Source organism: Dolomitihabitans soli, from assembly GCF_022213955.1.
In the GTDB taxonomy this organism is placed as follows: Bacteria; Actinomycetota; Actinomycetes; order Streptosporangiales; family Streptosporangiaceae; genus Streptosporangium_A; species Streptosporangium_A soli.
In genome coordinates this window covers 1-225616 of the sequence record NZ_JAKNTW010000008.1, presented here as the reverse complement: position 1 = coordinate 225616, position 225616 = coordinate 1, and the positions used below count along the sequence as shown (strand labels likewise).

The window sequence follows — 225616 nt, the reverse complement described above, 5'->3', positions numbered from 1 at the left end:
GTGGGCCAGCAGGTCGATCAGCAACCGGGGGCTCAGGCCGCGCGCGATGGCCACGAACTCCTCGTTGGCCCGGTTCAGGAGCTCCGGGAGCGGCTCCCCGGTGGGAACCTGCGACGGCCGGTATCCGTCGCGGTCGGCCGAGAGGCGACGCATGTGGTCGTGCAGGATGTGGGCGGCCAGATCGTGCACGTCCCAGCCGGGCACGGTGGGCCGCCGCCATTCATCGGGCCCGAGCGCACCGAGCAGGTCGAGCAGGTAGGCGCGGTCCAGCGGATACAGCGGGCGGGTGTCGATGAGCGGGCCGAGGCGTGACCAATCCATCCGTTGATTATGGTCTGATCATCCCTGCCGTGCCGTCATGGCCGAAAACCACGGCGATTTCCCCATGACCCTACGAAGCGCCAGGTCGGCGGGCCTGCTCGCCAAGCCTGCTGGATCTGGGAAGGCGATTGGCCGGGTGTGCTCACCTCGACGGCCGGGAACCTGCAAGATAAGGCCGATGAACACCTCGTCCTCTCCGGCGGAGCTGGTCTCGGCGGCGCTGCACGCCCTCCAGCGCGCCGACGCGGTCACGTTCCGGCGCTGTGCGGCGCTGCTGGACGCCCCCGGGACCGCCGGCGGACGGCGGGCCGTCGAGCAGGTCCTGACGACCCGCCTGAACCAGGCCGTATCAGCCGCCTGGCGCGACGGCTGGCAGCCTGCGGACATCGTGCGAATGGTCCGGCGCCGGCTCGGAGCCCGCCACGTACGGCTGGCGGCCCGCGTCGTCGCCGCCGAAATGCGCGCTTACCCGCCGGAGAGCGTGGATGAGCGCTGGCGGGCCCAGCTGGCGGCGCTCGACGACCAGATCCGGTGGGACGGCGACGAGATCTACCTGCGCGAAGGAGACGTCTCCCGCGCCCTGCAGGTGCTCCACGTGCTGGGCACCCTGCCGCGAGTGGAGCGGCTGTGCCCGCTGCCGGGTACGGCGGGCCGTACCGCACAGGGGGTGGACCAGCGGACGCTCACCAGGGTCCGCGCGCTGCTCGCGAAGGCGGAGTCCACCTCGTTCCCGGCGGAGGCCGAGACGTTCACCTCGGCGGCGCAGTCGCTCATGGCCAGGCACAGCATCGACACGGTCGAGACGGACGGCGGGGAGGAGCCACAAGGCAGGCGGCTGGGGATCGACGCTCCCTACGAGGTGCAGAAGGCGGCCCTGCTGGACGCGGTGGCCTCGGCGAACCGGTGCCGGGCGGTGCGGACCAGGGGCCTCGGCCTGTGCACCGTGTTCGGCTACCCCGCCGATCTGGACGCGGTGGAGCTGCTGTTCGGCTCGTTGCTGATCCAGGCGACCGCCGCGCTGGCCCACGCGGGCCGTGACGGGAGGTCCAGGACCCGCTCGTTTCGCGGATCGTTCCTCGCCGCCTACGCGCAGCGCATCGGGGAGCGGCTGCGGGACGCCGCAGGCGACGCCGTACGGCACGCGGGGAAGAATCTGCTGCCGGTGCTCGCCGCCCGCGAGCAGGCCGTCGACGCGGCCGTCACCGCGATGTTCCCCGAACTGACCCGCCGCGCGACGACCACGGCAGGCGACTGGACGGGCTGGACGCTCGGCCTCACGGCGGCCGACCTCGCCCTGATCATCGGCGTCGACAGGCCGTCGATCAGCCATCCACCAGACGTCCACCCGCACCGGACATGATCGAGCCGCGTACGGGCCGCACCACGTACGGCGCGTCAGGGCCACACGGCGTACGGCGCGTCATCGCCACACCACGTACGGCGCGTCATCGCGCGTCAAGGCCGCACCACGTACGGCGCGTCAGGGCCGCACGGCGTCACCGGCGGCCCGTCGGGCGTCCGCGGGGGAGAGAAGAGCGCGAGAAACGACTGGAGGAACGTGATGGACGAGCGGCAACCGGCCCTGCACGAAGTGGCCGAAGGGGTTTTGGCCTGGGTGCAGCCCGATGGTTCCTGGTGGGTCAACAACGCGGGCGCGGTTTCCGGGGCGGACGGCACCATCGTGATCGACACGTGCGCCACCGAGGCGCGCACCCGGCGGTTCCTCGCGGCGGTCCGCGCGGCCACCGCCGACGCGCCGTTCCGCTTCGCCGTCAGCACCCACCTGCACGGCGACCACACGCACGGCAACAGCCTGCTGCCCGCCACCACGGTCGTGATCGCGCATGAGGAGACCCGGCGCGGCATCCTCGCCGACACCATCATCGACGACTGCCCGCCGGTCTGGTCGCCGCTGCCCGACTGGGGCGACGTCACCCGCCGTCCGGCCGACATCACGACCGCCGGCCTGACCGTGACCACCGGCGACCGGCGGGTCGAGGTGCGCCACCCCGGCTACACCGCGCACACCCCGGGAGACCTCGTCGCCTGGCTGCCGGCGGAGCGGGTGCTGTTCAGCGGCGATCTGATCTTCAACGGCCTGACACCGCTGGTGGCCATGGGATCGGTGGACGGCGCGCTGCGGGTCCTCGACTGGCTCGCCGCGTTCGAGGCCGAGGTGGTCGTGCCGGGACACGGCCCGCTCTGCGACGCGCGGTCCCTGCCCGGGGTGCTCGCCGCCCACGAGCGTTACTACCGGTTCGTGCAGGAGACGGCCGTCGCGGGCCGCCGTGACGGGCTGTCGCCGCTCGCCGCCGCCCAGGGGTGCGACCTGGGCGAGTTCGCCTCGTGGGCCGACTCCGAGCGCCTGGTGTTCAACCTGCACCGGGCCTACGCCGACGCGCTGGGCGAGCCGTTCGACCTCATCACGGCCGCCTTCGACGCGGTGACCTTCAACGGCGGCCCGATGCGCACCCTGGTCTGACGGCCGGGGTTCGGCCACCGGTGACCTTGGTCCGACGACACCCGGACCCCCCGCCGGGGCAGAGTGCTCGGCTTCGCTGACGGCGGGTCAGGCGTTGGGCGGTAGGTCGGTGCCCGCGCCACGGCGGCGCACCGTGACCAGGTCGGTGCGGGCGGCGGGCGGCACCGGGTCCGTGTCTGCCGTGTCACGCGTGTTGTTCGTGTCGCCGGGGTGCTCGGGGGAGCCGGTGGCGTTCGGCGGGTTCCGGTGTTCGGGCAGGGTGGTGGTGTCGGCTCCCTCCACCTCGAAGCCGGCGTCGGCGATCATGTCCAGGTCGGCCTTGCCCGCCTGTCCCTCGCTGGTCAGGTAGTCGCCCAGGAAGATCGAGTTGACCACGTGCAGGGCCAGCGGCTGCAGACTGCGCAGGTGGATCTCGCGGCCCCCGGCGAGGCGGACCTCCACGTCCGGGCAGACGAACCGGACCATCGCCAGGATCCGCAGGCAGCGTTGCGGGGTCAGCGCCCAGCGCTTCGCCAGCGGAGTCCCCTCGAAGGGGATCAGGAAGTTGACCGGCACCGAGTCGACATCCAGCTCGCGCAGCGCGAAGACCACGTCGACCAGGCCTTCGTCGCTCTCGCCCAGCCCGGCGATCAGGCCGGAGCAGGCCGACAGCCCCGCGTCCTTGGAGTGCCGGACGGTGTCGACCCGGTCGGCGAACTCGTGCGTGGTGCAGATGTCCTCGTACATCGCCTCGGAGGTGTTGAGGTTGTGGTTGTAGGCGTGGGCCCCGGCCTCGCGCAGCCGCGCCGCCTGCGCGTCGGACAGCAGGCCGAGGCAGGCGCAGATCTCCACGTCCCGGTTGCGCTCCTTGATCGCCGCCATGGTGTCGGCGACCCGTTCCACGTCCCGGTCGGTCGGGCCGCGCCCGCTCGCCACCAGGCACACGCGTTTGGCGCCGCCGGCCACCCCCGCCTCGGCGGCGGCGGCCGCCTCGTCCGGCTTCAGCCAGGTGTAGGTGAGGATCTCGGCCTTCGAGCCCAGCCGCTGCGAGCAGTACGAGCAGTCTTCAGGGCACAGCCCCGACTTCAGGTTGACCAGGTAGTTCAGCTTGACCCGGCGGCCGAACCACCGGCGTCGCACCTTGCCGGCGGCGGCCACCACGTCGAGGAGGTCGTCGTCGGAGGTCGCCAGCACCGCCAGAGCCTCCTCCCTGGTCGGCAGCTCGCCCCGGCAACCCTTGTCCACCAGCGTGCTCAGCAGTTCCATGCGATCGATCCTGCATGGGGACCGCCCCGCAGCCAATGATCGAAACGTACAAGCGACACCGAGCAAAGTTTGCGGATCATAGTCATATGCCCTGCCTCGCGCGTGAACTAGATTGGTCGCTCAACCCGGCCGCTCGGCGCTCGCCGTACTCGATCTTCACGATTCCCGGGCCCACCTCACGTCAGGGCGTCGTGGATTCAGCGCGTCGCTCATAGCGGGAGCGTGCGAGGTCATAGGCCGTACGCAGCAGCTCACGTGTGGCCGCTTCGGTACGCGAGCCCGGGTTCACCACTGCCAGCCAGCCGACGGTGCCGTAGACGGGGTGCGCGATCACGGTGTCGGCGGTGCTGGGATCGACCTCGGCGGCGGCTAGTTCGCGTGGCGTGTGACCGGTCCACCGGATGAATTCCTCCTTCCCGGGGGAGATGTTCACGCGGAAGGTGCCCGGCCGGTCCAGGCGCGAGGCCTCGTCGCCGGGGTAGTTCTTGGTCACGACCGTCGCGAAGGGCTGGGTCGTCGTCGGGGTGACGCCATCAGGCGCGTAGTAGAAGTACGTGTCGCCCCAGCTGATCTCCGGCGAGCCGTCGCCGGCTGCCGGCCTGAGGGTCAGGACGCCGTCGAGGCCGTCGATGAAGCTGATGATCTCGTCAATGGTCATGTGTTCTAGCGTTCCATTAAAGTGGTTATGGAGACTTTGGGGCAGACGATGAGGGGTTTCAGGGTGCCAGGTCTCAAATCGCGGGAGATGCGTACCGTCGATGTCGCGCGGTGCGCCGGATACTCCGTACAACAGGTGCGCAATCTGGAGCGCGACGGTGTGCTGCCGCCGGCGACGCGTACGGCCACGGGCTACCGGATCTATGGAGAGATACATCTGCAGTCCGCGTCGGCCTACCGAGCCCTCGCGGCGGGTGCGGGTCCGGTTGAGGCCAAGAAGATCGTTCGGGCCGCCCATCAGCTCCCTGTCTCGCAGGCGCTCGCCCTTCTCGACGCGGCGCACGCCCGGCTCGACGGGGAGCGCACGGAACTGAGGCAGGCCGAGGAGGCCGCCCGGGCGATCTCCAGCGAGCCGATCGACGATGTACGCGCAGCGGACTCGATGAGCGTTTCCGAACTCGCCGCCGCCCTCGGCGTACGCCCTTCGACGTTGCGGCACTGGGATAAGGAGGATCTTGTCGTCCCGGACCGCGACCCTGCGCGAGGAACGCGACGATACACACCCGACCAGGTGCGGGATGCACGGATCGTCCACCAGCTGCGCAAGGCCGGTTACCGCATCGCTCCCCTTCGCGCCCTCATGCCGGAGTTGCGGCGCGCACGCCGATCGGATGATGTCGCCGCCGCGCTGGCTGCTCGCGACGCCAGCATCGTGGCTCGCTCCAAAGCCCTCCTCGACGGTGCCGCCGCACTCAGTGCCGTGCTGTCGCTCGCCGCCTCGGCACCCCGCGACCCCGCCGCCGCGAAACCCGCGTAGGTCTCGACGCGCTTCAGGCGCGGCCGAGTCGGGCGGTGAAGCCCTGGGGTGTCGGAGATCGCCCGGTACTCGGCGAACCTGTCGGATTCGGCCCGGAGGATGTCGTGGCCGCTGAAGGCGATCACGCCGGAAGCGTGAACAACGTTAAATACAGCCGAAAGCGCGCCGAAAGCGGTGACTCCTAACTTTGTCATCAAGCACGAAGGCAGGGGCAAGGCAGTGAATCACACCGGATTCTCTGTGTTGCCGATGGCTTTCCTCGGTCGCGGTATGGGCCTCGGAACAGTGCTGTGGTGATTCGCAGATCGGATCCTTTGGGGGATTGTTCTGAGAATTGGTTGAGCGTTCGGTGGATATCGGCCGGAAGGCCGGGTGACTCGCCGGATTCGACGCCCGCCACCTGAAAGACCAGGAGTGACAAGGGGGGAGGTGTCAGATATGAGCATCGAGATTCGCGAGCTTGACCGTGTTGAGACCACGGGCGTGTGCGAGCACGACACTTACAACGGCTGACGGCCGTCAATAGTGAGACTCGCTGTGGATTCTGATTCAAGGAAATCAGTGGAAGGAGGTGAAAGACATGGCGATGATCGACATTCGTGAGCTGGACCGCATCGAGACGACCTGTGAAGAGGAGGGTTGTGAGGGTGCGGGTGGCTGACCCGGCGCGCAACAAAACGATTCAACATCTCTGAGCTGAGAAAGGGGCTTTCATGCAACGCCCACGTGTCAAGACCGCGCACCGGCCGCAGCGAGTCGGCGAGGACCGCGTCCGTATCGGCGGTCGCGTCTACGGCATCGCGGCCGAGATCAAGGATCCGCACGGCCGGGTCTGGGCGATGCTGAATGCCCTCGACGGCACGAGAACGGTGGACCAGGTGGTGTCCCATCTGGTCCACCGTTTCCCCGACCTGACCGAGGACGAGGTGCGCTCCGGCCTGGACCAGCTGATCGAAGCCGGGTACGTGACCGACGCCGTCGCCCCCGACCCTGAGGTGCTGACCGAACGGGAGACGGAGAGGTACAGCCGGAGCCGGGCGTTCTTCGAGTGGGTCGACCTCGTACCGCGGGAGAACGGCTGGCACGCTCAGCACCGGCTACGCGAGACCAAGGCGATCCTGGTCGGAGTAGGCGGAACCGGCGGTGCGGCCGCGCTCGCCCTGGCGGGCTCGGGAATCGGGTGGTTGCACTGCGTGGAGCCCGACGTCGTGGAACTCTCCAACCTGAACCGCCAGATCCTGTACACCGAGCGGGACATCGGACGGCCCAAGGTCGAAGCGGCGGTCGAGCGGCTCCAGGCTCTCAACTCGGATATCGCCGTCACCGGCGGCGACGCGAGAGTCACCGGCCCCGACATGCTCGCGGACCTGATCCGGAGGTTCGATCTGCTGATCCTCTGCGCCGACCAGCCGGCCGAGATCCGATCATGGGCGAATATCGCCTGCATGCGAACCGGCACCCCCTGGGTCTACGGCGGCTACCACGGGCCGCAGGTGACGGCCGGGATCTACCGCCCCGGGACCGGCCCGTGCTACGAGTGCATCCGCGTGGGCGCCGCCGAACGCCGCGAGCAAGGGCCGCCACTCACCGAGTACTCCGTAGCGGACGACGAGCCGCGCATCCATCCGGCCAACGCGGTCTCGGCCGGTGTCTCCGGCAACCTGGTGGCGCATCTGGCCATCTCGTCGATCACCGGCGCTCCCGGGGTGCCGCCGAATCGCGTCTTCGGCTTCAATCTCGCCCGGCCGGACCACAGTTTCGTGCTCGACGCGGGCGAACCCCACGAGAGATGTCCAGCGTGTGGAGTAACGCCATGACCACAGCCGACATCGAGCCCAGCGACCGGCTCTCCGCCCGATCCGTCCGCCTCCACGCCCTGAGCATGCGGGAGGAGGGCGCGGAGTGGATCGTCGGCCGCGTCGACACCGGGGTCTTCGTGGCCCTCCCCGAGGTGGGCGCCCGGGTCGTCAGGCTGCTGATGGACGGCATGGCCCCCGACGCGGTCAAGCGGACGATGGAGGCCGAACTGGCGGACGATCTCGACGTCGAGGCGTTCGTCCGGCAGCTCGTCCGCCTCGGATTCGTGGCAGAGCTGGACGACGCCCCGATCGCGGGCGCGCCGATTCCACGGTCCAGTCTCGCCCGGGTCCGGGCACACCATGTTCGATGGATGCTCAACCCGTTGCTGGGGATCGCGGCGGTCCTGATCGTGCTGGCCGGCCTGTGTCTCGCCGTGCTGAATCCGGGAATCGTCCCCGGGCCCGCGGACGCGTTGTGGACGTCCAGCGGGAGCCTGGTCATGCTCAGCATGCTGGTCACGACCTGGAGCGTGATCTTCCTGCACGAGCTCGGGCACCTGTTCACCGCGCGCGCCGCGGGGGTGCCCGGACGGATCACGCTGGGGACCCGGTTGCAGTTCCTCTGCGCGCAGACGGACGTCAGCGGGATCTGGGCCTCCCCACGGCGTACTCGCATGGCCGTCTATCTGGCAGGCATGGCGATCAACGCCGTCCTGGCCGCCGTCGCCCTCTTCCTGGTCTACTTCTCGCCCTCGGGCGGATGGCACACGGTCGGCTCGCTGCTGTACGTCGTGCAGATCCCCATGCTCGCCAACCAGTTCCTGTTCTTCATGCGGACCGACGTCTACTTCGTCGTTCAGGACGTGGCGCGCTGCAAGAATCTCTACGGCGACGCCTCCGTCTATTTCCGCTACCTCACCCGGAAGATCATGGGGAAGCCGGTCGGCGACAATCCGATCATCGACTTCCCCGCCCGCGAACGTCTGATCATCCGGTTGTACGCCGCCTTCTTCGTGCCGAGCACGATCGTGTGCGTCGCCATCTTCCTCGCGCTCTCGCTGCCCATCCTGCTCGGCCTCCTGACGGGGGCGGTCGCCGGTCTGGTGGCGATGGAGACGCCGGCGGCGGTGTTGGACGGGATAGTGGTGATCTCGGTCCTGGTCACGTTCAGAGTCGTCTGGGCGCGGGCCTGGTGGCGTCGCCACGGTCCTCGGGTGCGGTCGTGGGCGCGGAAAGTACGGGGCCTGTCGTAGCGGGATGGTCGTGGCGGCTACGCCAGTTCGGCGAGGAGATCCTGGGAGTAGGCGATCCGGCCGGTGAGGTCGCCGGGCGGCCGGTGGCAGAGGGCGAGGGCGGCGTCGGCCATCACGGAGGGCGGTTCGGCGTTGGGATCGTCGTCGGACGTGAGGTGGTGGAAGACGGTGCCGGGGGTGGGGACGACCCGGTTGGGCGACAGGGCGTTGACGGCGATGCCGTCGCCGTACACCTCGGCGGCGAGGCCGGTGGTGAACCTCTCCAGGGCCGCCTTGCACATGCCGTACACCGTGCCGCCGCGACCGGCGTGCGGGCCCGGCGGGAGGGCGGGGTGCCGGGCGGCGATGGAGGAGATGTTGAGGATCCAGCCCTCGCCACGTTCGCGCATGCCGGGCAGGACGAGTCGCGCGAGGTGGAAGGGCGCGTTGACCTGGACTTCGAACATCAGCGCGTAGCGTCGTTCGGTGAAGTCGGCGACGGGGGTGAAGTAGGTGACGGCGGCGTTGTTGACGAGCACGTCCACCCGGCCGAACCGGCTGGTCGCCGCCTCGACCAGCGCCTCCCGATCGGCGGCCAGCGCCAGGTCGGTGGCCTGCGCGACGGCCGTGCCGCCGGCGGCCTCGATCTGTGCGACGGTGTCGCCGATCGTGCCCGCCAGCCGGCTCTGACCCGCCTCGACGGTCCGCGCGGCGACCACGACCTTGGCCCCCTCCTCGGCCAGCCGTATCGCGATGGCGGCTCCGATGCCTCTGCTCGCGCCCGTGACGACCGCGACCTTGTCCTTCAGCACGCCCATGGCAGCCTCCTTCTGAAGCCAGATACTAGAACCTTATTCCAAAATGCTCCGTGATGGCGATGATGGCTGATCGTTACCTTTGGGTAAGCGAACCTTCCCAACCGGCAAGGGGCTTGCGGCTAACGTGAGTGGCCTCTCCCGCGGTCCGCCACCTTCCCCTCTGTTCCACCGGCACGACCGCGGGTCTCGATAGCGTTTCGTGCCACGCCCCCGCCCTTACCGGCGGGGGCGTCGTCGTTTCGGCGTCGTTTCAGGGGACGAGCGCGGCGATGACGTCGTGGTAGTCGATGCCCTTGTGGGCGAAGTGCCCGAGGGTGGCCAGTTCGGCGATGCCGTGGGCGGTGCAGAGCAGAGCCAGGAAGCCGGCCTTGGAGGCGGTCTGGTCGCCCGCGATCTGCAGGTCGAGCGCGTCCATCACCTCGTCGACGACCTTCTCCAAATCGGGATGGCTGCCGACCGTGAAGTCGGCGGAGAAGACGAGGCGGTACTCCTCGCGGTGGGCCATCGCGTAGGCGGTGTAGCTGGTGTAGAAGGCGCGCAGCCGATCATCGCGGCCGGTCCGGCTCCTGACGGCCTCGATGACGTCGCGGGTCAGGTCGGTGAGCACCTGGGCGGCGAGGCTGGCCAGCAGGGCCGTCTTGTCGGTGAAGTGCCGGTAGGCGGCCGAGCGGGAGAGGCCGCTGGCGTCGCCGACCGCGCGCAGGGTCACGGCCTCCAGCCCTTCGCTTCGCAACAGCGTGAGCGCGCTCTGAATGAGGCGGCTCCTGGTGTCGTCCCCCACGTCGTTGTTCCTTCCCGCGGCATCGCCCCCGGTGTTGACAACGTCAACGTACATGGTTGACACTGTCAACACGATGTTGACGGCGTCAACTGGAGAGCTATGAAGATCACCGTGAACGGGGTGCCCACCATGGTGGACACCGATCGGGACGATGCGGCCGTGGACGTCCTGCGTGACGGGCTCGGCCTCACGGGCGCGAAGGCCGCCTGCCGTACGGGGGTGTGCGGGGCGTGCACCGTCCTGGTGGACGGCGCGCCACGGGCGAGCTGCCTCACGCCCGCGGCGGCGCTGGAAGGGCGGGAGGTCACCACGGTCGAAGGGCTGGAGCACCCGGTCCAGCGGGCGTTCGCCGTGCACGACGGCATGCAGTGCGGCTACTGCACCCCCGGGTTCGTCGTGGAGGCGGCGGCGTTCGTCGACCGGTGGCGGGCGGAGCACGGCGACGTCACACCGTCGCGGGCGGAGATCGCCGGCGCGATGGCGGGACACCTGTGCCGCTGCGGGGCGTACGAGGGGATCCACGCGGCGATCGCGGCCGCCTGCCGGGGCGAGCACGACGGCGAGGCGGGGGAGCCCGCCCGGGTCGAGGCGATGCAGAAGGTCACCGGCCGGGCCGTGTACACCACCGACATCCGGCTGGACGGCCAGCTCGAAGGGGTGATCGTCCGCTCGTCGGTGGCGCACGGACGGGTCCGCTCGGTGCGCGGGGGCGCCGTGGACCTGCTGCCGCCCGACCGGACCGTCCGCTACGTCGGCCAGCCGATCGCGGCCGTGGCCGCCGCCTCACGCGGCGAGGCGCTGGCGGCCGCCGCCGCCGTGGAGATCGACTACGAGGTGCTGCCCGCGGCGCTGGACGACGGCTCCGGCACCCCGCCCGTGTGGGACGCGGCCGACCGGAAGCACGCGCCCACCTCCATGGAGGGCTTCGCGTTCCCCGGCGGCTGGGACGGCACGAACGTACGCGGCCCCTTCGGCCCCGGGAGCTGGCGCAGCCGTACGGCGGTCAACCGGATCAACGCCGCGAGCGGGCAGGGCGACCCCCGCCTGGTGACCGGCACCTACACCACGGCCGTGCAGGTCCACACGGCGATGGAGCCGCACGCCTGCGTGGCGGCCTGGGACGAGCGGGGCGAACTGCACCTGAACGTCTCGACCCAGGCCATCAGCATGGTCGTCGAGCAGGCCGCCAAACGGTGGAAGCTCCGCGAGGACCAGGTGCACGTCGTCGCCGAGCACGTCGGCGGCGGTTTCGGCTCGAAGGCGGGGGTGACCGTCGAGACCATCGCCGCCGTCGAACTCGCCAGGAAGCTCGGCAAGCCGGTCCGCGTGGTGCTGAGCAGGGCGGAGGAGCTGACCGACACCGGCAACCGGCCGGGAACCACCACGAGACTCGCCCTGCTCACCGACGACAAGGGCGACCTCACCGCCCTCAGCATGGACGTCCACGGCCGCGGCGGGGTGGCCATCGGCACCTCCTCCGCCCTCATGGCCCGCCTCATGTACGGCACCGCGCCACGCCGGCTGCGCGACTTCGACGTGCTCACCAACGAGCCCCCCGGCACGCCGTTCCGCGGCCCCGCCGCGCCGCCGATGCTCTGGGCGCTGGAGCAGGCCGTGGACGAGGTCGCGCACCGCCGCGACGAGGACCCCGTCGAGCTGCGCCGCCGCTGGGACGGCAACCCCAAACGGCACGCCCTCTACGACTGGGCCGCCGCGCTCCCCGCCTGGCGGGACCGGCCGGCGACCGGCTCGCAGACGGGCAGGTTCAGACGCGGGATCGGGGTGGCCATCGGCAACTGGCCCTACCAGCTGGATCCGGGCACCCAGGTGGAGCTGGTGGTCGAAGGTGAGGTGGTGGTCGCCCGCACCGAGGTCCAGGACATCGGGACCGGGGCGCGCAGCGTCATCGCGGACATCGTCCGCGCGGAGCTGGGCCTGCCCGCCGACCGGGTACGGGTGGAGATCGGCAGGTCGGGAGCCGTGCACGGCCCGGCGTCCGTCGGCAGTCGCACCACCGCCTCGATCGGGCCCGCCGCCCGCGACGCCGCCCGCCGTCTCCGGGAGCACGGCCTCAAGGACGGGACGCGCGTCGTCGGGAAGCGGCGCGGTGACCGTCGCGGCTACGTGACCCCGATCGCCATGGCCGGACTCGCCATCGGCAGGGGATTCGCCGGCTCGGTCCACATCACCGAGGTCGAGGTCGACACCCGGCTGGGCCGGATCAGGCCGCTGCGGGTCTGGGGCGGGCTCGCCGTCGGGCACATCTACAACGACCGGCTGGCGCGCAACCAGTGCGAGGGCGGCATCGTGCAGGGCATCGGCTACGCGCTCTACGAGGAGCGGCACGTCGATCCCAGCACGGGAACGGTGCTGACCACCAACCTGGAGGACTATCGCATCCCCGGCATCGGGGACAGCCCGGAGATCACCATCCACTTCCACCAGGACGGCTGGGACCACGTCAACGGCGGGGGCGTCGGCGTGGGCGAGATCTCCACGGTCGGCGTGGCCGCCTCGGTGGGCAACGCCGTCTTCAACGCGACCGGCTGGCGGGCCCACGACCTGCCGATCCGGCCCGACCGGCTTCTGAGAGGGATCAGCCGATGACTCTGCACGACGTGGCGACCGCCGCCGGGGTGTTCCGCGCCGGTGGCACCGACCTGATGTCCCGCGCGCCCGGCGGGCCGTACGTGGACCTGCACGGCGTGCCCGAGCTGGGCGGGATCACCTGGCGGCCCGACGGGTCGGCCGTGATCGGCGCGCTCACCACGGTCGCCGACCTGGCCAGGGACGTACGGCTGCGCGCCGCCTATCCGGCCTTGGCGCTCACGGCGGCGGGCCTCGCCACCCCGCAGATCAGGGAGGCGGGCACGCTCGGCGGGAACCTGCTCCAGCGCAACCGCTGCGCCTACTACCGCAGCCCGGCGTTCTCCTGCCACCAGGACGGCGGCGACTCCTGCCCGGCACGCGACGGGCTCACTCTCTACGCCACGGTGGTCGACTCCGGCCCATGCGTCGCGCCGCACCCGTCGTCGCTGGCCATGACGCTGCTCGGCTACGACGCCACGGCCGAGGTGTACGGCAGGGGCGAACTGGAAGTCGCCGGCCTCTACGACGACGATCCCACCAGGGACCACCGGCTCGCCCGGGGAGAGATCCTCGTCTCGGTGCGGATGCCGCCGCCCACGCCGGGCGAGCGGGCCGCCTACCACCGGGCCATCGCCAGGTCGGAGGCCGAATGGCCGCTGGTCGAGGCGGCGGCGCGGCTCGTGGTCGCCGACGACGCGATCGTGTTCGCCGCCGTGACGGTGGGCGGGGTCGCCCGGACGCCGTTGCGGCTGCCCGAGGTCGAGTCCGCGCTGCTCGCCGGCGAGTCCCTCGCCGAGGCGGCCGGCCGGGCCGAGGCGCGGTGTGCTCCGCAGGCCCAGACCGGTTACAAGGTCGCTCTGCTCACCGGCACGATCCTGCACGTCCTCGAAGCCGCCGTCGAGGGCGAGAAGGTCGCCGCCTGAGGGGTGGTTCTGCTTGTTTCGTCGGGCGGTCGTCGCCTGGGCGGTGGTTCTGCTCGTTCGTCGGGCGGTCGTCGCCTGGGCGGCGGTCCTGCTTGCCCGTCAGGCGGTCGTCGCCTCGGGGGCGGCGGTTGGGGTCGCCCTGCCGGCGTGATCCCGCACGTCGTCGAAGCCGCCCGTCAGGACGGGACGTTTGGGAAGGACTCCGTCGCCTGAGGAACGGCCGGTGAGGCGGCGGCGTACCCAGGGAGTGAGGTGCGCCGCAGCCCAGCGGAGATCGGCGAGCAGGGCGGGCCCGGGGCCGGGCGGCCCGGCGGGGGGTGGGGCGGCGGCCCGGCCGAGTACGGCCAGGACCTGGTCGGCGACCCTGCGGTGTCCCTGCGGGCCCAGGTGCAGGCGGTCCTCGCTCCACAGCGCGTGGTCGTCGAACGCCCGGTCGCCGAACAGATCGACCAGGTAGGCTCCATGCCGTTCGGCCACCTCGGTGACCAGGTCGTTCATCGCGACGATACGAGGGCGCAGCACGCGTGGCAGCGGCAGCCGTACGCTCATGTCGGGAAAGCGGAAGAGCAGCACGGCCGCACCCGACGCGCGCAGCCGCCCGGCCACCTCGTCGAAGCGGTCGCGCATGGTGGCCACGTCGAAGCCGCGCCGCAGCGCGTCATTGCCGCCCGCGGCGAAGCTGACGAGTGCCGGACCCGACGTGAGTGCCGGACCCGACGCGAGTGCCGGACCCGACGCGAGTGCCGGACCCAATGCGAGTGCCGGACCCAAGGCGAGTGCCGGACCCAAGGCGAGTGCCGCCTCGACCTGCTCCCCGGCGACGTCGTCGAACCGGCGGCCCCGTACGGCGAGGTTGGCGTAGCGGAAACCCGGCGAGGCGAGCCCCGCCGCCACGAGATCAGCCCAGCCGCGGAACGTGCCGTCCGGGAGCGGGTCGCCGACCCCTTCGGTGAAGCTGTCGCCGAGCGCCACGAAGCTCGCGACGGGGCTCGGCATGCCGGGTGCGTGAAGGGCATCGGCGGGGTGGCGCAGGTCGGGGTCGTTCCCCTGGCGAGCGCCCCGTCCTTGCCGCTCGGCGGCGGCGGGGGTGGTCAGGGGGTCCACTGCGGGTCACGTCCGAGGTGGGCGGCCAGCCGTTCGTAGACCGGGGCGTCGGCGGGGACCTCGACCTCGTGACCGAACGCCTGACCGTCGCCGCGGCTCAGCGGCATCCGGAGCACCATCGCAAGGGCCGCCTCCGCCAGATCGGGGGCCAGGTCGCCCGGCAGGCCGAGGGCACGGGCCACGTCCCAGCCGTGCACCACGCCGTCGACGAAGTGCATCGAGACGGCGAACGCGCCGGGGAAAATGCCGAACTCGCGCACCTCCACCTGCCGTTCGAGCATGCCCTCGGCGGCGAACGCCTCCGTCACGAGGGCGACGGACCGCTCGAACGCCTCGTGCGGATCGTCGCCGAGCACGCCGCCCTCCCACACCGAGCGGTCGGGGGGCGTGCCGGTGGCCGCGGCGGCGAAGCCCAGATTGTCGCCGATCTGGTGGCGGATCAGCCCGTGCAGGGTCCAGTCGGCGCACGGCGTGGGCCGCCGGAGGTCGTCAGGGGTGACCGAGGCGACGACCTTTCCCAGGGCGTCGCTCGCGCGCCGGTCGAGTTCGAGAATGTCCATGCGAGCAACCCTAGGAGTGGGCACCGGCCCTGCCCCAGGGCCAAATTCAGCCAATCCGATTGGGCCGCTCTAGGCTTGCCGGTGTGCTGCACGTGAGCTTGGAGGGACGCACCGACCTGGCCGGGCAGATCTACCAGCAGATCCGCGCCGCCGTGCTCGACGGGCGGTTGCGGCATGGTGAGCCGCTGCCGGCCACCCGCGAGCTGGCCCGGCGGCTCGCGGTCTCGCGGAACACCGTGAGCACCGCCTACGACCGGCTCGCCGCCGAGGGCTTCGTCGAGGGCCGGACCGGCGCCGGCACCTTCGTCCGCGCCGACGCCCTGCCCCTCGCGCGACCCCGGCCCGGTCACGGCAGGCTCCGGCCGCGAGCCGTCTGGCAGGGGATCTCCACGCCGCGCGGTCTGGACCGGCGGCCCGAGTACGACTTCCGCCCCGGCCTGCCCGACGTCCGGATGTTCCCCTATGAGGCGTGGCGCCGGCTGGTCTCCCGCGAGCTGCGCGGCTCGGCCGTGGGCACCGGCATGTACGGCGACCCGCTCGGCCATGCCGGGCTGCGCGCAGCCATCGCCAGGCACGTGGGCGTCGCGCGTGCCGTACGCGCCGATCCCGGGGCCGTCGTCGTCACCTCGGGCGCGCAGCAGGCGATCGACCTGATCGGCCGGGTGCTGCTCGAACCCGGTGACCGGGTGGCGGTCGAGGATCCCGGCTACCCGCCGCCGAGGTTGTTGTTCCAGTCGATGGGCCTGCGGGTCACGCCCGTCCCCGTCGACGGCGAGGGCCTGGTGGTGGACGCGCTGCCGGCCGACGCCCGCGCGGTCTACGTCACGCCCTCGCACCAGTTCCCGCTGGGCATGCCGATGTCGCTCGGCCGCCGGATGGCGCTGCTCGCCTGGGCCGAGGAGCGCGGGGCCGCCGTGATCGAGGACGACTACGACAGCGAGTTCAGGTACGGCGGGCGTCCCATCGAGCCGTTGCAGAACCTCGACAGGTCCGGCCGGGTGCTCTACGTCGGCTCCTTCTCCAAGGTCATGCTGCCGACGCTGCGACTCGGCTTCCTGGTCGCGCCGCCCGCGCTGCTGCCGGCCCTCGGCGCGGCCAAGTACGTCACCGACTGGCACACCCGGCTCCCCGGTCAGGCGGCGCTCGCCGGCTTCATCGACGAGGGGCTGCTGGCCCGGCACGTCCGCAGGATGCGCACCGAGTACGAGGCCCGGCACCGGCGCGTGGTCGAGCGCCTGGCCGGGCCGCTCGACCTGGTGGCCTCCGCCGCCGGGCTGCACACCAGTGGTTTCCTCCCGGAGGGCGGCCCTCCTGTCGCCCGCCGCGCCCGCGAGGCGGGGATCGGCCTGATGACCCTGTCCGACTTCGCCGTCCGCCCGGCCCGTCCCGGCCTGGTCATCGGGTACGGCGCCATCCCGCTCGACCGGATCGACGACGGGCTCACCCGGCTCCTGTCGATCATCGGGGCTCGGCCGTAGGCGGTCCGATACTCCGGGGCGGGCGCCTCGGCGCGGTCCCATTCGGACCGGTCGGTGGGGCGGGCCGTCGATCTGGGCCTCGATGACCTCCGGCCCGGCGTGCCCCCTCGCCGGGCACCCCGGGCCCGCCGCCCCCCTCGCCAGCCACCCCCGGGCCCGCCGCCCCCCTCGCCAGCCACCCCCGGGCCCGCCGCCCCCCTCGTCGGCCACCCCGGGCCCGCCGCCCCCCTCGTCGGCCACCCCGGGCCCGCCACCTCCATCATCGGGCGCCGAGGTGGAGTCTGTTTCGGCGCGTCAGTCGTGCAGCGCGTCGCGCAGCGCGTGGACGGCCAGTTCCATGGCGGTCTGGTTGGCGTTGGTGTCGCGCAGCAGGTCGACCATGGCGAAGTCGTGCACCATCCCGGCCAGCCGTACCGCGGTGACGTCGACGTCGGCCTCGCGCAGCCTGGCCGCGTAGGCCTCGCCCTCGTCGCGCAGCACGTCGGCCTCGCCGTTGAGGATCAGTGTGGGCGGCAGGCCGCGCAACTGGTCGATGGAGGCGCGCAGCGGCGAGGCGTAGATCTGGGCGCGCTGGTCCGGGTCGGTGGTGTACTGGTCCCAGAACCACATCATGCCGTCCCGGTTGAGGTAGTAGCCGGTGGCGAACTGCCGGTACGACTCGGTGTCGAAGTTGGCGTCGGTGACCGGGTAGAAGAGGATCTGGGCGACCAGCCGTACATCCCCCCGTTCCTTGGCCATCAGCGCCAGCACCGTGGACATGTTGCCGCCGACCGAGTCGCCGACCACCGCGATCCGGGAGGCGTCCAGGTCCTTCTCCGCGCCGTGCCGCATCACCCACTGGGCCACGACGTAGTTCTGCTCGATCTGGGTCGGGTACTTCGCCTCGGGCGCGCGGTCGTACTCGGGGAACACCACCGCGGCGTCGGAGTGTACGGCCAGCTCGCGCACCAGCCGGTCATGGGTGTGGGCGGAGCCGAACACCCAGCCCGCGCCGTGGATGTAGAGGATCACCGGCAGCTCGCCGGCCGCGTCCCTGGGCTTGACGATCCGCACCGGCACCATGCCGGTCGGGCCGCCCTGCACCTGGATCCACTCCTCCTCGATCTCCTCCTTGGGCACGGTGGGGTCCGACTGGAGCTTCTCCAGCACCTCACGGCCTTTCTCGGGCGGGAGCTCGTAGATGAACGGGCGCTTGGAGTTGGCGTCGGCGAACTTCTGCGCGGCCTTCTCCAGCACGACTTTCTTGTGGACGGTACTGGTCACGGTGCTTCTTCCTTCGGTGAGTGTGTTCCCGCCGCACGGGCGCAGGCGGGGTGGCGGGACGGTCAGGCGACGACGCCGTCGATGTCCCTGCCGTAGTGGCGGTGGACGGCGATCGCCTGGACGAACCGCTGCGCGAGCGTCTCGCCCGCCGTGTCCGACCCGATCACTCCCTCGGTGCTGGGCAGACCGGCGGCGTCGAGCAGCGTCCGGCCGTCCTTGACCGCGCAGATCGCCTTGCCGTGCTTGAACGCCTCCCGGACGAAGTGGACCGCGTGGGCGCTGGCGGCCAGCGCTCCGCCGTCCGCCAGCAGCACGGCGTCGTACAGCACGGAGGAGGCGGCGGTCAGCTGGCGGTCCGCGGTCAGCGTGCCGACCGTGCCCTCATGCGGGGCGAGCACCTCGCAGATCGCTCCCTGGCCCTCCAGCACCTCGCGGACCGGGGCCAGTTGGCCCGCCTCGGTGGCGTCCGACGCCAGGATCGCGATCTTGCGCGTGGCGATCGAGTCGCTCGGGGAGTTGGCCTGGCTCAGCGCGGGCGAGTACTTGCCGTGGTTGGCCACGCTCGCGGCCGGTACCCGCAGCCCGAGCCCTTCGGCGACCTGGGCGGCCAGCTCCCGATCGATCTGGACCAGGTGCGCGACGACCTTCTCCTTGATGGCCCGCCGCTCCACGTGCCCCAGCTCGAAACGGAAGGCCGCCACGATGTGCCGCTTCTCCCAGCTGGACATGCTGTTCCAGAACAGGGTGGCCTGGCTGTAGTGGTCGGCGAAACTGGGGCTGCGCTTGCGGATCTTCTTCCCGTCCACCCGCTCCTGGTAGTGCTGGAACACGCCGTCCCACTGGCCGCTCATGATCGCCGGCATCGGGCAGCCGCCGCTGATGGAGTTGGGGGAGTAGCTGGTGTGGCTCTGGTGGATCATGTGCTGGTGGTAGCCGTCACGCTGGTCGTTGTGCACCGGGGCGACGGGCCGGTTGATCGGGATCTGCGGGAAGTTGGGGCCGCCCAGCCGGATGAGCTGCGTGTCCAGGTAGGAGAAGTTACGGCCCTGCAGCAGCGGGTCGTTGGAGAAGTCGATGCCCGGCACGATGTTGGCGGTGCAGAAGGCGACCTGCTCGGTCTCGGCGAAGAAGTTCTCGGGGTTGCGGTCGAGGGTCAGTTTCCCGACCATCCGGAGCGGCACCTCCTCCTCCGGGATGAGCTTGGTGGCGTCGAGCAGGTCGAAGTCGAACTTGTGCTCGTCGGCCTCGGGCACCAGTTGCAGGCCGAGCTCCCATTCCGGATACGCGCCCCGCTCGATCGCCTCCCACAGGTCGCGCCGGTTGAAGTCGGGATCGTTGCCCTGGATGCGCAGCACCTCGTCCCACACCAGCGAGTGGGTGCCGAGCGTCGGCCGCCAGTGGAACTTCACGAACGTGCCCCGCCCCTGGGCGTTGACCAGCCGGAAGGTGTGCACACCGAAGCCCTGCATCATCCGGAAGCTGCGCGGGATCGCCCGGTCCGACATCAGCCACATCATCATGTGCAGGCTCTCGGGCTGGAGCTGCACGAAGTCCCAGAGCGTGTCGTGCGCCGACTGGGCCTGCGGGATCTCGTTGTGCGGCTCCGGCTTCACCGAGTGGACGAAGTCGGGGAACTTGACGGCGTCCTGGATGAAGAACACCGGCATGTTGTTGCCGACGAGGTCGTAGTTGCCCTGGCGGGTGTAGAACTTGGTGGCGAAGCCGCGCGCATCGCGCACCGTGTCGGCCGAGCCGCGCGAGCCGGCCACCGTGGAGAACCGGACGAACACCGGCGTGACCAGCGACGGGTCGCACAGGAAATCCGCCACGGTGTGCTCCGCCAGCGAACCGTCGTAGACCTGGAACCGCCCGTAGGCCCCGGCGCCGCGCGCGTGCACCACCCGCTCGGGGATGCGTTCGTGGTCGAACCGCATGATCTTCTCGCGGAAGTGGAAATCCTCCAGCAGCGTCGGGCCGCGTTCCCCGGCCCGCAGGGAGTTGTCGGTGTCGTCGACGCGGACGCCCTGGTCCGTGGTGAGCCGGGTGTTCTCCAGACTGATCCGGTACTGGTCGAGCTGTCGCTGCTTCTCGTCGCCTTCGTTGGCCACGGATCCCCCAGAACTGGCTGAAAACTGTCCATAACGGGGGTCACGGCAGTTCCTACCCAGCTCCGACCTGGCTGAAAGCCGGGATCAGGCGAGACAGCGCAGGGCGGATCTGATCCGCTGGTCGAGCGGATGCCCGTCGGGCAGCCGGCCGACCGTGGCCTCGACGAACTCCCGCGCGGGCAGGTCCGCGCCCACCCCGTTCACCTGCACCCGGATCCGCTCCGCGCCCGGCTCGACCCGCGCCTTGGAGCCCTGTTCCGCGAGCACGAACATGGCGACCTTCGCCCGCCAGTACGTCCGGTCGTCCGCCTCCTCCGCGCCGACCGGCGCCCCCACGTCGTCGGCGTGCGTGGCGTACTCCGAGTCGTAGTGGAAGGTCTGCAACCCCACCGGGTACGGCCCGGCCGCGGTCCGCAGGCTGGTGTCCCGCCCGAGGGCCCGCATCCGCCGCCGCGTCTCACCGTTCAGGGTCCGCCACTCCACCAGCACGTCCTCGTACGGCAGGCCGCGGCGCCGCAGTACGCACCACTCGTTGAAACTCTCGAAGCCGGTCACGCCCTCCTCGGTGAGGAGCGCGCTGAACCCTTCGATGTCGTCGTCGAGGCAGGCGTGGTTGTAGAGCTCCTCGCCGGCGAGGTGGGCGAGCACGTCACGGACCGACCAGCCGGCGCACCGGGAGGGGCGGTTCCAGGCCGTCTCGTCGAGGGCGGAGAAGAACCGGTCGAGCCTGGCCGCCTCCGTTTCGAAGATCCCGAACGGGTCGAGGTCCTCCAGCAGATCTTTCGCCTTGAGAGTCATACCCACGCCGTTACCCGCTCGGCCGCGACCTAATTCGATTGTCCGTGCTCTCATGCGCCGAACGGGAGGGCGGCCGTGGCGACCGCCCTCCCGCTCTCATCCGGCCTGACCGGGTCTGCCGTCGTCATGCCGGCGGCAGGCTCACCGGTCGCGGTCCTGGCGTGCAGCCGGATCGGCTAGAACCAGCGCTGGAAGTTCAGGTTGTTGCAGTGGAAGGAGCGCAGGCCCTCGCGGCTGTCGTCGACGCAGCGCTTCGTCTCGTGGTTCTGGAGCACGACGCCGTCACGGTACTTGGTGACGTTCCACTTCTGGAAGGTGAGGTTGTTGCAGGGGTAGGTGCGCAGGCCGGCTCCGCTGTCGTCGAGGCAGCGCTGGGTGTGCTTGTTCTTGATCTCCCGATGCTCGTTCTCGACCACGGTGACTTCCCACTTCTGGAAGTCCAGGTTGTTGCACCCGATGGAGCGCAGGCCCTCGCGGCTGTCGTCGAGGCAGCGATCGGTATTCCGGTTCCTGAAGGTGTTGATGACGGGCGGTGCGCTGAACGCCGCTGAGGCGAGGAGTCGCGCACCGGAGGCGGCGACGGGCGGTGCGCTGGACGCCTCGGAGACGGCGGGTGACAACGCGCCGAGCGACACGAACAGCATGATCGCCGCGGATCTGCTACGCGTGGAGAGGGACATTCTGTGGACTCCTGTCGGTGCGGGCCGGAGGTTCCGAACGCCTCCGGCCGTGGTGCGGTTCCGCCGGCGCGACGACCGTCAGGACGGGCATCGCGAGCGGCTGACTCGGTGAGCGTGGCGGCCGGCGCTGTCGTGCCGGTCACTCGCCGGTCACGCGCGCGAACGGGGTGAGCTCCGCCGTACGGGCCGGCTCCGCCGTACGGGCCGGCTCCGCCGTACGGGCCGGCTCCGCCGTACGGGCCGGCTCCGCCGTACGGGCCGGTGTCCCGTCGTGGTGGCCGGGGGTGGTCGCGAAGCGGATGATGTCCGGGATCCGGCGGCCCCGGTCGAAGGCGGTGGCGTACGCCTGCGCGCCGAGGGCTCGGCGCGTCACGTGCTCGGTCGCGAGGTGCATGTCGTGGAGCGGCCGCAGGGCGGCCAGGACCACGCCGACGACCTGCCGCAGGCGATCCGCGCCGCCCAGCAACTCGGCGGCGTGGTCGTGGTGACCGGCGGCGGCAGCGGCCCAGGCGAGTGCCTCCACAGCCCAGACGGGTCCCCAGCGATCGTCGATGTCGTGCTGGCGGCGCAGGGCCTCACGGAACAGGTCGGCGGATCGGCTCACGTCACCGTGACGGAGCTCGGTGAGCCCCAGGTTCCACAGCGCCCACGAGTACGCCCAGCCGGCCCCGCTCTCCTCGGCCTCCGTGAGATAGTCACCGGAGGCCGTGAGCGCGAGTTCCCGATCGCCCAGGAAGGCGCAGCCCATGGCCCACAACATGGTGGCCATGTGCGCGTCGCCGAACTTTCCCGCACGGTGGAACATCCGCCGTGCCCGTGCCAGCAGGGGGATGGCCCGGGTGTCCCCCTGCGTGAGCAGCGCGTGCGAGCCCTCGACGTACGCCGTGGCGGCCGGCATGTCGCCGCCGGGGTCACGGCACACGGCCAGGAACAGCTCGCTCACCGGCCGGTCGCCCTGGACCAGCGCGGTCCAGGCGATCAGGGCCGCGGCGGCCTCGCGGTGCGGGAGCGCGGGAGCGGTGTGGTAGGCCCGCTCCAGCCAGTGCCGGCCCTCTCCGATGGTGCTGCAGAAGAACCAGATGCGGGTCCGGGTGAGGTTGACGGCGATGTCCAGCCCGCCGGTGGCCTCACCGGGCTGGGTGAAGCAGAAGTCGAGCGCCGCCCGGAGGTTCGAGAGGTCCGCCCTGAGCCGGGACAGCCACTCGACCTCCTCAGCGCTGCACCAGCCGTCGGCGGCCTGGGCCGCCATCCGCTGGTAGTGGTCGCGGTGGCGTAGCTGGAGCGAGGTTCGCGCGCCGGAGTCGGCGAGCCGTTGCCGGCCGTACTGGCGGATGGTCTCCAGCAGCCGGTAGCGCGTACGGCGGCCACGGACGCTCGCCAGCAGGATCGACTTGTGGACCAGGCCCGCCAGCAGGTTCACGACGTCTGCCCTGGCGATGCCCGAGCCGGAGCACACGGCCTCGGCCGCCTCCAGGTCGAACCCGCCGGCGAAGACCGACAACCGCGCCCAGAGCAGGCGCTCGGGCTCGGTGCACAGCTCGTGGCTCCAGTCGATGACGTCGTGGAGGGTCTGGTGGTGCCGGGGCGTGACCTGGGCGTTGCCGCTGACCAGCAGCCGGAAGCGGTCATCGAGGCGCTCCAGGATCTCGGTGACGGAGAGCGTGCTCAGCCGTACGGCGGCCAGTTCGATCGCCAGCGGGATGCCGTCCAGACGCCGGCACAGTTGGGCGACGAGCTCCTGGTTGTCGCGGGTGATGCGGAAGTCGGGGGCGGAGACCGCGGTGCGGTCGGCCAGCAAGGCCACCCCGTCGTAGCCGGTCAGCGCCTGGGGGGCCGCATGCGGGGCGGCGGGGGCGCAGGGCGGCAGCGCGAGCGGGGGCACCAGCAGGAAGCGCTCGCACTGGAGGCCGAACCGGTGCCGGCTGGTGGCCAGCACGCGCAGGCCGTGCGAGGCCCTGAGCAGTACGTCGACCAGCCCCGCGACCGCCGACGCCACGTGTTCGCAGTTGTCGAGCACCAGCAGCAGCCTCTTGTCGCGCAGGAACTCGACCAGGATGTCGGCGGGGCGCCGCGCCGACTGGTCGCGTATCCCGAGAGCCTGGGCCACCATCTGGTCGAGCAGCTGGGGCTCCGCGAGCGCGGTGAGATCGGCCAGCCACACGCCGTCGGGGAACTCGCCGGCCAGCTCGGCTCCGGCCCGCAGCGCCAGCCGTGTCTTGCCCACACCGCCCACACCCGTCAACGTGACCAGCCGGTTGATCCTGAGCAGCCGTCCGATCTCGGCGAGTTGCCGCCCACGGCCGACGAAGGTCGTCACCTCGGCCGGCAGATTGCCACTCGCCTCGGGCCGCCGGGCGTACGTCAGCGCGGGATCGCCGGCGAGCAACCGCTGGTGCAGCTCGCGCAGCTCGGCGCCGGGATCGACGCCGAGCTCCTCGACCAGGATGGTCCTGACCGTCTGGTAGCAGCGCAGGCCCTCGCCCCGGAGCCCCGAACGGTACAGCGCGAGCATTCGCCGTGCCCAGAACCGCTCTCTCAGCGGGTGCGCGGCGGTCAGCTCGCGCAGTTCGGCGAGCAGGCTCTCGTGCCTGCCCAGCGCAAGATCGGCCTCGATGCGCAGCTCCAGTGCGTCGAGCCGGCGCTCGTTCAGCACCGGGACGATGTCGCGCCGGAGCACCTCCGACCGGACGCCGGACAGCGCCGCGCCGCGCCACAGCCCCAGAGCCTCCGCCAGCAGCGTGGCGGCCTGGGCCATCTCGTCGGCGGTGGCGGCCGTCCTGGCCCGGCGCACCAGGACCTCGAAACGATGCAGGTCGAACGCGTCGGGAGCGACCTCGATCGCGTATCCGTGGGGCCGCGTGACCAGCGGACTCCCCGCCCCTGCGGAGCCGAGCAGGCGGCGCAGCCGGAGGACGTAGTTCTGCAGGGTGTTGCGGGCGCCGGTGGGCGGGTCGTCCCCCCACAGCCGATCGATGAGCGTCTCGGCGGCGACGACGCTGTTGGCATCGAGGAGCAGCGCCGCGAGCAGAGTGCGGAGCTTGGCCGCCTGGATGGTGATGTGGGCACCGTTGCGCAGTGCTTGGACAGGCCCTAGGACTCTGAATTCGAAACCCAAACTTTGCACTACTTAATGTAATCATAGCATTACTCTCGGTGGCTCTGGGTCTCCGGCGGCGTCGGCCGTACGGACGCGGGCCCGGTGAGCGGGGCGCGTCCGTCACCCGCTCGTCGGCGACCTAATTCGATTGCCCGGCCGGATGGAGAACCGAGAAGATCTCCGGATGGACATCCGAGCGCCGGACGTGACGGAACTGCCCCGGCTGCAAGAGATCGAGCGGGCGGCCGGCCGGTGCTTCCGCGACGTGGGCATGCCGGAGATCGCCGACGACGAGCCGCTCACGCTGGCGGAGCTGGCCCGCTACCAGGGCGAGGGGATGGCCTGGGTGGCCGTGGAAGCCGGGCAGGTGCTGGCCTATCTGATCGCCGACGAGGTCGACGGCAACGGGCACGTCGAGCAGGTGTCGGTGCACCCCGACCACGCGGGTCAGGGCACCGGCCGGGCGCTCATCGACCACCTCGCCGCCCAGGGTTTCCCGGCGCTGACCCTGACGGCCTTCACCGAGGTGCCGTGGAACGGGCCCTACTACGAGCGGTGCGGCTTCCGTCCGCTGCAGGACTCCGAGCTGACCCCCGGCCTGCGCGTCATCCGGCGCCGCGAGGCCGAACACGGTCTCGACCGCTGGCCGCGGGCCTGCATGCGCAGAGATCTGTGAAGCCCGCCGCGAGGCCGAACACGGTCTCGACCGCGGGCCTGCATGCGCAGAGATCTGTGAAGCCCGCCGCGCACCGGCGTGTGCTCAGGGAGCCAGCGGCGGGGCTTTTCGCGCGGAGCCGCGGTAACGGTCGGGGTCGTAGCGGCGGCCGCTTTCGTCGAGTTTGGCGTGGGCCGCGCCGATGAGATCCTCGCCCAGCACGTCGGCGAGCCGTACCAGGTAGAGGGTCACGTCGGCGAGTTCGGAGCGGACCCGGGCCGTGGTCTCCGGGTCCAGGCCGGCGGACTCGCCGGGGGTCAGCCACTGGAACTCCGCCACCAGCTCACCCACCTCGCCCGCCAGCGCCATGGCCAGGTTCTTCGGCGTGTGGAACTGCTCCCAGTCGCGGGCCCGCGCGAACTCCCGCAGTCGTACGGCCAGCTCCGCCAGTTCATCGCTCACGCCTGGCGACCCTACTGGGTCACCCGGCGCCGGCTGAGCCGGGTGACCCCGCGACTACCGGGTCAGCAGCTCGACCGTGCCGCGCTCCCCGTCGACCCGGATCCGGTCGCCGTCGTGCAGGCGCATCGTGGCGTTGCCGGTGCCGACCACGGCGGGGATGCCCAGTTCGCGCGCGACGATCGAGGCGTGTGACAGCGGCGCGCCCATGTCCGTCACGACGGCGGCCGCGCGCGGGAACATCGGGGTCCAGCCGACGTTGGTGAGCGTGGTGACCAGGATCTCGCCGGGCTGGAGCCGGTCGCCGTCCTCGGGGGCGGCGATGACCCGGGCGATGCCCTCGACCACGCCGGGCGCGCCGGGGAAGCCGCTCACCGTGTCGCTCACCGGCGGGCCGCCGCCGCGCGCGTCGTAGAGGTCGCCGCGCCGGTCGGGGTCGGCGGCCCAGCGGACCGGGTCGAAGCGGCCGACGATCAGGGTGGGGTAGGACGGCAGCGCCGCGTACCGTTCGTAGGTCGCCCGGCGGATGGCGACCTGCGACAGCGCCGTGTCGTCCCCGCGCAGCACGTCGAGCACCTCGTGGATCGACAGGAAGAACAGGTCGTCGCCGTGCCCGGTGACCTCGCCCGCCCGCACGACGAAGGCGCGCACCGCCCAGAACGCCCGCACCACCTCCGAACGGGTCGTCTCCCGGTCGCGGAGCACGGCGTTGAAGACGGCGACCTTGCGCCGCATCGCCCGCTCCTTACGGGGATACCTCGACCTGAACCGCGCCCAGGCCGCCTCGCGGGCCTTCTCCTGGCGGGCCAGCAACGCGGCGGTGTCGTCGCGCAGGTCGTGGAAGCCGGCGAGCTGCCGGTCGATCCACTCCGGGTCCTCGCCGGGGCGCGGGAGGTAGACCTCGAACTCGTGCGGCCCCCGGTGCCCGTACGTGCGGGCGAAGGTCTCCCGGTCGATCTCGCCGCGCGCGAGCCTGCCCAGGCCGAGGATCGGGCCGAGACTGGCCAACTCGCCGTCGCTGTTCACGCCGGTGAGCATGGCCTCCGCGTCGCTCTCGCCGATCATCTTGTGCAGCGTCTGGCGCAGTGAGAGCATCGTCTGCCCGCCCTGCCGTCCCGCCGCCTGGAGCATCCGGCTCGCCTCGACGAGGAACGGCCCCAGTTCCCCCTCCCACATCCTGACCAGCTCGGCCGGGTTCGCGGCGGTCGCCGCCCTGGCCCGCATCGACTCCTCGCGCTCGATGGCGGTCGCCACGTAGGCGGGCAGCTGCTTGATGTTCGCCCGCACCCGCAGGGTCAGCGAGACGGCGACCGGGGCGACCTGTTTGATGATCTGCCACCGGGACAGGCCGAGCTCCGGCACGTCCAGGCCGGGCGGGAGCTTGCCGAAGACGTTCTCGATCGCCTCGACCCGCTTTCCCAGGCCGAGGGACTTGCCCATCGAGATGGGCACGCTGAGGTTCATGTAGAAGCGCCCGCCGATGTTGCCCACGATGTGCTGGCCGGGCATGGCCGAGGCCGACATCGCCTCGTCGATGAAGATCCGGACCAGCGACCAGGTGCAGGGCGTCATGACGTCCGGGATGGCCTCGCCGAGGTTGGCCGACGTCCAGAGGTAGTCGCCGACCAGGCTGTCGTTCCATTCCTCGACGGCCTGCGGCAGCCCGGTGATGGGCCGGGCCTGCACGATGCTGATCCGTCCGCCGCTCATCGCCCACTCGACGTCCATCGGCGTGCCGTACAGGTCCTGGATCCGGGTTCCGAGCCGCGCCAGCGCCTCGGCCTGGGCCCGGTCGAGTACGGCGCGGCCGCGCAGGTCGGCGGGGACGGGCTCGTCGCGGGTGCCGTCGGGCGTGCGGACCGTCATGACCGTCTTGTCGCCGACGCGTTCCTCGACGACCCGGTCGTCCTGGAGCACGATCGTGTCGGGGGTCACCTGGCCGCCGACGACGGCCTCGCCCAGGCCCCAGGCGGCGTTGACCACCGTGCGGTCGCGGGCGCCGGTGAGCGGGTCGGCGGTGAACAGGATGCCCGCCGCGTCGGCGTCGACCAGCACCTGGACGACGACCGCGAGGGCCACGTCGTGGTGCGGCACCCCGTTGCGCTCGCGGTAGGCGATGGCCCGCGCGGTCCACAGCGAGGCCCAGCAGCGCTTCACGGCGTCGAGCAGGGCGTCGCCGTGGATGTTGAGATAGGTGTCCTGCTGACCGGCGAAGGACATGTCCGGCAGATCCTCGGCGGTGGCCGAGGAGCGTACGGCGACCGCGACGTCGTCGCCGAGCCCCGCGTACGCCTGGAGGATCTCCTCGCCCGTCTCCTTCGGCAGGTCGCGCGCCGCGAACAGGGCCGCGATCCGGCCGGTCGCCTCCTCGGGATCGGCGTCGGCGACGGCCTGGAGGATGGCCTCGTGCAGGCCGCCGCGCGAGACGAAGTCGCGGTAGGCGTCGGTGGTGATGTGGAAGCCGCCGGGGACCGGCAGACCGGCGCGGGCGAGCCTGGCCAGGGAAGCGCCCTTGCCGCCGGTGACGGCCAGATCTTCGGCGGCCGCGTCGTCGAGAGGCAGAATCCGCACGTCACTTCTCCTTGGAGCCGAGGGGGTCGCCGAGGGGGTCGCCGAGGGAGGCGGCGAGCTTGCGCTGGGCGATCTCCAGGGCGTTGTCGACGTAGTCGAGGGTGACCCGTGCGATGGCGCGGGCGTTCTCGGGGGTGACCGGTGCGTCCGGTGCGTTCGGGGTGAGGGCCCGGCCGCCGGCGTCGCCGGTCAGCTCGGCCAGGCGCGCGTCCGGCAGCCGGTAACCCGCGGGCAGCAGCTGCGGCACGATCATGAACCCGTAGAGGATCGAGGCGAGGATGTGCGCGTGCTCGCGGGGCGTCAGGTCGGCTCGCAGCGCGCCGTACGTCATGAGTTCGCCCAGGTAGGTCTCCAGGTGGGTCTCAAGGGCGGTGGGGCTGTCGCTGTCGCGTTTGAGGCGGGTCAGCTTGCCCAGCACGCTGGAGTCGCCGAGCAGGCTGGCCTTCATGATGGGCCGCTCGACCAGCGCGCCGGCGAGCAGGGTGATCAGCTCGCCGGGCATGCCGGTGCCGTCCTCGGCGCGCCGCCGTACCTCGGTCAGCAGGATGACGCGCTCCCTGCGGAGCAGCGCGGAGAACAGCTCCTCGCGGGTCTTCCAGTGCAGGTAGATGGTGCCCTTGGCGACGCCGGCAGTGGTGGCGACGTCGTCGATGGTGGTCTTGTCGTAGCCCCAGCGCAGCACCAGCTCTCCTGCCGCGTCGAGGATGCGGTGCGCCCGCGCCAACTGGCGTGCGGGGTCCTGCGGCGGCCGTCCTGCCTTGCCGGTTCTCATCGTTCACCCAATGTTTGACTGGATGTGTGTATCTGGTCATTTAATTGATAGCACACTGCGGCGTCAAGAACGCGTATGGATTGGTGGCCCGCCTTGCTGCCAGATCAGGTGCGACGGTAGGAAGTGGCCAGTGTTCTCCCTATTGCGCGGGTTCCAGGGGTTTCGGCATCCCGGGCAACTCATCGTCTTCGGCTTTGCCGCCGCGGTCCTCATCGGCACCGCGTTACTGGCGACCCCGGCGGCCACCGAGTCGGGCCGCGCGGCGAGCCTGGTCGACGCGGTGTTCACCGCCACCTCGGCCATCTGCGTAACGGGCCTGGTGACCGTCGACACCGGCGCCCACTGGTCGGGCTTCGGCGAAGTGGTCATCGCCCTGCTGATCCAGGTCGGCGGCCTCGGCATCATGACCCTCGCCACACTCTTCGCCCTGCTGCTCTCCGGGCGGCTCGGCCTGCGGGCCCGGATGGTCGCCCAGGCCGAGACCAAGACCCTCAGCATGACCGACGTCCGCCGGATCATCCGCAACGTGGTGCTGTTCAGCCTCGTCGCCGAGGCCGTGACCGCCGTCATCCTGACGCTCCGCCTCATCCTCGGGTACGGCGAGCCGTACGGGCGCGCGATCTACATGGGCGTCTTCCACGCGATCTCCGCGTTCAACAACGCCGGCTTCGGGCTGCTGCCGGACAACCTCATGAGTTTCGCCGCCGACCCGTGGATCTGCCTGCCCATCGCGGCAGCCGTGATCGTCGGCGGGCTGGGCTTCCCCGTCGTCTTCGAACTGCTCCGCTCCTGGCGCCGCCCCCGGCGCTGGACCGCCCTTACCCGGGTGACCGTGGTGGCCACGCTGGCCCTGCTGGTCATCGGCGCAATCCTGATCACCGTCACCGAATGGTCCAACCCCCGCACCCTCGGCCCCCTCGACACCCCCGGCAAGCTCCTGGCCGGCTTCTTCACCGGAGCCATGCCCCGTACGGCCGGCTTCAACAGCCTCGACATCACCGCGATGTATCCCTCAAGCTGGCTGGCCACCGACGCGCTGATGTTCATCGGCGGCGGCAGCGCGGGCACCGCCGGCGGCATCAAGGTGACCACCTTCGCGGTGCTCGCCTTCGCCGTGTGGAGCGAACTGAGGGGCGAGACCTCGGTCAACATCGGCCACCGCCGCATCGCCAGCACCCTGCAGCGTCAGGCGCTCTCGATCACCCTGCTGAGCGTCGTGCTCATCGGCCTCGCCACCTACATCCTGCTCGTCCTCACCCCGCACAGCCTGAACCAGGTCCTCTTCGAGGCCGTCTCGGCCTTCGCCACCGTGGGCCTCAGCACCGGCATCACCGCGCACCTCACCGAACCGGGCCAGATCGTGATCGCCATCCTGATGTTCGCCGGCCGCGTCGGCCCCCTCACCCTCTTCTCCGCCCTCGCCCTCCGCGACCGAATCCGCCGCTACGAACTCCCCGAGGAACGCATCATCGTCGGCTGACCCGGTCGTGAGCTTTGACGGTTGCTGGGATGTTCAGGCGGGCCGTACGGAGGTCGTCGCGGGGGTTCTGAGACCGTCGAGGACGATGGTGCTTCGGTCCGTTCTGCACGGGCGCTGACGTCTGCCGCCTCCGCCCCCCTTGGCCTGCGCTTCATACCTGGGGAGTCGGAGGGCGCTGACGGCTGCCGTCCCCGCCCCCCATGCCCGCGCGACGTACCCGGAGAGGCGGAGCGCTGACGCCTGCCGTATTCGCTCCTTGTCAGCTGTGCTTCCATGGCGGAATGTCGCTGATCGAGACGCCCTGGGGTCCTTGGGAGCCGCTGTCGCCCGCCGAAGTGGTCGACGTGTTCGAGGGCTTGCCCGTCCCCTGGTGGCTGGCCGGCGGATACGCGATCGAGCTGGCCATCGGGGATGCCTACCGGCGACACGACGACATCGACATCGCCGTACTCCGCCGCGACCAGGCCACCGCACGCCGCCACCTCACCGGCTGGGACTGCTGGGCCGCCGACCCACCCGGCACCCTCCGCCCCTGGCCCGCAGACGAACTCCTCCCACCCGGCGTCCACGACATCTGGGTACGCGACGGCGGCCCCTGGCGCTTCCAGCTCATGCTCGAAGAGTCAGACGGCGACGACTGGCTCTACCGCCGCAACCCCCGAATCCGCCGCCCTCTGACCTCAACCCTGATCCCCGACGACGGCTTCTCCCGCCTGACCCCCGAGATCCAACTCCTCTACAAGTCCAAATCCCCCCGCCCCAAGGACCACACCGACTTCACCAAGGCCCTCCCTCACCTGACCGAAACCCAGCGCACCTGGCTGAACGAAGCCCTGACCACCGAGTACGGCGAGCACCCCTGGCTGAACGCCCTCTAACCCACTCCACCCAGTACGGCTCGCGCCTTACCCACTCCACCCAGTACGGCGAACCCCCTGCCTCGTTGACCAGGCAGGTGAAGCTTGGGGTGTCGTTACTCCACACGGGATGAAAGGCCCGGTAGAAAGCGATTGATCGCTCAGTCCGCGTCAGGTTCATCCCAGAACGGCGGGACGAATGCGCCGTCGCGACACGTCACGACCTTCCCGTCACGGACGCTGAGCAATTCCGGCTCATGGTCCTCATACCAGCGCTGGTAGCCGAAAAAGGATTCCTTCTTGTGGAGCCGGGCGGCCAACCAGTCGATCAACCCGGCCACCTCGGCATGCCCGTCGGGGTGGATCTCCCAGCGGCAGGTCAGTGCCCAACGTTCGTCGTCGTGGTCATCCGCGTGCACCAGGATCGAGCAGCCGGCACCAGGAATCTTCGAGGCCGCGTACGGCGAACCGTCGCCCCACGCCGGTTGCGGAAACTCCTTGATCACCCAGTCGCCGTCCTTATCCCGCACCGGCTTCTGCTCGTCGTCCAGCAGATCGAGAACCTCATTGACGATGATCGTCTCCTCGGCGATGTGCTCGGGCCGCGAGCCGAGGCCCAGGTGCCAGCGCAACTCGGCGAGTTCGGCCTCGGACAGGTCGCCACGCAGGTCCATCGCGACCATGAGCTCGTGAATGTCAGCCACGGCAGCACCGTATCGACACCGGCCGGCCGTACCGGCCGGACCAGCGTGGCGGTCACAGGCACCATCGTGATTGATCGCCGCTGTGGGCTTGAGGATCAACGAAATGCGAATGCTGGACCTCGCCGATGTCCGGTGGGAACTGCGCCGGTTCGGCAAACTCAACGTCCGCTCCACCCAGTACGGCGAGCACATCCGGCTGGGCACCCCTGACCTGCCCCGCCCACAATAGGATCATGGACCCAGAGACGACGCGGGCGTACTTCGACGAGCGAGCCGACCACTACGAGAACGCGGAGTGGCACGTCCGATACGCCAAGCGCCTGGTGGAACTCGCCGATATGGCACCCGGCTGGCACGTCCTGGACGCCGCGACCGGCACAGGCCTGGCCGCGAGAGCCGCCGCCACCGTGGTGGGACCGACGGGCCGGGTGATCGGAGCCGACATCTCACCCGGAATGCTCACCCAAGCCGTACGGCACGCCCCGGCCACGGTTTCCTACATCCAGTCGGACGTCACCGACCTGAACGAGTTCGACGCCGAGTTCGACGCGGTGATCTGCGCCTCCGGCATGCTCTATCTCCCAGTAGACCAGGCATTGAGGGAATGGCGCCGAGTCCTCAAGCCAGGCGGGCTCGTCGGATTCTCGACCATGCGAGAGGGAGAGCCATCTACCGCAAGGATCTTCCGCGCCTGCGCCGCCGACCTCGGCCTCTCCCTAACCGACCCCATGGCCGCCCTCGGAACGGAGGACCGCAGCGAGGCCGCCCTGACCCGCGCCGACTTCACCCCCACCCACACAATCGCCGACACCCTCACCCTCCCGGCCTCCGACCCCTCCCACGCCTGGCGCGTCCTCTCCACCAGCCCCCACTACCCCGAACTCCAAACCCTCTCCCCAACTGACCTCATCACCCTGGAGACCCACTTCAAAACGACCCTCCCGTCCACCGCCTCCATAACCACCCAGGTCATCTACGCCTACGGCCGCAAGCAGGAGTGACTACGACGGTGAATCTCGGACGAGGTCGTCGAAAATCGAATTCACTCGCCCATGAAATGTAATGAGAGATCTAGCGGTTTGATATCGCAACAAAGCTCTTGGCTGGCTTTAGTCAGGTGATCTCCTTAGTGCGGGAAAAGTGTTGGTTATGATCTGAAGAAGTTCTGCGGCGCGTTCTTGATCAAGCTGGATCGTCTGGCTGGTCTTCTTTCGGGACTGTCGACCGTCTGAACCGTAAGTGCTCAACTGTAGTAGAGCGCCATCAGCTGTGTGGATAACCTGATATCCGCACTCAACCTCTGTCGGATGTGGGGCTGAGTTAACGGTGACCATGAAGAATTCTGCGATCTTCGCCATGCTTCTATCTTGGCCTTGATGTCTGCGTGGGGGAAGAGGGCCTTGAGGCGGAATTAGCTGGGGCACAGTCCTTGTGGCAAGGCCCGGGTATATGCGTGAGGCGATCTCGATCCTCGACTAGCTCAGCTCTAGACCGAAAGCCGGTGGGGCACCGGTTAGGGCGACGTCTGCGGTGTAGCCAGCTCCAGAAGAGACGACGGGCACGCTTCGGTGCCACCCCATAGCGGACTGAAGCCCCGTGCCAACCTCGCGACTGGTCGGTTCCCCCGATCCAACAGAGTCTCGTTATCTCTTTGTTATCAAGCCAGCACCTTAAGCTCCAAATGAGCCTGTGACATGGATATATGTGCTCTTTTGTCCATATTTGTCATGGTTTTAATGGCGGTGCGCTTGCCTGGTCGATGGGACGAAGCCGGGTTGGGCGCTGTCATCCGGGCTTGCGGGAACCAACTTCTGGTTGTGCTCAGGTCAAGGAATCGTTAGTGTCCAGACATAGGCCTAATAGGTGTTGAGCCCGGACACCGCAGGGCGTACTCCGTCGAGAAATCGTCCTGAGAGGTCATCAGACATGAACCTCAAGTCGTGGAAGATCTGGGGCGCTCTGGCGACGGCCGGGACGGGTGTTGCCGTGAATTTCGCCACCGAGTGGAAGCACAACGTGCTGATTTGGGTTGTTGTGATCGCCCTGGTTGTACTGGGCGTATGGCTCAATTCTATGACTGACCAGGGTGGGCAGCGTGGAGCAATAGCTAGCCGTAGATGGTGGGAGCCTACACCAGTTCTACGCTGGGAAGAGCGGAATGGCGACGCCCATAGGACAGTGTCAACGACGAGCGAGACGGTTGCGACTGAGTTTCTCAAAAACGCTCCTCCTCCGCCGGGCTCGTCTCAAGAACGCCTTCAGTCGTAGCTCCAGCAAACCGTGATACGGAGGTGCCGCCCATGGCTAAGTCGCGTTTCCAGTACGTACTCCCGGACCACCGCGTTGAGTACGGCATCGAGGTCGAAATCGACTCACTGAAGGTCGACGAAGAGGCGCAGCGGGGGCTTAACCAAAAGCGAGCGAAGGGTATCGCTGACGGTCTGATTGTGGACGCTCTAGGCTCGATCGTGGTCTCTGAGCGTGCTGACGGTACCCGGTACATCGTTGATGGCATGCACCGCACTCAGGCCTGCAAGATCCAAGGTCTGCGGACGATCAAGGCGGAAATTCACTACGGCCTTAATCAGCAGCAGGAGGCGACTCTCTTTCTCATCAAGAACCGAGAGTCGGCGAAGGTCAGCACCCTGGACGAGTACAAGGTTGGTCTGACAGCCGGGGATGCTCTCTGTGTGAGCGTCGACCATGTGCTCAAGAGCCACGGTCTTGGTCTGGGCTCGAGCTCAACGAACAGTGTGGGTGCAGTATCGGCTGTGCTGCGCATTGCGAGGCAGCATGGTCAGGAGATCCTGGACCGAACTCTGAAGGTGGTTGAGGCGGCTTGGGGCAGGGACAAGGAGTCTTGGGACGGTGTCATCCTGGGCGGTGTAGCGATGTTCCTCGGTCGCCACGGTTCCAGCATTGATGACTCTGAGCTCGCGAATAAGATGCTCAAGCGGGGCTTGGCGGCGCGCTGGCGCTCCGAAGCTTTGACCCGAGCCTCGAACGGCGGTTACAACAACAGTGGCACCGGGTCGCGAGAGAGCCAGTGCTACCAGATGGTGGTTGAAAGCTGGAACAAGGGGCGAACCTCCGCCAACCGCGTCGGCTAGTTCGATAGATGCCGGCACAGCCGACTCGGATGAACGAACCTGAAACATTTGCACGATGGGAGTGATCTTGTGCTGGTGCAAGTAAATGCCGTAGCTGATTCGCGGTGGTTCATGGCATGTGAGGTGACCCAGAGGTGAATCCGTTGCTCCCAGACCTTTGATACGGGATGCGGCGGTGCGTGCGGTTCCTCGGCTGGCGGATCAGTAGAGCGGGGCCTGCCGTACTTTCTTCTACGAGGTCGCGGGCTTCCTGAACCCGGCGAAAGGCTGGGATTCGGCATTGCGATGTCTAAGGAAGCGTGAATTCTCCGAGGTGGACGCCGCCTGTGAAGGCTTGCCACTCGCCAGGGGTGAAGAACAGCACGGCGCCGTCGGGGTTCTTGCTGTCTCGGACGGCGACGTGTTGGCCGACGAAGGCGACCTCCACGCACTCGCCGTTGCCGCCGCTCAGGCTACTGGTGCGCCAGTCGGCATTTGACAGGTCAGGGTTCTCCATTCCCGTCCTCCTCGTTCTCATTCGTGGTACGCCCTCACAAGGCGTCGTCGATGAAGCATGCTCTCTGCGAGCTCAATGCATCGAAAGCTGCTCGCACACGCCGTAGGACGTACGGTCGGAGTAACTGAGCTGTTCCGTCCGGGTTCTGGAAACGGTACTGCCATAGTTCCTGGTCGCTGAGCTGGATGCTTGCGGCCTGGTCGGCTGGCAGGATGCCGCCGTCGAAGATGAACATGAGGGAGTCGTCCCAAGGGCCGTGTGGGGGAACCCAGTCGACGACGAGAAGGCGGCCGATCTCCAGGTCGAGGCCGAGTTCCTCCTTGATCTCCCGCCGGGCGGCGGCCAGTGGGGATTCGTTGGCCTCGGCCATTCCGCCGGGAAGGTCCCAGTCGGGCTTGTACTTCGGGTCCACCAGCAGGATGCGGCCCTGTTCGTCGCGGATCAGGACGTCGGCCCCGACGCGTTTCCTGGCCTGCTTGGCGTTGCCTTCGGCGAGGTGGGCGTGCCAGGCGGCGGGGTCGCGCTCATAGAGCGGGGCGTCCGGGTTCACGATCAGAAGCTCCCCACTGGTAGAGCCGATATCGCTCCGTCACCGCCTGGTGCAGCAGGATCAGGCATGCGGTGACGATCTCCTCTCCACGGTACGCCTTCAGGCGTCGGCCGATCTCTGCCAGTTCGCGGGCTACCACGAGGGAGCTCAGGGAGCGAGTGTCCTCCGCGACCCCTGTGACGAGTCGGCATGCCTCACCAACGCACCCTTCGGCCAGCATGACCTTCGCCAGGACGAGCTGGCCGAAGGCGCGGCTTCGTGCGCGATCTGGAGAGCGAAGGGCGATAGCTCGATCGGACTGACGACGGGCCTCATCGAGTTGTCCCAGTGTGAGCATGGAGCGGGCGGTGTCCAGAGCGAGGGAGCCTTCGTCGAAGGGTCCGATCCACGGTGAGGGCTCATCCTCTTGTGGGTGGTTGAGGGCACGCTCGGCCCGGTCGAGCAGCCTTGTGCACGCTGCGGGATCTCCCAGCGACGCGCGGCTCCGAGCCGCCATGGTCAGCAGTCGTGCTTGCATCGTCGGAGCTGAGGTGCGTGATCGGGTGAGCATGTCGGTGCCACGGCGTGCGAGCCGTACGGCATCGCCTGCGCACCCGCGGTGCAGGGCGAGGTGGCTCATGCTGCCCAGGATGTGGGCTTCGAGCTGACGGTCGCCGCCTACGGTGACGAGGTCGAGGGCTTGGGAGAAGTGCTGGTCGGCGGTGGTGTCCTGGCCGGCGTCGTGGGCCATCCAGCCGGCCATCTCGGTGAAGGCGGCGGCGGTGATGAAGGCTGCGGATCCATCCGGGCGGCCGAACAGCTGCGGGGCGATGTCCCGTCGCAGATAGCCGAGGACGCTTTCGTACAGGTGGCCTCCGCCCACGCGTCGATCGGCTCCGCGAAAGGCTGTCATAGCGCCCAGGTCGTGAAGCGGTGTTGATGGGTCGCCGGTAGTCGGAGAGACGCCGCCGAAGAGGTCGTCCTCGTCAAGTCCCATCGCCCCGCAGTAGAGCAACCGGTAGCGCTCGGTCAGGGCCGTGATCTTTCCTGATTCCCAGCGGCGGATCGAGCGGACGAGGGCTTCGTGGTCGGGCAACGGGTCGTTGCCTGCGGTTCTGCGGAGGTGGCGGGCCATGGTGTGGACGTCCCAGAGGCGGGCCTTGCGTTCGGTGCGAATCCGGGTCGCCCACTGTGGAGGATCTGTCATGTCCAACCCCTGCCCTCGCCGGTCACACGACGTGTCTCTTGGTGCACCTCATTGTCACCCTCCGCTGGCCAGGGTGCAGGTCCTCTACTGGAATCGACCATGATTCCGCCGGATGTGAGGGCCGTTGGATGGACGAGACGACTGCCAGACGTCACGTGCGGATGCTCGCCGTACGCCTGCCGTACTGGGTGGTGTGGTACGGCGAGCACACCGGGCGGTTCTGGGCGGTGCCGCGGGTTCGGCACCTGGGGGCGGTGACGCATCTTGAGTCACCGACCGCTGAGGACCTTGAGTGTCGAGCGCGGGAAGCCGAGCGGGCCTTGGGGGCGCGGTGATGGCCTGGCCGCCACGGGTGGTGACGTTGCCCGGGGTGGAGCGGTCGGTTTCGGTGGCTCGGGAGTGGGCGGGGGTGGTGTTGGAGGCGGTCGGGTGCGTGGGGGTGGATGACGCGTTGCTGGTGGTGAGCGAGTTGGTGGGGAACGCGGTGAAGCACACCGAGTCGGGCGGAGCGGGCGGTCTGGTGATGGTGGTGGTCTTCGATGCTGGTGCGGAGATGGTCCGGATCGAGGTGATCGACGATGGGGCGGCGACCGTGCCCCGGCAGCGGGAGCCGGATCTTGAGAGCCTCGATGGGCGAGGGCTGTGGCTGGTGGAACGGCTTTCGTGCCGGTGGGGTGTGCGAAGGGTCGGCGGCGGGCGTCAGTCGGTGTGGGCGCTGATGCCGATGGCGGAGCCGAAACCCGACAAGTACGAGTCGGCATCGGTCGGTCGCTGACGCGGTTCTTCATGACACCGGTGACGGAGCTACTGACGACGGTCGGTCGGGCAGTGATTGACCGTATTGTCCGACCTCCGGGCGTGCCTTTGTCGAGTTCCGGGCAGCGTCATCAGTATGAATGGTGGAAAACGGTCAAAGGCTATCATTGGCACCATCTTTGTCGGCTCGGCATTGCTTGCGGTTGCGGCCTGCGGGGGCGTCCAGACGCGGTCCAGTGTCATCAAGGCGGCACCCGTAGGAGGCCTCATGTCATCGTGGGGGCCGCCGGGCGGCCCCAGCCAGGAACCCGGCGGGATGGCGATCCTGGAGAAGGTGGCCACCGCAGCCATGAATGCCGTCGAGGGCTCCACTTTCCTCTCGGTCCAGTCGGAGAACGGCGGCGAGATCTGGGGGGTCCAACTGGCCGGACCCGACGGTACTGAGCGGTTGCTGGAAGTGGGCGCGTCAGGAAAGGTGCTCTCGGAACCCAGGGTCAAGGACACCGGCAAAGGGGAGAAGGCCAGGGTCATGGCAATAATCAAGGACGCCGAGCTGACCTTCAAGGATGCGGTGGAGAAGGTGTCCTCCTCGGTGCCGCAAGGCAAGATCACCCACATGAGCCTGGACAGGTACGACGGCGATCTCCTCGTCTGGGATGTCGACGCCGTCACCCCGGATGGCACCTGGCAGGGGATCAAGGTCGACGCCAAGACCGGCACCGTGACCAAGAATGGTTAGCTGAGCTGAGCGGCGATCGCGACGGGCTCGTTCCTGAGGCGTTGGCGCCATCCTGCGTCCCCGTATTTCAAGGGGCTCCCTAGGTGTGTTCGTCATGGCGTTGCTGGGCGGTGAGGATGTCGCCGGTGTGGGCGGCGATCCAGCCGACCAGGCCCTGGAGGTGTCCGGCCAGTTCGTGGCCCAGCGGGGTGAGGGCGTAGGTCACACTGGGCGGTGTCGCGGGCTGGACCTCGCGGTTGATCAGTCCGTCGCGGGCCAAGGTGCGGAGGTTCTGCGACAGCATCTTCTCGCTGATCCCGCCGATCCGGTCGCGCAGCAGATAGAAGCGCAGGGGGCCGTGGCCGAGGGCGGTGAGGATGAGCATGCCCCAGCGGTTGGTCACATGGTCGAGTACGGCGCGGCCGGGGCAGTCGCTGTTATATACGTCACTCCGAGGATCGCTAGGCCGGGACGTCACCTGGGGACCTACGTTCATGAGGGCAGCTTACTCGAAGGTACGTGCTTACTTTTAGATAGCCCAGAACCTAGGGTGAGCCTATGAGTGAGATCACGGTGGACATCTGGTCCGACCTCGTGTGTCCCTGGTGCTTCATCGGCAAGCGGCGGTTCGAGGCCGCGCTCGGGAAGTTCGAGCATCGCGACGCCGTACGGGTGCGGTGGCGTAGCTTCGAGCTCGATCCGGGCGCGCCTCGGGAGAGTGAGGAGGCCATTCCGCAGCGGATGCGACGCGACCTCGGGATGTCCGAGGCGCAGGCGAGGGACGGGCTGAGCCACATCACCTCGCTGGCCGCCGACGTGGGGCTGACGTATCGGCTGGAGAAGGCCCGGCCGGTGAACAGCTTCGACGCGCACCGGCTGATGCAGTACGCCGAGGATCACGGCCGGGGGGAGGCGGTGCGAGAGAGTCTGATGCGTGCCTACACCGCCGACGGGGCGCATCTCGGCGACCGGGAGACGTTGACGAGGTTGGCGGCCGAAGCGGGTCTCGACGGCGTCGCCGTACGAAAGGTGCTCGAGGGGGAGGACTACGGAGACGTGGTGCGGGCCGATGAGGAGCTCGCGCGTCGGTTCCGGGTCTCGGGGGTGCCCTCCTTCGTCTTCGCCGAGAAGTACAGCGTTTCCGGGGCCCAGCCGGTCGAGGTGTTCGCCGACCTGCTCAAGCAGGTGTGGGAGGACCGAGCGGTCTGATCGGGTCAGCGCGGCACGGGCAGCTCGAAGTGGCCGAAGATCCAGGTGCCGGGCTCGTCGGGGTCGTCGCCGGCCCAGAACTGGGTCCAGAGCCGGACGAACTCATCCTTGCCGAGATAGCCGTCGCCGTCGAGATCGAGCAGCGGGAAGATCGTGTCCGTGTCGGTGGCGCGGCCGTTCCACGTCTCGATGAGCTGGTTGAACTCGGCCGCGGAGATCCGCCCGTCGCCGCTCTGGTCGATGGCTTCGAACATCGCCAGGGCGGTCCGGATGACGGCGTCGGGGTGATCGGCCAGCTGGTCGACGATCAGCAGGACCTCTTCCAGGGTGACCGTGTCGCGGTCGGGGCTGGTCAGGAGGGTGGTCCACCAGCCCATCATGATCGAGGTCAGCCGGGCGTGGGCCGCCGAGCCCGCCGGCGAGCCCTGTAACGCGGCCCAGCGCATGGCGAGCGCCGCGAAGTCCGCTTCCTGCAGGAGGCCGTCGCCGTTGGCGTCCATCGCGTCGAACACCCGGGCCACCTTGGTTCGTTGGAACTCACTCGCCATGGGTTGGTCCTTCCAGCCGGTCTCGTGGGAGGTGCAGCCTCATGGTGGTGGAGCGGCGCTTGGGGCGACTATGGCCACTCAGGTTCACTGACTTCTCCGCACAGTAACCAAAGGGTCACCATCCGTACCGGACTTGCGCGAGCCGTCGATGATTCGCTGGTATGTGGCGGAGCGGCAAGTTGGCGTGCGTCGTCGGGGGCCACTGCCGCCGATTCCGCCGGATCCCTGCTGGTGGTGGCAGTTCATCTCACGCAATAAATGCATGTCAGCGAAATATGCGTCTCGTACTTTTGGCGGTTTATAGCGACATGAAACTCTCGTAGGATATTTACGTGCTCGCCCTTCTTCGCTCCGTGTGGGACGAGCCCAGTCCCCCCAACCCGCCAGTGCGGGTGTGGCGGGACTGGGCGCTTGTGGGGGTGCTCGTGCCGCTCGCGGTGCTCGAAGGAGTGCTGCGGCCGGAACTTCCGTGGCGGGTCATCGCGGTGATTGTCGCCGTCGGGCTGGTGCCCACATTGTTGTGGCGGCGGACCCGACCGCTGCTGATGGTCGCGATATGTTTCGTCGTCACGAGCCTGGCCCCACTGTTGATGGGCGAGCCCCCTTCGGAAATGTTCACGGTGGCGTATCTGCTGATCTTGCCGTACTCGTTGTTCCGGTGGGGATCCGGACGCGAGGCCGTGATCGGGTTGGCGATCATGATCGTCGCGGCCGGCCTCTCGATGGTGTCCGACCGCGCCGTCGTCGCCAACGTCGTCGGCGCCTTCGCCGTCATGTTCTCGGCCATCACCCTGGGCTGGGCCTTCCGGTATCGGGCCAGGGCGAGGATGCGCGAGCTCGATCAGGTCAAGCTGCTCGAACGTGAACAGCTGGCCCGCGACCTGCACGACACCGTCGCTCATCATGTCTCGGCGATGGCGATACGCGCCCAGGCGGGCATCGCCACATCGGCGTCGCGACCGAACGCCGCGACCGAGGCGCTCCACGTGATCGAGGCCGAGGCGGCGCGCGCGCTCGCCGAGATGCGCGCCATGGTCCACGTCCTCCGCCGGAACGAAACGGCGGACCTGACGCCCGGGCGGCGCATCACCGATCTCGAACAGCTCGCGGGCAGAGACCGCTCCGGTCCGTCCGTCGAGGTGGAGATCGTGGGCGACCTCGACGACCTCCCTCCATCGGTCGGGGCCGCGATCTACCGCCTGGCCCAGGAGTCGGTCACCAACGCCAGACGACATGCGCGGAACGCCACCCACATCACGGTCCGTGTCGCCGCCGACGTCAAGTCGGTGTACCTGCGCGTGAGCGACGACGGCGACAGCAGCCTCATGCGCCCGACGGCGCCGCCGGGATACGGGATCATCGGCATGATCGAACGCGCTGACCTGCTCGGCGGCACCTGCGTCGCCGGCCCGAATCCCACTCGAGGCTGGACCGTGACCGCCGAGTTGCCTCGAACGGGGCCGACGACATGAGCATCCGGGTGGTCGTCGCCGACGACCAAGAGATCGTCCGCACCGGCCTCACGATGATCCTCGACGCCCAGCCGGACATCGAGGTCATCGGCGAGGCACCCGATGGGCGACGCGCCGTCGAGCTCGCCCGCCGCCTACGCCCCGACGTGTGCCTGTTCGACATTCGCATGCCCGGCGTCGACGGCATCGAAGCCACCCGCTCCCTCGCCGGACCGACCGTCGAGGATCCCCTCGCCGTCGTCGTCATCACCACGTTCGACCTCGACGAGTACGTCTACGCCGCCCTGAGAGCCGGGGCCCGGGGTTTTCTGCTCAAGAACGCCGGCGCCGACCTGCTCTCCCAGGCCGTTCACGCCGCCGCCAACGGCGACGCGCTCATCGCCCCGAGCATCACCGCACGACTGCTCGGGGTCTTCGCCCGCGCCGGGCCCGCCTCGTCGCCGGCGCACCCCATCGAGGCGCTGACGTACCGGGAAGAGCAGATCCTGGCCACCGTGGCACGTGGGCGAACCAACAGCGAGATCGCCGACGAGCTCTACATCTCGCTCAGCACCGTCAAGTCCCACATCGCCAGCCTGATGGCCAAGCTCGGCGCCCGCAATCGCGTCGAGATCGCCATATGGGCCTATGAGACCAACCGCGTCAAGAGCTGAGCCGGACGCAGTGGCAAGTCCCGTTTCTCGACGGTCGGGGGACACGGCGTGTTCCTTCACCGGTCCGCACGACCGCCCACGGAAGCATCAGTAGCGCCCGGGTCGGTTGGCCGGCCGCCTGCGGATGATCCATTCGGCCACGGCGAGGTTGATCACCCAGCCGGCGCCCACGAGCAGCGCTCTGGGGATCTCGCCAGGTGTGCCGACGATCACCATCCAGGGCCCGAGGATCAGCGCCTGCGTGCCTGCGCCCAGGCCGATCGCGTAACCGCGGGTCATCCAGGCGCGGTGCCGGGCGATGTCCCGCCGCCGGATCGCGGCGAAGCCGAGAACGATGGCCAGGACCATGGCCGAGCCGAACACGAGCCGGAAGCCGGCAAGGAGATCACCGTCACCGACAGGGCGGGGATAGAACAGGGTCATCCACAGACCCGAAAGCGCTGCGACGAGTCCGCATGGGACCACGACCCGCCCGGCGACCCGGTGCCAGCCGGACTTCCGGCGGCGGAACCGGGGGGCGAATTGGAAGGCCCCCAGAATGCTGTACAGGGAGACGCCGACGATGTGCAGCACCACGGGAAGGGGCGCCGCGAAGAATCGTGCGTTGGCCGGCGTGATTTCCGCGCCGCCTGTCAGCTCGGTCAGGCGGACGGCTCCGGCGGCCATCGGAACGGCGCTGAGCACGATCAGCGCAGCGGGCACGAGCCAATTCGCCCTGGCGGAGGAGGTGTTCGTCGGCCGGCCACTTCGCGGCGACTGCGGGATCGGGCTCTCGTTGGTCATGACTCGATCGTGACGAATGAGGCGGTGGCGGCTCATCGGTGGAACGGCCTGATCTGAGTCGGCCGATCATCCACCAATCAGGCGTACTTTCGGCTGATGAGTCCTTTGCATTGGCCTTCTACCGTAATTTGCGTGGCTCAAGAAGCGCATCTGATTGGCGATGCCTCCTATCAATTCGGGCCACGACGTGTGGCGGTCCCCGATGGACTTTCGCCACGGCCGACACCCGCTGGATGAGGAGAATACGATGAAGGCGTTCGTTCTGCGCTCGTACGGTTCACCCGACGCATTAGATCTCACCGAAATCGGTAAGCCCGTGCCCGGCGATGACGAGGTGCTGGTCCGGGTGCGCGCCACCTCCGTCCAGCCCTATGACTGGCACCACATGAGAGGCGAGCCGTACATCGCGCGTCTGATGGGCGGCGGTCCCGGGCTGCGCAAGCCGAAGATCAACATCCTGGGCGCCGACATGGCGGGGCAGGTCGAGGCGGTCGGCAAGGACGTGACGGAGTTCCGCCCCGGCGACGAGGTGTTCGCGATGCTCAAGCAGGGCGGCTTCGCCGAGTACGTATGCGTCCGTGCGGGCGAACTGGCGCCGAAGCCGAAGAACCTGTCGTTCGAGGAGGCGGCGGCGGTGCCGATGGCGGCCAACACCGCCCTGCTGGGCCTGCGCGACATGGGACGAATTCAGCCGGGACAGAGAATTCTCGTCAACGGGGCTTCGGGAGGCGTGGGGACGTTCGCCGTGCAGATCGCCAAGGCGTTCGGCGCGGAGGTCACCGGCGTCTGCAGCACGCGGAATGTGGACCTGGTCCGATCGATCGGCGCGGACAAGGTCATCGACTACACCGCGGAGGATTTCACGCGGAATGGAGAGCGCTACGATCTTCTGCTGGACAACGCGGGAAGCCACTCGGGAAAGGCATACCGTCGGGTGTTGACGCCCAAGGGAACCTACGTCGGAGTCGGCGGGCGGAGCGGCCGATGGATACGACCCGTGGGCCGTATGTTCTCGACGCTCGCGATGTCGCCGCTCGTGTCTCAGAGAATGGTCATGGCGAACGTGGTTCAATGCACGGAGAACAAAAAGAACCTGATGACCCTGGCCGAGTTCATCGAGGACGGCAAGATAACGCCGGTCATCGACCGGCGTTATCCATTCGAGGAAATCCCTGCGGCCATCCGATACATGGAGGAGGGGCATGCTCCTGGGAAGGTCGTCATCGAGGTCTGAGATCTTCACCGGCTCGGCAGCGGGCGCACGATCGAGCTTGGCCCGCTGCCGGTAGTCGTATGTGTGTGGGGGCTTGCCGGTCACGCGGCGGCGGTGACTGCCAGGGCGAGGATCGAGGCGCCGAAGACCACGATGTGCCGGACCTTCCCCAGCGTCCACGTCCAGGTGGGGAAGCCGGCTTCGGCGGCCGCCAGGAGGGCGGGCACGTCGATCCGGGCCAGGTCCGGGTCGCCCTTGCGGGCGAAGGCGGCACGCACCGACTTCTCGGCGGTGAGCTGGCTGTAGAGGATGGCGCCGTTGGCGATCAGGACGAGCGTCTGCACGATCCAGGTGGCGGTGTGCGCCCAGGGGACGGTGAACAGGTTGAGCCCGGCCAGGCCGATCATGAGGGCGGCGATGCTCACCGGGGCCCAGGTCTCGTGGCCGCCGGCGTCGAACCGCATCCCGTTGTCGGCCAGGACGGTCGTCGGCACGTTCTGCCGGGTCAGCTCCGCGTGCGCCCGGGCCGTGGCGGTGGCCCCGTAGCGGTTCCGAACCAGCGGGATGCTCACGAAGGCCAGGGCGACGAGGATCTGCATCACGGCGATGACGATGTTCATGGGGGTCTCTTCTCTGTTGCGCCGAGGCTGGTGCCGGGCGGCCGGTTGAACTAAGTGCAAGAGCAACGTAACGCGGCACTTGAACTAAGTGCAAGCCCTGACTTGAACTTAGTGCAAGAGGGGTATGCCTGCTCTATCCTGAGGGCCATGCCACGCGACACGTTGACCCGGGACGAGATCGTCTCCACCGCCGTAGAACTGCTCGACGAGGAGGGCCTGGACGGCCTGAACATGCGCAGCCTCGGCAGGCGGCTCGGCGCGGCCGCCACAGCGGTCTACTGGCACGTCAAGAACAAGGACGACATCCTGCTGCTGGCAGGCGACCACGTCTGGGACGAGGTCGAGACGCCCGATTTGGCCGCCGTGGACTGGCGGACGGCGGCCACCAGGATGGCCGCCAGCCTGCACGCCATGTTCGTCAGGCACCCGTGGCTGGTGCAGGCTCTCGGCTCGTACCTCCTCTACGGCCCGCGCAAGGCCCGCCACGACGAACACAGCCTGGCCGTCTTCGAGGCGGCCGGCTTCCGCGACGCGGCGGCCGACCGGGCCGCGGCCGCCGTCTTCACCTACGTGCTCGGAAACGTGCTCGGCACATCCGCCCTGGATTCGCTCACCAAGCGGCTGAACCGCACCGGCAAGAACGCCGAGGAACTCATCGGGGAGGCCATGACCCAGGCTCGCGAGATCGCCATGGGCTTCCCGCGCCTGCGCATCCGCGTGGACGCGCCGTCGGCGGACTACAACATGTCGCCCGAGGACACCTTCGAATACGGTCTCCGGGCCCTCCTCGACGGCCTGGAGGCCGACCTCCGCCACGAAGGACGGCCGGTGTAGGGATATCTGATGAAAGACGGGGGTGCTTCCTGTCTTACGGCCATCTGAGAGTCGGCTTGTGCTACCGCGTCCGACCGGTCCGCACGCGGTCGGGCGCGGCACGCTGCATGCGCGTGTCGGCGATGATTCGCTGGTCCGTGGTGGTGAGGCGGAGCGGCGAGTCGGCGGGCAGCAGGTGTACGCCGTCCGGGACGGGTGTGGAGGCGTCGCACTCGACGGTGAAGACGAAGCGGCGTGCGGGGAGTCCGGTGGGGGAGATGTAGTCGTCCGCCCGGACGAAGACGGGGTCGCCGGGGACGATTCGGGCCGCCGCCGCCGTCAGGGATTCGCCGTGCCGTACGAGGGTGGTGGGGAGGTGGTCGGTTTCGGGGGTGGAGTGGATGAGGAGGGTGTCCTTGTGGTGGCCGAGTACTGTGACCGTCATTTCCTGGTATCCGGCGCGGGTGGCCTCCGCGGCGAGGTCGGTGGGGGCGGGGGTCGCCCAGCCGTGCAGGGAGAGAGGGAGTCCGGTCGCGCGGATTCCGGCGGCGGCGTAGGGGATGGTGCCGGGCGGGAGGTCGTCGAGGGGATGCCAGGCGAGTTCGGCGCACTTGTGTGGTTCAGCGTTGACCGGATTGCCGCGCCATTTGCGTGAAGTGAAGAAGATTCCGATCCGTGCGGTTCCGCCGGGGTTGCGGTGGTGCACCACGTTGGTGGGTTCGAGGTCGACGAGGTCGACGCCGAGCTCCTCGCGGGCCTCCCTGATGGCGGTGTCCACCACGGATTCACCCTCTTCGAGGTGTCCCGATGGCATGATCTGCCACTCCCCGTCGGCGTACCCGGTGTTCTCGCGCCTGCCGAGCAGCACCCGGCCGGCCGGGTCGAGAAGCAGCACGTGGACGTCCACGACCGGTCGATAACGCCCACCGCTGGTGAAGGTCTCCAGGAGTGCGGGGATGGTGTCGGTATTCATGCTGAGATAGTCGGCCAGCTCGATCGGCACCAGATGCACGCCGCGCAGCCCCTCGGGGGTGAACGGGACCCGCTGGATCTCGTGGGTGCCGTTGGCGGGATCGTCGAACTCGGGGCCGCTGCGCCGGGACAGGTCGAGAGAGTGCAGCCGGCAGGCGAAGACGCTGTACCTGGCGCCGGGAGCGTCCAGGGTGATCAGCGGGAGGGCGGGGCCGGTGGTGGCGCCGAGTTCCTCGTCCAGTTCGCGGCGGAGCGCGGCCTCCAGACCGTCGTCGCCGGACTCGACCTGGCCGCCGGGCGTGATCCAGTACGGCTCGCGGCCCGCCCGCACCCGGCGGAACAGCACGAGGTCGTCGCCGTCCAGCAGAACGGCGCGGACGCTGTGCCGTACCGGCAGATTCTGGAGCACGATCCCCTGGGTGAGGGCTCCACGTTCGGCCGACTTGGCTTCGCGGAGGAGTTCCAGACCGGCGGGGTCCAGGTCGTGGAGACGGGCGAGGGCGTGCAGGACTTCGAGGATGTCGGCGAGTTCGCCGGGATGCCGCGAGGTGAGGTACTCGTTGGTCTCCTCGGCGAGCTTGGCCCGTAGCAACCCGGCTCGCTCATCCGGCGCCGCCTGCCGGTAGGTGTTGCCGGGGTACACGTCGGGGATCTTGTCGCGGACCAGTTTCTCAGCCATGCTGAGCCATTCTGCATTTCCAGCTCGCAACTGGAGTTGAAGAACGCGGACGACAGCGCGACGGCGCCCCCGGTCTCCTGCAAGCTGACGGGATTGTCCTGGAAGGGGCGAGATCCGGCTCGTGAACCAGACCCTGACTAAAGACGGGGGTGGCGCCTGACCTACGTCAGTGTCGCCCGTACGGCCGGAATCCGTACGGTTCGATCATGTCCAGAATTGCTCGCGGCTTCCTGGCCGCTCTGCTCGCCGCCGCGCTTCCGATCGGTGCGGTGGCCGCGGCGGTGCCCGCAACCGCCGAGAGCTCCGCGCCCGTCTCTGAGCCCCGGCTCGTGCTGCCCCGCCCGACAGGTCCGAACGCGGTCGGCCGCGACACGCTGCATCTCGTCGACAAGGATCGCCCGGACCCGTGGGTGCCCAAGGCGGGGGCGCGGGAGCTGATGGTGTCGATGTTCTATCCCGCCCGCCGGGGATCGGGTGCAGTCGCTCCCTACATGGGAAAGGAGGAGGCCAGGCTGCTGCTTGAGTTCCAGAAACTGGACAAGGCGATCCCGGTCAAGACGGTGACCGCCACCCGGACGAACGCCCGCGCCGGCGCCCGTCCCGTCGCCGGCCGGTATCCGCTGGTCGTGTTGTCGCCCGGGTTCTCGCTGCCGCGCACCACTCTCACCCTGGTCGCCGAGGACCTCGCCAGCCGGGGATACGTCGTCGCGGCGGTCGACCACGCTTACGAGTCGTCGGGCACGGCGTTCCCCGGCGGGCGGATGACCACCTGCGTCGCCTGCGAGCTGGCCGAAGACCGTGGGATCAAGGTCGTCGCGGAGGGCCGCGCCAAGGACGTGTCCTTCGTGCTCGACGAGCTGACCGGGCGTCGTCCGGCCTGGAAGCACGCCGGGATGATCGACCGTGGCCGGATCGGCATGGCCGGGCACTCCATCGGCGGAAACAGCGCCGCGCGGACCATGGAGACCGACCGCCGGGTGCGGGCCGGGGTCAACATGGACGGCACGTTCTTCGCCCCGGTGCCCGCCGCCGGCCTCGACGGACGCCCCTTCATGATGCTCGGCACCGAATCCCTGCACCGTCCGGGTGGCAAGGATGAGTCCTGGGACCGGGACTGGGCTCGGCTGGACGGCTGGAAGCGCTGGCTGACCGTGGCCGGTTCGGGGCACTTCACCTTCATCGACCTGCCGGTGCTCGGCGGCCAGCTCGGCCTGTCCACGCCGGACGCGCCGCTGTCGGGGCGGCGTTCGGGGGAGATCACGCGTGACTACGTCGGCGCCTTCTTCGACCTGCACCTGCGCGGTATCCGGCAGCCGCTGCTCGACGGGCCTTCGACGGCCAACCCCGAGGTGAAGTTCCAGACCCCCTGACAGGAGCGAACCCAAGGCCAGGCCCGTCGGCCTGGCCTTTCCGCTTCGCGTCTGCCGCAGGGCGGCAAGGTGGAGCCGGAGCCCCGTGAATCAGCCGCCACCGGTCGACGGCGAGCCGTACGAGGGAAGGGTGTGGCCGGTCAGCCGACGTGACCGGCGATCGTCCGCGCGCACTCCATGGCCTCGGTGCTCGTCGTGTCCACTTCGAGGTCGTAGTGGACTCCCTGGTGGACCACCTGGGCCTGTGACCGGGCCATCCCGGAGATCCGGTCGCCACGGGCGACCTCGCGGCCCGCCGCGACCGCGCTGTCACAACGCACTCCGACCCAGAGCACCTGGAGACCGTGCAGCGCGGTCCGCCACCGGTCCTGCGAGTGCGTCCCGCCGAGGAACACGTCGTCCACGATGATCCGCGCCCCGGCGTGGGCCATCGCCGCGATGCCCCGGCACCAGGCGTTGTCCAGCGCGCGGAAGGCCGGGCCGACGGACACCGCCCCGTCCGGGCTGAACTCGATGCCCTCCCCCGACGCCCGCATGGCGGCGGGCATCGCCTCGACCAACGTGTCGACCCCGAGGGCCAGCCACGGCTCCGGCAGAACCGCCTGCAGACAGCGCGCGATGCCGGATTTGCCGGCGCTGGAACCGCCATTGAGCACAATCACCTGTATCGCCACGACGTCACCCTAGACGGCCGGGTCCGGTGCGGTGCGGTAGGGGTTCCCGGCTATGGCTGTGCGGGGGTTTCCTGCCTAATCTCGCCAGAGACGTATTTCGAAAATCAAGGAGAGCAGCATGGATCTTCCGCAGGTCGTGTCACGGGAGGAATGGCTGACCGCCAGAAAGGAGCTTCTCGCCAAGGAGAAGGAGCTCTCCCGCGTGCGGGATGCGATCAACGAGGAACGCCGCGGGCTGCCCATGGTGAAGGTCGACAAGGACTACGTCTTCGAGGGGCCGGAGGGGAGTTCGGGTCTGCTCGACCTGTTCGACGGCCGTCGGCAGCTCATCGTCTACCACTTCATGTGGTTATGGGACACCAACGAGGGCTGTTCCAGCTGCTCGATGCTGACCGACAACATCGGCCATCTGTCGCACCTGCACGCCGCCGACACCTCGCTGGCCCTCGTCTCGCGCGCGCCGTTCGCGGACATCCAGCGGTTCAGGGCGCGGATGGGCTGGACGGTGCCGTGGTACTCGTCGTACCGAAGCAACTTCAACTACGACTTCAACGCCACGATGGACGAAAGCGTCGCCCCCGTCGAGTACAACTACAAGGACAAGGCGACGCTGACCCTGGAAGGGCTCTCCTTCTTCATCAAGGGCGACGGGCACGGCGTGAGCGTCTTCCTGCGCGACGGCGACGAGGTCTTCCACACCTACTCGACCTATGGACGCGGCGCCGACCTGATGGTGGGCACCTTCAACTATCTCGACCTGACGGCCCTGGGCAGGCAACGGCACATCAGCCAGTTCCTCCACCACGACAGGTACGACACCTGACGACCTCGGGGGCGTCGATCGTCGTCCGCGGCGACGCGCTCCCTGGGCCCTCTTGAGAGGGCCCCAGGGATCCGGCGGGTCTACTGCGGGTGGTGCCAGGGCAGGAGGACGGGCTCGCTGGGGGCTCCTTCGGCCAGCAGCCGGTCCAGCAGTACGGCGATGCTGGGCGGGATGAGGTTCTCGCCGGTGCTCCGCAGGTCGGGAAGGGTCCACCAGCGGTGGGTGTCCAGCAGGGAGCGTTCGCGATCCTCCATGCCGGAGATGTCCACCTGGAACTCGGGCACCCGGAGGAAGAAGTAATAGTCCTCGGAGTGGAACAGCCGGCCATCGGCACTCGTCCAGTGGCCCGAGCTGGTCGCCACCACGGGACCGAAGGCTTCGGGGGTGGCCGAGCGGCCGGTCTCCTCCCGCAACTCCCGTGCCGCCGCCGCGGTCAGCGCCTCGCCCGGATTGACGCCGCCGCCCGGGGTGAACCACGCGTAGTCGGTTTTCTTGGTCATGCCCAGACCGCGGTACAGCAGCACACGCTCGCGGTCGTCGACGAGGAGGATACGGGCGGAGGGACGGGAGATCGCTTCAACCACGAGGGCGAGCATAGGCCGTCGGGGTCGGTGACGCGCGATCGTGGTGGGCCCAGGACGTCCGTTCGGTGACAGGCCCGCACGGCGGTTCCGCCGGGATCTTCCCCCGTACGGCATGCGAGATCGTCACGGCGTCGCCGTCGGGCGTCATGTCCCGAGCGGGCCCCGTCGCCTTCCTGCTCGGAAGGTGACGGGGCGGGCGGCGGGCGATCGTCTACGGCGTGGGGACCAGGACGTCGTCGATGTAGAGCTCGCCGAACTCGATGTCGGGGGTGGAACCGGCGAAGTTACGGTTGACCGCGGCTCGTTCCGCGCTGCTCGGGTTCGCGTTGGTGCAGCTCACGGGGGCGCTAGAGCCTGACATCAGGTCCGAGCAGAGGCCGGTGCGCCGGTCGGGGAGGCCGAGGATGTGGCCGATCTCGTGGGTGGCGATCCGCAGCGGGAAGTATCCCTGCTCAGTCGCCTGCCGGCCCATCCAGATGGTGCCCCGGCCCAGGCTGGTCACCTGGGCCCGGGGCCAGCCGTTGTCGGCCAGGACGATGAAGTCGGCGGGCGTGCCGGCGACGAGCTGGACGTTGGTCACGCTGGCGTTCCAGACCTGCGCCGCCTGGTTCACCACGGTGCGGAACTCCGCGGCCCGGCTGGCGTCGTACCTGAGCACCCGGACCGCGGCAGCCGATGGCACGTCGTCGGTCGCGGGCGCCGCCTGGGCGGGGGACATGCTGAAGAGGACGATCAGTCCGAGGACGAAGGCGATGGTGACACGTAAGAACCTCGACACAGGGGGCTCCTCGAGCGATGGGGGTGATCGGCTTACACGAGGTGGACGGGAAGCACCGCCGGTGAACACCGGGGTCAGACGGGATGGAATCCCCCCGGTAAGGGGATGCAGTCAAGGTATGCGCTGGGCCGTTCGCTGAATACGACTCAAAATCCCCCTATTTCCGTGTTATGGGGCAAATGGCAGCTCGCCCTCTCAAAGCGCGTCCGGTTCCGCGGGATGGGGCCTGCCCCTGCAGTATGAGATGCCCCGCCTTACGTCGTCACCAGGTCAGGCGGTGCTGAGGGCGCCCAGAGAACGGCGCAGGCCGATCTCGCGGCGGCGCTCCAGCACCGAGATGACCATGGTGTTGGGGTACGACCAGGCGGCGACCTTCAACGCTCGTCTGGAACGGTCATCTCGCGAACGTGAAGCCGCCGGGGCGGTCGTTGCGGTCGGCGATCAGGCCGGCGAGGGTGGCGACGGCGATTTCCGGTGGGGTCCGGGAGCCGATGTCGAGACCGATCGGGCGGTGCACCCGGGCGATCTCGGCGGCCGGTACGCCCAGGTCGGTGAGCGCCTGGACGTGGGGGCCCTGGTGGCGAGGGCTTCCGATGATGCCGATCCAGCGGACCGGGCGGCCGAGCACGTCACGCAGTATCGGGCCGATGCCGTCCCGGTGGTGGTCGGTGACCACGACGTCGGTGGAGTCGTCGAAATCCGCGGTCGGTTCGGTCACCCGCTTCACGCCGGGGAAATCGGCCGGGCGGTCCGCGTCGGGCTCCAGCAGGATCGTGCGATAGCCCAGGTCAGCCGCGTATCTCAGCAGGAATCCGGCCATGGGCGAAGCGAAGACCGCGACGAGTGTTCGCGGCTGCTCACCGGGAGCGGCCTCCCCGTGCGCCACGGCGCAGGACGCATCATGAACATGACTCATGCCAGAACCCTTACCCGAACCCTTCTCCCTTCACCATAGGACAGCCGAACGCGCACCCCCGGTCACAGAGCGGGCTTCATCTGCCGACGCGACTTCACAGCCACGGTGAGACGGCCCCGTGATTAAGAATGGTCGTTATGACCTGCCCGCTTTGAGCCATTTTCGGATATTTGACATGCCCGAATTAAGGGTAACCGTCAGCAAAAAGCAATATATATGATTATTGACCCTTCATTGGAGGGGTGAGAGACTTTGGCGACCCGATCGGATACGCTCTGGAGCGGCTTGTGGACGGAAAGTTCATCAAAGAATCCGAATTCCACCCTGATGGTGACAAACCCCCAAAAATAATCCCCGCCGGCACCCCCTTCACCTTCGCCGACGGTGCGCCGAACGCGGAAAATGGAACGGTCCGAATCAGGATCGGCAACGAGAACGGCACCGTGAAGGCGGCCGATGTGGTCTCGTCCACCGACGAGGCCGTGGTGACCGACCTGGTCGCCGCCGGATCCGTGTCGGAGATCCAGGACGTCACGAGTCCGGGGGTGTTCGCCACCCATTACGACAAGGCGGAGCTCGCCCTCACGGAGCTGACCGGCGAACGCGCCGGAAAGGAATACCTGCGCCAGCGCATCCAGGCCCACCTCGACCAGCTGAAGACCTGCCTGTGGTCGGTCAGGGCCACGCGGAAGGTGGCCGAGGACGCCGTCCTGTACTTCGCCTCCGAGCATCGTTCGGGCTATTGGCCGACGGTGCTGCGGCTGTGGGCCGAACGCCCGAAAGCGGAGAGGAAGAGCGGAATCGCCCATCTTCCCGCCCCGATCAATTCGGTGTTCGCCGACCTGGTCAAGACGTATGTGGACGGGTTCGATACAGACTCGGAAGCCGAAGACCAAGATCACGACGAGCTTTCCTGCAACTACCAGATCGCCATCGAGCAGTTCACGCTGATGGTCGGCGTCGCCCTGAACCAGGAGACGAAGGCGGTCTGCAAGCCGATCGTGCTCGAGACGCCGAACGTCTACTCGACCATGAACGGTGTCATAGTCAAGCTGCCGCGGCGCCAGGTGCCCCACCAACTGGTCGTCCACAATTTGGACACGGTGCTCGACCAGCCGACCGACATTCCCGACGCGCAGTTGCCGAACGTGGTGCTGCTCACGGCCGAGAACGGGCTGTGGCTGAACGGCGGTCCGAGCGCCGACGATGTGTGCCAGGGCGAACTCGGCGACTGCTACTTCCTGGCCCTGCTCGGCGCCATCGCCCACCACGACCCCGACCAGATCAAGCGGATCATCAGAAAGGGGGAGAACAAGTACGTGGTCACCTTCACCCGGACGATCAGCCACCAGAACCGGGAGTTCCGCGTGCCCCAGCCCGTCGAGCTGAAAATGATCTTCCCGCACAACGACCAGAATGTCCTGCTGGGTGCACGCCTCCGGGTGCGGTGCGGAGAACCCGTCCGTCGGCGGCGCAGGACGCTCGGCGGCGACGCCTACCTGGAGAAGGCCTACGAACTGGAGACCGCCCTCTGGGTGCCGATCATCGAGCGTGCGTTCGCCGCCCTGGCCGGCAAGTACGGCCAGTTTGCCAACATGATTCCCGCCGACGGCGCCCAGCCGGACGACGGTTACGCCAAGATCCGCGACGGCAGCCAGTCCGGCGAAATGATCTTCTCCTGCCTGTACGGCCATCGCCACCGGCGCACCCGCTCGGTCCGGGTGATGAACCTGTGCGACGCGGTCGCCAAACCGCCCGCGGAACTCGACCTGCCCAGCTCGGAACTGTTCAACCTGCTGCTCATGCTCAACGACCAGGCGGCAGGCCTGTCCCCCTGTCTGGCGATTCCCACCGCGTCCGTCAGCTGGCGTAGGGTCGGCCAGAAACTGATCGGCCTCGGCAAGCAGTACAAAGGCCCCCTTGCCCCGCAGTTCAGCGTCGTCGCCGAGCTGTTCGAGCCCGTTCTCAAGCTGGATGAGGACACGTTCGCCACCCTGGAGTCCCATCTGGGGTTCCAGAAGGCGTGTGCGGAGATCGTGGAAGCGCTGCTGCCGCTCGGGACGAAGGACCCCTTCGCCCGGCAGGTCGTCAAACTCATCGCGTCACTGGCTCCGCCGCTGTCCTCGAAGGGATCCCGGCCGTACATCTACGCCCGGCACGAGTACGCGGTCGGCGCCGTCCGCCTGGTGTTCAGCGCGCCCCCGCCCAGCCCCGATTACGCGACCAATCCCGCGCTCGGCAGTCCGCCGACGAACAGCGTGCTCCTGGTCAACGCGCTGCCCACGCTCGACACGTCTGCGTCGACCATCGCCCTGAGCAACCCGCACCACAAGAATTCCCCCAACCTGGACGGGACGCTCGCCGCCGAGGCGGACACCGGGGCGTTCGTCCTGTCCCTGGCGGAGTTCCTGGAATTCTTCACTGATGTCGGTTACACCGTCGTCAGCCGCCACGCGTAAAGGGCGTCACGCAGATAGTCACCCAGGAGATGCCGAAGGCCAGTTCCGAAAATCGGAACTGGCCTCTAGCTTCGGGAAAGCGAGTCGGGGTGACAGGATTTGAACCTGCGGCCTCTTCGTCCCGAACGAAGCGCGCTACCAAGCTGCGCCACACCCCGGTGCTTGTACTTGGGAAAGTCTAGCGGACTTCGGTCGTGCTTGCGTCACGGAGGCGGGGGACAAGGGTGAGGAGGGAGGCTTCGGGGAAGCACGCGAAGCGGGCGGGGGCGAAGGGGGAGGTGCCCAGACCGGCGGAGACGTGCAGGTAGGCGGACTCGTGGCGGTGCAGGCCCTTGACGCGGGCGCGGTCGATGCCGCAGTTGGTGACCAGAGCGCCGTAGAAGGGAATGCAGAGCTGGCCGCCATGGGTGTGGCCGGCGAGGAGCAGCTGGTAGCCGTCGGCGGCGAAGAGGGACATGTTGCGGGGCTCGGGGGAGTGCATGACGCCGAGCCGGAGGTCGGCGTCCCTGGGGGCGGGGCCGGCGATGAGGTCGTAGCGGTCGCGGTTGATGTGGGAGTCGTGGATGCCGCCGACCGCCACGTCGAGGTCGCCGACCTTGACGCGGGCCGTGGTGTTGTTCATGTCGAGCCAGCCTTCGGCGGCCATCCCGGCGCCGAGCTCCTCCCAGGGGAGGGAGGGGACGTGCTGCTGGTTGTCGCCCTTGGACGTGCGCCAGAGGTAGCGGGCCGGGTTCTTCGGCCGGGGGGCGTAGAGGTCGTTGGAGCCGTAGACGAAGAGGCCGGGGCGGGCCAGCAGCGGCTCGAGGGCGCGCAGGAGCGCGGGGACCGCCTCCGGATGGGCGATCGAGTCGCCGGTGTTGACGACCAGGTCGGGCTGGAGGTCGCTGAGCGAGCGCACCCAGTCGATCAGGCGGCGCCGGCCGGGGGTCAGGTGAAGGTCGGTGAGGTGGAGAATGCGCACGGGGCGTTGCCCACGGTCGAGCACGGGCACGTCGAACCGCCGTAGCCGGAACCAGTTGCGCTCCACGATCGTGGCGTAACCGATGCCGGCCATGCCGATCCCGAGCAGGGACAGGGGTATGGCTGCTGCTTTCCTCACACACTCATCATGCCCGACCAGGTGTGCCGAACGCCCGCGAAGACGAACAGAACGACGCCAGGGGATGGTAACTCGCAATACACCGATGCGGGGGAGACGGCAAGATGGTGCGCATGAGCGCTTTGAAAGACAGGTTGAAGACCGATCTCACGGTCTCCATGAAGGCCCGGGACGAGATCCGTACCCGGACGATCCGGATGGCCTTGGCCGCGATCAGCACCGAGGAGGTCTCCGGGAAGGCGGCACGGGAGCTGTCGGAGGAGGAGGTCGCCAAGGTGCTGATGAGGGAGGCCAAGAAGCGGCGCGAGGCGGCTGAGGCATTCGCGGACGCCGGCCGGGAGGTGCAGGCGAAGGCGGAGCTGGACGAGCACGCCGTGCTGGAGGAGTACCTGCCGGCGCAGCTCTCCGACGAGGAGCTCGGCAGGCTCGTCGAGGAGGCCGTCGCGGAGAGCGGGGCCGAGGGGCCGAGGGCCATGGGCCAGGTCATGAAGGTGCTCAACCCGAAGGTCGCGGGCCGGGCTGAGGGGGGCAGGGTGGCGCAGGCCGTACGTGCTCGTCTGGCGGGCTGAGCGACCGCTCCCGCGGGGGAGGGGCGGCGCGGCGGCGAAAGGTCGTCCACAGGCTGTGCGGGCCTGTGGATAACCTTTCGCGACGTCAGCCGATCGGGGTGATCGGCTGATTGCCGACCTCGTCCTGGTCGTTGTCCCAGAAGTCGTCCGGGATGTCGCCGGTGCCCGGATCGCTCTCGTCGTCACCGAAGTCGCCGTCGAAGTCGTCGAAGTCGCCGAAGTCGTCTCCCCGGTCGTCGTCGTCCCCGCGCGGGTTCTTCTCCTTCGGAGGCTTGGGCGCGCAGCCGGTGCTACAGCCGCCGAAGCGGGACATGTTGACCGAATGGAACGAGGTGGGCTCGGTCCCCTTCAGTGCGTTGATCATGGAGTATTTCCAGATCGGGCCGGCGATCGAGGCGCCGTACACGTACGAGTAGCCGACTCCGCCGATGGTGACGCCGATCAGGTCGTTGCCGAAGGCGCCGCGCGGGTCGCCGACGCTGACGGCGGAGGCGAGGTCGGGGGTGTAGCCGGCGAACCAGGCGGCGGTGTAGTTGTCGGTGGTGCCCGTCTTGCCGGCCGCGTCGCGCCCGATGCCGCCCACGCCTGACATGGTGCCCTTGGTGAAGACGCCGGACAGGATGTGGCTGGCCGCGTCGGCGACCTCCTCGTCGAGGACCTGCTTGCACTTGGGCTTGTGCTCGGTCGCCTTGCCGTTCCGGTCGCGGACCTCGGTGATCGCGATGGGCCGGCAGTGGTTGCCGCGGGCGGCGATGGTCGCGTAGGCGTTGGAGACGGTGACCGGGTCCATCTCGTTGATGCCGAGCGTGAAGGTCTCGAACTCCTTCAGGGTCCCGCCGTCGGCGCGCTTGATGCCGAGCTTCTTGGCCATCGTGACCGTCTCGCAGAGCCCGACCTTCTGCTCCAGGGCCATGAAGAAGGTGTTGACCGAGCCCCAGGTGCCGGTGGCCAGGCTCTTGAACCCGCCGCCGCCCTCGCTGGAGTTGCTGACCGTGTGGTCGGGCTCGCCGACCCGGTCGCCGTCGCAGTCACGGAAGGCACTGGGGCCGGACGCCTGGTAACCGCTCGGCGCGTTGAGGCCATCGTCGATCTTCATGCCCTGGTCGAGCGCGGTGAGCAGGGTGAAGACCTTGAAGGTCGAACCGGCCTGGAATCCCGCGCCGCCGCCGTGCAGGGAGTCGGCGGGCAGGTTGTAACTGATCTCGTTGTTGTCCTTCTTCTTCTTGGTGTTGCCGCCGAACTTCCTGCTCGCGGCCATCGCCCGGATCTCGCCGGTGCCCGGCACGACCATCGCCTGGGCCGCGACGGGCTTGTCGCCGACGTGCACGTAGTCCTTGATCGCCGACTCGGACGCCTTCTGCATCTTCGTGTCGAGCGTGGTCGTGATGGTCAGGCCGCCGTTCTGGAGCAGCTTCTCGCGCTCCTTCTCGGACTTGCCGAACGCCGAGTTGGTGAGGACCTCGTTCTGCACGTAGAGGCAGAAGTAGGGATAACGGCTCTCCTGGCAGCCGCCGGGGATCTCGACGGCCTTCCAGCCGAGCTTCTTCTTCTTGGCCGCCGCGGCCTGCTCGGTGCTGATCTTCTTGAGCTCGAGCATCCGGTCAAGGACGATGTTGCGCCGGTCGAGGAGCCGCTCACGGCTGGCCTTGCCCACGTCGGGGGCGGTGCGGGAGGGATTCTGTACGGCTCCCGCCAGCGTCGCCGCCTCGGAGAGGGTGAGGTCGGAGGCGGGCTTGTCGAAGAAGCGCTTGGAGGCGGCCTGGATGCCGTAGGCGCCGGCGCCGAAGTAGGAGATGTTGAGGTAGCGCTCAAGGATCTGGTTCTTGCTGTACTTCTCCTCGATCGCCATCGCGTGCCGCAGCTCGTTGAGCTTGCGGGAGATGGACGTCTCGATGGCGGCGGCCTGCTCCGCCTTGGTCTCGGCCTTGTTGAAGAGGACGAGCTTGACGTACTGCTGGGTGATGGACGAGCCACCCTGCGTGACGCCTCCGGTCGAAAGGTTCTTCATCAGGGCGCGGGCGGTGCCCTCGATGTCGATCGGGCCGTGTTCGTAGAAGCGGAAGTCCTCGATCGCGACGATGGCCTCGCGCATCACGGGGGCGACGTCGTCGAGCTTCACCACCTCGCGATTCTGGAAGTAGAACTGCGCGAACTGCTTGCCGCTCTTGTCGAGTAGGACCGTTTTTTCCGGGAGCGGCGGCTCGTCCAGCTCCTCGGGTGTCAACTGCAGCTCTTCGGTGGCGGCCCTGATGGTCATCCCCACTCCGCCCACCGCGGGCAGCGCCACGGCGGCGACGAGGACTCCGGTGGCTCCGGCGGCGACTAACAGCCGGAGGAGGTTTCCGCCCACCGATCTATGATCTATGCCTTGAGCTTGCACGAGACAAGACTACGTCGGAACGATGACTTAAACAGGCTTCAAAGTCCATTTTGCCTCGTCGTAGATCTACGCGAGAGGGTGACTAGTCATTCCCGGCCACATGGCCGTAGATGACCATGCAAGAAATTGACCCAGCCGGGGACTGTCGGCCCGAACGTCTGGTTGCGTACGTTCTCCTTCTGCGGCAACTGAATAAGGAGGCTCGACGCCCGCGCCCGTCGGCCGACAAGACGACTGACCACCTAAGGGGAGTGGGGTCGAAATGTGGATCACGGATTGGACTTCCCGTGCCGCCTGCCGGGGCGCGGATCCTGACGCACTGTTCGTTCAGGGTGCCGCCCAGAACCGGGCGAAGCTCATCTGTCGAGGATGCCCGGTCCGTACCGAGTGCCTGGCTGATGCGCTGGACAATCGCATCGAGTTCGGCGTCTGGGGCGGCATGACCGAGCGGGAGCGTCGCGCGTTACTGCGCCGGCGTCCAGAGGTGACCTCCTGGCGAGAGCTTCTGGAGACCGCCAAGGAAGAGTACGAACGGACCAATGAGCTGATCGCCGGCTAACCCGGGGGACGGCGTCAGGGGGCGGCCAGCAGGCCGCCGATCTCACGCAGACCTTCTAGATCATGGACGTCTACCGGCATCGCGGGCACCAGGGTGAGCGGGACCGTCGGGTGGGCGGAGGCGAAGTGCTCCCGCTCACGTCGCTCGCGAGCCGAGAGTTGCATCCGACCGGCGTGCAGCCGCAGCACGGCGGCGGTCAACTCGTGTTCGCCGCGGGCCTCCAGGTCTTCGGCGGCCGCTGTGCTGCGCGCGGCCGACAGAGCGTCGGCCGGTGACAGGTGCACCCGATTGACCACGAGGCCGGCGAGCGGCATCCGCTCTTCGGCGAGCCGTTCCACGAAGTAGGACGCCTCCCGCATCGCGTCGCGTTCGGGCGCGGCGACGACGACGAACGCGGTGCCGGGCGCCTGGAGCAGCCGATAGGTCTGGTCCGCGCGCTGCCGGAAACCGCCGAAGACGGCGTCGAGCGCGGAGACGAACGTCTGCAGGTCCTTGAGCACCTGCGCGCCGAGCACCTTGGTCAGCATGCCCGCGACGATGCCGAAGCCGGCGTTCAGCAGCTTGAAGGCGCTGCGCCCGCCCGCCTTGGCCGGGCCCATCAGCACCCGGATCAGCCGCCCGTCGAGGAACCTGCCCAGGCGCTCGGGCGCGTCGAGGAAGTCGAGCGCGGAGCGGGACGGCGGCGTGTCGACGATGATCAGATCCCATTCGCCGGACCGGCGGAGCTGGCCGAGCTTCTCCATGGCCATGTATTCCTGAGTCCCGGAGAAGCTGGACGACAGCGACTGATAAAAGGGATTTGTCAGGATCTGGCGGGCTCGTTCTGGGTCCGCATGCGCCTCGATGATCTCATCGAAGGTGCGCTTCATGTCGAGCATCATCGCGTGCAGCGTGCCCTCGCCCGTGGTGCCGTCCACCAGCCGCGGCGTGTTGTCCAGCTCGGTGAGCCCCATCGACTGGGCCAGGCGGCGCGCCGGGTCGACGGTCAGCACCACGGCGGCACGGCCGCGCTCGGCGGCGCGCAGCCCCAGCGCGGCGGCGGTGGTGGTCTTGCCGACGCCCCCGGAGCCGCAGCACACCACGATCCGGGTGCGGGAGTCGTCGAGGATCGCGTCGATCTCCAGGACCGGAACGTTCCTCGCCATCATGCGGCTCCCTGGTTGTTCATGGTCTCGGCCAGTTCGTACAGTCCCGCGAGGTCGACGCCGTCGGCGAGCAGCTGGAGCTCGTAGCGGTGCCGCCCGGCCTTCTCCAGGGTGCCCCGCTCCCGGGCCTCCAACTCGGTACGGCGGGCGTGCTCGGCGACCTCGGCGCCGAGGGCCTCGGCGACGGCGGTGGCGTCCGCGGGCCCGTCGGCCAGCCCGGCGGCCTTCAGCCCCAGGGCCAGCTCGCCCACGTCGAAGCGCCCCTGCCGGGCCGCCCGCAGGCAGGTCTCCGGCAGTAACGCGGGCCGCACCATGTTGATGAAGATCCCTCCCGGTGGGAGCCCCGCCGCGCGGAGCTCGGTGATCCCGTCGAGGGTCTCCTGCACGGGCATCTCCTCCAGCAGCGTCACGAAGTGGACCGCGGTCTCGGGGGACGCCATCACCCCGCGCACCAGATCGGCGTGGTTCTTGATCGGCCCGACCCTGGCCAGGCCCGCCACCTCGGAGGTCACGTTGAGGAACCGGGCGATCCGGCCCGTCGGGGGCGCGTCCAGGACGACCGCGTCATAGAGCCGCTTCCCGTTCTTGCCGCGTCGCCGTACGGCCTCGCTGGTCTTGCCCGTCACCAGCACGTCGCGGAAACCGGGGGCGATCGTGGTGACGAAGTCGAGCACGCCCATCTTGGTCAGCATCCGCCCCGCGCGGCGCATGCCGTAGAACATCTCCAGGTATTCGAGCATCGCCTCCTCGGGGTCGATGGCCAGCGCGTAGACGTCGCCGCCGCCGGGAGCGACCGCGATCTTGCGCTCTTCGTACGGCAGCGGCGGCAGGTCGAAGATCTGGGCGATGCCCTGGCGTCCCTCCACCTCGACGAGTAACACCTTGCGGCCCCCCGCGGCCAGGGCAAGGGCGAGGGAGGCGGCGACCGTGGTCTTGCCGGTCCCACCCTTGCCAGTGACGACGTGGAGGCGGACACCGTCCCAGTCCGAGTCGCGAGCGCTCACGTTTTGAGGCTACCGAACGGTTACTTGCAGGGGCCCGCCGACCGTCATGTGAGTTCGTTCACCTCGATAATGTGACTCCATGAAGAAATGGGAGTACGTCACGGTGCCGCTGCTCACCCACGCGACCAAGCAGATTCTCGACAACTGGGGCGAGGACGGCTACGAGCTCGTGCAGGTCGTTCCGGGCCCGAACCCCGAGCAGCTGGTGGCCTACATGAAGCGGGAGAAGTCGTGACTCCCGAGCAGCGGCTGGCCGAGCTCGGTCTGACGCTCCCCGAGGTCGTCGCCCCGCTGGCCGCCTACGTGCCGGCGGTGCGCACGGGTGATCACGTCTACACCTCCGGCCAGGTCCCGTTCGTCGACGGCAAGCTGGTGGCCACCGGCAAGGTGGGCGCCGAGATCGATGCCGAGCGGGCGAAGGAGCTGGCCGGCATCTGCGCGTTGAACGCGGTGGCCGCGCTGAAGTCCGTGGTGGGCGATCTGTCGACGGTGGTGCGGATCGTCAAGGTGGTGGGCTTCGTCGCGAGTGATCCCGCTTTCACCGGCCAGCCGCAGGTGATCAATGGCGCCAGCGAACTGCTCGCCGAGGTGTTCGGGGAGGCGGGCAGGCACGCCCGCAGCGCCGTCGGGGTGGCGGCGCTGCCGCTCGACGCGCCGGTGGAGGTCGAGCTGATCGCCGAGGTTCGTTGACGCATGAGCGGGGACCGGTCTCTGTCCCCGATGGCGGTGAGTGGTGGTCGAGCTGATCGCCGAGGTCCGTTGACGCAGGGGCGGGGACCGGTCTCTGTCCCCGATGGCGGTGAGTGGTGGTCGAGCTGATCGCCGAGGTCCGTTGACGCAGGGGCGGGGAACCCGGGCCCTGTCGTCGGCGGTGGGTGGTGGAGCTGATCGCCGAGGTCGGTTGCGGCTCGACCGTGGTGCCGGTGTTCGCCGAGGCCGGGCCGTACGCTAGAACTAGATTCTTGTTCTAGCGTGGACATGGAGGGTGAATGGCTGTGATCCCGCTGCCAGGCGAATTCGGCGAACGAGCGCGCGCGATCCTGGCAGGGCGGGCCCAGCCCGTCCCGCCGAGGGACGCGGCGACCGTGGTCATCCTCCGCGAGGGGCCCGAGGTCTACCTGATCCGCCGCAAGGCGAGCATGGCCTTCGCCGCGGGCGCCTACGTCTTCCCCGGCGGGGCGGTGGACCCGCGCGACACCGACCACGCGATCGGCTGGACCGGTCCCTCGCCCGCGGAGTGGGGGGAGGTCTTCCACGCGGCGGAGTCGACGGCGCGCGGGCTGGTGTGCGCGGCCGTACGGGAGACGTTCGAGGAGTCCGGGGTGCTGCTCGCGGGGCCCGGAGCGGACTCCGTGGTCGCCGACACCACCGGCGACGACTGGGAGGCCGACCGGCTGGCCCTGATCGACAAGAGCCTGTCGTTCGCCGACTTCCTCGACCGGCGCGGCCTGCTGCTCCGGTCGGACCTGCTGCGTCCGTGGGCGCACTGGATCACCCCTCGGATCGAGGCCAAGCGGTTCGACACCCGGTTCTTCGTCGCCGCGCTGCCTCCGGGCCAGCGCACCCGTGACGTGGGCGGCGAGGCGGACAAGGTCGAGTGGGTACGGCCGGCGTCCGCGCTCGCCCAGGCGGCGGCGCACGAGATCTTCCTGATGACGCCCACCCGCCACACCCTCACCGAACTGGCCGCCTACGACGGCGTCCCGTCGATCCTGGCGGCCGAACGCGAGATCGTCATGGTGATGCCGGAGGTCGTCGAGATCGACGGCGAGTTCCGCGTGGTCGCGGGAGAGCCCCGGTGAGCGGCCTGAGGATCCCGGTGCACGGCCCGGAGGGCGCGGGTACGGCACGCGCGGTCAACCTGCTCGCCCCCAACGCGTCGCCGATGACCCTGGACGGCACCAACACCTGGGTGCTGGCCGAGCCCGGGGCGCAGACCGTGCTCGTGGTCGACCCCGGCCCCGACGACGAGGGCCATCTGCGGCGCGTTGTGAGCCATCTGGACGGACGGCGGGTCGCGCAGGTCCTGCTCAGCCATGGGCACGCTGATCACAGTGGCGGGGCGAGGAGGTTCGCCGAACTGGTCGGCGCTCCGGTGCGGGCCCTGGATCCCCGGCACCGGCTCGGCGGCGAGGGCCTGTCCGACGGCGACGTGATCGACGTGGCCGGCCTGGAGGTGCGGGTCGTGGGCACGCCGGGGCACTCCTTCGACTCGCTGTGCTTCTGGTTGCCGCAGGATCGGGCGCTCCTCACCGGCGACACCGTCCTCGGCGGCGGCACCACGGTGATCGCCCCCGACGGCGATCTCGCCGACTACCTGCGCACGCTCGACCTGTTGCGGGCGATGGCCGAGGAGACCGGCGCGCTGGCGCTGCTGCCCGGCCACGGACAGGCGCTGGCCGACCCGATCGGCGTCCTCGACGGCTACGTCGCCCACCGCAGGCGGCGTCTGGACCAGATCCGCCGGGCCCGGGCCGCGGGGGCGCGGACGCCGAAGGAGATCGTGGAGATCGTCTACGCGGACGTGGACCGGTCGCTGTGGCCCGCCGCGGAGATGTCGGTACGGGCCCAGCTCGGCTACCTGGAGCGGTTGTAGAGCCGCTCCAGGTCCATGATGACGACGGCCTTGGCCTCGATGCGCAGCCATCCGCGCTGCGCGAAGTCAGCGAGGGCCTTGTTCACGGTCTCCCGCGAGGCGCCGACGAGCTGCGCCAGCTCCTCCTGGGTCAGGTCGTGATGCACCCGCATGCCGTCGTCGACCCGCTGCCCGAACCGTTCGGCCAGGTCGAGCAACTGCTTGGCGACCCGGCCGGGCACGTCGGTGAACACCAGGTCGGCCAGCACGTCGTTGGTACGGCGGAGCCGCTGGGCCAGCGCGCGCAGCAGGTGCAACGCCACCTCGGGACGCCCGGTGAGCCAGGGACGAAGGTCGTCGTGGCCGAGACCGGCCAGCCGTACGTCGGTGAGGGCCGTGGCGCTCGCCGTACGGGGGCGGGGGTCGAAGAGGGACAGTTCGCCGAACATCTCGCTCGGGCCGAGGACGCTCAGCAGGTTCTCGCGGCCGTCGGGGGAGGTGCGGGAAAGTTTGATCTTCCCTTCCAGCACCACGTAGAGCCGGTCGCCCACTTCGCCCTCGCTGAACAGGGTGCGGCCCTTGGTCAGCTCGATCTCCGTGATGCTCGTGCGCAGCGCGGCGGCGCCCTCGCGGTCGAGCGCGGCGAACAGGGGCGCCTTGCCCAGCACATCATCGGTGTTCACAGTGCCTCCATGAGTCTGCTCGCGCTCCCGCGATCCACGCAGCCATTGTGACGTACCCCACCCGGCGGGTCATGGGGGACTGCCCGCGTAGGCTGTCCGAGTGCCCCGCGAAGCAACCGAATCCCGTCTCGCCCTCGTGCGACGTGCACGGCGAATGAACCGGATTCTGGCCGAAACCTACCCCGACGCCCACTGCGAGCTCGACTTTTCCAACCCCCTCGAGCTCCTGGTCGCCACGATCCTCTCCGCGCAGTGTACGGACAAACGGGTCAATATGGTTACTCCGGTCGTTTTCGCGAAATATCGGACTGCGGCTGACTATGCGAGTGCCGATCGCGAGGAACTGGAGGGCATCATCCGCTCCACCGGCTTCTTCCGGGCCAAGACCAACAGCATCCTCGGTATGGCCCAGGCCCTCTGCGACCGCTACCACGGCGAGGTGCCCGGCCGGCTGAAGGACCTCGTCACGCTCCCCGGCGTGGGCAGGAAGACCGCCAACGTGGTGCTCGGCAACGCCTTCGACGTACCGGGCATCACCGTGGACACGCACTTCCAGCGGCTCACCCGCAGGTTCGGCTGGACCACCGAGACCGACCCCGTCAAGATCGAGCGCGTGGTCGGCGACCTGATCCCCAAACGCGACTGGACCATGATGTCCCACCGGCTGATCTGGCACGGCCGCCGCATCTGCCACGCCCGCACGCCCGCCTGCGGCGTCTGCCCGCTGGCCGCCCTGTGCCCCTCGCACGGCACGGGCCCGATCGACCAGGCGAAGGCGGCGAAACTCGTGCGGACAGGGCCGTTCTCATGACTCCCGACTGGCTCACCCACCTGGCGGCGCGGGCCGCCGACCAGCCCGTCCCGCGCGGCATGCGGCCACAGGAGGGCAGCGGGCGGCGCGCGGCCGTCCTGCTGCTGTTCGGCGAGGAGGCACACGGGCCGGACATCCTGCTCATCCAGCGCAGCTCCACCGGCCGCAGGCACGCGGGCCAGCCCGCGTTCCCCGGCGGCGGGATCGACCCCGAGGACGACGGGCCGGTGGGGGCCGCGCTGCGCGAGGCGCAGGAGGAGACCGGGCTCGACCCGTCCGGCGTGCGTGTGGTCGGCACCATGCGGGAGCTGTACCTCCGCCGCAGCGACAACCGGGTGACGCCCGTGCTGGGCTGGTGGCACACCCCCTGCGCGGTGCACGCCGCCGCGCCCGAGGAGGTGGAGTCCGTGGAGCGGGTCCCGGTGGCCGAGCTGGTGGATCCCGGCAACCGGCTCGTGCTGCGGCACCCCAGCGGCTATTCGGGGCCGGCGTTCCGGGTCAGGGGATTACTGGTCTGGGGGTTCACCGCGGGCGTGCTCGACGGCGTGCTCGGCGCCGCCGGCTTCGAGCGCCCGTGGGACACCGACAGGATCGAGGACCTACCCCCCGATGTCCTCGATCTTGCTGCCAGAGGTTAGCGCCAGCCCGAGCGTCGCCCAGTCGGCCACGTCGTCGTCGGTGTCGTGGACCAGCCGGCCGAGCGCCGCCAGACCCGCCTGGTCGGGCGGGTTGCCGAGCACGTTGGGCAGCGCGTACGCCGCGCCGTACCGCACCCGTGGGTCGGTGTGCTCGGCCAGGGCGATCACCGAGGGCAGCGTCCGGGAGTCCTTGAGATGGCCGAAGGCGATCAGCACGGAGTAGAGGACCATCGCGTCGGTCTCGCCCGCCGCGAGCCGGCGGAGCACCGGCAGGCTCTGGTCGGCGAACGACTTGCCCGGACGGCCCAGCTGGCCGAGGATGTCGACCCCGAGCACCCGCTCGTTGATCGTCTCCCCGTCGCACAGCCTGCGCGCCTCGATGAACGTCTCCTGGTCTCCGCGCTCCTGCAGCCGGGTGATGGCCTGCCAGCGGAGCGCGCCGTCCGGATCCGTGTCCGTCAGAGCGGTGTCGATCAGTTCACGCACCGCTCCCCCGATCGATGCCATGGAGTAACGATAGCCACGCGGGTGCCTTCGCGCCGGTGTTGTGAAGCGGTGTGTCAGAAGGAGTGCACGCATCGGGTCCGGGCTGGATACGGTTAAAGGGTGCGCGGCGACCTCCTAGACCTCATCCTCATAGGGCTTGTGGTGGCCTTCGGCATTTCCGGATACCGTCAGGGCTTCATCATCGGCGCGCTCAGCTTCGTCGGTTTCGTGGGCGGAGCCTTCCTCGGCGTCGCGATCGCGCCGCCGATCGCCAGGGCGGTGGTCGACGGCGAGACCGAGCGGGCGTTGCTCGCGATAGTGATCGTCTTCCTGGCGGCGACCATCGGCCAGTTCGCCTCCTCCACCCTCGGCGCGGTCGTGCGCAGCCATGTGACCTGGGAGCCCGCCAAGGTCGCCGACGCGGTCGGCGGCACCTTCGCAAGCGCGTTATCGGTGCTCGTGGTGGTCTGGCTGATCGGCGGCCTGCTCGCGCACGGCCCCTTCCCGCCGCTGAGCCAGCAGGTCAACAACTCGCTGCTGCTGGCCACCGTCGACCAGACGCTGCCCGAGCAGGCCAAGGAGTGGCGGCTCAGGTTCAAGAACTTCATCGACACCTCCGAGTTCCCGCAGGTGTTCGAGGCGATAGGCGGCGGCCAGTTCGTCGATGTGCCGCCGCCCGACAGGAGCGTGCTGAAGGGCCGGCAGCTCGCCCGTGCCCGGGAGGGCATCGTCAAGGTCCAGGGCACCGCGCCGTCGTGCCGCAAGCGCATCGAGGGCACCGGCTTCGTCTACGCCAACGACCGGATCATGACGAACGCCCACGTCGTCGCCGGGGTCACCCAGGAGTTGCGGGTCACCGACCACGAGGGCACCTCGCGCGCGGCCCGGGTGGTGCTCTACAACCCCGACCGCGACATCGCCGTGCTCTACGTGCCCGGCCTCAACCTCCCCGTGCTCCGCTTCGACGGCAAGGCGGAGAAGGGCGACGCGGCCATCATCGCCGGCTACCCGAGGGGCAAGGGCTTCACCGCCGAGGCCGCCCGCATCCGGGTCAAGCAGCACGCCGAGGGCTACGAGATCTACAACCGCAAGAAGGTCGTCCGCGAGGTCTACGCGATCCGCGGCCTGGTCGAGCCCGGCAACTCCGGCGGGCCGCTGCTGACCAGCGACGGCCGCGTCTTCGGGGTCGTCTTCGCGGCGGCCACCGACCAGGCGGAGACCGGCTACGTGCTCACCGCCAAAGAGATCACCCCCGACGCGGAGGAGGGCCAGGACTCGGTGAACCGCGTCGACACCCAAGACTGCGACTGACCCCGGCGCCCGGCCGGCGCGACCACCGGCTCGGCGCCTCCCGGCGTCCGTCGATCAGCGCATCGGACCGGCTTCGGGGACGGCCGTCAGGCCCCCGTCCCGCCGCCCAGCGTCTCCCTGATCAGCGCGACCGCCGCCGACGGCACCACGTCGCCCGAGCGCTCCGCCACCTCACGTGCCCGGCCGGCGGCCTCCGCGAGACGCATGCCGTACGGCGGGCGGCCGGTGTAGGGGGTGATCCGGTCGGCGCCGCGGTTCAGCAGGACGGCGGCGCCGCGGCGGTTGTCCCGCTGGAGATGGGTGAGCCCCACGCAGATCTGCGCCAGCCCCTGCCACAGCTCGCGCTCCTCCTCGGGCGCGCTCTTCCAGCGGGCCTCCAGCACCTCGTGCGCGTGGAACGGGCGCTCCTCGGAGAGGAGCCTGACCGCCTCAACGACCGCCTCCGGACCGCTGGGCGCGTACTCGTCGGGGATCCGGGGCACCCCCTCGGCGTCATGCGGCAGCGGCCGTCCGAAGGCGTCCCGGGGACGTGCGCTGCGGGGCCTGCCCTGCGGATCGCGGTCACGGCTCATCGGTCGGGCTCCGGATCCGCCAGCCAGGAGACCAGCTCGGTGTCGAACTGCTCGGGACGTTCCTCGTGCGGGTAGTGCCCGGCCCCCTCGAACAGCCGCCACCGGTACGGCGCGGCGACGTGGCGGCTGGAGCCCTGAGCGGTGCGCGGCAGGACGCACTGGTCGAGAGCGCCGTGCAGGTGCAGCGTCGGCGACTCGATCTGGGCGCGCATGGACTTGGCGTATCTCCTGCCGTCGGGGCGGAGCTGGGAGCGGGCGAACCACCGGTGGTACTCAAGGGCGCAGTGGGCCACGCCCGGAATGCGGAAGGCTTCGCGGTAGGTCCTGGCGACCTCCTGCTCGGGCCAGCCCGGCCCCGACCACCGGTCGAGCAGCCGCTCGACCATGACGGCGTCGCGGGAGGTCAGCCGCCGCTCGGGAATCAGCGGGAACTGGAAGCCGAACGCGTGACCACTGGCCTTGAGCTGCCCGAGCGGGTCGGTGAACAGGGCGGCGCGCAGCCGGAGCGGATGCGGGGCCGAGACCGGGACCAGCCGGTGCACGCTCTTGGGATCCAGCGCCGCCATGGTCCAGGCCAGCAGGCCGCCCCAGTCGTGCCCGACCACGATCGCCCCGGTCTCGCCGAGGGCCCTGATCAGCCCCGAGGCGTCCTGGGCGAGCGTGGGCAGGTCGTAGCCCCTGGGCGGCTTGTCGCTCGCGCCGTACCCGCGGAGATCGACCGCGACGGCGCGGAAACCCGCCTTGGGCAGGGAGACGAGCTGGTGCCGCCAGGTCCACCAGAACTGCGGGAACCCGTGCAGCAGCAGGACCATCGGCCCCTCCCCGGCCTCCACCACGTGGAAGCGGGTGCCGCCCGCGTGGACGCCACGATGGGTCCACGGCCCCTCGACCCGTGCCAGCGACTCATCGGGTGGCATCGGACACCGACTCCCGCCGGGCACCCACCTCACCGGCCGACGGCGGGACGGTGCCGGCCAGCTGGAACTCGTCGGCGGACCCGCCCTTCAGGCTCTTCAGAGTGCGGCCGGTGCGCTCCATCTTCGTCAGCCCCTTCAGGCGGCGATAGCCGAGGAAGGTCAGCAACCCCGCGGCCAGCAGGTAGAACACGGTCACGATGGTGAACGCGGCCCACTCGGGCAACCCGAAGGCGGCCAGCGCGTAGGCGATGGCGAAGGAGGCCAGGATCAGCACCAGATGGGCCATGAACGCGGCCGCGCCGAACAGGCCCACTGCCGTCCCGACCCGTTTGGCGTCGAACCTCAGCTCGGCCTTGGCCAGCTCGATCTCCGAGCGGACCAGCGTGGAGATCTGGTTGCTCGCCTGCGCGACAAGGTCGCCCAGGGATTCATCCTGCGGCTCCGCGGCCGGATTGTTCGGCATTACCGATCTCCTATCGTTAGCCGAGGGTGGTGTCAATCATCCTGGCTGTTCGTCCGCGAGCGCACGCGGATGTGCGTCAGGACGGTGGCCCGGCGGCGAAGGCCGCCGCGGGCACGCCGGTCGAGTGTTCCGGATCGTTCCCGCGGGCCGGCTTCCCGATCGGCGGCGAGACCGTGAACCCTATCCCGCTGAGCGGTGGCACGGCGGGAGCGTCTCGCCTGGCCCGCCGAGCACGGTTCTTCCATGGTCCGGCACTACCCGGTCAGCGGAGATCACGCCAGGGCCGGACGGCTGAGCCGTACCCCGCAGGCCCTGGGGGCGCTCGAAGTCGGGCGGGTCGTGACAGGGCGCGGACCCCGGGGTGGAGTCCGCGCCCTGTCCGTGCCGCTAGTCGTCGCTCTTGGCCGAGGGGAGCTGCTCGGAGATGAGGTTCATCACCGAGCTGTCGGTCAGCGTGGTGACGTCGCCGAGCGAACGGTTCTCCGCCACGTCACGCAGCAGACGCCGCATGATCTTGCCGGACCTGGTCTTGGGCAGCTCGGGCACCACCAGGATCTGGCGGGGCTTGGCGATGGGACCGAGCGCCTTGGCCACGTGCGCGCGCAGTTCGGCGGCGATGTCGTCGCCCTCCTCCGCGTTGCCGCGCAGGATCGTGAACGCCACGATGGCCTGGCCGGTGACCGGGTCGGTGGCCCCGACGACGGCCGCCTCCGCGACCTTCGGGTGGCTCACCAGGGCGCTCTCCACCTCGGTGGTCGAGATGTTGTGCCCGGACACCAGCATGACGTCGTCGACGCGGCCGAGCAGCCACAGGTCGCCGTCCTCGTCGCGCTTGGCGCCGTCGCCGGGGAAGTAGATGCCCTCCCAGCGCGACCAGTAGGTGTCGATGTAGCGCTGGTCGTCGCCCCAGATCGTGCGCAGCATCGCCGGCCACGGCTCGCGGATCGCGAGGAAGCCGCCGCCGCCGTCCGGCACGCTGTTGCCCTGGTCGTCGACCACGTCGGCGTCGATGCCCGGCAGCGGGCGCATCGCGGCGCCCGGTTTGCCCGCGGTGACGCCGGGCAGCGGGCTGATCATGATGGCGCCGGTCTCGGTCTGCCACCACGTGTCGACGACCGGGCAGCGGTCACCGCCGATGTGCTCGCGGTACCAGACGTACGCCTCGGGGTTGATCGGCTCGCCGACGCTGCCGAGGACGCGGAGCGAGGTCAGGTCGAACTTCGCGGGGATGTCGTCGCCCCACTTCATGAACGTCCTGATCGCGGTGGGCGCGGTGTACAGGATGGAGATCTTGTACTTCTGCACGATCTCCCAGAACCGGCCCCGGTGCGGGGTGTCCGGGGTGCCCTCGTAGATCACGCTCGTCGCGCCGTTGGCCAGCGGGCCGTACACGATGTAGGAGTGCCCGGTCACCCAGCCGATGTCGGCCGTGCACCAGTAGATGTCCTGCTCCGGCTTGAGGTCGAAGACCGCGTCGTGGGTCCAGGCCGTCTGGGTGAGATAGCCGCCGGAGGTGTGCAGGATGCCCTTGGGATTGCCCGTGGTGCCGCTGGTGTAGAGGATGAAGAGGGGATCCTCGGCGTCGTGCGGCTGGGGGTCGTGCTGGTCGCTCTGCCGTTCGACCAGATCGTGCCACCAGACGTCCTTGGCCGTCTGGGCCACCTCCTGGCCCGTGCGCCTCACCACCAGCACGTGCTCGACCTGCGGGCACGCGGCGACTGCCTCGTCGACCGTCGGCTTGAGGGCGGACGGCGCGCCCCGGCGGTAGCCGCCGTCGGCGGTGATCACGATCTTCGCGTCGGCGTCGTCGATGCGGTTCTGCAACGCGGACGCCGAGAAGCCGCCGAACACCACCGAGTGCACGGCTCCGATCCGCGCGCAGGCCAGCATGGCGATCGGCAACTCGGGGATCATCGGCATGTAGATCGCCACCCGGTCGCCCTTGGCGACGCCCAGCTCGATCAGCGCGTTGGCGGCCTTACTGACCTCCCGCTGCAGGTCACCGTAGGTAAGGGTACGGCTGTCGCCGTCCGGCTCGCCCTCCCAGTGGTAAGCGATCACATCGCCACGGCCCGCTTCGACGTGACGGTCCACGCAGTTGTAGGCGACGTTGAGCTTGCCGCCGATGAACCACTTGGCGAACGGGGGGTTCCACTCGAGTGTGGTGTCCCACCGCTGGGCCCAGGTCAGGCGGTCGGCGGCACGCTCCCAGAACGCCAGGCGGTCTTCCGCCGCCTCGGCATAGGTCTCCGCCGTCACGTTCGCAGCTGCCGCGAGTTCGGCTGGAGGTGCGAATCTGCGCTTCTCCTGCAGCAGATTCGACAGCGTCTCCTGGGTCTGGTTGCCAGGACCAGGGGTTTCCGGCGCCACTACGCACTCCTTCACAAGGCCTGATTCAGCTTCTTTCGCTCCCACTTCACCAGTCTCCGGGCGTCCACGACAAGAGGTCTAGACAGGTCTGTACCGATCGCTCACCGTGGAAATCTTGTGGAAGCGTTGTGATACTGGAATCTTAGGAATGGTGAGCCCGTCATAGTCGGCCGCCTGCGCCGGACGGTTAGAAGGCTTCGGCGAACGGTCGATAGGGTCGGGCGGTGTGAGTGACCCTCTGGCTGTGATCGCCGAACTTCCGGGAGTACCCGAGGCCGTCAAGGAGGCCAGGGAGGCGGTCGACCGTCTCTACCGGCACCGTGTCCTGCGTCGCCGCGGCCCCGAGGTGTCCGCGGAGTCCGCGTTGCGCGGTGCGCGTGCCTCGGCGGCCATCGAAGGCGCGGACATCCCCCTCGGCACCCTTCGTTCGGGCGAGCTGGACGATCCGGTGGTCCAGGGCGCCCTCCGCGTCTCCGCCGAGCTCGGCCGGTTGGGCTCGACCTGGCGTACCGCTCCCCGCCAGGCGCTGGCGCGCCTGCACACCGTCGCCGCCGCCGGTCTGGCTCCCGCGGAGCGGCTGGGCCGGCCCTGTGCCGAGTCTCCCGCCGGGGAGCCGGGCGTCGAGGAGACGGCGATCCGGGTCGACGGGCTGGTCAAGCTGCTGACCGGGACCACCTCGGCGCCGGCGCTGGTGCTCGCCGCCATCGTGCACGCCGAACTGGCCGTGCTTCGCCCCTTCGGTTCGGCGGACGGCCTGGTCGCCAGGGCGGCGGAACGCCTCACGCTGGTGGAGTTCGGCCTCGACCCGAAGTCGCTCGTGGCGGTGGAGGTGGGGCACCTCGAACTTCCCTACGACGAGGGCCTGGCGGGCTATCTCACCGGGACACCGGAGGGAGTGGCCCAGTGGGTGTGCCAGTGCGCCTCGGCCGTCACGCTCGGCGTCAGGGAGATCACCGCCGTCTGCGAAGCCCTGCAACGAGGGTGAGACCGGGGCGGTAGACATAGCGGACGGCGTCCCTGGACTGGGACGCCGTCGCCGACACGTCGCACCAGGTTACCAAGCGTGCACCTAAATCGTCGTAGTGGGTCAAGCCCATCTCGACGCGCCTCCCGCGGCTGGTCGCGCGTGGGTGCCTGGCTGGCGTGCCCCGGACAAGTGGTCCGTGACACCTTTCTACGTCGGATCCGGTCTGATGGGAACCCCCGGGGCCAAGACCTTTACTAACCCCCTGGACATATCACCATAATCTAGTCAAACTGTCACAAATCAGACCTTTTCGGAGGGCTGACGGTCACGGTCAGTGATAAGTCAATGGTTGGGGTCCAACCGGATTCGATGACTCTGTGTAGCCGTAACGTTACTTTTAAAAAAACTACCGGAAATCAGAGATTGCTCCTCGACGAAACTCAAGTTGATCGGGCAGCATACGGGGGTATCTCCCTAAACTGGAGTGACTGTGCACGGGGTGGGTTTGCAAGTCTCTTGCCATATCCCTGGCCGGTGTTGAAAGCTTTCTTCTGAAACGGGACCGGCTCTACCCCCCCGGAGCCGGACCGGTTGGCGACCCCCGCTCTCCCCCCCGGCGGGGGTCGCCTCTTTTACCCCTTCCCCCCGGTTCGCGGCGGCTCGTGATGGTGTCCGAGCCTCCTGAGCCTCCTGTGGACAGGCCGTGTCGTTGTCCACAGAACACGGTTCGGGTCCGTGCGGGGGACGGTGCCTCACGCAGGCTGGGCCTCCCCGAAGCACAGGGAGGCCCCATGACCCGCCCGCTGGTCATCACCGAAGACCACGACCTGCTCGACGACCTTCTCCGCATCTCCGCCGCCGCCGGCACGGAGCTCGACGTCGCACACACGCCCGCCCACGCCCGGCCCTACTGGAATCGGGCCTCGCTGGTGGTCGTCGGCGCCGACCTCGCCGACGCCGTAGCGGCCGTCGGGGCGCCGCCGCGTCCCCGGGTGCTGCTCGTCACCCGGGACACGGAGGATCCCGGCACCTGGCGAAGGTGCGTCTCCGTGGGCGCGCAGGCCGTCCTGGAGCTCCCCGAGGCCGAGCGCCGCCTGGCCGACGAGTTCGCCGACACCGCGGAGCCGAGCATCCGGAGCGGCCTGGTCGTGTGCGTCGTCGGCGGCCGAGGCGGTTCCGGCGCCAGCGTGCTGGCGGCCTCGCTGGCGCGCACCGGGGCCAGGCGACGGCTGCGCACGCTGCTGCTCGACGCCGATCCGCTGGGCGGAGGCATCGACGTCCTCCTCGGGAAGGAGGAAGCCGGCGGAGCCCGGTGGTCGGAGCTGGTCGCCAGGGAGGGCAGGGTCAATCCCAGCGCGCTCCAGGCGGTCCTGCCCACCTTCGGCGACCTCACCGTGCTGGCCTTCCATCGGGGGGCCGTCGAGGCGGTTCCCGCCGAGGCGATGCGGTCGGTGCTGGAGTCGGGCAGACGCGGCTTCGACATGGTGGTCGTCGACCTGCCCAGATACCTCGACGCCGCGGCGAAGGAGGCGCTGGTGAGGGCGACCGCCACGCTGCTCGTCGTCCCGGCCGACGTCCGGGGAGTGCTCGCCGCCGCCCAGGTCCTCTCCGGGCTGCAGGAGAGCACGGGCGAGATCCGTGCCGTCGTCCGCCCGGGGGTCCTCGAAGCTGAGGTGGTCGCCCACTCCCTCGGCCTGTCCTGCGCCGGGGTCCTGGCCGACCAACCCCGGCTCGCGAGCACCCTCAACCACGGCGAGGCGCCGCCGCTGAGCCCCAAGACCCCACTCGGCCGCTTCTGCGCCGTCGTCCTCGACGACCTCCTCTGCGAGCAGGCCGCCGCCCAGGGACACCACACGTGAAGCCGTCACTCCGGCGCATGACCATCCCGGTGGTGCTCTCGGCAGGGCCGGTCCTGCCGGTGCCTTCTTGCGGGTCGAGGGGCCGGTGGGTCTCCGCCACGCTCGGGGCGGCCGTGGCGAGGTGCGCGTCATGAGGGCGTCGCCGCAGTTGGTGGAGGCGGTCCGGTCGCGCCTGGCACGGGCGGGTGTGGAGCCGAGCGCGGCCCATGTGGCCGTCGCGTTGCGGGCGGAGAAGGCGGTGCTCGGCGATGCGGAGATCCTTTCGGTGGCCCGCGCGCTCTGCGCCGACCTGATCGGAGCCGGTCCGCTGGAGCCGCTGCTCGCCGAACCGGAGGTCACCGATGTGCTGGTGAACGGCCCCCGAGAGGTCTGGGTCGACGACGGCCAGGGCCTCCGGCGCACCTCGGTGTCCTTCCCTGACGAAGATTCCGTCCGCCGTCTGGCCCAGCGCCTGGCCGCCGCCGCCGGCAGACGCCTCGACGACGCCTCGCCGTACGTCGACGCCAGGCTGGCCGGGGGTGTGCGCCTGCACGCCCTGCTGCCGCCCCTGGCTCCCGGCGGCACCTGCGTCTCCCTGCGTCTCCCGCCTCGCCGCACCTTCGCGCTCGCCGACCTGGTCCCGCCCGACCTGGCCGGCATCCTCCGTGCGATCATCGGCGCCCGGCTCGCGTTCCTCGTCACCGGTGGCACCGGTACGGGAAAGACGACCCTGCTGAGCGCCCTGCTGTCGCTCGCCGATCCCGCGGAGCGTCTGCTGCTGGTCGAAGACTCCGCCGAACTGCGCCCGATCCACCCGCACGTCGTGCGACTCGAATCCCGCCCGCCCAACCTGGAGGGCGCGGGCGGCGTCACCCTCCGCGACCTCGTACGGCAGGCGCTTCGCATGCGGCCCGACCGTCTCGTCGTGGGCGAAGTGCGCGGACGGGAGGTGGCCGACCTCCTCGCGGCCCTGAACACCGGTCACGAAGGCGGTTGCGGGACCTTGCACGCCAACACGGCGGCCGATGTCCTGCCTCGCCTCGAAGCCCTCGCCTGCGCCGCCGGCCTGAGTCGCGACGCGGTCCACAGCCAGATAGCCGCCGCCCTCGACATCGTGATCCACCTCGTCCGTGACCCCGGCGGCGGTCGTCGCCGGGTGGCCGAGGTGTGCCTCCTCCACCGCACTCCTTCCGGCCACGTGACAGCCGAGCCCGCTCTGACGTTCCCGCCGGACGCGCCCCCGATCTCCGGCCCCGCCCTGTCCGAACTCGCCCGCCGAGCACCCGGTCTGCCTCTGCCGTATGGGGCCGTTGACCAGGGGGCCTTGCGGTGACCGCCTTGGCCGTCGCACTTGTGACGCTGTCGGTGTGGCTGTGGACGGCGCCCGACTCCGGCCCGTCCCGCCTGGCGAGGCTGCGCGGAGCACCGTCCGTCTCGCCCTCTCCGCCCGGCCGGGCCACGGGAGGTCCACGGGATCACCGGGGGCGGTTCGTGCGTGATCGTTCGACGCGTCCGCTTTTCTTGACGCGTCCGCGTTCCGAGCGTGGGCCAGGGCAGGCTTTGCCGCCTTCCGCTCTCGGGCCGGGGTGGCGGAGCGTGGATCCTGCTCGTCGAAGGGCCGGTCAGCGGGGTCCGGGTGCGGGGCCGCCCGGCCGTGGACCGGGCCGATGGAGGGCGTCGTTCACCCGGTCTGGGCTTGACCGGGTGCTCGTGCACCGGCGTGCGGCGTTCTCATGGTCCGAGCCCGACCGGGTGTTCGCGCGCCGGTTCACGACCTTCCTGCGGTCGCGGCGTGATCGTGGGCCGGAGCAGTGGCGCACGGCTTCGGTGGAGCTGTGCCATGGCCTCAGCGCGGAACTGGCCGCCGGACGCACACCGGCCGAGGCGTTGACCCGCGCGGCGCGGGAGGTGGACTTCCCCGATCCGCCGGCCATGCGAGCGGTTCTCGGCGCCGCGCGTGACGGCGGTGACGTCTCCGCCGCCATGATCGCGGCGGCCCCGGAGCGCGGGGGAGACGGGCTCCGCCGGCTGGCGGCCTGCTGGCAGGTGAGCATCAGGACAGGAGCCGCCCTGTCCGTGCTCGTCGACCGGGTCGGCGGCACCCTGCGCGCCGCCGAGTCCCACCGTCACGAAGTAGCCGCCCAGTTGGCGGGCCCTCGCGCGAGCGCCCGCCTGCTGGCCGCCCTCCCGCTGCTCGGCCTCCTCCTCGCCGCCGCGCTCGGCATGCGCCCTCTCCACTTCCTGTTCGGCAGCCCGGCCGGCCTGGCCTGCCTCCTCCTCGGCGTCTCCCTGGACGTCTGCGGCCTCTGGTGGACCAACCGCCTGATGACCAGGGCACAGGAAACATGACGGGGGCAGAGCCTCCCGCAGCCCGCACCGGTAGGCCCCGCAGGGGGATCTCCGGCCTGGAGGCTGGCAACGGCGACGCCGGTCCGCGCCGGTCCGCGCCGGTCTGCGGCGGGCCGTGTGGCTGGGTGCGGCGTGGTGTCCGCTGCGGTTCTCGCTGTCCCGGCTGCGGGAGGCGGACCTTGCCGGGGCCGGGGCATGCGGACCGGGCGCGATGTTGCCTGTCTGCGAGGCACGGAGCAGACCTTCTGCGGGTGGTTCGGAGCGAGACGCGCGGCTTGGTGTTGCCGGAATCAGACCAAGGCCCAGTCGGATCGCGGCCGTTGGAGATGGGGTTGGCTATGACGTTGTTCGTGGTCGTGCTGACATGGTGTTCGGTCTGGGCGTGGACAGGCTCGCGGGTGCCTGCCGCCCGGTTGAACGCGATCCGGGTCTCGGTCCGCCTCGGGCAGGAGAGGAAGGGCATCCATGGCCGCCGTGTGCTGCGTGAGACGGTGTCCGCGTCGGCGGCGGGTGGGCTCGCCTTCGTGATGGTGGGCGGACCTGCGGGGGTGCCGGCCGCTGTCATCGCGTTCGTGATCGTCTTCTGTGTGATGCGCGGGCGGCAACCCGTCGCCGCCCGCCGTGAGGCGACGCGCATGATCGCCGATCTGCCCTTCGCCGCCGATCTGATGGTCGCCTGCCTGCGAGCCGGTCAGCCGCTCAGCGGTGCCTTGGAGGTCACCGCCACCACGATCGGAGGGCCGGTCGGGAAACGCCTGCATCGGGTGAGCGCGCAACTGAGACTCGGCGCGGACCCTGCCGAAGCATGGTCGCCACTGGCCCGTGAACGCGCCCTGGCCCAACTCTCCACCACCATGATCCGTGCGGCGGCGACCGGCGCTCCCGTGGCCGACGCCCTCACCCGCCTGGCCGATGACGCCGCCGACACGGCGCGAGCGGCCTCCTCCGCCGCGGCCCGCCGGGTAGGGGTGCAGGCGGTCGCTCCCCTCGGACTCTGCTTTCTCCCCGCCTTCGTTCTCCTCGGAATCGTCCCCGTCGTGGCCGGCCTTGCCACGCAGGTTCTCCTGCCTTGATCGCCCGTGTCCTCCGTCCTCCGTCTTCGGAGGGCACGCGGACGAGGCGGTTGGATCAGTCAAAGCCAAGGCGGAGACCTGCGCCGATTTGGCAGCCGGGGCGAGTCAGGTGGTCATCCCCGTGTCGGTGGCATCTGCCAGATCTGTCGCTGTGTCGATGGCTTCGGTCACGAGGGTCGCCGGGCTGGAGCCGCCGGTCGTGTTCGTCGTTCGGTCGGTTGATCTCACTCCGATCGTTGTGAGGTCGGCAGCCTCGGGGGGATTCGCGGCGGGATCGGCCGATCCGGCTATTCCCGCCGCGGTGTTCTTGGGCAGTTCGCGGGCGAGCCGGGCCCACGTACCATCCTGATCCCAGCGAGCGAACCGGTCATAACAGGTTTTCCAGGGGCCGTAACGCCCGGGAACCTCGCGCCATGGCGCCCCTGTTCGCAGCCGCCACAGGATCCCATTGATCACCTGCCGATGATCCCGCCACGGACGTCCTCGCCGGTCGCCCTTGGGTAGCAGCGGCTCGATCCGTTGCCAGGCTTTGTCGGTCAGCTCACCACGTCTCACCACGACCGCTCATCCAACCCTACGAGTGGTGATCGTTTGTCGGACATTCTGTAATCGGCCACTTCAGCGGGGTCGCCTTCCCCTATTCGCCCCACTTCGGCATGTCATCCGTGTGCTCCCAGTCCTTCATCGAGGTCCTCCCAGTCCTTCATCGAGCGGCCTGGCACGGTTCCCCGGCACTGAGTTGTCCACAGGCTTCCGGCCTGTCCACAGAACCGCGTTCTGGCCATGTGCGTGAGCCCTGTCCCGAGGATTCTGAACAGGTCCTCGCCGGGTGAAGGACCCGGCACCAGGAACCAGGGAGGCACGATGCACCAGTGGATTTCCAAGGCGCCGAGACTTGCGGGAAGCCTGCTGATCGGGGCCCGGATGGGTGTCGTCTGGGTGCGAGCCCACTACGTGCGCAGAATCCAGCTGATCTCACGGCTCGGCCCGGATCGTGGGATGTCCACCGCCGAGTACGCGGTCGGCACGATCGCCGCCTGCGGTTTCGCGGCGCTGCTCTTCAAAGTGGTCACCAGCCCGGAGGTCCGCGAGCTTCTGGTCGGCCTCATCAACCGAGCCCTCAAGGTCGCGGGGTGAGCAGCCACGCACTGCTCGAAAGAGGTTCCCGGCGGGTCCAGACAGGGGCGGGCCCGGCGGAGTCCCACCGGTTCTCGCCGTCACCCGGTCGCGCCCGGCTCCGGGCCCTGAGACGGGCTTGGCGGTGCGGCCGAGCGCGGGGATCGGTCACGGCGGAGACGGCAGCGGTGCTTCCGGCGCTGATGGTTGTCCTGGGCGCCGCTCTGTGGGCGGTGGCGGTGGCCGGCGCACAACTCGGATGCGTCGATGCCGCCCGCGCGGGCGCCCGCGCCGCCTCCAGGGGCGAGCCCGTCGAGCGAGTCCGGCAGGCAGTCGCCGCCCTCGCGCCCGAAGGCGCACGGATCACTGTCGACCGTGCTGCCGAGACCACCACGGTCAAGGTGATCGCGAGCATCCGCCCCAGTTGGGGGGAGCGCCTCCCGGCAGTGGACGTGAGCGGGATGGCCGTCACGGCGACCGAACCAGGCGCCGCGACCGGCGCTCCCGAGGAGACGATGCGGCATTTCACGCGTTCTGCGGACTAGCCGCCTTGAGCCGGTCAGGAACGCGCCGGCCAGAGGCCGACTACTTCCGCGGCCGGTACTGACCGCCTTGCGATCGTTCCGAGGCTGCTTGAGCGGTGGGTTCGGAGCGGTGTCTGGGGTGAGGTTGAGGCTCCCCGGCGGCGGGAGTGCGCGGCAGTGGCCAGGGGCCAGGGCGACGGCGATGCGGAAGAGCAGCCGGGTCACGGGCACCTGAACGATCGGGCGGGCGAACGGGAGGCGAGTCGGTGTGGTGCGAGCAGGGGCGGGTCAGCGCGTGACCGAGTGGGGAGGCGGATGACGGCGTGGCTCGAGCAGGGGAGGAGGCCGCCGCGGGAGCGAGGATCGGCGACGGTGTGGGGGGTCGCTCTCATGGCGTTGCTGATGGGAATGGCAATCATGATCACCTACGTGGGTATGGCGCGGGTCGCACGCCATCGGGCGCAGAGCGCGGCGGACCTCAGCGCGCTCGCCGCGGCTCGGCAGTCCATGAGCGGTTCCGAATATGCCTGCGGGCAGGCGAAGTCGCTGGCGGCCTCGAACGGTGCGGTGCTGGAGCGATGTTCGATCGAAGGCGTCATCGCCGAAGTGCGCGTCTCGGTCAGCCTGACCCTGCCCGGGATCGGGGCACGGCAGGTGGTGTCCCGCGCACGCGCAGGTCCGGTCCGGTCACTTCCGCCGTCCAGGGGGAGGTGGCTGCGTTGAGGGAAGCCGACTCGCCCTGATCGGGCGCACCCTCGCCCTGATCGGGCGCACCCTCGGCCATCAAGCGCACCCTCGGCCATCGTGCGGGCGCTCGCCGTGAGGTTGGTGGGTGGTCGGGTTGTGAGGTTGGTGGCGTGTCGTGCTGAAGGTTGTCAGGGGGAGGTGGGTGTTCTGGGGCGCGAGGGTTGTGAGGGTGGGCCGTGTTGTGGGGGCGTGAGGTTGTGGTGCGTCGTGCTGAGGTCGTTAGGGGTGGGACTGAAGGTCGTTAGGGGGTGGTGGCTGATGGTCGTCAGGGGTGAGGAGGGTGTCCAGGAGGAGGAGGGCGCCGGCCTTGTCGAGGGGGTCGTTGCCGTTGCCACACTTGGGGGATTGGATGCAGGAAGGGCATCCGTGGTCGCATTCGCAGGATCCGATCGCCTCGCGGGTGGCGCGCAGCCATTCGGCGGCGCGGGCGTATCCGCGTTCGGCGAAGCCCGCGCCTCCTTCGTGGCCGTCGTAGACGAACACGGTCAGCAGTCCGGTGTCGGGATGGAGTTCGGTCGACACGCCCCCGATGTCCCAGCGGTCGCAGGTCGCGAAGAGGGGGAGCAGGCCGATGGAGGCGTGTTCCGCGGCGTGGGCCGCGCCGCCCACGTCGAAGCCGTTGTCGACCAGGGTGGCCACTGCGGGGGCGGGCATGGTCCACCAGACGGCTCGGGTCCGTAGCGTGCGGGCGGGCAGGTCGAGGGGCTCCTCGCCGAGCATCCGGCCGCTCTGATGGCGGCGTTTGAGGTAGGACACGACCTGACGGGTGACCTCGACCGTGCCGAAGTGCAGCTCTCCCGCGCCGAGTGGGTGCGAGCGGAGGTCGTCGAGGACGGCGATGTCGGTGACATCCCGAGCGAACGTGGTGTAGTCGGGAATCGCCGGAGACACCAGGGCTACGCCCTCGTCGAGGTCGAGCGTGTCGACCAGGAAGGTCTCACCCTGGTGGAGATAGACCGCGCCGGTGTGGACCGTCGAGTGCGCTGACGGCTCGTCCACCGTGCCGAGGAGTCTGCCCGTGGACGCCTCCACCACCTGAACCGGGGCGCCACCCGAGCCGCGGATGTCGGCGAGGTCGGTGGCGCGTTGCCGCCGGGTCCAGAACCAGCCGGAATCCCGTTCGCGCAGCATGCCCTGCCGTACGAGGTCGGCGAGGACGGCCGGCGCGGAGGGGCCGAAGATCGGGAGGTCGTCCTGGGTGAGGGGGATCTCGGCGGCGGCGGCGCACAGGTGCGGGCCCAGGACGTAGGGGTTGTCGGGGTCGAGGACGATGGCTTCGACCGGCTGGCCGAAGAGGGCCTCCGGATGGTGGACGAGGTAGGTGTCCAGGGGGTCGTCGCGTGCGATCAGGACGGCCAGCGCGTCCTGACCGTCGCGACCCGCCCGGCCGGCCTGTTGCCACAGGGACGCGCGGGTGCCGGGCCAGCCGGCGATGAGGACCGCGTCGAGGCCGGAGACGTCCACGCCGAGTTCGAGCGCGTTGGTGGTGGCCAGGCCGAGGATCTCGCCCGAGCGGAGCGCCTTCTCCAGGAGCCTTCTGTCCTCCGCCAGATATCCGGCCCGGTAGGCGGCGATCCTGTCCGGAAGGTCGGGAGGGAGCCCGGTGCCCGGCTGGTCCACGGGGCTTTCCTGGAGGGGCGAGCCCATTTGGGCCGTGTTCGCGTCCTGTGCGGCGTTCGGGCCTGGGAGTGTGTTCGCGTCCTGTGCGGCGTTCGCGTCCTGCGTGGTGTTCGCGTCCTGTGCGGCGTTCGCGTCCTGCGTGGTGTTCGCGTCCTGTGCGGCGTTCGGGTCCGGGGGTGTGTTCGCGTCCTGTCCGGTGCACGCGTCCTGGGTCGGGTTCGCGTCCTGGGGTGTGCTCGTCTCCAGTGCGGTGTTCGGGTTCGGGTCCCGGGCCGTGCTCGTCTCCGGTGCGGTGTTTGCGGCTTGGGCCGTGTTCGGGTTCGTGTTCGTGTTCGGGGGCTTGGGTGTGTTCGGGGGCTTGGGTGTGTTCGGGGGGTGGATGGTGTTCGGGTGCGGGGCGATCAGCTCCTGGAGCCTGGCGCGGGCGGCCAGGGAGACGGTTTCCGCGGCACGGCGGGAGCGGACGAAGGCGAGCGTTCGTACGTCGTTGAGCACGAGGTCGGCGAGGAGGTCGGCGGCCTCGGCGGCGGCGGTGCGGCGGACGGGGGCGCCGCCCTCACCCCGCAGATCCGTCAGGGGAGGCTCCCAGAGGGCGAAGGTGGTCGCACCTCGGGGTGAGGAGTCCGTCGTCACCTGGGCCGTCTCAAGGCCCGTGAGGCGTACGGCTGCCGCGGCGGGGTCGCTGGCGGTCGCGGAGGCGAGGAGGAAGACGGGCTGCGTGCCGTACCTGAGGCAGACGCGGCGCAGGCGGCGGAGGATCTGGGCGACGTGGGAGCCGAAGACGCCGCGGTAGCCGTGGCACTCGTCGATCACGACCATGCGCAGCCGACGCCAGAAGGAGGACCACTGGGCGTGTCTGGGCAGAAGGGTGCGATGCAGCATGTCCGGATTTGTCAGGACGTAGTTGGCGTGGCGGCGGACCCAGGCTCGTTCCTCGTACGGTGTGTCGCCGTCGTAGCAGGCCGCGCGGAGCTGGCCGAGGTGGAGGTCGCCCAGGGTCTGGAGCTGGTCGGCGGCCAGCGCCTTGGTGGGCGTGAGGTAGAGCACTGTGCCGCCCGCGAGGATCTCGGTGAGCGCCGGAACGAGGTAGGCCAGCGACTTGCCCGATGCCGTGCCCGTGGAAATGATCACGTTTTGGCCACGGTGGGCGTGCTCGGCCGTCTCTGACTGGTGCGGCCAGAGTCCGGTTACCCCCAGGTTCGCCAAGCGCGTAACCAGCTGATTCGGCGTCCACGCAGGCCAGTCGGCGTGACCAGCCTGACGTGCTGGAACGTGCTCCACGTGGGTGACACGCTCGCGGCGTGCGGAAACACCGAGCAGCTCGGAGAGGAGCGAGCCGGCTCGATCGGGAGACGAAGAAGAGGGAGTCACTGGTTTCCAGTTTGCCATCTGTGGGCAGAGTCGCCGGGACTCGTGATTTCGTATAGACACTGAGGCAGACCGTGGTTGAATGCCGCGCGTCGGGTCTTGCGTCCTGGAGTAGCACGCTCCAGAACGCCAGTCCTAGAACGGTACTTTCGCAGGCAAGGCGCTGGAGGATCTGTGGATCTGAAGTTGGACCACCGTACCGAGGACCGACTCACCATCGTCGAGGTCGAAGGTGAGATCGATGTCTACACCGCGCCGAGGTTGCGTGAGCTCCTGATAGACCTTGTGAACAAGGGGAACTTCCATCTTCTGGTCAACATGGAGAAGGTCGATTTCCTTGACTCGACCGGGCTCGGTGTGCTGGTCGGAGGATTGAAGCGGGTGCGGGCGCACGATGGCTCTCTGGAGCTCGTGTGCACTCAAGAGCGCATTCTGAAGATCTTCCGGATCACCGGGCTCACCAAGGTCTTCGGGATCTACGCCTCGGTGGATGAGGCCAAGGAAGCTCACGGCCGAGACAAATAGTCATGGCAACCGTCGAGCTGACGTTCAGCGCTCTCCCAGCCCATGTGCGTACGGCGCGCCTGGTCGCCACCGCGATCGCGCGTCGCACGGGGGTGGAGGAGTCGCTGCTGGACGAGGTACGGCTTGCCGTTGGAGAGGCGTGCTCCCGGGCGGTGGAGGCTCACCGCCTGCACTGCCCGGGGGAGCCGATCCGTATCGAATTGCGTGATGACTCTGGGCGATTCGAGGTCATTGTCACGGATGTGGCACCTAGTGATGACCTTGAGCAGGAGTTCCAAGCCGTGACGTCCGAGCCGTCGGGCATGCTGCCCGATCCGTTCGCGTCCGGGTTCGGAATCGCGGTGATCGCGGGGTTGGCCGATGATGTCGAGGTCTACCCCGGGCCCAAGGGCATGCGCATTCGGATGAGCTGGCCGGCCGCGGCGAATGGCCTGGCACCGGCGTAGGTTTTCGCGGGGGTCGGTTCGTTCTCGTCGCATGCCTTGTCCTTGTGGCATGAGTTCGTGTTGAGAGTTGGGCCCGTCGGCTGCGGCTTCTGGTGGGGGCGCGGGCGACGGGCCTGGCTTTTGCATGCGATTCGCCGGAGGGTTCGTGAGCGGTCTCGGATGCCGGTGCCGGTCGGTCGAAGTGCTCGGCCGGGCGGCGATGCCGGGCCGCCATGCGGGCCTGAGCCCGCGAGATCACGTATGTGGTCAGACGGTGAGCGGGCACGCCGGGCTGCACACTTGACCACGGCGTGCGAGGTTTCGAGCCGGAGCTCCGTGACACGCACGGTCCTGGCCGCACGTGCCCATGAAGTCGTCACGTGGGGGCGGGGTTCAACCAGCGGGCATGGTGGGCGGGCGGGGTGTTGCGGCGGTGCGCTGGGCCGCTGGAGTGCCGTGGGTCCACGGACATCAGCCACCTACGGCGCGATGCGCCGGCCTGGCTTGCCGTACGTTCTCCCGTCCCGGGAGACATTTCGGTCCTCTCAAACCTCAGGAAACAGGCTGACCGAAATCCGTCCGACATGTCCCGACAGCTACACTCGTTACAGTCAAAAGCGGTTGCTGGCCTGGTCAAGTTACGGTGAATAACCGCGGCATCGCTAATTGACCAACTGCAGAGCCTTCATATCCGCGGCGGGCGTGCGTAGACTCCCGGCACCGGCCAAGGTTTGTCCCGCGGGCAATTCGCCATCGCGGGGATGGTCTGCGGACTCAACCGGAAGCGGCACTGCCAACCGACCCGGATGTGCGCCGCCGCCCGCCGAACGATTATCGCTGCGCCGTCCGGGCAGGACGTACCCGTCTTGCCGAGGAGAACGGATGTCTGGCCCCTATCTCGCCGCTGTCGAAGATACAGCGGTTTCCCTCAGCGGTAGCCACCTCACGATCGTGATCGTGGTCGCCGCCGTAGCTTTGCTCGCCCTGGCCGTCGCAGGCGGCCTGGTACGCGAGGTGCTCAGCGCCGGACAAGGCACTGAGCGCATGCAGAACATCTCCAGAGCCGTCCAGGAAGGTGCCGCGGCGTATCTGAAGCGGCAGTTCCGAACGCTCGCCCTTTTCGTCGTCCTGATCCCGTTCGTGCTGCTCCTGCTACCGGCCGAGACGACCGGAGTGCAGATCGGCCGGTCGGTCTTCTTCGTGGTCGGTGCGGGTTTCTCCGCGCTGACCGGGTTCATGGGCATGTGGCTGGCGGTGCGGGGTAACGTCCGCGTCGCCGCCGCAGCGCGTGAGACCGGGGAGAAGGCGGCGATGCGGATCGCCTTCAGGACCGGTGGCGTTGCGGGCATGTTCACCGTCGGGCTCGGCCTGTTCGGCGCGGCCATGGTGGTCTTCATCTACCGGGGCGACGCCCCCGCCGTGCTCGAAGGGTTCGGTTTCGGAGCCGCGCTGCTCGCGATGTTCATGCGGGTCGGCGGCGGCATCTTCACCAAGGCGGCCGACGTGGGCGCCGACCTGGTCGGCAAGGTCGAGCAGGGAATCCCGGAAGACGACCCGCGCAACGCGGCGACCATCGCCGACAACGTGGGCGACAACGTCGGTGACTGTGCGGGCATGGCGGCCGACCTCTTCGAGTCGTACGCGGTCATGCTGGTGGCCAGCCTCATCCTGGGCAAGGTCGCCTTCGGCACCGAGGGTCTGGTGTTCCCGCTGATCGTGCCGATGATCGGTGTGATCACCGCGATCATCGGCATCTTCGTGACCTCGTACCGCGAGAGCGACCGCAACGGCATGGCGGCCATCAACCGCGGCTTCTTCATCTCGGCGGCCATCTCCGCCGTGCTGGTCTCGGTCGCGGCGTTCGCCTACCTGCCGAGCAGCTTCGCCGGTCTCACCGGGGTGAGCCCCGAGATCGCGGCCATCTCCTCCGACCCGCGGCTGATCGCCATCGGCGCGGTCCTCATCGGGCTCGTCCTGGCGAGCGCCATCCAGGTGCTCACGGGTTACTTCACCGAGACCAACCGCCGCCCGGTCAAGGAGATCGGCGAGAGTTCGCGCACCGGCCCGGCCACCGTCATCCTGGCCGGCATCAGCGTCGGCCTGGAGTCGGCCGTCTACTCGGCGCTGCTGATCGGCGGTGCGGTCTACGGCGCGTTCCTGCTCGGCTTCGGCAACGTGACGATCGCGCTGTTCGCGGTCGCCCTGGCCGGCACCGGCCTGCTGACCACGGTCGGTGTGATCGTGTCGATGGACACCTTCGGCCCGGTCTCCGACAACGCGCAGGGCATCGCGGAGATGTCCGGCGACGTCGAGGGCGAGGGCGCCCGGGTGCTCACCTCGCTCGACGCGGTGGGCAACACCACCAAGGCGATCACCAAGGGCATCGCGATCGCGACGGCCGTGCTGGCGGCGACCGCGTTGTTCGGCGCCTTCCGGACGGCGGTCGAGACCGAGCTGACCAAGGCGAGCGCCGGGGTGAAGGAGGCGCTGGGCACCTTCCAGAACTTCTCCCTCGGCGTCGACTCGCCGAACGTGCTGGTCGGCCTGATCATCGGTGCCGCCGTCGTGTTCATGTTCTCCGGCCTGGCGATCATGGCGGTCGGCCGGGCGGCGATGCGGGTCGTCTTCGAGGTGCGCGAGCAGTTCCGCAGCAAGCCCGGGATCATGGCCGGCACCGAACTGCCCGACTACGGCAGGGTCGTCGACATCTGCACCCGCGACTCGCTGCGCGAGCTGGCCACGCCCGGCCTGCTGGCGGTGCTGACCCCGATCGCGGTCGGGTTCGCGCTCGGGTACGCCCCGCTGGGCGCGTTCCTGGCCGGCGCCATCGCCGCGGGCACCCTGATGGCGGTGTTCCTGTCGAACTCCGGCGGCGCGTGGGACAACGCCAAGAAGCTCGTCGAGGACGGTCACCACGGCGGCAAGGGTTCGCAGGCGCACGAGGCCACCATCATCGGTGACACCGTGGGCGACCCGTTCAAGGACACCGCGGGTCCGGCCATCAACCCGCTGATCAAGGTGATGAACCTGGTCGCGCTGCTGATCGCCCCCGCGGTCGTGACCTACGCCGACAACCCGGCGGTGCGGATCGGCGTCAGCCTCGTCGCGCTGGTCATCGTGGTCGGTGCGGTCGTGGTCTCCAAGCGCCGCTCGGCGAGCGACACTCCCTCGGCCAGTAGCGAGGAGCGCAAGCCGGAGCCGGTCAAGAGCTGATCGAGTCCGGCGGCCCGCGGTCCCCACAGAGGGGACCGCGGGCCGTACCGTCTCCCGGGAATGGGAGACTTGGGGGAACCGAACGACGAAGGAGGGCCGGGCGGTGGTGGAACCCGATCGACCCTCGGGTGGCAGAACCCTGGCGTTGATCCTGCTGGCCATGCTGTTCGTGCTGGCCGTCATCGTGGCCGCCGCGGTCTGGGCGTCCAATGGCGGGTGACCAGGTGCGCACGCTGATCGTCCTGCGGCACGCCAAGGCGGCGCAGGTCCTCGGTCTGCCCGATCGTGAGCGTCCGCTGACCGGCAGAGGCGAGCGCGACGCCAAGAGCGTCGGCGAACGGTTGCAGGCCCTCGGCCTGCTGCCCGACCTCGTGCTGTGCTCGCCGTCCGTCCGCACCTCCCGTACGGCGGAGCTGGCGCTGGCGGAGCTGGCCCCCGACGCGCCCGTCGAGTTCGCCCGCGGCATCTACGAGGCGTACGCCGACGAACTGCTCGACCTGATTCACGAAACCGGGTCCGAAGTGGGCACGCTGCTCCTGGTCGGACACAATCCCGGGGTGCACGAGCTGGTGATGAACCTGACCTCCGGCGACGGCGACCCCGGTTTTCCACCGGGTGCGTTCGCCGTCATCGAGGCCGCGGGAGAATGGCGGCACCTTCGGTCGGGGACCGCTGTGACCAGGTGGAATCCCAAGTCCGCACGGTAGTTAGACGCCTCTGATCAGGGCAGGAACCCTTGCGTGGGGTGCAGGGGACGGTGCGTCGAGCACCACGCGGAAGGCCGGGACGGCCGGTGAACGAGTACGTCGGCTCCTTCCGCAGCGCGTTCACCCTGTCCGGCAGCCCTGCCTGGGGTTACGGGTTGCTCTGCGGCGGTGCGATCTGCGCGCCGCTCCTCGCCGGCACCTTCACCGGCCGCATCACCCAGGGGGCCGCCGCCGCCCTGGGCGCCTATCTCGTCGTCTTCGCCGACGATTTCATGCTGCCGTACGGCGCGCGGGCCAGGCGGCTGCTGCGCAGCACCGTGTTCGTCACGCTCGGGACGGGCCTCGGCGGGCTGGTCTCCCCGTACCCCTGGGCGGCGGCGGTGGTGATCGCCCTGGTCGCGGCGGTGGGCGCGCACTGGACGGTGATCGGTGTGCCGCCGACGCTCGCCGTGATCCTGAGCTACTTCCAGGGCCAGGCCGGGGTCGGCACCGGCGTGGTGGCCCACATGGTGCTCGCCGCCGCCGGCGGGCTGTGGATCACCGTCGTGGTGCTCCTGGCCTGGCCGGTGCGCCGCCTGGAACCACTGCGCGACGCGTTCACCGCCGCGGGGCTGGCCGTCGCCGCCCTGTTGGAGGCCGGTGCGTCCGCGTCGGACGACGACTGGGAGGAGTCGCGCCGGGAGGCGGAGGAGGCACTGGCGGCGGCCCGTACGGCGGTCGCCCACTTCAGGGCGGTGGAGCAGGAAGAAGAGGAGAGCGACGATCCGACCCCCGGCCGGTTGCTGAACGCGCTCACCCGGATCTTCCACGAGACGGTCGCGCTTCGCCTGCTGCGGGGCGCCATCGAAGAGATCACGGAGGACACCGACTGGAGCGCCGACCTGGACGCCGCCACGCAGGCGGCGGCGAGCGCGTTGCGGGAGGCGCTGGAGCGGAACAGCGCGCTGGCCGTGCCCGCGGCGCTGGCCGCCGGCGCCCGGTTCGCCGACCGGGCGAGCGCCATCCGCAGGGCCGCGCTGGCCAGGCACGAGCCGCTGGCCGCAGCCGCGCTGATCAGCCAGGTACGCCGGTGCGTCAACCGGATCGGCGTGGCCGTGCGGTCCGCCGCCTTGTTGTCGGTGGAGGGCGTGGCGGTGACGCCGAGGCTGCCGAGGCTGCCCCGGCCCGCCTGGCGCAGGCCGGGCCCCCGCGCGGCCGACCACCCCGCCCGCCTGGCGCTGGTCGCGTTCGGCGCGATGGCGCTGATGGTGCTCACCCGCGCGGAGTACGGGAAGTGGTTCGTGGCCACGGTGGTCGCCAACCTCCGCCCGACCTATGGCGACACCGTGGAGCGGGTGGTCTTTCCCGTCGTGGGCACCGCGGCCGGCGCGGTCGCCGGCGCGGTGGTGCTGGCCCTGGCGCCCGGCCATCTGACGCTCTCCCTGTTCGTCGGGGGCTGCGCCGTGCTCGGGTACGCGTTGCGCCCGCTCAGCTTTCCGTGGTGGATGTTGTTCGCCACGCCGCTGTCGCTGCTGCTCGCCGACTTCGCCCGGCCGCTCGGCTGGGACGCGGCGATGGTCCGGGTGGGGCTCACCGTGGCGGGCGGGGCCGTGGTGTTCCTGGCCGCGCGGTGGCTGTGGCCGCGAGGCGAGCGGGTCCGGTTGGCCGACCGGATCGCCGGCCTGCTGGAGGCGCACGCGGAGCTGGTGCGGGCGCTGGTCGAACAGCGGCCCGACGAGGTGCGGGAGCGGGTGAAGGACGCGGCCAGATCGGAGCAGAAGCTCACCGAGTCGCTGGACCGGCTGGAGAAGGAGCCGGGCGGCGGCGTGCCCGAGTCCATGCGCGAGGCCGTGATCCACGCGCAGCGGGTCAGGGACGACGCGCTGGCGCTGTTCGCGGTGCCGCGCCCCGACGACGAGTCGGGTCCCACGGCGGCCGTCCTCGACGCCGTGGCGGACCGCCTGGAGTCGGCCGCGACGTCCATCAGGTCCGGCAAACCGTTGAGCCCGCCCGACGATCTCGACGAGGCGCTCGACGCGATGGCCTCCCATGTCGAGACGCTGACCGAGCAGCGGCTGGACGAGGTGGCGGAGGGCGCCGCCGAGGAGTGGACCGCCATCAGATACGCCTACACCCACGCCGCCGCCGCGCACCCGGCCCTGGAGGCGCTGGTCGCCGACGTCGTACGGCTCTGCCGGGCGGTGTGTTAGTGGGCGGAGGTGAGCAGGCCGTCCTCGGCGTCGGCGGCTTCGACCTCCGCGCGGGGGATGCCGAGCAGGTAGAGGATGGAGTCGAGGTAGGGCACGGTGACGGCGGTGTCTGCGGCCTGCCGTACCAGGGGCTTGGCGTTGAAGGCGATGCCCAGGCCGGCGGCGGCGATCATGTCGAGGTCGTTGGCGCCGTCGCCGATGGCCACGGTCTGGCTGATCGGGATGCCCGCCTCGGCGGCGAAGCGCTCCAGGGCACGGGCCTTGCCGGGGCGGTCGACGATCTCGCCCACCACCCGGCCGGTGAGCTTGCCGTCCACGACCTCCAGGGTGTTGGCCGCGGAGTAGTCGATGCCGAGGTCGTCGACGAGCTTGTCGGTGATCTGGGTGAACCCGCCGCTGACGATGGCGAAGCGGTAGTCGAGCCGCTTGAGCGTGCGGACCATGGTGCGGGCGCCGGGGGTGAGCACGACCTCCTCGCGCACCCGCTGGAAGACTTCTTCCGGCAGGCCGGCGAGCAGCGCCACCCGCTCACGGAGCGAGGCGGCGAAGTCGATCTCGCCGCGCATGGCGGAGGTGGTGACCTTCTCGACCTCCTCCAGACAGCCGGCGTGGGCCGCGAGCAGCTCGATGACCTCGGCCTGGATGAGGGTGGAGTCGACGTCCATGACGACCAGGCGCTTGGCCCTGCGGTACAGCCCCGCGGGCTGGACGGCCACGTCGACCTGCTGGATCACGGCCTCGGCCGCCAGTTCGATCCGGAGCGCGGCCGGGTCGGCCCCGGACACGGACATCTCGATGCAGGTCACGGGGTAGTGGGCGAGCCGCTCGATCCTGTCGATGTTGGCACCGGCGGCGGCGACGCGCCCCGCGATGCCGGCCATCGCGGCGGGCTGGAGCGGAGCGCCGAGCACGGTCACGTGCAGTCGCCCGCGCTTGCGGTGTTCTTTGGCCTGGGAGCCGGTGGACAGCTCGATCTCCATGCCGAGGTCTTCCGCGACCCGTTCGAGGGCGGTCCACAGGGCGCCCAGGGTGCCACCGGTGCCGGTGGAGGGGCCGCCCGCGTAGGCGACGAGCACGCCGAGGGTGAGCCTGCCGCGGATCACGACCTGCTCCACGTCGGCGACGGTGACGGGGAATCCGGCCAGGACGGAGAACAGCCGGGAGGTGACACCCGGGCGGTCGGGTCCGGTCAGCGTGATCAGAAGCGTGCGCTGGTTCATCCCTCCCCACGGTACTTGGCCCGTGGAAGCGGCGTGAACGCGGTTCATCATACGGACGCTCGATGGCGTTCTCCGGGCCCAGTCGCGTCCATCTCGCCATGTGTACATGGGGGGAGTTCCGCGAACGGGAGGGCAGCCGCCGATGACGATCAGTCCCGAGCGTCGCCTGGACGGCGCGGTCATCGCCGACGAGCGGGGCCGCTACCGGGTGAGCCTGGCGCGTACGGCCGCCGACGTGCAGGAAGGGCAGCGGCTGCGCTACCGGGTGTTCGCCGGGGAACTGGGCGCCCGGCTCGACTCGCCGGTGACCGGAGTGGACGCCGACCGGTTCGACGCCTACTGCGATCACCTCCTGGTCAGGGAGGCCGCCACGGGGGAGGTCGTGGGCACCTACCGGCTGCTCGCCCCGGGTAGCTCGGACACGCTCTACAGCGAGACCGAGTTCGATCTCGGCCCGTTGCGCGCCATCAGGAAGGGGCTGGTCGAGGCCGGGCGGTCGTGTGTCCATCCCGACCACCGGGGCGGCACGGTGCTGGGCCTGATGTGGGCGGGTATCGCCAGATACATGGTGACGGGCGGGCACACCCACCTGGCGGGTTGTTACGCGGTGCCGCTGCGCGACGGGGGCGCGCGGGCGGCGGCGGTCCACGATCGGCTGGCCGGGCACCTCGCGCCGCGGGAGCACCGTGTCGTGCCGCACCGTCCCTGGCACGACGGCGGGGTCGGGCGGCCGAAGAGGTTCGCCATGCCCTCGCTGCTCCGCGGCTACCTGCGGCTCGGCGCGTGGGTGTGCGGCGCTCCCGCCCACGATCCCGACTTCGGCAGCGCCGACTTCTTCGTCCTGCTGCCCCTCGCGAACGTGGACGTCCGTTACCTCAGGAAGTTCCTGAACACCCCCGCTCGAACCGCCCTCGACCCGCCCGCCCGCTCCTCGCGTGAGGAGCGGGCTGCACGGTGACCGCGAGCTGTGCAGCTCGCGCGCGCGCCGTACGGCGCGCTCAGGAGGTGAGGATGAGGTGGGTGTCACCGAACTCGTGCCACAGGTACCCCGCGCGGAGGGCTTCTTCGTAGGAGCGGGAGACGAGGTCGTCGCCGCCGATCGCGGTCAGCATCATCAGGTGGCTGGAGAGCGGCTCGTGGAAGCCGGTGACCAGCCCCGTCACCGCCCGGACCCCGCCCGCCGGGGTGACCACGTGGGAGGTCCAGCCACTCCCCGGCGCGACCCGGCCGGTCCCGACGGCGGCCGTCTCCAGGGCGCGCACCACCGTGGTGCCCACCGCCACGACCCGCCCGCCGCCGGCCCTGGCCAGGTTGACCTGCCGCGCGGTGGCCGCGGGGACGGAGTAACGCTCGCGGTGCGGCGGCTCGTCCTTCTCCGGTGAGGCCACGCCCGTGTGCAGGGTGATCGGCGCGATGCCCACGCCACGGGCCACCAGCGCGGTGACCAGTTCGGTGCTGAACGGGCGGCCCGCGCTCGGCATCTCGGCGCTGCCCGGAACCGTGGAGAACACCGTCTGGTAGTCGTCGAGCGGCCAGTCCCGATCGACGTAGGAGTAGCGGATCGGCACGCCGTACCGCCGGAGGTACGGCACGACCTCCCGGTCGAGCCGGGCCCGCCACAGCCGGGGCGTCTCCCGCTCGTCCAGCCGCAGCGTCGCGCCTCCCGGTAACGGAAGCCACTCACCGGCCGCCCCTCCGTCGTACGGCACGGTCCCCGAGAGGGTACGGCGGCGCAGCTCGACCACCCAGTCGCCGTCCTCGTGCTCGGTGGAGAAGTGCACGGCGAGCCGGTCGAGCAGGACCGCGGCGGGCAGGGTCGCCGAGTTGTTCACCACCACCAGATCGCCGGGGTCGAGCAGACCGGGAAGGTCGGTGAACCGGCCGTGGACGATCTCACCGGACCCGGCCCGCGAGACCATCAGCCGTACGGCGTCGCGTGCCAGGCCGCGTGCCTCCGGCGGTTCGTGCGCCTCGTGCACCGGGGGGAGGGCGAAGTCGAGGCTCATCAGTGGACCAGCCTTCCACTCACGGGACGGTTGTCGAGCAGCCGCAGAATGGTCGGCACGACGGTCTCGGGATGAGGCGCGCCGCCCGCCTCCGCCGCGCCGATGGCTCCGGCCAGCATCCGGGTGTTCATCTCGCCCGGATCCAGCCACCAGACCGCGACCTCGGGCTCTTCGATGGCCAGCACGTTGGAGAGCTGATCGAGGGCCGCCTTGGTCGCGCCGTAACCGCCCCACCCCTCGTACGGCTCGACCGCCGCGTCGGAGGTGATGTTGACGATGGCCCCCTTCCGGGCGCGCAGCGCGGGGAGCGCCCCCTGGACGAGCGCGAGGGGGGCGAGCACGTTGGCTTCGAAGAGCCCGGCCAGCTCCGCCAGCGGATAGTCGGCGAGCGGTGGCAGCGGGGTCGCGCCGAGCCCGCTGGCATTGTTCACCAGCAGGTCGAGTTCCGGTACGGCCCGGATGAGGCGGTCGCGGTGCGCCGGGTCGGTCACGTCGCCCGGCAGCACGGTCGCGCCGAGCTCGTGGCCCACCCGGTTCAGGTCGTCGGCGCCGCGTGCGGTGAGGACGAGATTCCAGCCCCGCCCCGCCAGGGCACGGGCCAGGGCCAGGCCGAGTCCGCGGGAGGCGCCGGTGATGAGTGCGGTGCTAGTCATGGCACCGACGCTACGAACGCGGCGGCAGCCGTACATCGGGCCACGGGCCGGGGGCGTGTGGGTAAAACGGCCTAGGACCTAAGGTGAGGTTTGTGACGTTCGAGCCTGTTTCCGGCGCGGCGACCGAGCAGGAGAAGGTCCTGCACGCGGTCAGCTCGGCCGTGCTCGCGGTCACCAGGCATCTGTCGGTGCGCGAGGTGCTGCAGGTCATCGTACGTTCGGCGCAGCAACTGCTCGACGCGCGCTACGCGGCGCTCGGGGTGCCGGACGACGAGGGGGCCTTCGCCGAGTTCGTCGCGGAGGGCATCACCGACGAGGAGTGGGACGCCATCGGGCCGACCCCCCGCCAGCACGGCATGCTCGGCGCGCTGCTCAGGGATGGCAGCGCGGTACGACTGCCCGACATCCGCAGGGACCCCAGGTTCGAGTACTGGCCCCGGGCCCATCCCGTGCTCAAGGACTTCATCGGGGTGCCGATCCGCGACGGCGAGCAGGTGCTCGGCATCATCTTCCTGTCGAACAAGCGCACGCCCGGCGGTTTCACCCCGGCCGACGAGGAACTCCTCACGCTGTTCGCGGCGCACGCGGCGATCGCCCTCACCAACGCCAGGCTGTACGAGCGCGGGCGTGAGCTGGCCATGATCGAGGAGCGCACCCGGGTCGCCCGCGACCTGCACGACGCGGTCACCCAGAAGCTGTTCTCGCTTCGCCTCACCGCGCAGGCCGCCGCCGCGCTCCTCGGCCCCGACCCCGCCAGGGCCGCCGTCGAACTCGACCGCGTGCAGCGGCTCGCCGGGGAGGCGCTGTCCGAGCTGCGGGCCGTGATCGTGGAGCTGCGCCCCGCCGAGCTCGACCGGCACGGCCTGGCCGAGACCCTCCGCAAGCACGTGGACCTGCTCGACCGTCTGCATCCCGCCAAGGTCGGCTTCACCGGTTCGGCCCCCGAGGAGTTGGAGCCCGAGGTCGAGGTGGCGGTCCTCCGCGTCGCTCAGGAGGCGCTGCACAACGCGCTGCGCCACTCCGGCGGCCCTGCCGTCCAGGTGAGACTGGCGATGGAGGAGAGTGGGCTGGTGCTCGAAGTGACCGACGACGGCAGCGGCTTCGACCCGGCCGCCGTCTCCGGCCGGGGGCTCGGCCTTCCCTCGATGGAGGACCGGGCCGGATCCGTCGGCGGCGTCATCCAGGTGTCCTCACGTCCCGGCGAGGGGACCACCGTGCGTCTGGTGGTGCGCCCATGATCAGTGTCGTGATCGCCGACGACCACCCCGTCGTACGGCAGGGCCTGCGCACGTTCCTCGACCTCCAGGACGACGTCACCGTGGTCGGCGAGGCGGCGGACGGGGCCGAGGCGGTCGAACTGGTGGCCTCGCTCGCGCCCGACCTGTTGCTGCTCGACCTGAAGATGCCGGTTCTGGACGGGCGGGCCACGCTGGCCAGGCTGGCCGCGCGCGGGCTCGCCGTACGGGTGCTGGTCCTGACGTCCGTGAGCGACCGGGGGGATGTGGCTCCCGCGATGCGGGCCGGCGCGGTGGGGTTCCTCTACAAGGACATCGATCCCGGTGCGCTGGTCGCGGCGATCAGGGCCGTGGCGGACGGGCAGGTGCTGCTCGCGCCGGAGGCCGCGGAGGCGATGCTGGCCGTCCCGCTGCCCGTCGCGGGGCCGCTGACCGACCGGGAGCGCGAGGTGCTGAAGCTGATCGCCGCCGGGCGGTCCAACCGGGAGATCGCCAGGGATCTGTCGGTGGCGGAGAAGACGGTCAAGACGCACGTGTCCAACGTCCTGATGAAACTCGGTGTCCAGGACCGGACCCAGGCCGCGCTCTACGCGGTACGTCACGACCTGGCCTGACCCTTTCCGGCCGGGATCTGTCGCCGCTGTCATGATCGATGAGCACCCCGTAACGATCACTTCAGATCGTGATCGATCCGTCAGAATCGAGAGCCCGGAGACGACCTTCGTGGGATCCTGACCGGCGTATTGTGTGGACCCACCACAAGTACGTCGGGTCTCCGCTTTACCGTGAATACTCGCGATCCCGGCCCTGCCGGAGGAGGTGCGCATGCCGCTCGCCCCATCCACCGGGACGCGGGACCCCGATGCGCTCGGTGGCTATCACGTCTCCCGGCGTCTCGGAGCGGGACGCCAGGGTGTCATCTACGCGGCCGAGGCCCCGGACGGCTCCGCCGTGGCGGTCAAGCTGCTCCACCCGCGGTTCCGCCTCGCCGACGAAGGCCCCGAGCGCTTCCTCGCCGCCCTCGACGCGCTGCGCGGAGCCGAGCATCCGCGCATCGCCAACGTGCTCGACGCCGGAGCCCACGACGGCAGGCCGTACGTGGTCAGCACGTTCGCGGACGGTTTCCCGCTGTCCACCAACCTGTCGGGGAGGCGGCTGGCCTCGCTGGTCCGAGGTACGGCCCGCGCCCTCGCGTCCCTGCACGCCGACGGGGTGATCCACCGCGACCTCAAGCCGGGCAACATCGTGCTCGGCGTCGACGGGCCGTGGCTGCTCGACGCCGGGATCGCCGGGGCGCTGGAGGCCTCCGCGACGGTGTTCAGCGCGACGATCGGGACTCCCGAGTACATGTCGCCGGAGCAGATCGCCGGGGACCGGGTCGATGCCGCGACCGACGTCTTCAGCTGGGCCGCGACCATGGCGTTCGCGGCGACCGGCCGGGTGCCGTTCTCGGCGGGGTCCTCCGGGCGGGATCCGTTCGACGATTCGGTGCCGGCGGTATTGAGCCGCGTTTATGCGGATATGCCGGATTTATCGGATGTTCCGGCGGGGTTGCGGCGGTTGCTTGAGCGGTGCCTGGCCAAGTCGCCCGAGGATCGTCCCGGGTTCCCGGAGATCCTCTCGCTGCTTCCCTCGCGGCGGCCGCGGAAGAAGGTCGATCCGGCCGTCGCCGAGGCCCGGCGGGCGTCGCTGGTCGTCCTCGCCGACGATCCCCCGGCCGGCCCACGTCCCGACGACGCGTCTTCCTCCTCCTCCCCCGACAGCCCTCGGGGCGAAGCCCGTTCGGTGCCGCCTGTCGCCGCGGCGTCGGCCGAGGTGGGCTCGCTGGAGGATGGCGGAGCGGTTCGCGGGAGTGAAGCAGCAGGCCAGGAGTCTGCGGTTGCTTCGGAGGGCTCGAAGTCGGCGGGCGATTCGGCCGGTGAAGGGTCGGCGTCGTCGCAGGATTCGGCGATCCCCGTCGACTCGACGCCGTCGCACGACCCGGCCGACGACGAGGTGACGTCACACGACGCGGCACCCTCAGATACGCCGGTGCCTTCGGGTGGCGCGGTGTCCTTGGATGTGTCGGTGCCTTCGAGTGGCGCGGTGGCTTCGGGTGGCGCGGTGGCTTCGGATGGGCCGGTGCCTTCCGATGGGTCGGCGCCTTTGGATGCGTCGGTGTCTTCGAGCGACGCGGTGTCCTTGGATGTGTCGGTGTCTTCGAGTGGCGCGGTGCCTTCGGATGGGTCGGTGCCCTTGGATGCGCCGGTGTCTCCGAGCGACGTGGTGCGTTCGGGCGTGCCGGTGCCCCCGGGTGACGCGGTGTCCTCGGACGTGTCGGGGTCTTCGGATGCGTCAGTATCTCCAAGGGACGCGGTGCGTTCGGGTGCGGAGTCTTTGGGTGACGCGGTGTCCTTGGGGCGGTCGTCCTCGGACGGTCCGGTGCTGCCAGGGCCCTCGGACGTGCCGGTGCCCGCTGCGGACCGAGCGATCGATGATGACCAGGAGATCGACGGTGTGGCGGCCTCGCAGGACGGCTCGCCTTCCGCCACCGACCCGGCCGTGACCGCCGCGGCCTCAGTCGACAGGGATTCGACCGACAGGGGTTCGGTCGGCAGGGATTCGGTTGGGACGGCGTCCAAGGAGGCGGCTCTCACCGACGGCGGGCCGGCGGACGCGCGTACGACAGTCGGCGCCGCGGGGACGCTCACGACGGCCGAGGCTGCGGCTGCGGGAATGAGGGCCAGGACCGGAGGCACTGTGACCGCCGGGCCTGTGACCGCCGGGCCTGGAGACACCCCTGTGACCGTCGGGTCTGGGGATGCCGATAGGACCATCAGGGCTGAAGAGACCCAGGCGGATGGGCGGCCTAAGGACGCCGATGCGACCGCTGGGCCTGGGAAGGCCGATGCGACCGCTGGGCCCGAGAAGGCCGATGCGACCGCCGGGCCTGGAGGTACTGCGGCGGCCAGGGCTGGAGACGCGCGTGCGACCGCCAGGTCTGGGGAGGCGCGTGCGACCGCCCGGACTTCGGCGGATGCGGCCCCGGTCGCCAGGGCTCCCAGGACTGCCGGAGGTTCCGCCGGTAGGGCCAAGGTGCGGGCGGCGGGCTCGGGACTGATCGCCGCGGGCGCTCAAGGGGGTCGTACGGCCACGCCGGAGGTGCGAGGTCCGGCGGAAGAGGAGGAGTCGCTCGTCGGAGGGACCATCCGGCCGGTCGGCACCGTTCGGCGAGGGAAGGCCGGGCGGCGGGTTCTGGTGGGGATCGGGCTGGCGGCGGCGGTGGCGGCCCCGGCCTGGCTGGTGTTCGGGGGAGCGGACGGCGACGGCGCGCGTCCGGTCGCCACGGTGGGCATCGTCACCCAGGCCGGAGTCGACGAAGGGACGACGACCGGAGGGCCGGAGGCCGGGCCTCGGGTCACCCACGGGACCGGGAACGCGGACCCCGGCACGGAGAAGGATCGCGCCGCGTCCGGGGAGAACGGCGTGGCGACCTCGGAGACGAAGGCTCCGGTCGCCGGAGAGAACGGCTGGCTGGGCTACGGCTACCGGGTCCGCTCGGTGGGAGCCGGGGCCGAGGTCCGGGCCCTGGCGGTGGCCAAGGTCGGGAAGCGGCACATCGTGGTTTCAGGGGACAGGGGCGGAAGGGTACGACTGTGGGACCTGGCGACCGGGAAGGCGGTCGGCAGGCCGTTCAAGGGGCACAAGGGGGCCGTTGAGGCGGTCGGGACCACCACGCTCGGGAAGAAGAAGGTCGCGGTGACCGGGGGCAGGGACGGCACCGTACGAATCTGGGATCTGAAGACCCGGAAGGCGATCGGCAAGCCGTACAAGGCGCGGGGCGGCGCGGTCTCGGCGCTGGCGGTCGTCGGCCGGAACAGGGTCGCGGTGGCGACGGCGAACGAGAAGATCAGCTTCGTCGATCTCAAGAGACGGCGCGCCGTCGGACGTTCACTGCGCGGGCACAAGGCGGCCATCACCTGGCTGGCGGCGGGCAAGCGCGACGGCAAGACGTATCTGGCGTCCGGCAGCAGGGACGAGACCGCCCGGATCTGGGATCCCGTACGGCGGCGCGCGATCGGCAAGCCGTACCGCGCGCACACCCGGCCGGTGGAGACGCTGGTGACCGGCATCCTGGGCGGGCGGCTGGTCGTGGCGTCGGCCGGGCAGGAGAAGGCGATCCGGGTATGGGACGCCGGCACGCGCAAAGCCGCGCGGAAACCGATCGGCGGGCCGAAGGGCACGATCCACGCACTGGGCGTGATCGAGGTCGCGGGCCGGGAAACCCTGGTGGCGGGCGGCTCCGACGGCATGCTCCGGGCCTGGGACCTGGAGACGGGCAAGCTCAGAGGCAAGATCGATGACGCGCACCCAGGCTCGGCCACCGTGCTGCTGCCCCACGTCGACGCCGACGGCCGCCTGATGCTCATCTCCGCAGGCCCCGAAAAGACCCTCCGCATCTGGCGCTTCGGTGCACTGACCTGACCGCCCCGCTCCGCCCCGCCGACCTTCCTGACCCCGCTCCGCCCCCACCCGCCCAGGGCAGGGGCGTCACCGTTCACGAGTTGCTGCGCGAGGCCGGGGTCGACATCGAGGATGGCGTGGACCTCACCCCGGCGTCCTGCACCCCGCCGCGGGCGCGTGCGGGGCGGTTCAAGGATCCGCTGATCGACCGCTACTACGCCGAGCAGGCGCGGCGGGGCTCGTTTATCCGGGCGCGACCTGGGCGAGGATCGGCTGCGCGAGTACGCCGACGGCGAGCGCATCGCCAAGGAGTTGTGCCGCAGCGGCACGCAGAGGTTCTCGGTGCCCCTCGAAGGCCGTGGCGCCCTCTGTTCCAGAGCACCGCGAACGGACTGGACGACGTCATCCCCCATCTTCCCGAGCTTCTTGATCACCACGGAGGGTAGCGTCGCTGACCTACGCCGGAGCGGTCGATGCCGGGCCGGGCTGGCAGGGGGTACCGGTGTCCATGGATGCGGAGGCGCTGGCGATGACCGAGTCGAGCCTGTCTCGGGTGTGCGTGAGATCGACGATGTGCTGGTCGATGTGACCGCGCTCCACAGCCAGGCGGTCGAGGAGTTCGGGTGTGGCCTTGCCGTCGATGACGCATGGCGTGAGCTCGGCGATGGTCTTGCTCGACAGGCCAGCGGTGAACAGCTCTCGGACCAGGAGAATCCGGGCTACCGCGGTTTCGGGGTAGTGGCGCTGGCCGGTGTTGCTGCGCTCGGCCGTGAGAAGGTTCTGCTCCTCGTAGTACCGCAGGGCCCGGGTGCTGACGCCTGTGCGGCGGGCGAGTTCCCCAATGCGCATTCCGAGCTCCATGTGATCTACGCCACAACGACTTGCCTTTGACGTCGACGTCAAGTTTTAGCGTAGCTGACATGACCCCGGGGCTTTTCGCCCGATGCGTCATGGATCAACGCCGGACGCATCCTCAACCTCAAGATCACCTGACCCGCCACCCGCACCACATCGGAAAGAAGCACGCACGTGACCACCCACCAGGCGACCGGCCTCACCGGCCCCGCTCCCACCCCGACCGTGACGGTCAAGCCGATCGTGCTGCCCGCCCCCCAGCGCGGCCAGGACCTGCACGTACGCGTTTCCGCACCGCTCACTGGCACACGCCTGCCGATCGTGCTCTTCGCACACGGATTCGGGTCCGACCTGGACGGCTACGCGCCGCTGGTCGACCACTGGGCCTCTCATGGCTTCGTGGTGATCCAAGCCACGCATCTCGACTCCAAGCGGGTCGCCATCGCCGCGGACGACTCCCGCAGGCCCCACCTGTGGCGCTACCGCGTGCAGGACATGAAGCGCATCCTGGATGAGCTCAAGCCGCTGGAGGCATCCGTGCCCGGCCTGTCCGGCCGGGTCGACCACAGCCGCATCGTCGCAGCGGGCCACTCCTTCGGAGGCCAGACCGCGGGCATCCTGGTAGGTCTGCGCGTCACCGACCCCCAGACCGGCACCGCCGATGACCTGTCCGACTCCCGGGTCATGGCCGGCATCCAACTGGCCACGGCCGGCAAGGGCGGCGACGAACTGACCCCTTTCGCCCACGAGAACCTTCCCTGGCTCCGCGACCAGGACTTCTCTCACATCACCGCCCCCGGACTGGTGGTCGCCGGCGACAAGGACGATCTCCCGCTCACCACCCGAGGACCCGCCTGGACAAGCGACCCCTACACCCTCAGCCGCGGTAACAAGAGCCTGCTCACCGTCTACGGCGGCGAGCACTTCCTTGGCGGCATCTCCGGCTACCGGGCAGCAGAGACCACCGACGAGGACCCCAGCCGCGTCGCCCTCGTCCAGCAGGTCACCCTCGCCTACCTACGCCACATCACCGGCATCGACCACACCGACTGGCAGATGGCCCGGTCCGTCCTCGCCGAGGCCCACGCGCTGGGGCGGCTGGACAGCAAGTGACCGTCGGCGGTTGAAATATCACGCCTTCGTCCGCCCAGCGACCCCCCGTAGGATCAACGCGGGCCGGCACTAGGTCCTGCGGCTAAAGAGGTCGAACAAGCTCAGAGGAACTCACGGGATACCGCACACCAATTCCAGCGCTGCGATGGCGCTCAGTGCCAAGCGACGCGAGAACGGGCTCTGACTCACTCTCGATGATCTCGGCGACGCACTCGCAGCGGCCGGTGTCCCGCGGGACCTGCGCACCGCCGCTGACGACCTGCCGGGGGACACCGTCAGCGGTTGGTGCGTGACCGGTCAGCACCCCTGAGCAGCATTGCGGCCATGAACGAACTTTCCATCGTGGCCGGTGGCCGCGACGACTTCATGACCGTTCGGCACCTGGTCGTCCGGGGTGACCACACGTCGATCGGCGCGGTGCTGGCCGAGGAGGCCCGCGACGGCGCCGGATGGGTGCCCACCAAGATCGACCCCGTGATCAACCGGGCGCGCTGGACGTGGTTCGAGCGCAACTGGCCGCAGCAGTATGCGCGCATATCGGGGGCGGCCAGGGCGCTCGGGGTCGACCCGGATGACGACAGGCTCTGTCTCGACGGAATGCCCACACTGCCGTCGGGTTCCGGCTGCTCGGCGGTGTGGTGCCCGCCGGAGATGGCCGCCGACGGTCGTGGCCGGGTGGCCCGCAACTACGACCTCTTCACGCTCAGCGAGCAGGCCCTCGTGGCCATGGCCACAGGTGGCGACCCAGCGGCGGCCGGCGGGCTGCCCATGGCATCGCGTCCCTACGTGGTCACGATGTACCCCGACGACGGGCTCGCCTCGACGGCTCTCACGATGTCGGAGCTGGACGGGTGCACCGAGGGCATCAACGAGGCCGGGCTGTCTGTCGTCCTGCTGCTCGCGGAGGTCGCGGACAACGAACCGCCCACCATGCCGATCGGTCCTCAGGTCGGGCTCAACGTCACGCAGGTCCCCCGCTTCCTGCTCGACACGTGCGAGAACGTCGAACAGGCCAAGCAGGCACTGCTCGGCGCCAAGCACTACAACCAGGGCGTACCGTGCCACTATCTCGTCGCCGATGCCTCGGGCAAGGCGTTCGTGTGGGAGCGAGGCCGCGCCGACACCGAGCACATCCTGACTGCGGCCGGCGGCGCGCTGTGCGCCACCAACCACCTGCTGCACGCCTACCCCGATGTCGACGACCTGCCGCCGGACACCGAGCAGTCGTTCCACACCTACGCCCGCGCCCGCACACTCGCCAAGCACACCACCGGGCAACTGTCCGCCCACACGCTACGGGACACCCTTGACGCGGTGGCGATGCGGGCCGTGCCCGAGGAACCGTGGCGGACCATGTGGCGGAGCGTGTTCGACGTCGCCGACCGCACCATGACCACCCGCTTCTACTTGGGCGACGGCGAGTACGGCACGGCCCGCTACTCCGCCGAGGTCACCTTCGGGGCCACCAGGTGAGTGCTGCCGCCGGGCCGAGGCAGTGGCTGGGTCTCGCGATTCTGCTGCTGCCCGGCATGCTCGTGTCGATGGACATGTCGGTGCTGTTCTTCGCTCTGCCGTTCCTGGCCGCCGACCTCGAACCGACGAGCGCGCAGCAGCTGTGGATCGCCGATGTGTACGGGTTCCTGCTCGCCGGGCTGCTGATCACGATGGGTGCCCTGGGCGATCGGATCGGGCGCCGGCGGCTACTGCTCATAGGGGCGGCGGCGTTCGGGGTCGCCTCGATCGTCGCCGCCTACTCGACGAGCGCTCCGATGCTGATCGCGGCACGGGCGCTGCTGGGCGTCGGCGGCGCCACCCTCGCACCGTCGACCCTGGCGCGCTGGTTCTCGCGGCCGGCGGGCTCGCACTGATCACCGGGGTGCGCGTGGACGGGGGCCTGGCGATCCTGGTGATCGGCAGCCTGGCCATGGCCGCGGGTGTCGGCGCGGTTGTCGCGCTCGCCACGGACCTGGTGGTGGCCAGTGCGCCGGCGGAGCGGGCGGGCAGCGCCTCGGCGCTGTCAGAGACCGGCACCGAGTTCGGCGGTGCCCTGGGAATGGCGGTCCTCGGAAGCGTCGGTGTGGCGGTGTACCGGGCGGAACTCACCGACACCATGCCCGCCGGCCTGGCACCGGACACGGCCGACGCCGCCCGCGACACCCTCGGCGGCGCCGCGGCCGCGGCGGCCGACCTGCCGCAGGAGACCGGCGCGCGGCTGATCGAAGCAGCGAACGCGGCCTACGTATCCGGCGTGCACGTCACCGCGATGATCGGGGCGGCGGTGCTGCTGGTCGCCGCGATACTCGCGGCGAGGCTGCTGCGGCACGTTCCCCGCATCATCCCGGAGCGGGTGACCCGCCTTAACCAGGGTCCTCTCCCGAACGTGGCCCCAGCCCCAAGGTAGCTCTGAGGTAGATCACGATTGCGGTTCGTGATCTTCACGAGTCGTGAATACCGAAACTGAAGACGTAGTACTAAGGAATAACCCCGGAGTTCCTGCAGGAACTCCGGGGTTATTCCTTATAACGGCGCCGACCACCATCGCCTCCAGGCCGCCAGGGACTGAGAACCAGCGGAGACGGCCGGCGGGCGAGCCGAAACGGCGGCCGGCACCCACACCTGAGAAGCGTTGACCCCACCGGCCCTCGCCACTTACGGCGAGGGGGTCTGGAGCGGGCTTGCCGTACGACAGCCGCCTACGGCGGGGGTCTGGAGCGGGCTTGCCGTACGAACAGCTTCGATTATGGGCTGATGATCGCGTGGTGCGCGGCGACGCGGGCGCGGCGGACGGCGCGGTCGAGGTCGCGGAGGGCCTGGCTGCGGGCGGTGATCTGGGCGGAGGTCAGACCGCGGTCGTCGGTGAGGCGGAGTACGGAGGCGAGGCGGGCGGAGAGCACGGCCACGCGGTGGGCGCGGCCGGGGTAGCCGGGGGCGAGGGCGCCGTCGACGGTGGCGATCGCCGAGCCAGGGTGGGCGGGGCGGGGCCCGTCGATGGACATCAGGGCGTCGGTGGCGGAGCGCATCGCGGAGGTGAGCTCGTGTTCGGCCTCGGCGAGGGAGGGGAGGTCGGGGGTGGCCTCCGCGGTCCGCAGCGCCGTCCACCGGGTGCCGACGTAGGAGGAGCCACGCCGGTCGGGGGCAGGGATGAGGCCGATGCACCGGCCGGGAAGCACGGCTATCGCGGCCTCACCGGCGTCGATGGCGGCGGAGTTGAAGGAGGGCGGTCCGGTGAGCCCCAGCGGGTCGCCGGCCGTGGGCAGCGCAAGCCTGAGCGCCCGCAGACCTTCCACCCTCAGGTCGGCCAGGAACCGCCGCAGCGGCATCTCCTCCGTCACCCCGGAGCCGGCGTCCGCACCCAGCCCGAACCCGGAGCCGGACGAACCGGACCCGAGGCCGGCGCCCAGGTCGTGGCCCAGGTCGGGGCCCAGAGAGGAGCCCAGGTCGGAGCCCAGGCCGGTGTCGAGACCAGAAATGTCGAAACCAGAACCAGAACCAGACCCGGGACCAGCACCAGGACCAGCACCAGCACCAGGACCAGCACCAGACCCGGGACCAGACCCGGGACCAGACCCGGGACCGGGACCAGATCCGGGATCGGCGGCGCCGAGGTCCGAGCCCGAGGCGGGGCCCGAAAAGAGGTCGAGGGAGGGGGGAAGGGCGATGACGGCGGGGCCCGCCGTACGCTCGATGTGGTCGGCGGCCTCGTCGAGGCCGACATGGCCGGTGAGCCAGGCGTTGCCCCAGCAGACCAGCACCGTCGAGATCGGTGAATCAACGTGCACCGATCCACGATATGCGGTCAAGCTGCAATAGGTTTTAGCTGAGCAACATGTGAGGGGTGATCAGGGATGGGCGGTCAGGTGCTTCGCCTGGCGGATGTCGCGGTCCGCAGAGATGGTGCCGCCCTGTTGCGGGGCGTCGACTGGGCTGTCGGTGCGGACGAGCGCTGGGTGGTGATCGGCCCCAACGGCGCGGGAAAGACCACGTTGCTGCAGGTGGCGGGTGCGTTGCTGTATCCGACCGAGGGCGTGGCGGAGATCCTCGGGGAGCGGCTCGGGCAGACCGACGTCCTGGAGTTGCGCACCCGCATCGGGTTGGCCAGTACAGCGCTGGCGGAACGGGTGCCTCCTGAGGAGAAGGTCATCGATCTGGTGCTCACCGCGTCGTACGCCGTGCTGGGGCGGTGGACCGAGGAGTACGACTCGAGCGATGTCACCCGGGCGGTGGAGCTGATCGACCAGCTCGGCTGCGCGCACCTGATCCGGCGGCGCTTCAACACCCTGTCGGAGGGGGAGCGGAAGCGGGCGCAGATCGCCCGCGCGCTGATGCCCGACCCGGAGCTGCTGCTGCTCGACGAGCCGGCCGCAGGGCTCGACCTGGGCGGCAGGGAGGATCTGGTGCGTCGTCTGTCGGGGCTGGCGCACGATCCGAAGGCGCCGACGATGGTGCTGGTCACCCACCACGTGGAGGAGGTGCCGAGCGGCTTCACCCACGCGATGCTGCTGCGGCATGGTTCGGTGGTGGCGCAGGGGCCGATCGACTACGTGATGACGGCCGACAATCTTTCGACGACGTTCAACATCCCCCTCACCCTCGATCGCGGCAGTGACGGCCGCTGGTATGCCCGGACACACCAGTTGTAGGCGTGTCATCCGCCCCTAACGGGATAGTAAAGAGAAAACCACATAGCATTTCGGCCAGCTTCGACACATCAGGTCAAGGACATAGGGGCCGGAATGGCAATGGAGCAGCTGATCGCCGCCATCGTCGTGGTGGCGATCGCCGGGTTCGCGCTGGCCCGCACGATCAGGATCATCCCCCAGGCCACGGCGGGCATCGTGGAGCGGCTGGGCCGCTACCACCGCACGCTCGGCCCGGGTCTCAACCTGGTCGTGCCGTTCATCGATCGGATCAAGGACCTGACGGACCTGCGGGAGCGGGTCGTGTCGTTCCCGCCGCAGTCGGTGATCACCTCTGACAACCTCGTCGTCTCCATCGACACCATCCTCTACTTCCAGGTGACCGACCCCAAGGCGGCGACCTACGAGGTCGCCGGCGTCCTGGCCGGGGTGGAGCACCTCGTCGTCACGACCCTGCGAAACGTGGTGGGCGGCATGGACGTGGAGCGCACGCTCGCCTCCCGCGAGGAGATCAACGCCACCCTCCGCACGGACCTTGAGGAGGCCACCCGCAAGTGGGGCATCAGGGTGAACCGGGTGGAACTCAAGTCCATCGATCCGCCCGCCTCGATCCAGGAGTCGATGGAGAAGGAGATGCGGGCGGGACGTGACAAGCGGGCGGCGGTGCTTCAGGCGGAGGGGCTCAAGGAGGCCGCGATCCTCACCGCCGACGGTGAGAAGCAGGCGGCCCTGCTGAAGGCGCGCGGCGAGGCCGAGGCGGTGGTGCTGCGCGCCCAGGCGGAGGCCGAGGCGCACACCATGCGGGCCAAGGGCGAGGCCGACGCGATCTCGATCGTCTTCAAGGCCATCCATGACGGCAAGCCCGACCAGCGGCTGCTCGCCTACCAGTACCTCCGGACGCTGCCCGAGATCGCCAAGGGCGACGCGAACAAGGTGTGGATCGTCCCGTCGGAGATGGGCAGGGCGCTGACCAACCTCGGCGGACTCTTCACGCCACCCGAAGACGAGTCGTAGGCCACCCGAGGACGAGTCGCAGACGGCCGACCCCTACCATCAGGCGAAAGCCGTACAAGGGGTGGGGATTTGACGCCGTGGGAGGCGGTCGCGGTGTGCGCGGCCGGAGTCGGGGCCGGTGCGATCAATGCGGTTGTCGGGTCGGGATCGTTGATCACCTTTCCCACGTTGCTCGCCATGGGCTACCCGCCGATCGTCGCGAACGTGTCGAACAACGTGGGAATGGTGCCCGGTGGGATCACCGGTGTGCTCGGCTACCGTGCCGAGCTCAAGGGTCAGCGGGACAGGCTGATCCGGCTGGGGGCGGGCTCGGTCGCGGGCTCGCTGATCGGCGGGTTGCTGCTGCTCAACCTGCCGGAGTCCGCGTTCCAGTTCATCGTGCCGATCCTGATCGGGCTCGCCTGCGTGCTGGTGGTGGTGCAGCCGTGGCTCAACCGCAAACTGGCCGAGCGCAGGGAGTTCGCTCATCCGCACGGCGGGCCCTGGCTGTGGCTCGGGGTGCTGGGCGCGGGGATGTACGGGGGATACTTCGGGGCGGCGCAGGGGGTGGTGCTGATCGGGTTGCTCGGCAGCTTCCTCGACGACGACCTGCAGCAGGTCAACGCGGCCAAGAACGTGCTGTCCCTGCTGGTCAACGCGACGGCCGCGGTGCTGTTCGTGTTCGTCGCACCGCTCGACTGGCTGGCCGTGCTGATGGTCGCGCTCGGCACCATGGTGGGCGGTTACCTCGGCGCGCGGGTCGGGCGCAGGCTGCCCGCGCCGGCGCTGCGCGCGTTCATCGTCGTCATCGGCGTGCTGGCGATCATCAACCTGGTCTGGTGAGGCCGGGTGGTCCTCAGTCGATCTGGTGAGGCCGGGCGGTCGATCTGGTCCGTGCGGCCGGGGCGGTCCTCAGTCGGTCGAGGTGAACGGCAGGAGCACCCGGAACGTGGTGTGTCCCGGAAGCGATTCCACCCGGATGTCCCCGTGGTGCTTGTTGACCACGATGCGGTAGGAGATGTCCAGCCCGAGGCCGGTGCCCTCGCCGACGGGCTTGGTGGTGAAGAACGGTTCGAAGATCCGTGGCCGGACCGTCTCGGGGATCCCGGGGCCGGTGTCGCCCACCTCGACCACGAGGGTGTCGCCGTCGCGTGCGGTTCGCAGGGTGAGGGTGCCGCTCTCGCCCATCGCGCCGACGGCGTTGTCGATCAGGTTGGTCCACACCTGGTTGAGCTCGGCGGCGTAGGCCTGGATGGTGGGCAGCGAGCGGTCGTACTCCTTGACCGTGCGCACCCCCCGCGGGATCTTCGCCTGCATCATCTGCAGGGTGGCGTCGAGCAGGTCGTGCACGTTGACGGTCTGGAACGGGGTCCGGTCGAGCTGGGAGTACTGCTTGGCCGCCGAGACGAGCCCGGAGATCCTGGTGGCCGCGTCGTCGATCTCGCCCATCAGCAGCTCGGTGTCGATCGTGTAGGTGAGCCAGCGGATCGCCGACTCCAGGTTCTCCGCGCCGACAGCCGTGATCACCTTGTCCAGCCATCCGGTGTCGATCCCGCCCGCGACGAGCGTGGGGGCGAGATCCCAGCCGCCGGTCACGCCGTGCTCGTCGAGCCAGTCGGTCAGCACGTCCTCGGCGTCGGAGGTGGCCAGGGCCGACAGCTCGGGTGCCGAGGCGGCCAGCTTGACGGCCGCCTCCTGGAGTTCGACCAGGTCGTGCAGGCGGCTGCCGTCGAGCCGCCCGTCCGCGATCATGGCGAGTTTGTGGCGCATCCCCGCGACCCGGTCGCGCAGCACGGACGTGGCCCGTACGGCGGCGGCGGCCGGGTTGTTCAGCTCATGGGTCAGCCCGGCCGACAGGGAGCCGAGCGCGATCAGCCGTTCCCGCTCACTGACGATCGTCTGGGTGGCCCGCATGCCGAAGAACAACCCTTCGAGCAGGTGCATCGCCATCGGGAACCAGGTGCGCATCGAGGTCGCCATGACGTCGGCGGGCAGCAGGAACAACTCGCAGTCGGTGATCGCGTGCAGCGAGTTGGGGTAGATCTGGTCGACCTGGTCACCGAGGTACGCCTGGGTGGCGCCCGCGTAGACGCTGCGCTGCTCGGTGCGGTTGACCTCGATCTCTTCGCCGCGGATCAGCCGGGTGAGCGAGACGGTGCCGCTCACCAGCACGTAGAAACAGGTGGCCGGTTCGCCCTCGCGGTAGACGACGGTGCCGGCCTCCTGGCGTTCCACCCTGCCGTGCTCGGCGAACGTGGCGAGCTGGTCGTCGTCGAGCGACTCGAACAGGAACAGGGTGCGCAGCTCGTCGGGGGTCATTGCGCCTCCAGGTAGCGATGGATCAGCGAGACCGCCATCGCGCCCTCGCCGACCGCGGAGGCGACTCGTTTCACCGAGTCGGCCCGCACGTCGCCGGCGGCGAAGACACCGGGCATGCTGCACTCAAGGTGGTAGGGGTCGCGCGGCAGCGTCCACCCGCTGGGCCGGCGGCCGTCGGCCAGCAGGTCGGGGCCGGTGAGCACGAATCCGCGCCGGTCGCGGGCCACCACGTCGTCGAGCCAGTCGGTACGCGGCTCGGCCCCGATGAAGATGAACAGCCACGACGTCTCGATGGTCCGTTCCTCGCCCGACCGGGGGTCGCGCAGCACGAGCCGTTCCAGGTGGTCCCCGCCCTCGGCGGCGGTGACCTCGGTGTGCGGGTGCACCTCGATGGTGTCGATGTTCTCGATCTGCTCCACGAGGTACTGCGACATGGAACGGCGCAGGTCGTCTCCCCTGATGAGGAGGTGCACCCGCCTGGCGTACCGGGCGAAGTGGACGGCGGCCTGCCCGGCGGAGTTGGCGCCGCCGACGAGGTAGACCTCCTGGTCGGCGCAGCTCGGCGCCTCGGTCGAGGCCGAGCCGTAGAAGACGCCGCGGCCGGTCAGCGACTCCAGGCCGGGGGCCTCCAGCCGCCGGTAGGACACGCCGGTCGCCAGCACCACCGTGTGCGCGGCGATGGTGGTGCCGTCGCCGAAGCGGAGCAGCCGGGTGGAGCCGCCGGACTCCAGCCCGACGACCTCGCGGGTGGTCAGCAGTTCGGCGCCGAACCGGAGCGCCTGCCGTCTGGCCCGGTCGGTGAGCTGGGCACCGGAGACGCCGTCGGGGAAGCCCAGGTAGTTCTCGATCCTGCTGCTCTGGCCCGCCTGCCCGCCGGTGGCCCGTTGCTCGACGAGTACGGTCCGCAGCCCTTCCGACGCGCCGTACACCGCCGCTCCGAGGCCGGCGGGGCCCGCGCCGACGACGACGAGGTCGTAGAAGTCGGCCGCGGGGGTGGTGCTCAGGCCGATGTGCGCGGCGAGGTCGGCGGGGCTCGGCGCGGTCAGCGTCTTCCCGTCGGGAGTGATCACCACGGGCAGTTCGTCGGGGCCCAGCCCGGCGGCGGACAGCAGCCGGTCGCCTTCCGCCTCGTCCGCCAGCAGCCACCGGTAGGGCACCAGGTTGCGAGCCAGGAAGTCGCGCACCTTGAAGGACGGCGCGGACCAGCGATGCCCGATGACCCGGACCTCGTCGGCCGCCGCGTCGGGGCTGGAGAGCCAGGATTCGAGCAGGCCGTCGACCACCGGGTAGAGCTTCTCCTCCGGCGGGTTCCACGGCTTGAGCAGGTAGTGGTCCAGATCGACGAGGTTGATCGCGTTGATGGCCGCGTCGGTGTCGGCGTAGGCGGTCAGCAGCACCCGCCTCGCCATGGGGAAGAGGTCCATCGCCGCTTCGAGGAACTGGATGCCGTTCATCTGCGGCATCCGGTAGTCGGCGAGCAGGACGGCTACTTGCTCGCCTCTCAGTTTGATCTCCCGCAGCGCCTCGAGGGCGGCCTCGCCGGAGTCGGCGCGCACGACACGGTAACGCTCGCCGTATCTACGACGGACGTCACGGGCGACGGCCCTGGACACGGCCGGGTCGTCGTCGACGGTCAGGATCGCCGGGTTTGCCATAGAAATACTGTAATCACTGAATGCGATGTGCCGGCCGTACCTGGATGATGCCGTCGCGGCGCACGCGGGTCTCGAACGAGGGCTGGGGTGCGGTGGCCGGGCCGTGCACGACCGCGCCGTCGGCCAGGCGGAAGGTGCTGCCGTGCCACGGGCAGACCACGCAGGCCACGCCGTCCTCGCTGATCAGCCTGCCCTGGTGGAGCGGGCCGGCCAGGTGGGAGCAGCCGTCGGCGAGCACGGTCACGCCGTCGCCTGAGCGCAGCACGAGCAGGTCGATGTAGCCGAGCCGGCGGGTGACCGGGCGGCCGTGCGGCAGGTCCTTGAGGTCGCACAGGTTGTGCCAGCCGAGCGGTACCAGGTGGGTGACCGATTCGGCGTGGTTGGCGCCGGCGGCCTGCCGGTAGGCGAGATGGCCGCCGAGATAGCCGCCGAGGCCGGCGGCGCCGAGGCCGGCGAAGCCCAGCGCCCTGCCGCCCGCCTCGCGGCCGGTGAGCCGTAGCAGGAGCGAGCCCGTGTAGAAGGCGAGCGCGCTCATGTTGGCGATCGCGTGGACGAAGCCGACGCGTTGCTGTTCGATGTGCAGCGCCGACCAGTCGGTGATGCCGGCCGCGGCGGTCGGTGCGGCCGCGACGATGCCGGTCGCGAGCACGGTGCGCGCCGCGCGGGGATCGGAACGGGTCACGTCGAGTATGGCCGTCGCCATCCAGCAGCCGAGGCTGAAAGTGGCCAGGGGTGGATGGGCCGGTTTGCCGGTGGGCACGCCGTGCAGCAGATCGCGGAGCTTGCCGGGTTTGATGGTCTTACGGATGGCTTTGGCCAGGGCGCGGATCGGCCGATCCATTCCGGTAGAGCGCTCCAGCCGGTCGGTGAGGTCAGTGGTGGGCAGCATCTCCTTGAGTGAGCGCCGCCCCGTCTTTACTTGCTCCTCCACCATTCGCCCCCCTCTCACATATGGGCCCTACCCGGACGAATCGGATGGGAACACCCTTATGAGGATAGGTGGCCGCGGCCCACCGACAACTCGACGAGGCGGACGGCGTACTCACCGAGCGCGGGCGACCCCTCTTCGATGATCTTCACCTTCTCCAGCACCTGCCGGGCGGTGATCTTGTGCAACGGCCAGGTGCCGCCGTCGTTCCGGTGATTGGCGAGGATGGGCGCGAACCGGTCGAGCGCCTTGGCGAAGCGCGCCTCAGGCGTACGACGCTCCTCGAACTCGTCCCACAGCGCGCGCAGGCGGACGCCCTGGTCGGCGGGGAGCAGGCCGAAGATGCGGTCGGCGGCGGCGCGCTCCGCCTCGACCTGGGCGGCCACCGCCACCGGGTCGTAGATGAAGGTGTCGCCGGCGTCGATCTCGACGAGGTCGTGGACCAGCAGCATCGCCACCACCCGGTCGAGGTCGGTCCCCGGTGGAGCGTGCTCGCCCAGGACCATCGCGAGCATCCCGACATACCAGGAGTGCTCGGCGTCGTTCTCCCGGCGCGACCCGTCCATCAGGTTGTTGCGGCGGATCACGCGCTTGAGCTTGTCGATTTCCAGGGCGAACTCGATCTGGGCCGGCAGTCGCGGGTCAGTCACCCGAGCAAGCCTAGGTCACGTTGTCACGGGGTCCAGCGTGACCGGCACACCGTTGAACACCGCGTTGCCCGAGGGCACGTCGATGGCCGACTCGTCGGTCAGCGCGTTCACGTTGAACCCCGCGTGCCCGGCCGCGATGGTCTGCGTGCTGCCCGCGTGCCCCCAGCCGTGCGGCAGGCTCACCACGCCCGGCATGATCGTGTCGGTCGGTTCGAGCGGCACCGTGAGCTCGCCGGTCGCCGAGCGCACCACCGCGTGCCCGGCGAGCCCGTACCGGTCCACATCGGCCGGATTGATCTGCAACGTGCACCGGTTGGTACCGCCGACGAGCGGGCCCACGTTGTGCAGCCAGCTGTTGTTGGAGCGCAGGTGCCGCCGCCCGATGAGCATGATCTCGGGTACGGCGGAGCCCAGGCTGTCGCGCAGCCGTACCACGTCGGCGACGATCGCGGGCGGTGCCAGCTCGACCAGGCCGGAGGCCGTGCACAGGAGCTCGCCGAGGCGTGGTCGCAGCGCGCCGAGGTCCAGCCCGTGCGGGTGCTCGCTCAGCTTGGCGAGGGTCAGGCCGTCCTCCTCCACCACCCAGTCGCCGTAGGGGCCCAGCCTGAGCATCGCGTCCAGCCGCCGCTCCGCGCCGTTCGCCCCGGTCAGCATCGCCCGCAGCTCGGCCGGGTCCCGACCGTTGATCGGCGACCCCGGCGCGTCCGCCGCCTTGCGCAGCATCTGGTCCAGGATCAGCTCGTCCAGCGCCGCCGGGTCGGCCTCTGCCCCCTGCCCCGAGGCGATCAACGTCAGCCTGGCCAGGATCTCGGTCTCCGCCGGACGGCCCGGCTCCAGCGGCAGCGCGGGCGGCGAGTAACGCGTGTAGTCGCGTACGGCCAGCGCCAGCAGGGTGAAGTCATAGTGGCCCGACTGCAGCACCCTCGGCGGCGGCAGGATCACGTTCGCGTGCCGGGTCGTCTCGTTCAGGTAGGGGTCCACGCTCACCATGAAGTCGAGCCCGGCGAAGGCCCGGTCGAGCCGGGTGCCGTTCGGCGCGGAGAGCACCGGGTTGCCCGCCACCGTGATCAGCGCCCTGACCTGGCCGTCGCCCGGCGTCTCCAACTCGTCGGCGAGCGTGGCCACGGGCAGTTCGCCGTTCGCCTCCGGCAGCCCGCGCACCCGGCTGCGCCAGCGCCCCGTGGTGTACGGCTTGCGCCTGGCCCGGAACTCCGTGGCGGGCTTGGCGAACATGGCGCCGCCGGGGCGGTCGAGGTTCCCGGTCAGCACGTTGATCACATCGACGAGCCACTGGGCGAGCGTGCCGAACTCGGCCGTGCAGGTGCCGATCCGCCCGTAGACGGCGGCGGTCGGCGCGGCGGCCAGTTCGCGGGCCAGCCGTACGATTACCTCGGCCGGCACGCCGCAGCGGGCGGCGACCGTCTCCGGGGCGAAGTCCGCGGTCAGCGCGCGCACCTCGTCGAGGCCGTTGACCGGGACGTTCACCGAGGTCAGGCCCTCAGCGAACAGGGTGTGCACGATGCCGGCCAGGAGGAGCGCGTCGGTGCCCGGCCGGAGGAAGACGTGCTCGTCGGCCAGCGCGGCGGTGCGGGTGCGGCGGGGATCGACGACCACGAGCCGGCCGCCGCGGTTCCGGAGCGCCTTGAGGCGGCCGGGGAAGTCGGGGGCGGTGCAGAGCGAGCCGTTGGACTCCAGCGGGTTGGCGCCGAGCATCAGCAGGTAGCCGGTGCGGTCGAGGTCGGGCACCGGGATGGCCAGCGGATGGCCGAACATCAGGCCGCACGAGACGTGCTTGGGCATCTGGTCGGCGGTGCTCGCGGAGTAGATGTTGCGGCTGCCCAGCGCACGGACCAGCGGGGCGGCATAGAGCGCGCCCGCCATGGAGTGGGCGTTGGGGTTGCCGAGGTAGAGCGCGACCGACTGGCGGCCGTGCCGTTCGATCACCGGGGCGAGGCCCTGCTCGACCGCGGCGAAGGCCTCCGGCCAGCTCGCCTCCAGCCACTCGCCGTTCTTCCGGATCAGCGGTCCGGTGAGGCGGTCGGGATCTTCGTCGAGTTTGCCGAGGCTCGCGCCCTTGGGGCAGATGAATCCCTTGGAGAAGGGATCGTCGGGGTCGCCCTTGACAGAAGTGGTGTGCCCGGCTTCGTCGAGCGTGATCCGCAGGCCGCAGACGGCCTCACACAGGGGACAGGTCCGGTGCACGATGGTCATCGATCGGCTCCTGAGTTCGACAAGTGAACTCATAGTGGCCCGGATCGGGTTCATAGGGAAGCCCCCGGGGACGGGTCCCGGGGGCTTTGCGCCGGTCAGCCGGCCTGGGGGAGGAGCAGCGTGGTCCGGAGATCCGGCGGCTCCTCCAAGTCACGGGTCGAGGGCAGCGACACCCACCGGCTGGTGCCGTAGAGCCGGTCGAGCCCGGCGGGAGTGCCCGCCGCGGCATCGCGCCTGACGACCTCCACGGTCACCAGGCTGGCGTGCCGGCGATGCCGGGCCACGACCACACGGCGGGCGAGGCAGGCCGCCTCGATCTCGCCCGCGAAGGCCTCGAAGTCCTCGGCGCAGATGCCGGCCCGGGTGAGGATGAGCGCCTTCTCACCGGTCGGGGTCGGGGTGATCCACAACACCAGCGGGATGCGCCCGGCGCGGGTGTGCATGGGCGTCTCCAGGCACACGGTCTGGATCCGGTGCCGGGAGAACAGGCACCAGAAGTGGCCGGTGATCCAGCCGCGCCCGAACCGGGTCGCGGCCGGCGCGGACACCGCCCCGGCCAGCATCAGGAACGACCACCAGTTGCCACCGGCGGCCATGTTCACCGTCATCAGCACCAGCACGACGGCGAGCCCGAGGAGCACGATCTCGGAACGCCACCGCCAGAGCGTGACGACCGAGCTGGTACGGCCGGCGGACGGTGTCTCGGCGTATCGATGGTTGCGAGGGTTACGCAGCGACATTTCCGGACACCTCCTCCGGGTTCTGCGGTGCCGCGAGCCGGTCGAACCGCGGGTCGCGGTAGCGGCGGGACCCGAACCCGGACCTCGTCACGGTCCAGCCGATCCGGTGCGCGAACTCGTCCTCCTCCAGGCACATCTCCCTGTCCGCGGTGTCCAGAAGGGCGAGTAACCAGGACTTGATTCGAGCGATTCCCTTGGTACCTTGTGAGTACATAGGAGACTTCCTTCGTGGCTTTCGATGCGGAGCTCTTGTGACTTACCGGGTCGGTGGCCGCCGGCCCGGTTTTTTGCGCGCCTCTGGTGGACGCGTGTCGGCATGCGACTTGCTCTGCTTTCGCGATCTTTCCCCGTGGCTGCCTCCCTGTGGCCGGACGACGGAGAGGGGCGGCGTCGTTGCCTGGGCGACGCGTTGCGCGTCGTTTGGCCCTAGATTGATAGTGCGCCCGCACGTATCTGCTTGCAAGCCATGCCACAAGTCAAAAAGCAACAGATTTCACAATTGCTGGGTGTCTTGCCGTGCATGGTTTCGTGCAACTTGCACGGGCGTGTGACGAAGCGCGACTCCTGTGCACGTAGCCGAGCGGGGTTTATCCCGTTATGCGCTTCTTTGTCCGTCTCTTCCAGGTGTCCCGCGAAGGTCTATGGCAGCCTCTCGGGCGTCAGATCCCATGGAATCGACTTGGCAGAACCCGTGCACCATTCCGTGCAAGTTGCAGGTACGATATGTGGTCGAGCCTGGTAATGGGGGCAGGGCTCCTACCATCCTGTCTTGCGCGAGGGGGGCTTGGGCGGCTGTGGCCGAACGTGGCAGTCCGACTGTCCGGCGGCGAAGGCTCGGTCAGGAGCTCCGCCGGTTACGGGAGCGCGCCGGTCGAACCGGCGACCAGGTCGCCGACGAGCTGGGCTGGTCGGCATCCAAGATCAGCCGCATCGAGACGGCCAAGACCATGCCTCGTAAAGGGGATGTCCAAGCCCTCACCACGCTTTACCAGGTCGGCGAGGAAAAGCAGCGCGAGCTGTTCGACCTGCTCAAAGCCGCAGCCAGAAAAGGCTGGTGGGAGGAGTATCGCGACTCCCTCCCCCAGGAGTACGCGACATTGCTCGGGCTTGAAGAGGAGGCGGCGTTCGAACGCAGCTGGGAGCCCCAGGTCGTTCCTGGCCTCTTTCAGACGCCGGAATACGCGGAAGAGGTCATCCGGGCGACCCAAGTGATCAGCCGGATCCCGCCCGGCGACATTCGAACAAGGGTCGAAGCTCGAATGGCCCGCCAGCAGTTGCTGTTCGCGGACGTTCCGCTTACCACGTGGGTGGTCCTAGACGAATCCGCCATATTGCGGAGATTCGGCGGCGCCACCATGATGCGTGGGCAGATGGAGCGTCTGGTCGAGGTAAGCAGTCTTCCAAATGTGCGCCTGCAGATCCTTCCGCAGGAAGCGTTTCACCCCGTCAACACGGGATCATTCATACACCTGCAGTTTCCAGAGTTCCATGATCTCGTCTATCTTGAGCTGCTGCACAGCGCACGCTGGGTCGAAGATCAGGGTGAAGTGTTCGGATACAAACTTGCCTTCGACCATCTTCGGTCGGAGGCGCTTGGACCCGAGGCGTCCAGGGAATTCATGGAAAAGGCTATCGACCGCTGGAAGTAGAGTTCCAGCTTATTTCAAAGGAACCGTGATGTATTCGGTTGACCTTACAGACGCTCAGTGGAAGAAGAGCGTCCGGAGCGCAAGCAATGGGGCTTGCGTCGAGGTCGCCTACCTGGGCGGTGGGCGTGTCGGCGTACGGGATAGTAAGCACCAGGCCGGGCCCGTACTCGTCTTCACCCCGCAGGAGTGGGATGCTTTCGTCGGCGGTGTGAAGGACGGCGAATTCGACGTTTAGCGATGCCTTCGAGTCGGCTCCCGGCCCGTTGTCCGCAAAGGGGACGGGAGCCTTTCGCACATCACGGACGAGAGCCGTCAGAGCCGTCTGTTACGTATACGAGCCGATAAGACGGCGAGGCCTGTACCGACCGCCATTCCCACTGCGAAAGCAAGCATCTTTTCCGGAGCGCCGACATCTCGGGATTTGTCGCGGATGGCAACCGGTTTCGGTTCTTGGGCTTGATATCCCTCAAGTGCAGCCAGATGTTCTTCGTCGACAATTTGACAAAACTGCCTGTGTCGTCGGCCATGCCAATGAAGTGGCCATCCGCTGCCCGCATCCGTCCAAAAGGATCTAGCTGCATCGCCTTGAAAGAATTCGCGCAGGTAGAGGCGCAATCCGGCGGCCGGTAGATGGTCCAAATCGTACAGGGTGTGCCAGTAGGTGAGCCATAGATTGACAAGCTGCCGCTCTCGAAGCTTTGTCAGCTCGTCTTTACTGGCTTGCGGATTCAGGACGCCTATGGCTCGGAGGAGTTCGGGCTCGTCCATGGTCATGCGGACGAGATCGGAGTGCATCGATCGTACGGCTTGCTCCCGGCTGACCTTGGACTCGCGTACTTGTAAGATAAGCGACGCGATGACTCCGCCGAATGCGACCGCAGTCAAAATAGCCGCTGCGCCCCCATACGTTTGGCCTATCTCGCTCAGCCTTGTCCAGCTCGACCGGGTCAGCCCTTCCACCACGCCCAGAGCCAGCGGCGAGAGAATCACGGCCAGCAGGCACACGAGTGCGATGGCGGTCACCAGGAGAAGGCGACCGGTGCCTCGAAGACGGGCTTTGTTCGCAACAGATCCTCGCACGGAGGAATCCTGACCCAGCCACTTCGTCGAGGCAGCCCACCCCTTGACTTGTTATGAAGCTGCTATGTGAGTCGAGCAGGGCTTGCCCGGTGTGCCCGGCGCAAGCCCTGCTCATATCGTTCTGGTCAGGCGATGCCGAGGCCGTGGGCGCCGCCCTGGCCGAGGTCCTGGTGGATGTCGTGGGTCACGGGCGGTGTCGCCCGGCTCCGTGTAGTGGGACGGGAGCCTTTCACAATCTCGAGTCGGCGCCGTCAGAGTCGTCCAGGACGCGGATGGAATCCGGGCAGGTGCCGGTCGGGCTCAGTGGGCGTAGGTGTGGGCTGAAACGAGGTCGGCCGCTTCGACGCCTGCCCGACGTCCGAACACCGCACCCGCGGACAGGCCGCTACCGCCTGGGTAGTTGTGGAAGAACAGCCCGCCCGCCATCTCGCCGGCGGCGAACAACCCGGTGATCGCCTCATCGGCGTCATCGATGACCCGGCCTGCCGTATCGATCTTCAGGCCGCCGAAGGTGAAGGTGATTCCGCAGGTCACGGCGAATGCCAGATAGGGCGGCTCATCGAGCGGCTGGGCCCAGTTGCTCTTCGGCGGGTTGAGGCCGGCCGTACCTAGCCCGTCCTTGATGGATGGGTTGAAAGCGCCTGGCCGAGTGGCCGCGTTGTATTCGTTGACCGTGTCGACCAGGCCGGCTGGTTCGATGCCGGCGAGTTCGGCGAGTTCGGCGATCGAGTCGGCCTCGAAGCGGGAGACCCCGGGGGCCTCGTACTCGGCCTCGCGGAGCAGGGGCGCCGTCTTCGCGTCGAAGAGCTGGAAAGCCTGCGCACCCGGCTGACGCAGAATCTCCGCACCGTACTTGGCGTAGGTGTAGTTGCGGATTTCGGCGCCCTCGTCGATGAAGCGCTTGCCGGCCGTGTTGACGACGATGCTCAGCGGATACGACTGCTTGGTGTGGCGGTTGGTCAGTTCGAAGTCGCCGGTCTGCGGCGCGTTGGCGTCCCAGGCCACGGCGTGGCAGCCACTCCAGTGCCCGGCCGGCTGCGCTCCCGCGTCCAGCGCGGCCATGAGCACGCCGCCGGTGTTGTGCGGGGTGCCGCGCACCTTCGCGAGATCCCAGTTCGGGCCGAGATACTGCGCACGCAGAAGCTTGTTGGCCTGGAATCCGCCCGCCGCCAGAACCACGGCACCCGCCCGGAACTCGTCGGCACCCGCGCCGACACCGGTCACCCGTCCGTCGGAATCGCGTAGGACGCGGTCGACCGCCGTGTCGCAGCGGATCCGCACACCGGCGCGTCGCGCGGCGAGCAGATGCTGTGCCACCAGCCCCTTCCCGCCGTCGACCGTCGCCAGCGGCAGACCACCCCAGAACCGATGGCGGCCGTCGACCTCATACGCCTGCCGCTCGTACTGCAGGCGGAAGCGCACCCCGAGCCCGTGCAGCCAGCGCAACGTGTCGGCGATGCCGTGGACCATCGTGTCGGTCAGCGTGGGGTCGCAACGTCCGAGCGTGACGCGTCGCATGTCGGCCGCGAAATCGGCGGGCCCGTAGGGATCGATGTCGGTGTACGGCAGGCGCTCGTCGTCCCCGTCGACGAGGTCCGCCAGTTCGTCGATGCCGCGGTAGGTCGTACGGATCGCTCCGGCGGTGAAGTACGTGTTACCGCCTATCGCGCTCGTCGGGCCCTTTTCGAGCATCAGCACACGCGCACCGCGTTCCGCCGCCGCGTGTGCGGCGCAGAATCCCGCGTTGCCCGTGCCAACCACAATCACGTCCGCGTCGTGGTCCATTGAAATCGAAGCCTCCTGTTGGTCAGTTGCCCCTGCGTGCTTGGGCGCGTTTGGAGAGGATGCGCATGGCCGTCGCCTTGTGGAAGTGCTCCAGCGTGACGGCCTCCGCCACGTCGGCGTCGCGCGCGATGATCGCCGCGAGGATCGCGCGGTGTTCGCCGAGAGCCTGGCGCTGACGGGCCTCCGCGCTCAGGGTGGTCGAGTTCAGACGTTCGATCAGCGAGCGTGTCTGCATCAGGTTGCGTCTGAGGAAGGAATTGCGCGCCGCATCCCAGACCGCGTCGTGGAAGGCGTGGTTGAGTTCGACGATCTCGGACACGTCTCCGCCGATGGCGGCCTCGAACTGCTCGGTCAGCTCCTCCAGCAGCGCGATGTCGAGGTCGGTCCGCGCGGAGGCGGCGAGCCGGGCGGCGAGTGCCTCCAGCGAGTCGCGGACGGTGCACGCCTCGGACAGTTCGTCCGCGGAGAGTTCGTTCACGAGTAGCCCGTGCCGCGATGCGCGCAGCAGGGCGTCTGACTGGAGATGGCGCAGCGCCTGTCCCACGGGAGTGCGGCTCACGTTGGCGCGGGCCGCGATGTCTCCCTCGACCACACGCATGCCCGCGGGCAACTTGCCGTGCACGATCGCGTTCCGCAGGTACTCGTACAACTCGTCGGCGATGGGCTTCTTGCCGGGGAGTGTGATCGCCGACGAGTCGTCAGCGACTGCCGTGGGTTCATCCATGCCTCCAGAATACACTCGCACTCCGCAGTACTCTAACTGGCTCGCCGTACTCCCGAGCCAAGTGGTCGCTGAGGCTGTCTCTCAAGCATTAGGGCAGGTAGACGTGCTTCTCGATCGGTGGAGAGTGGTCCTTGTTCATCTGTATGCAGTGGAGTACAGTCGCATGCCATGCAAGATGGAACGGTTGTGGACGCCATGACGGCAGCGCTGCTGGCCGAGGGCACGGAGGTTGTCTTCGCGCTCATGGGCGACGGAAATCTTGACTTGCTCGCCAGGTTGTCAGCGAGAGAGGAGATCAAGGTCGTGCACGCCTGCCACGAGCAGGGCGCGGTCGCGATGGCCGACGGCTACGCGCGTTTCTCGGACCGGCCCGGGGTCGCGAGTGTGACCCACGGCCCGGGCCTGAGCAACACGGCCACCTCGCTCCTGACGGCGGTGGCCGCCCGCTCGCCCGTGGTCCTCCTGGCGCCGGACACTCCGACGGGGGATCTCGACCACCCGCAGCGTTTCGACCAGCAGGCGTTCATCCGCTCGACGGGCGCCCTGTTCCGTCCGCTGTACCGGCCCGAGACGGTGTACGCCGATGTCGGCGCGGTCTTCCGGCACGTCCGTTTCGGGAAGGGGCCGGCAGTGCTGAACGCACCGACCGACGTGCTGCTCGCCCCGTTGCCCGACGAGGTGGGGACCTACCTGCCGACGGCCGGGCCGCCCACCGGTCCGGTGCCGGATCCGGCGGCCGTCGAGGCCGCCGTGGCGGTGCTCGCCGCCGCGCGGCGGACGGTCATCCTCGTCGGCCGCGGTGTCGAGCCCGGCGCGGCCGCGGCGGTCGGTGAGCTCGCGGACCACCTCGGCGCGCCGATCACGACGTCGCTGAAGGCCAAGGGCCTGCTGGCCCGCCATCCCCGCCATCTCGGCGTGGCAGGCGGGCTGGGCGCCGGCCCCGCGTCCCGTGCGCTCGCCGCCGCCGACTGCGTCCTCGTGCTCGGTGCCACCGCGAACCAGTGGACGACCGACGGCGGCATGGTCCTGAACGGCAGCACGGTCATCCAGGTAGATCATGATGCCGATGCGATCGGCAGGCACACGGCCGCGACGGTCGCCGTCGTGGGGGACACCACCGCGACCGTCGCCATCCTGCGGGACCGTGTGCGCGCCGACATTCCCGGCGCCGACGCTTCTGGTGCGGTCACCCGCTGGGCGCCGCCCGCCGATGAGGCCGCCGCCGACACCGCTTCCTTCCCCGCGCATCCGCAAGCCGTCGTCGACGCCCTCGACGCGGCGCTGCCGGAGGATCGCCTGCTTGTCGTCGACGCCGGCCACTTCGGCTCGTTCGCGCAGCAGACCTTGCGAAGCTGGGATCCCCGCCGATACGCGTTCACCCACGATTTCGGCGCGATCGGACAGGCGCTGGGCGTGGGCATCGGTGCCGCGTTCGCCCGGGAGGGCGAGCGGGTCACGGTGGTGCTCGGGGACGGGTGCCTGATGATGAGCCTCAACGAACTCGCCACCGTGCGCCGCTACGGGCTGCCGATGACCTTGTTCGTCATGAACGACGGGGGCTACGGCCAGGAGCGCCACAGTCTCGAGGCGAAGGGGTATCCCATCGCGGAGTCCGAACACGCGTGGCCTGACATCGCGGGGATCGCCAGGGGGTTCGGCATTCCCGCGCACTCCATCGGATGCGACGCGGATCTCGCCATGCTCCCGGAAATCCTGACCGAGGCAGCAGGGCCTCTTCTGATAGATGTACATATTGACCCAAATGTCCGTAATCGAGCCTTCGCTGACATCGCCGCTCGGTTGCGTGGACCGTCCCTGAACCAGGCCCACGCCACATGAACGGCCGGACAGACCTGTCGCCCGGCCCTGACTCGCTCAGAGGTCTCAGGCGCGGGCGTGATCGTCGCCGAGGACCCTGCCCACTTCTGATCACGCATTCCCGGTCCGTCGAAGGAGCTGAAATCAATGCAGATGAGTGCCGGTGAGACTGATCTGAAGGTCGAACGTCCGTCCGCCGCGGAAGCCGCCCGAGTGGCCAAGGCGGCGTTCATCGGGACCGCGATCGAGTGGTACGACTTCTACATCTACGCGAGCACCGCGACACTCGTGTTCGGTACGCAGTTCTTCCCCGCGATGTCCCCGGTCGCGGCGACGCTGGCCTCCTTCGCGACCATCGCGGTGGCCTTCATCGCCCGGCCGATCGGCGGGCTGATCTTCGCCCACTACGGTGACCGTGTCGGGCGCAAGACGACGCTGGTCGCGTCGCTGCTGCTGATGGGCGTCAGCACGATGCTGGTGGGCGTGCTGCCGACCTACGAGACGGCCGGAGCCCTGGCACCCGTCCTGCTCGTCCTGCTCCGCTTCGTGCAGGGGGCCGCGGTGGGCGGCGAATGGGGTGGCGCGGTCCTGATGGCGACCGAGTTCGCGCCCCCCGACCGCAGAGCACGGCTGTCGAGCTGGCCGCAACAAGGCGTCACAGCAGGTCTGGCGTTGTCGACGACCGTACTGCTGGTCGTGACGCTGCTGGTTCCCCAGCAGACATATCTGGAATGGGGCTGGCGGATGCCCTTCCTGTCGAGCGCGGTGCTGATCGTGGTCGGGCTGGTGCTGCGCCTGCGTATCAACGAATCGCCGATATTCGAGGCCGGCAAGAAGGATGCCGCCGCCCCCGGTAAACGAGGGATGGCGGGTATGCCGATCGCGACCCTGCTCCGGCGCTCGGCGCGGACCACCGTGCTCGCGGCCCTGGCGTACGTGTCCGTGAGCACGACCTTCTACGTCGCCTTCGTCTTCCTGCTCTCCCACGCGACGGGGACGCTGAAGATCAGCCAGACCGCCGCGCTGACCGCGGTGTTGATCTCGGCCGGGTCCTACAGCATCGGTCTGCGCCTGGCCGCGGGACTGGCCGACCGGCGGGGCAGACGGACGGCGCTGCTGCTGGGGCTCGGCGGGGCGATCGTGACCGTCTTTCCGATGATCGCCCTCGTCGAGACCGGTTCGCCCGTGCTGTTCGCCGTCGGGATCGCGCTGTTCGCCTTCCCCGTGGGCTGCGCCTACGCCCCGGTGGGCGTGTACTTCGCCGAGCTGTTTCCCACCGCGACCCGGTACTCGGGAATCACAGCCGCCAACCAGGCGGGGTCGCTGCTCGGTGCGGCGGTGGCGCCGTTCATCGCCGTCGCGCTGTACACCGCGATCGGCATGTACGCCGTGGGTATCTACGTGGTGCTGGTCAGCCTGATCAGTGCCGCCGCCGTGTGGTCCCTCGGCGAAAGCCGGCACCTCATCCTCGAACGGTGACGATAATCGTGCACAGCATCGACACTGCGGTCCAGATGATGGAGAAGCTGGATCTGGCGCGGGTTCCCGCCCAGACGTTGTTCCGCGCTCAGCTCGTCATCGCGGACACCGTTGCCGTCGCCACGGCGGGCTTCCGGACCTCGGAGATCGCCGCCCTGGTGGCCATCGACGAGGCAGACGGTCTGGTGAGCTCGCCGAATGCGGCGGTGCCGGGCCACACCGCGACGGTTCTCGCGGCGCCCCGCCGCCGAGCCCATCCCGCGCATGCCGCGTTTCTCAACGCGACCGCGGGAACCACCCTCGAACTGGACGAAGGCATGCGTCCGACCGGCCACCCCGGCATCCACGTGGTCCCGGCGGCACTCGCGACCGCCGAACGCACCCACGCCTCGGGTGCGGACCTGCTGCGAGCGGTCCTGGCGGGTTATGAGATCGCCGGCCGGCTCTTCCGTACATACCGCCTGCGGCAGGGCGTTCACCCGCATGGACACGTCGGCGCGGTCGGCGCCGCGGTCGCCGTGGCACTGCTCGACGGCACGGATCCGGTGACAGCCGCCAGGATCGCCGCCACCAGCCCGTTGTTGCCGGTATGGCAGGCCTGTTACGAAGGCGCGACGGCTCGCAACACCTACACCGGCCACGCGGCGCAGGGCGGGGTACGGGCCACGGCGTTGGCCAGAGCCGGGTTCACCGGCTCGGTCGGTGCGCTGGATGTGGCGTTCGGCCAGGTGGCGGGTGAAATCGCCGACGAGTCGGCCCTCACCGAGGCGCTGCGCTACGACGAGCTCGGCATAGCGCGCAACTATTTCAAGGTCCACAGTGCCTGCGCCCTGTCTCACAGCGCCGTGGAGGCCGCGCTGGCCCTCGATCCCGTCCCCCCGGAGACGATCCGGCAGGTGCGGGTCGACACGGTGGCGGTCAACCTGAAGATCGATCGGCAACCGGCCGCGAACGACCTGTCCGGGCGCTTCTCGTTGCCGTACGCCGTGGCGACGGCGCTGCTCCTCGGCCGCAGCGACATCGAGGCGTTCCGCTACCGTCCCGAGGTCGCCGCCCTGGCGGGGCAGGTGCAGGTGCACGTGGCCCCCGAGTTCGAGGCGCGGTGGCCGGAATCCGCTCCAGCGCGCGTGACGGTGGTGACCGAGGACGGCTCTCGTTCCGCGACCGTGGACAACCCCCGGGGACACCACGAACGGCCTCTCACCGTGGACGAACACCGGGCGAAGTTCGGCACGCTCGTCGGCGACTCGCGGACGGCGGCGGTGTGGTGGCGGCGCCTGACGGCACTGCCCGAGGTCGCCGACTGCGCGGACCTGTTCGCGGCGGTGAGTGATGACTAGGAGCACGGTCAGCCTGCTGGCCATGGGCGGCACCATCGCGACGGCCCGTTCGGCGGGCGGTGCGACGCCCCAGCGCGGAGCCGCCGACCTGGCGGACATGCTGGGCGCGTCGCCGGTCGACATCCGGGCGAGCGACGTGCGTACCGTTTCCAGCCGATCCGTCACGCCTGGGGACATGTGGGCGCTCGCTGAGGCCGTGCGCCGTGAGATCGCGGACGGCGTCGACGGCGTCGTGATCACACACGGCACGGACACGCTGGAGGAGACGGCTTACGCGCTCGCCCTCCTCGTGGACACCGCCGTCCCGGTCGTGGTCACCGGTGCCATGCGTGCGCCGCACCTCCCCGGCGCCGATGGTCAGGCGAACCTCTCCGCCGCCGTGGCCGCGGCGCTGCACCTGCCTTTGGCGCGGTATGGCCCCGTCGTGGTGTTCCAGGATGAGATCCACGTGGCGCGGCTGGTGACCAAACACCACAGCACCCGGGTCGCGGCGTTCACCTCTCCGTCGGCGGGACCGGTCGGATTCGTGGCCGAGAACGAGGTCGAGCTGCTGCTCGGCCCGCCACCCGCAGCTGACCTGCTGTCCGCCACGGCTCCGCCGGACCGGCGGGTGGAGATCATCATGGCGGTCGCCGGTTCCGATGGGAGGCTGGTGGACGCGATCGCCGGCGACGTGGCCGCGCTCGTCGTCGCGGGCGTCGGCGCCGGGCATCTTCCCCCGGCGCTGGCGGAGGCGGTCGTACGCGTGGCGCGATCGAACCGGCCGGTCGTCCTGGCCAGCCGCTGCGAGGACGGCCCGATCCTGCGGCACACCTACAGCGGCCCCGGATCCGAAACGCATCTGCTCGGCGAGGGGCTGCTCGCATCGCGCACCCTGTCACCGGCGAAGGCGCGACTCCGGCTGATCTTCGGCCTGTCCGCCGGGCTGCCCGCCGAGCAGCTGTTCCGCGGTCGCACCGCAGCCCAGACCGCACTGAGGAGCCGGCTTTGACCCGATCGCACCTACGTGACTTCATCGGATACGGCGCGAATCCCCCCGACTTCACCTGGCCGAACGGCGCCAGGCTCGCGGTGAACTTCGTGATCAATTACGAGGAGGGCGCGGAGCGCAACGTCCTCGACGGCGACACCAGCCGGGAGAACCTGGTCGAGGCCAGATACGACGTTCCGGACGGCGAGCGCGAACTCTTCGCCGAGTCGACCTTCGAGTACGGCAGCCGCGTCGGCATCTGGCGGATCCTGGCGGCGATGGACGACCACGGAGTCGTCCCCACGGTCTTCGCCTCAGCCCTCGCGCTGGAACGCAACCCGCCGGTGACCGAGGCGATCGTACGGCGGGCGTGCGACATCGTCGGGCACGGCTACCGGTGGATCCCGCACACCGGCATGACCGTGGAGCAGCAGCGCCGCGACATCGAGGACTGCGTCGCCTCGCTGGAACGTCTCACCCACCGGTCCGTCAAGGGCTGGTTCACCCGGCCGCCGAACACCGTGCACACCCGCCCGTTGCTGGCACAGGCCGGACTCGTCTACGACGCCGGCTCGGTCAGCGACGACCTCCCGTACTACGACCAGGTCGACGGGCAGCCGTTCCTGATCGTCCCGTACTCCCTCGACGTCAACGACACCAAGTTCTACAAGGGCCAGTTCTTCACGGCGGACGACTTCGCGCGCTATGCCATCGACTGCTTCGAGGTCCTGCTGGCCGAGAGCAGGCGGCACCCGAGGATGATGTCGATCGGACTGCATCCCAGGATCATCGGGCGACCGGCCCGGCTGGCGGGACTCCTGCGCGTGCTCGACCGGATCTGCGCATCCGGCGACATCTGGATCGCGGGAAGGGACGAGATCGCGCACTTCTGGTCGACGCACTTCCCGCCGTCCGCCGCGCGGGGCCGTTCGGGTTGACCGGCCGCCCCCGTCCGGCGGGACGCAGCCGGATGCGGTGACCTCGCACAGGGCCTGCACCGGCGCAGGCCCTGTGCCCATCGCTCCGATCAGGAGATGCCGAGGCCGTGGGCGACGCCCTGGCCGAGGTCCTTGTGGATGTTGGTCCAGTAGTCCACGACCCGCCTGCGCGTCTCGGTGGTGACCTCCGGGGCGGACGCGTGGTCCACGATGTTGTTCACGAGGTGCGCGCGCTCGTTGTCGGACAGCACGTTCTCCCACAGCGCGCGCGGCTGGGTGTAGTCGTCGTCCTCCGCGTGCCTGGTGTAGGCGCTGCGGAGCACCTCGCCCGAGACGTGGTAGTTCTCGCCCTCGTAGAGGGCGGGGTCGGCGGTCGCGCCGCCCGCGGAGTTGGGCGCGTAGACCGGGTCCCCGCCGTTGCTGAAGCGCATCGCGCCGTCCTTGTTGTAGCTGTGGACGGGCGACTTCGGGGCGTTGATCGGCAACTGGAGGTAGTTGGGGCCGATGCGGTAGCGGTGGGCGTCGGGGTAGGAGAACAGCCGGCCCTGGAGCATCTTGTCCGGGGAGGGACCGATGCCGGGGACCAGGTTCGCCGGCTCGAAGCCGCCCTGCTCGACCTCCGCGAAGTAGTTCGCCGGGTTCCGGTTCAACACGAACCGGCCGATGGTGATCTCCGGATAGTCGGCGTGCGGCCAGACCTTGGTCAGGTCGAACGGGTTGAAGCGGTAGTCGGCCGCCGCCTCGAACGGCATGACCTGCACGTTGACGGTCCACGCCGGGTGGTCGCCCGCCGCGATGGCCGTGTGCAGGTCGCGGATGTGGAAGTCGGGGTCTTCGGCGGTCATCGCCTTGGCGTCGCCGGCCGTGAAGTTCTCGATGCCCTGTTCGGTCTTGAAGTGGTACTTCACCCAGAACTTCTCGCCGGCCGCGTTGTACCAGAGGAAGGTGTGGGAGCCGAAGCCGTGCATGTTGCGCCAGGTCTTCGGAGTGCCGCGGTCGGTCATCAGGAAGGTGACCTGGTGGGCCGACTCCGGGGAGAGGGTCCAGAAGTCCCACTGCATGTTGTTGTCGCGCAGGTGGTTGTCGGCGCGGCGCTTCTGCGAGTGGATGAAGTCGGAGAACTTCGACGGGTCCCGGATGAAGAAGATCGGCGTGTTGTTGCCGACGATGTCGTAGTTGCCCTCGTCGGTGTAGAACTTGATCGCGAACCCGCGTGGGTCACGGGCGGTGTCGGGGCTGCCCAGCTCGCCGGCCACCGTGGAGAAGCGCAGGAAGAGGTCGGTCTCCTTGCCCTTGGCGAACAGGCCGGCCTTGGTGTACTGGCTCACGTCCTCGGTGATCCGCAGGACACCGTGCGCACCGCCGCCCTTGGCGTGCACCACCCGCTCGGGCACCCGTTCCCGGTTGAAGTGCGCCATCTTCTGGATGACGTAGTGGTCCTGCATCAGCAGCGGGCCGTTCGGCCCGACGGAGAGCGAGAACTCGTCGCTCGGCGCCGGAATCCCCGCGTCCGTAGTGGTCATGGGCCGATCGCTCATTGCGCAGTCCTCCGAATCGTCAGTGATGGAGTACGGCTACCGCCTGAAACTCCGTTATGTGCCGGGGCGGCAGTCGGGGCAGATGCCCCAGAAGGTGATGTCTGCCTCGTCGATGAGATAACCGGCGGTGTGCACGGGATCGAGGCACGGAGCCTCTCCTGCCACACAGTCGACGTCGGTCACCGATCCGCACCGCCGGCACACGAGGTGGTGGTGGTTGTCGCCCACCCGGGCCTCGTAGCGAGCCGGGCTGCCCATGGGCTCGATCTTCCTGACCAGCCCCGCCTTGTGCAGTGCGGCCAGTGAGTCATAGACAGCCTGGAGGGAGACCCTGCCGATGCGATCGTGCACGCGCCGATGGACGGCGTCCACGTCAAGGTGGCCACCCTCCTGCACGGTCTGCATGATCGCCAGGCGGGCCGCGGTCACCCGCAACCCTGCCTCGTGGAGTCGGTCGACGTCCCCCATGTGATGGACGATACGCGCTAAACCGGAATCATTCAACTCTTGGAATAACTCCAGATGACTGTTGTCCGGTGTGCGGCTGATGTGCCCGGCGGCTGGAGATGGCATGCTCGGGTAGCGATGAACAGCCACTCTCCCCGCCCTGTCCGTCTCGCCGCCGTTCTCCTGGCGGGTTCGGCGATGCTGGCTTCGGCCTGCTCCGCCGCGCAGTCCGCCCAGGAACCGGAGCCGGAGCAGAAGAAGACCCCCGTCTCCACTCCCACCGCCAAACCGACGCCCGAGCGCCGGCCGTACACCATCGCCTTCGGTGGTGACACGCACTTCGAAGGCGTGTTGCTCAACCGGCTGCGGGCCAACCCCAAGACCGTGCTCGGGCCGATCGCCTCGGTGCTCAAGCGCGCCGATCTCGCCATGGTCAACCTGGAGACCGCGATCACCACCGGCGGGACCAGGGCGCCGGGCAAGGAGTTCGCCTTCCGCGCCCCGCCGTCGGCGCTGACCGCCCTCAAGGCGGCCGGGGTCGATGTGGCCTCGCTGGCCAACAACCACGGCATGGACTTCATGCAGAGCGGCCTGCGCGACACCCTGGCGGCGATCCGCAAGTCACGGTTCCCGGTCGTGGGCGTCGGCAAGAACGCGGCGGAGGCGTACAAGCCGTACCGCAGGACCGTCAACGGCAACCGGGTCGCGATCATCGGTGCGACCCAGGTGCTCGACGCAGAGTTCATCCAGGCGTGGACCGCGACGTCGGAGCAGGGCGGGCTGGCCTCGGCCAAGGAGGAGAAGCGCCTGATCCAGGCCGTGCGCGCCGCCAGGAAGAACTCCGACACCGTGATCGTCCACCTGCACTGGGGGACCGAGCTGCAGAAGTGCCCCAACCCCGCGCAGCGTGACCTGGCGCCCAAGCTGGTCGCCGCCGGCGCCGACGTGATCGTCGGCGGCCACGCCCACATCCTGCTCGGCAGCGGCTACCTCAAGAAGAGCTACGTCAACTACGGCATGGGCAACTTCGCCTTCTACAACTCGGGCCCCGAGACCGGCAGGACCGGCGTGCTCACGCTGACCATCAACGGCCGCAAGGTGCTCAAGGACCGGTGGACGCCCGCGCACATCCAGTCGGGCGTGCCGATCCCGCTCACCGGGTCCGCTCGCACCCAGGCCGTCAGCCAGTGGAAGTCCCTTCGCTCCTGCACCGGGCTGTCCGCGAAGCCCTGATCACCTGTCCTGAGATGAGAAATCCGGAGGTTAGCTGAACGGGACCGGTCCAAGCGGGCAAGATGGTGGCGTGTCCACCTTGCCTGTTGAAGACTCCGACGAAGGCATGGAGCCCACGCCACTCCGGCGCCGTCCCACGCAGCGCCGCAGCGCGCGCCGGGTCGAGCGGATGCTCGACGCCTGCGCCGATCTTCTCGACGAGATCGGCTACGAGGCGCTCTCGACCACCCGCATCGCCGAGCGGGCGGGGGTGGCCATCGGCTCGGTCTATCAGTTCTTTCCTGACAAACGGGCCATCACTCAAGAGGTGACCAGGCGAAACGTCGAGCTGTTCGCCGCCGGGGTGGGCCGCAGGTTCCTGGCGGACGACTACGAGGGCTGGTGGGACGCGGTCGACGCGATCATCGACGAGTACGTCGCCATGCACAGGTCCGTGCCCGGCTTCCGGTCGCTGAACTTCGGCGACGTCGTCGATCTCAACCTGCTCGACTCCGTCGCCGACAACAACACCGTGATCGCCGGGCGGCTGCGGGCGTTGCTGCTCGCGGAGTTCGGGCAGGCCGACAGCGCGGAGCTCGACCTGGCCACGATGGTCGCCGTCGAGGCGGGTGACGCGGTGCTCAAGCTGGCGTTCCGGCACGATCCCGAGGGCGCGCCCCAGATCGTGGCCGAGGCAAAGAAGCTGGTGCGCGACTATCTCGCCCGGCAGCTGACTCCTTACGCGCATTGACCGCGTCGTGTTTGACCGTGTCGTGGTCGAGGGGTCGCTTCGTGGTGGCCGGTGTCGTCAGTGGGGGAGGCGTGACCTCCGTTGATCGTTCCATTGCCCGGCCGGGCGGGGGCCTGCGCCGGGTTCGGGGTCATTCGTCTGGTGGGTTCAGGGTGGGCGGGTTCAGGGTGAAGGTGCCGGGCGCGAAGGCCGCGCGGCTTCGCGCCCGCTCCGCCCGCTCCGCCGCCTGCTCGGCCGCTCGCTTGGCCGCGCGTCGCTGGCGGGGTGACAGTTCGCATCGCGGGACCGACAGCGAGTCGATCCTGCCACCCCGCGATCGGATGTCGGCCTGTAGCTCACGCAGGTCGCGCTTGGCGATCTCGACGGCCTCCAGCCTTCCGGACAGATATCCGGCCGCTCCCGGAACGAACGCGGCGAGTAGCATCGCGCAGGCCAGGGTGAAGGTCGTCTGCCTGGACATGCCCATCGCAGCTCCCTCGAACAGCGCCCCCGCCGGTTGGTTCGCAACCAAGGCGTCGGGTATATGCCCGGCTGTCGCGACGAACACGCGGTCTGTAGCCAATCATGTGTGATTTGTGGTGAAAGTCGGGGATGCCCTAATGTCCAGGCAAAACGGGGCCGGTCTCGATAGTCTCGCCGTGTGGCGCATGTGACACGTGAGGATCTTGATCGGCTGCTTGAGCAGGCACTTCTAGCGGATGACCATGCTCCATTGGCGAGACGGCTCGACGGCCTCGCGGGCGCCTACGAAGGCGGTGACGTCTCCCGGGCCGCGATCTGGTCCCTCGCCGCCGAGGAATGGCGGCAGGCGGGGCAACCGGCTCGTGCGCTGGAGAGCCTCCAGCGGGCCGTCGAAGACGGCGGAGAGGTGAGCGTCGATCCCCGGGCCGGGATCGCCGACACCCTGTTCGAGCTCGATCGGCCCGACGAGGCGCGCGAGGTGATCAAGACGATCCACGGCGAGGGCGACGTAGCCCCCGCCACCTCGCTCACCATCGCCGAGACCCTGGTCGCCTACGGTGACCTGCGCGCCGCCCACGAATGGGCGACCCAGGGGGCGCTGGCGAGCGTGGCGGGCAGCGGCGAGCACACCGCCCTGCTACGCGCCCGCTACCGCATCCGCGTCGACCTCGGCTTCCCGGAAGACGAACTCGACGCCCTCCTCTCCTGACACGAAAGTCCTGACACGAAGTTCCTGACACGAAAGTTCCTGACACAAAAGTTCCGGACGCGGAAGTCCTGACACGGAAGAGGCCACGGTCATCGACCGTGGCCTCTCGCGTGCAACCGACGCGGCGTCCCCCTGGTTCCGCTGCGCCCGTCGCCCGGCCCTTCGCCGTCCGGCGTCGGGTGGCGGTGAAAGCGAACCTCCCGCCGCCGGTCCGATGGACGGCGTGGGTCAGTGCGGTCAGTGCAGGCCGAGGCCGGGGGCCAGCTCGCCCGGGAGCAGATCGTCCGTGGCGCCGAGGTCGGAGACCACGTCCTCGACCGTGTTCAGGGCGGGGACGGCGCTGTCCGGAGCCTTGGGCGCCGGGGCCTTGGGGGCCGCGGGTGCCGCGGGGCTCGTCAGGTTCACGTCGTTCGCGACGGGCAACGGCTGCTTGGGCAGGTCGCCGACGACGGGCAGCCCCGCCGCCGTACCCGAGAGGCCCGGGAGCGCGGAGGCGACCGTGCCCGCGGCCGTGCCGCCGCCGTCGGCGAGGCTCAGTACGCCGGAGGCCCCTTCGAGGCCCGGCAGGCCCGCCCTCCTGGCCAGCTCCCTGGCGGAGCCGAGCGTCCCGGCGGCGGGTGCGGGAGCCAGTCTGCCCGCGGTCCGGGCCAGTGAGTCGGTGTTGAGGTCGCAGATCGACGCGGGCCGGCTGATGGTCCCCTTCGCCACCCCGATCGATCCTGACTTCTCACACGTGACATCGGCCTCGGCCGCGCTCGTGGTCAGCCAGGTGACCCCGGCGGTGAGCACCCCCACCGCCAGGATCCCTCGTATTCTGCGTGCTGCGTCCGACATTGACGCCCCCCTGATGTGTGCGGTCATCGACGATCGCCGAAGCTATCGCGATCGGCGGACCGCCCAGGTGGGCTTGACCGAATGCTGGTCAAGCCCTTAGGGGGCGACCGGCAGCCGGGAGGGCGTCACGGTGAGGACGTCGCCCTCCTCGTCGAGGTCCACGGCCACCTCGTCGCCGTCGCGGATCTCCCCGGACAGCACCTTCTTGGCCAGCTTGTCGCCGATCGCCGACTGCACCAGCCGGCGCAGCGGACGCGCGCCGTACATGGGGTCGTAGCCGGTGAGGGCCAGCCAGTCACGTGCGGCCGGGGTGACGCTCAGGGTGAGCCTGCGGTCGGCGAGCCGTCGCGCCAGCCTGGCCACCTGCAGGTCGACGATCCTGGTCAGTTCCTCGGAGCCGAGGGCGTCGAACAGGATGACGTCGTCGAGCCGGTTCAGGAACTCCGGTTTGAAGGAGCTCCTGACCGCCCCCATCACGGCCTCGCGCTTGGCGTCGGCCTCCAGCTTCGGATCGACGAGGAACATCGAGCCGATGTTGGAGGTGAGGATCAGGATCGTGTTGCGGAAGTCGACCGTACGGCCCTGCCCGTCGGTGAGCCGCCCGTCGTCGAGCACCTGCAACAGGATGTCGAAGACCTCCGGATGCGCCTTCTCCACCTCGTCCAGCAGCACCACGGTGTACGGCCGGCGCCGGACGGCCTCGGTGAGCTGGCCGCCCTCCTCGTAACCGATGTACCCGGGAGGCGCCCCGACCAGCCTGGCCACGGCGTGCTTCTCGGAGTACTCGCTCATGTCGATGCGCGTCATGGCCCGTTCGTCGTCGAACAGGAAGTCGGCGAGCGCCTTGGCCAGCTCGGTCTTGCCCACGCCCGTCGGGCCCAGGAACAGGAACGAGCCGGTGGGCCGGTCGGGGTCGGAGATGCCGGCCCGGGCGCGCCGTACGGCGTCGGAGACCGCGACCACGGCGGGCACCTGGCCGATGAGTCGTTTGCCCAGCTCGTCCTCCATCCGGAGCAGCTTGGCGGTCTCGCCCTCCAGCAGCCGACCGGCCGGGATGCCGGTCCACGCCGAGATCACCTGGGCGATGTCGTCGGGACCGACCTCCTCCTTGACCATGGCGTCCTCGGGCTTGGCCTGGGCGCTGGCCTCTTCGAGCTCCTTCTCCAGCCGGGGCACGTCGGCGTACATCAGCCGGGAGGCGGCCTCGAAGTCGCCGTCGCGCTGGGCCCGTTCGGCGGCGCCCCTGGTCTCGTCGATCTGCTTCTTCAGGTCGCCGAGCCGGTTGAGCCCGGCCTTCTCCCGCTCCCAGCGGCCGACGAGCGCGTTGAGCTCCTCCTGCCGGTCGGCGAGGTCCTTGCGAAGCTTCTCGCGGCGGTGCCGGCTGGCCTCGTCGGTCTCCTTGGCGAGCGCCAGGTCCTCCATCTTCATCCGGTCGACCGTGCGCTGCCGTTCGTCGATCTCGACCGGCCGGGAGTCGATCTCCATGCGCAACCGGGAGGCGGCCTCGTCGACCAGGTCGATGGCCTTGTCGGGGAGGAAACGGGCGGTGATGTAGCGGTCGGAGAGGGCGGCGGCGGCGACGAGCGCGCTGTCGGCGATCTGCACCTGGTGGTGCGCCTCGTAGCGGCCCTTGAGCCCGCGCAGGATCGCGATGGTGTCCTCGACGGTCGGCTCGCCCACGAAGACCTGCTGGAACCTGCGCTCCAGCGCGGGGTCCTTCTCGATGCGCTCGCGGTACTCGTCGAGGGTGGTCGCGCCGATCATCCGCAGCTCGCCCCTGGCCAGCATCGGCTTGAGCATGTTGCCGGCGTCCATCGAGCCCTCGCTCGCGCCCGCGCCGACCACGGTGTGCAGCTCGTCGATGAAGGTGACGATCTCGCCGCCGCTCTCCTTGATCTCGCCGAGCACGGCCTTGAGGCGCTCCTCGAACTCGCCGCGGTACTTCGCGCCCGCCACCATGGCGCTCAGGTCGAGGGAGAGCAGCCGCTTGTTCTTCAGGCTCTCGGGCACGTCGCCCGCCACGATGCGCTGCGCCAGGCCCTCGGCGACGGCGGTCTTGCCGACGCCGGGCTCGCCGATGAGCACCGGGTTGTTCTTGGTGCGCCGGGACAGCACCTGGACGACCCTGCGGATCTCGGAGTCACGGCCGATCACCGGGTCGAGCTTCCCCGACCTGGCCCGCTCGGTGAGATCGATGCTGTACTTCTCCAGGGCCTGGTAGGTGGCCTCGGGGGTCTCGCTGGTGACCCTGGCGTGCCCGCGTACCTTCTCGAAGGCGTCGAGCAGCGTACTGGGGGTCGCCCCCTGGGCCTTGAGCAGGTCGGCGATCTGGCCGCCGTCGGTGGCGAGCCCGACGAGCAGGTGCTCGGTGGAGACGTACTCGTCTTCGAGCTGCTTGGCCCGCGCGGCGGCGGTGTTCAGCGCCACCAGGAGCTGGCGGGAGGTCGACGGCGCCCCCACCGTCGCGCCCTGGGCCTTGGGCAGGCTTTCGAGCTGCTGCTCCGCACGGGTGCGCAACTGCTTCCAGTCGGCGCCGACGGCTTCGAGCAGCGGCACCGCCGTACCGTCGGTCTGGACGAGCAGGGCGGTGAAGAGGTGAGCCGGCGCGACCTCCGGGTTGCCCTCGGTCGCGGCCCTGCGGATGGCGGAGGAGATCGCTTCCTGGCTCTTCTGGGTGAGTTTGTATTCCATACCTTGATCCCCCTGGTCAAGCCATGATCAAGCGGGTGGGAGTTCGTAGCGGATCAACGCACGGATCATGGAGATCTCGGCGCGGAGCCGGTCGACCTCGTCGCGCAGCCTGATGTTGTCGTTTTCGAGCAGCAGAATGCGCTTGATGCCCGCGAGGTTGATGCCCTCCTCCTGGGAGAGCCGCTGAACCTCGCGGAGCATCACGATGTCGCGGGTGGAGTAGAGCCGGCCGCGTCCCGCCGTACGACCCGGGCTGACCAGGCCGAGACGGTCGTACTGCCGGAGCGTCTGCGGATGGAGGCCGGACAACTGGGCGGCCACCGAGATCACATAGACAGGGGTCTCGTCGGACAGATCGAAGAAGTTGGCGTCCATCGGATCACTCGCTTCTGGCCTGCTGGATCAGCTCTGCCCGGGGGTCCGCCCCCGAGGTGACGTCGCGGTACTCGGAAAGCAGGGTGCGGGCCTTGTCGTCGAGTTGCTGCGGAACGGTGACCTCGACGGTGACGAGCAGGTCACCCTTGGTGCCGTCCTTGCGGGTGACGCCACGACCGCGCACCCGGAAGGTGCGGCCGTTGGGCGTGCCTTCGGGAATGCGCACCGTCACCGGCAGGCCCTTGAGAACCGGCACCCGGATCTCGGCCCCGAGCGCCGCCTCGGCGAAGGTCACCGGGACGGTGATCGTGAGGTTCTCGCCCGAACGGCCGAAGACCGAGTGCGCCTTGACGTGGATCTGCACGTAAAGGTCACCCGCGGGGCCGCCGTTCTCGCCCGGGGCGCCCTTGGCCTTGAGCCGGATCCGCTGGCCGTCGCCGACCCCGGCCGGGATGCGCGCCTGGATGGTGCGGGTGCTCTTGCCGCGGCCGCTGCCGTCGCACACCGGGCACGGGTCGTCGACGAGGAGCCCGCGGCCCTTGCAGTCGCGGCACGGCTCGGAGAAGGCGAAGTTGCCGAGGTTGCGGCTGGCGGCGCCGGTGCCCTCGCACGTCGGGCAGACGCGCGGGGTGGTGCCGGCCTTGGCCCCGGTGCCGGTGCACGCCGTACAGGCGGAGGAGGTGGTCAGCCGCAGGGACACCGTGGTGCCCTCGGCGGCCTCGGTGAAGGACAGCGAGACCTCCGACTCGATGTCCTGGCCGCGGCGGGGGCGGGTGGTGCTCGTCGTACGCTGCCCGCCGCCGCGGTTGAACAACCCTCCGAAGATGTCGCCGATCCGCTCACCGGTGCCGCCCGACTGGGCGCCGCCCCCGGTGCCGCCGAACAGGTCGCCGAAGTCGAACGGGAAACCGCCGCCGCGGGAGCCTCCCGAGCCCCCGGCGTAGCTGCCCACCCCCGAGCCGAACAGGGCGCGCGCCTCGTCGTACTCCTTGCGGCGCTTGGCGTCGCTGAGCACGTCGTAGGCTTCGGAGACCTCCTTGAACTTGGACTCGGTCTCCGTGCTGCCCTGGTTGGCGTCCGGGTGGTACTGCCTGGCGAGTTTCCGGTAGGCCTTCTTGATCTCTTCTGCGGTGGCGGTCTTCGGCACACCAAGGACGGCGTAGTAGTCCTTCTCCAAGTAGTCCTTGGTGCTCATCTATCTCGTCCTTCGTAGATAAAGAGGGGGTTTTGGGTTCAGTTGTCGGCGGGGTCGGGGACCTCTGCCGGGGGTTCCGGATCGGCCGGCTCGGCGACCGCGACCCTGGCCGGCCGGACGACGCGCTCGCCGATCCGGTAGCCGAGTTGCAGGATCTCGACACAGGTCGGCTCGGTGACCTCGGAGGAGTAGCTGTGCATCAGCGCCTCGTGCACCGTCGGGTCGAACAGGTCGCCCTTGGCACCGTAGGAGGTGAGGCCCAGCTTGCCCAGCGCCGTCTCCAAGGACTCGCTCACCTTGGCGAAACCGCCGGTGAGCTCGCCGTGGTCGCGGGCCCGGCCGATGTCGTCGAGCACCGGGAGCAGCTCGGTCAGCGCGCCCGCGACCGCCTGCTCCTTCACCACGACCCGGTCGCGTTCGACCCGCTTGCGGTAGTTGGCGTACTCCGCCTGGAGCCGCTGCAGGTCGAAGGTGCGCTCGGCGAGCTGGGCGGCGATGTCGCCACCGCCCGCGGCGGGGGGCGGCGGCGGGGTGACCGGCTTCTCCGCCGGCCCCTGGTCCGTCTCCCTGCTCTGGCCCGTCTCCCTGGCCTGGCCCGTCTCCGGATCGATCTTGCGATTGTCGCGGATCACCGGCTCCTGGTCGGGCCCGTTCTCACGCGTGTTCACAGATTGCTCCCCTCGCCTGAACGGCGTCACTTGTCGCGCTTCGGCTGCTGGTCGTCATCGACGATCTCGGCCTCGACGACGTCATCGTCGCCCTTCGCCTGGTCCTGCGGACCAGGGGCGTCGGTCGGGCCGGGCTGACCGTCGGGACTGCCCTGGGCGCCCTGCTGCTGGGCGTAGATCGCCGACCCCATCTTCTGGCTGACGGTCGCGAGCTTCTCGGCCGAGTTGCGGATCTCGGTCGAGTCGGTGCCCTCAAGGGCCTTCTTCAGCTCGCCGAGCGACTCGTTGACCTCCGACTTGACGTCGTCGGGCAGCTTGTCCTCGTTCTCGCGGAGGAACTTCTCGGTCTGGTACGCCAGCGCGTCGGCGTTGTTGCGGACCTCCGCCTCCTCGCGGCGGCTCTTGTCCTCCTCGGCGTACGACTCGGCCTCGCGCATCATGCGCTCGATGTCGTCCTTCGGCAGCGCGGAGCCGCCGGTGATGGTCATCGACTGCTCCTTGCCGGTGCCGAGGTCCTTGGCGGAGACGTTGACGATGCCGTTGGCGTCGATGTCGAAGGTGACCTCGATCTGCGGCAGCCCGCGCGGCGAGGGCGCGATGCCGGTCAGCTCGAAGGTGGCCAGCTTCTTGTTGTACGACGCGATCTCGCGCTCGCCCTGGTAGACCTGGATCTGGACCGACGGCTGGTTGTCCTCGGCGGTGGTGAAGACCTCGGACCGCTTGGTCGGGATCGTGGTGTTCCGCTCGATGATCTTGGTGAAGATGCCGCCCTTGGTCTCGATGCCCAGGCTCAGCGGGGTCACGTCGAGCAGCAGGACGTCCTTGACCTCGCCCTTGAGCACGCCGGCCTGCAGCGCGGCGCCGATCGCGACGACCTCGTCGGGGTTGACGCCCTTGTTGGGCTCCTTGCCGCCGGTGAGCTCCTTGACCAGCTCGGCGACCGCGGGCATCCGGGTCGAGCCGCCGACGAGCACCACGTGGGCGATGTCCGTGACCTTGATGCCGGCGTCCTTGATGACCTGGTGGAACGGGCCCTTGCACCGCTCGAGCAGGTCGGCGGTGGTCCGCTGGAACTCGGCGCGGGTGAGCTTCTCCTCCAGGTGCAGCGGACCCTCGGCGGAGGCGGTGATGTACGGCAGGTTGATGGAGGTCTCCGACTGGCTGGAGAGCTCGATCTTCGCCTTCTCCGCGGCCTCGCGCAGTCGCTGCAGGGCCATCTTGTCCTTGGACAGGTCGACGCCGTGCGCGTTCTTGAACCGGGTCACCAGCTCGTCGACGACGCGCTGGTCCCAGTCGTCGCCACCGAGGTGGTTGTCGCCGCTGGTCGCCTTGACCTCGACGAAGCCGTGACCGTCTTCCTGACCGACGTCGAGCAGGGACACGTCGAAGGTGCCGCCGCCGAGGTCGAAGACGAGGATGGTCTCGTCCTTCTCCTTGTCGAGGCCGTACGCGAGCGCCGCGGCGGTCGGCTCGTTGATGATGCGCAGGACGTTGAGGCCCGCGATGGTGCCGGCCTCCTGGGTCGCCTGCCGCTGGGCGTCGTTGAAGTACGCCGGGACGGTGACCACCGCGTCGGTGATCTTCTCGCCCAGGTACGCCTCCGCGTCCTGCTTCAGCTTCTGCAGGACGAAGGCGCTGATCTGCTGGGGAGAGAACTTCTTGCCGTCGATCTCGACGGACCAGCCGGTGCCCATCTCGCGCTTGACCGAGCGAATGGTCCGGTCCACGTTGGTGACGGCCTGCCGCTTGGCGACCTCACCGACCAGGACCTCGCCGTTCTTCGCGAAGGCGACCACGGACGGCGTGGTCCGCGAACCCTGCGCGTTGGCGATGACGGTGGGCTCACCGCCCTCGAGGATCGAGACGACGGAGTTGGTCGTCCCCAGGTCGATACCTACCGCACGTGCCATGAGTACGTCCTTGTAGTCAAAGTTGAGTCGGTCCGACTCATAGTGGAACTTCGTGTGTTGTTTGTCAAACGACTTGAGCCTAGTGGACTCAACCCGCGGGTGCGCAGGAGCATTCCCCACGCGAAAAGTCCCCGCCGCGCTGATCGCGCGACGGGGACCTCCGGCGGAACGGGACTACTGGGCACCGCCGAGGAAACCGGCTTCCTGCAGCCACTCCTCTGCGACCGTCTTCGGCTCCTGGCCCTCGACGTCCACGCGGGCGTTCATCTTCTGCATGGTGGCGTCGTCGAGCTTCGCGATCACCGGCTGGAGAACGGACTCCAGTGCCGGATGCTTCTTGAAGGTCTCGTCCTTGAGGGTGACCGCGGCGTTGTAGACCGGGAAGAACTTCTTGTCGTCCTCCAGCACCGTCAGGTCAAGCGCGGCGATCCGGCCGTCGGTGGTGAACACCTCGCCGAAGTTGCACGCCTGGCCCTTGTCGGTCTCGGTGTAGACGACGCCCGTGTCGAGCACCTTGACCTGGTCCTTGGGGATCGTCATGCCGTACTTCTTCGACAACCCCGGCAGACCGTCGTTACGGGTGGAGAACTCCGTCTCGATGCACAGCGTGGCCTCCTGCGGCTTGGTCTTGGCCAGCTCGGCGACGTCGGACAGCGTCTTGACGCCCAGTTCCTTCGCCTTCTCCGAGCGGATCGCCAGCGCGTAGGTGTTGTTCAGCGGCGTCGGCCCGAGCCACTTGAGCTTGTTCTTCTCCAGGTCCTCCTTCGCGGTGGCCGCGAACTGCTCGGCGGCGTCCGGGATGGGGTCGGGGTGTCTCAGGTGCTCGATCCAGCCGGAGCCCGAATACTCCCAGTAGAGGTCGATCGCGCCGGACTCCAGAGCCTTCCGGTTGGCGACCGTGCCGCCGAGGTTGGTCTTGTCCGTGACCTCGGCGCCGTTGGCCGCGAGCAGCTGGACGGCGATCTGGCCGAGCACGATGTTCTCGGTGAAGTCCTTGGAGCCGACCACGAGCTTGGCGCCCTTGAGCTTCTCGCTCACGCTGGCGGTCTCGGTGCCACCCGCGCCGCACCCGGCGACGGCGGTCATGGTCAGGGCGGCCGCGGTGAGCAGCACGGTGGGACGGCGAAGGGTCCGATGGAGCCGGAAACCCATGAAAAGAGCACCTCAGATCTCGATTGGCGTTCGTACTACGGAAAAAATCACATGCCACGGGGCTTGAGCAGGTCCTCGGCCAGACCCCCCAGCCAGTCGACGAGGAAGGCGATGGACGCGGTGAGCACGCCGCCGACGATCGTCACGGGCATCCGCTGCAGCTTCAGCCCGTTGATGATCAGCTCGCCGAAGCCGCCCGCGGCGACGAAGGCGCCCATCGTGGCCATGCCGACGGTGAGCACCAGCGAGGTGCGCAGCCCGGCCAGGATGGCGGGCACGGCCAGCTTGAGCTCCACCCGGCGCAGCACCTGGCCCTTGGTCATGCCCATCCCGCGCGCCGCCTCGATCAGCGCGGGATCCACCTGCTGGACGCCGACCATGGTGTTACGCAACACCGGCAGTACGGCATAGGCCACCAGCCCGACGAGGGCCGTCTGGAACCCCACCCCCATCACGAAGGTGCACAGCACCAGCAGGCCGATCGCCGGCACCGCCTGGCCCAGGTTGGCCGTCCCCAGGATGAACGGCGTGATCAGCCGGTTCTTGGCCCGGGACGCGACGACGCCGAGGGGGATCGCGATCACCACGACGAGGGCGGTGGCCACGACGGTCAGCCGCAGGTGTTCGATCGCCTTCTGGATGATCACCGCGCTGTTCAGGCTGCGCTGTTCGATGGAGTCGAGTTGCAGGGTGCCGACCCAGACGTAGAGCGCGGCGAGCACGATGGCGATCGCCACCGGCGTGATCAGCTTCCGCAGACCCTTGCCGTACCTGAGGTTCGTGGGCTGCGCGGCGGCGGCGCGAAGTGTCTCAGCGGTCACCGGCCGCTACTTCCTCCCTGCCGATAGACGCGCACAGCGCCGTGTAGCTGAGCACCCCCGCGGGGGAGCTGCAGCGGTCGGTGCCGTTGGCGACCATGAGGTCGAGCGCCTCGCGGAGGCTGGTGCCGGTCTCGACCTGCGGCAGCGCCGGGTCGGGCGGGCCCTCGGTGGGCACCTCGTCGACGGTCATCAGGGCGAGCCGCTTGAGCGTCGCGTCGGCCCCGATGAAGCTCGCGACGTAGTCGTCGGCGGGATTGGCGAGGATGTTGGCGGGCGTGTCGTACTGCGCGATGTGCGACTGGTTGCGGAGTACGGCGATGCGGTCGCCGAGTTTGATGGCCTCTTCGAAGTCGTGCGTCACGAAGATGATCGTCTTGCGCAGGTCCTTCTGCAGTTTGAGGAACTCGTTCTGCAGGTGCTCGCGGGTGATCGGGTCGGTGGCGCCGAACGGCTCGTCCATCAGCATGACGGGCGGGTCGGCGGCCAGCGCTCTGGCGACGCCCACCCGCTGCTGCTGGCCGCCGGAGAGCTGGCGCGGGTAGCGGTCGCGGTACTCGCCGGGTTCCAGGTTGACCAGCGCGAGGAGGTCCTCGGTGCGGGCCTCCGCCTTGGGGCGGTCCCAGCCGAGGAGTTTGGGCACCAGGCCCACGTTCTCCCCGATGGTCAGGTGCGGGAAGAGGCCGATCTGCTGGATCACGTAGCCGATGTGCCTGCGCAGTTCGTCGGGGGGCAGGGCGAGGACGTCCTCGCCGCCGATCCGGATCTCTCCCGACGTGGGCTCGACCAGACGGTTGATCATCTTCATGGTGGTCGTCTTGCCGCACCCCGATGGTCCGACGAAGGCGACGAGTTCTCCGGCGGGAATGTCGAGGTCGACGCTGTCGACCGCCGGTTCGGCCTGACCGGGAAACTGCTTGGTCAGTGCGCGGAGCTGGATCTGTGCGCCCCCGGTATCAGTTTCGAACACGAAGCCCCCTAGGGGTGGTCAGATGGCGAACGACTGAGAAGAAGAGATCGAAGAGCAGCGCGACGATCACGATGCCGAACGTCCCGGCGAGCGTCGCGTTGAGCGAGTTCACCGAGCCCAGGCGGGAGAGCCCTTCGAAGATCTGGGTGCCGAGTCCAGGCCCGTCCACGAAGGCGGCGATGGCCGCGATTCCGATGAGCATCTGGGTCGAGACGCGGATACCGGTCAGGATCAGCGGCCAGGCGAGCGGTAGCTGCACCTTCATCAGCACACGGACGCGGCTCATGCCCATCCCCCGCCCCGCCTCGACGGTGGCGCGGTCGACCCCGCGCAGCCCGACGACGGTGTTGCGGATGATCGGCAGGAGAGCGTACGCGGTGAGCGCCACGAGAGTGGAGGTCCAGCCGAGCCCGGTGATCGGGATCAGCAGGGTGAGCAGGGCGAGGGAAGGGATGGTCAGGATGCCTGCGGAGACCGCGAGCGAGGCGTTGCTGGCCCGTGGAACGCGGTGGGTGACGAGGCCGATCCCCACGCCGGCCAGCGTGGCGATGCCGATCGCGATCGCCACGACCAGAGCGTGCTCAGCGGCAGCAAGTGAGAGCGTGTCCCAGCGAGAGGCCACGTACTCGCTCAAGCTCATAGACGACCCTTCTTCGTTTACGCTGGCGTATCGAGTTATGTCAAGGTACGCATTTGTTGTTGGCAGCGCAAAACTAGTTGCACCCAGTGCAACGATTTCCTTATGGGTGGAGCGGGATGATCGAGAACCCGTCGGCGTCTTCTGTGGGGCTACGCCGGGACATGGAGATCCTCGAACTGCTCGCAGGTCACGGGGGTGGTCGTGACGTCGACGGGCTCGGGGTGAGCTGGATCGCGCAGCGGCTGGGCAGGGAGAAGAGTCAGGTGTCGCGGGCGCTGCGATCCCTGGAGTCCGAGGGCATGGTCGAGCGCGATCCGGTGACCCGCCGCTACCGTCTCGGGTGGCGGCTGTTCGCCTTGGCCGCACGGACCTCGCAGTCGCGGCTGGTGCAGGTCGCGGCGCCCTTTCTGCGACGACTGGCCATGATCATCGATGAGGACTCGCACCTGTGCGTGCTGCGCGGCGACAGCGTCCTCACCGTGCTGTCCGTGCCCTCCTCGCGCGCCTACCACCGGATCTGGGAGGGCGTCGCGATCCCCGTGATCATGGCGGCGGCCAGCAGATCGCTGCTGTCCGACTGGGACGACGACCAGATGAGGGCCATCCTGCGCGCCAAACTGCCCGGCGGGCTCTCCGCCGAACTGGGCGACGAGAAGCAGTGGCTGGCCGATGCCGCGCACGTTCGCGAGCACGGATACACCACCACGGACGTCGAGCTGGAGGACGGGGTGCTCGGCGTGTCCGCTCCGGTGCGCGACCACCGGGGGATGGTCGCGGCGGCGATCAGCGTGTCCGTCGCCAGGGTGCGCGACGAGGCCCGGTTGCACGAGATGGGGCGGCTGGTGGGCGAGACCGCGAGGCAGCTCTCGATCGCCCTCGGCCTGCCGCCCGGCAGCTCCTTCGATTATCCCGTGACGAGTGGCCCGTGATCAGCGCCTGATGATCAGCGCCTGGTGATGGGTGCCCGGTGACGACGGCCGGGTGACCTACTTGGCGCCGTCGACGACCTTGCGGTCGCCCAGCGGCGCCTTGAGCTTCACCGTGGTGGTCTTCTGCACGGCGATCTCGATGCAGGCGACGTTCTGCGCCTTCTCGGAGGCGCCCTCGTAGAGGGTCACCTTCACCTGCCCGGCCGTCTCCCGCACGGAGACGCGATCCAGGGTGTGGCACGGCTCGACGCCCGACCACCACACGAGGCGCAGGTTGCCGTCGTCGGCCTTCGCGCTGATCCACGGGATCGGCCGGGGGTCGACCGTGTGCCCCTTGGGACGCACCGGAGACGGCTTCGCCTTCGGCTTCGGCTTCAGGGTGCCGTCCGAGGAGGTCACCGGCTCGTCCGAGCCGACCGTCGTGGTGTCCGCCGAGTCAGGGCCGCGCGCGCCGGGATCGGCCTGCGTGGACCCGCAACCGACGGACAGAAGCAGACTTCCGGCCACAAGTGTCGCTGTTGTCAACCGCATATCCTTTTGACGGATCGAGCGCCCGCCGGGTTCAGATCGCTGGGCCTCTCCTCCCGCCTGGCGGACCATGCCACGACCCGGGATCGCACTCGGAACGGTTCGCACCGTGGGGCCTCCCACGCTCGCCGGGCGGATCCTCGTACCCTGGACGGAACTCGTGGTCAGGTCGAGCGGGGAGGTGGGGAACGTGCTGCGTCGGTTGCTGCAGGCGATCTCGGGCAGTGAGCGTGTCGAGGCCGTCGTGCGGACCTCGGGTCCGACCCGCGCCCTGGTGCGCCGTTACGTCGCCGGCGAGACCGCCGCCGACGCGGTCCGCGCGGCGGGCGAGCTGGCCCGCGCCGGTCTCCTGGTCACCCTCGACCACCTGGGCGAGGACGTGGTGGAGGCGGCTCAGGCCGAGGCGGAGGTGAGGGCCTGCCGCGACCTGCTCGACGCCCTGTCAGAGGCCGGTCTCGGCAAGGGCGCCGACATCTCGGTGAAGCTCTCCGCGTTCGGGCTGCGCCTGTCCGACCGCCTCGCGCTCGACAACGCCGCGCAGGTGTGCGCCGCCGCGGCCCGGGTGGGCGCCACGGTCACGCTCGACATGGAGGAGCACACGCTGGTCGAGCCGACGCTCGCCGCCCTCGGCACGCTCCGCAAGGAACACCCCGCGACGGGTGCGGCGATCCAGTCCTACCTGCGCGCCGCCGAGGAGCACTGCCGCTCCCTCGCCGGCGACGGAGCACGCGTACGGCTGTGCAAGGGCGCCTACGACGCCCCCGAATCCGTGGCGTACACCAGCAGGAAGGAGATCGACGCGTCCTTCGCGCGCTGCCTGAAGGTGCTGATGGCGGGCACCGGCTACCCGATGGTCGCCACCCACGACCAGCGGCTGATCGAGATCGCCGCGGCGCTGGCCGTACTCAACGAGCGTGAGCCCGGCAGCTTCGAATACCAGATGCTGTACGGCGTGCGCAGCGGCGAGCAGCGCCGGATGGCGGGTCTCGGCGCCCTGGTACGCGTCTACGTCCCCTATGGCGACGACTGGTACGCCTACCTCATGCGGCGGCTGGCCGAGCGTCCCGCCAACCTCGCCTTCGCGGCCCGTTCCCTCCTGTCACGCCCCTAGGTGTCTCACGCTGGGGTCTTTTGCCCCCAGGCGGCGATCGTCGCCATTCCCAGCTCGCGGAATCCCGGGTCGCGCAGCTTGGCGTCGGTCTCGTCGAGCATGGCGAGGGTGATTCCGTCGATGGCGCACAGCGCGGGCGCGAGCTGGTCGAGGGTCAGCCGCCAGAAACGGCTCATCGGCCGGTCCGCGCCGACGACCGAGTGGGCGATGTCCATGTCGACCTCGCCGAGCCCGGTCCGCTTCAGGTGGTCGTGCAGGCCGCGGGGCCACCGGCAGTCGGTGCCGATGCTCGCGGCCAGGGCGGTGAAGACGCCCATGCCGGTCTCCCGGTAGGCCCTGTCGGGAGCGGACTCGATGGGGAAGAGGGCGGGCTCCTCCAGGATCAGCCAGCCGCCGGGGGCCAGCCAGCTGACCACGCGTTCGAGGTCGTACTCGCGGCTGGGCAGGTGGCAGAACAGGTAGCGGGCGTGGATGAGGTCGAAGGACGCCGGCGGGAAGTCGTCGCGCGTCAGGTCATGGTGCAGCCAGGACAGGTTGGCCCGCTCCTCGTGCCGGGACTGGACGAGCTGCAGGTCGAGGTCGGTGGCGGTCACCCGGCCGTCGGGGCAGCGATCGGCGAGCCACCGGGCCACGGTGCCCGTTCCTGCGCCCAGTTCCAGGCAGCGCCAGCCGGATTCGAGGGGGAGGGATCCGAGACGTCTGAACGACGCCGGATCCAGCTCCTGCGCCAGCGCGCTCAGGCGCTCGTCTTCGGTCAGGGCGGCGTGGTTGAAGACGCGATCGCCGTAACGCTCGGCAAGTTGTGTCATCGGTGGCACCTTCCAGCGAGTTGCTTCCCGGCGGGACCGGGGAGTCGCTCCACGAGGGCTGACGGATGGGCATGACGGCACCGTCCGGCTTTGCGGGGCACTGGACCCGGGCGCCGCCTCGCCAAGAATCCCAAAGGGATACCACCCCGTCTACTTCCAAAAAGGGTTTCTCACGCCGGAGCCAGTATTGGCAACGTGATATCACCACCAGAATTCATGAATGGTGAGAAATAAGTGTTGTGTCATATTTTGGCAGAGCGCTATAGCAAATTAGACGACACGTGGTGATCGCAAGATGGAAGGTGATTCACAGGCCGGGAGGTGATGATGCTTGGAAGCGAACTCATCCCATACAGGCGGGAAGAATGATGATCAGTGCGATCTCTCTGGCCGGCCTTGACTGCCGATTCGAGGATGTGGCCGCCGAACGATCCGGCAAGGTGCTGGGCGTGGTCGAATACTCGAATCGGCCCGCCGGCCCCGTTCTGCGAGATGGTCATCCATCGATGTCCTTGTCCATGTGCGGTGCCGGTGAGCCGGAATTCGCGGAGGTGTGGCGAACCAGTGCCGAGGTGACGAACGGGGAGTACAAGGGCCTGACGTATGCGCACGACGGCGAGTATCTGTTCTGCTCCGGGCGGGCCGAGGAAGGCTCCGACTACGTCGCCTCCACCGAGAACGCCTACCTGGCGGCCCTCGAACTCATCGCGTTCCTCGGCTACCGGCACGTCGTGCGCGTCTGGAACATGGTGGCCCGGATCAACGACGTGGACGACGACGGCGGCAACACCTACATCCAGTTCTGCAGGGGCCGGGCGAACGCGTTCGAACGGCACAGCGTTTCGGCGAATCTCATGCCCGCCGCCACCTGCGTGGGAAGTCATGGCGGCGGGATAGCCTTCTACTTCATCGCCTGCCGTACGGCCAAGGCCACCAATATCGAGAATCCCCGACAGGTGCCGGCATACGAATATCCCCCGAAATATGGGCTCAAGGCGCCCAGTTTCGCGCGGGCGACCTGGCTCTCGACGGCAGAGGGCGACGGGTCCGACTACATGTTCATCTCCGGAACCGCCAGCATTCTCGGCAGCAAGACGGTCTATGAGGGTGATATCGAAGGGCAGTGCGTCACCACGCTCGACAACATCTCCGTACTCGTCGGCTCGGAGAATCTCGCACGTTACGGTATCGACGCGGACCTGACGCTCAAGGACCTCGACTGCGTGAAGGTGTACGTCAAACGCGGTGCGGACATGGCCGTGGTGAAGCGGATCTGTTCCCCCGCCTTCGCCGACCACGCGCAGGTGGCCTACGTGAACGTGGACATCTGCCGGGACGACCTCCTGGTGGAGATCGAGGGAATCGTCCCACCCGGTGCGGCCGGCCGGATGAGCTGAACGAACCGGGGTAGCCCGTGGCCGGGGATGTCGCGATCGGTGTGCGTCAGCCTGTCGGTAGGCTGACCACACGTCTACTGCGAGGTGGGAGCATGATCGCGATTCTCGGGGCCGGCAAGATGGGCGAGGCCCTGATGTCGGGACTGCTGCGTGCCGGGTTCAAGCCCGACCAGCTCATGGCCACCGTCCGCCGTGCCGAGCGCGGCGACGCGCTCACCCAGACGTACGGCGTGCGGGTCGTGTCGAACCCGGAGGCGGCGAAGGCCGCCGACACCCTGATCCTCGCGGTCAAGCCGCAGGACATGGCGGCCCTGCTCGCCGAGATCGCCCCCTACGTGCCCGCCGACCGGCTGGTGATCTCGGCTGCGGCGGGCATCACGACGTCGTTCGTGGAGGAGCGGCTCGGCGATGAGGTTCCCGTGGTCAGGGTCATGTCGAACACCCCCGTGCTGGTCGACGAGGCGATGAGCGTGATCTCCGCAGGGGGGCACGCGGGGGAGCACCACCTCAAGCTGACGGAGGACCTGCTCAAGCCGGTCGGCAAGGTGCTGCGCATCCCCGAGTCGCAGCAGGACGCCGCCACCGCGCTGTCCGGCAGCGGCCCCGCCTACTTCTTCTTCCTGGTCGAGGCCATGGTCGACGCGGGCATCCTGCTCGGGATGCCCCGCGCGGCCGCCCTCGAAATGGTCACCCAGTCGATCGTCGGCGCGGCCATCATGCTGCGCGACTCCGGCGAGCACCCGGTGATACTGCGCGAGGCGGTCACCTCGCCGGGCGGCACCACCATCGCGGCCATCGCCGAGCTCGAACGCCACAGCGTCCGCGCCGCCTTCCTGGCCGCCATCGAGGCCGCCCGCGACCGCGGCCGGGAGCTGGCCGGCGGCTGACGGACCCGGCACACGAACGTACGGCCCGCCACCCGTCCCGGCACGCGAATGTACGGCCCGCCACCCCGGAGCCACCCGCCGCAGGTGGCCGGTGTCCGTGGGCCCATGGCACTCCAGCGGCCGGGGCGGGTCGCCGTGACAACCCGCCCGCCGGCCATGTTCGCTGGTCGAACCCCCCGCCCGCCTCAGGCGTCGCGCCGGCGAAGGAAAATCGTCGCGATGATCATGATTACCGCGATCCACACGCAGTAGACGCCGAACCCCTCCCAGGGCCCGAGCGCGCCCTCGACGGGACGGGTGAACGTGATCTGCTGTCCCGCGGTCGTGGTGAAGTAGCGGCTGACGGCCGGCCCCCACTCGCCCGGAAGGCTCTGCACGAGCCCGGGCAGGACGACCATCAGGCAGATGGCGGCGATGATGGCGCCCGGCGTGTGCCTGATCAGTGCTCCGAGCGCCAAGCCGAACAGGCCGCTCGCCGTCAGGTAGAGCGCGCTCCCCACGAGGGCGCCCAGCACCCCGGGGGCGCCGAGTGTCGTGCCGAGATCTCCGAGCACCGCCTGGCTGGCGAAGAACGTGACGAGGATCGTGATCAGGGACGTGACCAGCGCCGCCACCGCGAACACCAGCACCTTGCCGCTCAGCATCCGGATCCGGCGGGGCACGGCGAGCAGCGTGGTCCGGATCATCCCGGTGCGGTATTCCCCGCTGATCACCAGCACACCGAGTGTGGCCATGAGGAGCACAGCGAGCTGTGTGCCGCCAAGGGTGAACTTGATGGGATCGGGAGACTTCGGAAGATCGTTGAGAACCGCCGTCACCGAGGCCATGACGGCGAGGCCGAGCATCGTCACCACGGTCGCGACCAGCATCCACATCGTCGACCGAACCGTATAGATCTTGGTCCATTCCGAGCGCAGCACCTCGGTCATGAGGTCACCGCCGCGAACTCCGTGCTCTCCTGGGTGAGTTCCATGTAGGCCGCCTCCAACGTCGGTTCGACGGTCCTCAGTTCGTGCAGCGGCAGGCCCCTGGCGGCGGCGGCCTCGCCGACCTCCGCGGCGGTCATCCCGAGCACCCGCAGGTGGTCGTCGTGCATGGCCACTTCGCCCCCGGCCAGCAGCGGCACGAGGTCCGGCAGCTTCGGCGAGCTCACCCGCACGTACCGCTGGGAGCTGCGCCCGATGAACTCCTGCACGCTGGTGTCCGCGATCAGCTTCCCCCGGCCGACGACGATGAGATGGTCGGCCGTCTGGGCCATCTCGCTCATCAGATGGCTGGAGACGAAGACCGTGCGCCCCTCGGCCGCCAGATCGCGCATGAGGGTGCGGATCCACAGGATGCCCTCGGGGTCCAGCCCGTTGACCGGTTCGTCGAACATCAGGATCTCCGGATCGCCCAGCATCGCCGCCGCGATCCCGAGCCGTTGCGACATGCCCAGCGAGAAGCCGCCGATCCGCCGCCGCGCCACCTCGCTGAGGCCGACCAGTTCGAGGACCTCGCCGACTCGGGAGGCCGGGATTCCGTTGCTCTGCGCCAGGCACAGCAGGTGGTTGCGCGCCGTACGGCCGCCGTGCACGGCCTTGGCGTCGAGCAGCGCGCCGACCTTGCGCAGCGGGTGTTCGTGCTGGGTGTACGGCTTGCCGTCGATCGTCACCGAACCGTGCGAGGGATGGTCCAGCCCGAGGAGCATCCGCATGGTCGTCGACTTTCCCGCGCCGTTCGGTCCGAGGAAGCCGGTCACCTGCCCGCTCTCCACGGTGAACGACAACCCGTCGACCGCGACGGTCGAGCCGTACCGCTTGGTGAGATTCTTCGCGGTAATCATGATCCAAGCGTCGCCGCCCAGGGCGCTCGAAACCTCGTCCGGCGGCATGGTTCCCGCCCTGGGAGCCAGGTACGGCGGGCGGCGGGGGATGGGACCGTGCTCCTACGCGCCGGGCCGTACCAGGCCGGTCTCGTAGGCGGTGATCACGGCCTGGGCCCGGTCGCGGGCGCCGATCTTGCCGAACAGGCTCGTCACGTGGTTCTTCACGGTGGAGGGGGAGACGCCGAGCTCGCCGGCGATCTCCGCGTTGGAGCGGCCGTACCCGATGAGCTGGAGCACCTCGCGTTCGCGGTCGGTGAGGACGTCGAGACGGGCGGGGGCGCGGGCCGGGCGGGAGGCGCGGACGAAGGTGCCGATCAGCCGGGTGAGCAGCCGCGGCGCGACGGCGGACTCGCCGCGGTGCACGGTCCTGACCCCCTCCACCAGTTCCTCGGGCGAGATGTCCTTCGGCAGGAACCCGGAGGCGCCGCCGCGCAGCATGGCCACGACGTACTCGTCCAGGTCGAAGGTGCTCAGCGCCAGCACGCGCACCCCGGGCAGCTCGGCGGCCAGCCGCTCGGTCGCGGCGATCCCGTTCGTGCCGGGCATGTGCACGTCCATCAGCACCACGTCGGGACCGAGATCGTGGCAGAGGGTGACGGCCTCCGCGCCTTCGCCGGCCTCGCCGACGACGGCCATGTCAGGCTGGGCGTTGACGATCATGCGCAGGCCGGTGCGCACCAGGGCCTGATCGTCGACGAGCAGCACCTTGATCACTGGTCCTCTTTCCGGAGCACGGGGAGCGGTATGCGGGCATGCACCCTGAATCCTCCCTCCGGCCGGGGCCCTGTCTGCAACTGCCCGCCGCACAGGGCCACTCGCTCGGCCATCCCGCCCAGCCCGAAACCGCCGCCGCTCCCCGTGGACTTGTGCCCCACGCCGTCGTCGAGGACCTCCACCTCGACCGCCTCCCGGTGGTAGGCGACCAGCACGCTGGCCCTGGCCCCGCCCGCGTGTTTGCGGGAGTTGGTGAGGGCCTCCTGGACGATCCGGTAGACCGCGTGGTCGACCGCCGAGGGCAGCGGGACCACGTCGCCGCGCACGTCGAGGCTGGCCGGCAGCCCGCCGCCGGCCGCCTTGGCGATCAGCGCGGGCAGCGTCGCCGCCCCGACCCCGGAGCTGTCCTCCGTCGCGTTGTCGTCCTCGGCGCGCAGGACGTGCAGGAGCTGCCGCATCTCCGTCATCGCCTCGCGCGCCGTACGCTCGGCCGTCACCAGCACGTCCTGGGCCTGCGCCGGATCCGTCGCCATGGTCGTGCGGCCCGCGCCGACCAGCACGTTGATCACGCTGATGTGGTGCGCCACCACGTCGTGCAACTCGCGGGCGATCCGCCGGCGCTCCTCGCGGACGGCGGTCTCGGCGGCGTGCTGCTCCCTGCGTTCCCTCAGTTCGTGCCTGAGCCGGAAGTACTGGCCCACCCCGATGGCCAGCAGTGCCGCCAGTCCGATCCCGATCTGGTTGCCGGGCTTGGCCAGGTAGACCGCGATCCCGTTGACGAGGCAGGCGACGGAGGCGAGGGCCCAGGCTCTGCCGCTCCGGGTGTAGCGGCCGACGCTGTAGAGGGCGATCGTGGTGGGGATGCTGCTGAAGCCGGCCTGGACGAGGAAGATGTTCAGGAGGTCGGCGGTGAGGACGGCCGCCATGACGGCGATCGGCCGGCTCCGGCGGAACAGCAGGAAGACCGAGCTCACCGACATCAACGCGGCGGACACCAGGATGTCGGTGGCCGCGCCGCTCAGCGCCCCGGCCACCGTGGAGATCAGGCCGAAGCCCACCAGCACCACCACGAGCGCCGTGTCCAGCACCCGCGGCCGCCTGATGGTCCGCCAGGCGGCGCGCACGGCCTGTCGCATGGCTAGACAGTACGGCACCGCCGGGCGATGTGAAGATCGCGCGCGAACCGTGCGGTAACGTCGATCAGATAGGGGCCGAGCCGAGGAGAGCGCGCATGAGCAGGTCGGTGCGGGTGGTCTGGGACGACGCGCTTGTCTCCTACGACTTCGGGCCCGGGCATCCGCTGGCCCCCGTGCGGGTCGAGCTGACCATGGCCCTGGCCCGCGAACTCGGCGTGCTGGAGAAGGTCGAGCTCACGGGGTGCGCCCCGGCGGGCGACGACGATCTGGCGCTGGTCCACAAGCGCGACTACATCGAGGCCGTCAAGCGGGTGTCGCGGACCGGCCGGCCCGACATGGCGGCCGGGCTGGGCACCAGCGACAACCCCGCCTTCGCCGGGGTCCACGAGGCGTCGGCGCTGATCGCGGGCGCGAGCCTGGCGGCGGCGAAGGCCGTCTGGAGCGGCGAGGCCGAGCACGCGGTGAACGTCGCGGGCGGGCTGCACCACGCGATGCCCAGCGTGGCCAGCGGTTTCTGCGTCTACAACGACCCGGCGGTCGCCATCGCCTGGATGCTGTCCCAGGGAGCCACCAAGATCGCCTACGTCGATGTGGACGTGCACCACGGCGACGGGGTGCAGGCGATGTTCTTCGATGACCCCCGGGTACTGACGATCAGCCTGCACGAGAGCCCGCGCACCCTCTTTCCCGGCACCGGGTTCCCCACCGAGTGCGGCGCCGGGAACACGGCGGTCAACGTGGCGCTGCCCGCCGGTTGCGGTGACAGCGGCTGGCTGCGCGCGTTCCAGGCCGTGGTGCCGCCGCTGCTCCGGGAGTTCGCCCCGGAGGTGCTCGTCACCCAGCACGGTTGCGACAGTCACGCCCTCGACCCGCTGGCCCATCTGATGCTGAGCGTCGACGGGCAGCGCACGGCCTACGAGATGCTGCACCGGCTCGCGCACGAGACGGCCGGCGGCAGGTGGGTGGTGACCGGCGGCGGCGGTTATGAGCTGGTGCAGGTCGTCCCGAGGGCGTGGACGCATCTGATCGCGGAGGTCTCCGGGCATCCCCTCGATCCCCGCACGCAGACCCCGCAGAACTGGCGGGATTTCGTCGCGGGACGAACGGGGGAGACGGCCCCGTTGACCATGACCGACGGCAGAAACCCGGAATTTCACGACTTCGCCGCTGGTTATGATCCGGCAGACCCTATCGACCGGGCCATCGTGGCGACCCGGAACGCCGTGTTCCCGTCACACGGCCTCGATCCCCTTCTGTGAGTGTCTGTGGATGAGCTAGCCGTCCCCACCCGGGCGCGACTCCGTGAGCACCTGGTGGAGACCAGGATCGCCGGCGACGTCGCCACCAGCCGCGAGAACAACCTCGATCACTACCGGTCGCTGGCCAACCGCGACCCCTACCATCTCTTCGGGCTCACCCTGTCCGACGGCTGGGCCTACCGCGACGTACTCGCCCTGATGGCCAAGTCGGCGGGAGTCGTCGCCGATCCCGGCCACCGCGAGGGCCAGGACACCATCGACCCCGACCGCACCATCGACGCCCTGGAGGCGATGGGCGAGCGGATCGGGACCGTCCTCGCCTCGGGAAACGCCCACCTGCTGTTCGCCACCGGCCACCCGACGGGCCTGCTGACGGTCCACCTCGCCCTGGCCCGCTTCGCCGTACGGCACGGCGCGACCCTGCTCTCCCCCGCTGAGGGCTGGACCTACACGGGCGGCGGCTTCGGGCGCACCCGGCGGCTCCGCTACCTCGACGGGGTGGCGATGCTCGACGACCGGGGCGGCTTCGTGCACACCCACGACCCCGCGCCGATGGAGGCGATGATCGCCCGGCTCGACGGGCGGCGGCCCGACCTCGTGATCGCCGATCACGGGTGGGCCGGCGCGGCCGGGGAGGCGGGACTGCCCACGGTCGGATTCGCCGACAGCAACGACCCCGCGCTGTTCGTCGGCGAGGCCGAGGGCAAGATCGGCGCGGTGGTCCCGCTCGATGACAATGTGCTGCCGAGATATTACGATCTGTTGACCGCCTATCTCGTCTCATGGGTCACGCGAGCCATGTGAGTCGCGTTCCGACCCAATTCGGTCACCCCTATACCAGTTTTTCGCGCCTGCATTCCGTCTGGCTCGGCCGCCCTTTGCCAACTTTTTGATGATCGTGGGCGACTCTTATTGGAGACAGTTGGTCCCGTTCCACCAGCACGGCGAGGGGCACGATCCGGCTGCTGGCCAGCGACTTTCCCGATTCCACTGACAGGCGACTCCAGAGACTGATGAACTAGGGGGTTTGCGTGCAGGGAGTCCCGACTTACGCTGACGGCAGTGCACGTGCGTGAGCAATGGCACCAGTGGGGATACTCCGGATACACGTGCGGAAGAGGCGTCCGATGGGTGCAGGCGAAAGACCTCTCAGTGAGGTGAAGTTCCTGACGGTGGCAGAAGTGGCCACCGTCATGCGGGTGTCCAAGATGACTGTGTACCGGCTCGTGCACTCGGGCGAGTTGCCGGCCATCCGGGTCGGCCGCTCATTCAGAGTGCCTGAGCAGGCCGTACACGATTATCTGAGGGATGCCTACATCGAGGCGGGTTGAAGCGCGCAGGGTGATCGGCCCGGTGCTTCATTGGGGTAGCGGCATGGCACGGCCACGCCGCGAGTGCAGTCACCCGGGATCCCCCCAGGGGCGATCTACCGTGGATCGCCGGTAGGGTGTTGAGTCGGTGTGCTTCTCGGTGCACTGGTTCTGCATCTACCAAGACCTGGGGGTCCCGTGGGCTCTGTCATCAAGAAGCGCCGTAAGCGCATGGCGAAGAAGAAGCACCGCAAGCTGCTGAAGAAGACCCGCATCCAGCGGCGAAACAAGAAGTAGACGCGGATCTGCGAGGCGCCGATGACCCACACCGTGCTCGTCACCGGTGTCGCACGCCATATCGGCGCCCGAGTGGCGAGCGTTCTCGCAGCCGACCCGGACATCACCCGGGTCATCGGAGTGGACACGGTGCCGCCGCCCTCGCTGACACGAGAAGGCGGCGTACCGCTGGGCCGTACCGAGTTCGTCCGGGTCGATCTGCGCAGCCCCGACATCGCACAGGTGATCGCGGCAGCGGATATCGACACCGTCGTGCATGTGAGCCTGGTGAGCGCCCCCTCGCGGAGCGCCGGGCGGGCTTACATGAAAGAGCACAACGTCATCGGCACCATGCAACTTCTCGGTGCGTGCCAGCGCTCGGCGATGGTGCGGCGCGTGGTGGTGCGGTCGACGACGGCCGTCTACGGTTCGTCGGCACACGATCCCGCGGTGTTCACGGAGGAGGCCGAGTCACACGAGGTCCCCAGCCACGGGTACGCCAAGGACGCGGTGGAGGTCGAGGGCTACGTCCGGGGTTTCGCCCGGCGCCGCCCCGACGTCGCCGTCTCCATGCTGCGGTTCGCCAACTTCATGGGGCCGGGCGTCGACTCGCCGCTCACCCGCTACTTCACCCAGCCGGTGTTGCCCACGGTCTTCGGCTTCGACCCCAGGTTGCAGTTCGTCCATGAGGACGACGGGGTCGAGGTCCTGCGGCGCATGGCCATGGAAGACCACCCCGGCACGTACAACGTCGCTGGCGAGGGCATCCTGCTCCTCTCCCAGTGCGCCAGGCGTGCCGGGTTGGCCTCCCTGCCCATCCCCTCCCCGGCCTTCAAGAAGCTCGGCGACCTCGCGCGCAGCGTCGGCCTCGTCGACTTCTCGCCCGAACAGCTCCGCCTGATGAGTCACGGCCGGGCGGTCGACGTCACCCGCCTCGCCGGCGAGCTGGGCTGGAAGCCGAAGTTCAGCACCGCCGCCGCCTTCGACGACTTCCTCCACTCCCGCCACGTCCCCATCACCATGATGAACTGGCTCTCCACGGTGGTCGGAGCGAGACGTTGACTTCCTCCCCACGCCTAATACAGGTGGGGGATTCCAACCTTCACAGGTTGGGTTTCCTGCTTCACCGGCGACTGCACCCGGGCGGGCCCGGGATGTCTGATGTCACCTCCACAGGCGGTCACGGCACGACCTGCCGCCAGGATGTTCTTCGCGGCGTTGACGTCCCGGTCATGCCGGGTGCCGCAGGACGGGCACTGCCACGTCCGGATGGAAAGCGGAAGCTTCGCGAGCAGATGCCCGCACCCGCTACAGGTCTTCGAGGAGGGGAACCAGCGGTCCACCACGATCAGATGCCGGCCGTACCTGGCGCTCTTGTATTCGAGCATCCGGCGGAAGGCGCCCCAGCCGCAGTCGGAGATGGCCTTGGCCAGCGAGCGGTTGCGGACCATGTTCTTCACGGCCAGGTCTTCGATCACGATCACATCGTGGTCGCGGACCAGCCCGGCCGAGGTGCGGTGCAGGAAATCCGTGCGGGACGCGCGGACCTTCCGATGCGCCCGGGCGACCTTCGTCTTCGTCTTCGCCTTCGCCCGGTTGTTCGATCCTTTGACTTTGCGGGCCATCCTGCGCTGGTAGCGGGCCAGGTTACGTTCCCGCGCGGCCAACGCCCGAGGGTTCGCGATCTTCTGCCCGCCGGAGGTGACCGCGAAGTCCTTGATGCCCAGGTCGATCCCGACCACCACACCGGTCGCGGGGGCCTGCCCGGGGTCGGCGACCTCGACGGCCAGCGAGACGTACCAGCGGCCGTCGGGGTCGCGGGAGACCGTCACCGTGGACGGGTCGACCGACGCCGGGTCCACCCCGGGCCAGGACCACACCAGCTCCAACGGCGCATCCATCTTCGCCAGCAACAGCCGCCCGTCGCGGTAGCGGAACCCGCTGCGGGTGTACTCCGCGCTCTGCCGGCCGTCCCGCGACTTGTAACGCGGGTACCCGGCCCGGCGGGCGAAGAAGTTCGCGAACGCCCCCTGCTGGATGCGCAGAACCTGCTGCAGCGGCACCGAGGACACCTCGTTCAACCAGGCGTACCCCTCGGTACGTTTCAGCTGTGTCAGGAACGCGCTGGCCTGCAACACGTTCGTGGACACCTGCTCGGCGTGCCAGCGGCGATGCCGCCAGGCGAGGGTCTGGTTCCACACCACGCGCACACACCCGAACGTGCGGTTCAGCACCGCCGCCTGTCCGGGAGTCGGGTAGGCCCGACACTTGTACGCCGTCCGCACACCAGGAACCTAACAGCGGCACCGCCCCTGGGTACGCCATTCCGCCACGACAGCGCACCGACGTCCTTTGTGCCGCTACGCGGCACGTTCGCTTTCCTCCCCAAGGCTAAAGCCCGGGATCTCCAGCGAAGGAACTCCCGATGAACGACCGGCCCGCGCGGGTTATCCCGATCACGTCGGCCCGCGGTCACGGCGCCCAGGAGGAGCCGCCGCCCGACGACCGCCTCGCCGCCGCGCTGGCGTTCCTCCGGCGGCGCATCACCGGCGAGTACGAGGTCGACGAGTTCGGCTTCGACGCCGAGCTGACCGACAAGGTGCTGCTCGAACTCCTGCGCCCGCTCTACCGGCACTGGTTCCGCGTCGACACCCTGGGCCTGCCCAACGTCCCGGCCGAGGGCGGCGCGCTCGTCGTCGCCAACCACTCGGGCACCGTCCCCGTCGACGCCCTCATGCTCCAGGTCGCCCTGCACGACGAGGCCAAGCGTCCCGTCCGGCTGCTCGGCGCCGACCTCGTCTACCAGCTTCCCCTGCTCGGTCACCTCTCCCGCAAGACGGGCCACACGCTGGCCTGCCGGGAAGACGCCGACCGCCTGCTCCGCAAGGGCGAGCTCGTGGGAGTCTTCCCCGAGGGTTTCAAGGGCGTGGGCAAGTCCTTCTCCGACCGCTACAAGCTGCAACGCTTCGGACGCGGCGGCTTCGTCGCCTCCGCCATCCGGGCCGGCGTCCCGATCCTGCCGTGCGCCATCGTCGGCGCCGAGGAGATCTATCCCAAGATCGGCGAGCTCCGCTCCCTGGCCCGCCTCTTCGGCCTGCCGTACCTCCCCGTCACGCCGCTCTTCCCGTTGCTCGGCCCGCTCGGCCTGATCCCGCTACCGTCCAAGTGGATCATCGAATTCGGCGAGCCCATCCGCACCGACGAGTTCGAGCCCGCGGCCGCCGACGACCCGATGACCGTCTTCAACCTCACCGACCAGATCCGCGAAACCATCCAGCACCAGCTCAGCGCCCTCCGCCTGCACCGCGGCCCCGCGTTCCCCCTCTTCTAGCCCCGGTGATCAGGCTTCCAGCCCCCACTACGGTGATCAGGCTTCCAGCCCCCACTACGGTGATCAGGATGTACGGCGCGCCACCCCGGCGCCCCTCGCCGTAGGTGGCCGGGCTCCGTGGGGTCCACGCCACTCCAGCGGCTCCAGCCGCCCGCCACAACGCCCCGCCCGCCGGCCATCCCCTCCGGTCGAACCCCGCGCATCCTCTGGTCCGCCTGTCCCGTGCGCCTGCGGGTCCACAGGTTCGGCACCGTTGACGAGTTCCTGGGTTCCTGCGGGTCCCGGTCCTGTACCAACACGGGTCGTCGCGTGCTCAGAAGCGCGGGTATGGCCCTGGGATTCGCCACTGTCCTGTTCACCGGCGCCGTGGCGCCGGCCGGACCGGCGTCGGCGGCCACCGTCACTCGTGTCGAGGGAGGAGGAGCGAGGTCGCCAGGAGGAGGAGACCGGCGATCGCGATCGCGGTGCGGGGACTGGTGAGGCCGGCCAGCAGGCCCCACACGCCGGTCATGGCCGCGATGGTGGCTTTACTGGTGATCGACCAGGCAGACAACGTGCGGACGACCCGGTCCGACGGGAGCTGTTCGAGCCGGTAGGTAGCGAATACCGGGTTGAACACGCCCATGCAGGTGATCAGCCCGAATTCCACGGCGATGACGAGGAAGAGCCCGGTGGGGCCGGGGCTGACGAACGCCAATCCGATTAGCCAGCACGCGCGCAGCGTCCCGGCGGTGAGCATGACCTTGTGCTGTCCGAACCGTGCGAGGAGCGGGCGGGCCAGCCGCGAGCCGATGAGGCCGCCGACGCAGGGGACGCCGAAGGCGAGGCCGTACTGCCAGGGTGCGAACCCGAGATCGCCGAGCATGAGGACGGCGAGCAACGGCGAGGCTGCCATGATCAAGCCGCTGACCAGGACGGTGTTGAAGAACAACGGGCGCAGAGCCGGGCTGGCGAGGATGTACCGCCATCCCTCCAGCAGGTCGCCGGCTCCAGGCCGGGGCGGTGCGGCGGTTCGCGCGGGACGTGGCTCCCGCCCGCCGATGGCGCGGATCCCCGCGGCCGAGAGGAGGAAACTGACCGCGTTGGCCGCCACGCTCGTCACCGGGCCCACCAGCCCGATCGCGGCGGTACCGAGCGGCGGTCCGAGCGCGGTGGCGGTCCAGGTCGTGGCCTCGAACCGCCCGTTCGCAACGAGCAGGTCCTCGGACCGGACGAGCGCCTTCAGACATGCTCCGCCGGCAGCGGTGAAGGCGATGTCGGCCGCGCCGACAACGACCGCCACAACCAGGAGTTGAGCGAAGCTCAGCCAGCCGAGCACGTAGGCGGGGGGAACGCTCATCAGCGCCGCGAACCGGATCAGGTCCATCGCGATCATCACCGGCCGTTTGCGCCGGAACTCCACCCACGGCCCGAGCGGCACCGCGACCACCGCCCCGACCGCGAGCCCCACGGCGGCCAGAACCGACACCTCGGCAGGCCCTGCGTCCAGAGCGAGAATCGCGATCAGGGCGAACGCGTCGAACGCGAGCCATGTGCCGAACGTGCTGACCGCATACGCGGCCCAGAACCACCTGAACCGCCGCCCGAGCGACCTTCCCAACGCGCACCCCGCCATCTCCAGGAAACAACCACCCATTGATCTGAGAGATCAAACGCGCAGCTAGTAGGCAGGTCAAACAACCATTCGACCGAAATCACACAACCGTGAGTTGTGTACTAAGGTCGGTCGGTGTGGATCTCGATGCTGTGCGCACGTTCGTCACCGTCGTGGACACCGGCCAGTTCCAGCACGCCGCCGCAGACCTGTCGATCACCCAGCAGGCCGTCTCCAAGCGCATCGCCGGGCTGGAGAAGGACCTCGCCGTGCGGCTGTTCACCCGCACTGCGCGCGGGGCCCGGCTCACCATCGACGGGCAGGCGTTCCTGCCCCACGCACGCGAACTGCTTCGCGTCGCCGAGCGCGCGGTCGCGTCCGTGCTCCCCGGCAGCCGTCCGCTGCGCGTCGACGTGATCGCCTCACGCAGCGCGGCCTCGGGCCTGATGCGCGGCTTCCACCGCACGCACCCCGAGATCGAGCTCGACGTGGTGATGCTGTTCGACGTCGAGACGGCCGTCGCCGCCATTCGGTCCGGTGCGATCGACGCGTCCTTCCGCGCCGTCGCCGTGCCCGGCCGGCCCCTTCCCGAGGACATCGAGTCCGTCCGGGTGCTCGCCGAGCCGCTCCAGCTCCTCACCGGGCCCGCCCACGCGTTGGCGGGCGCCCGGTCGGTGACCGTCGCTCAGCTCGCCGGGCACCGGATCTGGATGCCCGGCATCGTCCCCGGTACCGAGTGGGCCGCCTACTACGACGATCTCGTCGCCGAGTTCGGCCTCACCATCGAGGCGACGGGCCCCAACTTCGGCTCCGACGCGCTCCTCGACACCATCGCCGACACCCCGGCCTTGGCCACTTTCATGGGCGAGCAGACCCGCCTGGTCTGGCCCGCCGGCCACGGCCTGCGCCGCATCCCGGTGACCGACCCGACGCCCGTCTACCCGCACTCGCTCCTGTGGCACCGCGACAACCCCCACCCAGGGCTGGCCACCCTCCGCGCCCACCTCGCCGCCACAGCGACCAGCCACGACGCCGCCGGGACCTGGGCGCCGGGCTGGGTGATTCCGCGCTGAGCATCCTTCAGGAGAACCTGTTCGCGTACATGGGGCTGGTTGGCCGACCCGACTCGACGCATGGTGCGGACGTACGGCCCGCCACCCCGGCGCCTCTCGCCGCTGATGGCCGGGCTCCGTGGGGTCCACGCCACTCCAGCGGCTCCAGCCGCCCGCCACAACGCCCCGCCCGCCGGCCATCCCCTCCGGTGGAACCCCGCGCCTCCAGCGATCGCCGGGCTTCGCATTGCGAGGAGAAGCCGACCACGCTCGGCGCGGTCGGCTTACTGGCCCGTCTCGGCTGCTTCAGGAGTAGTAGCCCCAGTAGTACCCGTAGGGCGTCCAGTTACATTTTGCGTTGTATCCCGCGTCCCGCCACACCTCAGCCTTGGTGTTGCACACCGACTTGCTCACAGGACCGAACCAATGCCATGACGCTGCGTGTGCCGGAGCGGCAAGTGTCGCCACAAACGCCATCGAGACCATTGTCGTCCCGAGTAGCACGGCGATCTTCTTCTTCACAGATGGACCTCTCTTCTGGAGTCCTGTTCTCCCGCTCGTAAGGGGCTCGGCGGTGGCCATAGCTAAGCAGGGGCTGGTATATCGCGGGTATGGCCGCCAAAATCCGGTCTGATCCGTCCCGAAGGCGGTCACCTGGGCACTTTGACCTGTATCGGCGCCGCTTCTGCGGGGATGGCACCCGCCACGTCGTGGCGGGTCTGCGCACGCGCGCACATCTATCCCACCGCGAAGGAGGTCCCCTGTGGGCATGCCGCCACCCCGGCGCCCCTGCCGCCGATGGCCGGGCCCCGTGGGGTCCACGCCACTCCAGCGGCTCCAGCCGCCCGCCGTCACGCCCCGCTCGCCGACCATGCCCTCCGGTCGAAACCCGCGCACGGTCCGGTGGGGATGCATCGGTGGCCGAGCCGACTGCCCATCCCTGTATGCCCGTCCCCCGTGTGCCTTCCGGCGCGCTCTCGACACTTCCCCCCGTCGCTTGAGCGTAGTTCGTGGCGCAGCGGTCGAAGGGAGCGAGCCGGGCCAGGCGGAGGCCGATGACCCAGTGTCATCGAGCGTCGTCGGGCGGTTAGGGTACGGCCGGAAGCTTTACGGATGTGGGTATCGCCAAGGATCGAGTTGTGACGGCGATCGGCTGGAGCCGCTGGAGTGGCATGGGTCCGCGGAGCCCGGCCACCTGCGGCGAGGGGCGCCGGGGTGGCTTGCCGTACGGTCGGGTCGGAGTGAGCCGGGCGGGGTCAGTCGCGGGAGCGGTAGTGGCGGCGGAGAGCGATGGCGGCGGCGATGCCGCCGGCGAGTGCGCCCGCGCCGGCGGCGATGGGGAGGCCGATCATGGTGGCTCGGCGGCCGGTGCGGTAGTCGTTGATCTCCCAGCCGTTGGCCCTGGCGTGGTCGCGGAGTTCGGCGTCGGGGTTGATGGCGGCGGCATGGCCGACCAGGGAGAGCAGGGGGAGGTCGTTGGCGGAGTCGCTGTAGGCGGAGCAGCGGCTGAGGTCGAGGCCCTCCTTGCGGGCCAGGGCGCGGACCGCTTCGGCCTTGGCGGGGCCGTGCAGGAGGTCGCCGACCAGGCGGCCGGTGTAGACGCCGTGCTCGGTCTCGGCGACGGTGCCGAGGGCGCCGGTCAGGCCGAGACGCCGGGCGATCACGCTGGCCAGCTCGACGGGGGTGGCGGTGACGAGCCAGACTCGCTGGCCGGTGTCGAGGTGGCTCTGCGCCAGGGCGCGGGTGCCGGCCCAGATGCGGGCGGCCATCACCTCGTCGTAGATCTCCTCGCCGAGGCGGACCACTTCCTCGACCTTCAGGCCGGCCACGAACGCCAGGGCGGTCTCCTTGGCCTGGGTGATGTGCTCGGGATTCTCGTTGCCGCGAATCCGGAACAGCGTCTGGCCGACCGCGAACCTCATCAGGTCCTTGCTGGTGAACAGGCCCCGGGAGGCGAGCCCTCTGGCGAAGTGGTAGATCGAGGCGCCGCGCATCATGGTGTTGTCGACGTCGAAGAACGCGGCGGCGGCGGGGTCGGGTTCGGCCACGGGCATGCTTACCGCTGCGGCGGCCGCCACTTCGCCCGCCAGCTCCGGCTCCTGCCGTCGTCGTAGTACTAGCCGCCTCATAGCACCTCAGCTTAACCGCCGTGGAAACCGGGCGATCGTGACTTCAGCCCGGCTTCCTCGTGGCCGGTCCCCGATGTGACGGGCTGTGGTGGCGATGACGGTCGCGGGTTCGGGTCGTGGGCAGTGGCTGTGGTGGCGATGGTGGTTCTCGACGCGGTGGGCTGTGCGCTGCGGGATGTGGTGGCGATGACGGTCGCGGGGTCGGGCGCGCGTCGGGCTGCGGTGTGGGGGGCCGTGGCGGTCGTGGGGACGGCGCTCGGAGGGCGGACGGCCACGCTAAGGGGCTGCCAGGCCGTCGATGTAGTTGAGGTAGCCGTTCGCCTGGCGCTGCGTCTCCTCGTCCATTTTGGGGAGCATCGGTTCCACGGTGTTGTGCTGTTCCTCGGCGAACCGCTTCAGCTTGGTCGCCGAGCGCGCGTCGTCGCGCTTCACGCGAGTCAGGGTGCAGATGGCCGAGCGGGTGGTCATCTCCATCTCCCTGAGGGTCTTGTCGACGAGGTCGACACGGTCGACGTGGTCGGTGGAGCCGAGCAGCGTGGCGACCTCGGTGGCCCGTTCCTTGGCGGACGCGAGCTTGCGGTCGGCCCGGTCCATCTCGTCGGTGCTCATGCGCAGGAGTGTCGATTCGGCGGCGCGTTTGAGCGGGTAGAGCGTGTCACCGGGAATGGAGCGGTAGGCGACGAGCCCGGTGACGATCACCAGAAAGGTCACCCCGAGCATCGCGAGCTGGGGCAGGCGGCGTCCTCTCCGCCGGCGGCGCGGGGCGGCGAGGCGGAGGGCGGCGCCTGTCTCTTCGCGTTCGTCGGCGTAGACGGCGAGCAGGTCGTCGCGGAGCCGGGCACGGAAGCCGGGACGCGGTCCGCTGCCCTGGGCGGCGCCGATCTCGGCCAGGCGCTCGGCGACGCATGCCTCCTGCGAGCGCCGAGAGGTGGCCGGACGCCACCACTGGGGTCGCCACTTACGCATGAACGCTCCCTGCCGCCCCCGTGCGATGATCCATCGGTTTCACTTGCCTTAACGACGGCTCGCGCTGTCAGGTTACGTCTTGCCGGCTCTCAACCGAGCTCTGTTCGGAGCGCCCGGGCCAGCGCGCGGGTGGCACGGAACTGCAGCGCTTTGATCGCGCCGTTCCGCTTCCCCATGATGAGCGCGGTTTCGGCCAGGCTCATGCCGTGCAGGAAGCGCAGCACCACGCATTCCTGCTGTTCCGGATTGAGATCCCGGACGGCGCGCAGCATGCGGTCGTTGATCATCGCGGTGACGACGGCGTTCTCCGGGTTGTCGGGGCCGTCGAGGGGGACGTCGAGTACTTCGGCGGTGGTGACCTCCAGCCGATATCGACCCGATTTGTAGTGATCCGTGACGAGATTTCGGGCGATTGTCACGAGCCAAGCGCCGAAATCGCGGCCCTGCCAGGTGAAGTCGGCGATCCGGCGGAGGGCGCGCAGGAAGGTCTCGCTGGTCAGATCCTCAGCGAGCGGATGCGAGCCGACCCGGAAGTAGACGTAGCGATAGACCAGATCGAGATAGCGATCATAGAGCGTTCCGAAGGCGTCCGCGTCGCCGGTCTTGGCGCGCAGCACCAGCGTCCTGAGGTCACCGTCCTCGGGCGCGGCGACATCATGATGTGCCGCTGGCTCGCCCGTACGCGTGGCCTGTGCCACCCGAGGGGTGGCCGAGGGAAGAACTCCGGCGTGCGGCGACGTGTTCGGCATCCGGTATCCCTGGGGAGGAGGGGTGCGGCGTGCTCGCCCACAATAGAAATCATCCGTTAATTGCACAATCCAACTGGCAGATGGGAGCTAGGTGGTGACGTGTTGTAACCGGCGGATATTGTGTGGACCGATTAACCGGCAGCGGCAGTCCCGGCTTCCGCTACCGGTTGGGGGGTAATGTCCGGCAGCATGGAGGCACCATGGAAGTCCTCGTCGCTGTCATCGCGTTCGCCGGTGCTCTGCTCGCCGCCATCGCCACTGGTGCCCTCATCGGTCGGTTCCGTAGTGAGCCCAGTGGTTGGTTAGGAGCCTGGAGCGCCGTGACCGCGGCGTTGTGCGTGTCACTGGGCGTAGTCGCAACCGGTCATTTGGTGGGGTTCGGGCCGACCACATTCCGCCTTTACCAGCTGACCGGATCATTGATCGCCCCGTTCTGGCTGGCCATCGGGGTGATCCAGCTTCTGGCGCGGAAGACTCCGGCCAAGTTCGCCACGTGGTTGCTCGGCGGCGCCCTCACGTTCGTCGCGCTGGTCATCCTGATCCTCGACCCGACCAGTCACAACGACGGTTTCAGCCAGTCGCTCCCGCTGGGCGCCGAGCACTGGAGCACGATCCCGTCCACCCTGCTGGCCGGGACGCACGGGGTCACCGTGCTCGTTCTCATCGTCTCGCTGGTGATCGCGGTGTTGCGGTGGCGTGACGGCGACGACTACGACGCCGACAACATGCACGCCATCCTGGTTCTCGGCCCGATCGGCATCGCCCTCGTCGGCGCGGTCCGCTTCGCGGTGCCCGGGGTCTTCGCCGCCGCGTTGCTGACCGTCACCGCCGCCGGGGTCTGGTACACCCTGATCCGCCCGCTCGCCCCCTACGACGACGAGGAGGAAGAGGAGGAGCAGGAGGAGCCCCGCCCCGCGAGCCGCCGGGCGGCGCCCGAGCAGCCGCCCAGGCGCCAGGTGCCCGAACGGGTCGCGGAGCCGGCCGAGAACCGCATGCCGCCGGGGCCGCCGCAGCGCCCGTCCGGGCAGCGGCGTTCCGGGCTGGGCGACCTGGTGGCCGAATACCGTGCGGGCGAGCAGGACGTCGACTACGCCTCGCGCATGCAGCCGCGTCCCGACGACCCGTTCGAAGGCCGCCGCCCGCCCCTGACCGACGATCCCCGTCGTGCTCCTCTGACCGACGATCCCCGTCGTGCTCCTCTGACCGACGACCCTCGTCGTGCGCCGCAGCCCGACAACGCCGGGCGCGCGCCGCTGACCGACGATCCTTTCGAGGCGCAGGGCCGTCCGCCGACCGGCGAGCACCAGGCGTTCGGCATGCCGCCCAACGGCGCGCGCGGCCCACAGCACGGCCCCGGCAGGCGGTCCGAGGGCAGAAGGGCGGGCCGCCGCGAGCCGGACTTCGTCATGCCGGGCACGGGCACGGTCCATCCGGGCGCGGAGGGGGCGGGCCCCGGCGGCAGGCCCTCGCCCAGCATCTTCGGCCTGCTGACCGTCTTCACGCTGATGGACGGCGCGGGCGACGCGTTCGACCGGCTGGCGGAGGAGACCGTCGAGGGAGTGCGCCGCAACGAGCCCGACAGCCTCATCTACTCCTGCCACGCCGTGAAGTCGGCGCCGTTGCAGCGCATCATCTACGAGCTCTACCGTGACGAGGTCGCCTACACCGACCATCAGCGCCAGCCGCACGTGGCGCGTTTCGTCGCCGAGCGCCAGCCCCTCGTGCTCGCCACCAACGTCATCGAGTTGAACGTCAACGCGGCGAAGGTGGTGCCGCTGCCCACCGCCTTCCCGATCTAGCCGACCCGAATCGGGTGGTTCCGGCCGGCCGCTTCAAGGGCCGGCCGGTTTCCAGACCGGCCTTCGGTGTCCAGACCGGCCTTTGAGTTCGCCGGCCGGTCTTTGAGTTCGCCGGCCGGGCGAGGTGAGCCGGTCAGCCGGAGAGGGCGGCGCGGAGGCGGGTCTCGTCGACCCGCCAGAAGTCATGCTGAACGCCGTCGATCAGGGTGACCGGAATCATCTCCCAGTATTTCTCCTGGTCCTCGGCCGACTTGGTGATGTCTCTCTCTTCCCAGGAGACACCCAGTTCCCCCGCGACCCGTGCGATCACCGTGCGGGCGTCGTCGCAGAGGTGGCAGCCGGGTTTGCCGAGCAGTGTGATCCGAGCCGTCATCCCCGTCACGTTAGCCGAGCTGCCTCTCACTTTGTGCATTCGTTCACAAAGGGATTAACCTGGAAGGCGCTGTTCACTTCGATACCCGTCGGCACCCGGCCCGAGCCGGACGCCTGTCCCCTGGAGTTCCGGCACGTGATCCGCCGCCTGCCCCATGCTCGCGAACGTGGCATCCCCGATGCGACCGTCGCGCGGCTGCCCCTCTACCTGCGGGCGCTGACGGGCATGGCCGACCGGGGCGTGGCCACCGTGAGCTCGGAAGACCTGGCGCTCGCCGCCGGCGTCAACTCCGCCAAACTCCGCAAGGACCTCTCCCACCTGGGTTCGTACGGCACGCGCGGTGTCGGCTACGAGGTGGAATACCTGATCTACCAGATCTCCCGTGAGCTGGGCCTCACCCAGGACTGGGCGGTGGCCATCGTCGGGGTCGGCAACCTCGGCCGTGCGCTCGCCAACTACGGCGGATTCGTCTCCCGCGGCTTCCGGGTCGCGGCGCTCCTGGATGCCGACCCCGAAGTGGTGGGCGACCACATAGCCGGATTGAATGTCGAGCACATCGACGAGCTGGAAACCGTGATCGAGCGGCGAGGAGTGTCGATCGTGGTGATCGCGACACCGGCGACGGCCGCCCAGCAGGTGTGCGACCGGGTCATGGCCGCCGGTGTCACCAGCATCCTGAACTTCGCTCCCGTCGTGCTGTCAGTGCCAGATGGCGTCGATGTCCGTAAAGTCGACCTATCTATCGAACTGCAGATCCTGGCGTTTCACGAGCAACGCAAATCGGATCGCGAAAGTGGGGGGCCAGTGATGGCCGACGAGTGGCAGCAGGGAGAGACCGCATGAGCGTCCTTGCTGTGGGAGTGAGCCATCAGACGGCTCCGGTGGCCCTGCTGGAACGTGTCTCAGTCGCGGGTGACGCGCTGGTCAAGCTCTTGCGCGATGTCCACCACGACGAGTGCGTGGCCGAGGCCCTGGTGGTCTCGTCGTGCAACCGGGTGGAGGTCTACGCCGACGTCGACCGCTTCCACGGCGCGGTCACCGCCGTGACCGAGCTGCTCAGCGCCCACTCCGGGGTGCCCGTCGAGCGCCTCGCGCCGCACCTCTACGTCCACTACGAGGATCGCGCGGTCCAGCATCTGTTCTCCGTCGCGGGCGGCATGGAGTCGATGGTGGTCGGCGAGGGCCAGATCCTCGGCCAGGTGCGCCAGGCGCTCAGGCTCGCCCAGGAGCAGGGCACTCTGGGCTCGACCCTCAACGAGCTCTTCCAGCAGGCCCTGCGCGTCGGCAAGCGCGTGCACACCGACACCGACATCGACCGGGCGGGCGCCTCCCTGGTCGGCGTGGGTCTCACGCTGGCCGAACGGGTCCTCGGTCCGCTCGCGGGCAGGCGGGCCCTGGTCGTCGGGGCGGGCTCGATGAGCGCGCTGTCCGCCGCGACCCTGGCCCGCGCGGGCGTGAGCGACATCGTCGTGGCCAACCGCACCTTCGAGCGTGCCGTACGGCTGGCGGAGACCGTCGGCGGGCGGGCCGTCGAGTTCGACGCCCTCGGCACCGAGCTGGCCGGGGTCGACCTCGTCATCTCGTGCACCGGCGCGGGCACCGTGTTGATCACTCCTGAAATGCTGACTTCCGGCCGCCAGGTGTTCCTGCTCGACCTGGCGCTGCCGCACGACATCGATCCCGTGGTGCGGGCGCTGCCCGGGGTGACGCTGGTCGACCTGGAGGCCATACAGGAGTCGGGGCTCGGCGAGAGCGCCGCCCGGACCGAGGCGATCACCGACGCCAGGCGGATCGTGACCGACGAGGTGGCCGGTTACCTCGACGGCGCCCGCTCGGCCCGGGTGACGCCCACGGTGGTCGCGTTGCGCGCCAAGGCGGCCGAGGTGCTCGACGCGGAGCTCGGGCGGCTGATCTCCCGGGTTCCCGAGCTCGAAGGACGGGCACGTGACGAGGTGACGCAGACGTTGCGCCGGGTGGTCGACAAGTTGCTCCACGAGCCCACCGTGCGGGTCAAGCAACTCGCGGCCTCCGCGTCCGGAGACCATTACGCAGAGGCGCTGAGGGAGCTGTTCGACCTGGATCCGAAGGTTCCCGAGGCGGTCAGCCACACCCAGCCGATCGAGACGGAGGTGGAACGGTGAACGACACCGATCCGCTGCGCTTGGGCACCAGGCGCAGTCTCATGGCGACGACCCAGTCGCAGATGGTCGCCGACCGGCTCACCGAGCTGACCGGCCGCGCCGTCGAACTGGTCGGCGTGACGACCTTCGGTGACGTCACGAAGGCCCAGCTCACCCAGCTCGGCGGCACCGGGGTGTTCGTCAGCGCGCTCCGCGACAAGCTGATCGAGGGCGAGATCGACTTCGCCGTCCACTCGCTGAAGGACCTCCCGACCGCGCCCGACCCGAAGGTGACGCTGGTCGCGACCCCGACCAGGCATGACTACCGGGACGCGCTGGTGGGCGACGCGAAGCTCGCCGACCTGCCCGCGGGCGCGAAGGTGGGCACCGGCTCGCCGCGCCGCGTCGCCCAGCTCCGGATGCTCAGGCCTGACCTCGACTACGTGCCGATCCGCGGCAACGCCGACACCAGGATCGCTAAGGTCCAGGCCGGCGAGCTCGACGCGATCGTGCTGGCCGCCGCCGGTCTGGCCCGGATCGGCAGGACCTCCGAGATCTCCCAGCTGTTCGAGGTCGAGGAGATGCTGCCGGCTCCCGGCCAGGGGTCTCTGGCGGTGGAGTGCCGTGCCGGCCGGGCTGACCTGGCCGAACTGCTCGGCGTGCTCGACGACCCCGCGACCCGCGCGGCCGTGGCGGCCGAGCGGTCCGTGCTGGCCACCCTGGAAGCCGGGTGCGCGGCTCCGGTAGGTGCGTTCGCCGTCGTAGCTGGGCACACTCTGAACCTGACCGCCGTCGTCGTCGCACTTGACGGCAGGCGTGCGATCCGCAAGTCCGCCGCTGGACCGCCCTCGGGGGCCGTGGAGCTCGGTCGTGATCTCGCGACCGCCATGGTGGCCGAGGGGGCCGGCATGTTGATGGGGGAGTAGTTCCCTTGAGTTCCGCAAGTCCAGCCTTCCAGCATCCGAGCGGGTTCGTCGCCTTCGTCGGCGCCGGCCCAGGCGATGAGAACCTCCTGACGTTGCGAGGCGCTGATCTCCTCGCCCAGGCCGACATCGTCGTCCTTGACCGGGAGGCGTACGGCGCGCTGCTGCGGCACTGCCGTACGGGCGTCGAAATCGTCGACACCGCCGACGAGTCCACCGACTACGCCGCCGCCTCGCTGAGCGCGGTGAAGGCGGCCAAGGGCGGTCGCCGGGTCGTGCGGCTGTGCGCGGGCGACCCGATGTTCTTCTCCTCGGTCACCGAGGAGGTGGCGGCCTGCGCGAAGGCGGAGGTGGACTTCGAGATCGTGCCCGGTGTGCCGCCGGCGACCGCCGTCCTGACGTACGCGGGCATCCCGGCCGCGGCGTCCACGCCCGAGTTCAGGGTGGTCGACGCCGCGCAGGTGGACGACTGGTCCACGCACGCGGCGGCGGCCGGCACGCTGGTGATCTACAACGGCGTGGCCGACGCGGTCGCGATCGGCAAGGCGCTCGTCGCGGGTGGCCGGTCCGACTCGACGCCCGTGGCGGTGACCAGCGCGGGCACCACGACCGAGCAGTACACCGTGGTGTCCAGGCTCGGCAGGCTCGGCCCCGACCTCAAGCACGCGGGGATGACCGAGCCCGCGCTGATCGTCGTGGGCGAGGCGGTCGGCATGCGCGACCGCCTGTCGTGGTTCGAGACCAAGCCGCTGTTCGGCTGGCGGGTGCTGGTGCCGCGCACCAAGGAGCAGTCCGCCGCGTTGTCGGACCAGTTGCGGTCGTACGGCGCGGTGCCCGAGGAGGTCCCGACGATCTCCGTCGAGCCGCCGCGCACCCCGCAGCAGATGGATCGTGCCATCAAGGGTCTGGTCACCGGCCGTTACGAGTGGGTGGCGTTCACCAGCGCCAACGCGGTCAAGGCGGTGCGGGAGAAGTTCGAGGAGTACGGCCTGGACGCTCGGGCGTTCGCCGGGCTGAAGGTGTCCGCCGTGGGCGAGGCCACCGCGCGGGCGCTGGTCGAGTTCGGCGTCCGGCCGGATCTGGTGCCCTCGGGCGAGCAGTCCTCGGAAGGGCTGCTGGCGGAGTGGCCGCCGTACGACTCGATGCTCGACCCGATCAACCGGGTGCTGCTGCCGAGGGCCGACATCGCCACGGAGAGCCTGGTGGCCGGGCTGACCGAGCTGGGCTGGGAGTGCGACGACGTCACCGCCTACCGGACCGTGCGTGCCGCGCCCCCGCCGGCCCCGATCCGCGAGGCGATCAAGGGCGGCGGCTTCGACGCGGTCCTGTTCACGTCTTCTTCCACCGTGCGCAATCTGGTCGGCATCGCGGGCAAGCCGCACAACGTGACGGTCATCGCGGTCATCGGCCCGCAGACGGCCAAGACCGCCGAGGAGTTCGGCCTCAGGGTCGATGTGATGGCGGACAAACCTTCGGCTTCGGCTCTCGCGTCCGCTCTCGCGGAGTACGGTGCGAAGCAGCGGCAGGCGTCGGTCGCGGCCGGAGAGATGCCGCGCAGGCCCTCGCAGACGCGTAGGGGCGCGCGCCGCCGCACCAAGTGAGTGAGGAGACGAGATGACCGCTGAGTTCCCTGTCGCGCGTCCGATGAGGCTGCGCCGTACGGCGTCGATGCGGCGGTTGGTGGCCGGGACCAGGCTGCATCCGGCGGAGCTGGTCCTGCCGGCGTTCGTCAAGGAGGGCATCGCCGAGCCGCAGGCCGTCTCCTCGATGCCCGGCGTGTTCCAGCACACCCGTGACTCGCTGCGCAAGGCGGCCCACGAGGCGGCGGAGGCGGGTGTCGGCGGCCTGATCCTGTTCGGCATCCCCGCGGTGAAGGACGCGCGGGGCTCGGCGGGCGACGACCCCGAGGGCATCGTGCAGGTCGCGCTGGCCGATGTGACCTCTGAGGTGGGCGACGCGCTGGTGGTGATGGCCGACACCTGCCTCGACGAGTTCACCGACCACGGGCACTGCGGCGTGCTGACGCCCGGCGGCGAGGTGGACAACGACGCCACGCTGGAGCGGTACGCCTCGATCGCGGTGGCCCAGGCGCGCGCGGGCGCCCACGTCATCGCGCCGAGCGGGATGATGGACGGCCAGGTCGCCGCCATCCGTGCCGCCCTCGACGCCGCCGGGTTCGCGCACCTGCCGATCCTCGCCTACTCCGCGAAGTTCGCCTCGTCGTTCTACGGACCCTTCCGGGAGGCCGCGGAGTGCGCGCCGCAGTTCGGCGACCGCAGCTCCCACCAGCAGGACCCGGCGGGTCACGTCGGCGAGGCGCTGCGCGAGGTGCGCCTGGACCTCGCCGAGGGAGCCGACGCGGTCATGGTCAAGCCCGCTCTCGCCTACCTCGACATCCTGCGCCAGATCCGCGACACGGTGCAGGTGCCCGTCGCCGCCTACCAGGTGAGCGGGGAGTACGCCATGGTCGAGGCGGCGGCGGCGAACGGCTGGATCGACCGGGATCGGATGATTATGGAATCGCTGATCGCGATCCGGCGCGCCGGGGCCGACATGATCCTCACGTACTGGGCGACCGAGGTGGCTCGCAAGCTCTAACGGGGGGTTTCCGTCAGGCGTCTGGTGCGTGTGCGTTAGAGTGCGAAGACGAATATTGGTGTGTCCCAGGTGGCGTACACCCTGCTGTTTGGTGGCCCAACGTCCCTTGTGAGGCGGTTCTAACCCCCATAGGGCGTTCTCTGGGTCTTGCGGGAAGCCTATGGGCAGCCTCTGGCGCGCGGACGGAGGAAACTGATGGTGGGGGTACCACTCGCTCGGCGTACCAAACGACGAGCTCGTCATGTGTCCAGGTCCGCCGCCGTGCTGGAATACGCCGCCCTCGGCTGGGCGAGCTGTCCCGGCGCGCACGCGCTGCGCCAAGGCGGCCGGGCCTGTTCCTGCGACCGGGTCGGCTGTCCCGATCCCGGCACGCATCCGCTCTCCCGAGCGTGGCAGATGCAGGCCACGGTGGACACGGCCCAGCTCACGCGATGGTGGGAGCAGGCTCCGGAGGCCAACGTGATCCTGCCCACCGGGCGGGTGTTCGACGTGTTCGACGTACCGCTCACCGCCGGGCTCACCGCCCTGGCGAGGATGGACGCCTCAGGTTCCGACACGGGCCCGGTCGCCGCGAACGGTGACCGGGTCCTGTTCTATGTGGCGACCCGCAACAACCCGGAAGACGAGGACGAGTGGTGGTCCTGCACCCTCGACACCGGTCCCGAGACCATCGACAGCACGCCCGGTCTGCGCTGGCACTGCCGCGACAGCTATGTGCTGGCCCCGCCGTCCACGCTGCCGACCGGCCAGCCCGTCTCCTGGCTCCGCCGCCCCGACGGGCGTCCGCTGCCCGACCCGCTGCGGGTTCTCGACTGGCTCGCCGACGACTACGACCCATCGGCGGATCAGCAGTAGGTAGGGCTAGCCTTGGTGGCGTGAGCCGTACTCAGAAGTCAGCGGAGCTTTTCGACCGGGCCAGGGGAGTCGTTCCCGGTGGCGTCAACTCACCGGTGCGCGCGTTCGGCGCGGTCGGGGGCACGCCCAGGTTCATGGCCGCGGGCCAGGGGCCCTTCATCGTCGACGTCGACGGCAACCGTTACGCCGACCTCGTCTGCTCCTGGGGTCCGATGATCCTCGGGCACCGTCATCCCGCCGTGGTCGAGGCCCTGCACGAAGCCCTCGCCCACGGCACCTCGTACGGCACGGCCACCGCTGGCGAGGTCGAACTGGCGGAGGAGATCGTCTCCCGGGTGGGCCCGGTGGAGAAGGTCAGGCTGGTCAGCTCGGGCACCGAGGCCACCATGTCGGCGGTACGGCTGGCCAGGGGGTTCACCGGCAGGTCGAAGATCGTCAAGTTCGCGGGCTGCTACCACGGGCACGTCGACGCGCTGCTGGCGGCGGCCGGCTCCGGGGTCGCCACCTTCGGGCTGCCCGACACCCCGGGCGTGACCGGCGCGGCGGCGGCCGACACGATCGTGCTGCCCTACAACGACGTGGCGGCGGTGGCGGAGGCGTTCGCCGCCTTCGAGATCGCCTGTGTGATCACCGAGGCGTGCCCGGCCAACATGGGCGTGGTGCCGCCGCTTCCCGGGTTCAACGCCCGGCTGCGCGAGCTGTGCTCCGCGAACGGCGCACTGCTGATCATGGACGAGGTGCTGACGGGCTTCCGGGTCTCGCCCTCGGGCTGGTACGGGCTGGACCCGGTCGAGGCCGACCTGATGACGTTCGGCAAGGTGATGGGGGGCGGTCTGCCCGCCGCCGCGTTCGGCGGGCGGGCCGACGTGATGGCCCAGCTCGCTCCGGAGGGGCCGGTCTACCAGGCGGGCACCCTGTCCGGGAACCCGCTGGCCTGCGCCGCCGGTCTGGCGACCCTGCGCCTGTGCGACGAGGACGTCTACGACCGGGTGGACGCGGCGGCCCAGTTGGTCGGCCGGGCCGCGTCGGACGCGCTGACCGCCGCCGGAGTGCCGCACCGTCTCCAGCGCGCGGGGAGCCTGTTCTCGATCTTCTTCGCCGGGGACGAGGTCACCGACTTCGCCGGGGCCCAGCGGCAGAACACCGCGGCGTACCGCGCGTTCTTCCACGCCATGCTGGACCAGGGGGTCTATCTGCCGCCGTCGGCCTACGAGGCGTGGTTCCTGTCGGCGTCGCACGACGATGAGGCGCTGACCGTGGTGACCGAGGCCCTTCCCGCGGCGGCCAAGGCGGCCGCCCAGGTCTGAACGGGGGTCTTGTAGTCGCTCAGGGCCGCGTCTGACCCGGGCGGCTCAGTTGGCCGGGGCGGGCTGGGGCTTGCGGGTGGTGGTGCGGATCCGGCGCTCCCGGTCGGCGCGGGCGAGCTCCTCCAGGTACGAGATGGTCGGAACAGAATCGTTACGCGAAACCCGTTGTGTTCTCATGCATCTATTTTGCCCTGCATGCTCTCTTCAGCACAAGCGAGACATTCTTAGGGTTAGCGTTTAGAGTTGCTTACATGTTGGATCTCAACAGGTTGAAGGCCCTGCACGCCGTCGCCGTCTACGGATCGGTCGGCGCGGCGGCCGAAGCACTGATGGTGACCCCCTCCGCGATCTCCCAGCAGATCGCCAAGCTGGAACGGGAGACCGGCGCGCCCCTGCTGGAGCGCAGCGGCCGCGGGGTGCGGCTCACCGATGCCGCCGGCCTGCTCGCCGAGCACGCCGAGCGCATTCTCGCCCTGGTGGAGACCGCCGAGGCCGACTTCGAGGCGCTGCGCGGCGCGGTCGTGGGGAAGCTGTCCATGGCGGCGTTCCCGACGGCCGCGCGCGGGCTCATGCCGGCCGCCCTCACCCAGCTCCGCGAGCGCCACCCCGACCTGCAGCTCCAGTTCTTCGAGCGGGAGCCGGAGCGGCAGATCCGCGAGGTCTCCCGCGGCGAGATCGACCTCGCGGTGTCCCAGGACTGGCTGAACCGGCCGATGGCGCTCCCCGACGGGCTCTCCCACGCGACCCTGCTCGACGACATCGCCGATGTCATGGTTCCCGCCGACCACCCGCTCGCCGGGCGGGCCGAGATCGAGCTCGCCCAACTGCACGGCGAGAAGTGGATCAGTTCCTCGCCGGGCACGGTCTGCCACGACTGGCTGGTGTTCACCCTCCGCTCGGCCGAGGTCGAGCCCGACATCGCCTACACGGCCGACGAGTACCCCACCCAGCTCGCCCTGGTGGCGGCCGGGCACGGCTGCGCGATCATCCCGAGGCTGGGCCTCGATGTCCTGCCGGCCGGCGTCCGCGCGATCCCGATCCTGCCGAGGCCGACCCGGCGGATCGTCGCGTTGTGGCGCACCGACGCCGCGCGCCGCCCCGCGATCCGGGCCGCCGTCGAGGCGCTGCGCGTGGCGGCCGCCCCCCTCAGCGCCACGGCCCCCGTCGCCGGCTGAGGTTTCGCCCCGGCAGGTGCCACGCGTGTTACAGGTGAGTAGGCTGAGGCCACCATGGCTGAAACCACCGTCGTCCATCTGCTGCGCCACGGTGAGGTGCACAATCCCGGGGGAGTCCTGTACGGCAGGCTGCCCGGCTACCACCTGTCGGAGACCGGCAGGTCGATGGCGGAGACGGTCGCCAAGGCACTCGCCCATCGTGACGTCACCGTCCTGGTCAGCTCGCCGCTGGAGCGCGCGCGGGAGACCGCGGCCCCGATCGCCGAGGCGCTTGAGCTGGAGATCGGCATCGACGTCCGGCTGATCGAGGCGCTCAACGTGTTCGAAGGCGTGCCCCTCGGCCTGGGCGAGAGCGTGTTCCGCGACCCCCGCCACTACCGGCACTTCTGGAACCCGTTCCGGCCCTCCTGGGGCGAGCGCTACCTGCAGGTCGTCGCGCGGATGCGCGGGGCGATCAACGACGCCCGTACGGCGGCGCGCGGGCACGAGGCGGTGCTGGTCAGCCATCAGCTCCCCATCTGGACCATCCGGCTGGCCGCCGAAGGCCGCAGGCTGTGGCACGACCCACGCCGCCGCCAGTGCGGGCTGGCCAGCCTGACGACTCTGACCTTCGACGGCGACCGGCTCTCCAGCGTGGGATACAGCGAGCCCGCCGGCGCGCTGAACCGGCCCAGTGTGCCAGGCGCCTGATCCCGCGGATACAGTTGGTGCTCTACCGCTTGTAGTGCAGGGAGAGTTTCTCCGATGGCCGTCAGAATCCGTGTGCTCGCGCTTGCCCTGGTGCTGGCCGCCGGCGTGACCGCGTGTGCGGGCAACTCCCCGAGCGGCCAGCCCGCGATGGGCGACACGCGCTTCATCGCCGGAGACGGGAAGATGGTGCTGTTCCCCGCAGCGGAGCGGAAGGCGGCGCCCGCCGTACAGGGGCAGACGCTCGACGGGGCGGCGGTCTCACTCGCCGGGCACAAGGGCAAAGTGGTGGTGCTGAACTTCTGGGCCTCCTGGTGCCCGCCGTGCGTGGCGGAGGCGCCCACGCTCAAGGAGGTCGCCGCCAAGACCAAGGGCGACGGGGTCGAGTTCCTCGGCGTCGCGTTCAAGGACGACAAGGCGGCGGCCCTGGCCTTCGAGCGCAACCACACACCCGGCTACCCGAGCCTGCACGACCAGCCGGGCAGGATCGCGCTGGCCTTCCAGGGCACGGTCCCGCCCGCCGCCCTCCCGTCGACGCTGATCATCGACAGGCAGGGCCGGATCGCGGCCAGGGCGCTCGGCGCGATCAAGTACGCCGACCTGCTCGACGCGATCACGAAGGTGGGGGACGAGAAGCGATGAGAGATGTTCATCGATCTCGCTGACACCGTCGCGTCGGGATCTCTCGGGCTGGCCCTGCCGATCGCGGTGGCGGCCGGTTTCGTCTCGTTCCTGTCGCCGTGCGTGCTGCCGCTGGTCCCCGGTTACCTGTCGTACGTGACGGGGATGAGCGCCGATCCCCGACGCGGGCGGCTGGTGCTCGGCACGGTGCTGTTCGTGCTGGGCTTCGCCGTCGTCTTCGTGGTGGGCGGCGCGGTCGTCGGGACGGTGGGCGCGACGCTGCTCGGCAACGCCGAGGTGATCACCAGAGTGCTCGGCGGGCTGACGATCGTGCTCGGGCTGGCCTTCGTCGGCCTGATCCCCGGCCTCCAGCGGGACGTGCGCATCCACCGGCTGCCCAACGCGGGCCTGGCGGGCGCGCCGCTGCTCGGGGTGGTGTTCGGGCTCGGCTGGACCCCCTGCATCGGGCCGACCCTCGCGGTGGTGCTCACCCTCGGCCTGAACGAGGGCAGCGCCGGCCGTGGCGCGCTGCTCGCCTTCGCGTACGCTCTGGGGCTCGGCCTGCCGTTCGTGGCCGCCGGGCTGGCCTACACCAAGGCGCTGCAGGCCTTCAAGGCGCTGCGCCGCCACTCCCTGCTCATCATGCGCGTCGGCGGTGGCATGCTGGTCGCCGTCGGCATCCTGCTCGTCACCGGACTGTGGGGCGAGGTCGTCATGACGATGCAGGGATGGATCGGCGGATTCCAGCCAGTGATCTGATGACGGGTAATCGATGAAGGCAACCGACGACACCAAGGCGCGTCCCGCCGCGGACGCCGACACCCCGCGCCGGCGTCCCGCCGGTCTCGGCGTGCAGGCCTGGCTTCGCTGGTTCTGGCGCACGCTCACCTCGATGCGGACCGCGCTGATCCTGCTGCTGCTCTTCGCGCTCGGCTCCGTGCCCGGATCGATCTTCCCACAGCGCGGCGTCGAGCCCGGCAAGGTGGCGGAGATCTTCAAAAACGATCCGTCGTACGCCGCGTGGCTCGACAGGTTCTGGCTCTTCGACGTCTTCCAGGCGCCCTGGTTCGCGGCGATCTACCTGCTGCTGTTCCTGTCGCTGATCGGCTGCGTCATCCCGCGTACCGGCGTCTACCTGCGCGAGCTGCGCCGTAAGCCGCCCGCCGCGCCCCGCAACCTCGCCCGCCTGCCGCTGAACGCGTCCTTCGAGGACGACACCCCCGTCGAGGCCGTGTCCGCCAAGGTGGCCGCCAAGCTGCGCGCGCGGCGGTTCCGGGTCGCGACCGGGCCCGGCTGGGTGGCCGCGGAGAAGGGCTACCTCAAGGAGACCGGCAACCTGCTCTTCCACGTCTCGCTGCTGGCGTTGCTGGTCGCGGTGGGCGCGGGCGCCCTGCTGGGCTACCGGGGGAACGTGCTGGTCGTCGAGGGCAACGGGTTCGCCAACACGGTCGCCGCCTACGATCGCTACATCCCCGGCTTCCAGGTCTCCGCGGAGTCGCTCGAACCCTTCTCCTTCCAGCTGGAGGACCTCCAGGTCAGCTATGTGGCCACCGGCGGCAAGCGCGGCCAGGTCCTCGACTTCCTCGCCAAGCTCAAGGTGCACGACTCGCCGGAGGCCCCGGCCCGCGACTACCCGCTGAGGGTCAACGAGCCGCTTGAGGTCAACGGCACCCAGACCTACCTGATCGGCAACGGCTACGCGCCCACGTTCACCGTCGTCGACGGCAACGGCGACGTCGCCTTCGAGGGGCCGGTGACGTGCCTCCCCGAGACCGTCTCGACCTTCGCGTCCGAGTGCACCATCAAGGTGCCCGACGCCAAGCCGAAGCAGCTGGGCCTGTCCATCCGCTTCCTGCCCACCACCATGCGGCGGCAGGACGGCGTCCTCGTCTCCACCTTCCCCGGCGCGCTCCTGCCCACCGCCCAGGTCCGCGCCTTCGCCGGCGATCTCGGCCTGCGCTCGGGCATCCCGCAGTCGGTCTACCTGTTCGACCCCGAGAAGCTGAAGAAGATGGAGCCGCTGGTCATGGCGGCCGACCCGCTGGAGGTCGGCCAGAGCCTCGAACTGCCGGGCGGCAACGGGAAGGTCACCTTCACCGGCGTGAAGGAGTGGATCACCCTCCAGATCGCCTACGACCCCGCCCGGCTGCCCGCCCTGCTCGCCGCCGGCGGCGCCGTGATCGGGCTCGTGTTCGCCCTCACCATCCGGCGGCGCCGAGTATGGGTGCGGGTTGCGGAGGCGGCAGGCGGCGGGAGTACCGTCGTGGAGGTCGGCGGCCTGACCCGCACCGAAGGCGGGGACGCGGGGTTCGCCGAGGAGTTCGCCGACATCGTCAAGGCACTGGGTGCCACATCTGCAGGAGTCAACGATGCCCGTTGAGGTCGACACCGGTCTCGCCACGCTGAGCGACCAGCTCGTCCTGGCGACGGTGCTGCTCTACGTGTTCGCCATGGTCGGATACGCGCTGGAGCTCGGTTTCGGCCGGGCCGCCGCGTCCACGGCCGCGCCCGCCCGCGAGCTCGCGTCCGTCGGCGGTGGTACGGCAGTGGCGGACGCCCCGCCCCCCGGACCCGCGGCCGCCGCGCCGGGATGGCCCGACCGGGCGGGGACCGTGGCCCTCTGGCTGAGCTGGCTCGGCTGGGCGGCCAATCTCGGGTGCATCCTGACCCGCGGGCTGGCGGTCGGCAGGTGGCCGTGGGGCAACATGTATGAGTTCGTGGTGGCGATGGCCTTCGCCGCGATGACGGCCTTCCTGCTCATGCAGCTCCGCTACCCCGTGCGGTTCCTCGGCGCGTTCGTCTCCGTCGCCACCACGCTCGGCATGGGCTTCGCCGTACGCTATCTGCACGTCCAGGCCGGGCCCGTGGTGCCGGCGCTGAACTCCTACTGGGTCGGCATCCACGTCAGCGCGGCCATCATCGCCAGCGGGCTGTTCATCTTGGGCGGGGTGTCGGGCATTCTCTACCTGTTCCGCGGTGAACGTCCCGGCCGGCTGCCGTCCCGCGTCGAGCTGGAGCGCATCGCCCACCGGGCCACCGTGATCGGTTTCCCCATCTGGACCTTCGCCGTCATCGCCGGCGCGATGTGGGCCGACAAGGCGTGGGGCCGTTACTGGGGCTGGGACCCCAAGGAGGTCTGGGCGTTCATCACCTGGATCGCCTACGCCGCCTATCTGCACGCTCGCGCCACCGCGGGCTGGCGGGGCCGGGCCGCCGTCATCGTGCAGATCGTCGCCTTCGGCTGCCTGCTGTTCAACCTGATCGGCGTCAACATGTTCCTCGGCGGGCTGCACTCCTACGCCGACGTGCCGCCGGGTTAGCCATCACGTCCGTCACGCGTGCCGGCCGCTGCCGGCACGCGCCTGCCGCTCGCCTCAGTCTTCTTCCTTGAGGCGGCGGTCGAGGTCCTTGAGGAAGTCGGGGTCGTCGTCGGGGCCTCTGGGGGCTTGCTGGGCGCTGCCGTCACCGGGCGCTGGGGCGGGGGCTCTGGGGTCTCTGGGGCGGCCGAGGAGGAGCCAGAACAGGCCTCCGATGACGACCAGTAGCACCACGATGAGAACCCAAAGAATCTTGGGCAGGTTTCTGGTCTCCTGGTCGGGCGTCGTGATGACGTCGAACAGGCAGTAAAGCCAGAAGGCCAGCAAGGCCAGGCCGAGAACCAAGGGCATGCCCGCACTGTAAGCCATCGACGGGACCATCGCGTCCGCTGTTCAATGTCATCGGACATAACGGATGACGCGCGAAGACCGGCGTCGTACCGTGGAAGCCGGGAATCCACGCGGATGCAGAGGGGTTCGATGGCGCAGTCGGGCGATAAGGGCCGGCATCGGCGAGGAAGTCGCTGGTGGCAGCGCGGGCCGTACGCTTCGCCGCACCGGGGCGAGACCGTCAGGGAGCCGCCGCGTGAGGCAGAGCGGCGGATCGAGCGTGGGCCGGTGGTCGCGGCGTCGGTGGTGGATCGGCCGCAGTACACCTGGCAGGATTTCGAGCTCGACGACGAGCGGCCCAGGGCGCGGCCGAACTCGCCGGAGACGCCCGACATGGGAGACGGCCTGCGGCACTGCGGGGCCCTCGAAAAGGTCGTGCACCGCCAGTGGGACTCTCGCCTCGGACCGCCGCCGATCGAGTCCGTACGGGCGGTCGAGAGCCTCGCACGGTTACCGGAGCGGCTGAAGGCCAAGCTGGCCGACGGACTCGAAGGCATCTACGTCGGGCCCGGCGGAGTCCCCGATCTCGACGACATGGGCTATCTGCGCGGCGCGCCGCTGCCGTCCGGCCGGGCGACGTGGGACATCTGCGCGGGGGCGTACGGCGACCGCAAGATCGTCGTCGGTGACCGGCCGTCGCCCACGCCCGACGTGATGATGCACGAGGTCGGGCACGCCCTCGACGACGTCGACTCCCGGCCGGGGGAATGGGTCTCCGACCTGCCGGAGTTCGTCAGCCTCTACGAGCAGTGCGAGCCGCTCTTCGCGTCCGCCTTCCACCGCCAGCCGGGCGGGCTGGGACGCAAGGAGTTCTTCGCCGACGCCTTCGCCGCGATCGCCTCCCGCCAGCGGCCCGCCCTGGTGGACATGCTCGGCGGAGACACGCGGATGGCGCTCAACGTCATGTTGTTCTTCAATCGGCGCTACGGAATCTGAGACTTATCGGGAAGGTCAGACCATGAACGTCATCCGGCTCGCCGACGGGACCCTGCGCGTGCCGCAGAGCCTTGCCAGCGATGACGGGCGCCTGATCGGCAACGCGTATGTCGAGATCTCGCCGGGCGACCCGGAATACGATCGCTGGCTCGCCGAATCATTCACCGAGGAACAGCTGGCCGAACGGCGGCGGCGCTGGCGGGACGATAACGACGACCTCGAGCGGGAGTTCCTCGCCTTCAAGGCCGACCAGGAGACGTGAGCCGCGGGCCGGTCCTCGTGTCCTCGCCGTACGGGAGCGCCTTGGGGAGAGGCTGGTGCAGGAGAGTTCGTGCGGCGAGAGGCAGGTGAAAGAGATCGCGTCGCGGTGGTCTACGGTGACCCTGCGGCTTCCGGGTGGGCGCGCAGGATCACCGTGGTTGACGACTCGTCGTCAGACGCGCGGGGATTCGCCGGTTGGCCGGTCGGCCGTTAGGACATCCTCACCGCGTAGGAGGGCGTGAACTTCCGACTCGCGGAAGCGCCGGTGCCCTCCGGGGGTTCGAATGCTGCTGATGCGGCCGGCCGCCGCCCAGCGGGTAACCGTCTTCGGGTCGACCCGGAAGAGGGCGGCAACCTCACCGGGTGTCAGCAGACGCTCGCTGCTACTCTCCACAATCTCTCCCCCTCGCATCCCGCTTCCTGCCAGCGGGCGGACAGGTAACCAGTGTGCCGAGCGAAGCCTGTTTTATCCGTGGTTTTCAGCAAAGATCACGGGTTGTTATAGGCCAACTGCCCGATTGTTATATGATAGAGCCTCTTTGGGGCTCTCATGGGTGTTTCTTTACAAAAGGCGGTGTTGGGCACACTATCAGCGCCCGCAGCCGATGCGAAGAGCGACCGCTCCGCCGTGAGAGTGACGTAACCTCGACGCTGTGCGTCCCGTTCTCGTTTACACAGCGTCCCGGATCGGCCTGTTCGTCGTGGCCGTCGGCGTGATCTACCTGCTCGGCCTGCGGAACTGGCCGCTGGTCCTGATCGCGGCCTTCGTGCTCAGCGGCCTCGCGAGCTACGTCTTGCTGTCCAAGCAGCGTGATGCGATGAGTTCGCGCCTCACGAAAGCGGGAACATCCCGACCCGCGCATGATACTCCCGGCCCAGCCGAGTCGTATCGCTCCCAACCAGCAGACCGCCCCGGTGGGGAAGAAAGGCCTTGACGCCGATCCCGCGGTCACGGGTCGGGTTCCAGGACAGGGCCTTGCCGGTGCGTGGGTGGATGGCGCCGATGCCGGGCCGGGCGACCGCTCCCGGACCGGCGCTGTCGCTGCCTCCCGGGTTGTCGAGCCAGCGTTGGTGCCCGCCCACGTAGACCGCCGCTCCGGTCACGGCGACCGAGTACAGCGAGTCACCACCCGTGTGGTTTACCCAGGTTGGTTTGATCGTGTCACCTCGGGAGAAAGTCTCGAATCGCGCGGCGGTGTCGCATAGTTTCCGAGATCCGCCACGGCCGCCTGTCGTGACCACCACGAAGTAGTCTCCTGCGGGTGAGAAATCCACTCCCCTGACGTAGGTCGGAAACGCGTCCTTGCAATTCGTCGCGTACGCGTCCGTCCGCCAAGGGGCGACCTTCGCGGCCGGGCGGCTGATGTCGATCAGGCCCAGTTGTCCCCGCGGCAAGTCGTCGAGCGTGCCGAAGCTGCCGAGGACCGCCAGCCGGGTCGGACTGGCCGCGAGAGCGTAGACCTTGTACTGGCCGCGCCGCGGCTCATCCGGGGTGATGGTGAATCCGGGGTCGGCGGCTCCGGTCGCCGGATCCAGCGCGGCGATCGCCAGGCGGGGGAAGCGGCCCACCCGGTTGAAGTCGCCTCCGGCGTACAGCTTCCCGTTCTGCACGGCCAGGGTGAAGACGCTGCCGCCGGCCACTCGTGGCGCGAAGCCCGGCGCCGGGGCGCCGTCGGCGAGCCGCAGCCGGGTCAGCGCGCGGCTTCCGCCGTGGTCGATCGAGGCGAAGGCGCCGCCGACGTAGACGGTGTCGTCGGCGCCGGGGGCCAGCGCGTGCACGGGACCGTCGGCGCCGGGGGCGAAGTCGGGCAGGATCTGGCCGGTGACGAGATCGAAGGCGAAGAGGTTGTCGCGGTCGAGCGTGGGGCCGAGACGGGCGGCGCGCACCTGGCTGAAGTCGCCGCCGACCACCACGGTGCGGCCGACGAGCGCGATGGCGTTGACGATGCCGTCGAGGACGTGTGGCGTGTGGCCGACCGGGTCGGCCGAGACGACCTTGCTGTGCGCGACCTTGAGGGAGGTGGCGCCTGGCGGAGGGGCGGCGGCGGTCGCGATCCCGGACGGGATGACGGTCAGTGCCGCGGCCACGGCTGCTGTTCGGGCGAGCATTCCTGAATAGGTAGCAGACTCTGTGTAGCCGTGCCGACACTTTCCGTTTATATCTCCTCGTGCCCGCTTCGTTTTCCGTCGGACCTACGGCCTAGGCTGTCCCGCATGACCCGCGCATCGTTGGAGAAGCAGCCACACGAGGTCGCCGCGATGTTCGATCGGACCGCGCGACGATATGACCTGGTGAACGACGTGATCTCGCTCGGGCAGGTGCGGTTGTGGCGCAAGGCCACCGCGGCCGCCGTCGACGCGGGCCCCGGCGAGCTGGTCCTCGACCTCGGGGCGGGCACCGGCACCTCCACCGACGCCTTCACCACGCTGGGGGCGCGCGCGATCGCCTGTGACTTCTCGATCGGCATGCTGAGGACCGGCGTGCGCCGCCGCGGCTCCTCGGGGCTGAGCGGGGGAGGCGTGCGCGGGGTCAGCTTCGCCGCCGGTGACGCGTTGCGCCTGCCGTTCGCCGACGAGGTCTTCGACGCGGTCACCATCTCCGTCGCCCTGCGCAACGTCCACGACACCGTGCAGGCGCTGCGCGAGATGCTCCGGGTGGCCAAGCCGGGCGCCCGCCTGGTGATCTGTGAGTTCTCCCACCCGCCGGTCAAGTCCTTCGACCTCATCTACTCCCAGTACCTCATGCGTCTGCTGCCCAAGGTCGCCGGCGCGATCGGTTCCAACGACGACTCCTATGAGTACCTCGCCGAGTCGATCCGCGAATGGCACGACCAGGCCACCCTCGCCCGCATGATCCAGTCGGCCGGATGGGAGCGCGTCGCCTGGCGCAACCTCAGCCTCGGCGTCGTCGCGCTGCACCGCGCCCGCAAGCCCGGCGCGCCGTCCTCCTCCCAGGTGGCCTGACTCCCTGTTCGTCTGGATGGGCCTGCCTGAGTGTCCTGCCTGAGTGGCCGGTCGGCCGGCTCGATCGCGAGTACGGCGAGTCGTGACGTGGAGGGGCAATCCACTTGCTTCACGTGCTTTTGGGGTGGTTACTCACCGGTAAGGGTGCCGGGCTGTCAACCGATGTGCAAAAGGGGCTAGACTTCGGGCCGACAAGTTTGTGAAGAGGTTCACAAAGGAACGAAGGCCCCATATTTTTCCGAGGCCGTCGAGCGTGTAGGACAGGACAGGTCCCGTGACCGAGCCAGCCGCCGCACAGCGGAACGCCGCTGAGGCTGACGCCGACGTAATCGTCGTCGGCGCCGGGCCCGCCGGCTCAACCACCGCCTTCTATCTCGCCCAGGCAGGCCTGGACGTGTTGCTGTTGGAGAAGACGACCTTCCCCAGGGAGAAGGTCTGCGGTGACGGGCTCACCCCGCGAGCCGTCAAGCAGCTCATCTCGATGGGCATCGACATCGACGCTCCCGGCTGGGTCAGGAACAAGGGACTGCGCGTCGTCGGTGGCGGCATGCGGTTCGAACTCGACTGGCCGGAGCTGACCAACTTCCCCGACTTCGGCCTCGTCCGGGTGCGCAAGGACTTCGACGAGATCCTGGCGACGAACGCGGTCAGGGGCGGCGCGCGCCTGCTGCAGGGCGTCAACGTCACCGGCCCGGTGCTCGACGACCGGAGTGGGCACATCGTCGGCGTCACCGCGAAGAAGGACGGCGAGCCGGTCACCTACCGGGCGCGTCTGGTCGTGGCCGCCGACGGCAACTCCACCCGGCTGGCGCTGGGCATGGGCCTGCACAAGCGCGAGGACCGGCCGATCGGCGTCGCCGTGCGCACCTACTACGAGAGCCCGCGCCACGACGACGACTACCTTGAGACGTGGCTTGAGCTGTGGGACGACAAGACCCTGCTCCCCGGCTACGGATGGATCTTCGGCGTCGGCGACGGGACCAGCAACGTCGGTCTCGGGCTGCTGAACACCAGCGAGGCGTTCAAGAACATCGACTACCGTGACCTGCTGCGCCGCTGGGTGAAGAACATGCCCCCCGAGTGGGGCTACACCGAGGAGAACATGCGCGGTCCGATCAGGGGCGCCGCGCTGCCGATGGCCTTCAACCGGCAGCCGCACTACACGCGCGGCCTCGTCCTGGTGGGCGACTCGGGCGGCATGATCAACCCGTTCAACGGCGAGGGCATCGCCTACGCGATGGAGACCGGGCACATCGCGGCCGAGACGATCGTGCAGGCGTTGTCAAGAGTCACCCCGGCGCAACGAGAGCGTTTGCTGCGGGCCTACCCTGGAGTGTTGAAGGAAGCCTATGGTGGCTATTTCACTCTCGGCAGGATGTTCGTCGACGCGATCGGCAAACCGGGTGTGATGAGCTTCACGACCAGGCATGCGTTGCCACATCCCCGCCTGATGAGGTTCGCGTTGAAACTACTTGCTAATCTCACCGACCGGCGAGGCGACGCGTCAGACCGCATCATCAACGCTCTGTCGAAGGTCGCGCCACCGGCATGACACCCGCAGACCTCCGGCCCCTGGAACGAACGATGAGCGCCCTACCTGGACTTGCCCGACACACCAACACTGACCGCGCGCCCGCGCGCGTGGAGATGGGAGAGGACGCGTAGCGATGGAGCTTTATGTGCCCATCCTGGTGCTCGCCGTTCTCGCGGCGGGGTTTGCGGTCTTCTCGGTGGCGATCGCACCCATCACCGGTCCCAGGCGCTGGAACCGCGCCAAGCTCGACGCCTATGAGTGCGGCATCGAGCCGACACCCCAGCCGGTCGGCGGCGGCCGATTCCCGCTGAAATACATGATCACGGCGATGCTCTTCATCGTGTTCGACATCGAGATCATCTTCCTCTACCCCTGGGCGGTCGCGTTCGACCAGCTCGGGGTGTTCGGCCTGGTCGAGATGGTGTTGTTCATCGTCACGGTGCTGGTGGCCTACGCCTATGTCTGGCGCCGCAAGGGCCTGGATTGGGACTGAAGAAATGGGACTTGAAGAAAAACTCCCCAGCGGATTCCTCCTGGGCACGCTCGAACAGTTCGCCGGCTGGGCGCGGAAGAACTCCGTGTGGCCGGCCACGTTCGGCCTGGCCTGCTGTGCCATGGAGCTGATGGCCACCGGCGGTCCCAAGCACGACCTCGCGCGCTTCGGCATGGAGCGCGCTTCGGCGACTCCGCGCCAGGCCGACCTGATGATCGTGGCCGGCCGGGTGTCGCAGAAGATGGCGCCGGTGCTCCGCCAGATCTACGACCAGATGGCCGAGCCCAAGTGGGTCATCTCGATGGGCGTCTGCGCGTCGAGCGGCGGCATGTTCAACAACTACGCCATCGTGCAGGGTGTGGACCACATCGTGCCCGTCGACATCTACCTGCCGGGCTGCCCACCGCGCCCCGAGATGCTGATCGACGCGATCGTGAAGCTGCACGACAAGATCCAGAACACCAAGTTCGGCCCGCACCGCGCGAAGCAGATCGACGAGCTCGAACTGCAGGCGCTCCGCTCGCTGCCGCTCATCGACCAGGGGGCCAAGTGACTGAGAACCTCCCGGGCGTACCCGAAGAGCCGGTCGCCCGCACCGGCATGTTCGGCGCCGCGGACGGCGGCGACACCTCGGGCTACGGCGGCCTGGTCGTACGGCGCGCGCCGCAGCTCTCCTCACCGCGCCCCTACGGTGGCCCGGTGGGCGCCGCCGGGGCACCCGGCGACTTCGACGAGGTGGCCGACGGGCTGGAGCGCGTCCTCGGCGGCGACCTGTCCGACGCGGTCGAGCGCGTCGTCGTCGACCGTGGCGAACTCACCTTCCACGTGAAGCGCGAACGGCTGGTCGAGGTGCTCCAGCACCTGCGCGACGATCCCGCGCTCCGGTTCGAGCTGTCGCTCGGCGTCTCGGGCGTGCACTACCCGCACGAGACCGGCGCCGAACTGCGCGCGGTCATCCACCTGTGCTCGCTCACGCACAACCGCCGGCTCCGCGTCGAGGTCAGCGCACCCGACAGCGACCCGCATGTTCCCTCCACGATGTCGGTCTACCCGACCCACGACTGGCACGAACGGGAGACCTACGACTTCTTCGGGCTCATCTTCGACGGGCACCCCGCGCTGACCCGGATCGAGATGCCCGACGACTGGGACGGTCACCCGCAGCGGAAGGACTACCCGCTGGGCGGCATCCCGGTCGAGTACCGCGGCGCCGAGATCCCCGCGCCGGACGAGAGGAGGTCGTACGCATGAGCACCGCATATGACGAAGCCGCGGAAGGCAAGGTCTTCACGGTCTCGGGCAACGACTGGGACGAAGTGGTCGGCGCGGTCTCCGGCGCCGACGAGGAGCGGCTGGTCATCAACATGGGCCCGCAGCACCCGTCCACGCACGGTGTGCTCCGGCTGGTCCTGACGCTCGACGGTGAGACGGTCACCGAGGCCCGCACGGTCATCGGCTACCTGCACACCGGCATCGAGAAGAACATGGAATTCCGGACGTGGACCCAGGGGACCACGTTCGTCACCCGGATGGACTACCTCTCGCCGATCTTCAACGAGACGGCGTACTGCATGGGTGTCGAGAAGCTGCTCGGCATCACCGACCGGATCCCGGAGCGGGCGCAGGTCATCCGGGTGCTGATGATGGAGCTCAACCGGATCTCCTCGCACCTGATGGCGATCGCCACGTTCGGCATGGAGCTGGGCGCGACCACGCCCTTCCTGTTCGGCAACCGTGAGCGGGAGCTGGTGCTCGACCTGTTCGAGTACATCACCGGCCTGCGGATGAACATGGCCTACATCCGGCCGGGCGGCGTCTCGGTCGACCTGCCCGCCGGGGCGGTCGACAAGATCGGTGAGTTCCTCAAGATCATGCCGGGGCGCATCAAGGACATGCGCAAGATGCTGGACGAGAACCCGGCCTACACGCGCCGCACCAAGGACGTCGCCTACCTCGACCTCACCGGGTGCATGGCGCTCGGCGTGACGGGTCCGGTGCTGCGGGCCGCGGGCCTGCCGTGGGACCTGCGCAAGTCGCAGCCCTACTGCGGGTACGAGACCTACGAATTCGACGTCCCCATCGAGAAGACCTGCGACGTCTACGGCCGGTACCTGGTCAGGATGGCCGAGATGGAGCAGTCGCTCAAGATCATCAGCCAGGCGCTGGACCGCGTCTCCGGAGCCGAGCTCAAGGGCCAGCCGGTGATGATCGAGGACAAGAAGATCGGCTGGCCGGCCCAGCTCGCGCTCGGCCCCGACGGGTTCGGCAACTCGCCCGACCACATCGCGCACATCATGGGCACCTCGATGGAGGCCCTGATCCACCACTTCAAGCTGGTGACCGAGGGATTCCGGGTGCCCGCCGGGCAGGCGTACGCGGCGGTCGAGTCGCCGCGCGGCGAGATCGGGGCCCACGTGGTCAGCGACGGCGGCACGCGCCCGTACCGCGTGCACTTCCGCGACCCGTCCTTCACCAACCTGCAGGCCATCCCGGCGACCTGCGAGGGCGGCATGATCGCCGACGTGATCGCGGCGGTCGCCTCGCTGGACCCGGTCATGGGAGGTGTGGACCGTTGAGCGCCGAACCGATGAGGGAGGAGGGGAGCGCGACCATGAGCGGCGGCATGAATGCCGGCTACTCGCCGGAAGTCCGTGAGCGGCTCGAACGCGACGCCAAGGAGATCATCGGGCGTTACCCGAAGTCACGCTCGGCGCTGTTGCCCCTGCTGCACCTGGTGCAGTCGGAGGACGGCTACGTCTCCGACAACGGCCAGCAGTTCTGCGCCGAGATCCTCGGCCTGACCAAGGCCGAAGTCGTCGGCGTCGCCACGTTCTACACGATGTACAAGCGCAAGCCTGTCGGCGAGTATCACGTCGGGGTGTGCATCAACACGCTGTGCGCGGTGATGGGCGGCGACCAGATCTGGTCGGAGCTGACCGAGCACGCGGGCGTGGGCCACGAGGAGACCACTCCCGACGGCAAGGTCTCGCTGGAGCGGCTCGAATGCAACGCCGCCTGCGACTTCGCCCCCGTGATGATGGTCAACTGGGAGTTCTTCGACAACCAGACCCCGGCCTCGGCCAAGCAGCTCGTCGACGACCTGCGCGACGGCAAGGAGCCCTCGCCGACCCGCGGTCCGAAGAAGCTGTGCAGCTTCAAGGATGCGTCCCGGGTGCTCGCGGGCATGTCCGACGGCTTGGCCGGCGACGGACCCGCGGCGGCCGGCCCCTCCCTTGAGGGCCTCCGGATCGCCAAGGCCAACGGCTGGACCGCACCCTCCAGGGAGGACTCCGAATGACCACCCTGACTCCGGTCCTCACCGAGAACTGGGACCGGCCCGACGCCTTCACCCTGCAGGGCTACGGAGACTACGCGGCGGCCCGTACGGCGCTCGGCATGGAGCAGGACACCATCATCCAGGCCGTCAAGGACTCGGGCCTGCGCGGGCGCGGCGGCGCGGGCTTCCCCACCGGCATGAAGTGGGGCTTCATCCCGCAGGGCGACGGCAAACCGCACTACCTGGTCGTCAACGCGGACGAGTCGGAGCCGGGAACCTGCAAGGACATCCCGCTGATGATGGCCAACCCGCACGCGCTGATCGAGGGCGTGATCATCACCTCGTACGCGATCCGGGCCAACCACGCGTTCATCTACGTGCGCGGGGAGGTGGTGCACGTCGTCCGGCGGCTCCGCGCCGCCGTGGCCGAGGCGTACGAGAAGGGCTTCCTCGGCAGCGACGTCTTCGGCTCGGGGTACGACCTGGAGCTCGTGGTGCACACCGGCGCCGGCGCCTACATCTGCGGTGAGGAGACGGCGCTGCTCGACTCGCTGGAGGGATTCCGCGGCCAACCCCGGCTCAAGCCTCCCTTCCCGGCTGTCGCGGGGCTCTATGCCTGCCCCACTGTCATCAACAACGTCGAGTCGGTCGCCAGCGTTCCCAGCATCGTGTCCAACGGCGCCAACTGGTTCGCCTCGATGGGCACCGAGAAGTCCAAGGGCTTCGGCATCTTCTCGCTGAGCGGCCACGTGACCAGGCCGGGACAGTACGAGGCGCCGCTCGGCATCACGCTGCGCGAACTGCTCGACATGTCCGGCGGCATCCGCGAGGGCCACCAGCTGAAGTTCTGGACGCCGGGCGGGTCGTCGACTCCGATCTTCACGGACGAGCACCTCGACGTGCCGCTCGACTTCGAGTCGGTCGGCGCGAAGGGATCGATGCTCGGCACCCGGGCCCTGCAGATCTTCGACGAGACCACCTGCGTGGTCCGCGCCGTACTGCGGTGGACCGAGTTCTACGCCCACGAGTCCTGCGGCAAGTGCACCCCATGCCGTGAGGGCACCTACTGGCTCAAGCAGGTGCTCAGGCGGCTGGAGAAGGGCCAGGGCACCGAAGACGACATCGGTACGATCACCGACATCGCCGACAACATCCTCGGCCGGTCGTTCTGCGCGCTCGGCGACGGCGCGACGAGCCCGATCCACTCGTCGGTGAAGCACTTCCGCGACGAATATCTCAAGCACTTCGAGATCGGCGGCTGCCCGTTCGATCCCGCTGCGTCCACAGTGTGGGGGAACGCATGACAGTACAGACGACCTCCACGGGCCCCGTGGACCAGCCGGTCGATCTCGTCAGCCTCACGATCGACGGGTTCCAGGTCAGCGTCCCGAAGGGGACCCTGCTGATCAGGGCCGCGGAGCTGCTCGGGATCCAGATCCCGAGGTTCTGCGACCACCCGCTGCTCGACCCGGTCGGGGCCTGCCGGCAGTGTCTGGTCACCATCCAGGGCATGCCCAAGCCCGCCGCCTCGTGCACGATCGTGTGCACCGAGGGCATGGTGGTCCAGACGCAGCTCACCAGCCCGGTCGCGGAGAAGGCGCAGCGCGGGGTGATGGAGATGCTGCTCCTGAACCACCCGCTCGACTGCCCGGTCTGCGACAAGGGCGGCGAGTGCCCGCTGCAGAACCAGGCCATGTCCAACGGCCAGGGCGAGACCAGGTTCGAGGAGGAGAAGCGCACCTTCGACAAGCCGATCCCGCTGTCCACCGAGGTCCTGCTCGACCGTGAGCGCTGCATCCAGTGCGCCCGGTGCATCCGCTTCGCGGATGAGATCGCCGGCGACCCGCTGATCGAGTTCTTCGAGCGGGGCGCCAAGGAGCAGGTCAGGACCGCGGACGGCGAGCCGTTCGAGTCGTACTTCTCCGGCAACACCATCCAGATCTGCCCGGTCGGCGCGCTGACCAGCGCCGCCTACCGCTTCAAGGCCCGCCCGTTCGACCTGGTCTCCAGCCCCAGCGCGTGCGAGCACTGCGCCAGCGGCTGCTCGCTGCGCACCGACCACCGCAGGGGCAAGGTCACCCGGCGCCTGGCCGGCGACGACCCGCAGGTCAACGAGGAGTGGAACTGCGACAAGGGCCGCTTCGCGTTCGCCTACGCGAGCCAGGCCGACCGCCTGCGCAGCCCGCTGATCCGTGACGAGTCGGGCCAGCTGGTGCCGGCCTCCTGGCCCGAGGCGCTCGCCGCCGCGGCGGCCGGGCTCGCCAAGGCACGCGGCAGCGCCGGGGTGCTGGTCGGCGGCCGGGTCACCGTCGAGGACGCCTACGCCTACGCCAAGTTCGCCAGGATCGCGCTCGACACCAACGACATCGACTTCCGGGCCCGCGCCCACTCCGCCGAGGAGACCCAGTTCCTCGCCCACTCGGTGGCGGGCAAGGGCATCGAGGTCTCCTACCGCGACCTGGAGAAGGCGCCTGCCGTACTCCTGGCGGGCTTCGAGCCCGAAGAGGAGTCGCCGATCGTCTTCCTGCGGCTGCGCAAGGCGACGCGCAAGCGCGGCCTGAAGGTCTTCGGGATCGCCCCGTTCGCCTCCGCCGGGCTCGCCAAGATGCGCGGCACGCTGCTGCGCGCGCAGCCGGGCGCGGAGACCGAGGTCATCTCCGACCTGGTCTCCGGTGACGCCGCCGCCACCGAAGGGCTCAAGCAGCCGGGCGCGGTGATCCTGGCCGGCGAGCGCCTCGCGGGCGTTCCCGGCGCGCTCTCCGCGCTGCTGCGGCTGAGCGCCGCCACCGGGGCCCGGCTCGCCTGGGTGCCCCGCCGGGCCGGCGAGCGCGGCGCGATCGAGGCCGGCGCGCTGCCGAACCTGCTGCCGATCGGCCGCCCGGTCGACGACGAGGCGGCCAGGGCCGAGGTGGCCAGGGTCTGGAACGTCACGAGCCTGCCCAGCACCCCCGGCAGGGAGACCTCGGCCATCCTCGCCGCCGCGCTGAACGAGCAGCTCGACGCGCTGGTGATCGCCGGAGTCGACCCCTACGACCTGCCCGACCCCGACGCGGTCCTCGCCGCGCTGGAGAACACGCCGTTCATCGTAAGCCTCGAACAGCGGGTCAGCGCCGTGACCGACCGCGCCGACGTGGTGCTGCCGGTGGCGACCTCCACCGAGAAGGGCGGCACGTTCGTCGACTGGGAGGGCCGCGGGCGCACGTTCGAGGCGGCCGTCAAGGTCCCCGGCGTGCTGAGCGACCTGCAGGCCATCGCGGCCATCGCCGACCACATGGACGTGCACCTGGGTCTGCCCGACCCGGCCGCCGCCCGCCGTGAGCTGGGCGGGATGGGCCCCTGGCGCGGCGCCCGGCCGGCCGCACCCACCATGGGCGGCCGGACCGTCGCCGTGCCGCTGCCCGGCGAGGCCGTGCTGGCCACCTGGCACCTGCTGCTCGACGAGGGCCGCCTGCAGGACGGCGAGCCGTACCTCGCGGGGACCGCGCGGACCGGCGAGGCGTTGCTGTCGGAGGCCACCGCGGCGGAGATCGGGGTCGTGGACGGCGACAAGATCGGTGTGACCACGGTGCAGGGCTCGGTGAGCCTGCCGGTCCGGGTCGCCGACCTTCCCGACCGCGTGGTCTGGCTGCCGGCGAACTCCGCGGGCTGCTCGGTGACCCGGGATCTCCGGGCCGCGGCCGGCGACATCGTCAAGATCGGGAGCGCCTCATGAACCTCATGCTCGCCCCGGTGCCGGCCGGGCCAAGCCTGGCCGACTTCGGTAAGGATCCACTGTGGATCTCCATCATCAAGGCCGTGTTCATCTTCGTGTTCCTGCTGCTGAGCGTGATGTTCGGCGTCTGGATGGAACGGAAGCTGATCTCACGGATGCAGAACAGGTACGGCCCCAACCGGGCCGGTAAGTTCGGCCTGCTGCAGTCCGTGGCCGACGCCGTGAAGATGGGACTGAAGGAGGACCTGCTGCCGCGGACGGTGGACAAGGTCCTCTACACGGTGGCCCCGATCATCCTGGTGGTCCCGGCCTTCATGGCCTTCTCGATCATCCCGTTCGGGCCGATGGTCTCGATGTTCGGCGTCGAGACGCCGCTGCAGCTCACCGACCTGCCGGTCGCGGTGCTGTTCGTGCTGGCGATGGCCTCGATCGGCGTCTACGGCATCGTGCTCATGGGGTGGTCGTCCCGCTCGCCGTACGCGGTGCTCGGGGGGTTGCGGTCCAGTGCGCAGGTGGTCTCCTACGAGATCGCGATGGGGCTGTCGTTCGTCGGGGTGTTCCTGTTCGCGGGGACGCTGTCCACGTCCGAGATCGTCGCGGCGCAGGCCGACGGGGGGACCTGGGAGATCGCTGGGCTCAGCATCCCGCTCCCGTCCTGGTACGTCGTGCTGCTGATCCCGTCGTTCCTGATCTACGCGATCACCATGCTCGGTGAGACCAACCGGGTGCCCTTCGACCTGCCCGAGGGCGAGGGCGAACTGGTCGGCGGCTACCAGACGGAGTACTCCTCGTCGCTGAAGTTCGCGCTCATCCAGATGGGCGAGTACGTCAACGTCTTCACGGTCTCGGCCGTGTCGATCACGCTGTTCTTCGGCGGCTGGCGGGCGCCGTGGCCGATCTCGATGTGGGACGGGGCCAACGTCGGCTGGTGGCCGATGCTCTGGTTCTTCATCAAGCTGGTGCTCGTCTTCTCCTGCTTCATCTGGGTGCGCGCCTCGCTGCCGCGCATCAGGTACGACCAGCTGATGGCCTTCGGCTGGAAGGTCCTGATCCCGCTCAACCTGGCGTGGATCATGCTGGTCGCCACCGTGCGCGCCTTCCGGGTCGAGGACGCGAACCGGGGAGTGATCTTCACTCTGGCGGCGATCGTGCTCATCGGCTGCTTCGGGATCTGGTTCCGTTTCGATACTGTGCTCCAGCGTCGCCGCGAGAACAGGGCCGCCGAGGTCGAGGCGGAGTTCGAGCAACTGCGCGACGAGCCCGAGGCCGGTGGATTCCCGGTGCCGCCGCTGGACTTGCCGCACTATCACGGTGCGGATCGCAAGGAGGTTCCCAGTGGGAGCAACTGATTGGCTCAACCCCGTCAAGGGCTTCGGGGTGACCTTCCACCACATGTTCAAACGCCCGGTCACCGTGCAGTACCCCGAGGAGAAGCTGCCCACCGCGCCGCGTTTCCACGGTCGCCACCAGCTGAACCGGTGGCCCGACGGCCTGGAGAAGTGCATCGGCTGCGAGCTGTGCGCCTGGGCGTGTCCCGCCGACGCGATCTACGTCGAAGGCGCGGACAACACCGAGGAGGACCGGTTCTCCCCCGGCGAGCGGTACGGTCGCACCTACCAGATCAACTATCTGCGGTGCATCCTGTGCGGCCTGTGCATCGAGGCGTGCCCGACGCGCGCGCTCACCATGACCAACGAGTACGAACTCGCGGACTCGAGCCGGGAGAGCCTCATCTACACCAAGGAGATGCTGCTCGCCCCCCTCGGTCCCGGCATGGAGCCGCCGCCGCACGCGATGCGGCTGGGTGAGACCGAAGAGGACTACTACCGGCTTGGACGTAACAATGGGTGAGACCATCACGTTCTGGGTGCTCGCGGTCGTCTCCGTGTCGGCCGCGCTGGGGCTCGTCCTCAGCCGTCGGGCCGTCTACTGCGCGCTCATGCTCGGCGTGGTGATGCTCTCGCTGGCCGTGCTGTACGCCGTCCAGGACGCGCCCTTCCTCGCCGCGGTGCAGATCGTCGTCTACACCGGCGCGGTCATGATGCTGTTCCTGTTCGTGCTGATGCTCGTCGGCGTCGACTCCTCGGACTCGCTGGTGGAGACCATCAAGGGCCAGCGCTTCTGGGCGATCGTGGCCGGCGCCGGCTTCGCCGTACTGCTGGGGCTGGCGGTGGGCAACGCGGTCCTCAGCCCGCCGGCCGGGCTGCTGGGCGCGACCCAGACGGCGGGCGGGAACGTCCCCGCGCTCGCGCAGCTGATCTTCACCAGGCACGTGTTCGCCTTCGAGGTCGCCTCCGCGCTGCTGATCACCGCGGCGCTGGCCGCGATGGTGCTCACGCACCGCGAACGGCTCACCGAGAAGCCGACCCAGCGTGCCCTGGCCCGTGCCCGCTTCCTCACCGGCGGCTCCGTCGTGCTTCCCGGTCCCGGCGTCTACGCCAGGCACAACGCCAACGACATGCCGGCGCTGCTGCCGGACGGTTCCGTCTCGGAGCTGTCGGTCAACCGGGTCATCGCGCGGCACGACGTCGAGGACGAGCGCTTCCCCGACGACCCCAAGCTCGCCGAGGCCATCAAGCAGGCAGTTGAGGAGGAGAGCAAGTGACGACGCACTACCTGGTGCTGTCAGCGCTGCTGTTCGCCATCGGCGCCGTCGGCGTGCTGGTGCGGCGCAACGCGATCGTGGTCTTCATGTGCGTGGAGCTCATGCTCAACGCCTGCAACCTCGCGTTCGTCACCTTCGCCCGGCAGCACGGCAACCTGGACGGCCAGATCATCGCGTTCTTCGTGATGGTGGTGGCCGCTGCCGAGGTCGTGGTGGGCTTGGCCATCATCGTGACGATCTTCCGAACCCGCAGGTCCGCGTCCGTCGACGACGCCAACCTGCTGAAGTACTAAGAGGTGGCGAGTGGAACCCGCTGAGAAGATCATCCAGCATGCCGGAGGTGTGATCGGAGTCTCCTGGCTCATGATCGCGCTCCCGTTGCTGGGCGCCGCGATCCTGCTGCTGGGCGGACGCCGTACCGACCGCTGGGGTCACCTCCTCGGCGTGGCCATGTCGCTGGCGTCGTTCGTCGTGGCGGTGCTCGCCTTCGTCGAGCTGATCGGCCTGCCCGAGGCCCAGCGGCGCAGGGGGGTGGAACTGTTCCAGTTCATCCCCGGCATGGTCGACATGGGCGTGCTGATCGACCCGCTGTCGATCTCCTTCGCCCTGCTGATCACCGGTGTGGGATCGCTGATCCACATCTACTCGATCGGCTACATGTCGCACGACCCCGCTCGGCGCCGGTTCTTCGCCTACCTGAACCTGTTCGTCGCGGCGATGCTGCTGCTGGTGCTCGCCGACAACTACGTCGGCCTCTACGTCGGCTGGGAGGGCGTCGGCCTCGCGTCGTACCTGCTGATCGGGTTCTGGCAGCAGAAGCCGTCCGCGGCGACCGCCGCCCAGAAGGCGTTCATCGTCAACCGGGTCGGCGACTTCGGCCTCGCGATCGGCATCTTCGTCATCTGGACCACGTTCGGCTCGGTCGCCTACGGCCCGGTCTTCGGGGCCGCGGGCGGCGCCGACCAGGGCGTGCTCACCGTGATCGGCCTGCTGCTGCTCCTCGGCGCGTGCGGTAAGTCGGCGCAGGTCCCGCTCCAGTCGTGGCTGCTCGACGCGATGGAGGGCCCGACCCCGGTCTCCGCCCTGATCCACGCCGCGACGATGGTCACCGCCGGTGTCTACCTGGTGGTCCGGTCTGGCGCGATCTTCGAACTGGCGCCGACCGCCCAGCTCGTCGTCACCATCGTCGGTGTCGTCACGCTGCTCGCCGGTGCGATCATCGGAACCGCGAAGGACGACATCAAGAAGGGCCTCGCCGGCTCGACGATGTCGCAGATCGGCTACATGATGCTCGCCGCCGGCCTCGGCCCGGCGGGCTACGCCTTCGCCATCGCGCACCTGATCACGCACGGCTTCTTCAAGGCCAACCTGTTCCTCGGCGCCGGTTCGATCATGCACGCCATGAACGACGAGGTCGACATGCGGAAGTACGGCGGGCTGCGCAAGTTCCTGCCGGTCACCTTCGCCACCTTCTTCATCGGTTATCTGGCGATCATCGGGTTCCCGCTGCTGTCCGGTTACTTCACCAAGGACGGCATCATCGAGACCGCGATGCACCACAGCGCGATCCTCGGCTGGCTGGCCGTGGTGGGCGCGGGCATCACCGGCTTCTACATGTCGCGGATGGTCTTCATGACCTTCTTCGGCGAGAAGCGCTGGGCCGATGACGCGCACCCGCACGAGTCGCCGGCCGTGATGACCTGGCCGCTGATCATCCTGTCGGTCGGCTCGATCTTCCTGGGCGGTTACCTGATCCTGGGCAACACGTTCATGCAGTTCCTCGCACCCGCGGTGGGCCGTCCGGCGGAACTCCCCGTCTTCCACTTCTTCAGCGTCCCCGGCCTGGCCACCCTGGCGCTGGTCGCCGTGGGCGCCGCCTTCGCCTGGATGAAGTACGGCAGGGCTCAGGTGCCGGTGGTCGCCCCGCGCGGCTCCTTCCTCACCACCTTCGCCCGGCGTGACCTGTACGGCGACGCGATCAACGAGTCGCTGTTCATGCGGCCGGGCCAGTGGGCGACCCGCTTCGCCGTCTTCTTCGACAACCGCGGCATCGACGGCCTGGTCAACGGCCTCGCCGCGATGATCGGGGGGACCTCGGGTCGGCTCCGGCGCATCCAGACGGGCTTCGCGAGATCGTATGCGCTGTCCATCCTCTTCGGCGCTGCCGTGGTGGCCGGCGCTCTGCTCCTCGTAGGGAACCTCTGATGCCCTGGCTCTCCACACTGATCGCCGTGCCCGTGCTGGGCGCGGTGGGCGTGGCCCTCCTTCCGAAGGGCAACGACAAGCTCGCCAAGCAGCTCGCGCTGGTGGTGTCCCTTGTCGTGCTGGCCCTGACCCTGGTGATGGCGGTCCAGTTCTCGCCGCGCGGCACCCGGTTCCAGTTCGACGAGACCTACGAATGGATCCCGCGCTTCGGGGTCCACTTCGGTCTGGCGGTCGACGGCATCGCGCTGGTGCTGATCGTGCTGTCGGCGGTGCTGGTGCCGATCGTCGTGCTGGCCTCCTGGCACGACGCCGACGGGACGGGCGCGGACGCCCCGCCCAAGCGCTCGGTGAAGACCTACTTCGCGCTGCTGCTGGTCCTCGAAGCGATGATGATCGGCGTCTTCGCGGCGACCGACATCTTCCTGTTCTACGTGTTCTTCGAGGCCATGCTCATCCCGATGTACTTCATGATCGGGTCGTACGGCGGCGCCCAGCGGTCCTACGCCGCGGTGAAGTTCCTGCTGTACTCGCTGTTCGGCGGGCTCCTCATGCTGGTCGCGGTGATCGGGCTCTACGTGATCGCCGAGAAGAACACCTTCATGTTCCCCGAGCTGATCGGGGCCATCACCGACCCGACCACACAGAAGTGGCTGTTCGCCGGCTTCTTCATCGCCTTCGCGGTGAAGGCGCCGCTGTGGCCCTTCCACACCTGGCTGCCCGACGCCGCCGCCCAGGCCCCGGCCGGCGCGGCCGTGCTGCTGGTCGGCGTGCTGGACAAGGTCGGCACGTACGGCATGCTCCGCTTCTGCCTGGAGCTGTTCCCCGACGCCGCCAAGTTCTTCACCCCGCTGGTCCTGGTGCTCGCCGTGGTCGGCATCGTCTACGGCGCGATCGTGGCCATCGGCCAGACCGACATGAAGCGGCTCATCGCCTACACGTCGATCTCGCACTTCGGCTTCATCGCCCTCGGCGTCTTCGCGATGAGCCAGAACGCGGCCACCGGCGCCACGCTCTACATGGTCAACCACGGCTTCTCCACCGGGGCGCTGTTCCTGATCGCCGGGTTCCTGATCTACCGCAGGGGCTCGAACTACATCGCCGACTACGGAGGCGTCCAGAAGGTTGCCCCCATCCTCGCCGGCACCTTCCTCGTCGCCGGCCTCTCCGGGCTGGCGCTGCCGGGACTCTCCTCCTTCGTGAGCGAGTTCATGGTGCTGATCGGCTCGTTCCAGACCTACCCGGTCCCGGCGACCATCGCGACGGCCGGAGTCGTGCTCGCCGCGATCTACATCCTGTGGATGTACAAGCGGGTGGCCAACGGCCCGACGACCGAGGCGGTCGCCGGCATGAAGGATCTCAACGGCCGGGAGAAGTGGGTGATCGCACCGCTGATCGCCCTGATCATCGCGCTCGGTTTCTACCCCAAGCCGCTGCTTGACGTGATCAACCCCGCGGTGGACAAGACGCTGGCGAACGTCACCGTCACCGAGTTCACGCCGGCCGTACCCGTCGCTGACCAGAAGGGAGCCGGCGAGTGAACGGCATCCAACCGCCGACGATCGAGTACGGGCAGCTCATGCCGCTGCTGCTCGTGTTCGGCGCCGCCATCGTCGGGGTGCTGATCGAGGCGTTCGCCCCGCGCTACCTGCGCAAGGCCATCCACGTCCCGCTCACCATGCTCACGCTGCTCGGCGCGTTCGGGCTCGTCATCGTCCAGGTGCTCAGGGACGGCGTGCCGACCGCCGCGGTCGCCATGGGAGCCATCGCGGTCGACGGCCCGTCGCTGTTCATCTGGGGCGTCATCCTGGTGCTCTCGGTGGTCAGCGTGCTGCTGATCAACGACGACGACAACTTCGTGGCCTCCGCGGCAGCCGTACCGGGCTCGCCGGACGAGGAGGAGGCGATCGCGCGGGGCGGCGCGCACACCGAGGTCTACCCGCTGGCGCTGTTCGCCATCGGCGGCATGATGCTCTTCGCCGCGTCGAACGACCTGCTGATCATGTTCGTCGGCCTGGAGGTCATGTCCCTCCCGCTGTACCTGCTCTGCGGCCTGGCCCGCAGGCGCCGCCTGCTGTCGCAGGAATCCTCGGTCAAGTACTTCCTGCTGGGCGCGTTCTCCTCCGCCTTCTTCCTGTACGGCATGGCGATGATCTACGGCTACGCCGGGACCGTCGACCTGGGCGGCATCAACGACGCGCTGGGCCGGGTCGGCGGGCAGGACACGCTGCTGTACCTCGGTACGGCGCTGCTGGGCGTCGGTCTGTTCTTCAAGATCGGCGCTGCGCCCTTCCAGGCGTGGAAGCCCGACGTCTACCAGGGCGCGCCGACTCCGATCACCGCCCTGATGGCCTCCGGCACGCTCGTCGCCGCCTTCGGCGCGGTGCTGCGGGTCTTCTGGGTGGCGCTGGGCAACCTCGACTGGGACTGGCGGCCGGTCATGTGGGGGATCGCGATCCTCACCATGATCGTGGGCGCCATCCTGGCCATCACCCAGACCGACATCAAGCGGATGCTCGCCTACTCCTCGATCGCGCACGCGGGCTTCCTGCTCACCGGTGTGATCGCGACCGGTGAGGCCACCCAGAACGCGAACTCGCTCTCGGCCCTGTTGTTCTACCTGCTCGCCTACGGCATCACGACCGTCGGCGCGTTCGCCGTCGTGACGATGGTGCGCGACGCGGGCGGCGAGGCCGGGCACCTGTCCCGCTGGGCCGGCCTCGGCAAGCGCTCGCCCGCGCTGGCCGGCATCTTCGCCTTCTTCCTGCTGGCGTTCGCCGGGATTCCGCTGACGTCCGGCTTCTTCGGGAAGTACGCGGTCTTCGCGGCGGCCGTCGCCGGCGGGGCGCTCCCGCTCGTCGTCGTCGGCGTGGTGAGCTCCGCGATCGCGGCGTTCTTCTACGTCCGGGTCATCGTGCTGATGTTCTTCAGCGAGCCCGCGGCCGACGGTCCGACCATCGCGGTGCCCAGTGCGGGGACCGCGGCTGTGGTCGCCCTCGCGGCAGCGGCTACGGTAGTGCTCGGGGTGTACCCGCAGCCCGTGTTCGATCTCGCCGACGCGGCTGCCTCGAGTTTGTTCGTTCGTTAGGGGATCTGTATGGCTGCGCCACCCGTTGTTGACCTGCCATTCGTCGACGAACGGTTGGCGCAGGACATGGCTGCTGGACTGGCTTCGGTCGAGGAGCTGCTGCGCTCGTCCGTCGAGAGCGAGGACGCCTTCATCACGGAGGCGTCCAAGCATCTCATCGAGGCCGGTGGCAAGCGGTTCCGTGCGACGCTGGTGCTGCTCGCGGCGCAGTTCGGGGACTTCGACTCGCCCGGCGTGGTGCCGGGCGCCGTGGTGATAGAGCTGACCCATCTGGCGACGCTCTACCACGACGACGTGATGGACGAGGCTCCCGTGCGCCGGGGCTCGCCGTCGGCCAACGCCCGCTGGGACAACACGGTCGCCATCCTGACCGGCGACTACCTGTTCGCCCAGGCGTCGGAGATCCTCGCCGACCTCGGCAACGACCTGATCAGAAGCCAGGCGCGCACCTTCTCACGGCTGGTGCGCGGTCAGATCCGCGAGACCATGGGCCCGCGCCCCGGTGAGGACGCGGTGCAGCACTACATCGAGGTGCTCGCGGACAAGACCGGGTCGCTGATCGCCACCTCCGGCCGCTTCGGCGCGCTGCTCGCCGGCGCGCCCGGCGACGTCATCGAACGGCTCGCGAGCGCGTGCGAGGCCATCGGCGTCGCGTGGCAGCTCGGCGACGACCTGCTCGACGTCGCCTCGTCCTCGGTGGAGAGCGGCAAGACACCGGGCACCGACCTGCGGGAGGGCATCCGCACCCTCCCCGTCCTCTACGTGCTGGCCGCCGACTCGCCCGCCGACATGCGGCTGCGGAAGTTGTTGTCGGGGCCGGTGACGGAGGAGGACATCGCGGAGACGCTGGAGCTGCTGCGCGCGCACCCGGCGATGGACCGGGCCCGGGAGGAGTTGCACCGGTGGGCCGATCGGGCCAGGGCTGATCTGGCGGCGCTGCCCGACATTCCGGCCAAGACGGCGTTCATGGCGCTCTGCGATTACGTGGTGGCGCGTTCGGGCTGAGGCACCGGCGCGGCGGCCCGGCGCATGGTCCTGGCTCGGCGCAGGCTGTCCCAGGTGAAGACGGCCAGGGCGATCCACACGATGGTGAACCCGGCCCACCTGCTGGCCGGCATGGCCTCCCGCAGGATCAGCACGCCGCAGAGGAACTGCAGGACCGGGGCGATGTACTGGAGCAGGCCGATCACCGTCAGCGGGACCCGGATCGCGGCGGCGCTGAAGCACAGCAGCGGCACCGCCGTGATGATTCCGGAGAGCACCAGCAGCAGGACGTGCCCGGTGCCCGCCTGGCCGAAGGTGGCCGTTCCGTTCGACTGCAACACCCCGAGGTAGGCCAGGGCCGGGAGCAGCAGTGCCAGCGACTCGATGGTGAGGCTCTCCAGGGCGCCCACGTTCGCGAACTTCTTCACCAGGCCGTAGGTGCCGAAAGTCGTCGCCAGGACCAGCGAGATCCAGGGCAGCCGGCCGTAGTCGACGGTCAGCACGACCACCGCCAGGGCTCCGAGGCCGACCGCCGCCCACTGCAGACGGCGCAGCCGCTCACCCAGCAGGACCACCCCGAACAAGACGCTGACCAGCGGGTTGATGAAGTAGCCCAGGGCGCTCTCCACGACGTGCCCGGTGTTGACGGCGTAGATGTAGGTGCCCCAGTTGAGCGAGACGATCGCCGCGGCGAGCACCAGCAGGCCGATCTTCTTCGGCTGCCGGATCAGCGGGCCGAACCACGACCAGTGTCGCCGGATGGCCAGGATGCCGACGATCGCCACCAGGGTCCAGACCATCCGGTGCGCGAGGATCTCCACCGCGCTGGACGGCGCGAGCAGGGGCCAGTAGAGCGGGAACAGGCCCCACATGGCATACGCGGCCATGCCGTACAGGACTCCGCGGCGTTCATCAGGCATGTCACCCAGTTTCGCCGTTTATGCCGCTTCAGCACAAATAAGTAGTCCTTGAGGCATTATTTAGTGATGCTTACCGTTGGAACAATCCCTCCCTGCCGGTGGTTCGGTTAGGGGAGAGCTCCCTGTATGGAGGTGCCTGATGGGCTGGCTGTTCGGCAAGGACAAGACATCCATGGTCGCGGCGGGCGACGCGCTCCCCGGCCGCTCGACCCCGATGCCCGTGACGGAACGCCACGCGGTGCTCGGCACTTCGCTCGCGCCGCCGTACCCTCCGGGCTCGGAGATCGCCGACTTCGGACTCGGCTGCTTCTGGGGTGCCGAGCGCATCTTCTGGCAGACCCCCGGCGTGATCACCACCGCCGTCGGGTACCAGGGCGGGCAGACCCCCAACCCCACCTACGAGGAGGTCTGTTCCGGCCAAACCGGACACACCGAGGCCGTCCGCGTCGTCTTCGACCCCGCCAAGGTGAGCTACGAGGAGCTGCTCCGCGTCTTCTGGGAGGCCCACGATCCCACCCAGGGCATGCGCCAGGGCAACGACGTCGGCACGCAGTACCGCTCCGCCGCCTACTACCACTCACCTGCCCAGGAGAAGTCGGCCCTCGCCTCCCGCGACGCCTACCAGAAGGTCCTCACCGAGGCCGGCCACCCCGCCATCACCACCGAGATCGCCTCCGCCGGCCCCTTCTACTACGCGGAGACCTACCACCAGCAGTACCTCCACAAGGTCCCCAACGGCTACTGCGGAATCGGCGGCACGGGTGTGGCCTGCCCGGTCGGTCTGACCTCCGGCGAGGCGTAGATCTGCGGAGATAGAGAAAAGTTCGATCAGGGCGACTTGGCCGTTGCGCAGGAAAGCCGTGATGATGCCGTGTAGACCGAGCAAGAAGGAGGCGCCAGCGCAAGTCTGCGACGGCGACGATCACGTTGGTGATCGACCGGAACCGGACGAAGGCTCGCGATCGGCGAGGTGTGCAGCTTCGGGATGACTCCGGCGATATAGGGGAAACATACCGCCCTTCTCTACCCTCTGTATGTCTTTCCCCGACTCAACGGACAAGCTCCGACCCCGCCTCGGTGGTCGGAGAGTTGGGGCCGGGGCGCCCTTGGAGGAGAAACACACCATGCCCGGATCTCTATCGCGCCGCAGCCTGCTCAGGATCGGTGGCGGGGCCGTGGTCGTGGGGGCGGCCGCGTCCCTGACCCGTGACGTGCTGGCCCCCGACGCGGCGCAGGCGGCCACATGGCATTCCCGGCTTGTCTACCCGGGCGCCGATGGCCGACTTGTCTACAAGCCGGATTCACGAGGGAAGGTGATCCCGGACTTCAGCTGGGCCGGGTACCGCAATGGCCAGGCGCCGATCCCGTCCGTCCCAGTCGTCAAGGAGATCGGCCCTGTCAAGGGTGACAACACCGCGCACATTCAGGCCGCGCTCGACGAGGTGGGCACGATGCCGCTCGGCGCCAACGGGTTCAGAGGGGCGCTGCTCCTCAAGGCCGGTCACTACATCGTCGACGGCACGCTCCGGATGAAGCGCGACGGTGTCGTGTTGCGCGGGGTCGGCAAGGAAGCCGACACGTCGGTCAACACGGTCATCACCGGCACCGGCGACGGGAGCAGGAGCGCGGTCCTCTTCGTCGGTGGTACGTCCGGCGGCTGGGAATCAGAGGTGCCCGGCACCAAGACCGGCATCACCTCCAGCCTGGTCACGACCGGACAGCGCCGGATCACCCTGGCATCGACGGCCAACCTCAAGGTCGGCGACAACATCATCATCAATCACCCGCACACCCAGCAGTGGAACGAGGCGATCAACGGCGGGGGCATGGTGAACGAAGCTCCCTGGGCCCCCGGCGAGCTGCCCATCGTGTACAACAGGTACATCCGGAAGATCGTCGGCAACGACATCATCATCTGCGCCCCCGTCTTCAACGATCTACGACGGTCCCTGTCCCAGTCCTACGTATACGTCTGGGACCGGGCCGGGCTCGTCCGCAATGTCGGTGTGGAGAACCTCCGCATCGACATGGGCGATCCGTCGAGCACCAGCGAGGACCACCCGCAGAACTGCATCTTCGTCAGCAGGGTCGAGGACGCGTGGGTCATGAACGCCGCGCTCCTGCACTTCTCGGTCTCCGGCGTCTGGGTGCAGCGCAGCACGCGGGTCACCGTGCAGCGGGTTCGGGCCGTGCAACCTCGCTCCCAGATCATCGGAGGGAAGCGGTACAGCTTCTGCGCCGGTGGCATGGCCCAGCAGGTCCTCTTCACCGACCTGGTGGCGGCTCATGCGCGGCACGCCTTCATCGGCACGGGGACGAGCACCTGCTCTGGCAATGTGTGGCTGAACGGGTACAACAAGCTCGGCTACAACGAGACCGGCGGCCATCACCGGTGGAGCCAGGGGCTCCTGTACGACAACATCCAGGAACTGTCCAGCCAGAGCGAGAACGAATGGGTCCTGGCCCTGCACAATCGCGGAGACAGGGGGGAGGCGCATGGCTGGTCCTCGGTGAACAGCGTGGCGTGGAACTGCACCGTCGACAACGGCAAGAAGCTGTGCGTGCAGACTCCACCGACCGCCCAGAACTTCGCCATCGGCACCACCGGCATCGTCACCGGGCAGAACTGGTACACCAACCACCAGACCGGCTATGTGGAGGGGACCAACCGCTCGGGGCTGGCACCTCGCTCCCTCTACCTGGCGCAGCTCGCCGATCGGCTCCGTGGCTCGTAAGCGATGAGGATCTTGGGGCCAGAGCCTTGGCGACACCTTGAAGCTGAGCCTCGGTAGGGAGGCGGGTCAAGGTCCGGGGCCATCCGTGCCCTTGTTCCTGAGCCAGTTCCTTGGGCGCATTCGGTGGCGATGTACGGCGTTGCCAGAGGGTTCCCCCCCGGGCGATCTGTGATCTCATGCCCGTGACCCGGAACGTCTCTGCTTGAAGAGCCGGCCGGGGGATGTGGTCTGTGCGACGGTGATCTCTATGGTTTGGGCGACGACGTTCCGCTGGGTGCTGATCCTGGCCGCGGTGGTCGGCCTGATCTATACGTGGATGGCCCTGGCCAGTCCTCTGAACCCGCTCGTGCTCTTCACCGTGCAGAGCAATCTGATGCTCGCGGGATATTACTCCTGGCGAGTGGTGAGCAGACGGCGGCCTTCCGCCGAGGTCAAGGGCGCGGTGACGCTCTACATCGTGATAACCGGGCTGGTCTGGCATTTTGTGCGAATGGGTGGAGCCAACCCCTTCGAGCACCTCTCCCTCTCTGGTCTCGGCTTCGGTAACTTCCTCCTCCACTATGTGACACCGATCATGGCCGTGATCGACTGGCTGGTCTTCGACCGGACCGCCCTTCGGCCGAAATGGGCGGCTGCCCTTGTATGGCTGGCCTACCCGATGGCGTATCTGGTCTTCGCCCTGACGCGGGGCGCTCTGCTGCCTCAGGACGCATGGAAGCGATACCCCTATCCATTTCTGGATGTGGAAAGGTTCGGGTACGGCGCAGTCTCGCTCATGGCAGTGGCGTTGGCTGTCTGCTTCGTACTGCTTGGCTTTGGGTTGATCGCCCTGCACCGCGTCGTCAATCGCGCGAGCCGTACGGCCGTCGCCTCCGTACTCCCGCCTCCGGCCGAACCCGCGGACCCCTAGTCAGATCAGGCTTCTATCTGTTGCCTCAAGTGGACCGCTACACCAGGAGCATCGGGTCCCGATCTCGGCCCGATCCGTTTTGGCGTCAAGTCCCGTGGCCTCGTCTTCGCGAAGCGTGACATACCGGCGACATACCCGAGCTTCCTAGGGTGATCTGGGGACAGCACAAAACGGTTGAAAGGGGTTGTATGAAATGGGGATCAAGAAGACGCGGGCGGCCGCGGTGTTCGTCGGCACGGCGGTGGCCCTGGCCGGGTTCGCCCTCAGCGCCCCCGCCGCGTCGGCGGATGCCAAGCCCGCGAGCGTGACGAACTGCAAGAAGAGCGCGCTGACGTTCAAAGGCTCGGTCACCGGTGCCACCGTCGAGGGCGCCGTCAAGCGGAACTGCACCGTGAAGTACGGCGCGAAAACCTACTACAACCAGGACTTCATGAGCTTCGTCACCAGGGACACCAGGTGCGATAACTACGGTCCCTATATCTGGCTCAAGAGCCAGTGGAAGCAGAGCGGGCGCACCTACGGCAGTGACTGGTACGCCAAGAACAACAAGGGCTGTGAGAAGCAGAAGCAGTACGACCAGGGATGGACCGCTCACCAGAGCAAGGCGGGCTGGGCCTACAACCTCGACACCCGCAACAGTAAGAAGGTCTACAAGCAGGGTACGTGGCGCGCCATCGGCTGACGTGCGCGATCAGTCCGTCCCGGGTGAGACGCTCCCTGGTCTCGATCGCGAGTTGGCGACTGCCGGCATGCGGGCGATGACGCGGCCGGTCGGGATGGCGAGGGCGATTTCGTCGATGACGGTCGCCAGGTCGAGCACGCCTTCCATCTCGTGGCCATTGTGGCAACCTGCCCACGTGCCGGCACACGATCGCGTTGACCGCTCCGGACTCGATGGTTTCCGGCAGCCCAAGGGGGCGTGGCTGCCGGAGTGGACGCTGACGTGGTTGTCGGGGCAGACGTCGGCCATGGATACACGCTCGTAGGGACCGGGGTCGCCTGCCTGGTAGGAGCTTCGATGAGAGAGCACAAGCGCCCGCGAGAGCTCAGAGATCGCCGGATGGCCGAGCCGGGTACGGCGGAGGCCGCACGTCTTGCCTATGAACTGGGCAGAACGGCTAGGGCCATGCGTGAGAGGCGAGGCTGGAGCCAGAACGATCTGGCACGTGAGGCGGGCATGACCAAGTCGGAGGTGGTGCGCTTCGAGGCGGGCGGGACCATCCCCACCTTGCCGGTTCTGGAGCGCTTGGCACGTGCTTTGACGCAGACGTCGAGGTCCCCCGAGCCGGGCGGCGGTGTCGTCCAGATCCACGCGGACGATCCTACGATCACCGGCAACGCCACGGAAGAGTCTGACGCCCCGAGCCGCCGCCGCTTGAGCTGAGCCTGCACACAGCTGAAAGCCGGCCTCGATGCAACACGTCAGGCGAAATCGGCCGCGGTCATGCCGGCCGGATGGCCGGGTGGCCACTGCACGAGCTCGATCCGGTAGCCGTCGGGGTCGGTTAGCCATGATGTCCGGATCCCCGGCCCCGGCTCCGCCGGCGGCTCGGCCGTGACGCCCCTGGCCGCGAGATCGGCGATCGTGGCATCGAGATCGTTCACCTGGATGACGAGGTGGTTGACGGCGCCGATGTCCTCAACCGGTCTCGCGGGGTCGTGCACGAGCTCGAGGCTGACGAACGGATCGTCGGGCAGCTGGAGCATGGTCAGGCTGCCGAACGCCGTCTCGGGGACGCTGCCGAGCTCGGCGTACCCGAGCGTGGTGTAGAAGGCGAGCGAGCGTTCCAGATCGGTGACCCGCAGCCCGAGGTGCAGCATGCGCATGCTCGGCAGACTAGTGCCACCCGGACGAGGACACCACTCCCCACCGGCGGCCCCAATCGTCATCGGCGCCCGCCTGGTGGCCTCTCTGGCGTAGTTCGCGCGGACTCGCCACTCCGGGCGCCGCCCCGCTCATCGGGCGGGTGTGCGGTAGAGCTCGAGGTACTTGTCGATCATGGTGTCGGCGCGGAGGTGCTCGCGGGCCCAGGTTTGGGCGGCGTCGGCGAGGCGTTCGGCGTGTGGCCGGTCGGCGAGGAGGCGTTCGATCGCGTCGGCGAGGGCTTGGGGGTCGGCTGGGGGGACGAGGATGCCGTGGTCGCGCACGATTTCGGGGAGGCCATCGACGTTGGTGGTGATGAGAGGGGTGCGGGTGGCCATGGCTTCGGCGGCGGCGAGGCCGAAGGCCTCGGTGAGGGACGGCAGGACGGCGAGGTCGGCGCGGGCCAGCCAGGAGGTCACGTCCGAACGCGAGCCGAGGAAGCGGACATCGAGGTCGAGGCGGTCGGCGTGAGCCTGGAGCCTGTCGCGTTCGGGTCCGTCGCCGAGCAGGACGGTGGTGGTCTTGTTGCCGCGGTCCCGGAGCAGGGCCAGCGCATCCAACAGATGCCGATGCCCCTTCACCGGGGCCAGCCGGGCGACGCACACCACCAGCGGGTTCGGGGTGTCGAGCTGGGAGGGCCGGGCAGGGTGGAAGGCCTGGTCGGGGACGCCGTTGTGAATGACGGCGATCTTTGGTGCCGGTACGCGTAACCGATCACTCGCGTACTCGGCGACGGCGCGGCTGACCACGGTGACGGCGTCGGCCAGCCTCGTAGCGGCGCGGTCGAGGATCAGCAGGTGCCGCCCGGTCAGGTGGCGGCCCATGTTGTGCAGGCCCGCCAGAATTCGCGGCACCCCAGCGAGCTTGGCGGCCGGCAGGCAGACCGCATACGCGCGGAACAGGTGTGCGTGCAGGATGTCGGGGCGGGACCGGCGCAGCAGGCCGACAAGACGGACGAAGGCCAGCGCGTTGGTGGACAGGCATCGCCACCCTGCCTCGGCGCGCGTGGTGAAGCCGAGTTTGACGACAGGAATCCCGGCCTCGCGAAGCGCGTCCTCGTGGGCGCCACCGTGCAGGAGGGCGAGCACGCGCACGTCCATTCCCCGGCTCCGGAGGCCCCGCGCCAGGATCGAGAGTTGGTGTTCCACCCCACCGTGGCCCAACTCAGGGGTGACCAGATCGATTCGCAGTCGCTGCACGAGCCGCTCCTAAACGAATGGGTCCTAATGGCTGCGCGCCCACCACCAGCGCTGGGCGGCCAACGCACTATAACCGCCGCAACGTCAGACCGATTGCAAATCCATCCTGTCACGCTAGGTCGCCACTAATGGACTTACCGCAATATGCACAGGATGTGGAGAACATGTGTCTTCTTGTGTTGACATGGTCTTAAGCCCACCGCAATGAGTTGATTCCTCAACCCGGGAGCACACACAAAAGACCATCCAGGAAGGCAGATCAATCCGAGCTGATACATCACGCACTACAGGCCGCTCCCCGAACTGCTTCTAAAATGCGGCGACTGCCGAGGTAGTTGGTCCGGGCTAGTCAGTGGCCACTGCACAAGAGTTGCCGTCCTCTATTCATCGCTCTTTCCTCGTGGGACCACAAATCCTGAGGCCATGTCCTTATAAGGACGCCTGTCCTTCGAGACATGTTTGAGGGGGAACGATCAATGGAAGCTTCGCCCAGGGTACTCATTACTGGCAGTTCCGGAGTCCTCGGCCGCCATCTGGTCCGACGCCTCGCCGGCACGCCGTTCCACCGATACGCGATCTTGCCGCTTGATGTCCGGCCCGGTCAGGCGATCTCTGGGATACGCACGACGGTGGGCGACATCCGTGACACCAATCTGCTGGACCGCCTCATGCGTGATGTCGATGTCGTCGTCCATTGCGCGGCCGCCTTGCCCAGCCATCGTCGTGAAGAAGTCTGGTCCGTGGACGTCGAGGGGACTCGTCGCCTCCTCGTCGCGGCTCAAAACAACGGGGTCGAGAGATTCGTTCACATCTCGTCTACGGCAGTGTACGGATTGCCGGATGTACGGCCAACGCCCGAGGACCACCCCTTTGAGGGCATCGATCCATACAACCAAGCGAAGATCGCTGCTGAACGCGTCTGCATGGAATTCCGCGACAAGGGACTGTGCATCCCCGTGCTACGTCCCAAAACGTTCCTCGGTCCAGAGCGTCTGGGGATATTCGCCATGCTCTTCGAGTGGGCGAGCGAGGGCCGCGACTTTCCCTTGCTCGGCGGCGGAGACGTGCGGTCCCAGATGCTGGATGTCGACGATCTGTGCGACGTCATCCTGGAAGTCATCGAACGGCCTCGCGAGGTCGTCGATGACGTTTTCAATGTCGCCGCTGATCGTTTCAGCACTCTTCGTCAGGACTTTCAGGCGATCCTCGACGCCGCCGGCCATGGTCGTAGGGTTGTGGCGATACCGAGTCGTCCCGCCGTAGCAGCCCTCAGGCTCCTTGAGCTTATGCGTGTCTCTCCCGTATACAAGCGCCTGGCCCATAAGTTGACCGCGGATTCATATGTGTCGCTCGATAAAGCGAAGTCGCTACTGAACTTCGAGCCGAAATATTCCAACGCCGAGTCACTGCTTCGTACATATGACTGGTATCGCACGCATGTCGAGAAAAGTGCCGTGTCCCGCGCGGGTCAGACTCATGGTGATGCCTGGCGGCAGGGAGCTCTCCGAATGGCCAAGGCCTTATTTTAGCAAAGGTTGTTACTTGTGGCGGCTTCTCCATTGAGTATGCGCATAAGCAAGCCGGAACAGCGGAATCTATGGTCATCGCTCATCACTCTTCTGAGGCCGACGCAGTGGATAAAGAATCTTGTCGTTTTCGTCCTGCCGTTCCTCACTGGTGCGCTCTGGACATTCCCAAACTTCATCGCGGCGGCGTTCGGCGCGCTCCTCTTCACCCTCGTGGCCGCGGCGACGTACGTCATTAATGACGTACTCGATCGCGAACGCGATTCCGTCGACGCCGTCAAGTGCCATCGCCCGGTCGCCAGCGGCGCAGTCAGCGTAAAACAGGCCATCGCTCTGGCCGCCTTCCTGTACCTTCTCGCGGGAGCCGCGATTGTCATCCGTCCGCTGGATCTGGCGATCCCCGTGGCCTTGTATGCCACGCTGACCTTCTCGTACAACACGGTCCTCAAACACGTGGCCCTGCTGGACATTATTGTGCTTGCCGCGGGCTTCGTCCTGAGGGCGGCGTGTGGAGCATTGGCTGTCGGCATGGGAATGTCGCCATGGGCCACAGTCTGCATACTCTCTGTGTCGATGCTTCTGGCCCTTGGAAAACGGCGGCACGAAATGATGGGCGAGAATTCTGCTGTCGCTGTACGGCATCGCCCATCCCTTGTCGGATACTCAGACCAGCTGATAGCCGCTCTCATTTCAATGAGCGGAGCAATCACCTTGGTGAGCTATGTGGCCTTCCTCCGCGACACCGTGCCAAATGAAACCAAGGGATGGCTCATCATAGGTGCGTCCAGCATATTGGCGATGTTCGGTCTGGCCCGTTATCTCCAAGCCGTCTTCGTAGGCGGGAAGGGCGCTGATCCGACCAGACTGCTGGTCGGCGACCGCACTCTGCGTAGCGTGATCATCCTATGGGCACTGTGTTTCCTGATTCCCTAGCGTAATGATGGCCATCAAATGAGATGTCGTGGGAGAAATCATGCTTGACGGTGTTTCGGTGATAATACCTAATTACAATTACGCGAAGACTTTGCGGCTCTGTCTTGAGGCCATATATAGGCAAACGGCGCCTCCTCGTGAGGTGATCGTTGTCGACGACAACTCCACCGACAACAGTGTCGACATCGCTTCCGGGTTTCCATGCCGCATCATCAGGACAGAGAAGAACTCCGGAGTGGCTGCAGCCCGTAACGTCGGCGCGATCAGCGCGACGGGGGACATCCTCTTCTTCGTGGACTCGGATGTCGTTCTTCAGAGGGACGCCATCGCTGAAGCGGTCCGGCACCTGCGGGAAGACGACAGTATCGGGTCGGTGTGTGGAATCTATGCGAAGGCGCCGCTGATTCGCGATTCTCTTCTGGAAGAATATCGTTCATTCCAGGCCCATTACTGGCGTAAGAGTTCTGTGGGGCTGGTGAGCGTCGGGTTCTTCTCGCTCGGCGCAATACGACGTGATGCCTTCAATGAAATCGGGCTATTCAACGAAGAACTCTGGCAGACCGAGGAGGTTGATTACGGATACAGACTGAGCCGTCGCTACGGCCTGTTGCTGAGCGATCGAGTCGTAGGATCCCATGATGACGACGATAAGCTGATTCCGCTCATGCGGAAGCTGTTCCGTCGAGCGCGGCTTCGCGTACCCTTGTACCTGGGACGTCGACGATTCATGACTGGATTCGAAACTCGGGAGCGGGCTCTGGGGGTATTGGCCGCAGGCGTCGCCTGCGCCTTCGCACTGGCCTCTCTCTACGTCCCGCTCCTGTCCATGGTTGCCGTCTTGGCGCTGATTGGATTCATCATTTCGGACGCTGGGATGTATGGATTCGTATGGCGGGAGCGTGGAGTGGCGTTTCTCTGCTACTTTACCGTCATACATTATATTGTTGCTCTCGCGGTCGGTGCCGGAGTAGCCGCCGGGATCATTTCCTATTTCGCCAGTTCGAGATTCCGTGGGCTCTATGACAAGCCTGCTGCTGTGGAAGGCGGGCATGGCTGATGAAGGACCGGATGGGCAAGCGCGTTCAGCACAGCTTCGTGTACTGGCCCGTCTTCAGCCCTGACCGATGCCCTGTTTTCGCAGCTTTGAGAGCATAGAGAATGCCAGAGCCATCGCAGATTGAACGTCAGATCGAGAAGGCCGATCTTGGGTCCGCAGTGCCGGCTCGCAGTCGGTGGTGTCGGCTGGAACGGGTGCTGGTCGGTACGGCAACGGTTTGGCTGGTCGTCGTCCTCGTGACCCGGCTGTTCAGCGGGCGTTGGTGGTTGTTGATGCCACTGGATCTCTTACCACCGCTCGTCTACCTGGCCGTACCGCTGATCCTGCTGGTGGCTCTACCTCTTGTGGGTGTCATACGGACATCCATGCGGAAGTGGCCGCGTCGACTCAGCGTAGCTCTGGCACTCGCCGCCCTTGCCCTGGGCCTGCCGATCAGCGGATTCAGCCCGTCTGTCCTGGGGCGCGGCGAAAGTTTGGCGCTGACCGGTGGTATGCGCGTCTTCGCGTGGAACACCGAGTACTGGGATCAAGGCGGTGATCCGGAGCGGTTTCTGAATTTTCTGATCGCCCAACGTGCGGACATCTACCTGCTTCAAGAGTACATTTACTGGAACGCAGCGACTGAGCGTGCGAAACCTATCGACCGTCTGGCTGAATTGCGCCGTGCTTTTCCCGGATTTTCGATCGCCACCCGTGGGGAACTCATCACCCTGTCGCGGTTCCCCATAAAGGCACAGCCACGAGTTGGCCCCGATCGGGCACTTCATTCCGCAGCCGACTTTGTCACGACCTTCCAGGCCGCAAAGGTGCTCCGCACCGACCTGGAGGTAGGCGACAGCAGGCTTTCGGTCTATAACGTGCATCTCCCGGTCTATGAGGCGGTCTCCGCGCGAGGGTTGACCCTTGTCCGGGAACGCCATGCCAACTGGCAGGCGCAGCTGCACGGCTTGATGGGCGACATCGAACGGAACAACCTCCCAGTGCTCGTGGCCGGAGACTTCAACGCCGGCCCGGCAAACGCTGCAATGGGCGATCTGCGCGCTCGGCTGCGGGAGGCGGTGGTCTCTGCGGGATCGTCCCCGTATCCCACCAGCTGGCCGGCAGGCAGATGGTGGACATGGTGGCGCCTGGATTGGGTGTTCTACTCAGCCGCCGCGAAGCCCTATCGGTACGAGCTCGATGACCCCGCCGGCCTGTCCGACCATCGCACACAGGAGTTGCTGGTCTCCCTTGAGGAGTCTCAATGACATCGATCCCCACAAAGCAGTATTCGGTGTCCGGGCGGTCGATGCTGACTGTCGCGCCCTCGCCGGTGGCGGAGCCCGCCCAATCAATTACCGGTAACCCAACCACCCGCCAGTAAGAAGGAGACCACGATGCGTGTCATAGGTACGGGGTTCGGCCGAACGGGGACAACGACCCTTACGACGGCGTTGGAGCGACTCGGCTTCGGACCGTGCCTGCACTCTGAGGTCATATTTCGGCATCCTGAACTGATCCGGCCGTTGCTCTCAGCCGTCGAGGGCGGCACGGTGAAGTGGGATGATGTGCTCGCCGGATATGAATCATGTGTGGGCGGTCCGATGACTGTCCGTTGGCGGGAGCTCGCCGAGTATTACCCGGATGCGAAGTTCATTCACACGGTTCGCGACCCGGAGCGCTGGCTGGGCAGCATGCGGAGAACGCTGTTCAAGCGACGAGGCCGCCTCAGTTCGCTGCCGGGCCGGGCCGCCGTCCTGATGTCGTCGGTGCTTGGCACGGATTTCGCGCCAATGGTCAAGCTGATTCAGACCTCGCTTGAAACGCAGACCTTCAGATCGCCGGCCGAGCGGACACTAGAACGCGCCATCGAGCTGTTCAACGCGCACACGGACCAGGTGGTGGAGGCTATTCCTGCCGACCGGTTGCTGGTCTACGAGGTCAAATCGGGTTGGGAACCTCTCTGCGAATTCCTCGCCGTCCCGGTGCCGGCGGAGCCCTTCCCCCGAATGAACGACACATCGGTCTACACCAAGAGCGGCCTCAGTCAGGCAGTGCCGCTGCTGCTTCACCGGACGCGGTGATCGACGATGCGGCAAGGACGGCTGCATCCTCCATCGCTCCCGCTGCTCCTCCTGGCAGCCCTTGGCGATGTGGTGTCGCTCACCAGACGGAAAGGGAGTAGGCGCAGGTCTGGAGGGGTCGCGTGGTCAACACGGAGGCGGTAGCCCACGCCGCATCCAGGAAGGTTGACTGGCACCTCTATGTGGCGCTGTCCGGGTTGTTGCTCTGCATGCTGCTCGCGAATCTCGACAATCTGATCGTCGGCCCCGCGATGCCTCGGATCGTCGGCGAGCTCGACGGCATCGAGCACCTGTCGTGGGTTGCCACGGCGTATCTCCTGACCATGGCCGTGTCCGGTCCGTTCTACGGCAAGCTCGGAGACCTCTACGGGCGTAAGAAGCTCTTCATGTCTGCGATCGTCATCTTCATGGCGGGGTCCGCGCTGTCGGGTCTGTCGCAGAACATGGCGGAGCTGATCGGGTTCCGCGCACTGCAGGGCCTCGGCGCAGGCGGCCTGGTCGTCAGCGTGCTGGCGATACTCGGTGATCTCGTTCCGCCGCGTGAACGTGGCAAGCTCCTGGGCTATGGCGCGCCGGTCGTCGGCGTCGCCACGGTCGGCGGCCCATTGCTCGGCGGATTCCTCACCGACCACCTCTCCTGGCGCTGGGTCTTCTTCATCAATCTGCCGCTCGGGATCGTGGCGCTCGCCCTGGTCGCATGGACCTTGCACCTGCCTCGTCGCAAGGCCCAACACAAGATCGACTGGTTGGGTGCGGTCCTGCTGATCGTCGCTACCTGCGCCTTGATGCTCATGTGGAGTTGGGGTGGGGTGCGGTACGACTGGGGCTCCTGGCAGATCATCGCACTCGGTATCGTCGGCGCGGTATCGACCGTCCTGTTCTTACTCGTCGAGCGGCGAGCCGCCGAACCGATGCTGCCACTGCGACTGTTCCGGAACCGGAACTACAACGTGGCCGTGTTGCACGGCTTCCTCGTGGGGTTCGTGATGTTCGGCGCCGTGACGTTCCTGCCGCTGTACCAGCAGACCGTGCAGGGCGCTTCCGCCACGAGCAGCGGGATCCTGCTGCTGCCGATGATGCTGCCAATGCTCATCATCAGCCCGCTGGTCGGGCAGATCATTACCCGGACCGGTCGGTACAAGATCTTCCTGATCCTGGGCGGGGCGGTCCTGACCGTCGGCATGTACCTGCTCACCCGGCTCGACGTGGACACCACGAAGTTCATGTCCGGGGTGTACGTGGTGGTGCTGGGGGTCGGGGTGGCAGTGTCGATGCAGCTGACCATGCTCGTCGCCCAGAACAGCGCGCAGGAGCGTGACATGGGCGTGGCGAGCAGCACGTCGATCCTCTTCCGCTTGATCGGTGCTGGGGTCGGGGTGTCGCTGTTCGGCTCGATCTTCAACAATCGGCTGGACGCCGCGCTGTCCAGGATTCCGGGTGCCGGCGCGCTGCCGAGTGGGGGCGACGCCACCCTTGACCCGGATCTGGTCTCGAAGATCCCGCCCCAGGTGAAGGAGTCATTCCTCGCCGCTGTCGCCGACGCCATCCAAGGCGTCTTCTGGTGGGGCCTGCCGTTTGCCGCACTGGTGTTCGCGATCGGCTGGATCCTGAGGGAGGTTCCTCTGCGCACCTCGGTAGGGCGCACAGAAGAGCATCTTTCCGGCGGGGAACAAGGAACAGCGGCAGGCCCGAACACCGAGGTAAAGGGCCTCGAGATCGCCCGTGGGGAATGATCGCAGCCGCCCCCCGCCGGCGGCGCCCGGCCGATCCCGATGCGACCCCGCAAACCCCCTCACGAACGTAGATTCAGTCGTCGGAGGACTTCGTCGTTGCGAGTGAGCATGGCTGCGTGGATGCGTCGAAGCCCGGCCGAGGGATCCACGCCCAGCTCGCTCCGGAGTGCATGCACCGCCTTGCGGTACGCGTTGTCCGCGGCCCCATCCTGACCAAGCAGGTAGTACGCCCGGACGACCAGCCCCCATGCTCGCTCGCGAAGCGGGTCTTCGGCCACGACGGCGAGTGCTTCCCGGAGAGACTCCAGCAGGTCGCCGGCGAGCAGCATCACCTCCGAACGATCCACGCGTAGGTCCATGTAGAGACGGGAGAAGTCCTCGAGTCTCGACCGAAGAGCTTCCGATGCGCTGGTGTCAAGTCCCGCCGGGCCCCGCCACAGCGACACCGCCTGAGCAATGCTTCGCTCCGCCGCAGAGAGGTCCCCCCGATACAGCGCGGCTCTGCCACCCTCCACAAGCCTGCTGAATGAGTGAACATCCACCCGAGCCGACTCGATTGACAGTGAGTAACCTCCGCCTCCGCCCTGCAGCGTGCCGACCAGCCCATCCGCTCCGACCCTTCTCAGGTATCTGCGTAATAGAGCGACATAGGTGCTCAGGTTGCTTGACGCGGACGCGGGAGCGTCGTCCCAAAGCAGATCGCTGATCCTCGTGCGAGAGACGTACTGTCCTGCCTCCAGCGCAAGAATGGCCAAGACTCCGCGCACACGGGACGACGGCAGCCCCGTGGACATGCCATTGCGCGAGATCTCGACACCCCCAAGCAATCGAACCTCCATGCACACCCCTTGGGAAGACCCGGGCTAGCCGTTCAGGCTCGCGCGTACGTTCTAGAAATCTCGTCCTCGCGGCTGCAACGGTCGTCTATGCGGAGGAATACGCCTGTGCGCAGACGCATACGAGTGTCCCCTTTCGTGTCGCTCGCAAGATCGCGCCTACGTTAGGGGAGTCCGCTATCGACCGGCTTTATTTCGGCTGAAGGGCACTGCTCGCGGTGGGCGAGCACGTTGGGCTGCACCTGACCGAGCTGGCCCTCGACGTGCTGGGCTGACTGGCGCTGACCGCCGCTGGGCTGGTGACGGCCGCCGGCTCGGCCGAGGCGCCCAGGCCGTATCCGGTGGGCTGCTGGCGGCCGCCTGGCTTGCAGGCATGCTTCATGACGCCGGCAACCAGGGCGAGCTGCTCGCCGGCACGATCAGTGGTCACCGCCGCGGTGAACCCGTCGGTCGGCTGCCCGCGCAGCCAGGGGCCCCACCGGTGTCGGTCATACGGTGGCCGGCTCGGATGGATGATCGAAAGGGTCGGCCGTTACCCGCCGGGCCACGGTGCGGCTTGTCGGTCAGCGCTCGCCGTGCGATATCTCCACAGCCTGGAGCACGTCATCCCGTTGTACGGCTCGCCCTGCGGGGTGTGAGTCCTCATTATTCCAGTCCCGCCGGACTTTCATAGCCGCCATTGTTCCCCTTAGGGACTTACCGTATGGTTCGGCTATATGCCGCTGACAGCAAGGGAGAATTCATGCCCGATCTCGTGGCTCCTCAGCTTGTCGTCAATAGCCGGATGATTTACTTCGGCTGGGTGCCGGCGGATCCCGATGCGGTGGAGGCCTTGGTGCCCGATGGTCTGAAGCCAATGGCCAACCGGCAGGTCTTCATGAACCAGTACGTCGTGGACCGGCCGGAGCAGACCTCGGGCTTCGGCGCGTATTCGCTGACCTACATCGGGCCGGACCTGGAAGACGCCTACGCTCCTGACGGTGTGACCCCCGGCCGCTGGTGGACGCACTACTTCAACTCCAGTCCGGTGGTGCGCGAGTATGCGGGGGATCGAGGTGCGCCCGCCACCGTCGGCCGTACGACGATCGAGGTCAAAGGCCGGAACCTGGTCGCCACGACCGAGTCCGACGGCGTGCCGGTGATCCGTACGACCGCGCGGGTCGGGAAAACCGGCACGGCGGTCAACCGCGGCCAGTTGCGTTACATCACGAAGGTCGACGGGCAGAAGGTGAGCGGGATCTACCCGTTCGCCGCGGAACCGGTCGACCCGTTCGAAGTGGTGTCACTCGAGTTTCTGGAGCCGAGCCACTCTGTCCATGCCCTGCGCCCCGCCGACCCGCTGGAAATCGTGTGGGGGTTCTATTCGCCCCGGTCGTCCTTCGCCTATCCCGGCGGAGAATCGGTGATGGACTGAGCCGAGCCGGTGCGAACGAAGATCGTCAATATCGACGAGAAGACCGTTCACGCGTGGTCATGAAAGGGCAGCTCGCGCCAGGCAAGATTTGCCTGCAGCGTCGTTCTTTCCCGGCGGTCCCGTAGCGATCGAAGTGTTCAGCGCAGCGAGATCGCGATCTCCTCCAGGAGGTCCCACCCTGCCTGCATGCCGCTCTCCATGCCGGAGTCGATGATCGCGTCGCGCGTCTCCTTAATGGTGAGCTGGGTGAGGAGCGTGAGGGTCGTACGGCCGTGCCGTTCGGTGAACGTGTGCGTGCACACCGCCGGGTCTCCTTCGGGCGCGCCCTCGTAGACCTCGGTGGAGACGATGCGCTCGTTGGGGACGATCTCGAGGTACTCCCCGTGGAAGCCGACTTCGAATCCGGCGTTCGCCACCATCACGTAGCGCCAGGCGCCGCCGACCCGCAGGTCGACCTCGACGCTCGTGATCTGGCCCTTGCCCCCGCTCCACCAGCGCTTGATGAGCTCGGGCGTGGTCCACGCCCGGTAGACCAGGTGCTTGGGCGCGTCGAACTCCCGCGTGATCAGGATCTGCGTGTCCGTCGGGACCGTCACCACAGCGGTGCCCTTAGTTGCCGTTGCCATCGTCTCCACCTTCCGCTTCCTTGAGTTCCGCGAGGACGACGTCGAGCTGCTCGAAGCGCTGCGTCCACGACTGCTCGTAGTTCTTCACCCAGTCGTGGATGGACTTGAGCGGGTGACCGTTGAGCCGGTACATCCGCTGTCGTCCCTCGTCGCGTACTTCCACCAGCCCCACTTCCCTCAGCACCCGCAGGTGTTTGGACACCAGCGGTTGTGCGAGGCCGAGAAGCGCGACGAGGTCGTTCACGGGTCGTTCGCCGCCGGCCAGGATGTCGAGGATCTGCCGCCGCCGCGGCTCGGCCACCGCGTTGAACGCATCCGTTGTCGTCGCTGCTCGTGCCATACGGCAAACTATATACCCATATGGGGATATGTCGAGAGCGAGCTCGAATCCGCTTGCCGGGGAAGGAGCGAAGCCGCGGAACGGGACGGCCGGGCGGGGTGACCGCAGGCCGTGCAGGGGGGCCTGCATACTGGTTGTGGGGCGACCGCCCAAGCATCCCGACAGGAGTCAAGTCCCTTGTCCGATAACCGTGACCGCCCCGAACCTCTGCCCGGCAGGGGTCGCCTCGATCTGCGGGCGGACTGCATGCGCTGTTTCGCGCTGTGCTGCGTCGCCCCTGCGTTCTCGGCATCGGCGGACTTCGCGATCGACAAGAGGGCCGGGCAGCCGTGTCCCAACCTGAGCCCCGACTTCAGCTGCGGCATCCACCACGATCTCGGCCAGAAGGGCTTCCGGGGTTGCACCGTCTTCGACTGCTTCGGCGCGGGCCAGCAGGTCGCCCAGGTCACGTACGGCGGGCAGGACTGGCGGCAGGCCCCGCGAACCGCGAAGCAGATGTTCGACGTGTTCACGGTCATGCGGCCACTTCACGAGCTGCTCTGGTATCTGGCCGAGGCGCTGACCCTGCGTCCCGCCCGCCCGATGTACGGCGAGCTCGGCCGCGCGCTGGAGGAGACCGAACGTCTCACGCACGAAAGCCCCGAATTCCTCCTGAAGCTGGACCTGGAGGCACACCGGCGAGACGTCAACGCCCTGCTGCTGCGCGCGAGCGAACTGGCGCGAGCCGAGGTCAAGCGCAAGAAGCGTGATCACCGGGGCGCCGACCTGATCGGGGCCGACCTGCGGGGCGCCGATCTGAGAGGCGCGAGCCTGAGGGGGGCCTACCTGATCGGGGCCGACCTGCGGGGCGCGGACCTGAGGCAGGCCGACCTCATCGGCGCCGACCTCAGGGGCGCCGATCTCGGTGGCGCCGACCTCACCGGGAGCATCTACCTCATCCAGTCACAACTCGACGCGGCGAAGGGCGACGCCGGCACGAAGGTGCCGCCATCGCTCGCCCATCCGGCCCACTGGTAGATCAGTCTTACTCGTCCAAGCGGCTTCTGAGGCCCTGCCAAGTTTCTGCAGTTCCCGCTGTTCCTAAGGCTCTGGGGCGTTCCCGAAGTTCGGCCAGTAGCTCGACGGGCAGCGGATGTACGGCACAGCCCACCCGGCGCCCCGCGCCGCACCCGGCGGGCGTCCGTGGACCCATGCCACTCCAGCGGCTGCGGTCAGCCGCCGCGACAACGGGCCCGCCGGCCATCCCCGCTGGTTCACCCCGAGGCCGCCTCAGCTCGTTTTGGTGCGCCTCGGTCCTTCTCTCAGCGTGATAGCGCGTCAGCGCGCCGCAGCGGGTCTCAGTGCGACGATCTCAGCCGCTCCTGGGCGAACGAGCGGATCTCGGCGTTCTCCGCGGCGGCGGCATGCTCCAGCGGGTTCGTGTCGCCCCCGGCGAGGTTCGCCGCGGCTGCGGCGGCGAACAGGCGGGTGGTCAGGTCGTCGCCTTCGAGGCGTGCGATGACCTCGC

214 protein-coding genes, 1 tRNA gene and 3 pseudogenes (1 of these 218 cut by a window edge) are annotated in these 225616 nt (G+C 69.0%); 126 read left to right on the top strand and 92 right to left on the bottom strand.

Features of this window, described 5'->3' with window-relative positions:
- Positions 1 to 321 carry the beginning of a maleylpyruvate isomerase family mycothiol-dependent enzyme gene (locus MBA17_RS18755; RefSeq protein ID WP_238497788.1) on the bottom strand. Its footprint begins 516 nt before the window's first position, so 321 of the gene's 837 nt are visible here — the first part of the coding sequence; the start codon lies at positions 319 to 321; its stop codon lies beyond the left edge, outside the window.
- 178 nt (positions 322 to 499) lie between these two features.
- Between MBA17_RS18755 and MBA17_RS18750 the strand changes: the two genes are divergently transcribed.
- Positions 500 to 1681: a DUF2786 domain-containing protein gene (locus MBA17_RS18750; protein ID WP_238497787.1), complete on the top strand. Its 1182-nt coding sequence runs from the start codon at positions 500 to 502 to the stop codon at positions 1679 to 1681.
- Positions 1682 to 1882: 201 nt separating this feature from the next.
- Positions 1883 to 2803, top strand: coding sequence for an MBL fold metallo-hydrolase (locus MBA17_RS18745; protein WP_238497786.1), 921 nt, complete (start codon positions 1883 to 1885; stop codon positions 2801 to 2803).
- 87 nt (positions 2804 to 2890) lie between these two features.
- Here MBA17_RS18745 and bioB read toward each other — a convergent pair whose 3' ends face one another.
- Both bioB and MBA17_RS18735 read right to left on the bottom strand, forming a co-directional pair.
- Positions 2891 to 4048, bottom strand: a complete 1158-nt coding sequence (bioB, locus tag MBA17_RS18740; protein ID WP_238497785.1) for a biotin synthase BioB — start codon at positions 4046 to 4048, stop codon at positions 2891 to 2893.
- Positions 4049 to 4229: 181 nt separating this feature from the next.
- Positions 4230 to 4706, bottom strand: a complete 477-nt coding sequence (locus tag MBA17_RS18735) for a DUF6194 family protein (protein ID WP_238497784.1) — start codon at positions 4704 to 4706, stop codon at positions 4230 to 4232.
- A gap of 87 nt (positions 4707 to 4793) precedes the next feature.
- Here MBA17_RS18735 and MBA17_RS18730 point away from each other — a divergent pair, with 87 nt between their 5' ends.
- From MBA17_RS18730 to MBA17_RS18720, 3 genes are all read left to right on the top strand, one after another.
- Positions 4794 to 5522, top strand: a complete 729-nt coding sequence (locus tag MBA17_RS18730; protein WP_238497783.1) for a MerR family transcriptional regulator — start codon at positions 4794 to 4796, stop codon at positions 5520 to 5522.
- A 713-nt stretch (positions 5523 to 6235) separates the two neighbouring features.
- Positions 6236 to 7339, top strand: coding sequence for a ThiF family adenylyltransferase (locus MBA17_RS18725; RefSeq protein WP_238497782.1), 1104 nt, complete (start codon positions 6236 to 6238; stop codon positions 7337 to 7339).
- A complete protein-coding gene (locus tag MBA17_RS18720; RefSeq protein ID WP_238497781.1) occupies positions 7336 to 8574 on the top strand; it encodes a M50 family metallopeptidase in 1239 nt (412 codons plus the stop codon). Before MBA17_RS18725 ends, MBA17_RS18720 begins: the two co-directional genes overlap by 4 nt.
- A gap of 17 nt (positions 8575 to 8591) precedes the next feature.
- On the opposite strand, the gene MBA17_RS18715 is transcribed toward MBA17_RS18720, so the two are convergent.
- Both MBA17_RS18715 and MBA17_RS18710 read right to left on the bottom strand, forming a co-directional pair.
- Positions 8592 to 9371 carry an SDR family NAD(P)-dependent oxidoreductase gene (locus MBA17_RS18715; protein WP_238497780.1) on the bottom strand — a complete coding sequence of 260 codons (780 nt, stop codon included), beginning with the start codon at positions 9369 to 9371 and terminating at the stop codon, positions 8592 to 8594.
- 250 nt (positions 9372 to 9621) lie between these two features.
- Complete coding sequence (locus MBA17_RS18710; RefSeq protein ID WP_238497779.1) at positions 9622 to 10206, bottom strand: TetR/AcrR family transcriptional regulator; 585 nt, start codon at positions 10204 to 10206, stop codon at positions 9622 to 9624.
- Positions 10207 to 10251: 45 nt separating this feature from the next.
- Here MBA17_RS18710 and MBA17_RS18705 point away from each other — a divergent pair, with 45 nt between their 5' ends.
- Both MBA17_RS18705 and MBA17_RS18700 read left to right on the top strand, forming a co-directional pair.
- Positions 10252 to 12759: a molybdopterin-dependent oxidoreductase gene (locus MBA17_RS18705; protein WP_238497778.1), complete on the top strand. Its 2508-nt coding sequence runs from the start codon at positions 10252 to 10254 to the stop codon at positions 12757 to 12759.
- Complete coding sequence (locus MBA17_RS18700; RefSeq protein WP_238497777.1) at positions 12756 to 13664, top strand: FAD binding domain-containing protein; 909 nt, start codon at positions 12756 to 12758, stop codon at positions 13662 to 13664. Before MBA17_RS18705 ends, MBA17_RS18700 begins: the two co-directional genes overlap by 4 nt.
- 99 nt (positions 13665 to 13763) lie before the next feature.
- Here the strand turns inward: MBA17_RS18700 and MBA17_RS18695 are convergent, their stop codons facing one another.
- Positions 13764 to 14768 carry an SGNH/GDSL hydrolase family protein gene (locus MBA17_RS18695; RefSeq protein WP_238497776.1) on the bottom strand — a complete coding sequence of 335 codons (1005 nt, stop codon included), beginning with the start codon at positions 14766 to 14768 and terminating at the stop codon, positions 13764 to 13766.
- Positions 14756 to 15328: a TIGR03086 family metal-binding protein gene (locus MBA17_RS18690; protein WP_238497775.1), complete on the bottom strand. Its 573-nt coding sequence runs from the start codon at positions 15326 to 15328 to the stop codon at positions 14756 to 14758. The genes MBA17_RS18695 and MBA17_RS18690 overlap by 13 nt, the downstream gene beginning before the upstream one ends.
- Before the next feature lie 83 nt (positions 15329 to 15411).
- Between MBA17_RS18690 and pdxR the strand changes: the two genes are divergently transcribed.
- Positions 15412 to 16806: a MocR-like pyridoxine biosynthesis transcription factor PdxR gene (gene pdxR, locus MBA17_RS18685; RefSeq protein WP_238497774.1), complete on the top strand. Its 1395-nt coding sequence runs from the start codon at positions 15412 to 15414 to the stop codon at positions 16804 to 16806.
- A 294-nt stretch (positions 16807 to 17100) separates the two neighbouring features.
- Here the strand turns inward: pdxR and MBA17_RS18680 are convergent, their stop codons facing one another.
- The 5 genes from MBA17_RS18680 to MBA17_RS18660 all read right to left on the bottom strand — a co-directional run bounded on the left by MBA17_RS18680 (position 17101) and on the right by MBA17_RS18660 (position 24770).
- Positions 17101 to 18069: an alpha/beta hydrolase gene (locus tag MBA17_RS18680; RefSeq protein WP_238497773.1), complete on the bottom strand. Its 969-nt coding sequence runs from the start codon at positions 18067 to 18069 to the stop codon at positions 17101 to 17103.
- A gap of 62 nt (positions 18070 to 18131) precedes the next feature.
- Positions 18132 to 20177 (bottom strand): catalase, encoded by a 2046-nt coding sequence (locus MBA17_RS18675; RefSeq protein ID WP_238497772.1) that lies wholly within the window; start codon positions 20175 to 20177, stop codon positions 18132 to 18134.
- A gap of 84 nt (positions 20178 to 20261) precedes the next feature.
- Positions 20262 to 20975: a maleylpyruvate isomerase family mycothiol-dependent enzyme gene (locus MBA17_RS18670; RefSeq protein ID WP_238497771.1), complete on the bottom strand. Its 714-nt coding sequence runs from the start codon at positions 20973 to 20975 to the stop codon at positions 20262 to 20264.
- 176 nt (positions 20976 to 21151) lie between these two features.
- On the bottom strand, positions 21152 to 21655 hold the full coding sequence (locus tag MBA17_RS18665; protein ID WP_238497770.1) for an RICIN domain-containing protein: 504 nt from the start codon (positions 21653 to 21655) through the stop codon (positions 21152 to 21154).
- Between the two features lie 139 nt (positions 21656 to 21794).
- The gene (locus MBA17_RS18660) at positions 21795 to 24770 is read right to left on the bottom strand and encodes an AfsR/SARP family transcriptional regulator (RefSeq protein WP_274385603.1); all 2976 of its coding nucleotides are present in this window, start codon (positions 24768 to 24770) and stop codon (positions 21795 to 21797) included.
- Positions 24771 to 24936: 166 nt separating this feature from the next.
- Here MBA17_RS18660 and MBA17_RS18655 point away from each other — a divergent pair, with 166 nt between their 5' ends.
- Positions 24937 to 25428, top strand: a complete 492-nt coding sequence (locus tag MBA17_RS18655) for a GNAT family N-acetyltransferase (protein ID WP_238497768.1) — start codon at positions 24937 to 24939, stop codon at positions 25426 to 25428.
- 84 nt (positions 25429 to 25512) lie between these two features.
- On the opposite strand, the gene MBA17_RS18650 is transcribed toward MBA17_RS18655, so the two are convergent.
- The 3 genes from MBA17_RS18650 to MBA17_RS18640 are packed head-to-tail and all read right to left on the bottom strand — an operon-like array spanning position 25513 to position 29209.
- Positions 25513 to 25869, bottom strand: a complete 357-nt coding sequence (locus tag MBA17_RS18650; RefSeq protein ID WP_238497767.1) for a nucleotide pyrophosphohydrolase — start codon at positions 25867 to 25869, stop codon at positions 25513 to 25515.
- A 54-nt stretch (positions 25870 to 25923) separates the two neighbouring features.
- Positions 25924 to 28437, bottom strand: a complete 2514-nt coding sequence (locus tag MBA17_RS18645) for a PEP/pyruvate-binding domain-containing protein (RefSeq protein ID WP_238497766.1) — start codon at positions 28435 to 28437, stop codon at positions 25924 to 25926.
- 1 nt (position 28438) lies between these two features.
- Entirely contained in the window at positions 28439 to 29209 is a 771-nt protein-coding gene (locus MBA17_RS18640) for a TetR/AcrR family transcriptional regulator (protein WP_238497765.1), read from the bottom strand.
- Positions 29210 to 29339: 130 nt separating this feature from the next.
- Here MBA17_RS18640 and MBA17_RS18635 point away from each other — a divergent pair, with 130 nt between their 5' ends.
- The gene (locus MBA17_RS18635) at positions 29340 to 30689 is read left to right on the top strand and encodes a TrkH family potassium uptake protein (RefSeq protein ID WP_238497764.1); all 1350 of its coding nucleotides are present in this window, start codon (positions 29340 to 29342) and stop codon (positions 30687 to 30689) included.
- A 281-nt stretch (positions 30690 to 30970) separates the two neighbouring features.
- Positions 30971 to 31567: a nucleotidyltransferase domain-containing protein gene (locus tag MBA17_RS18630; RefSeq protein WP_238497763.1), complete on the top strand. Its 597-nt coding sequence runs from the start codon at positions 30971 to 30973 to the stop codon at positions 31565 to 31567.
- A gap of 140 nt (positions 31568 to 31707) precedes the next feature.
- Here MBA17_RS18630 and MBA17_RS18625 read toward each other — a convergent pair whose 3' ends face one another.
- Positions 31708 to 32349 (bottom strand): hypothetical protein, encoded by a 642-nt coding sequence (locus MBA17_RS18625; RefSeq protein WP_238497762.1) that lies wholly within the window; start codon positions 32347 to 32349, stop codon positions 31708 to 31710.
- Between the two features lie 4 nt (positions 32350 to 32353).
- On the opposite strand from MBA17_RS18625, the gene MBA17_RS49525 reads away from it, so the two are divergent.
- The 3 genes from MBA17_RS49525 (at position 32354) to MBA17_RS18615 (ending at position 35360) form a co-directional block, all read left to right on the top strand.
- Positions 32354 to 32479, top strand: coding sequence for a hypothetical protein (locus MBA17_RS49525; protein WP_274385602.1), 126 nt, complete (start codon positions 32354 to 32356; stop codon positions 32477 to 32479).
- A gap of 4 nt (positions 32480 to 32483) precedes the next feature.
- On the top strand, positions 32484 to 33251 hold the full coding sequence (locus tag MBA17_RS18620) for a class I SAM-dependent methyltransferase (RefSeq protein ID WP_238497761.1): 768 nt from the start codon (positions 32484 to 32486) through the stop codon (positions 33249 to 33251).
- 1299 nt (positions 33252 to 34550) lie between these two features.
- The gene (locus MBA17_RS18615) at positions 34551 to 35360 is read left to right on the top strand and encodes a DUF6551 family protein (protein ID WP_238497760.1); all 810 of its coding nucleotides are present in this window, start codon (positions 34551 to 34553) and stop codon (positions 35358 to 35360) included.
- Between the two features lie 289 nt (positions 35361 to 35649).
- On the opposite strand, the gene MBA17_RS18610 is transcribed toward MBA17_RS18615, so the two are convergent.
- The 3 genes from MBA17_RS18610 to MBA17_RS18600 are packed head-to-tail and all read right to left on the bottom strand — an operon-like array spanning position 35650 to position 37592.
- Positions 35650 to 35856, bottom strand: a complete 207-nt coding sequence (locus tag MBA17_RS18610; RefSeq protein ID WP_238497759.1) for a DUF397 domain-containing protein — start codon at positions 35854 to 35856, stop codon at positions 35650 to 35652.
- Between the two features lie 34 nt (positions 35857 to 35890).
- Positions 35891 to 36406: an NUDIX domain-containing protein gene (locus tag MBA17_RS18605; protein WP_238497758.1), complete on the bottom strand. Its 516-nt coding sequence runs from the start codon at positions 36404 to 36406 to the stop codon at positions 35891 to 35893.
- The gene (locus MBA17_RS18600; protein WP_238497757.1) at positions 36381 to 37592 is read right to left on the bottom strand and encodes an NsdA family TPR-like regulatory protein; all 1212 of its coding nucleotides are present in this window, start codon (positions 37590 to 37592) and stop codon (positions 36381 to 36383) included. Before MBA17_RS18600 ends, MBA17_RS18605 begins: the two co-directional genes overlap by 26 nt.
- Before the next feature lie 128 nt (positions 37593 to 37720).
- On the opposite strand from MBA17_RS18600, the gene MBA17_RS18595 reads away from it, so the two are divergent.
- The 3 genes from MBA17_RS18595 to MBA17_RS18585 all read left to right on the top strand — a co-directional run bounded on the left by MBA17_RS18595 (position 37721) and on the right by MBA17_RS18585 (position 39087).
- Positions 37721 to 37927: a hypothetical protein gene (locus MBA17_RS18595; protein WP_238497756.1), complete on the top strand. Its 207-nt coding sequence runs from the start codon at positions 37721 to 37723 to the stop codon at positions 37925 to 37927.
- The gene (locus MBA17_RS18590; RefSeq protein ID WP_238497755.1) at positions 37927 to 38367 is read left to right on the top strand and encodes an ATP-binding protein; all 441 of its coding nucleotides are present in this window, start codon (positions 37927 to 37929) and stop codon (positions 38365 to 38367) included. Before MBA17_RS18595 ends, MBA17_RS18590 begins: the two co-directional genes overlap by 1 nt.
- Before the next feature lie 249 nt (positions 38368 to 38616).
- Complete coding sequence (locus tag MBA17_RS18585; RefSeq protein ID WP_238497754.1) at positions 38617 to 39087, top strand: PepSY domain-containing protein; 471 nt, start codon at positions 38617 to 38619, stop codon at positions 39085 to 39087.
- Between the two features lie 79 nt (positions 39088 to 39166).
- Here MBA17_RS18585 and MBA17_RS18580 read toward each other — a convergent pair whose 3' ends face one another.
- Entirely contained in the window at positions 39167 to 39562 is a 396-nt protein-coding gene (locus MBA17_RS18580; RefSeq protein ID WP_238497753.1) for a winged helix-turn-helix transcriptional regulator, read from the bottom strand.
- Positions 39563 to 39624: 62 nt separating this feature from the next.
- Here MBA17_RS18580 and MBA17_RS18575 point away from each other — a divergent pair, with 62 nt between their 5' ends.
- Positions 39625 to 40275 (top strand): DsbA family oxidoreductase, encoded by a 651-nt coding sequence (locus MBA17_RS18575; protein WP_238497752.1) that lies wholly within the window; start codon positions 39625 to 39627, stop codon positions 40273 to 40275.
- A 5-nt stretch (positions 40276 to 40280) separates the two neighbouring features.
- Here MBA17_RS18575 and MBA17_RS18570 read toward each other — a convergent pair whose 3' ends face one another.
- Complete coding sequence (locus MBA17_RS18570; RefSeq protein WP_238497751.1) at positions 40281 to 40823, bottom strand: EF-hand domain-containing protein; 543 nt, start codon at positions 40821 to 40823, stop codon at positions 40281 to 40283.
- Positions 40824 to 41155: 332 nt separating this feature from the next.
- Here MBA17_RS18570 and MBA17_RS18565 point away from each other — a divergent pair, with 332 nt between their 5' ends.
- Together MBA17_RS18565 and MBA17_RS18560 are read left to right on the top strand one after the other, a co-directional pair.
- The gene (locus MBA17_RS18565) at positions 41156 to 42295 is read left to right on the top strand and encodes a sensor histidine kinase (RefSeq protein WP_238497750.1); all 1140 of its coding nucleotides are present in this window, start codon (positions 41156 to 41158) and stop codon (positions 42293 to 42295) included.
- The gene (locus MBA17_RS18560) at positions 42292 to 42948 is read left to right on the top strand and encodes a response regulator (protein ID WP_238497749.1); all 657 of its coding nucleotides are present in this window, start codon (positions 42292 to 42294) and stop codon (positions 42946 to 42948) included. Before MBA17_RS18565 ends, MBA17_RS18560 begins: the two co-directional genes overlap by 4 nt.
- A gap of 87 nt (positions 42949 to 43035) precedes the next feature.
- Here the strand turns inward: MBA17_RS18560 and MBA17_RS18555 are convergent, their stop codons facing one another.
- On the bottom strand, positions 43036 to 43731 hold the full coding sequence (locus MBA17_RS18555; RefSeq protein ID WP_238497748.1) for a DUF2306 domain-containing protein: 696 nt from the start codon (positions 43729 to 43731) through the stop codon (positions 43036 to 43038).
- A gap of 202 nt (positions 43732 to 43933) precedes the next feature.
- Between MBA17_RS18555 and MBA17_RS18550 the strand changes: the two genes are divergently transcribed.
- Positions 43934 to 44965 carry an NAD(P)-dependent alcohol dehydrogenase gene (locus tag MBA17_RS18550; RefSeq protein ID WP_238497747.1) on the top strand — a complete coding sequence of 344 codons (1032 nt, stop codon included), beginning with the start codon at positions 43934 to 43936 and terminating at the stop codon, positions 44963 to 44965.
- Between the two features lie 80 nt (positions 44966 to 45045).
- On the opposite strand, the gene MBA17_RS18545 is transcribed toward MBA17_RS18550, so the two are convergent.
- A complete protein-coding gene (locus MBA17_RS18545; protein ID WP_238497746.1) occupies positions 45046 to 45564 on the bottom strand; it encodes a hypothetical protein in 519 nt (172 codons plus the stop codon).
- Between the two features lie 147 nt (positions 45565 to 45711).
- On the opposite strand from MBA17_RS18545, the gene MBA17_RS18540 reads away from it, so the two are divergent.
- A complete protein-coding gene (locus MBA17_RS18540; protein WP_238497745.1) occupies positions 45712 to 46398 on the top strand; it encodes a TetR/AcrR family transcriptional regulator in 687 nt (228 codons plus the stop codon).
- Positions 46399 to 46459: 61 nt separating this feature from the next.
- Here the strand turns inward: MBA17_RS18540 and MBA17_RS50460 are convergent, their stop codons facing one another.
- Positions 46460 to 48028, bottom strand: a complete 1569-nt coding sequence (locus tag MBA17_RS50460) for an NUDIX domain-containing protein (RefSeq protein ID WP_455432790.1) — start codon at positions 48026 to 48028, stop codon at positions 46460 to 46462.
- A gap of 206 nt (positions 48029 to 48234) precedes the next feature.
- Here MBA17_RS50460 and MBA17_RS18525 point away from each other — a divergent pair, with 206 nt between their 5' ends.
- On the top strand, positions 48235 to 49398 hold the full coding sequence (locus MBA17_RS18525) for an alpha/beta hydrolase family protein (protein ID WP_238497744.1): 1164 nt from the start codon (positions 48235 to 48237) through the stop codon (positions 49396 to 49398).
- Between the two features lie 140 nt (positions 49399 to 49538).
- Here MBA17_RS18525 and cpt read toward each other — a convergent pair whose 3' ends face one another.
- Positions 49539 to 50072 carry a chloramphenicol phosphotransferase CPT gene (gene cpt, locus MBA17_RS18520; RefSeq protein ID WP_238497743.1) on the bottom strand — a complete coding sequence of 178 codons (534 nt, stop codon included), beginning with the start codon at positions 50070 to 50072 and terminating at the stop codon, positions 49539 to 49541.
- Between the two features lie 118 nt (positions 50073 to 50190).
- On the opposite strand from cpt, the gene MBA17_RS18515 reads away from it, so the two are divergent.
- Positions 50191 to 50895 (top strand): DUF899 domain-containing protein, encoded by a 705-nt coding sequence (locus MBA17_RS18515; protein WP_238497742.1) that lies wholly within the window; start codon positions 50191 to 50193, stop codon positions 50893 to 50895.
- Between the two features lie 80 nt (positions 50896 to 50975).
- On the opposite strand, the gene MBA17_RS18510 is transcribed toward MBA17_RS18515, so the two are convergent.
- The 3 genes from MBA17_RS18510 to MBA17_RS18500 all read right to left on the bottom strand — a co-directional run bounded on the left by MBA17_RS18510 (position 50976) and on the right by MBA17_RS18500 (position 53173).
- Complete coding sequence (locus MBA17_RS18510; RefSeq protein ID WP_238497741.1) at positions 50976 to 51479, bottom strand: NUDIX hydrolase; 504 nt, start codon at positions 51477 to 51479, stop codon at positions 50976 to 50978.
- A gap of 211 nt (positions 51480 to 51690) precedes the next feature.
- On the bottom strand, positions 51691 to 52257 hold the full coding sequence (locus MBA17_RS18505; protein ID WP_238497740.1) for a snapalysin family zinc-dependent metalloprotease: 567 nt from the start codon (positions 52255 to 52257) through the stop codon (positions 51691 to 51693).
- A gap of 394 nt (positions 52258 to 52651) precedes the next feature.
- Entirely contained in the window at positions 52652 to 53173 is a 522-nt protein-coding gene (locus MBA17_RS18500) for an XdhC family protein (RefSeq protein ID WP_238497739.1), read from the bottom strand.
- A gap of 287 nt (positions 53174 to 53460) precedes the next feature.
- Between MBA17_RS18500 and MBA17_RS18495 the strand changes: the two genes are divergently transcribed.
- The gene (locus tag MBA17_RS18495) at positions 53461 to 55632 is read left to right on the top strand and encodes a C2 family cysteine protease (RefSeq protein ID WP_238497738.1); all 2172 of its coding nucleotides are present in this window, start codon (positions 53461 to 53463) and stop codon (positions 55630 to 55632) included.
- Between the two features lie 84 nt (positions 55633 to 55716).
- Here the strand turns inward: MBA17_RS18495 and MBA17_RS18490 are convergent.
- Positions 55717 to 55790: transfer RNA gene (locus MBA17_RS18490), tRNA-Pro, on the bottom strand.
- Positions 55791 to 55810: 20 nt separating this feature from the next.
- Positions 55811 to 56686 (bottom strand): metallophosphoesterase, encoded by an 876-nt coding sequence (locus MBA17_RS18485; protein WP_274385650.1) that lies wholly within the window; start codon positions 56684 to 56686, stop codon positions 55811 to 55813.
- 158 nt (positions 56687 to 56844) lie between these two features.
- Here MBA17_RS18485 and MBA17_RS18480 point away from each other — a divergent pair, with 158 nt between their 5' ends.
- On the top strand, positions 56845 to 57300 hold the full coding sequence (locus MBA17_RS18480; protein ID WP_238497736.1) for a GatB/YqeY domain-containing protein: 456 nt from the start codon (positions 56845 to 56847) through the stop codon (positions 57298 to 57300).
- 85 nt (positions 57301 to 57385) lie between these two features.
- On the opposite strand, the gene MBA17_RS18475 is transcribed toward MBA17_RS18480, so the two are convergent.
- Entirely contained in the window at positions 57386 to 59650 is a 2265-nt protein-coding gene (locus tag MBA17_RS18475; RefSeq protein ID WP_455432789.1) for a transglycosylase domain-containing protein, read from the bottom strand.
- Between the two features lie 292 nt (positions 59651 to 59942).
- On the opposite strand from MBA17_RS18475, the gene MBA17_RS18470 reads away from it, so the two are divergent.
- Positions 59943 to 60239 carry a WhiB family transcriptional regulator gene (locus tag MBA17_RS18470; protein WP_238497735.1) on the top strand — a complete coding sequence of 99 codons (297 nt, stop codon included), beginning with the start codon at positions 59943 to 59945 and terminating at the stop codon, positions 60237 to 60239.
- A gap of 14 nt (positions 60240 to 60253) precedes the next feature.
- On the opposite strand, the gene bagB is transcribed toward MBA17_RS18470, so the two are convergent.
- On the bottom strand, positions 60254 to 61384 hold the full coding sequence (bagB, locus tag MBA17_RS18465) for an ATPase BagB (RefSeq protein ID WP_238497734.1): 1131 nt from the start codon (positions 61382 to 61384) through the stop codon (positions 60254 to 60256).
- Complete coding sequence (gene bagA / locus MBA17_RS18460) at positions 61384 to 62388, bottom strand: ATPase BagA (RefSeq protein ID WP_238497733.1); 1005 nt, start codon at positions 62386 to 62388, stop codon at positions 61384 to 61386. Before bagA ends, bagB begins: the two co-directional genes overlap by 1 nt.
- Positions 62389 to 62467: 79 nt before the next feature.
- On the opposite strand from bagA, the gene MBA17_RS18455 reads away from it, so the two are divergent.
- The 4 genes from MBA17_RS18455 (at position 62468) to MBA17_RS18440 (ending at position 64984) form a co-directional block, all read left to right on the top strand.
- Positions 62468 to 62623 (top strand): Sp36 family protein, encoded by a 156-nt coding sequence (locus MBA17_RS18455; RefSeq protein WP_238497732.1) that lies wholly within the window; start codon positions 62468 to 62470, stop codon positions 62621 to 62623.
- Positions 62620 to 63078 carry a RidA family protein gene (locus tag MBA17_RS18450; RefSeq protein WP_238497731.1) on the top strand — a complete coding sequence of 153 codons (459 nt, stop codon included), beginning with the start codon at positions 62620 to 62622 and terminating at the stop codon, positions 63076 to 63078. The genes MBA17_RS18455 and MBA17_RS18450 overlap by 4 nt, the downstream gene beginning before the upstream one ends.
- A gap of 299 nt (positions 63079 to 63377) precedes the next feature.
- Positions 63378 to 64190, top strand: a complete 813-nt coding sequence (locus MBA17_RS18445) for an NUDIX hydrolase (RefSeq protein WP_238497730.1) — start codon at positions 63378 to 63380, stop codon at positions 64188 to 64190.
- On the top strand, positions 64187 to 64984 hold the full coding sequence (locus MBA17_RS18440; RefSeq protein ID WP_238497729.1) for an MBL fold metallo-hydrolase: 798 nt from the start codon (positions 64187 to 64189) through the stop codon (positions 64982 to 64984). Before MBA17_RS18445 ends, MBA17_RS18440 begins: the two co-directional genes overlap by 4 nt.
- Here the strand turns inward: MBA17_RS18440 and MBA17_RS18435 are convergent.
- A complete protein-coding gene (locus MBA17_RS18435) occupies positions 64966 to 65646 on the bottom strand; it encodes a Crp/Fnr family transcriptional regulator (protein ID WP_238497728.1) in 681 nt (226 codons plus the stop codon). The genes MBA17_RS18440 and MBA17_RS18435 overlap by 19 nt on opposite strands.
- A gap of 154 nt (positions 65647 to 65800) precedes the next feature.
- On the opposite strand from MBA17_RS18435, the gene nth reads away from it, so the two are divergent.
- Both nth and MBA17_RS18425 read left to right on the top strand, forming a co-directional pair.
- A complete protein-coding gene (gene nth / locus MBA17_RS18430) occupies positions 65801 to 66457 on the top strand; it encodes an endonuclease III (protein WP_238497727.1) in 657 nt (218 codons plus the stop codon).
- Entirely contained in the window at positions 66454 to 67095 is a 642-nt protein-coding gene (locus MBA17_RS18425) for an NUDIX hydrolase (protein WP_238497726.1), read from the top strand. The genes nth and MBA17_RS18425 overlap by 4 nt, the downstream gene beginning before the upstream one ends.
- Here MBA17_RS18425 and MBA17_RS18420 read toward each other — a convergent pair.
- On the bottom strand, positions 67057 to 67602 hold the full coding sequence (locus MBA17_RS18420; RefSeq protein WP_238497725.1) for a HEAT repeat domain-containing protein: 546 nt from the start codon (positions 67600 to 67602) through the stop codon (positions 67057 to 67059). The genes MBA17_RS18425 and MBA17_RS18420 overlap by 39 nt on opposite strands.
- A gap of 99 nt (positions 67603 to 67701) precedes the next feature.
- On the opposite strand from MBA17_RS18420, the gene MBA17_RS18415 reads away from it, so the two are divergent.
- Positions 67702 to 68892, top strand: a complete 1191-nt coding sequence (locus MBA17_RS18415; RefSeq protein ID WP_238497724.1) for a MarP family serine protease — start codon at positions 67702 to 67704, stop codon at positions 68890 to 68892.
- Positions 68893 to 68978: 86 nt separating this feature from the next.
- Here the strand turns inward: MBA17_RS18415 and MBA17_RS18410 are convergent, their stop codons facing one another.
- From MBA17_RS18410 to acs, 4 genes are all read right to left on the bottom strand, one after another.
- Positions 68979 to 69464, bottom strand: coding sequence for a DUF309 domain-containing protein (locus tag MBA17_RS18410; protein ID WP_238497723.1), 486 nt, complete (start codon positions 69462 to 69464; stop codon positions 68979 to 68981).
- Positions 69461 to 70381: an alpha/beta fold hydrolase gene (locus MBA17_RS18405; protein ID WP_238497722.1), complete on the bottom strand. Its 921-nt coding sequence runs from the start codon at positions 70379 to 70381 to the stop codon at positions 69461 to 69463. Before MBA17_RS18405 ends, MBA17_RS18410 begins: the two co-directional genes overlap by 4 nt.
- Complete coding sequence (locus MBA17_RS18400) at positions 70368 to 70844, bottom strand: phage holin family protein (RefSeq protein WP_238497721.1); 477 nt, start codon at positions 70842 to 70844, stop codon at positions 70368 to 70370. Before MBA17_RS18400 ends, MBA17_RS18405 begins: the two co-directional genes overlap by 14 nt.
- Before the next feature lie 387 nt (positions 70845 to 71231).
- Positions 71232 to 73214 carry an acetate--CoA ligase gene (gene acs / locus MBA17_RS18395; RefSeq protein WP_238497720.1) on the bottom strand — a complete coding sequence of 661 codons (1983 nt, stop codon included), beginning with the start codon at positions 73212 to 73214 and terminating at the stop codon, positions 71232 to 71234.
- Positions 73215 to 73440: 226 nt separating this feature from the next.
- Between acs and MBA17_RS18390 the strand changes: the two genes are divergently transcribed.
- The 5 genes from MBA17_RS18390 (at position 73441) to MBA17_RS18370 (ending at position 79441) form a co-directional block, all read left to right on the top strand.
- The gene (locus MBA17_RS18390; RefSeq protein ID WP_238497719.1) at positions 73441 to 74199 is read left to right on the top strand and encodes a Fic family protein; all 759 of its coding nucleotides are present in this window, start codon (positions 73441 to 73443) and stop codon (positions 74197 to 74199) included.
- Between the two features lie 773 nt (positions 74200 to 74972).
- Entirely contained in the window at positions 74973 to 76040 is a 1068-nt protein-coding gene (gene ssd, locus MBA17_RS18385; protein ID WP_238497718.1) for a septum site-determining protein Ssd, read from the top strand.
- Positions 76041 to 76170: 130 nt separating this feature from the next.
- Positions 76171 to 77352 (top strand): TadA family conjugal transfer-associated ATPase, encoded by a 1182-nt coding sequence (locus tag MBA17_RS18380; RefSeq protein ID WP_238497717.1) that lies wholly within the window; start codon positions 76171 to 76173, stop codon positions 77350 to 77352.
- 371 nt (positions 77353 to 77723) lie between these two features.
- Entirely contained in the window at positions 77724 to 78368 is a 645-nt protein-coding gene (locus MBA17_RS18375; RefSeq protein ID WP_238497716.1) for a type II secretion system F family protein, read from the top strand.
- Between the two features lie 338 nt (positions 78369 to 78706).
- Positions 78707 to 79441 carry a type II secretion system F family protein gene (locus tag MBA17_RS18370; RefSeq protein WP_238497715.1) on the top strand — a complete coding sequence of 245 codons (735 nt, stop codon included), beginning with the start codon at positions 78707 to 78709 and terminating at the stop codon, positions 79439 to 79441.
- A gap of 273 nt (positions 79442 to 79714) precedes the next feature.
- On the opposite strand, the pseudogene MBA17_RS18365 reads toward MBA17_RS18370, so the two are convergent.
- A pseudogene (locus MBA17_RS18365) lies at positions 79715 to 79999 on the bottom strand (IS5 family transposase); the annotation flags it as partial.
- Positions 80000 to 80305: 306 nt separating this feature from the next.
- Here MBA17_RS18365 and MBA17_RS49520 point away from each other — a divergent pair.
- From MBA17_RS49520 to MBA17_RS18350, 3 genes are all read left to right on the top strand, one after another.
- Positions 80306 to 80578, top strand: coding sequence for a DUF4244 domain-containing protein (locus MBA17_RS49520; RefSeq protein WP_455432788.1), 273 nt, complete (start codon positions 80306 to 80308; stop codon positions 80576 to 80578).
- 107 nt (positions 80579 to 80685) lie between these two features.
- On the top strand, positions 80686 to 81102 hold the full coding sequence (locus MBA17_RS18355; protein WP_274385643.1) for a TadE family type IV pilus minor pilin: 417 nt from the start codon (positions 80686 to 80688) through the stop codon (positions 81100 to 81102).
- Positions 81103 to 81396: 294 nt separating this feature from the next.
- Complete coding sequence (locus MBA17_RS18350; protein WP_274385599.1) at positions 81397 to 81804, top strand: Rv3654c family TadE-like protein; 408 nt, start codon at positions 81397 to 81399, stop codon at positions 81802 to 81804.
- Positions 81805 to 82047: 243 nt separating this feature from the next.
- Here the strand turns inward: MBA17_RS18350 and MBA17_RS18345 are convergent, their stop codons facing one another.
- Positions 82048 to 84579: a DEAD/DEAH box helicase gene (locus MBA17_RS18345; protein WP_238497712.1), complete on the bottom strand. Its 2532-nt coding sequence runs from the start codon at positions 84577 to 84579 to the stop codon at positions 82048 to 82050.
- A gap of 411 nt (positions 84580 to 84990) precedes the next feature.
- On the opposite strand from MBA17_RS18345, the gene MBA17_RS18340 reads away from it, so the two are divergent.
- The 5 genes from MBA17_RS18340 (at position 84991) to MBA17_RS50455 (ending at position 91875) form a co-directional block, all read left to right on the top strand.
- Complete coding sequence (locus MBA17_RS18340; protein ID WP_111171502.1) at positions 84991 to 85341, top strand: STAS domain-containing protein; 351 nt, start codon at positions 84991 to 84993, stop codon at positions 85339 to 85341.
- Positions 85342 to 85343: 2 nt separating this feature from the next.
- Complete coding sequence (locus MBA17_RS18335; RefSeq protein WP_238497711.1) at positions 85344 to 85787, top strand: ATP-binding protein; 444 nt, start codon at positions 85344 to 85346, stop codon at positions 85785 to 85787.
- 861 nt (positions 85788 to 86648) lie between these two features.
- Positions 86649 to 88979, top strand: a complete 2331-nt coding sequence (locus MBA17_RS18330) for a sodium-translocating pyrophosphatase (RefSeq protein ID WP_238497710.1) — start codon at positions 86649 to 86651, stop codon at positions 88977 to 88979.
- Positions 88980 to 89203: 224 nt separating this feature from the next.
- Positions 89204 to 89686, top strand: a complete 483-nt coding sequence (locus tag MBA17_RS18325; protein ID WP_238497709.1) for a SixA phosphatase family protein — start codon at positions 89204 to 89206, stop codon at positions 89684 to 89686.
- Positions 89687 to 89772: 86 nt separating this feature from the next.
- The gene (locus tag MBA17_RS50455; protein WP_238497708.1) at positions 89773 to 91875 is read left to right on the top strand and encodes an FUSC family protein; all 2103 of its coding nucleotides are present in this window, start codon (positions 89773 to 89775) and stop codon (positions 91873 to 91875) included.
- Here the strand turns inward: MBA17_RS50455 and serB are convergent.
- Positions 91872 to 93095 (bottom strand): phosphoserine phosphatase SerB, encoded by a 1224-nt coding sequence (gene serB / locus MBA17_RS18315; protein ID WP_238497707.1) that lies wholly within the window; start codon positions 93093 to 93095, stop codon positions 91872 to 91874. The two genes, MBA17_RS50455 and serB, sit on opposite strands and share 4 nt — an antisense overlap.
- A gap of 142 nt (positions 93096 to 93237) precedes the next feature.
- Between serB and MBA17_RS18310 the strand changes: the two genes are divergently transcribed.
- On the top strand, positions 93238 to 94053 hold the full coding sequence (locus MBA17_RS18310) for a GNAT family N-acetyltransferase (RefSeq protein ID WP_238497706.1): 816 nt from the start codon (positions 93238 to 93240) through the stop codon (positions 94051 to 94053).
- Positions 94054 to 94093: 40 nt separating this feature from the next.
- On the opposite strand, the gene MBA17_RS18305 is transcribed toward MBA17_RS18310, so the two are convergent.
- Together MBA17_RS18305 and MBA17_RS18300 are read right to left on the bottom strand one after the other, a co-directional pair.
- Positions 94094 to 95101 (bottom strand): S-adenosylmethionine:tRNA ribosyltransferase-isomerase, encoded by a 1008-nt coding sequence (locus MBA17_RS18305; protein WP_238497705.1) that lies wholly within the window; start codon positions 95099 to 95101, stop codon positions 94094 to 94096.
- Entirely contained in the window at positions 95101 to 95754 is a 654-nt protein-coding gene (locus MBA17_RS18300; protein WP_238497704.1) for an SDR family NAD(P)-dependent oxidoreductase, read from the bottom strand. Before MBA17_RS18300 ends, MBA17_RS18305 begins: the two co-directional genes overlap by 1 nt.
- Positions 95755 to 95846: 92 nt before the next feature.
- Between MBA17_RS18300 and MBA17_RS18295 the strand changes: the two genes are divergently transcribed.
- The 3 genes from MBA17_RS18295 to MBA17_RS18285 all read left to right on the top strand — a co-directional run bounded on the left by MBA17_RS18295 (position 95847) and on the right by MBA17_RS18285 (position 101453).
- Positions 95847 to 96992 carry a GAF domain-containing sensor histidine kinase gene (locus MBA17_RS18295; protein WP_238497703.1) on the top strand — a complete coding sequence of 382 codons (1146 nt, stop codon included), beginning with the start codon at positions 95847 to 95849 and terminating at the stop codon, positions 96990 to 96992.
- Positions 96989 to 97603 carry a response regulator gene (locus tag MBA17_RS18290; RefSeq protein WP_238497702.1) on the top strand — a complete coding sequence of 205 codons (615 nt, stop codon included), beginning with the start codon at positions 96989 to 96991 and terminating at the stop codon, positions 97601 to 97603. Before MBA17_RS18295 ends, MBA17_RS18290 begins: the two co-directional genes overlap by 4 nt.
- A 211-nt stretch (positions 97604 to 97814) precedes the next feature.
- Complete coding sequence (locus MBA17_RS18285; protein WP_238497701.1) at positions 97815 to 101453, top strand: WD40 repeat domain-containing serine/threonine protein kinase; 3639 nt, start codon at positions 97815 to 97817, stop codon at positions 101451 to 101453.
- 435 nt (positions 101454 to 101888) lie between these two features.
- Here the strand turns inward: MBA17_RS18285 and MBA17_RS18280 are convergent, their stop codons facing one another.
- On the bottom strand, positions 101889 to 102281 hold the full coding sequence (locus MBA17_RS18280) for a MerR family transcriptional regulator (RefSeq protein ID WP_238497700.1): 393 nt from the start codon (positions 102279 to 102281) through the stop codon (positions 101889 to 101891).
- A 180-nt stretch (positions 102282 to 102461) separates the two neighbouring features.
- Here MBA17_RS18280 and MBA17_RS18275 point away from each other — a divergent pair, with 180 nt between their 5' ends.
- From MBA17_RS18275 to MBA17_RS18260, 4 genes and pseudogenes are all read left to right on the top strand, one after another.
- On the top strand, positions 102462 to 103400 hold the full coding sequence (locus MBA17_RS18275) for an alpha/beta hydrolase family protein (protein ID WP_238497699.1): 939 nt from the start codon (positions 102462 to 102464) through the stop codon (positions 103398 to 103400).
- A gap of 324 nt (positions 103401 to 103724) precedes the next feature.
- Positions 103725 to 104873, top strand: coding sequence for a C45 family autoproteolytic acyltransferase/hydrolase (locus tag MBA17_RS18270; RefSeq protein ID WP_238497698.1), 1149 nt, complete (start codon positions 103725 to 103727; stop codon positions 104871 to 104873).
- A 56-nt stretch (positions 104874 to 104929) separates the two neighbouring features.
- A pseudogene (locus tag MBA17_RS18265) lies at positions 104930 to 105235 on the top strand (MFS transporter); the annotation flags it as partial.
- 47 nt (positions 105236 to 105282) lie between these two features.
- Entirely contained in the window at positions 105283 to 105801 is a 519-nt protein-coding gene (locus tag MBA17_RS18260) for an MFS transporter (protein ID WP_238497696.1), read from the top strand.
- A 337-nt stretch (positions 105802 to 106138) separates the two neighbouring features.
- Here MBA17_RS18260 and MBA17_RS18255 read toward each other — a convergent pair whose 3' ends face one another.
- Positions 106139 to 107179 carry a hypothetical protein gene (locus MBA17_RS18255; RefSeq protein WP_238498015.1) on the bottom strand — a complete coding sequence of 347 codons (1041 nt, stop codon included), beginning with the start codon at positions 107177 to 107179 and terminating at the stop codon, positions 106139 to 106141.
- A 66-nt stretch (positions 107180 to 107245) separates the two neighbouring features.
- Between MBA17_RS18255 and MBA17_RS18250 the strand changes: the two genes are divergently transcribed.
- From MBA17_RS18250 to MBA17_RS18240, 3 genes are all read left to right on the top strand, one after another.
- Entirely contained in the window at positions 107246 to 108040 is a 795-nt protein-coding gene (locus MBA17_RS18250; RefSeq protein ID WP_238497695.1) for an ABC transporter ATP-binding protein, read from the top strand.
- A gap of 93 nt (positions 108041 to 108133) precedes the next feature.
- The gene (locus tag MBA17_RS18245; RefSeq protein WP_238497694.1) at positions 108134 to 109051 is read left to right on the top strand and encodes an SPFH domain-containing protein; all 918 of its coding nucleotides are present in this window, start codon (positions 108134 to 108136) and stop codon (positions 109049 to 109051) included.
- A gap of 69 nt (positions 109052 to 109120) precedes the next feature.
- Complete coding sequence (locus MBA17_RS18240; protein ID WP_238497693.1) at positions 109121 to 109873, top strand: sulfite exporter TauE/SafE family protein; 753 nt, start codon at positions 109121 to 109123, stop codon at positions 109871 to 109873.
- Positions 109874 to 109942: 69 nt separating this feature from the next.
- Here the strand turns inward: MBA17_RS18240 and MBA17_RS18235 are convergent, their stop codons facing one another.
- The 7 genes from MBA17_RS18235 to MBA17_RS18205 form a co-directional block, all read right to left on the bottom strand.
- Complete coding sequence (locus MBA17_RS18235; protein WP_238497692.1) at positions 109943 to 111349, bottom strand: sensor histidine kinase; 1407 nt, start codon at positions 111347 to 111349, stop codon at positions 109943 to 109945.
- Complete coding sequence (locus MBA17_RS18230; RefSeq protein WP_238497691.1) at positions 111346 to 113004, bottom strand: NAD(P)/FAD-dependent oxidoreductase; 1659 nt, start codon at positions 113002 to 113004, stop codon at positions 111346 to 111348. The genes MBA17_RS18235 and MBA17_RS18230 overlap by 4 nt, the downstream gene beginning before the upstream one ends.
- A 13-nt stretch (positions 113005 to 113017) precedes the next feature.
- Positions 113018 to 113893, bottom strand: coding sequence for a Rieske (2Fe-2S) protein (locus MBA17_RS18225; protein ID WP_238497690.1), 876 nt, complete (start codon positions 113891 to 113893; stop codon positions 113018 to 113020).
- A gap of 98 nt (positions 113894 to 113991) precedes the next feature.
- A complete protein-coding gene (locus MBA17_RS18220) occupies positions 113992 to 114582 on the bottom strand; it encodes an HD domain-containing protein (protein ID WP_238497689.1) in 591 nt (196 codons plus the stop codon).
- Positions 114583 to 114597: 15 nt separating this feature from the next.
- Entirely contained in the window at positions 114598 to 116793 is a 2196-nt protein-coding gene (locus MBA17_RS18215) for a molybdopterin-dependent oxidoreductase (protein WP_238497688.1), read from the bottom strand.
- Positions 116794 to 116888: 95 nt separating this feature from the next.
- A complete protein-coding gene (locus tag MBA17_RS18210) occupies positions 116889 to 117533 on the bottom strand; it encodes a hypothetical protein (protein WP_238497687.1) in 645 nt (214 codons plus the stop codon).
- Positions 117520 to 117747 (bottom strand): hypothetical protein, encoded by a 228-nt coding sequence (locus MBA17_RS18205; RefSeq protein ID WP_238497686.1) that lies wholly within the window; start codon positions 117745 to 117747, stop codon positions 117520 to 117522. The genes MBA17_RS18210 and MBA17_RS18205 overlap by 14 nt, the downstream gene beginning before the upstream one ends.
- A 580-nt stretch (positions 117748 to 118327) precedes the next feature.
- On the opposite strand from MBA17_RS18205, the gene MBA17_RS18200 reads away from it, so the two are divergent.
- Both MBA17_RS18200 and MBA17_RS18195 read left to right on the top strand, forming a co-directional pair.
- The gene (locus MBA17_RS18200) at positions 118328 to 119182 is read left to right on the top strand and encodes a helix-turn-helix domain-containing protein (protein WP_238497685.1); all 855 of its coding nucleotides are present in this window, start codon (positions 118328 to 118330) and stop codon (positions 119180 to 119182) included.
- Between the two features lie 28 nt (positions 119183 to 119210).
- The gene (locus MBA17_RS18195; RefSeq protein WP_238497684.1) at positions 119211 to 119417 is read left to right on the top strand and encodes a DUF397 domain-containing protein; all 207 of its coding nucleotides are present in this window, start codon (positions 119211 to 119213) and stop codon (positions 119415 to 119417) included.
- Positions 119418 to 119494: 77 nt separating this feature from the next.
- Here the strand turns inward: MBA17_RS18195 and MBA17_RS18190 are convergent, their stop codons facing one another.
- From MBA17_RS18190 to MBA17_RS18180, 3 genes are all read right to left on the bottom strand, one after another.
- The gene (locus tag MBA17_RS18190; RefSeq protein WP_238497683.1) at positions 119495 to 120205 is read right to left on the bottom strand and encodes a DUF6082 family protein; all 711 of its coding nucleotides are present in this window, start codon (positions 120203 to 120205) and stop codon (positions 119495 to 119497) included.
- Between the two features lie 357 nt (positions 120206 to 120562).
- Entirely contained in the window at positions 120563 to 122047 is a 1485-nt protein-coding gene (tcuA, locus tag MBA17_RS18185; RefSeq protein ID WP_238497682.1) for an FAD-dependent tricarballylate dehydrogenase TcuA, read from the bottom strand.
- Between the two features lie 22 nt (positions 122048 to 122069).
- On the bottom strand, positions 122070 to 122771 hold the full coding sequence (locus MBA17_RS18180) for a GntR family transcriptional regulator (RefSeq protein ID WP_238497681.1): 702 nt from the start codon (positions 122769 to 122771) through the stop codon (positions 122070 to 122072).
- A gap of 168 nt (positions 122772 to 122939) precedes the next feature.
- Here MBA17_RS18180 and MBA17_RS18175 point away from each other — a divergent pair, with 168 nt between their 5' ends.
- The 5 genes from MBA17_RS18175 (at position 122940) to MBA17_RS18155 (ending at position 129316) form a co-directional block, all read left to right on the top strand.
- Complete coding sequence (locus tag MBA17_RS18175) at positions 122940 to 124610, top strand: thiamine pyrophosphate-binding protein (RefSeq protein ID WP_238497680.1); 1671 nt, start codon at positions 122940 to 122942, stop codon at positions 124608 to 124610.
- Between the two features lie 126 nt (positions 124611 to 124736).
- Positions 124737 to 126068 (top strand): MFS transporter, encoded by a 1332-nt coding sequence (locus MBA17_RS18170; protein ID WP_238497679.1) that lies wholly within the window; start codon positions 124737 to 124739, stop codon positions 126066 to 126068.
- Positions 126065 to 127408, top strand: coding sequence for an MmgE/PrpD family protein (locus tag MBA17_RS18165; protein ID WP_238497678.1), 1344 nt, complete (start codon positions 126065 to 126067; stop codon positions 127406 to 127408). Before MBA17_RS18170 ends, MBA17_RS18165 begins: the two co-directional genes overlap by 4 nt.
- On the top strand, positions 127401 to 128399 hold the full coding sequence (locus tag MBA17_RS18160; protein WP_238497677.1) for an asparaginase: 999 nt from the start codon (positions 127401 to 127403) through the stop codon (positions 128397 to 128399). Before MBA17_RS18165 ends, MBA17_RS18160 begins: the two co-directional genes overlap by 8 nt.
- Positions 128396 to 129316: a polysaccharide deacetylase family protein gene (locus MBA17_RS18155; RefSeq protein ID WP_238497676.1), complete on the top strand. Its 921-nt coding sequence runs from the start codon at positions 128396 to 128398 to the stop codon at positions 129314 to 129316. Before MBA17_RS18160 ends, MBA17_RS18155 begins: the two co-directional genes overlap by 4 nt.
- Positions 129317 to 129405: 89 nt before the next feature.
- Here MBA17_RS18155 and MBA17_RS18150 read toward each other — a convergent pair whose 3' ends face one another.
- Together MBA17_RS18150 and MBA17_RS18145 are read right to left on the bottom strand one after the other, a co-directional pair.
- Complete coding sequence (locus MBA17_RS18150) at positions 129406 to 130854, bottom strand: catalase (protein WP_238497675.1); 1449 nt, start codon at positions 130852 to 130854, stop codon at positions 129406 to 129408.
- 54 nt (positions 130855 to 130908) lie between these two features.
- Positions 130909 to 131322, bottom strand: coding sequence for a Fur family transcriptional regulator (locus MBA17_RS18145; protein ID WP_238497674.1), 414 nt, complete (start codon positions 131320 to 131322; stop codon positions 130909 to 130911).
- A 117-nt stretch (positions 131323 to 131439) separates the two neighbouring features.
- Here MBA17_RS18145 and MBA17_RS18140 point away from each other — a divergent pair, with 117 nt between their 5' ends.
- Complete coding sequence (locus MBA17_RS18140; RefSeq protein ID WP_238497673.1) at positions 131440 to 132534, top strand: CapA family protein; 1095 nt, start codon at positions 131440 to 131442, stop codon at positions 132532 to 132534.
- Between the two features lie 70 nt (positions 132535 to 132604).
- Complete coding sequence (locus MBA17_RS18135; protein ID WP_238497672.1) at positions 132605 to 133264, top strand: TetR/AcrR family transcriptional regulator; 660 nt, start codon at positions 132605 to 132607, stop codon at positions 133262 to 133264.
- A 130-nt stretch (positions 133265 to 133394) separates the two neighbouring features.
- Here MBA17_RS18135 and MBA17_RS18130 read toward each other — a convergent pair whose 3' ends face one another.
- Entirely contained in the window at positions 133395 to 133724 is a 330-nt protein-coding gene (locus tag MBA17_RS18130) for a hypothetical protein (protein ID WP_238497671.1), read from the bottom strand.
- Between the two features lie 252 nt (positions 133725 to 133976).
- Between MBA17_RS18130 and MBA17_RS18125 the strand changes: the two genes are divergently transcribed.
- On the top strand, positions 133977 to 134435 hold the full coding sequence (locus MBA17_RS18125) for a tetratricopeptide repeat protein (RefSeq protein WP_238497670.1): 459 nt from the start codon (positions 133977 to 133979) through the stop codon (positions 134433 to 134435).
- Between the two features lie 237 nt (positions 134436 to 134672).
- Here the strand turns inward: MBA17_RS18125 and MBA17_RS18120 are convergent, their stop codons facing one another.
- The 10 genes and pseudogenes from MBA17_RS18120 to MBA17_RS18075 form a co-directional block, all read right to left on the bottom strand.
- Positions 134673 to 135269 (bottom strand): hypothetical protein, encoded by a 597-nt coding sequence (locus MBA17_RS18120; protein WP_238497669.1) that lies wholly within the window; start codon positions 135267 to 135269, stop codon positions 134673 to 134675.
- 96 nt (positions 135270 to 135365) lie between these two features.
- Positions 135366 to 137960 carry an ATP-dependent chaperone ClpB gene (clpB, locus tag MBA17_RS18115; RefSeq protein ID WP_238497668.1) on the bottom strand — a complete coding sequence of 865 codons (2595 nt, stop codon included), beginning with the start codon at positions 137958 to 137960 and terminating at the stop codon, positions 135366 to 135368.
- Between the two features lie 125 nt (positions 137961 to 138085).
- Positions 138086 to 138335 (bottom strand): annotated as a pseudogene (locus MBA17_RS18110) (heat shock protein transcriptional repressor HspR); the annotation flags it as partial.
- A gap of 4 nt (positions 138336 to 138339) precedes the next feature.
- The gene (gene dnaJ / locus MBA17_RS18105) at positions 138340 to 139530 is read right to left on the bottom strand and encodes a molecular chaperone DnaJ (RefSeq protein WP_238497666.1); all 1191 of its coding nucleotides are present in this window, start codon (positions 139528 to 139530) and stop codon (positions 138340 to 138342) included.
- A 38-nt stretch (positions 139531 to 139568) separates the two neighbouring features.
- Positions 139569 to 140198: a nucleotide exchange factor GrpE gene (gene grpE / locus MBA17_RS18100; RefSeq protein ID WP_238497665.1), complete on the bottom strand. Its 630-nt coding sequence runs from the start codon at positions 140196 to 140198 to the stop codon at positions 139569 to 139571.
- A gap of 26 nt (positions 140199 to 140224) precedes the next feature.
- A complete protein-coding gene (gene dnaK / locus MBA17_RS18095; protein ID WP_238497664.1) occupies positions 140225 to 142108 on the bottom strand; it encodes a molecular chaperone DnaK in 1884 nt (627 codons plus the stop codon).
- 174 nt (positions 142109 to 142282) lie between these two features.
- The gene (locus MBA17_RS18090) at positions 142283 to 143260 is read right to left on the bottom strand and encodes a glycine betaine ABC transporter substrate-binding protein (protein WP_238497663.1); all 978 of its coding nucleotides are present in this window, start codon (positions 143258 to 143260) and stop codon (positions 142283 to 142285) included.
- Between the two features lie 47 nt (positions 143261 to 143307).
- Complete coding sequence (locus MBA17_RS18085) at positions 143308 to 144081, bottom strand: ABC transporter permease (RefSeq protein WP_238497662.1); 774 nt, start codon at positions 144079 to 144081, stop codon at positions 143308 to 143310.
- Positions 144071 to 145048 (bottom strand): ABC transporter ATP-binding protein, encoded by a 978-nt coding sequence (locus MBA17_RS18080; protein ID WP_238497661.1) that lies wholly within the window; start codon positions 145046 to 145048, stop codon positions 144071 to 144073. Before MBA17_RS18080 ends, MBA17_RS18085 begins: the two co-directional genes overlap by 11 nt.
- Positions 145035 to 145688, bottom strand: a complete 654-nt coding sequence (locus MBA17_RS18075) for an ABC transporter permease (protein ID WP_238497660.1) — start codon at positions 145686 to 145688, stop codon at positions 145035 to 145037. The genes MBA17_RS18080 and MBA17_RS18075 overlap by 14 nt, the downstream gene beginning before the upstream one ends.
- Before the next feature lie 116 nt (positions 145689 to 145804).
- On the opposite strand from MBA17_RS18075, the gene MBA17_RS18070 reads away from it, so the two are divergent.
- A complete protein-coding gene (locus MBA17_RS18070) occupies positions 145805 to 146617 on the top strand; it encodes an IclR family transcriptional regulator (RefSeq protein ID WP_238497659.1) in 813 nt (270 codons plus the stop codon).
- A 57-nt stretch (positions 146618 to 146674) separates the two neighbouring features.
- On the opposite strand, the gene MBA17_RS18065 is transcribed toward MBA17_RS18070, so the two are convergent.
- Positions 146675 to 147142 (bottom strand): hypothetical protein, encoded by a 468-nt coding sequence (locus MBA17_RS18065; RefSeq protein WP_238497658.1) that lies wholly within the window; start codon positions 147140 to 147142, stop codon positions 146675 to 146677.
- A 193-nt stretch (positions 147143 to 147335) separates the two neighbouring features.
- On the opposite strand from MBA17_RS18065, the gene MBA17_RS18060 reads away from it, so the two are divergent.
- Complete coding sequence (locus MBA17_RS18060; protein ID WP_455432798.1) at positions 147336 to 148256, top strand: proline dehydrogenase family protein; 921 nt, start codon at positions 147336 to 147338, stop codon at positions 148254 to 148256.
- 5 nt (positions 148257 to 148261) lie between these two features.
- On the opposite strand, the gene MBA17_RS18055 is transcribed toward MBA17_RS18060, so the two are convergent.
- Entirely contained in the window at positions 148262 to 149065 is an 804-nt protein-coding gene (locus tag MBA17_RS18055; RefSeq protein WP_238497656.1) for a class I SAM-dependent methyltransferase, read from the bottom strand.
- A 365-nt stretch (positions 149066 to 149430) separates the two neighbouring features.
- Between MBA17_RS18055 and MBA17_RS18050 the strand changes: the two genes are divergently transcribed.
- Together MBA17_RS18050 and proC are read left to right on the top strand one after the other, a co-directional pair.
- Positions 149431 to 150462, top strand: a complete 1032-nt coding sequence (locus MBA17_RS18050; RefSeq protein ID WP_455432787.1) for an FkbO/Hyg5 family chorismatase — start codon at positions 149431 to 149433, stop codon at positions 150460 to 150462.
- Between the two features lie 92 nt (positions 150463 to 150554).
- Complete coding sequence (gene proC, locus MBA17_RS18045) at positions 150555 to 151349, top strand: pyrroline-5-carboxylate reductase (RefSeq protein ID WP_238497655.1); 795 nt, start codon at positions 150555 to 150557, stop codon at positions 151347 to 151349.
- 185 nt (positions 151350 to 151534) lie between these two features.
- On the opposite strand, the gene MBA17_RS18040 is transcribed toward proC, so the two are convergent.
- The 4 genes from MBA17_RS18040 to MBA17_RS18025 all read right to left on the bottom strand — a co-directional run bounded on the left by MBA17_RS18040 (position 151535) and on the right by MBA17_RS18025 (position 155066).
- Complete coding sequence (locus MBA17_RS18040; protein ID WP_238497654.1) at positions 151535 to 152278, bottom strand: ABC-2 transporter permease; 744 nt, start codon at positions 152276 to 152278, stop codon at positions 151535 to 151537.
- The gene (locus MBA17_RS18035; protein WP_238497653.1) at positions 152275 to 153174 is read right to left on the bottom strand and encodes an ABC transporter ATP-binding protein; all 900 of its coding nucleotides are present in this window, start codon (positions 153172 to 153174) and stop codon (positions 152275 to 152277) included. Before MBA17_RS18035 ends, MBA17_RS18040 begins: the two co-directional genes overlap by 4 nt.
- A gap of 102 nt (positions 153175 to 153276) precedes the next feature.
- Positions 153277 to 153930, bottom strand: a complete 654-nt coding sequence (locus tag MBA17_RS18030; protein ID WP_238497652.1) for a response regulator — start codon at positions 153928 to 153930, stop codon at positions 153277 to 153279.
- Positions 153927 to 155066, bottom strand: coding sequence for a sensor histidine kinase (locus tag MBA17_RS18025; protein ID WP_238497651.1), 1140 nt, complete (start codon positions 155064 to 155066; stop codon positions 153927 to 153929). Before MBA17_RS18025 ends, MBA17_RS18030 begins: the two co-directional genes overlap by 4 nt.
- A 95-nt stretch (positions 155067 to 155161) precedes the next feature.
- On the opposite strand from MBA17_RS18025, the gene MBA17_RS18020 reads away from it, so the two are divergent.
- The 5 genes from MBA17_RS18020 to MBA17_RS18000 all read left to right on the top strand — a co-directional run bounded on the left by MBA17_RS18020 (position 155162) and on the right by MBA17_RS18000 (position 158973).
- Positions 155162 to 156325: an acetoin utilization protein AcuC gene (locus tag MBA17_RS18020; RefSeq protein ID WP_238497650.1), complete on the top strand. Its 1164-nt coding sequence runs from the start codon at positions 155162 to 155164 to the stop codon at positions 156323 to 156325.
- Between the two features lie 6 nt (positions 156326 to 156331).
- The gene (locus tag MBA17_RS18015; RefSeq protein ID WP_238497649.1) at positions 156332 to 157129 is read left to right on the top strand and encodes a phosphatase; all 798 of its coding nucleotides are present in this window, start codon (positions 156332 to 156334) and stop codon (positions 157127 to 157129) included.
- Between the two features lie 323 nt (positions 157130 to 157452).
- A complete protein-coding gene (locus MBA17_RS18010; protein WP_012887307.1) occupies positions 157453 to 157656 on the top strand; it encodes a helix-turn-helix domain-containing protein in 204 nt (67 codons plus the stop codon).
- 177 nt (positions 157657 to 157833) lie between these two features.
- On the top strand, positions 157834 to 157932 hold the full coding sequence (locus MBA17_RS18005; RefSeq protein ID WP_018654693.1) for a 30S ribosomal protein bS22: 99 nt from the start codon (positions 157834 to 157836) through the stop codon (positions 157930 to 157932).
- Positions 157933 to 157953: 21 nt separating this feature from the next.
- On the top strand, positions 157954 to 158973 hold the full coding sequence (locus MBA17_RS18000) for an NAD-dependent epimerase/dehydratase family protein (protein WP_238497648.1): 1020 nt from the start codon (positions 157954 to 157956) through the stop codon (positions 158971 to 158973).
- A 14-nt stretch (positions 158974 to 158987) separates the two neighbouring features.
- Here the strand turns inward: MBA17_RS18000 and MBA17_RS17995 are convergent, their stop codons facing one another.
- A complete protein-coding gene (locus MBA17_RS17995; RefSeq protein WP_238497647.1) occupies positions 158988 to 160196 on the bottom strand; it encodes an RNA-guided endonuclease InsQ/TnpB family protein in 1209 nt (402 codons plus the stop codon).
- A gap of 140 nt (positions 160197 to 160336) precedes the next feature.
- Between MBA17_RS17995 and MBA17_RS17990 the strand changes: the two genes are divergently transcribed.
- Complete coding sequence (locus MBA17_RS17990; protein WP_238497646.1) at positions 160337 to 161242, top strand: lysophospholipid acyltransferase family protein; 906 nt, start codon at positions 160337 to 160339, stop codon at positions 161240 to 161242.
- 400 nt (positions 161243 to 161642) lie between these two features.
- On the opposite strand, the gene MBA17_RS17985 is transcribed toward MBA17_RS17990, so the two are convergent.
- Complete coding sequence (locus tag MBA17_RS17985; protein WP_238497645.1) at positions 161643 to 162842, bottom strand: MFS transporter; 1200 nt, start codon at positions 162840 to 162842, stop codon at positions 161643 to 161645.
- Positions 162843 to 162973: 131 nt separating this feature from the next.
- Here MBA17_RS17985 and MBA17_RS17980 point away from each other — a divergent pair, with 131 nt between their 5' ends.
- Entirely contained in the window at positions 162974 to 163909 is a 936-nt protein-coding gene (locus MBA17_RS17980) for a LysR family transcriptional regulator (RefSeq protein ID WP_238497644.1), read from the top strand.
- Positions 163910 to 164194: 285 nt separating this feature from the next.
- Here MBA17_RS17980 and MBA17_RS17975 read toward each other — a convergent pair whose 3' ends face one another.
- The 4 genes from MBA17_RS17975 to MBA17_RS17960 all read right to left on the bottom strand — a co-directional run bounded on the left by MBA17_RS17975 (position 164195) and on the right by MBA17_RS17960 (position 167732).
- Positions 164195 to 164410 (bottom strand): hypothetical protein, encoded by a 216-nt coding sequence (locus MBA17_RS17975; protein WP_238497643.1) that lies wholly within the window; start codon positions 164408 to 164410, stop codon positions 164195 to 164197.
- A gap of 734 nt (positions 164411 to 165144) precedes the next feature.
- The gene (locus MBA17_RS17970) at positions 165145 to 166017 is read right to left on the bottom strand and encodes an HAD family hydrolase (RefSeq protein WP_238497642.1); all 873 of its coding nucleotides are present in this window, start codon (positions 166015 to 166017) and stop codon (positions 165145 to 165147) included.
- A gap of 276 nt (positions 166018 to 166293) precedes the next feature.
- Positions 166294 to 166983 (bottom strand): DUF5667 domain-containing protein, encoded by a 690-nt coding sequence (locus MBA17_RS17965; protein ID WP_238497641.1) that lies wholly within the window; start codon positions 166981 to 166983, stop codon positions 166294 to 166296.
- Positions 166984 to 167072: 89 nt separating this feature from the next.
- Positions 167073 to 167732: a sigma-70 family RNA polymerase sigma factor gene (locus tag MBA17_RS17960; protein ID WP_238497640.1), complete on the bottom strand. Its 660-nt coding sequence runs from the start codon at positions 167730 to 167732 to the stop codon at positions 167073 to 167075.
- A 200-nt stretch (positions 167733 to 167932) separates the two neighbouring features.
- On the opposite strand from MBA17_RS17960, the gene MBA17_RS17955 reads away from it, so the two are divergent.
- Positions 167933 to 169531 carry a putative quinol monooxygenase gene (locus MBA17_RS17955; RefSeq protein ID WP_238497639.1) on the top strand — a complete coding sequence of 533 codons (1599 nt, stop codon included), beginning with the start codon at positions 167933 to 167935 and terminating at the stop codon, positions 169529 to 169531.
- Positions 169532 to 169664: 133 nt separating this feature from the next.
- On the opposite strand, the gene MBA17_RS17950 is transcribed toward MBA17_RS17955, so the two are convergent.
- Positions 169665 to 169904: a glutaredoxin family protein gene (locus tag MBA17_RS17950; RefSeq protein ID WP_238497638.1), complete on the bottom strand. Its 240-nt coding sequence runs from the start codon at positions 169902 to 169904 to the stop codon at positions 169665 to 169667.
- 135 nt (positions 169905 to 170039) lie between these two features.
- On the opposite strand from MBA17_RS17950, the gene MBA17_RS17945 reads away from it, so the two are divergent.
- The 7 genes from MBA17_RS17945 to hemL all read left to right on the top strand — a co-directional run bounded on the left by MBA17_RS17945 (position 170040) and on the right by hemL (position 177707).
- On the top strand, positions 170040 to 170747 hold the full coding sequence (locus MBA17_RS17945; RefSeq protein WP_238497637.1) for a redox-sensing transcriptional repressor Rex: 708 nt from the start codon (positions 170040 to 170042) through the stop codon (positions 170745 to 170747).
- Complete coding sequence (locus tag MBA17_RS17940; protein ID WP_238497636.1) at positions 170744 to 172045, top strand: glutamyl-tRNA reductase; 1302 nt, start codon at positions 170744 to 170746, stop codon at positions 172043 to 172045. Before MBA17_RS17945 ends, MBA17_RS17940 begins: the two co-directional genes overlap by 4 nt.
- A complete protein-coding gene (gene hemC / locus MBA17_RS17935; protein WP_455432786.1) occupies positions 172042 to 172950 on the top strand; it encodes a hydroxymethylbilane synthase in 909 nt (302 codons plus the stop codon). Before MBA17_RS17940 ends, hemC begins: the two co-directional genes overlap by 4 nt.
- A 5-nt stretch (positions 172951 to 172955) precedes the next feature.
- Entirely contained in the window at positions 172956 to 174548 is a 1593-nt protein-coding gene (locus MBA17_RS17930; protein WP_238497635.1) for a bifunctional uroporphyrinogen-III C-methyltransferase/uroporphyrinogen-III synthase, read from the top strand.
- A gap of 13 nt (positions 174549 to 174561) precedes the next feature.
- Positions 174562 to 175545, top strand: a complete 984-nt coding sequence (gene hemB / locus MBA17_RS17925) for a porphobilinogen synthase (protein ID WP_238497634.1) — start codon at positions 174562 to 174564, stop codon at positions 175543 to 175545.
- 195 nt (positions 175546 to 175740) lie between these two features.
- Positions 175741 to 176400 carry a bifunctional DNA primase/polymerase gene (locus tag MBA17_RS17920; RefSeq protein ID WP_238497633.1) on the top strand — a complete coding sequence of 220 codons (660 nt, stop codon included), beginning with the start codon at positions 175741 to 175743 and terminating at the stop codon, positions 176398 to 176400.
- A 20-nt stretch (positions 176401 to 176420) separates the two neighbouring features.
- Positions 176421 to 177707, top strand: a complete 1287-nt coding sequence (hemL, locus tag MBA17_RS17915; protein WP_238497632.1) for a glutamate-1-semialdehyde 2,1-aminomutase — start codon at positions 176421 to 176423, stop codon at positions 177705 to 177707.
- 45 nt (positions 177708 to 177752) lie between these two features.
- Here the strand turns inward: hemL and MBA17_RS49505 are convergent, their stop codons facing one another.
- Positions 177753 to 177884: a hypothetical protein gene (locus MBA17_RS49505; protein ID WP_274385594.1), complete on the bottom strand. Its 132-nt coding sequence runs from the start codon at positions 177882 to 177884 to the stop codon at positions 177753 to 177755.
- Positions 177885 to 177958: 74 nt separating this feature from the next.
- On the opposite strand from MBA17_RS49505, the gene MBA17_RS17910 reads away from it, so the two are divergent.
- Genes MBA17_RS17910 through ccsB form a run of 6 tightly spaced genes read left to right on the top strand, consistent with a single transcriptional unit; the run spans position 177959 to position 183510 of the window.
- Positions 177959 to 178882 carry a LysR family transcriptional regulator gene (locus tag MBA17_RS17910; protein WP_238497631.1) on the top strand — a complete coding sequence of 308 codons (924 nt, stop codon included), beginning with the start codon at positions 177959 to 177961 and terminating at the stop codon, positions 178880 to 178882.
- A gap of 54 nt (positions 178883 to 178936) precedes the next feature.
- Positions 178937 to 179572 (top strand): histidine phosphatase family protein, encoded by a 636-nt coding sequence (locus tag MBA17_RS17905; protein WP_238497630.1) that lies wholly within the window; start codon positions 178937 to 178939, stop codon positions 179570 to 179572.
- 54 nt (positions 179573 to 179626) lie between these two features.
- Complete coding sequence (locus MBA17_RS17900) at positions 179627 to 180211, top strand: TlpA family protein disulfide reductase (RefSeq protein ID WP_238497629.1); 585 nt, start codon at positions 179627 to 179629, stop codon at positions 180209 to 180211.
- 3 nt (positions 180212 to 180214) lie between these two features.
- Positions 180215 to 180949, top strand: a complete 735-nt coding sequence (locus MBA17_RS17895) for a cytochrome c biogenesis CcdA family protein (RefSeq protein ID WP_238497628.1) — start codon at positions 180215 to 180217, stop codon at positions 180947 to 180949.
- Between the two features lie 13 nt (positions 180950 to 180962).
- Entirely contained in the window at positions 180963 to 182570 is a 1608-nt protein-coding gene (resB, locus tag MBA17_RS17890) for a cytochrome c biogenesis protein ResB (protein ID WP_238497627.1), read from the top strand.
- Positions 182560 to 183510 (top strand): c-type cytochrome biogenesis protein CcsB, encoded by a 951-nt coding sequence (gene ccsB / locus MBA17_RS17885; RefSeq protein WP_238497626.1) that lies wholly within the window; start codon positions 182560 to 182562, stop codon positions 183508 to 183510. Before resB ends, ccsB begins: the two co-directional genes overlap by 11 nt.
- Positions 183511 to 183564: 54 nt before the next feature.
- On the opposite strand, the gene MBA17_RS17880 is transcribed toward ccsB, so the two are convergent.
- The gene (locus MBA17_RS17880) at positions 183565 to 183858 is read right to left on the bottom strand and encodes a PLDc N-terminal domain-containing protein (RefSeq protein WP_238497625.1); all 294 of its coding nucleotides are present in this window, start codon (positions 183856 to 183858) and stop codon (positions 183565 to 183567) included.
- A gap of 267 nt (positions 183859 to 184125) precedes the next feature.
- On the opposite strand from MBA17_RS17880, the gene MBA17_RS17875 reads away from it, so the two are divergent.
- Together MBA17_RS17875 and MBA17_RS17870 are read left to right on the top strand one after the other, a co-directional pair.
- Positions 184126 to 184833: a hypothetical protein gene (locus MBA17_RS17875; RefSeq protein WP_238497624.1), complete on the top strand. Its 708-nt coding sequence runs from the start codon at positions 184126 to 184128 to the stop codon at positions 184831 to 184833.
- Positions 184834 to 184855: 22 nt separating this feature from the next.
- Entirely contained in the window at positions 184856 to 185095 is a 240-nt protein-coding gene (locus MBA17_RS17870) for a hypothetical protein (protein WP_238497623.1), read from the top strand.
- A 171-nt stretch (positions 185096 to 185266) separates the two neighbouring features.
- On the opposite strand, the gene MBA17_RS17865 is transcribed toward MBA17_RS17870, so the two are convergent.
- A complete protein-coding gene (locus MBA17_RS17865; RefSeq protein WP_185054627.1) occupies positions 185267 to 185506 on the bottom strand; it encodes a BldC family transcriptional regulator in 240 nt (79 codons plus the stop codon).
- A gap of 241 nt (positions 185507 to 185747) precedes the next feature.
- On the opposite strand from MBA17_RS17865, the gene MBA17_RS17860 reads away from it, so the two are divergent.
- On the top strand, positions 185748 to 186029 hold the full coding sequence (locus MBA17_RS17860; protein ID WP_455432785.1) for a DUF4229 domain-containing protein: 282 nt from the start codon (positions 185748 to 185750) through the stop codon (positions 186027 to 186029).
- Here the strand turns inward: MBA17_RS17860 and MBA17_RS17855 are convergent.
- Entirely contained in the window at positions 185926 to 187203 is a 1278-nt protein-coding gene (locus MBA17_RS17855) for a hypothetical protein (protein ID WP_238497622.1), read from the bottom strand. The genes MBA17_RS17860 and MBA17_RS17855 overlap by 104 nt on opposite strands.
- Positions 187204 to 187308: 105 nt before the next feature.
- On the opposite strand from MBA17_RS17855, the gene MBA17_RS17850 reads away from it, so the two are divergent.
- The 17 genes from MBA17_RS17850 (at position 187309) to MBA17_RS17770 (ending at position 205974) form a co-directional block, all read left to right on the top strand.
- Positions 187309 to 188058, top strand: a complete 750-nt coding sequence (locus MBA17_RS17850) for a demethylmenaquinone methyltransferase (protein ID WP_238497621.1) — start codon at positions 187309 to 187311, stop codon at positions 188056 to 188058.
- A 274-nt stretch (positions 188059 to 188332) separates the two neighbouring features.
- Entirely contained in the window at positions 188333 to 189610 is a 1278-nt protein-coding gene (locus MBA17_RS17845; protein WP_238497620.1) for a geranylgeranyl reductase family protein, read from the top strand.
- 115 nt (positions 189611 to 189725) lie between these two features.
- Entirely contained in the window at positions 189726 to 190085 is a 360-nt protein-coding gene (locus MBA17_RS17840; RefSeq protein WP_238497619.1) for an NADH-quinone oxidoreductase subunit A, read from the top strand.
- A gap of 4 nt (positions 190086 to 190089) precedes the next feature.
- Complete coding sequence (locus MBA17_RS17835) at positions 190090 to 190638, top strand: NuoB/complex I 20 kDa subunit family protein (RefSeq protein ID WP_238497618.1); 549 nt, start codon at positions 190090 to 190092, stop codon at positions 190636 to 190638.
- Positions 190635 to 191336 carry an NADH-quinone oxidoreductase subunit C gene (locus MBA17_RS17830; protein WP_455432784.1) on the top strand — a complete coding sequence of 234 codons (702 nt, stop codon included), beginning with the start codon at positions 190635 to 190637 and terminating at the stop codon, positions 191334 to 191336. Before MBA17_RS17835 ends, MBA17_RS17830 begins: the two co-directional genes overlap by 4 nt.
- Positions 191333 to 192661 (top strand): NADH-quinone oxidoreductase subunit D, encoded by a 1329-nt coding sequence (locus tag MBA17_RS17825; RefSeq protein WP_238497617.1) that lies wholly within the window; start codon positions 191333 to 191335, stop codon positions 192659 to 192661. Before MBA17_RS17830 ends, MBA17_RS17825 begins: the two co-directional genes overlap by 4 nt.
- A gap of 47 nt (positions 192662 to 192708) precedes the next feature.
- Positions 192709 to 193383, top strand: coding sequence for an NADH-quinone oxidoreductase subunit NuoE (gene nuoE / locus MBA17_RS17820; RefSeq protein ID WP_238497997.1), 675 nt, complete (start codon positions 192709 to 192711; stop codon positions 193381 to 193383).
- Positions 193380 to 194666, top strand: a complete 1287-nt coding sequence (gene nuoF, locus MBA17_RS17815; protein ID WP_238497616.1) for an NADH-quinone oxidoreductase subunit NuoF — start codon at positions 193380 to 193382, stop codon at positions 194664 to 194666. Before nuoE ends, nuoF begins: the two co-directional genes overlap by 4 nt.
- The gene (locus MBA17_RS17810; RefSeq protein WP_238497615.1) at positions 194663 to 197074 is read left to right on the top strand and encodes an NADH-quinone oxidoreductase subunit G; all 2412 of its coding nucleotides are present in this window, start codon (positions 194663 to 194665) and stop codon (positions 197072 to 197074) included. Before nuoF ends, MBA17_RS17810 begins: the two co-directional genes overlap by 4 nt.
- Positions 197071 to 198423 (top strand): NADH-quinone oxidoreductase subunit NuoH, encoded by a 1353-nt coding sequence (gene nuoH, locus MBA17_RS17805; RefSeq protein WP_238497614.1) that lies wholly within the window; start codon positions 197071 to 197073, stop codon positions 198421 to 198423. The genes MBA17_RS17810 and nuoH overlap by 4 nt, the downstream gene beginning before the upstream one ends.
- Positions 198410 to 198925, top strand: a complete 516-nt coding sequence (nuoI, locus tag MBA17_RS17800) for an NADH-quinone oxidoreductase subunit NuoI (RefSeq protein WP_455432783.1) — start codon at positions 198410 to 198412, stop codon at positions 198923 to 198925. Before nuoH ends, nuoI begins: the two co-directional genes overlap by 14 nt.
- Positions 198918 to 199679 (top strand): NADH-quinone oxidoreductase subunit J, encoded by a 762-nt coding sequence (locus MBA17_RS17795; protein WP_238497613.1) that lies wholly within the window; start codon positions 198918 to 198920, stop codon positions 199677 to 199679. The genes nuoI and MBA17_RS17795 overlap by 8 nt, the downstream gene beginning before the upstream one ends.
- A complete protein-coding gene (nuoK, locus tag MBA17_RS17790) occupies positions 199676 to 199972 on the top strand; it encodes an NADH-quinone oxidoreductase subunit NuoK (protein WP_238497612.1) in 297 nt (98 codons plus the stop codon). Before MBA17_RS17795 ends, nuoK begins: the two co-directional genes overlap by 4 nt.
- A gap of 70 nt (positions 199973 to 200042) precedes the next feature.
- Positions 200043 to 201884, top strand: a complete 1842-nt coding sequence (gene nuoL, locus MBA17_RS17785) for an NADH-quinone oxidoreductase subunit L (protein ID WP_238497995.1) — start codon at positions 200043 to 200045, stop codon at positions 201882 to 201884.
- Positions 201884 to 203422, top strand: coding sequence for an NADH-quinone oxidoreductase subunit M (locus MBA17_RS17780; RefSeq protein WP_238497611.1), 1539 nt, complete (start codon positions 201884 to 201886; stop codon positions 203420 to 203422). The genes nuoL and MBA17_RS17780 overlap by 1 nt, the downstream gene beginning before the upstream one ends.
- 38 nt (positions 203423 to 203460) lie before the next feature.
- Entirely contained in the window at positions 203461 to 204969 is a 1509-nt protein-coding gene (nuoN, locus tag MBA17_RS17775; protein WP_238497994.1) for an NADH-quinone oxidoreductase subunit NuoN, read from the top strand.
- A gap of 9 nt (positions 204970 to 204978) precedes the next feature.
- Positions 204979 to 205974: a polyprenyl synthetase family protein gene (locus MBA17_RS17770; protein ID WP_238497610.1), complete on the top strand. Its 996-nt coding sequence runs from the start codon at positions 204979 to 204981 to the stop codon at positions 205972 to 205974.
- Here MBA17_RS17770 and rarD read toward each other — a convergent pair.
- Positions 205950 to 206873, bottom strand: a complete 924-nt coding sequence (rarD, locus tag MBA17_RS17765; RefSeq protein WP_238497609.1) for an EamA family transporter RarD — start codon at positions 206871 to 206873, stop codon at positions 205950 to 205952. The genes MBA17_RS17770 and rarD overlap by 25 nt on opposite strands.
- Positions 206874 to 207012: 139 nt before the next feature.
- Between rarD and msrA the strand changes: the two genes are divergently transcribed.
- The 5 genes from msrA to MBA17_RS17740 all read left to right on the top strand — a co-directional run bounded on the left by msrA (position 207013) and on the right by MBA17_RS17740 (position 211902).
- Entirely contained in the window at positions 207013 to 207675 is a 663-nt protein-coding gene (gene msrA / locus MBA17_RS17760) for a peptide-methionine (S)-S-oxide reductase MsrA (protein ID WP_238497608.1), read from the top strand.
- Between the two features lie 322 nt (positions 207676 to 207997).
- Positions 207998 to 209608: a hypothetical protein gene (locus tag MBA17_RS17755; protein WP_238497607.1), complete on the top strand. Its 1611-nt coding sequence runs from the start codon at positions 207998 to 208000 to the stop codon at positions 209606 to 209608.
- A 202-nt stretch (positions 209609 to 209810) separates the two neighbouring features.
- The gene (locus MBA17_RS17750; protein WP_238497606.1) at positions 209811 to 210518 is read left to right on the top strand and encodes a Pr6Pr family membrane protein; all 708 of its coding nucleotides are present in this window, start codon (positions 209811 to 209813) and stop codon (positions 210516 to 210518) included.
- Between the two features lie 193 nt (positions 210519 to 210711).
- On the top strand, positions 210712 to 211200 hold the full coding sequence (locus MBA17_RS17745; RefSeq protein WP_238497605.1) for a hypothetical protein: 489 nt from the start codon (positions 210712 to 210714) through the stop codon (positions 211198 to 211200).
- 336 nt (positions 211201 to 211536) lie between these two features.
- Positions 211537 to 211902 carry a helix-turn-helix domain-containing protein gene (locus MBA17_RS17740; RefSeq protein WP_455432782.1) on the top strand — a complete coding sequence of 122 codons (366 nt, stop codon included), beginning with the start codon at positions 211537 to 211539 and terminating at the stop codon, positions 211900 to 211902.
- Positions 211903 to 211940: 38 nt separating this feature from the next.
- Here the strand turns inward: MBA17_RS17740 and MBA17_RS17735 are convergent, their stop codons facing one another.
- Positions 211941 to 212345: a VOC family protein gene (locus tag MBA17_RS17735; protein WP_238497604.1), complete on the bottom strand. Its 405-nt coding sequence runs from the start codon at positions 212343 to 212345 to the stop codon at positions 211941 to 211943.
- A gap of 129 nt (positions 212346 to 212474) precedes the next feature.
- On the bottom strand, positions 212475 to 213581 hold the full coding sequence (locus MBA17_RS17730; RefSeq protein WP_238497603.1) for a glycosyltransferase: 1107 nt from the start codon (positions 213579 to 213581) through the stop codon (positions 212475 to 212477).
- A 476-nt stretch (positions 213582 to 214057) separates the two neighbouring features.
- Here MBA17_RS17730 and MBA17_RS17725 point away from each other — a divergent pair, with 476 nt between their 5' ends.
- The 6 genes from MBA17_RS17725 (at position 214058) to MBA17_RS17700 (ending at position 220893) form a co-directional block, all read left to right on the top strand.
- Positions 214058 to 215110, top strand: coding sequence for an NAD-dependent epimerase/dehydratase family protein (locus MBA17_RS17725; RefSeq protein WP_238497602.1), 1053 nt, complete (start codon positions 214058 to 214060; stop codon positions 215108 to 215110).
- Between the two features lie 15 nt (positions 215111 to 215125).
- The gene (locus tag MBA17_RS17720) at positions 215126 to 216040 is read left to right on the top strand and encodes a UbiA prenyltransferase family protein (RefSeq protein ID WP_238497601.1); all 915 of its coding nucleotides are present in this window, start codon (positions 215126 to 215128) and stop codon (positions 216038 to 216040) included.
- A 40-nt stretch (positions 216041 to 216080) separates the two neighbouring features.
- Complete coding sequence (locus MBA17_RS17715) at positions 216081 to 217097, top strand: glycosyltransferase family 2 protein (RefSeq protein WP_238497600.1); 1017 nt, start codon at positions 216081 to 216083, stop codon at positions 217095 to 217097.
- A 194-nt stretch (positions 217098 to 217291) separates the two neighbouring features.
- Entirely contained in the window at positions 217292 to 218344 is a 1053-nt protein-coding gene (locus MBA17_RS17710) for an endonuclease/exonuclease/phosphatase family protein (protein ID WP_238497599.1), read from the top strand.
- Positions 218345 to 218473: 129 nt separating this feature from the next.
- A complete protein-coding gene (locus MBA17_RS17705) occupies positions 218474 to 219160 on the top strand; it encodes a sulfotransferase family protein (RefSeq protein WP_238497598.1) in 687 nt (228 codons plus the stop codon).
- 122 nt (positions 219161 to 219282) lie between these two features.
- Positions 219283 to 220893, top strand: a complete 1611-nt coding sequence (locus tag MBA17_RS17700; RefSeq protein WP_238497597.1) for an MDR family MFS transporter — start codon at positions 219283 to 219285, stop codon at positions 220891 to 220893.
- 59 nt (positions 220894 to 220952) lie between these two features.
- Here MBA17_RS17700 and MBA17_RS17695 read toward each other — a convergent pair whose 3' ends face one another.
- A complete protein-coding gene (locus MBA17_RS17695; RefSeq protein WP_238497596.1) occupies positions 220953 to 221732 on the bottom strand; it encodes an AfsR/SARP family transcriptional regulator in 780 nt (259 codons plus the stop codon).
- 739 nt (positions 221733 to 222471) lie between these two features.
- Here MBA17_RS17695 and MBA17_RS17690 point away from each other — a divergent pair.
- Positions 222472 to 223143: an acetoacetate decarboxylase family protein gene (locus MBA17_RS17690; protein ID WP_238497595.1), complete on the top strand. Its 672-nt coding sequence runs from the start codon at positions 222472 to 222474 to the stop codon at positions 223141 to 223143.
- Positions 223144 to 223280: 137 nt separating this feature from the next.
- Here the strand turns inward: MBA17_RS17690 and MBA17_RS17685 are convergent, their stop codons facing one another.
- Both MBA17_RS17685 and MBA17_RS17680 read right to left on the bottom strand, forming a co-directional pair.
- The gene (locus MBA17_RS17685; protein WP_238497594.1) at positions 223281 to 223769 is read right to left on the bottom strand and encodes an SRPBCC family protein; all 489 of its coding nucleotides are present in this window, start codon (positions 223767 to 223769) and stop codon (positions 223281 to 223283) included.
- Positions 223753 to 224109, bottom strand: a complete 357-nt coding sequence (locus MBA17_RS17680) for an ArsR/SmtB family transcription factor (RefSeq protein ID WP_238497593.1) — start codon at positions 224107 to 224109, stop codon at positions 223753 to 223755. Before MBA17_RS17680 ends, MBA17_RS17685 begins: the two co-directional genes overlap by 17 nt.
- A gap of 246 nt (positions 224110 to 224355) precedes the next feature.
- Here MBA17_RS17680 and MBA17_RS17675 point away from each other — a divergent pair, with 246 nt between their 5' ends.
- Positions 224356 to 225126, top strand: coding sequence for a pentapeptide repeat-containing protein (locus MBA17_RS17675; protein WP_238497992.1), 771 nt, complete (start codon positions 224356 to 224358; stop codon positions 225124 to 225126).
- The last annotated feature ends 490 nt before the right edge of the window (positions 225127 to 225616 follow it).

Excerpts from the sequence above, each read along its gene's own strand:
- MBA17_RS17685 (WP_238497594.1), bottom strand. The coding sequence starts at position 223,769 with ATGGCAACGGCAACTAAGGGCACCGCTGTGGTGACGGTCCCGACGGAC.
- MBA17_RS18150 (WP_238497675.1), bottom strand. The coding sequence starts at position 130,854 with ATGAGCGATCGGCCCATGACCACTACGGACGCGGGGATTCCGGCGCCG.
- MBA17_RS17960 (WP_238497640.1), bottom strand. The coding sequence starts at position 167,732 with ATGCCGAACACGTCGCCGCACGCCGGAGTTCTTCCCTCGGCCACCCCT.
- MBA17_RS18070 (WP_238497659.1), top strand. The coding sequence starts at position 145,805 with ATGATCGAGAACCCGTCGGCGTCTTCTGTGGGGCTACGCCGGGACATG.
- MBA17_RS18455 (WP_238497732.1), top strand. The coding sequence starts at position 62,468 with ATGAAGAAATGGGAGTACGTCACGGTGCCGCTGCTCACCCACGCGACC.
- nuoL (WP_238497995.1), top strand. The coding sequence starts at position 200,043 with ATGATCGCGCTCCCGTTGCTGGGCGCCGCGATCCTGCTGCTGGGCGGA.
- MBA17_RS17855 (WP_238497622.1), bottom strand. The coding sequence starts at position 187,203 with ATGCTCGCCCGAACAGCAGCCGTGGCCGCGGCACTGACCGTCATCCCG.
- MBA17_RS18545 (WP_238497746.1), bottom strand. The coding sequence starts at position 45,564 with ATGAACATCGTCATCGCCGTGATGCAGATCCTCGTCGCCCTGGCCTTC.
- MBA17_RS18445 (WP_238497730.1), top strand. The coding sequence starts at position 63,378 with ATGGCTGTGATCCCGCTGCCAGGCGAATTCGGCGAACGAGCGCGCGCG.
- clpB (WP_238497668.1), bottom strand. The coding sequence starts at position 137,960 with ATGGAATACAAACTCACCCAGAAGAGCCAGGAAGCGATCTCCTCCGCC.
- MBA17_RS18735 (WP_238497784.1), bottom strand. The coding sequence starts at position 4,706 with ATGACCATTGACGAGATCATCAGCTTCATCGACGGCCTCGACGGCGTC.
- MBA17_RS17690 (WP_238497595.1), top strand. The coding sequence starts at position 222,472 with ATGCCCGATCTCGTGGCTCCTCAGCTTGTCGTCAATAGCCGGATGATT.
- MBA17_RS18040 (WP_238497654.1), bottom strand. The coding sequence starts at position 152,278 with ATGACCGAGGTGCTGCGCTCGGAATGGACCAAGATCTATACGGTTCGG.
- MBA17_RS18290 (WP_238497702.1), top strand. The coding sequence starts at position 96,989 with ATGATCAGTGTCGTGATCGCCGACGACCACCCCGTCGTACGGCAGGGC.
- MBA17_RS49525 (WP_274385602.1), top strand. The coding sequence starts at position 32,354 with ATGCGAATGCTGGACCTCGCCGATGTCCGGTGGGAACTGCGCCGGTTC.
- MBA17_RS18410 (WP_238497723.1), bottom strand. The coding sequence starts at position 69,464 with ATGAGCCGTGACCGCGATCCGCAGGGCAGGCCCCGCAGCGCACGTCCC.
- MBA17_RS18310 (WP_238497706.1), top strand. The coding sequence starts at position 93,238 with ATGACGATCAGTCCCGAGCGTCGCCTGGACGGCGCGGTCATCGCCGAC.
- MBA17_RS18620 (WP_238497761.1), top strand. The coding sequence starts at position 32,484 with ATGGACCCAGAGACGACGCGGGCGTACTTCGACGAGCGAGCCGACCAC.
- msrA (WP_238497608.1), top strand. The coding sequence starts at position 207,013 with ATGGGCTGGCTGTTCGGCAAGGACAAGACATCCATGGTCGCGGCGGGC.
- MBA17_RS17895 (WP_238497628.1), top strand. The coding sequence starts at position 180,215 with ATGTTCATCGATCTCGCTGACACCGTCGCGTCGGGATCTCTCGGGCTG.
- MBA17_RS49505 (WP_274385594.1), bottom strand. The coding sequence starts at position 177,884 with ATGAGAACACAACGGGTTTCGCGTAACGATTCTGTTCCGACCATCTCG.
- MBA17_RS18235 (WP_238497692.1), bottom strand. The coding sequence starts at position 111,349 with ATGACCCCCGACGAGCTGCGCACCCTGTTCCTGTTCGAGTCGCTCGAC.
- MBA17_RS18195 (WP_238497684.1), top strand. The coding sequence starts at position 119,211 with ATGTATTCGGTTGACCTTACAGACGCTCAGTGGAAGAAGAGCGTCCGG.
- dnaK (WP_238497664.1), bottom strand. The coding sequence starts at position 142,108 with ATGGCACGTGCGGTAGGTATCGACCTGGGGACGACCAACTCCGTCGTC.
- MBA17_RS18245 (WP_238497694.1), top strand. The coding sequence starts at position 108,134 with ATGGCAATGGAGCAGCTGATCGCCGCCATCGTCGTGGTGGCGATCGCC.
- MBA17_RS18595 (WP_238497756.1), top strand. The coding sequence starts at position 37,721 with ATGGACGAGACGACTGCCAGACGTCACGTGCGGATGCTCGCCGTACGC.
- MBA17_RS17675 (WP_238497992.1), top strand. The coding sequence starts at position 224,356 with ATGCGCTGTTTCGCGCTGTGCTGCGTCGCCCCTGCGTTCTCGGCATCG.
- MBA17_RS18330 (WP_238497710.1), top strand. The coding sequence starts at position 86,649 with ATGTCTGGCCCCTATCTCGCCGCTGTCGAAGATACAGCGGTTTCCCTC.
- MBA17_RS18725 (WP_238497782.1), top strand. The coding sequence starts at position 6,236 with ATGCAACGCCCACGTGTCAAGACCGCGCACCGGCCGCAGCGAGTCGGC.
- MBA17_RS18610 (WP_238497759.1), bottom strand. The coding sequence starts at position 35,856 with ATGGAGAACCCTGACCTGTCAAATGCCGACTGGCGCACCAGTAGCCTG.
- ccsB (WP_238497626.1), top strand. The coding sequence starts at position 182,560 with ATGCCCGTTGAGGTCGACACCGGTCTCGCCACGCTGAGCGACCAGCTC.
- MBA17_RS18715 (WP_238497780.1), bottom strand. The coding sequence starts at position 9,371 with ATGGGCGTGCTGAAGGACAAGGTCGCGGTCGTCACGGGCGCGAGCAGA.
- MBA17_RS17795 (WP_238497613.1), top strand. The coding sequence starts at position 198,918 with ATGGGTGAGACCATCACGTTCTGGGTGCTCGCGGTCGTCTCCGTGTCG.
- ssd (WP_238497718.1), top strand. The coding sequence starts at position 74,973 with ATGACCCGCCCGCTGGTCATCACCGAAGACCACGACCTGCTCGACGAC.
- MBA17_RS49520 (WP_455432788.1), top strand. The coding sequence starts at position 80,306 with ATGCACCAGTGGATTTCCAAGGCGCCGAGACTTGCGGGAAGCCTGCTG.
- MBA17_RS18140 (WP_238497673.1), top strand. The coding sequence starts at position 131,440 with ATGAACAGCCACTCTCCCCGCCCTGTCCGTCTCGCCGCCGTTCTCCTG.
- MBA17_RS18560 (WP_238497749.1), top strand. The coding sequence starts at position 42,292 with ATGAGCATCCGGGTGGTCGTCGCCGACGACCAAGAGATCGTCCGCACC.
- nuoN (WP_238497994.1), top strand. The coding sequence starts at position 203,461 with ATGCCGCTGCTGCTCGTGTTCGGCGCCGCCATCGTCGGGGTGCTGATC.
- nuoF (WP_238497616.1), top strand. The coding sequence starts at position 193,380 with ATGACCACCCTGACTCCGGTCCTCACCGAGAACTGGGACCGGCCCGAC.
- MBA17_RS17810 (WP_238497615.1), top strand. The coding sequence starts at position 194,663 with ATGACAGTACAGACGACCTCCACGGGCCCCGTGGACCAGCCGGTCGAT.
- dnaJ (WP_238497666.1), bottom strand. The coding sequence starts at position 139,530 with ATGAGCACCAAGGACTACTTGGAGAAGGACTACTACGCCGTCCTTGGT.
- MBA17_RS18000 (WP_238497648.1), top strand. The coding sequence starts at position 157,954 with ATGACCCACACCGTGCTCGTCACCGGTGTCGCACGCCATATCGGCGCC.
- MBA17_RS17850 (WP_238497621.1), top strand. The coding sequence starts at position 187,309 with ATGACCCGCGCATCGTTGGAGAAGCAGCCACACGAGGTCGCCGCGATG.
- MBA17_RS18585 (WP_238497754.1), top strand. The coding sequence starts at position 38,617 with ATGTCATCGTGGGGGCCGCCGGGCGGCCCCAGCCAGGAACCCGGCGGG.
- nuoH (WP_238497614.1), top strand. The coding sequence starts at position 197,071 with ATGAACCTCATGCTCGCCCCGGTGCCGGCCGGGCCAAGCCTGGCCGAC.
- MBA17_RS18655 (WP_238497768.1), top strand. The coding sequence starts at position 24,937 with ATGGACATCCGAGCGCCGGACGTGACGGAACTGCCCCGGCTGCAAGAG.
- MBA17_RS18050 (WP_455432787.1), top strand. The coding sequence starts at position 149,431 with ATGATGATCAGTGCGATCTCTCTGGCCGGCCTTGACTGCCGATTCGAG.
- MBA17_RS18270 (WP_238497698.1), top strand. The coding sequence starts at position 103,725 with ATGAACGAACTTTCCATCGTGGCCGGTGGCCGCGACGACTTCATGACC.
- MBA17_RS18485 (WP_274385650.1), bottom strand. The coding sequence starts at position 56,686 with ATGGCCGGCATCGGTTACGCCACGATCGTGGAGCGCAACTGGTTCCGG.
- MBA17_RS17990 (WP_238497646.1), top strand. The coding sequence starts at position 160,337 with ATGAACGACCGGCCCGCGCGGGTTATCCCGATCACGTCGGCCCGCGGT.
- MBA17_RS18280 (WP_238497700.1), bottom strand. The coding sequence starts at position 102,281 with ATGCGCATTGGGGAACTCGCCCGCCGCACAGGCGTCAGCACCCGGGCC.
- MBA17_RS18090 (WP_238497663.1), bottom strand. The coding sequence starts at position 143,260 with ATGGGTTTCCGGCTCCATCGGACCCTTCGCCGTCCCACCGTGCTGCTC.
- serB (WP_238497707.1), bottom strand. The coding sequence starts at position 93,095 with ATGAACCAGCGCACGCTTCTGATCACGCTGACCGGACCCGACCGCCCG.
- MBA17_RS18035 (WP_238497653.1), bottom strand. The coding sequence starts at position 153,174 with ATGATTACCGCGAAGAATCTCACCAAGCGGTACGGCTCGACCGTCGCG.
- MBA17_RS18570 (WP_238497751.1), bottom strand. The coding sequence starts at position 40,823 with ATGGCGAGTGAGTTCCAACGAACCAAGGTGGCCCGGGTGTTCGACGCG.
- MBA17_RS18425 (WP_238497726.1), top strand. The coding sequence starts at position 66,454 with ATGACTCCCGACTGGCTCACCCACCTGGCGGCGCGGGCCGCCGACCAG.
- MBA17_RS18470 (WP_238497735.1), top strand. The coding sequence starts at position 59,943 with ATGTGGATCACGGATTGGACTTCCCGTGCCGCCTGCCGGGGCGCGGAT.
- MBA17_RS17955 (WP_238497639.1), top strand. The coding sequence starts at position 167,933 with ATGGAAGTCCTCGTCGCTGTCATCGCGTTCGCCGGTGCTCTGCTCGCC.
- MBA17_RS18405 (WP_238497722.1), bottom strand. The coding sequence starts at position 70,381 with ATGCCACCCGATGAGTCGCTGGCACGGGTCGAGGGGCCGTGGACCCAT.
- MBA17_RS18210 (WP_238497687.1), bottom strand. The coding sequence starts at position 117,533 with ATGTCGCTGCGTAACCCTCGCAACCATCGATACGCCGAGACACCGTCC.
- MBA17_RS17745 (WP_238497605.1), top strand. The coding sequence starts at position 210,712 with ATGGGGATCAAGAAGACGCGGGCGGCCGCGGTGTTCGTCGGCACGGCG.
- MBA17_RS18710 (WP_238497779.1), bottom strand. The coding sequence starts at position 10,206 with ATGTACGTTGACGTTGTCAACACCGGGGGCGATGCCGCGGGAAGGAAC.
- MBA17_RS18025 (WP_238497651.1), bottom strand. The coding sequence starts at position 155,066 with ATGCGACAGGCCGTGCGCGCCGCCTGGCGGACCATCAGGCGGCCGCGG.
- MBA17_RS17825 (WP_238497617.1), top strand. The coding sequence starts at position 191,333 with ATGAGCACCGCATATGACGAAGCCGCGGAAGGCAAGGTCTTCACGGTC.
- MBA17_RS18400 (WP_238497721.1), bottom strand. The coding sequence starts at position 70,844 with ATGCCGAACAATCCGGCCGCGGAGCCGCAGGATGAATCCCTGGGCGAC.
- MBA17_RS18225 (WP_238497690.1), bottom strand. The coding sequence starts at position 113,893 with ATGCTGCCCACCACTGACCTCACCGACCGGCTGGAGCGCTCTACCGGA.
- MBA17_RS18285 (WP_238497701.1), top strand. The coding sequence starts at position 97,815 with ATGCCGCTCGCCCCATCCACCGGGACGCGGGACCCCGATGCGCTCGGT.
- MBA17_RS18515 (WP_238497742.1), top strand. The coding sequence starts at position 50,191 with ATGGATCTTCCGCAGGTCGTGTCACGGGAGGAATGGCTGACCGCCAGA.
- rarD (WP_238497609.1), bottom strand. The coding sequence starts at position 206,873 with ATGCCTGATGAACGCCGCGGAGTCCTGTACGGCATGGCCGCGTATGCC.
- MBA17_RS17920 (WP_238497633.1), top strand. The coding sequence starts at position 175,741 with ATGGTGGGGGTACCACTCGCTCGGCGTACCAAACGACGAGCTCGTCAT.
- MBA17_RS18230 (WP_238497691.1), bottom strand. The coding sequence starts at position 113,004 with ATGGCAAACCCGGCGATCCTGACCGTCGACGACGACCCGGCCGTGTCC.
- MBA17_RS17780 (WP_238497611.1), top strand. The coding sequence starts at position 201,884 with ATGCCCTGGCTCTCCACACTGATCGCCGTGCCCGTGCTGGGCGCGGTG.
- MBA17_RS18590 (WP_238497755.1), top strand. The coding sequence starts at position 37,927 with ATGGCCTGGCCGCCACGGGTGGTGACGTTGCCCGGGGTGGAGCGGTCG.
- MBA17_RS18160 (WP_238497677.1), top strand. The coding sequence starts at position 127,401 with ATGACTAGGAGCACGGTCAGCCTGCTGGCCATGGGCGGCACCATCGCG.
- MBA17_RS17880 (WP_238497625.1), bottom strand. The coding sequence starts at position 183,858 with ATGCCCTTGGTTCTCGGCCTGGCCTTGCTGGCCTTCTGGCTTTACTGC.
- MBA17_RS18525 (WP_238497744.1), top strand. The coding sequence starts at position 48,235 with ATGTCCAGAATTGCTCGCGGCTTCCTGGCCGCTCTGCTCGCCGCCGCG.
- bioB (WP_238497785.1), bottom strand. The coding sequence starts at position 4,048 with ATGGAACTGCTGAGCACGCTGGTGGACAAGGGTTGCCGGGGCGAGCTG.
- MBA17_RS17835 (WP_238497618.1), top strand. The coding sequence starts at position 190,090 with ATGGGACTTGAAGAAAAACTCCCCAGCGGATTCCTCCTGGGCACGCTC.
- MBA17_RS18350 (WP_274385599.1), top strand. The coding sequence starts at position 81,397 with ATGACGGCGTGGCTCGAGCAGGGGAGGAGGCCGCCGCGGGAGCGAGGA.
- MBA17_RS18750 (WP_238497787.1), top strand. The coding sequence starts at position 500 with ATGAACACCTCGTCCTCTCCGGCGGAGCTGGTCTCGGCGGCGCTGCAC.
- MBA17_RS17970 (WP_238497642.1), bottom strand. The coding sequence starts at position 166,017 with ATGAGGCGGCTAGTACTACGACGACGGCAGGAGCCGGAGCTGGCGGGC.
- MBA17_RS17695 (WP_238497596.1), bottom strand. The coding sequence starts at position 221,732 with ATGGAGGTTCGATTGCTTGGGGGTGTCGAGATCTCGCGCAATGGCATG.
- proC (WP_238497655.1), top strand. The coding sequence starts at position 150,555 with ATGATCGCGATTCTCGGGGCCGGCAAGATGGGCGAGGCCCTGATGTCG.
- MBA17_RS18020 (WP_238497650.1), top strand. The coding sequence starts at position 155,162 with ATGAGCAGGTCGGTGCGGGTGGTCTGGGACGACGCGCTTGTCTCCTAC.
- MBA17_RS17770 (WP_238497610.1), top strand. The coding sequence starts at position 204,979 with ATGGCTGCGCCACCCGTTGTTGACCTGCCATTCGTCGACGAACGGTTG.
- MBA17_RS18720 (WP_238497781.1), top strand. The coding sequence starts at position 7,336 with ATGACCACAGCCGACATCGAGCCCAGCGACCGGCTCTCCGCCCGATCC.
- MBA17_RS18305 (WP_238497705.1), bottom strand. The coding sequence starts at position 95,101 with ATGAGCCTCGACTTCGCCCTCCCCCCGGTGCACGAGGCGCACGAACCG.
- MBA17_RS18335 (WP_238497711.1), top strand. The coding sequence starts at position 85,344 with ATGGCAACCGTCGAGCTGACGTTCAGCGCTCTCCCAGCCCATGTGCGT.
- MBA17_RS18010 (WP_012887307.1), top strand. The coding sequence starts at position 157,453 with ATGGGTGCAGGCGAAAGACCTCTCAGTGAGGTGAAGTTCCTGACGGTG.
- MBA17_RS17735 (WP_238497604.1), bottom strand. The coding sequence starts at position 212,345 with ATGCGCATGCTGCACCTCGGGCTGCGGGTCACCGATCTGGAACGCTCG.
- nth (WP_238497727.1), top strand. The coding sequence starts at position 65,801 with ATGAACCGGATTCTGGCCGAAACCTACCCCGACGCCCACTGCGAGCTC.
- MBA17_RS17900 (WP_238497629.1), top strand. The coding sequence starts at position 179,627 with ATGGCCGTCAGAATCCGTGTGCTCGCGCTTGCCCTGGTGCTGGCCGCC.
- MBA17_RS18665 (WP_238497770.1), bottom strand. The coding sequence starts at position 21,655 with ATGTCCCTCTCCACGCGTAGCAGATCCGCGGCGATCATGCTGTTCGTG.
- MBA17_RS18300 (WP_238497704.1), bottom strand. The coding sequence starts at position 95,754 with ATGACTAGCACCGCACTCATCACCGGCGCCTCCCGCGGACTCGGCCTG.
- MBA17_RS18250 (WP_238497695.1), top strand. The coding sequence starts at position 107,246 with ATGGGCGGTCAGGTGCTTCGCCTGGCGGATGTCGCGGTCCGCAGAGAT.
- MBA17_RS17865 (WP_185054627.1), bottom strand. The coding sequence starts at position 185,506 with ATGCGAGGGGGAGAGATTGTGGAGAGTAGCAGCGAGCGTCTGCTGACA.
- MBA17_RS18700 (WP_238497777.1), top strand. The coding sequence starts at position 12,756 with ATGACTCTGCACGACGTGGCGACCGCCGCCGGGGTGTTCCGCGCCGGT.
- MBA17_RS18580 (WP_238497753.1), bottom strand. The coding sequence starts at position 39,562 with ATGAACGTAGGTCCCCAGGTGACGTCCCGGCCTAGCGATCCTCGGAGT.
- MBA17_RS18480 (WP_238497736.1), top strand. The coding sequence starts at position 56,845 with ATGAGCGCTTTGAAAGACAGGTTGAAGACCGATCTCACGGTCTCCATG.
- MBA17_RS17680 (WP_238497593.1), bottom strand. The coding sequence starts at position 224,109 with ATGGCACGAGCAGCGACGACAACGGATGCGTTCAACGCGGTGGCCGAG.
- MBA17_RS50460 (WP_455432790.1), bottom strand. The coding sequence starts at position 48,028 with ATGGCTGAGAAACTGGTCCGCGACAAGATCCCCGACGTGTACCCCGGC.
- MBA17_RS18640 (WP_238497765.1), bottom strand. The coding sequence starts at position 29,209 with ATGAGAACCGGCAAGGCAGGACGGCCGCCGCAGGACCCCGCACGCCAG.
- MBA17_RS17755 (WP_238497607.1), top strand. The coding sequence starts at position 207,998 with ATGCCCGGATCTCTATCGCGCCGCAGCCTGCTCAGGATCGGTGGCGGG.
- MBA17_RS18370 (WP_238497715.1), top strand. The coding sequence starts at position 78,707 with ATGACGTTGTTCGTGGTCGTGCTGACATGGTGTTCGGTCTGGGCGTGG.
- MBA17_RS17715 (WP_238497600.1), top strand. The coding sequence starts at position 216,081 with ATGCTTGACGGTGTTTCGGTGATAATACCTAATTACAATTACGCGAAG.
- MBA17_RS18540 (WP_238497745.1), top strand. The coding sequence starts at position 45,712 with ATGCCACGCGACACGTTGACCCGGGACGAGATCGTCTCCACCGCCGTA.
- MBA17_RS18705 (WP_238497778.1), top strand. The coding sequence starts at position 10,252 with ATGAAGATCACCGTGAACGGGGTGCCCACCATGGTGGACACCGATCGG.
- MBA17_RS18175 (WP_238497680.1), top strand. The coding sequence starts at position 122,940 with ATGCAAGATGGAACGGTTGTGGACGCCATGACGGCAGCGCTGCTGGCC.
- MBA17_RS18745 (WP_238497786.1), top strand. The coding sequence starts at position 1,883 with ATGGACGAGCGGCAACCGGCCCTGCACGAAGTGGCCGAAGGGGTTTTG.
- MBA17_RS18730 (WP_238497783.1), top strand. The coding sequence starts at position 4,794 with ATGCGTACCGTCGATGTCGCGCGGTGCGCCGGATACTCCGTACAACAG.
- MBA17_RS18615 (WP_238497760.1), top strand. The coding sequence starts at position 34,551 with ATGGCTAAGTCGCGTTTCCAGTACGTACTCCCGGACCACCGCGTTGAG.
- hemB (WP_238497634.1), top strand. The coding sequence starts at position 174,562 with ATGACCGCTGAGTTCCCTGTCGCGCGTCCGATGAGGCTGCGCCGTACG.
- MBA17_RS18500 (WP_238497739.1), bottom strand. The coding sequence starts at position 53,173 with ATGAGTCATGTTCATGATGCGTCCTGCGCCGTGGCGCACGGGGAGGCC.
- MBA17_RS18130 (WP_238497671.1), bottom strand. The coding sequence starts at position 133,724 with ATGTCCAGGCAGACGACCTTCACCCTGGCCTGCGCGATGCTACTCGCC.
- MBA17_RS18075 (WP_238497660.1), bottom strand. The coding sequence starts at position 145,688 with ATGAGCTTGAGCGAGTACGTGGCCTCTCGCTGGGACACGCTCTCACTT.
- MBA17_RS18690 (WP_238497775.1), bottom strand. The coding sequence starts at position 15,328 with ATGGACATTCTCGAACTCGACCGGCGCGCGAGCGACGCCCTGGGAAAG.
- MBA17_RS18630 (WP_238497763.1), top strand. The coding sequence starts at position 30,971 with ATGTCGCTGATCGAGACGCCCTGGGGTCCTTGGGAGCCGCTGTCGCCC.
- nuoE (WP_238497997.1), top strand. The coding sequence starts at position 192,709 with ATGAATGCCGGCTACTCGCCGGAAGTCCGTGAGCGGCTCGAACGCGAC.
- MBA17_RS17910 (WP_238497631.1), top strand. The coding sequence starts at position 177,959 with ATGTTGGATCTCAACAGGTTGAAGGCCCTGCACGCCGTCGCCGTCTAC.
- tcuA (WP_238497682.1), bottom strand. The coding sequence starts at position 122,047 with ATGGACCACGACGCGGACGTGATTGTGGTTGGCACGGGCAACGCGGGA.
- MBA17_RS17725 (WP_238497602.1), top strand. The coding sequence starts at position 214,058 with ATGGAAGCTTCGCCCAGGGTACTCATTACTGGCAGTTCCGGAGTCCTC.
- MBA17_RS18575 (WP_238497752.1), top strand. The coding sequence starts at position 39,625 with ATGAGTGAGATCACGGTGGACATCTGGTCCGACCTCGTGTGTCCCTGG.
- MBA17_RS18555 (WP_238497748.1), bottom strand. The coding sequence starts at position 43,731 with ATGACCAACGAGAGCCCGATCCCGCAGTCGCCGCGAAGTGGCCGGCCG.
- MBA17_RS17705 (WP_238497598.1), top strand. The coding sequence starts at position 218,474 with ATGCGTGTCATAGGTACGGGGTTCGGCCGAACGGGGACAACGACCCTT.
- resB (WP_238497627.1), top strand. The coding sequence starts at position 180,963 with ATGAAGGCAACCGACGACACCAAGGCGCGTCCCGCCGCGGACGCCGAC.
- MBA17_RS18145 (WP_238497674.1), bottom strand. The coding sequence starts at position 131,322 with ATGGGGGACGTCGACCGACTCCACGAGGCAGGGTTGCGGGTGACCGCG.
- MBA17_RS18420 (WP_238497725.1), bottom strand. The coding sequence starts at position 67,602 with ATGGCATCGATCGGGGGAGCGGTGCGTGAACTGATCGACACCGCTCTG.
- MBA17_RS17870 (WP_238497623.1), top strand. The coding sequence starts at position 184,856 with ATGAACGTCATCCGGCTCGCCGACGGGACCCTGCGCGTGCCGCAGAGC.
- MBA17_RS18205 (WP_238497686.1), bottom strand. The coding sequence starts at position 117,747 with ATGTACTCACAAGGTACCAAGGGAATCGCTCGAATCAAGTCCTGGTTA.
- MBA17_RS17905 (WP_238497630.1), top strand. The coding sequence starts at position 178,937 with ATGGCTGAAACCACCGTCGTCCATCTGCTGCGCCACGGTGAGGTGCAC.
- MBA17_RS18120 (WP_238497669.1), bottom strand. The coding sequence starts at position 135,269 with ATGTCGGACGCAGCACGCAGAATACGAGGGATCCTGGCGGTGGGGGTG.
- MBA17_RS18215 (WP_238497688.1), bottom strand. The coding sequence starts at position 116,793 with ATGACCATCGTGCACCGGACCTGTCCCCTGTGTGAGGCCGTCTGCGGC.
- MBA17_RS18170 (WP_238497679.1), top strand. The coding sequence starts at position 124,737 with ATGCAGATGAGTGCCGGTGAGACTGATCTGAAGGTCGAACGTCCGTCC.
- MBA17_RS18600 (WP_238497757.1), bottom strand. The coding sequence starts at position 37,592 with ATGACAGATCCTCCACAGTGGGCGACCCGGATTCGCACCGAACGCAAG.
- MBA17_RS17940 (WP_238497636.1), top strand. The coding sequence starts at position 170,744 with ATGAGCGTCCTTGCTGTGGGAGTGAGCCATCAGACGGCTCCGGTGGCC.
- bagB (WP_238497734.1), bottom strand. The coding sequence starts at position 61,384 with ATGGCGAGGAACGTTCCGGTCCTGGAGATCGACGCGATCCTCGACGAC.
- MBA17_RS18380 (WP_238497717.1), top strand. The coding sequence starts at position 76,171 with ATGAGGGCGTCGCCGCAGTTGGTGGAGGCGGTCCGGTCGCGCCTGGCA.
- MBA17_RS17950 (WP_238497638.1), bottom strand. The coding sequence starts at position 169,904 with ATGACGGCTCGGATCACACTGCTCGGCAAACCCGGCTGCCACCTCTGC.
- MBA17_RS17840 (WP_238497619.1), top strand. The coding sequence starts at position 189,726 with ATGGAGCTTTATGTGCCCATCCTGGTGCTCGCCGTTCTCGCGGCGGGG.
- MBA17_RS18670 (WP_238497771.1), bottom strand. The coding sequence starts at position 20,975 with ATGACTCTCAAGGCGAAAGATCTGCTGGAGGACCTCGACCCGTTCGGG.
- MBA17_RS18055 (WP_238497656.1), bottom strand. The coding sequence starts at position 149,065 with ATGACACAACTTGCCGAGCGTTACGGCGATCGCGTCTTCAACCACGCC.
- MBA17_RS17740 (WP_455432782.1), top strand. The coding sequence starts at position 211,537 with ATGAGAGAGCACAAGCGCCCGCGAGAGCTCAGAGATCGCCGGATGGCC.
- MBA17_RS18550 (WP_238497747.1), top strand. The coding sequence starts at position 43,934 with ATGGACTTTCGCCACGGCCGACACCCGCTGGATGAGGAGAATACGATG.
- MBA17_RS17965 (WP_238497641.1), bottom strand. The coding sequence starts at position 166,983 with ATGCGTAAGTGGCGACCCCAGTGGTGGCGTCCGGCCACCTCTCGGCGC.
- MBA17_RS18180 (WP_238497681.1), bottom strand. The coding sequence starts at position 122,771 with ATGGATGAACCCACGGCAGTCGCTGACGACTCGTCGGCGATCACACTC.